This window comes from Chryseobacterium sp. CP-77, from assembly GCF_036362765.1.
In the GTDB taxonomy this organism is placed as follows: domain Bacteria; phylum Bacteroidota; class Bacteroidia; order Flavobacteriales; family Weeksellaceae; genus Chryseobacterium; species Chryseobacterium cupriresistens.
Genome location: NZ_CP143637.1, coordinates 2,422,202 through 2,652,887 on the forward strand (window position 1 = coordinate 2,422,202; position 230,686 = coordinate 2,652,887).

Genomic DNA, 230,686 nt, shown 5'->3' on the forward strand with positions numbered 1-230,686 from the left:
CCGCAAATGGCAGCAGAAAGCACCGGAACCCTCTTTTAAGTCAATGTGGAGAGAGACTGCGGTATTCCTTTTCATAACGAAAAAATTCATATATTAGAGTATAATGTATTTCACTCAACATTATACTTTAAAACATAAATCATGGAAAAGGAAATTTGTACAATAAGTATTGCTACCAACTGGCTTGGTGATGACTATATTTTTTATGAAAACCATACGATAAAAAGAGTATATGATAATCACAGTCTGAATTTCAACAAGATTGAATGGCTTGAACCCAAAGAAATCAGTAAACAAAATAAGGATAGATTGATTAAAGCCTGTCCTGAAGAGTTTAAAGAGCGGATTATGCAGATTCTGGATTATCCTTAATAGAAACAAAAAGGTAATGAGTATTTGAAACTCATTACCTTTTTTATTTATTTTTTCTAAGAAGCAATACGAGATTGAGAAACAGGAGCAGGAAGTCTAATGTAATCCAGATACCAAGCTTTGTATTCTCATAATTATAAGCATCCACCTGTTTTTTGGCAGCATCAGAAAGCTTCATGCTTTGATTGATGTAGTTCTGCACTTCTACAATCTGGTCGATATTTTTATTGGGTACAGAATGTTGAGAAAAGTACACAAGGTTTTTCTTTCCAAGATAGCCTGCAATCCAATATTCGTCAGACTTATCCATTTTGAGGTACTCTATTCTGTAATACTCCGGGCGTATTTTTCCGATATGTTTAGGTTCAAGAGTAGTATTCTGATCTGTTTTATTTACTTTGATTAAATAAAAGTCTAATGCCTGCGGAAGCTTATTAATCACCTGCAGCCCCACAGAATTATCCACGAATGCCACAGCACTTTTCTTGATAAACCAATAGGTAAAAACAGAAATTGAAAAAACTACCGTTACAATACGAAACAGCTTTGCCCATCTGGCCATGCTTCCTGATTTAACCTTAAAGAGAACTAAGGAAAGAACAGAAGCTAAAAATATTATGAAAATAATGAGTGTCATATTTTACAAAGATACTTCTTATCTCTATTTTATCCATGTCCGAGGCCAATTTTTAATTTTAACCAGCCCTAAAAAATAGTTTTCTATCTTTATTTCCCTTTGAACTGATCTGGTATATCTGTTCATAAAAACTATCCGAACTAATAATGTCATATACAATATTTGTTCGGATAGTTAATTTTTATCAAGCAGAATCAGAATCAGATTCAATTCATTCTAATTCTATTTTTTAATCTACATTCCATTCTTTATAAAACTGGTCGAGGAAATTCAGCATATAATTATGTCTTTCTTCGGCCATTTTTTTCCCTTTTTCAGTATTCATCATATCTTTCAGAAGCAGTAATTTTTCATAGAAATGATTAATAGTGGTCCCGTTAGATTTTTTATACTCTTCTTTTGACATTCCCAGTTTGGGTTTCATATCCGGATGATGCATCAGATTATTTTTAAAACCTCCAAAATTGAACGTCCTGGCAATTCCAATAGCGCCTATGGCATCAATACGGTCTGCATCCTGTACAATCTGAAGTTCAATGGGTGGGTTTACCGGCGCCTGATCTCTGTTTTTGAACGAAATATTTTCGATGACAAATAAAACCTTTTGAATGATTTCTTCAGGTACATGCTGTCCTTCAAGAAATGCTCTCGATATTTTCGGAGCAATAGTTTCGTCGCCATTATGAAATTTAGGATCAGCAATATCATGAAGAAGGGCAGACAACTCTACAACCTCTTTGTCACAGTCTTCTGTTTCTGCTATCTGAGCAGCCAGCTTCCAGACCCTTTCAATATGAAACCAGTCATGTCCGGCTTCTGCTCCATCTAATTTTTCTTTTACAAATGCTACAGTGTTATCAATCGTACTTTTCATTTATCTGTCAGTTCATTTAAAATAATATCCCAGAGTTTGCTGTTGTAACTTCTAAAAAAATTGATATGCCCGATTTCTTTTTTATCAGATTCTGAAGCAGCTACCAGTCTGTAAGTAGGTTTGAGATTTGAATAGGTATTATTCAATAAACTTAATACTCCTTTTTCTGTTAACCATACATCATCTTCAGCCCGGATTACAAATACTTTCTGGGTTAAATTTTTAGAAAAATCATCAATTTTTTCCAACAGCTTGTTGGTTGATTTCTTGTTTAAAATTAAGGTTCTCCAGTCATATGCACAATTTTTTGGAAGACTTTCTCCCAATCCAAACCAATGCGCCGGGAAATACCCTAACAGTGAAGTAGTTAAAGGCTGCGCAATTCCAAAGCCTAAATACGCTTCAACTTTTGTTCTTCCTTTAAGGTTTCCCACAAAGGCATTTTGTGTTCCTACAAAAACAAATTCTTCAAAGATGTTGGAATCTTCATTCATTCCGAGAATGAGCGCACCTACAGAATGCCCCAAACAGTACTTTTTATAGTCTTTAAATTCTGATTTGATATATTGAGTTACCGTTTTATAATCTTTTGAACCCCAAAGCCTCATAGAGCCTTGAAATCCTCTCATATTTTTCGGTTTGGAAAGTCCAATTCCCCTGTAGTCATAGGTAATGACTGTAAATCCCTGTTCACAAAAGTAGCTGGCAAAAGAAAAATAGATCTGCTGCTTTACCCCTGTCGCCGAATTGATCAGTAATAATTTTCCATTGTCTTTTTCCGGTTTAAACAAATGGGCAGTTAGTGTGACATGGTCTTCTGTGGTTAATATTAGTTTTTCCATAGTATAAAAAGAAAAAATCCACTATAAAAGTGGACATTTTACTTATATTTTTATGTTAAGTTTCAGACTTTTGATATGTCGTAAATAGTTTTAGGAAAAGAAATCTGAGATTCTTGGCAATCCTGTCTGAGAGCCTTTGCCTCCTGAAACCCTTGATGAAACCTCATTCCCGAATTTCACACAATCTTCGATAGAATTCCCATGGCATAATGCAATGGCAAATCCTGATGTAAATGCATCCCCCATTCCCATTTTATATACTTTTTCGTCTTTATCGTTTCTGTAATATTTCATTTCTGTACCATCAAAGTAAATGGTTGAATTGGTGTCATCCCTTACAAATACCTTATTGAAATACTTTTTAAGAACTTCTTCTCTTTTTTCCTCCCCAAAAATAACATACAGCTCATTACTTTTAGCCACAATAAAGTCAACCATTTCTAAAATTTCTTCACTGACTCTCATGGCAGGTGAGGCATATAATCCTACCTTTTTCCCGTATTTCTTAGCTTTTTTAACGGTATGCTCTACAACATCCATAGAGACTTCAAGCTGTACCAACACAAGATCAGTGGTGTTAAAATATTTCTCTGCTTCATCTATATGCGATTTGCTGAGATATTTATTGGCTGCAGGTACTACAACAATTGCCGCATTCCCGTGAGAAGTCGTTACGTAGGCAGTTCCCGTAGCTTCTTTATCTGTTTCATGAACAAATCCTACATTTACATTTTCGCTTACCAGATTCCTCATGATCTGCTGTCCAAGAGGATCCATCCCAACGCATCCGATAAAGTATACACTTGCTCCCAACCTGGCTGTACCTACTGATTGATTAGCACCTTTACCTCCAAAATAACTATCTGATTTGACAGCTAAGACGGTTTCATTAGGCAAAGGAAGTTTTTCGGTTTCAAGAACCAAATCTATCGATGAGCTGCCCACAACAATAATACGAGGTTGTTCTGATGAGAAATTCATTGTGTTTTGTATTAGCTTTAAAATTTATAACTGACAAAATTGTGTCTCAAAAATAACTAATTTAAAATTAACTTATCTCAATAAATTCAGTAATTATTTTCACGGGTTGTTGATCTTTATCATAAGCGATATAGCTGGCATAAAATCCTTCTCCATATCCGGTTTCAAAAGCAAAAATAGTTCCGGGATGTTCTTTTGCCGGTTTAAGAAAGGCATATTGATCTATTGCTCCGTTTTCATCAAAGAAATAGTCATGGAAGAATTCTTCATAAATTCCCATAAAATCACCTCCTTTATTTTCGTATAATCTTTGTTCCAGCTCATTAAGGCTGTTTTGGGTATCAACATCCATCAGACATCCCATCCCGCTTTCTACGGGATATCCAAATACTTCTCCTTCCTCAAGATCATTTAATTTTTGTCCTGCTGTGGTTGCCAGTTTCCATTCTTTAATTTCAGAATCACTGAATATAATCTCGGCATAGGCCACACAGTTACTTTCTCTTTCTTTATGAAGCATTACCGAAAAATCTCCTTTTGGAAATTCTGTAGTGAAAGGAAGCATATCATTGGTGATCAAGGGATCACAGGCAACCAGTTTCCCGCTTGAAAGATAAATCTTTCCTACTTCAAAACTTTCAAGTAACGGACTTTCTACAAAGTCTTTCGAGAATAGTTTTTGTATGTTTTCTATATGTGTCATTGTATTTATTCTTTTAAACCATCAGGCTGGATACAATTTTCATCTGTACCCAGCCTGAGATTTTGACAAAATTTATTGTCTATACTTTATAAACTTTTCAGTTTCTCTTCAAGGATCGCAATCTTATCCTGAGCATCTTTTTGCTTTTGACGCTCTACTTCTACGATTTCCGGTTTTGCATTCGCAACAAATTTTTCATTGGAAAGCTTCTTCTCTACCGAAACCAGGAATCCCTTCAAATATTTCAGTTCTTCCTCAGTTTTAGCTTTTTCCTCTCCTAAATCTAAGTTTTCACTTAAAGGAATTGAAACTTCAGTTGCTCCTACCAGGAATGTAAAGCTCGGTTTATCTGTTTTCTGTCCGAAGTGGATTTCAGAAACATTAGCCAGTTTTCTTACTACAGCTTCATTGGCAAATTCAGCAGCATTGGTATAAATTTCAGCAGCTTCTCTTGGTGAAATTCCTTTGGTCTGACGGTAATTTCTAACCCCTGAAATTAATTCTGCTGCCGTTTCAAAGTTTTTAATAATTGCCTCGTCAAACTCTCCTGCTTCTTTCTGCTGAGCGATTACTAAAGCCTCATCAATACTTCTTTCTGAGATCATCTGCCATAATTCTTCTGTCAGGAAAGGCATGAACGGATGAAGTAACTTCATCAGCTCTTCAAAGAAATAGATTGTTTTGTTATAAACTTCTTTTGAAATCCCTTCTCCGTAGTTAGGCTTAATCGCTTCAAGATACCAACCGCAAAAATCATCCCAAATTAATTTATAGATCAAATGCAATGCATCAGAAATTCTGAATTTCTCGAATTGATCATTAATTTCAGCAATTGTTTTATTAAGCTTGTTTTCAAACCACTCAATAGCCTGATTATCGGTTTCAATAGCTGGCTTATCTTCATGATTCCACATATTGATCAGACGGAATGCATTCCAGATCTTCGTCATGAAGTTTCTTCCCTGAAGCATTAAATCTTCATCAAAAAGAAGGTCATTACCCGCGGCAGAACTCAATAGAATTCCTACACGTACTCCATCTGCTCCATATTTATCCATTAATTCAAGAGGGTCTGGAGAGTTTCCTAAAGATTTTGACATCTTTCTTCTCTGCTTATCTCTTACAATTCCTGTAAAATAAACATTCTTGAACGGAACTTCTTTTCTGTACTCCAATCCGGCCATAATCATTCTGGCAACCCAGAAGAAAATAATATCAGGACCTGTAACCAAATCAGAGGTTGGATAATAATAGTTGATATCTTTATTTTCAGGATCAAGTAATCCGTCAAACACAGACATTGGCCATAACCATGATGAGAACCATGTGTCTAATGCATCATCGTCTTGTCTAAGGTTTTCTGCGGTCAGATCCGAATTTCCTGTTTTTTGTTTGGCCAGTTCTAACGCTTCCTCTTTAGTTTCTGCTACTACAAAATCATTTTCTCCTTCTCCATAGTAATAAGCAGGAATCTGCTGTCCCCACCACAGCTGACGGGAAATATTCCAGTCACGGATGTTCTCCATCCAGTGCTTGTAGGTATTTTTAAACTTTTCAGGATAGAACTTAACCTCATCATCCATTACTACATCCAAAGCGGGTTTAGCAATTTCAGACATTTTTAGGAACCATTGTACTGAAACTTTAGGTTCAATAACAGCACCTGTTCTCTCAGATGTTCCAACTTTATTTACATAATCTTCTGCTTTCAGCAAAAGATCTTTCTCTTCAAGTTCTTTAGCGATCTGCTTTCTTACGTCAAATCTGTTTTTCCCTGCGTAATGTAAACCATGCTCACTAAGATTTCCGTCATCATCCAGCGCATCAATCATTTTTAATTGATGTTTCTGCCCTATCTCATAGTCATTGATATCATGTGCAGGAGTAATTTTCAAAGCTCCTGTCCCGAATTCAATATCAACATATTCATCCTCAATAATCGGGATTACTCTGTCAACGATCGGTACGATTACATTTTTACCTTTCAGGTGTGCATATCTTTCATCATTCGGATTGATACATACTGCTGTATCCCCAAAAATAGTTTCAGGACGCGTAGTAGCAACTGAAAGGAACTCTTCTGAACCTTCAATCTTATATTTAAGGAAATATAATTTTCCGTTTTGCTCTTTAAAGATTACTTCTTCGTCAGAGATATTGGTTTTCGCTTCCGGATCCCAGTTGACCATTCTATAGCCTCTGTAGATCAGTCCTTTATTATAAAGGTCTACGAAACTTTTGATAACCTGCTGCGAAAGTTTATCTTCCATAGTGAACCGGGTTCTGTCCCAGTCACATGAACATCCCAGTTTTTTCAACTGCTCAAGGATAGTTCCTCCGTATTTGTGAGTCCAGTCCCAGGCATGGGTTAAAAACTCTTCACGGGTAATATCTGACTTATTGATTCCTTCAGACTTCAATTTAGCAACAACTTTAGCTTCAGTAGCAATTGAAGCATGGTCTGTTCCCGGAATCCAACAAGCATTAAACCCGCGCATTCTTGCACGACGGACCAGAACATCTTGAAGGGTATTGTTCAACATATGCCCCATGTGTAGTATCCCCGTCACGTTTGGCGGAGGAATGACCACGGTATAGGGTGGTTTGTCGTTAGGTTCTGAGTGGAAATATTTGTTTTCCAGCCAGTAATTGTACCATTTCTGTTCTGTTTCCTGTGGATTGTACTTTTCTGAAATCTGCATAAATTCTATTTCTTTGGCTTGCAATTTGCAAAAATAGTCTAAAGAAAAAAATTTTTAAGCATGAATTAAAATAATTTTTAACTTTGTTTCACAAAATTTATCTAACAAACGTATTAACATTCAAGAATATGAAAAAATTAATTGCAGGAATTGCACTATTCGGGACATTTGCTCTGGCATCTGCACAAACCATTACATTTGATAAAACGACTTTCGATTATGGTACTATAAAGCCTAATGCTGACGGTACAAGATTCTTTACAGTAACGAATTCAGGGGATAAGCCTTTGATTCTTTCAAATGTAAAACCTTCTTGCGGATGTACAACTCCTGAATTCAGCCAGGATCCTATCATGCCTGGAAAGTCTGCGAAGATCAAGGTTGGATACAATACAGCGATCCCTGGCCCTTTCAACAAAATGATTGAGGTTTTCTCTAATGACCCTGCAAACAACAGAAGTGTAATCTACATCAAAGGTAACGTAGATGCAAACGCTCCTGAGCCAAAAGTATTGACTCCTGCTGAGCAGAAAGAAGCTGCTAAAGCTGAGAAAAAAGCTGCAAAACTTGCAAAAAAGACTGCTGCGAAGTAAGCTCTACTCAAAAAAATAAAAGAACCGTCTCCATTGAGGCGGTTTTTTTATTACATTTATGTTTGGTTAGGTGGAAGATGATAGGTAATAGGTGGCAAATGTATGGACGCTGGTCATACATATGATTTAGGTTTTGGCTCCTTCGGTCTATTTTAAATGGCTGGGCTAAAGCCCACCCCTATTGAATTGTAATAACATCTTCACTTTTATCTTTTTACTTTTATCTTTAAATAAAAAAAGTATGGACACCGATTTCTCAGATAACTTTAAGGTAAACGGAAAATTTTCGATAAAAAAAGCATCAACATCTTATAATGGAAAGCTCACTAAAGAAGAAGGAGAGCAAATGCTGATTCAGGAGAAGGAAAAACTTCGTGAGCTACAGGAAAAATTATATGCTGACGGAAGCCAGTCCTTACTGGTGGTATTACAGGCTATGGATGCAGCAGGGAAAGACAGTATGATTGAGCATGTTTTCGGAGGAGTGAATCCTCAGGGATGTAATGTAACCAGTTTTAAAACACCAAGCTCCAAAGAATATTCTCATGATTTTTTATGGAGGCATTATCTGGCACTGCCACAGAAAGGAATGATCGGGATTTTCAACCGTTCTCATTATGAAAGTGTTTTGGTTTGTAAAGTACATCCTGAATATAATCTGAGTGAAAAGACATGGTCTTCCGTAAAAGATTTTGACAGCAAATTCTGGGAAAACAGGTATGAGAGCATCCGCAATTTTGAAAAGCACCTTTCACAGAATGGAACAACCGTTGTCAAGATTTTTTTACATGTTTCTAAGGATGAACAGAAACAAAGACTTCTGGACAGAATTGATGAACAGGAAAAAAACTGGAAATTCTCAGCCGGAGATCTTCCTGAAAGAGCGTTATTTGACCAGTATATGGAAGCTTATGAAACCGCTATCAATGAAACCTCAAAAGATCATGCACCTTGGTATGTACTTCCTGCGGATAGTAAGTGGTTTGCAAGAGTAGCAGCTATTCAGATTATTATTGATACTTTGGAGAAAATGAATCTCAAATATCCTACTCTTTCCGATAAGGACAGACAGGAATTACAGGAATCCAAAAGACAATTGGAAAGTGAATAAATAAAGTTGGAAGGTGGAGGTTTGAAGATGGAGATGTAAAAACTTCCTTCTTCCAGCCTCTGAATTCGAGCTTAAAAAAATCACGAGAAAATCTATAAGCCGGATTCTGTACTTCCGAAGAAGTGCCTGTTATTTATCTACGTATTACATTGCTGCAATACTTGAGCTGATTACCCCTCGGCTTTCAGGACGAGCCGCCCCTATTTTCATTGCTGAAAAGAACCGATATACTTATCATTGCACCGCAAAGAGTTTACCTGGTTTCACTACAGCCGAACTGTACCTGCTTTCTGTTGCACTTGTCCTACCCTCACGGGTGACGGATGTTATCCGCTTTGCTGCTCTATGGTGTCCGGACTTTCCTACCTCCTGTAAACAGGAAATCAACAAGCCGATTTTCTCGCGGAGGCAAAGGTACACAAATTTTGTGGTAAAAAGGCAAAACGGTAAAATGGCTAAATAGTCTTAGTGCTGAGTAAACGATATAGATATATCAATACTATTCTTGCGTTTTTTTACCTTTTTACTATTTTACATGATAATTTTCCCCTAATTACCAGTTTATTATTATCTTCGTGCCATTATATATCTATGGATTCCAGAGAAAAAGAATTTGCGCAGCTTATCAAAGATAATCAGGGACTGATTATTAAAGTATCGCGTTTGTATACCAATTCTCTGGAAGATGAAGAGGATCTTTTCCAGGAAATCGTGTTACAGCTCTGGAGAAGTTATGATTCTTTCAAAGGAAACTCCAAAATTTCCACATGGATGTACCGTGTAGCGCTCAATACAGCCATTACCCTCTTTAGAAAAAAAAGCAAAAGCCTTCCTACCAATGAGCTTGATATCAACCACAGAGATTTTGTGGAAGATGATGACGAAAAACAACAGCAGGTATCACTTTTGTATACGGTAATCAAGACTCTTCCTAATGTAGAAAGAGCCATTGTCATGATGTATCTTGACGATCTGCCTTACAAGGACATTGCAGAAAACCTCGGAATCACTGAAGTTAATGCACGTGTAAAAATGAACAGATTAAAGAAAACCCTTAAAGAACAGATGGAAAAATATGCCTGAATTTGATTTAGATAGCTTTAAGAAAACATGGCAGGAACAACCTGTCCAGCCTAAATATGACAACAAGGAGATTCTTCAGATGTTGAATAGAAAATCACGTAATTATGTGAAGTATATTTTCTGGATCAGCGTTATTGAATTCCTGTTCTTTTCTGTATTTGGGTTGTTCTACTTTTTTCAGGAAGAAGAGTCGGAAAGTTTTCGTAAAATGCTGACAAGATTGGGTGCGCAGGAAGCTCCTGAAGTAGAAAGCAACTTCGGCCATGTCTATCTGGCTATAAAAATCTTAAGCTTGTTGATTACAGCTTATTTCGTCCTGAAATTCTATCAGAATTACCGGAAAATAAAGATCGAGGAAAATCTGAAAGGGCTTATCACACGAATCATCAAGTTCAAAAGAACGGTGAATGCCTTTATTCTGATCAGTATTGTACTGCTGCTGCTATTCACTTTTGTGCTGATTGCTTTTATATTGTATATATTAGATTCCCAGAATATACAGCCTACCAACTCCAGTCTCACCATCATTATTGTTGGAATTACCGTCAGCACATTACTGGCGATCTCTATGATCTGGGTTTATTACAGACTGGTATATGGCACTATTATTAAAAAGCTTGATAAAAATCTGAAGCAGCTTAAAGAGATAGATTCTCAGGAAAATTAATATACATAGGCATAGTTCGGGATATAATCAGTAATTTTATTCCACCAAATCTTAAACTATGCCCTTATCTTATGTGTATGGAACTTCTGACGTTTCATTATTAGGACAGACCATCGGAGCCAATCTTAAAAGTACTGTCGAAAAATACCCTCATCAGGAAGCACTTGTCTGCGTTCATCAGAATTACAGAGCGACTTATCAGGAATTTTACAATCAGACCACAGCTGTTGCAAAAGCCTTATTGTTTTTAGGAGCAAAAGCAGGTGACAGAATCGGGATCTGGTCTTCCAACCGTTATGAGTGGGTACTTTTACAGTATGCCACTGCCAGGATAGGCACTATTTTAGTGAATATCAATCCGGCTTACAGGACTCATGAACTGACCTATGTACTCAATCAGTCCGAAGTTCGTTTTATTTTTTCTTCTTTAAGCTTTAAAACCAGCAATTATAAAGAAATGGTTGAATATGCAAAAGAAGTTTGTCCAACCCTGGAACATGAAATATTCTTTGATGAAAACTGGGAATATTTTGTGAATAACGGCCAGGAGATTTCAGACGAAGTACTTCACAGTTTTGAAGAACATGTACAGTTTGACGATCCTGTTAATATCCAATATACTTCCGGAACAACCGGTTTCCCGAAAGGGGTCACACTTTCTCATCATAATATTCTCAATAACGGTTATTTTATTGGGATCCGATTAAAATATACTGAGAAAGACCGCGTCTGCATTCCGGTACCCTTTTACCACTGTTTTGGGATGGTTATCGGAAATATGTGCTGCACAGCTCACGGAGCCTGTATGGTAATTCCGAATGACAGCTTTGATCCGGAGATTACTTTAAAAGCTGTTTCGGACGAAAAATGTACTTCCTTGTATGGTGTGCCCACCATGTTTATTGCTGAACTGGCAGTAAAAGATTTTGACAGCTATGATTTTTCAAGTTTAAGGACCGGTGTTATGGCTGGTTCCGTATGCCCTCCGGAGATTATGAAAAAAGTGGAAAGCCTGATGAATATTAAAGAAATGAGCATCTGCTATGGGATGACGGAAACTTCACCAGTATCTACTCAGACTTTAATAGGAACACCGCTGGAAAAACAGGTCAGCACTGTAGGAACTGTTCAGGATCACCTTGAGATCAAAATCATTGATGAAAACGGAAGGACTTTAAAACGTGGAGAGCATGGTGAACTTTGCACCAGAGGATATTCTGTCATGCTGAAATACTGGAATGATCCTGAAAATACAAAGAAAGTACTGGATGATGCCCGCTGGATGCATACCGGAGATATGGCTGTAATGGACCAAGACGGTTATATTACCATTTCAGGAAGAATAAAAGACCTCATCATCCGTGGCGGAGAAAATATTTCGCCTAAAGAAATTGAAGACTTTTTATATACGTATACCAACATTCTGGATGTTCAGATCATTGGTGTTCCGAGTGAGAAATTCGGGGAAGAAGTAATGGCCTGGATAAAGGTGAGAAAAGGATTTACCATCACGGCAGAAGAACTTCAGGAATACTGCAAAGGAAGGATAGCCCATTATAAAGTTCCGAAATACTGGAAATTTGTAGATGAATTCCCAATGACCATTTCCGGAAAAATAAGAAAGGTGGAAATGAGGGAAATTTCAATGAGGGAGCTGGGGCTGGAACATGTAAAGCAGGGCTAAATTAAAAAACAAAAAGCATTTCAGACTGAAATGCTTTTTTATATTTTAAAGTTCTTTTCTTAATCTTGCGACAGGAATATTGAGCTGTTCACGATATTTTGCAATCGTTCTTCTGGCAATATTATAGCCCTGCTCTTTCAGGATCACCACCAACGCATCATCTGTAAGCGGCTTTCTTTTATTTTCTTTACTGATTACTTCCTGAAGATGGGTTTTGATCTCTTTGGTAGAAACTTCTTCTCCATCGTCATTGGTTAAACTGTCTGAGAACAGATCTTTAAGGTATACAATCCCGTTCGGTGTATCTGCATATTTGCTTTTTACCACCCTTGAAATCGTAGAGATATCAAAACCTGTAATATCAGCAACATCTTTTAAGATCATTGGTTTCAGGGACTTTTCGTCACCTGTAATAAAATAATCTTTCTGGAACTTTACAATCGCTGTAATCGTCTGTAATAAGGTATTCTGACGTTGATTAATCGCATCAATATACCATTTTGCAGCATCCAGTTTTTGCTTGATAAATAAAGCAGCCTGCTTGTGTTCCGATGAGTTTTTATCATGGGAATAGGTTGTCAGGATATCTTTATATTCTTCAGACACTCTTAAAGTAGGGGCATTTTTGCTATTCAGCATAGGAATTACCTGCCCGTCTTTCACCTGAATTACAAAGTCCGGAATAATTTCCTGATTGATCGTAATTGTCTGGGTATCAAAGTTCCCTCCAACTTTCGGAGATAATTTTGAGATTTCATCCAGCGCATCTTTCAGATCATCTTCTTCAATATCATATTTCTGAATGATCTTGTTATAGTGCTTATTGGTTAAGGCTTCAAACTGATGTCTTAAGATATTGGCAGCCAAAGAAACGGCTTTATCAGAGCTTACTTTCTTTTCGATCTGCAGTAACAGACACTCCTGAAGACCTCTTGCTCCCACTCCCGGCGGATCAAGCTTCTGCACATAGTTTTCAAGGATATCCTCCACTCTTTCTTTAGTGGTATAGATTCCCTGTGAGAAGGCAAGATCATCAACAATTGATTTGATCTCTCTTCTCAGGTATCCGTCTGTATCTAAATTTCCGATAAGGTATTCTGCAATCTTAAGATCTTCCTCACCGATATTCACCAGGTGAATCTGTTCTGTAAGATAATCATATAATGACTGTCCTTCCGTTAAAAGACTCTCGTTATCAAATTCTTCATCATCCGGAGAATAGTTGCTGGATGCGGTTTTATAGCTGGGTTCATCGTCATAGATATATTCGTTGACGTCGAAATCTGTTTCAATGCTGTCTGTACCCTCATCCTGATAAGCATCTTCAAGGGAAGAATAGTCATCTTCCTTAGAATCTTCTTTTGCAATTTCCAAAGCTGGGTTTTCTTCCAACTCCCTCTCCAACTCCTCTTCAAATTCAAGAGTATGAAGCTGAATAAGCTTCATCAACTGAATCTGCTGAGGGGCCAGCTTCTGTCCTAATTTGAGTTGTAAGTGTTGTTTAAGCATATTCTTATTTGGCGTTTTAACATAACATATTCTACGAATTTAATAAATTTATTTGACAAAAAACACATTTAGCATGATTTTTGCATTACTTGTCCTAATATAATAAACTATTAAAGAATAAAAAAAGCCTTAACTTGTGATTAAGGCTTTTTTTATTGTTCTAGAATTCAGCACTTTTCGGTGTTCTAGGGAAAGGAATTACGTCTCTGATATTCGTCATTCCTGTTACGAAAAGAACCAGTCTTTCCAATCCTAAACCGAAGCCTGCATGCGGCACAGAACCGAATTTTCTGGTATCAAGATACCACCAAAGTTCATGCTCATCTACGTGCATATCTGCCATTTTCTGTTTTAAGACATCTAATCTTGCCTCTCTCTCTGATCCTCCGATGATTTCACCGATACCAGGGAAAAGAACATCCATAGCAGCAACAGTTTTGTTGTCATCGTTCAGTTTCATATAGAAAGCTTTGATTTCTTTCGGATAGTCAAATAATACTACCGGGCTTTCAAAGTGTTTTTCAACAAGATATCTTTCATGCTCAGACTGAAGGTCTGTTCCCCATTTTTCAACAGGGTAAGCAAATTTTCCTTTTTTATTTTCTTTAGAGTTCAGTAAAATTTCGATCGCTTCTGTATAGCTTACACGCTTGAAACGCTTCGCTACCACATTCTGAAGTTTTTCGATAAGACCTTCTTTTGCTCTTTCTTTTTCCGGTTTTGTTTTTTGTTCTTCCGCAAAACGGTTATCCAGGAACTCAAGATCATCTTTGCAGTTATCCAATACATACTGGATCACATATTTTAAGAAATCTTCCGCAAGGTCGATGTTATCTTCAAGGTTGTTGAATGCTACTTCCGGCTCAATCATCCAGAACTCGGCAAGGTGTCTTGTCGTGTTGGAATTTTCAGCACGGAAAGTAGGTCCGAATGTATAAATTCTTCCCAATCCCATAGCTGCAGTTTCTCCTTCAAGCTGTCCTGAAACGGTAAGGTTTGTTTTTTTACCGAAGAAATCCTGTGCAAAATCAATTTCACCTTCTTCAGTTTTCGGCATGTTGTTCAGATCAAAGTTGGTGACCCCAAACATTTCACCTGCACCTTCTGCATCTGCTCCTGTAATGACTGGTGTGTTGATATAGAAAAACTGATTCTGGTTGAAGAATGAGTGAACAGCAAAACTTACTGCATGACGCACTCTGAACACCGCTCCGAAAAGGTTTGTTCTGAATCTTAAGTGAGCCTGCTCACGAAGTTTCTCAAGACTGTGTTTCTTAGGCTGAAGAATTGTACTCTGAAGTTCTTCTGTAAAGTTATCTCCTAAAATAATGATCTTTTTAGCAATAATTTCCACAGATTGTCCTGCTCCCTGGCTTTCCACCACTTCTCCTACCACTTTCAGGGAAGAAGCCGTACTGATATTCTTGATGATTGCTTCATCAAAATTTTCGAAATCAACAACTATCTGCAAATTATTAATCGTAGAACCATCATTAAGCGCAATAAAGCGATTAGCACGGAAGGATCTTACCCATCCGTAAACAGTAATGTCATGATGTAATACTTTCTTGTAATCCTTTAGGATTTCTTTGATCGTTTGCTTTTTCATTTGTTGATGATAAATTTTTTATATAAAAATTAATGTCTGCAAAGTTACAAAAAAACAGCGCAACTTGATGATTGCGCTGTCTTTAAAAATCATTTAACTGGTATTTAAACTCTCAGTTCAGGAAATTCACCTTTTCTTCTTCGGACTCTTCTGCATTTTCAGGTACATTTCCACTCAATATTATCCTGAACTTCAATAAAATCCGGAATACCCGGAATGAACACTTACACGATCACTTTTAAAAAGAATAAAATATGATTTTATTCTGAGTTTTCATGGAATTAGTTATTGAAATGGTTATTAGTTTTTAAGTGATACGTTTGTGGTCATTACCGGGGCTTACATCCATTTTTAGACTATACTATACTTTTAAACTGTGGCGGATTCACCGGATTTATACTGTTTAATGATTTTTAAATAATCACTACACTTTATATTCTAAATTTCTAAACAAGTACTTCATTATTTACATTTAATTTTCTGGTTATTATTCCTGTTTTTACCCTCATTTGTTATTCTTTTTCTGATACAATTCCAGACCTGGATTTTAAATAATCAGGAGTTTGAAACTGATATCTTGTATTGTGCACATACAAAATAAATGGTTGTGTTTTTACCTGAAGCAAAGATGCAGGAAGTGAAATAATGATACAAGGGAATGGTTTATAGATTCATAAATTTATATACCTAAAATCATGAATCTATAAACAATAAAGAATTAAAAATCAGTTGATTAAATTAATCTGACGACATATTTTCAATTTCTTTCAGATAGATAGAAAGTGGTGTTCCGGTTCTTTTTTTAAAGGCTAAAGTGAAAGCCTGTTCATTATTATATCCTAATTCTTCGGCGATAAAAGGAATTTTATAAGACCTGAATTTTTTGTCATTGGCCAGTCTGCTGATGGCATAATCAATACGAAGATCATTGAGATAGGTTGCAAAGTTTTTCCCTTTGTAGGTATTGATAATTTCTGACAGATATTTTGAGTTTGTTTTTATTTTTTTGGCCAGACTTCCCAAGGTGATTCCTTTATTCAAAAACTGATCTTTGCTTTCAAATATCTCAAGTTCATGTAAAATATTCCTGGCAATATCTTCAGAAATAGTTCTTGATGCTTTATCTTCTGTATTTTCTGTGAGAAGAGGTTCTGATGAAATTTCCTTTTTAATTTCCCCGTCACTTTTTTTCCCTACCCTGTTTTCATTAACGGATTGAATAAGATCCTGAGCGATCTTTTTATAGTTCTTTTCAGATTTTTTATATTTAAAATAAACGTTGATAAACAGCAAATGGGAAATCAACAAAAGGCTCAGCACAATATAAAAGAGGCTTTTTCTTTTTGTAAGTTCATTGGTAATATCCTCTTTCTCCTGCTGCAGCTCCGGAGTATCATATCTTCTGGGAAGCTCTCTGGAAATATACCTGAACTGTGTATACAGCACCTGATCCACCTTTAAAAACCGGTCCACATAATACAGCTGCTTTTCTATATCATTATTTTCTTTATAATGATCAATAAGGTAAGTATATACATCTCTCAGCTCTGGATAAATATAATTCGTTTTAAGAACCAAAGAATCGATCCTGTGGAAAAAGCCTGCTGCTTTTTCTTTTTCCTGAAGTCCGGCATAGGATTTTCCAAGGTATAAAAGAGTGTAATTCTGGTCTCTTTTATCATTAGTATTTGTAAAGAAATATTTTTCGCACTCCAATAAGGCGTTAATTGCTTTCTGATAATTTTTCAAATGCAGATGATAAGATCCCAGCAGCCCAAGATTCTGGTAATATCGATAAAGATTTTTATTTTTTCTGGAATCCAGTAAGCCTTCCTGTATCAATGCATAAGCAGAATCCATTTTATTGATCTCTATATAGGCATCTGCCAGATTCAATTTAAGAGATTTCTGCTCATCTTCATTCATATAATCGGTATCATACGCATAATGTCTTAAAACTTTAGCTGTCTCAGCGTGTTTACCTATATAATTATTAAGGGAGGCAATACTGATATGCGCCATGGCAATCTGCCTTTTATTTCCTTTTTCTTTTGCATATTTCAGACCTAAAATATAATTATTCAATGCAGCCTGAAGATTATCATTTCTGAAATACAGATTGCCTTTTAAAAGATAAATTCTGGCCGGATATATATTTTCTTTGGAATTCCTGGTGATCTGTTGTAAGCTGTCAAGATATTTTAATGCAATGGGCAGAGTCTCACCAAAATGGAGCATAACATATCCTTCAGCAATCTGAATTGTATTTTTTTCAGATTTTGCTTTTTTAAGATAGCTTTCTGCAATGCTTTTACTGTTCACATCCCCAACATGGCTGTAGAATTCTTTTTCCAATTTGTCATAAGACCGTTTTTCGGGAATATTTTTTTCAGCATTATTGGTTTGTGCATGAAAAAACACATTCCCAATAACCAATAACATTAGTAAATATTTTAATTTCATCACTCATCCTGGCTATATTACAAAAATATTATTTTTCTTCAGTAGATACACCACAGCTTTTGCTTTTTTCGTGTATTTATCCATATTTTCATTAAAAACAATGGTAATTTAATCAACAAAAGAGAGACAGCTTAAAAAAACTGTACTCTCTTCAAAATTATTTCCATTCTATTTTATCTTCCATATAATATACCCTGGCAGACCTAAGAAAATTACTGGAAGAACTGGAGACTAAAACACTGGAAAAAAATAATTTTCAGATCTATGTCAATGATTTAGTAATTTTAAACAACAGTATTTTATTCAAAAATGAAGAACAGTGTTCCTTTTTTGTGCCTTTCAGCATGTTTGGATATATGATGACCAATGATAAAATGACGTGCGAAGATTCTCTGAGCTATTTTGAACATCAGATCAAAAACTCAAGATCACTGAACGAATCCGGAAACAGAGAGAGGAAAATATTTTTTAATAAGATGTATGAGCAGATCGACAGATTAAAACAAAATTTATCATGAACAGCCTTCGTAGCGGCGAATATTTTGGGGAAACCAATCAAATGGTCAATTTGGAAGGATTGACCATCACCGATACGGAGTATACTCATCCTTATGTAGACTGGCATTATCATGAAAATGCTTATTTCACTTTTCTTCTACAGGGCAATATGACAGAAGGAAACAGAAAAGAAACCTACGGCTGTTCTGCAGGAACATTATTGTATCATCATTGGGAAGATCCGCACTATAATAGTAAACCGGATATTTTCACAAGAGGCTTTCATATTGAGCTTTCGCAAAGCTGGTTTGATCGGTTTGATATTCAGAAAAATAAAGTGGAAGGAAGTTTTAATATCAAAAACCCTGCTTTAAAATTATTGGTCTGTCAGATGTTCAGGGAAACCAAAACCAATGATATTTCTTTTGATCTAAATATTAATCAGTTATTACTGCATCTTTTCAGCCAGTTGACTCATCAGAAGGAAAATACAGAAAGAAAGCCTTTGTGGGTAGGCCGGATCAATGAAATTCTTCATGAAAGCTTTACAGAAAATCTCAGTCTTACAGAACTTTCCAAAACACTGAACATCCATCCTGTTCATCTCAGCAGGGAATTTCATAAACATTTCCATTGCAATCTGGGGAAATATCTCAGAAAATTAAAGATTAATAAATCAATGGAACTTCTCAATTCACCTTCTTCTTTAACCGATATTGCGCTGGAATGCGGTTTTTCAGATCAGAGTCATTTTATCCGGTGTTTTAAAGAAAATATCGGAATAACCCCTTTGAAATACAGGAATCTTTTGAAAAATCATTGAAACTTGTTTGAAATTAACGAGAGATTTGGCTTTTGCCATAGACTACGCCCAATCTGCGGTTTCTGAAGAGGTAAGAATCTTATTAGCCAGCGATTGTTTTGAGATTCTTCATTTCATTCAGACTGACACGCGTTAAATAATACCATTCACGATTTGGATACATCATTCCCCGATTTGGATACATTTCTCTTTTCGTAAGTTTTGATCTTTGTACCATCATTTAAACAAAAAAATATTTAAAAATGGAAACAAAAAAAGTATGGTTCGTGACAGGAGCTTCAAAAGGCTTAGGATTCGAGCTGGTAAAAAAATTACTCTCAGAAGGATTTCAGGTTGCTGCAACAAGCCGTACCGTTGAATCCCTGATCTCCACCATTGGAGAAACTTCACAAAACTTTCTTCCGCTCAGCGTAAACATCACAGACAATAATGATATCAAATCTGCTATTGAAAAAACAGTAAACCATTTCGGACAAATTGATGTAGTGGTCAACAATGCAGGTTACGGCCAGATCGGAACGCTTGAAGAACTTACTGATGAGGAAGCAAGAGAAAATTATGCTGTAAATGTTTTCGGAACTTTAAATGTGATCAGAAATGCTATGCCTTATCTGCGTGAACAAAGGTCAGGAAACATTTTCAATATTTCTTCTGTCGGAGGATATTCTGCTAATTTTCCAGGCTGGGGAATCTACTGTTCTACAAAATTTGCGGTTGCCGGATTTACGGAAGCTTTGGCTGAAGAGGTAAAAGATTTCGGAGTTCATGCTACCGTGGTTTACCCGGGATATTTCCGTACCGATTTTCTAACTAAGGATTCTGTGAAAACGCCTGCCAATCCTATCCAGGCTTATGAAGCAGCGAGAAATTCGGAACAGGCTCACCTCAATGAAATCAATGGAAATCAGCCTAATGATCCTGAAAAAGCAGCTGATGTCCTGATTCAGATCAGTAAAGAGAAAAATCCTCCGGTACATTTATTATTGGGTGTAGGAACGATGGAATTTCTAAATAACAAAATTGATATTTTAAAGAAAGATGCTGAGAAATGGGAAAGCCTGACTGTTTCTACTGCAATTTAATAAGATAATCATGTCTTTCGACTCCGCTCAGGATGACATTTCTAATACTGAATGTTTTAATTTATATTCCTGAATTCGATATAAAATTTTAGAGAGATCATTCTTAGCGGAGCCGAAGACTTTTTGGATCAATGTGTTATCATTTTGAAAAAACAACTAACTTCGTTATATGAAACAACCTGTTCGTTTTAATTCTATATCCGATTTTCATGCTTTCTGCAGCCTTCCGAATCCTGAGCATCCGCTGATCAGCCTGATCGATTACAGCAAGGTCCGCTATGTTGTGGAAAATGAAGAATTGAGATGGATCCAGAATTTTTATTCCATTGGTTTGAAAAAAAATGTTACTCCAAAGTTCAATTACGGGCAGCAGCAATACGACTTTAACTCCGGAGTGCTCTGTTTCGTTTCACCGCAGCAGTATTTAAGCCTGGAAATCAATCAGGATGTAGAAGCAGAACCTACAGGATATTTATTGCTTATTCATCCCGATTTTCTGTGGAATACTTCATTAACCCGGAAAATAAAGTCTTACGATTTCTTTAGTTATAAGGTGAAAGAAGCACTTTTCCTTTCTGATAAGGAAGAGAAAATCCTTGTTGATCTATTTAAAAATATCGAACGGGAATATATGGCCAATATTGATAAATTCACACAGGATCTGATTATTGCCCAGATTGAATTGTTACTGATTTATTCAGACCGCTTTTATGAAAGGCAGTTTTTCACCAGAAAAAAATCAAGCCACGAATTGTTATATAAATTTGAAGACATTCTTTCTCAATATTTTGAAAACGGAAACCTCATTGAAAATGGAATTCCCACAGTGAAATCTATTGCCGAGCAGATGAATATTTCACCTAATTATCTTGGAACGCTTTTACGTCTTCACACCCGGCAAAATACACAGCAGCATATTCAGAATAAATTAATTGATGCAGCAAAAGAACGTTTAAGCACCACCAGTTTGTCTGTCAGTGAAATTGCTTATGAGCTGGGATTTGAGCATCCACAGTCTTTCAGCAAACTTTTTAAACAAAAAACAAATCAGTCACCAGGAGAATTCAGAAAGCTTTTCAATTAACACCGCTTTGAAATGGTCACTATAAAATAGCAATGTTAATTTCATTCTATTTCACTCTAAAGAAGTTTATTATTTTTGTTTAAATACTTCCTTGAGATGAAATCATTTCTACTATTGATCTTTATTTTTATATTTTGTCTTCATTACGGACAAAACAATAATATTATCAGTCCTGAAAAAATTGAGAATCCGGTTCAGAAAAAAAATAGTGGAAAGATTGTTTTCCTTTCACAAAATACGCCGCTGGAAAACCTGAAAGATTCTGATATTCTCACTTCTGCGGTATTTCAGGAAAACGGAGATCTTGGTATTCATGCTTTTTTTGATAACTCGCTGATCAATTATCTTCATCAGCTTGAACCTGGCTGGACTGTGGATGAGTTGTTGAAAAAAGGAAATTATCAGTTCTCATTTTATGTAGACGGAAAACTTATTTATCAGGAAAATCTCAATACAGGCGCAGGAACTGCCGACCATAAAAAATTCAAAACCAGCTTACGAATTCCCCTTCTCAGCAGTAAAAATGAAGATTCATGGGGAAGATATTTATGGATGCGTTTTTATATGGCTCACGACGGAATTGATGCACTGTCAGCAGGAAATCATGTTCTAAAAATTGAAATCCGCCCTTACCTTACCACTTCCACGATCAGAACGGGATCAGTCATTGCAGAAGGACAAATCAATCTCACTGTTCCTGCTCAAAATATTCCCGAGCAGCAAATCGCTGTTCAGCCTGTACGGGCTGATAGCGGATGGAAGGTTTCCAGGGAAAACATCAATACAGAAATCATCAGAAACCTCAATAAGAAAATTGCAGAAAACAGGTTCAAAAATATCACCGGAATAGCTGTTATAAAGGAAGGAAAATTACTTCTTGAAGAATATTTTAACGGATCCGGAAGAGATTCATTACATGATACGCGCTCTGTGGGAAAATCATTTTCTTCTGCTTTAATGGGAATTGCAATCCAGGATGGATATTTAAAAAGTGAAAATCAGACTCTGAAAGAATTTTATGATCTGAAACTTTTTAAAAATTATTCTTCTCAAAAAGAACATGTTACTATAAAAAGCTTACTGACAATGAGTTCAGGATTTGACGGAAATGATGAAGATTCTGAATCTCCGGGAAATGAAGAAAATATGTACCCGACAGAAAACTGGGTAAAGTTTACACTGGATCTGCCTGTGACAGGGAATAAAATCGGTAAAGACTGGAGTTATTTTACGGCAGGTGTTGTATTATCCGGAGATATTTTGGATAAAAAAGTTCCAAAAGGTTTAAAAAATTATGCAGATAAAACATTATTCCAGCCACTCGGAATCACCAGCTATAAATGGCAGTTTACACCACAGCAAAAGCCTTCTTTGGCGGGAGGACTCCGTATGAGACTACTGGACCTTGCAAAATTCGGGCAGTTGTATCAAAATAATGGCGACTGGAATGGAAAAACGATATTGAGTAAGGAATGGATTAAAAAATCCTTCACCAACTATTTTCCTGATCATCCTGATTTCGAAGGATATGGCTATCTGTTCTGGCGAAAGATTTACAAGGTGGGAAACAAAAGTTATGAAGCTTTCCAATCCAGTGGAAATGGAGGAAATAAGATTATTATTTTCACTCAGATACCAGTTGTCATAGTAATTACAGCGCAAGCCTACAACAAGCCCTACGCGCACCGGCAATCTGAAAAAATAGTACAGGATTATCTTTTACCCGCCTTAAAAATGAGTAATGAAAATCAGTAATGAGTAATGTAGAAAAGTGAGAAAGAATAGCTTATTGCTTATTGCTTATTGCTTATTGCTTATTGCTTATTGCTTATTGCTTATTGCTTATTGCAAAACTATTCGTCTTTTTTTGAAGGAACCAGAAATACATCAATAAGACCTTCAGGAAGTTCCATTTTGATGGTTCTTTCTTCTCTGTCTACCTCAAGAATCCAGTCTTTGATCATAGGAATTACCACTTCTTTTCCATCCAGGTTGGTAATGAAATACACCTGCGCTGTCTGATCGTTTACAGATCTGATTACGCCACAGTTATTATCATTCTGATCAAGAATTTCAAATCCGATGATTTCGTGGTAATAGAATTGTTTTCCTGAAAGTTTTGGCAGTGAAGCAAGCGGAAGGTAAACACTTTTACCCAGCACCTGATCTACCATAGCTTCAGAAGAGTTTTTGAATGCAAGATTCAGAGCATCCAGTTTGCTCCATGATGATTTTTCAATAAAAAATGGAACCAATAATCCGTTGATTTCAACGAATATTGATTCCAATTTATTGTAAAGCTCGGGCTGGTCGGTATCCAATTTAAGGATAACGTTACCCGCAAGTCCGTGTCTGCGTGTGATTTTTCCTAAAAAATAGCAATCTTCTTTACGCATAACAGGGTTTGTTCTTAAGCTTCAGTGTTTTCTTCAGTTTCAGCAGCAGGAGCTTCTCCTTCTGCAGCTTCAGCAACAACTTCTTCAGCAGGTGCGTTAGCAGCTTCTTCAGCAGCTTTAGCATCAGCTTCAGCTTGTGCAGCAGCAGCAACTCTAGCTTCGTTTACTTTTACTTCAGCTTCTAAAGCAGCTTTCTTAGCATCAGCTTTAGCAGTAGCTAAACCTTCTACTTTACCTTGTACTTTAGCATCTTTAGCTTCTACCCAAGCATTGAATCTTTTTTCAGCTTCAGCTTCGTCAAAAGCACCTTTAGCTACACCACCTTGTAAGTGTTTTTTGTAAAGAGCACCTTTGTAAGATAAAATAGCTCTAGCAGTATCAGTAGGCTGAGCACCGTTGTTTAACCACTTTACAGCAGAATCAACGTTCAATTCGATAGTTGCCGGGTTAGTAATTGGGTTGTAAGTACCTAGTTTTTCGATGAATCTACCATCTCTTCTAGCTCTAGAATCTGCAACCACGATGTGGAAAAAAGGTTTTCCTTTTTTACCGTGTCTTTGTAATCTGATTTTTACTGACATAATGTTTGAATTTTACGGGAACTCGTCCCAGTTAAATATTTAAGAGTGCAAAGATAGTAAAAAAGTTTGAAGTAAAAAGCTCCAAGTAAAAAGTTTTATAAAATTCATTTTTTTTTAACTAATCAGTGCAAAAGAGAATACTGTTGAAATAATCACAGAAATTAAAACTGCCATAAAAACAACAAAATTATCTCTTGTTTTTCCTGTAATCCCATAGATCACCAAATAGTTGATGATATAAGCAGGCACCAGTAGAAAAAATGAAAACTGCCCGGTAAATGTAAGCACAGCCTTAAAAAAAAGACTCCCGGTTACAGAAGCTATGATAAGCCCTAAAAGACTTTTAAAAATGATTTTCTCATCTATCTTATCATTTTCTTTGACTTTTGAAAACTGATCAAATTTATTCAGAATAAAAATCTTTAAATCACTGCTGCTAATCATTTCTGAAGAAATATTTTCAAGGATAGCATCTATGTTTTCTCCCTTTTGCACCCTTTTGTGTACTTCAAATGAGATTCTCCCTTTTTCTTTGACTAAAACTTTCCTGTATTCTGCTGCTTTTACAAATTCATCATAATTGAATTGCTGACTGATGGCTTCCCGCAGTTCATCATTGACTTTACCAGTATGATCAGTCATATGAAGATAGGCAGCATGAAGATCTTCTTCATTATAATTTCTGTAAATATTCTTCATCTACACCGTTCCCATATAGAAAAGTCCAAGGCACTTCTGGTTTTCCTCAATGGTCAGAGAGTCTTTCAGCTCGTCTACGATTTTAGGAGAACTCCAGTAACACCCGATATTGTTTGCTGTGCAGGTAAGGTACATATTCTGAACTGCCATTGAAGTAGCTGCTATTTCTTCCCATTCAGGAACCATACCGCTGAAGTTGACAACAATGGAAACCACTACATCAGCTTTATTGATTTTGAAACCAATATCATTGTATTTTTTTTCCAGGAAAATCTGTTCGGGTGTAATGGTTTTATAGATAGCCTGCATTTCTGCTGCCAGCTTAACTTTTTCATCCCCTTTGAAGATTTTAAAACGCCATGGCTTGGTACGTTTATGGTTCGGAGCTAATGTTGCCGCGTGCAAAATTTCCTCCAAAACTTCCTGAGGAATTTCCGCATCAGTATAATCTTTCGGGAAAATACTTCTTCTCTCCTCTATAATTTCTTTTAAAATGGTTGCTTTACTCATACCTGCAAATTTACAACATGAAATTCAATCTTCATTTTAAAATGTTAAGGATGTACAGCCAGTTTACGATTTTTATACTCCTGATAATTGCTTATGATAAATGTTGCGGCAATGATTACACTAATCAGAATACTCAGCCATTTTTCATAGACCTCGCCTTTTGCCGGATTCAGCATAAATAACACAATAAAACTTATGGAATATACTACCCCGGCAATGATCCATCTGTTATCGGGATCAGGATATTCCTTCACCGTACTTGCTTTATTGTAATTAAAAACAGGAAGCAGTTTATGTTGATCCCAAATCACCAATATCAGTACGGCAACCATCATTAAGGAGGTGATTATCCAGGTCCCCGAAAAGGAAAGACTGAGGGTAATAACCCAGATATTACTTAATATAGCCAGAAACATCAATGCTCCCAATGTTGCAAAGCGTTGTGTCATCAGTAAAATTCCGGCTGCCACCTGTGCCAGTCCTAAAAAATTCCAATAAAATCCGGATTGATATAAAGCTTCAAAAAAGTATCCGATCGGGTCATCAGTTGAAATTCTGGTAAACCTCTCTCCCATAAGCTTTATTAGACCTGATGGAAAAAAAGCAGAGCCTACGAGATAACGAAGGTGAATAATGATCCACTGATTAATTCTGCCTTTTCTTAATTGTTCAAATTTCATAGTATAGTATTTTGCATAGCAAGGTACTAAATAAAAATAAAACTTCAAATATAAATCTGAAGTTAATCCTTATCCTGATGAATAACTGTATGCTTGAAAAGAGATATCGCTGAATCTTATTTACAGTACCTCTACAATCTTCTGATGGATTTTATTTAAGGTAAACTCGTCTCCGGGTTTCATTCCCATCATTTTTTTTGCCATTGGACTTTCAGGAGAAATGGCATAAAACCGGTCTCCTTCAAAAAAGAACTCTCCTAATGACACTGAAATATAAAACCTGGCCTTGTTGGTAATGACCAGTGAGCCGAGCTGCACTCTTGCAGTAGCTGTATTGAGAACTTTTGCCATATTCCTCCTAAGATCATTCAATGCTCCGAGCTGCCGCTGCATCTGATAAATTTCCTCCTGCATCTCTTCTCTCATGCTGTCATATTTAGGTGTCTTTTTAATATCGCGGCTCGCTTCCAGGGTAAATTCTATAAAGTTTTTCAATTTTTCAATTTTCTCTGCGATGGTGGTCTTCACAAAGTCTCTGATATCACTTTTTTCAAATACAATCTTCTCCATACAATCTATTCTTTATATAAAGATAATATTTTTAGAATAATATTTCAATGACTTAACATAAAATAACGCTTCCTCAACCAACAGTATTGATAAAAAGCCCTGTAATAAAAAAGCCCTGTACATTGTACAAGGCTTTCCTATTATTTTTCAGCAAGTTTCTTCAGATCTCCCAGTCCCTGGCTAAACATTTTGTCCATATTACTGTCCATCATAGGCTTCATGATTTTCATCATGGTATTCAGCTCATTATCGATCATCCAGGTCACTTTTGTACCGCTGCCCTCAGGAGTCAGTATGATATTACTTTTAGCAGTTCCTTCAAAAGGTTGTATGAAATGAAGCTGGGTTCCCAGTTTTTCATTCGGGATAATTTCTGTGATAGACTGTTCTCCTTCACTGCCGTCACCCTTCCAGTGATAAGAGCTGCCAGGCTGGTTACCCGCACCTGAATAAGTGACAGAAAAGTTTTTGATTTCTTTAGAAAAAGGATCCCAGGTATTGTATGCTTGTAAAGAGCTGGTATGCTGCCATACTTTTTCCTTTGGTGCATTAATGACAATTGATTTTTCATAGTGATAATCTTTACTGAAAGCCAGCATGGCAATGACAGCATAGATAAGAATCAGTACGATGATAATACCGATAATTTTTAAGAGTGTTTTCATAGTCTTTATATTTAAGGTTATTTATTTAATTATGACTTTTTAATCTGTTCTCAAAATTAAATATTCCCACATCACTCCTTCTTTCCATATGACAAGATTAATTAAAGATAAGGTATTTTTGTCATACCACACCAGTAAGGCATTATTTTTGAGCGTTTCAGCTGTGATTCCCGATGAATCATTAAATTTACCTTATCTAAAAAGATCAAAAAAATGAATATTTTAACAGAAAAATTTAACACTCCATATCATTCGGCTCCGTTCAACAGTATTAAAAATGAAGATTATCTGCCTGCATTTAAAGATTTAATTCAAAAATCTGAAGCGGAAATTGATGCTATTGTCAACAATCCTGATGTTCCCACATTCGAAAATGTTATTGAAGCTTTGGCCTATTCGGGAGAACAGCTGGATGTGGTTTCTAATATTTTTTTCAACTTAAATTCTGCAGAAACCAGCGATGAGATCCAGCAGATTGCCCAGGAGGTTTCTCCGATCTTAACGGAATATTCTTCAAAAATTTCTCAAAATGAAGCCCTTTTCAACAAAATCAAGAAAGTATATGATGAAAAGAAAAAATATAATCTCAACGAGGAACAGGAAATGCTTTTGAATGAGACCTACAAAGGTTTTGTAAGAAGCGGAGCTTTACTGAATGAGGAAGACAAAGAAAAATTAAAGAAAATCAGCATGGATCTTTCTGTAAAATCTTTACAGTTCGGACAAAATGTTCTGGCTTCCACCAATGCTTATTTTAAGCATATCACCAATAAGGAAGATCTTGCAGGAATTCCTGAAGCCATCATGGATCAATATGCCGAAGAAGCTAAAGAAAGAAACCTTGACGGCTGGGTGGTCACCTTACAGTATCCAAGTTATATCCCGTTCATGACCTATGCTGAAAACCGTGAACTGAGAAAAGAACTGGCCTTGGCCAATGGTAAAAAATCTTTCGACGGTGGTGAATTTGACAATCAGAATTTGATTAAAGAACTTCTGAATTTAAAACAACAGAAAGCTGAACTTTTAGGGTATAAAAACTACGCTGATTTCGTTCTTGAAGAAAGAATGGCCAAGTCTCCGGTGAAAGTTTTCGATTTTTTAAATGAACTTCTTACCAAGGCAAAACCTTATGCCGATAAAGAAATTGAAGAATTAAAATCTTTAGCAAAAGCTGACGGAATTGAGGAAATGCAAGGTTACGACCATGCATTCTATGCTGAAAAACTTCGTAAGGCGAAATTCGACCTTAATGATGAAGAATTAAAACCTTATTTTCCATTACACCAGGTGCAGGATGCTGTATTCGGGCTGGCTGGAGAACTTTTCGGACTGACTTTTGAGGAAAGAAACGATATTCCGAAATATCATGAAGATGTAAAGGTATATGAAGTAAAAGAGAACGGAAATTACAAATCATTACTATACGTTGATTATTTTCCGAGAAAAGGGAAAAGGGCCGGTGCATGGATGACCAGCTACAAAAACCAGTATAAGCGAAACGGCGAAAATTCCCGTCCGCATATTTCAATTGTCTGCAACTTTAGCAAACCGACAAAAGATACGCCTAGCTTATTGACCTTCCAGGAAGTGACGACTCTATTCCACGAGTTCGGGCATGCTCTTCACGGGATGATGGCAGATACTCAATATCCTACTCTTTCCGGGACTTCTGTAAAATGGGATTTTGTAGAACTTCCGTCACAGTTTCTGGAAAACTTCTGCTATGAGCCTGAGTTCCTGAAAACTTTTGCAAAACACTATAAAACAGGAGAAGTTCTTCCTGACGAAAAAATTGAAAAAATCGAGCAGTCCAAAAATTTCATGGAAGGTTACCAGACTTTAAGACAACTAGGTTTCGGACTTCTGGACATGAATTATCATACTAAAGTGGCAGAACTGGAACATGAAAGTGTAAAAGAGTTTGAAGATAAATATACCAAAGCAACCACTCTTTATCCTTCGAATTCTGAAACAGCGATGAGCCCAAGCTTCTCTCACATTTTCCAGGGAGGATATTCAGCAGGATATTATTCTTACAAATGGGCGGAAGTTCTGGATGCTGATGCTTTCCAGTATTTCAAAGAAAACGGAATTTTCAATCCTGAGATTGCAGCCAAATATAAAGTCTTGCTTTCTTCGGGCGGAACAAAAGACCCAATGGAGCTTTACAAAAGTTTCAGAGGCAGTGAGCCGAAAGTGGAAAGCCTGTTGAAAAGAGCATTTGGATAGGATATATCTTGAAAATCATGACAGAAGAAATCAACAAGTTAGAAGCTGTTTTTAATCAATCTTTAAAAACAGTTTTTGAACGTATAACTCCTGAAAAGATTGATGAAATTCTTGACAAAAGAGATTCAGCAGAGTTTTCTGATGAATGGATGAAGGCCTATCAGGAAATTGAAGAAAAATCTTTTGATGAAGAAACTGAAGACAAAATAAGTGATATCCGGAAGGAAATTTTTATTTCCACCTTCAGAACCACCGGCTCTTCAGATCTTCCGGCTTATATTTCCGATGATTTTGGTTTGATCTGCTCTTACTACATTCATCAGGTTGAAAACAGTTGGGTAACCAATCTGCTTTTCACTTATCTTCATCATCAGATTCCAGATGGTGAACTGCTGAAAACAGAAAAAACAATAAAAGAACTGATTCAATAGATCAGAAAACACAAAAAAAGAACAGCGTTTGCTGTTCTTTTTTGTTTTAAATTAGCCGCTCGAAAACCTCAAATAATTCCTGATCCATGACCATTCAAGAACAAATCCACGACTATATCAACAGCCAGCCTGAAAAGAAACGTAATGATATGCTCGAGCTCCACCGCATCATTCTGGAGCTTATACCGGATGGCCAGCTGTGGTTTCTGAATGGTAAAGACAATGACAATAAAACAGTTTCCAATCCTAATATCGGGTATGGATTTTATACATTACAATATGCTGACGGAAAAACCAGAGATTTTTACCAGATTGGGATGAGTGCCAATACCACAGGGATTTCCATTTATATTATGAATATCAGTGACAAAACTTACCTTTCAAAAACGTATGGAGAAAAGATAGGTAAAGCTGTTGTAACGGGATATTGCATCAGGTTTAAAACTTTAAAAGATATTAATAGTGAAATATTGAAAGCAGCCATACTGGATGGACTCAAAGAATAATTTTTTTATTCTGCAAAAAATAACAGATCATTTTCAGGAAAGCTAAATTTGTACAGGAAATGAATAGTATCCATTTTGTAATTTTAAATAATGAGCACGATAAAACAAAGATTAGAAAACGTAAAAAAACTTCAGGCCAAAAGATGGGAAAACGAAGATCACTGGGATACTTTAAACGATCTGCTGATCAGAGAGCTGGATGAAATTTTACTGATTGAGCCTGACAACACTCCGGCTTTAATTAATATAGGGGCTGTTTATTCCGATATGGGAGAAAATGAAAAAGCACTGGAATATTTAAATACAGCATTAAATTTAGGTTCTGAAGACAAAAATCTGTTTGTCAACCTTTCCATTGTGCTTGTTTATATGGGAAAACATCAGGAAGAGTATCTTGAATATCTTGAAGAAGCGGAGGATAAAACTGAAGATCCTCTCACTTTTAAAGCGTATTTTGATCCTCAATCCCTTTAAAAAATCATTTAAATTAAAACTTACAATCATGTTACTGGCCATATTATTACCCTTTTTATCTTTTATCGTCCGTGGAAAAATTTTCACCGGAATCATCTGTCTGATTTTACAAATAACTCTTATCGGATGGCTTCCTGCGGCAATCTGGGCAGTTCTTTCTTTAAACAATGAAAGAGCTGACAAAAGAAATGACCGATTGATCAAAGCGATGCGGGAAAACAAAAGATAAAACTCACCTAAACCTACCACCAACAACTGATTTAGAATCAATTAACAAATACCATCTATTGTTTTTAAGTTTCTGATTTATAAATTTCATCAAAAAAAATTGCGAAACCGAAAAGTTGCGTATATATTTGCAACCATATGGTTTCATTTAAAAATCATCGTTTATGAGAAGAGATATTTTTCAGGCTATAGCAGATCCCACACGCCGGGCTATTATTGCACTGATTGCAGTACAGGCGATGACACCCAATGCCATCGCAGAACATTTTGATACCACCAGACAGGCTGTTTCAAAACATCTGAAAATTCTGACGGAATGTGAATTGGTAACCCAGAATCACCAGGGAAGAGAAATTTATTACTTTTTAGAAATTGATAAAATGAAAGAAATAGATCATTGGCTGGAACAATTCAGAAAGATATGGGAAAGCCGTTTCGAACAGCTTGACACGTTACTGGCAACCCTGAAAAGCCAGCAGAAATAAAATTCAGCAATGTAAAGCCTCATATTTTCGTCATTTTAAGACCAAAAAACTATAAAAATATTAATATGAAACATCATCTTCAGTTCGATTTTCTTGCAGACAAGGAAAAGAACACCCTTACGATCAGACGTGAATTTATGGCAAACCGGCAAATGGTTTGGGACTGTTACACAAAAAGTGAACTTCTAGACCGTTGGTTTGCTCCAAAACCGCTGACCACGAAAACAAAGTCAATGGAATTCCGTGAAGGCGGGCACTGGCATTATGCAATGGTAGAGCCTAATGGAACAGAATACTGGGGCTGGGTAAGCTACCACACGATAAACCCAATAGATTCTTATACATCAGGTGATGCTTTTTGTAATGAAAAAGGAGAAATCAACACCCATCTTCCTCAGGCAGAATGGACAGTAACTTTCACTGATAAAAATGAAAATACCCTTGTAGAAACAATCGTACGCTATCAGTCCTTAGCTGATCTGGAAACCATTATCGAAATGGGAATGGAACAGGGAATGATGGCAACTCTTGAAAAACTTGACGAATTACTATTAACATTAAAACCATAAAAATGAGCCACAAAATCACAGTTTCTGCCACTATCAATGCAGATGCACAAAAAGTATGGAATTATTACACCAACCCTGAACACATCACTCAGTGGAACTTTGCAGATCCTTCCTGGCAATGCCCATCTGCTTCCAATGATATGAAAGTAGGCGGAAAATATGCCGCAAGAATGGAAGCAAAAGACGGAAGTTTCGGTTTCGACTTTGAAGCTGTTTATAATGAAATAAAAGATGGGGAAAACTTTACCTATACCATGCCGGATGGAAGACAGGTACATGTTGACTTTAAAGAAAACAATGGCTACACCAATGTAGATGTTGCTTTCGATCCGGAAAGCGAGAATCCTGAAGACATGCAGAGAGGCGGCTGGCAGGCTATTCTTGATAATTTCAAAAAATATGCGGAATCGAATTAAAAATTTTCAATTGAGAGTTGATATAAAGCTGGATGTTCTACATTCAGCTTTTATTTTTCAGGGATCGGAAACCTCTCATCTCTGATATTGTCGTAAATTTATATTTCAAAATCTGGAATATCTGAGATTAATATCAGAAAGAACAGTAGTCTTTGATCCTTGTCAAAGTTTAAAACCTTTACAAGGATAGATAATGAAGAACCCAATTTTTTGAAGCTATGAAAGAAAATAAATACGACAACCCTTCATTTTTTGATCAATACGAGAAAATGCTCCGTTCTCAGATAGGATTAGAGGGAGCAGGAGAATGGCACACCTTAAAAAATATGCTGCCTGATTTTCAGGGAAAAAATGTTCTTGACCTCGGCTGCGGTTTCGGATGGCATTGCCGCTATGCGATAGAACACGGAGCAAAATCTGTAACCGGAATTGATCTTTCAGAAAAAATGCTGGCAAAAGCTATGGAAATCAATAATCTTGAAGGAATTCAATATGAAAGAAAAGCCCTTGAAGATGTGACTATCCTACAGAACAATTTGACATCATATTGAGCTCTCTCACTTTACATTATGTAGAGTCATTCGATAACATTGCTCAAAATATTTATAAATGACTTACACCCGGCGGATCTTTTGTATTTTCAGTAGAACATCCTGTTTTCACTGCAGAAGGCGGTCAGGACTGGATATATGATAAAAATGGTGAAAAAACCTGCTGGCCGGTAGACCGTTATTTTATAGAAGGAAAAAGGAACACTACTTTTCTGGGAGAACATGTCATCAAATATCACCGTACTTTAACATCTTATTTAAATACATTATTAAAAGCAGGTTTTAAAATCAAAGAAGTTATTGAACCTCAACCAGGCGAAGAGATGTTGAAAGAAATTCCGGAGATGAAAGAGGAACTCCGCAGACCAATGATGTTACTCATTTCAGCTGAAAAATAATTTTCAACCAGAAATTTGAATTTATTTCTCTTACAATCTGATGATCTATCAACGTTAAAATCCAGTATCATTTTCTGTTTCTCAGTTCCGGAAGAACATGATCCGGCACTTTAAGAATACAGATCATTACCAAAATCAGACAGAGAATATTAATCAGCAAAGCAACAGAGAAAGCATTGTGATAATGTTGTGCATCAGGTTTTTCTCCAAGAAAATAATAGAAAACACTTCCTACAGCAACAATTCCGATAATGGCAGCAATCTGCTGAAAGGTATTATAAACACCTGAGGCATTGCCAATCAGCTTTTCAGACATTCCGGACAGGGCTATATTGGCCAGGGAGGGAATAATTGATCCTATTCCCAATCCATGTAAAAATAACAGCAGACAAAAAACAGGAAAATTCGTCTGCCTATTGAATAAAAACAATTGAAGGATTAGGATAACCATAATAAAGCCAAGTCCTGCTATCAGGGATTTCTTTCCATATTTCAAAATCAGTTTTACAGAAACGAACGATGCCAGGATAAAACCTAACCCTTGAAAAACAATAATCTCCCCTGCGTCCAACGGGCTGATCTTTAATCCATTCTGAAAGAAAAGGGACAGAATATAAAAATAAGAATCCAGCATAATAAAAAAGAAAGAAACCGCTATGATTCCAAGATTAAAATTTTTACATCTGAATAGTTCAAAATCAATGAGATAAGAACGTTTATAGTGAATCCTTTTCTTCTGATTTTTTATAAAAGTGAATAAAATCCCGCCAGAAATCATCATTAAAGAAATATTTTTGAAATGCAGCCCTTCATGCTCAGATGTGGTTAAAGCATAAGTAGCACAGAACAATCCTGCAGAAAGAATCAGAACACCCGCCACATCAAAGGACTGTTTCACAGGAATTTTAGATTCTTCCAATAATTTCAAGGTAAGAAAAACTGCCGGCAGGCCAATTGGAATATTGATCAGAAAAATGAGTCTCCAGGGTTCATTCATCATGCTCAGAGAAGAAAAATAACCACCCAGAAACTGTCCCAAAACAGTTCCTATCCCAATAGTTATACCGTACCAGCCCATCGCTTTGGTCCGTTCATGATGATCCGGAAACAGAATCTGTATCATAGAAAGTACCTGGGGCGCCATCATTGCTGCACTGATTCCCTGTACAAATCTTGAAATAATCAACTGACCTGCTCCTGCAGAAAATCCGCACACCACCGAGCTTATCATAAAAGCCAATAACCCGATCATATAGATCTTTTTTCTCCCGTACAGATCACCCAATCGCCCTCCTGTAATGAGTAAAGAAGCAAAACCGATAAGATAAGCTGCAATCATCAGCTGCATTTCTCCGTTGGAAGCCTGAAGATCACGCTGTATGGAAGGTATGGATACATTCATGATAAAAATATCCATAATTATCAGCAACTGACCAAAAAGCACTACCAATAATTTCAAATACTTACGTTTCATTTTTATATAGATATATCTATTTTTTATAATTAAAAAAAATTAGGGTAATAAGCCCTGTATCATTTTTTTCATGTGATCAAATGAGTTGTTCTGCCTGTTGATTGTGGAAGTTACAACCGCTCCTTCTATTAAAAGGAAAATATTTTCTGTTATCAAATCCGGATCATTCAGCTTTGCTTCTGCTGTGTATTCGTTAACGATTGCTTTAATCAGTTCTTTTTGTTTTTCTTTATGTTGTTTTGCAAAAGCAGAAACGGCAGGATTTCCCTCTCCGATTTCAGAAACAATTTTAATGAAATGACAGCCTGCAAACTTTGAAGTCTGCTGGAGTTTCTTCCGGTAATCAATAAGCGCAAGAATCTTTTCTTTCGGGTTTGAAATTTTGGATGTGGTGCTTTCAAATCCTTCAAACCATTCATGCTCTTCTTTAACCAGATAAGCCCGGAGAAGATCATTTTTAGATGAAAAGTGATTGTACAAAGAGCCAATCGCAATGCCAGCCTCCGCAATGATCTGATTGATTCCCGTTGAGTTGTAGCCTTGTTTATAAAACAAATCTGAAGCAACCCTGATAATCCTTTCACGTACTTTTTCCTTTTTCATCTTGAAAATTTTTACAAATGTAGATAAAAAAAATAGATAAGTCTATCTATTTTTAAAATTGAGATAAAAACTTTATTTTTAGAAGATCAATACAATCTGTTCAAAATGAAGGTTCTGTTTTTTACGCCAAAAGAATTGATGAAAATATGAATTTGCAGCAGCAGAGTTCGAAGACCCGGAAGGAAACAGAATTGCAATGCAAAAAACAGTACAACAGCATACCATTCATTGCATATTATTTTTTTTAATACAGTTGATGCATATTTTGTATATTTAAACAACCATTTGAAATCTAATTTGGTAAATAACTATGGCGGAAGAACTATATTTCATCAAGACCAATCCCACTATTGCCAAAATTAATTTGTACAATAAGCTCAGCCGTGAAGAAGAACATATTCTGAAATTTCTTCAGCCTGAAGCGAAAAACAGCCTTGAAACCATTAAAGAAAAAGTAAAAAGTTCTGTTGAAGAGCTTACTCAGGAAGAACTTCTGCTTATTTTTCAATGGTTTCACAAAGTATATTCTTCAGATCACGAAGAGACCAAAACACAGCTTTTCATCAATGGTATCGATCTTTTTTATGAAATTCCAACAACCGTTCATGCCGAGAATTTCCTTCAGATCCTTTCCGATTATGAAAAACTGCTGAAACAGGACATGAATTATATTGTGGATGCTAAAAATTTCAATCAATTTCTGATCTACGGAATATTTCTGACAGAGATGATCAACAGAAAACAAAATTCTGATAATATCCTTTGTGAATATCTGAAGCCGGATAACCAGTCTTTGTACCTTCTGGCAGAAGACCAATGTGGCTTGAAAGATTTTGATCCTGCCATCATCCCGGATCTTCAGCATTACTTTACCGATCTTTATGATCTGACCAGATTTTATAAGGGATCTATCATCAAGCTTGAACAGGAATAGAAAATTATGCGGTTTATGTAACATCCTGCAATCAATAATTGTCTTTTATAGTATTGAACCAGGATAAAAACTATAACACAGCCGGCAGTCTCCTTTTACCGTGCAGAACTGCTGGCTTTTTTATATATCTGCTTTACTGCAAAAAGATAGTACCCCACTCCTCCTGCAACATAAGCCACCACATCAAAAAAATCTCCGGTAAAATGACTTGATAGTTTGGGACAGATCACTTCAAATAAAAAAGAGAGATACAGCACTGAGGTCAATACAAACTTCAAATCAGGTTTCCATTGATAGCTGAGAATCCCATTCATAATATATTCTATCAGATAACAATACATGGGAATTGTAATACAATCTGTAAAATGGTCATTGATAAAGGGAATAATAATTCCGTTTCTTCTCAGCAGAATAATAATTGCCCATGTTGCCATTCCCAGCAGGAACCAAAAGGAAATTCTTTTTTTCATCACATATGCAATACAGCCATTATCACCCCAAGAATCACCTGCAGTATTTTTGATATAACTTCCCCAGGATCTGTTTTACTTTCTTGATCAGTATTTTCAGCTGATGTATAATTGAATTTCTGTTTACCTTCCATTGTCATAAGATTTGATACTGCAAAGATATCAAATTAGAACAATTGTTCTAATTCTAAAAATATGATTTATATCCACTCTGATATTCTTATCTTTGGGTTATGAAGACCAAGGATAAAATTCTGTCTAAAGCACTGGAATTATTTAATGATAAAGGGTATAACAATATTACCACAAGGCATATTGCGGCTGAACTGCACATCAGTGCAGGAAATCTGCATTATCATTTCAAACATTCTGAAGACATCATTACAATCCTATTCTCAGAGCTTACCCTGGAAATGGATGAGCTGCTGAACCAGATGAAAAAAAAGGAAAATAAAAGTCTGGAAGATCTTTATCAGTTTACCTATTCTACCTGTGAAATTTTCTATTCTTACCGTTTTATATTTATCAATTTTATAGATATTCTGAATCGCAATCCGGACATCAAAGCCAATTATGAAGGGATTAATTTCAGCAGAAAAGAGGAATTTCAAATGATCTTTTCAGACCTTCAGAAGAACAATATATTTCTGAAAGATGTGCCCAATTTTATTATAAATGGCCTTGTTGAGCAGATTTTCATCATTGCCGACAACTGGCTTACCCATAACAGGCTTATTTTGAAACTCAGTCCGAAAGAAGCCATTCAGCATTATACCCTTTTGCAGATGAATCTTTTCTACCCACTTCTCAATAAAGAACAGCAAGAGCTTTATGAACAACTTTACATCAGATAACCCAATCATCATCAGAAAAGGAGCCAGTGATGATCTTCCGGAAATGCTACAGCTTTTTACGGGAACCATAGATGAAGTATGTAAAAAAGACTATGATACCCAACAGCTTGAAGCCTGGAAATCCGGGGCTCAGAATGAGGAGAGATGGATGAAAGTGATCCGTGATCAATATGTTTTGATCGCGGTCATAAAAAATAAGATTGCTGGTTTTTGTACGCTTGATCACGGAAATTATATTGATCTGCTTTTTGTACACAAAGATCATCAGCATCAAGGTATCGCAACCATGCTTTATCGTCAGATTGAAAAAGAAGCTTTGCTGAATTATGAAACGAAGGTTACTGCAGATGTAAGCAAAACAGCCAGACCATTTTTTGAAAAAGCAGGCTTTCAGGTTGTTCAGGAAAAAACGGTCTATGTAAAAGGAGTTCCTTTGACCAACTTTACAATGACCAAAAACATCATCGTTTAATTTTCAGGCTTATGGAATTACATTCTGAATACAAAGAGTATAGAATTTCAGTCCCTCATGAATTTGAAAATGTATTTACTCATTTTTATTTTGCTGAAAACACTTCCGAATCCTCCATTACCAAGACGCTTTTACCTACTTATCAGACAATTCTGTTATTTTGTTTTGGAGAAGATGCTACGATGTTTACGCGGGAAAACACGATGATAAGTGTGGACAAATGCATGGTATTCGGACCGGTAAGACAAGCTTTTGAATACACACTTCCCGCAGGATGCTCTATTTTGGTTGCCAATTTTAAGGATGATGCATTCTTCAGATTTTTTGGAAAAATATCTATTGAACAATCGCTAAAGCATCCGGATGAATTACTGGAAGAAAATTGTTTTACAGACCTTTGGCATCAGCTTACAAGATTAGATTCAGTCACAAAGCAGGTAGATTACATTCTTGAATTCTGTAAACCTTATCTGCAGGATCGGGACATTACAGGACAGCTTTTGAGCAGTTTTGAGAATGATCTGTTAAATCCCGTTAAAGTAATTGCAGAACAGACTCAGCAGACAGAAAGAAACATCCAGCGAAAGCAGAAAGAGCAGTTTGGCTATTCTTTAAAAGAACTTACCCGCTACAACCGTTTTTTAAAAGCAATACAACTCATCGAAAAAGAAACTGAAAAACAAAATCAGGTTAAATGGTTTACGATCATTGATGAATGTGGCTATTATGACCAGAGCCAGCTCATCCATGATTTTAAGCATTTTATCAACATTTCACCGTCTCAGTATTTAAAATTTCAGCAGGAGATCTGCAATCCAAAATCGAAATAATCTGTTTCGTTTTCTTACAATTTTTGAAAAGAGCACTGCGCTACTTTTGTCTCATTAATCTTAACAATCAAAACAATGAGACATTTAATCATTTACGCGCACCCTAATGAAAGCAGTTTAAATCATCATCTTTTAAACACAGTTGTTGAAACCCTTCAGCTCCGTAACGAGGAAGTTGTTGTGAGAGATCTTTATACCATAGGCTTTGATCCTGTACTTTCACTGGATGATATGCAGGGACAGCGTATGGGAAAAGTTTCAGATGATGTAAAAACTGAGCAGGAGCATATTTCATGGGCAGAACAGATTACTTTTATCTACCCAATCTGGTGGACCGGACTTCCTGCGATAATGAAAGGATATATAGACCGTGTTTTCAGTTATGGTTTTGCTTACCGATATGATCAGGGCATACAGAAAGGGCTTCTGGAAGGTAAAAAGACGGCGATTATCAATACTCATGGAAAATCTCATGAAGAATATGAAAAAACAGGAATGGATAAAGCATTGACATTAACTTCTGACAATGGCATTTTTATCTATTCAGGGCTTGAAATTATCAGGCATTTATTTTTTGATAAAGCAGATAAAGCTTCTCCCGAAAATCTGGAAATCTGGAAAGGTCAGATTAGAAATTTATACTCTGAACATGTTCTTAACTATTAATTTTTTTCATGAAAACAATGATAGAAAAACAGAGAATCAGCCCTATTTTAAAGACTTCTTATCAGGTGACAAAGAAAATAATAAAATACGGTTTTTACATCTTTGTCCTGTATTTTATTTTTAAGGAATTTATGGCATGAAATTAGCTTCAAAAACCGCAAGTAAAATTGTTTTGAACCATTATTTTAAGCCATTAAGATTGATGGATGGTTAAGTTTTTCTTTTAAAACAAATCTTGTTATAACCCTGCAATGCGTCTTAATGGTTTAAATATTGGATCCTCAGGAATTCCCTGTATATTTGCATAATGAAACATCTGAACAGTATATTACGTCTTCCATTCTTCAGTGAATATTACACTCCGGGCTATCGTTCGGGAAGACTTTCTATATCTGTAATCCAATAAAAATAATCTAACGTATATATAGAGCCCGGACAGTACCTGTCCGGGCTTTTTTCATTTTAAAACTATTCAACATGATTCATCCATTACAAGAAAATGTGGCTATCATCCTACCGGAAAACGGTCTGGAAAAAAAACTGGCGCAAGCCGAAAAGGAAAACAGAAAACTTTCCATCAAACTGGGATTTGATCCTACCGCTCCGGATCTCCATCTGGGACATGCGGTAGTCTTGAAAAAACTGAAACAGTTTCAGGATCTGGGGCATCAGATCATTATTGTTGTAGGAAGCTTTACGGCAAGGATTGGCGATCCTACAGGAAAAAATAAAGCAAGAAAACCATTGAGCGCTGAGGATGTTCAGCATAATGCCCAGACTTACATCAATCAGCTTTCCAAGGTTATTGATGTAGAGAAGACGAAGATTGTTTTCAATTCTGACTGGCTGGATGCTCTTGATTTTTCTGAGGTCATCCAACTGCTTTCAAAAGTGACCGTGGCTCAATTGATGCACCGAAATGATTTTAATAAAAGGTTTACAGAAAATACGCCTATTGCCATGCATGAACTGGTTTACCCGATTCTTCAGGGTTTTGATTCTGTAAAAATTGAGTGCGATATCGAGATGGGAGGCACAGACCAGCTGTTCAACTGCACGATGGGAAGACAGCTTCAGGAGGTGCATCAAATGCCTGCTCAGATTGTCATGTGTATGCCATTACTGAGAGGTCTTGACGGAAAAGAAAAAATGAGTAAATCCCTGAACAATATTATTGGATTGACGGACGAACCCAATGAAATGTTTGGAAAAACCATGTCTATTCCAGATACTTTGATTGAAGAGTTTATCAATCTTACTACCGATTTTTCTATGGAAGAAAAAACAGCGATTTTTTCCCGGTTAAACGAAGGCGAAAACCCAATGAATATTAAAAAAATCATTGCTAAAAATATCGTCAGCCAGTACCATGATTCTACTACAGCTGAAGATGCAGAACAGTTCTTTATCAACCAGTTTCAGAATAAAAATTTTGAAGAGAAAGTGTATGAACCTGTTGACATCAGTTCTTTGAAAAGCATAGAGAACAGAATCTCTCTCGTTGAACTTTGCCACCAACTTAAAAATGACCTCAGCAAATCTGCTATCAGGAGATTGGTTGAGAGTGGAGGAATTCAGATCAATACCATTAAAATAACAGATGCAAATGAAGAGATGGAGTTGATTCCTCAAACTAAAATTAAAATCGGGAGAAGGGGCTTTTTTGAGCTGGTGTAAGGCTGGAAGATGGAAGCTGGGAGATGGAAGTTTCTGGCAGACGTCGAACATATGAAGTTTTTTGACTGGAATATTTAAAAAAAAACAGAAGTTACAATAAAAAATGCAGAAGTTCTCTACAGCACAATAATAGCTTCCAGCTTCCTTCTTCCATCTTCCACCCTTTACAACCTTTAACCTATGCAAGAAGAAATAGGACTGAAAATTGCATTCAAGTAAGAGCTTAATTTCTTATTTTTGAATATGAATCTTAACCTGCGCTATCAACAAGCTGATGATACTGATATTGATTTTCTTCTCGATCTAAGAATGAAAACCATGAATCCTCATTATGAAAATTCCGGGCTTTCTACCGACAGGGAAACAACTTTGCAAAGAGTTCTATATCAGTTTGAAAAAGCCAATATCATTTTTTTAGATGACCAACCCATCGGGCTGTTAAAAGTAGACAGAACATTTACCAATATTGAGGTTCTGCAGCTTCAGATTGATCCCAGTCAACAGGGCAAAGGGCTTGGAAAAAAGATCTTGTCAGATATTTTAGAAGAAGCTTCTTTAGCAGGGAAAACGGTTTCATTAAGTGTTTTAAAAACGAATAAAGCACAGCATCTTTATCAAAGTCTTGGGTTCAGAATTGTGGGCGAAGACCAGTATTCTTATTTTATGGAAACGGAAAGACAATAGATGCTTTTTTTAAGTTTTGACTAAAGCCGTTGAATGTTCCTTTTGATTTAAACACAAATCTCATAAATAAATGAGCACAAATAGCCACGATCATCTGTGAGATTCTTCATTACATTTCATTCCATTCAGAATGACACTCCGGAACAAGCCTTGATTATCCGTTAGCCTTTACTGGTTTGCCATGGTTACGTAAATCAATCTTCCGCCTTCCTCTGAGGAAAGCAGTATTTTTTTACCATCGGTAAGTTCAACCATAGAGCCTGGTGGAATTTCTTTCTGTTCTGTGACATCCTTCATTCCTGATAAGCTTTGGTTGACCAATACCCATCTTCCCTGGTGGAACGTAAAATATCCTACCGGCATTTTATCCTGCATCGTCAGATTTTCATTGCGTATCACTTTCCTGGAAACATGCCATTTGAAAAGATACTGATTATGATAAACCATGAGCCTGTGATTTTCCGGTTTCCAGACCTCATCATCAAATTTAAAATATAAGTCTAAAACGGGTAATGTTCCCTGATGTGGTGTTCCGCAAAACGGACATTTGGGATTACTCGTATTATCAAAGACGTACCATTTTTCTGTACAATCCGGATTAAGACATGGTTGGATCAGATCTACTGTTTTCAGTAAAGCAGTTTCCCACTCATTGGCCGTGGGACGTCTGATGGGATCATGTAATCCGTCTACGAATGTTTTCCTGAACAGTTCTGAAATATATGGCCCTGTAACGGTATATGGAATCTTTTGAGGATCTCCCCAGAATGCATCCCATTTTCTGAGATGATCGGACTTTACATGGTTGGAATTATTTTGCGGATGTTCTACAAACATTGCTTTTTCTCCCATGGATAAAATTTCATCTTTTTCAGAATCCAGATCCCAGATTTTACCTCCACGCAGCGGATGCCTTCTCAGCAGATACATATAAATGAGAACCGCAAGAGCATGCAGGTCTGTTTTTTGATTGGGTAAATGCCTGTCCGGATCCTGAAGTTTCAGATGTTGGGTTTTCAAAACTTCAGGCGCAATAAAATCAGAAGTTCCTATCACTTCCGGTGGAAAGAGTTTGGGTACCACAAGGCCGTCAATATCGATGATACAGGCAGATTTTGTGACAGGATCCACCAGAATATTATTGTAAGATAAATCGGAATGTGCAAGCCCCATCTGATGCAGCTTTTTCACTCCCCGGCTGATATTGACTGCAATCTGAAAATAGCTAAGCCAATCTCCAAGCTCCGACTGATCCAGTCTTAAAGGATATTGCTGATTCCTGAACATGGGAGCTGTAAACCACTTCCCCACTTTATCCTGTCCCTGGATATTATCCGAACCGATATAACCTTTGGCAAAATAAAATTTATGGTGATAAACAGGAACTACAATTCCTGTGAGTTTATTTCTTTCAACAATATCATAAGGCCATCTGAATATTTCGTTCAGGAAGTATTCTGAAGCATTTCCACTCTGTATACTTTGCAGATAAGTGGAAACAATTCTCATGATCCTTTCTTTTTGTCCTTCATCCAGCGGATTCCGGTAAAAAGCAACTACATATTCTTTATCAGGCGAAAAATAAACATCTTTCACCCCGCCCCGGATAGGGTTTTCATCTACATATTCATAGGATTTGGCTGTGTCCAGAACAGAAACAACCTTAATGGTCTTTTTCATTCGTATTAATAGATTATTGCCAATGTACGGTCATCGTGGTTTCCTCTGCTCCAGAAATCGCTCCAGATTAAAAGTTCTTCATCAATCTTTTCATCATTGATAAAATCTGCTTTCGCCCTGTCATCATTATTTCCGGCTAGGTCTTCAAAAAGTGCTTTCCAGCTTGTTGTATCTTCCAGTTTATTTTCGGTGGTAAATTTAGGATCATAAATACCGTCTGTCATCAGCACCAGATAAGAAAAATCTTCTACACAGGTAATCCGGAAACGGGAAGCTATTGTATCATTAAAAATTTCTTTCATGGTGATGAAACGTGTCCCTCCACCAAATTCTCCCACATCCATCCGGTTTAAAAGCTTAACTTCAGAAAAGTCTGTGTTAATAAGATTGATCGGGCAGTCTCCCACTCCAAAACTCAGCATAACATATCCGAAACTGAACTTTTTAAGTAAAGTAAAAATAAGAGTAGCATGCAGATCATTTATTGAAAGGGTATTTTCTGCTGCGGCTTTTTCTAATGTGTGATAAACATGTAAAACACCTTCTGATAAGATATTGATGATATCCTGCTTGGCTTTCAATTGTTCTTCATCAGAAAACTGATTGATATATAAAACATTGATGTTATTTTCAATCTGATTTAAAGTCTCCTGTGAGTTAAAAAACCGGTTGATCGTTTCCGTTGCCAGTCTGGAACCTTCTCTTGCAGCTTTTGCTGAGCCCGCTCCATCTGAAACAGCAATAATATTCCAGCCATCGTGAAGCTTATTTACAGCAAAATCGTCTTCACGAAATTTACCTTCATGTGCATGGGAACGTCCTCTTTTGGAAGCCACCACAATTTTTTTGTCTGAAAAAGATCCTTTGAATGAGTCTTCTTCCGGTTTATAAAAAGCGGCGTTTGTATCGCTTGGAATATTCTTCCATAAATCTTTGGGATCTGCATTGACGAAGAGCTGTATTTTCTTTGTTTCAATCTGATGCTGATCATGAATATGATAAAACTGAATATCCAGATGATACATATTATTGGTAACCGGGACTCCTGAGATTCTATTGTTTTCAAAAGTAAGCCCTGCTTCTTCAATGTTTCCGATATTCTGAATCTGTATGTTCGGGAAATCTTCCATATCGAAAGTGAATTCATAGAAGTGCTTTGCACTGGCATTTTTCAATACCCAATGAGCATCTTTGAACTCTTCTTTTTCTTTAAAAACAACAGCCTGTTGCATCGTCTTTGGTTTGGATTCTGCGGCAGACTTCCTGAAAAATTTCCCCATCATTAGCCCAGCGTTCGGTTAATATCAAATCCTCCTCCAGAAAATCCGTAATAATCCGAAGTTCCACACCAAGGACATTTGCTGTATCCTTCTCCTCTCAGACAGTGTATACCTCCACACGAGCAGGTAGCTAATGCAATGGGATTGGCACAGTGCGGGCATGAAGTTCCTCCGTCCAGTTCTTCGATATTGATTTTAAGATGCGTTTTCTGATTGGAAGAAAGTCTGTAGTAGGCTTTTTCATCAATTTTATACGCTCCGTCCAATCTGTAATATCTTGTAGCCATTCCCGGTATGCTTGATTCTGCGAACGCTTTTTTAAACTTCATCAGATAAAGCTTTTCCGTTTCCTGGCATTTTCCGTTCAATACTACAAAATTATTATCCGGGAATCTCTGTTCCATTTCTGGATCTACTTTCTCCAGAATCATGGAATCTATTTTAGACAAATTAATTCCTTCTTTTTTGGCTTCTGTGACACTCTGGCTGGTTGTTTTAATAGAATCTGTTACCCATTTGAAAAACTCTTTGTAAGAATTCTCATCAGAATTATTGAAGAGTAAAACGTTATCCGCCAGAGAACCTAGAAGTTTATAATTCGTATTTTCACCTATAGATACGGCAATGGTATTAGATTTTCCGTTGTATTTGGTATTCCATCTTTCAATGGCTTTGGTGGCATCATCAGTGGGCACTCCGTCTGTAAACAGGAAGACGATAGGTTTCCAGTCGCCTTTTCTTTCATACGTTGTTTTCACAATATCCCTGTCAATACAATCCATTAGTTTAATTAGACCCTGGGAAAGTGACGTACCACTTCCGACCGGAATTTTAGGCGGATAAAAACTGATAATATCCTGCATCGGCGTAATGACTTCAGCTTCTCCCGCAAAACCAATCACGGAAATATAAACGGTTTCAAGTGAATAAGGATCTTTTTTTAATTCCCTGATGATATTGGCGATCCCTTCCTGCACCTGCTCAATAGGTTCTCCTACCATAGATTCGGAGACATCTACTAAAAAATAAATAGGCAGTCTTCTCATGCTGTAAAGACAATTTTTTAAATAATAATAGTAAGCTCCGATGGCGGCGGAGGTAATGTGATGTTTTCTCCTGTATTCTGCGATTGTCCTCCCTGTGTAATGGAGGAGCTCACCCATTTGAAAAAAGAAGAAAGGGTAATGGCATCTGTAGTATCAAGCTTTACCACATGATCTGTGAGTTCCTTCAGAAACTTTTCATCAGCTTTCGGGCCTGCTGCACATCCTACGATGGCACCAAATTCCAGTCCTCTGATCACAGGGATCATCTGCCTGTATTTTTGAATATCCGAAGGTTTTCCATCCGTAAATATAAAAAGCAGAGGCTGCCAGTCTCCCTTTGTATCGGCAGATTCTTTTACAATTTCTTTCTGCATCAATTCTGAAACCATTTCCAGGGCTGCTCCTGTATGCGTCGGGCCACTGTCCGGACAGGTAATTTCCATGGGATAAAAGCTCGCCAGGTCTGTTAAGGGTATCATATTTTTAACGTCTCTATCGAAGGTAATAACGCTCAAATGCAGGCTGTCCATTGCCTGCGGATCTGCACGGAGCATACTGATAAGGCCGTTGAAACCATTATTCAGGGCCTGAATAGGCTCTCCGTTCATGGAACCTGATGTATCTAATAAAAAATAAGCTAATAATCTCCTGCTCATTATAGATAAGTATTAATTCTGAAGCGGTCGGCGGAAGTCTCCGACTCCCGCCGACCGCTTTTATTATAGTTTAATAAAATTCGGGAATCTAGTTGGAATATGCGTATTGCTGTCTCAGAATATCGATAAAATTATCTGTATTGTGTGGTTCTCCTACTGCACGGAATTTCCAGTCGCCATTGTGACGGTAGGCTTCTGCAAAAACCATTGCACATTTACCATTCATACTTGAATCACCGGAAAGGCTGTACTTTGTAATTTCTTTTCCTGAAGCATCTACCGCACGGATAAATGCATTTTCAATCATTCCGAAGTGCTGGTTATTGGTTCTTCCCTGATAAATGGTAACAATGAACACAATTTTCTGGTAGCTCTGATCCAGCTGGTCCAGTCTTACAATGATCTGTTCATCATCTCCATCTCCTGCTCCGGTTCTGTTGTCTCCGGTAAGCCATACATTTCCGCTTGGATGCTGCATGGAGTTGAAGAAAACCACATCTCCCTGGTAAAGTCCCATCTGTCTTCCGTCATTGGTCTGTACTGTTCTTCCGAGATTAGCTACTTTTCCGTTGCCATCTAAAAGAAATGCTACTGCATCAAGGTCGTATTCGGCTTCTTTGCTGAATAGTTTTCCAAAAAAACCGCTGCTTTGTTTTCTTACATCCCATCCTAAGCCGATGGTTACTTTTGAAAGATCATAAACGCTTTCACCGCGGTCATTCTTTCTTAAATCTATCGTTTGTCCTTTCTGTAAATTAATTGCCATAGTTATAGTTTTTGTGTATTTGACGATTTATTTGATGATTTGTCCTTTGTAGTATTTTTCAAGGAAGAAACCAAGATCTGCTCTGTATCCTATTCCTGAAGCTTCAAACTTCCAGCTTCCGTTTCTTTTGTACAGTCTTCCGAACTCTACTCCTGTTTCAATGGAGAAATCTTCATCCAGTTCGTATTTTGCAATTTCCTGGTTGGAATGGTTATCTACTACTCTGATATAGGAGTTTCTTACCTGTCCGAAATTCTGTCTTCTTCTTTCAAAGTCTTCTATGGTAACCACAAAAAGGATCTCTTCTACTCTTGAATCTACTTTATCAAGGTCTATAATGATCGCTTCATCATCGTCACCATCACTGTTTTTACCACTCGGATCATCTCCTGTATGGGTAAGGGCTCCATCCGGAGAATTTAAGTTATTGTAAAAAACGAAGTATTCTTCGCTTACTAATTTTCTGTCAGAATCAATCATGATTGCAGAAGCATCCAGGTCAAAATCGTAGCCGGTTCCTTCATTCGGATCCCAGCCTAATCCAATCGTCATTTTCGTCAATCCTATCTCGATCTTTTGTCCTTTCTGTAGATTAATTGCCATAGTGTTTTATATTATGATTATTTTTTGCATTAAGATAGAAGTGATTTATGAACTGACCAAATTTATTGATGAAAAAATGCTATAGACCGCTTAATTAAAACGATTTAAGTTAAAAAACAGCCATAAAAAAAGGTCCAATTAAAAAATTGAACCTTATATTGTATAAAATGTATTGAATTAATTTTCAAATTCTTTATCCGAAACTGCTGTATTTCTTGCTTTGGCGAGCATAGGAATAGAGATTAATCCCATTACCAGCATAATCACAATCTGCAGCGGTAAAGAAATAAAGGAGTACGTAAGTCCCATTTCACCACCGAAATCTGCACTTTTTCCTACTGAAATAAACAGCGCCATAAAGCCATACTTCATCGCAAGGTTATACGCTCCGATTCCTCCACTGGCAGGAATAATCATTCCTAAAGTTCCTACTACAATAATGAAGAAACCGTCTGCAAAGGTAAATGCTGAAGTTTCAGGAAGTGCAAAACATACCAGATAAGCGGCTAAATAATAGCAAATCCAGATTCCTAATGTATAAAGGATGAATTTTCCTTTTTCTTTTAATTTAAAAATGGAAGTGATCCCCTGAAAAATCCCGTCAATAAAGCTAACCACTTTTCCTAAAAAAGGAATCCCTGAAAGTTTCTTTTTAAATACAAAGAACAAAACTGTTCCTGCAATCAGAATAGAAAGAACCAGTATGATCTTGTTGGGATTCATTGTTATTCCTGAATTTTTATAGAATGACAGAATGGCTTCATATTTAAACAATAATGTCAGCCCTAAGAAACCAAGCATACAGATCAGATCTACTACTCTTTCCAGAATAATAGTTCCGAAAGATTTATCTACAGGTACTTTTTCCACGCCATATAAAGCGGTTGCCCTTGCTACTTCGCCACTTCTGGGAATCGTAAGATTCATCAGATAACCAAATGAGATAGACCAAAGCGCATTGGAATTGGAAATTCTGTGTCCCATCGGTTCCAGCATCAGATTCCAGCGGATCGCCCTGAACCAGTACGCTAAAAGACCGAATACGGAAGCAAATAATACCCAGACATAATTAGCCTTTGCCAGTGACTTCTGAATGACTTTAAAATCCAGCCCTCTTAAGGCAAGCCATAAAAAAAAGCCTGCAAAAGCAAGCGATATTACTATTGTAAGTATTGATTTTACCGGACTTTTTGATGTTTTCTCCATGTACTACGTAAGAAGATTTGTTTTTTCATCCGGGAAAACGATCTTTGGCTGGAAGTCTTTTGCTTCTTCCGGAGTCATCTGAGCATAAGCAATGATGATAATGATATCATCTTTCTGTACTTTTCTTGCTGCAGGACCATTCAGACACACTTCTCCTGATTTTCTTTTCCCTTTGATCACGTAGGTATCAAAACGTTCTCCGTTGTTCACATTCACGATATAGACTCTTTCTCCCACTACCAGACCGGCAGCTTCTATAAGATCTTCATCGATCGTTATACTCCCTATATAATTAAGGTCAGAGGCAGTTACTCTCACCCTATGAATCTTAGACTTGAAAACTTCTATTAACATGTTGCAAATTTATTAATAAAAATTAATAAAACAGGCGTTTATTATCATTTTAAAACTCCCACAAACACAGGGGTTTAATTTAACAAAATACAAGAAATATAAAAATTACTTATAAATTTAATAATCATATGGTCAAAAAAATTAATTCTTCATACACAATTTAGGATTTAATAAATACGAAAAATAATATTAACTTTTTGCTAAAGTCAATACACATAAGCATTTGGCATGATTTTAGTAACCTGTAACGTAGATTTTCTGTGAAAAGTGGAATTATCATATTTTAACTGATTTCAGTGAAATGCAAAAAAATTTCACAAGTTTTAATAAAAAAATTGCACAATTAGAAAATAGTACTATATTTGCTATAATTACGAACTAACTTTAATATTAAAAATTATGAACAAGTCTGAATTAATCGACGCAATCGCAAAAGATGCAGGTATCACTAAAGTTGCAGCTAAAGCTGCTCTAGAGTCTTTCATTGGTAACGTTACAACTACATTAAAGAAAAAAGACGGAAAAGTTTCTTTAGTAGGTTTCGGTACTTTCTCAGTAGCTGAGAGAGCGGCTAGACAAGGTATTAACCCTGCAACTAAAAAACCGATCAAAATTGCTGCTAAAAAAGTTGCTAAATTCAAAGCTGGAGCTGATTTATCAAATGCAGTTTCAGGTGCTAAGAAAAAATAATCATTCAGATTACAAAAATTCAGGGCTGTTTCTTAGAAACAGCCTTTTTTATGTTCAATGATGATAGAAAATTAAACCATTAAGAAATTTTAAGGGGTTTATAAGTATTAAGTTTTGGCTAAAGCCTCTATCATTATGCATCATAAAAATAAGCGGGCTAAAGCCCGCTTCTATTGATATTACAAATTTTATATTTTCAGGTGACTTATCTTCTATTGAAAACCGCCACTTCTAACTTCTAACTTCTAACTTCTAACTTCTAACTTCTAACTTCTCATTACGGAGCCAGTCTTGAAATTTTCCAGTCCAGATCTTCAAGCTCATAAATAATCCTGTCATGAAGGCGATTGGGTCTTCCCTGCCAGAATTCAATTTCATAAGGTCTTGCAAGGTATCCTCCCCAATGGGCTGGTCTTGGAACTTCCGTATTTTCATACTCCTTTTCCAGCTCTTTTAACTTATCTTCCAGAAATTCTCTATTGGGAATCTCCTGGCTTTGCGGAGAGACCACAGCGCCGAGCTGACTTCCTTTCGGCCTGGAATGGAAATAACCGTCGCTAAGGTTTTCTGCAACCTTTTCAAGATCAGCTTTGATGATAATCTGCCTTTCAAGATTAGGCCAGAAAAAATGCAGGCAGGCCTTATGGTTGTTTTCTATTGCTTTTCCTTTTTTACTGTTATAATTGGTATAAAAAATAAATCCTTCGTGGGTATATGCTTTAAGAAGCACCATTCTTGTTCTTGGACACCCATCTTCTTCCACTGTAGAAACCGCCATAGCATTAGCTTCTGAGATCATCGGACTCTCATTAGCTTCCAAAAACCAGTCTCTGAACTGTTCAATTGGATTTTGTTTTATCTCACTTTCAATAAGTTGGGATTTCTCGTACACTTTTCTTCTGTCGTGCAGGTTTTCCATAAATATTTTTTATTAAATTTGAGTATGAATCACTCATACAAAGGTAAAATATTAATCTCGACACCCGACATTTCCGGCGATATTTTTTCAAGATCGGTAGTATTGATTATTGAACATAATGAAAGTGGTGCATTTGGTTTGATATTGAACAAAAAGAATAGCCAGATGAGTAGCAAATTCAAAGATTTTTTTGACTTTAAAATTGAGGTATATGATGGAGGACCTGTGGAAAACGACAAGGTATTTTTCATTGTAAAAGGCAAAAGAGTTACAGAGATCTATACAGACATTACAGATGAATACTATCTTACAGAAGATATCGAACGTATTATTAATGCGGTTTTAAGCAGTGAACTGGATATCAACCATATCAAAATATTTTCAGGATATTCCGGATGGTCTTCTCATCAGCTGGATACTGAAGTTCAAAGAAAAATGTGGACGGTAGTGGATGTTTACAATCTTGATTATACGCTTCCCAATGATCAGAACCTATGGAAGTCTATCATGCAGAATCTTGGAGGAGAATTTCTTCTCTGGGCTAATTCCCCTGAAGATATTTCCCTGAACTAAAAGTATATTTTTCGTATAATTCTGATAATTAACAAACTTTAAGATTCTCTTAACCAATTTTAAAGAAAGTTTTTCCGTTCTTTGAAAAACTAAAATCACTGATATGAAAGGTATTACACTACTTGCTTTATCAATATTTTCTACAGCGTTTTTATCATTTACTCCTATCAGCAAAAAATACATTGTCATTGATGCCGGACATGGCGGAAATGATTTTGGGGCTGCTTATGGTGAAATTCTGGAAAAAAATATTGCATTAAGCATTGCTAAGGAAATCCGGAAGATCAATGAAAGCCAGGACAAATATGAAGTTATTTTAACGAGAGACTCAGACAGCTCTCCTACCCTTGCTGAAAGAACAGATCAGATCAATAAGCTGAAGCCTGAAATGGTCATTTCTCTTCACGTTAACAGTTCACCTCAGAAGGAGAGATCTGACAACGGATTTGAAGTTTACGTTCAGAATTCTGACGTATCAAAGGAATTGGCCGGAAAAATCTATAAGAAATTCAATGCCCGTAAAATTGAAGAACGCCAAAATCTTCACATGCTAAGAGAAACCAAAGTACCTGCTGTATTGGTAGAACTTGGCTTCATTAATAATTCTGATAACAGGAATTATATTACCAGTGAGAAAGGGCAGAAAGAAATCGCACAAAAATTTGTTGAGATTATCAACGAATATTAAATAAAGAAACAATTTCTGATTTATTCAGAATAAAACCCGGTAAAGGACTTCTGGAACTTTGTTGTTTACCGGGTTTGTCAATTTTTATGGATGAAAACTTTTCTTCCAGCTTTCTACCAATTCGGAGAAACGGGAAGTTTCAAAAGTCTTATTTCTTATCTTACCTACAGAAAACATACCTTTCTCATCAGAAATCATTAAAATTTCTTCAGCCTTCTGGGATTCAAATGCGATAATCTCGTGTTCCTGAATATCAGCAAGGTTATTTTTATGTAAAAAAGTAACAAAGTTTTCCATCAAAGGAGAAATGTAAGCTCCTTCCGTCTGCTTGGGTACCTTGATGACATCACCTTCTAAAAAGAGAAGATTTCCGGCAGTGGTACGTGCTATTCTTTTGTTTGGATTCAGAAGGATCACATCGTCAAGATCATTTTCCTGTGCATAGATCACTCCGTAAATGTTTTCCGGACAGTGAACCCGGATATTGCTCAAAAGGTTGTTATTAACATTAATTTCCTTAATCAAATCCAATTCCAGAGGTCTTTGATGAATAGCAAGCACATCAGCCATTTCCGTCACCTCGTAAAAATAGGAAACAGAAGATTTTGCCAATGTCATTCCATCATTATTTCTGAACACCTGGAAATTGATAATTCCATTGCTTATGCCTTTGCCTTCAATAATTTCTTTTTGAAAAAGGGTCTGGAAAAACTCCAGCGTGTAAGTCAAAGGAATATTCAGTCTCATCTTTCTCATGGAAGCCATTAGAAAAAAATAGCATTCTTCGTCCATGATCAATCCACCATTTCTTAGAAAGAAAGAAACTTTTACTGAGTCTCCCCAAAGAAAAGCTCTGTTCTTTACATGTAACTCGTCTGATGTAAAATATTGATTTTCCAAATTTTGATGTAATTTATTTACAAAAAAATAATGAACGATAAATCGTTCATCAGTTTTATCATTTCATATAGCCCGGTATTATGCCGCACCTAGTTTTATTCTGAGGTTTTCGATAAGATTTTCCCAATACATTGCATTTTCCTCTTCATCACCTTCTTCACAGAAGTCTGTAATATTTAAAGCCAGATCTTCTGTAATATCATCAATTGTGATAGTCATTTCAAAGAAATTTTTTGTTCCTTCATCTTCTTCCCATCTGAAACGCACGAAACCTTCAGGCTTATATCTGATCAAAGTGGCCTTCTCAGCAGGACCTCCACCCCAGCTAAAAAAGAAATCATCGCCTTTCTCTGTTACCTCATCCGCAAACCATTCAGACAATCCCTCTGCAGTCGCCAGATATTCGTATAAAATCTCTGATAAACAGTGCATTGGAAATTCGTAATGGACTTTATGTTTCGCCATATAATCTTTGTTTTATCGTCCCGCAATATATAAATTAATTTTTTTATTACGCAAAAAAACAATTACTTTTTTATAGAATCTGCATGATATTTATCACTGGCTTTACATCCCTGTGATGGTAAGTTTTAAAGCCAAAAACTACCATGTAAAACATAAAAAAATCTCTCCTTTACAGAGAGATTTTATTTTAATTTTCATTCAGTATATCGATAATAATCTGACATCCTTCTCTTATTTCATCCAGAGATAATGTAAGAGGTGGAGAGATTCTCAGATATTCATTTCTGTACAGCTGCCAGAAAACAATAAGTCCTCTTTCCATACATTTTTTAGCTACTTCCAGAGTATATTCAGGAGTTCCGAGATTGACAGCCAGCATCAAGCCTTTACCATTGATATTTTTGATTTTTGGGTGAACCAAAAGTTCTCTGAACAACTTCTCTTTTTCCTCTACTTCCTTCATTAAACCGCTTTCCAGCACTTCTTTCAATGTAGCATAGCTTGCCGCTGCAATGAGTGGATTTCCTCCAAAAGTAGTAATGTGGCCCAATTTAGGGGAATGTGAAAGCGTTTCCATGATTTCTCTGGAGCTCATAAAAGCTCCCACAGGAACTCCGCCTCCCATTCCTTTACCCATCACAAGAATATCCGGAACAATTCCAAAGTGTTCGAAAGAGAACAACTTCCCTGTTCGTCCGAATCCCGGCTGTATTTCATCCAGAATCAGAAGTGCCCCTACTTCTTCGCATCTTCTCTTCAGTTTGATCAGGTAGTCGTTATCCGGTACCAGAAATCCTGCTGCTCCCTGAATGGTTTCAAGGATAACACAAGCCGTCTTTTCTGTAATTTTATCGAAGTCTTCTTCATTGTTAAATTCAATAAAAGAAACCATCGGTAATAAAGGACGGAATTCTCTCTTGTGAGTTTCATTTCCTGAAACACTCAAAGCGCCATGCGTATTTCCGTGATAGGAGTTTTTAAAGGAAACAATTTCTTCTCTTCCTGTATATCTTTTGGCTAATTTTAAACTTCCGTCAATGGCTTCCGCACCGCTGTTCACAAGGTATGTAACTTCCAGGGGATCAGGAGTAGCTTCAGCAAGCAATTTGCATAGTGCTACAGGCTTTTCCTGTGCATATTCACCATACACCATTACGTGAAGGTATTTATCCGTCTGCTCTTTGATAGCATCCACAACTTTAGGATGTGAATGTCCCAGCGTATTGGCAGAAACTCCTGCTACAAAGTCAAGATATCTTTTTCCGTCTGTACCGTAAATATAGCTTCCTATTGCTTTCTCTACTTCAAAACCTGCAGCAAATTTTGTGGTTTGTGCCTGATATGTAAAAAAATCTTTATGCATTTCCATTGTCTCCAAAAATTTCAGCAAAGCTATAAAAGATTCATTAAACGTTAAAATTAATCCACAAAAAAGACCAGCACTTTACTGGTCTTTTCTGTTATTTTCTGGTACGCTTAGGCTTTTTAGCTTCTTCTTTTGCCTTTTCATCGTCTATTGCTTTCTGTGCTTTATCGAAGAGCTCATTATCTGCTGTATATTGTATTTCTTCGTTATTCGGAGTGTCTACAAGGATGTCCTGCCATTTCCGGATCCTGTCTTTGGTATTCCAGTTAAAATCCGGGAACTTTCTTTTCGACGGTTCTATCATACTCATCGGATAGGTATCGGAAACAGCTCCGATACTGCAGGAAATAATCTGTAATGCTCTTTCTTCAAACAATGCTCCGATAATTCCGCAGGTAGATAAGGTAATTCCTATTCTTTCCGGTTTTTTGGTTTCCTGATCGGTATCATCCACATAGACGATAGATTGGGCATTTCCAACTACTCTTGCTTCTTTAATAGCATTGTTCTCATAGTATACCGTCATGAATTTCCCTTTCACCTGGTTGAACTCATCTTTCAGGTTCAGGGAGTCTACTTTACTGATGGCAAAAGCATTTCCAATTACTTTTAAGGAATCTATATCTTCTGTCTTGGTATTGAAATAAGCTTCCACTTTATCTCCGGTTACCTGCTTTTCGCCGCTCCAGAGAATCGGATTGGTGTACATATGCATGATTCCGTCTGTTTCATTGAAAGCAATGGAATCTGCTCTTCCCTGCGCATTGGATTTATAAATACGGGCTTTTTTGAAGGCTCTCAGATAGCTTTTCTTCACTTTAATATCCAGTGAGTCCGGTCTTTGATAAGAGATGATTTTTTCTGCGGCGAAATAAATGGAATCTTTCTCCATTACTTTTACAGCATACGGACTTTTAGTCATCATTGCGGAGTCTTTTTTCTCGAAAATCTCTCCGTACCCTCCTTTTATGTATCTTCTTTCTTTAGGATCATCCAGGGTTACATTGCCTGTTGCTTTACCAAACCCTGAAATCTGATTGTAGTACATATCATCACCCGTAAGGATTTTTTCGTTGTAAAATATCCTTGAGTTTTTGGTTAAATACGCCTCCTTGGAATCCATTTTATAGGTTCCTCTTTCCGTATAGATTCTGTTTCGTGGATTGGTTTTGCTGGTAATGGTTGTAGGACCATTAAAATCGGCAATTTTTGTATTTTGATTTTGCTTGATATTTGGACCTTCTATAGTATACTGAGGGGTTTCAATCTTTACATTCCCGGTAAGATCCACCACTCTCGTATTGAGAAAATAAGTTCCTACTTTCGCATAGGTAACATTCTGGCCGTCCGAAATTGTTCCTCCTGTATTAAAATACGCCTGATTAGCCAGTCTGTCGTAATACAGAATATCTGTTTTTATGGTCTGTTTAGGATCCATCAGGACCACATTTTTTCTGGCAACACCTTTCTGGGTATTGGCATCATATTCCATTTCTCCTGCTGTGATTACAGAGCCGTCTGTATTTTGAAGTCTTGTATTGCCTATTGCTTTTACAAAGTTTTCTTCATTATACAGAACAACTTCATCCGCAGTAAGAATGGAGCCCTGATGTTCTATCTGAACATGGCCGGTAAAATATTGATTCCCGTCGTATTTTTCAGGATCTTTCTTGATTTCGTCTGCGTGGATGATCTTTACTTTATCTTCAGGTCTCACCTGTTGAGGCTGAGTGGGTGAAGGAGCCTGCAGATAAGGATCTCTCTTCACAGGAGTTTTATCCTGCGCAAAGTTGAGCGTAGAAATAAAGAGTAACAGAAAAAGGGCTATTCTCATTAATTAGTCATTCTTAGTGCCATAGAAGTATAGCGAATGAGAATCAATTTTTACGCCAAATGCTTCTTCAATGGCTTCTTTGATTCCTTGGATTCTTGGGTCACAGAATTCAATAATTTCCTCAATCTCTTTATCAGAGTCTTTTTTGTAGATCACCAGGTGATCATGCTGTTTGTCAAAATAAGACTTTTCATAAGACGAAGAAGTCAATGTCTTTTCTCCGAACTGATGCTTGCGGATTAAACCTGCATCAAGGAAAATTTCAATCGTGTTGTAAATCGTTGCTTTGGAAACGTGATATTTTTTCTGCATCATCAGAAGATACAGATCATCAACATTGAAGTGATGATCCATATTATAAATTTCTTCCAATATCGTATATCTCTCAGGTGTGTTTCTGAACCCTTTTTCTAATAAGTAGTTTCTCAAAACATCCTTGATCAAAGCTATATTTTTTTCTTTTTGTATTGTATCCATTAAAAAAATTATCTACAAATTTATTGAATTTTATTTAAATAGATAGTATGGTTAATACGAGTGGCTACGAGTTGTGACGGAAATACCCGGACTGCTCGATCTTATTGTCATAAACTGTTAATTCTGTGATCGGTGCAGATTCCACTTCAACATTGTGCGAAGATACTCCCCATGCCTTAAAGTCGTCACTTCCGATATACTTCACAAAGTTATAAATGTTAAGAGTAATCTTTTGTTTAACAGTTAAAAGGATATCGTTGATATAGGTGTTATCTATGATCACATATTTAAGATCCGGCGGTATATCATGAGCTCTTAAAGATGGATGGCTGCTTCTTGAAGGAATGGTTCCGTCCGCCATTAAGTCTTTAAGAACCATATTGAAATAATCGTTGATTCTTCGGTCTACTTTAAATCCTAAAAGGAAATTGATCTTATAGACGGTTCCCGGAAGAATCTCATCTACGGTATATCTGAAAGTATAGGGATCTTCCTGGTTTACGATGCTCAGGATAAAATAATGATCTGCTCTTTTCGGCTGTTTTTTGATGATGGAATAGATAATTTTGGATTCCACTTCATCATTTCTTTTTGCCCTGCTCAGGTAAGCAAGGTTAGTAGCATATTTCGGAATAGTTTCGTCCAGCTTCATGTCTTTAAGAATAGATACATATTTTTCTATTTTCACAAACTGGATAAATCTTGTTTTGATCAGTCTTCCGTTATACCATGCATACATAGAAACTCCGATAGAACCGGCCAATACAACGGTAATCCATCCACCTTCCATGAACTTGATGATGTTGGCACTGAAGAATCCTAATTCGATAGCCATGTAAACCATTGCGAAAACCAGAATCAGTACCTTGCTTACTCTGTGTTTCAGCAGCCAGAATACCAATAAAACGGTGGTCATCAACATCGTTACGGTAATGGAAAGACCGTAAGCGGCTTCCATTTTTCCTGATTCTTTAAAATGCAGAACAACAATGATACACAAAATAAGAAGTCCCCAGTTGATTCTTGGAATATACATCTGTCCTTTTACTCCGGAAGGATAATCAATTTTCTGATTAGGCCAAAGGTTAAGGGACATTGCTTCTGAGAATATGGTGAACGAACCTGTAATCAATGCCTGGCTGGCAATAATTGCAGCGGCTGTTGCTAAAATTACTCCCGGGATGATCATCCATTCTTCCATGATTCCAAAGAAAGGATTCACTACAGAAAATCCTGGTTTGTTATAATTGGTTAAAAGCCATGCTCCCTGTCCAAGATAATTAAGAATAAGCATAATTTTAACGAATGCCCAGCTTACTCTAATGTTTTTGGCACCACAGTGCCCTAAATCGGAATATAATGCTTCCGCTCCGGTTGTACAAAGGAAAACAGCTCCTAAAATAACAATGGCACTCGGTGAGTTCACAATAAGTTTGTAAGCATAGTAAGGATTGAAAGATCTTAAAATCTCAAAGTTTTCACTTAAATGCATTACTCCCAGACCTCCTAATACAAGGAACCAAACCACCATTACCGGGCCAAAAAACTTTCCGATAAAGCTGGTCCCGAACTGCTGTACGACAAAAATGGCAATCAGAATTCCGATGGTGATTGGAACAACAGGAGTATGGGGATTATAAATTTCAAGACCTTCAATAGCTGACATTACCGTCAGTGATGGGGTAATTACTCCGTCTGCAATAAGTGCCGCAGCACCAATAATTGCAATGAGGTACAGCCATCCTTTTTTAAGGTTTCTCACCAGTGAAAACAAGGCAAGAATACCTCCTTCACCTTTGTTGTCTGCTCTCAAAGCAATGATCACATATTTGATTGTAGTCTGCAGGGTAAGGGTCCAGATAATACATGAAAGAGCTCCTTCTATGTATTCATTGAAAGGCATGTTGCTCCCCTGGGATCTTGCATTCACAATTGCTTTCATTACGTAAAGCGGAGAGGTACCAATATCTCCAAAAACAATTCCTAGAGACACTAAAACTCCTATGAAGGAAAGTTTCTTTATGTCGAAGTGGTAGCCATCTTCTGTAACTTCTGCCATATCAGCTTAATTTATTTTAAAGGCGCAAATTTATACTAATTTTATGACGTCAAGAATTTTTCTTCATGAATATAATAAATGAAAAAACTTCCTTTCGGAAGTTTTTTTCTATAACTATTTTACGTACATCGCTTTTTTGATCTCCTCTTTTACTTTTTCAAGTTTTGGGAACCATTCTGCAAATAATGCTGCAGAGTAAGGTGCAGGTGCATCAGGAGTAGTAATTCTCTTGATCGGAGCATCTAAATAATCAAATGCTTTTTGCTGTACCATATAAGTAATTTCTGAAGATACTGATCCGAATGGCCAGGCTTCTTCTAAAATAACCAGTCTGTTTGTTTTCTTTACAGATTCTAAAATTGTATCGAAGTCAAGAGGACGAACAGTTCTAAGGTCGATAACTTCTACAGAGATTCCTTCTTTAGCCATATCTTCTGCTGCCTGTAAAGCCAGTTTCATGATCTTTCCGAAAGAAACCAGAGTAACGTCTGTACCTTGTCTCTTGATATCTGCTTTTCCTATTGGTAAGTAGTATTCTTCTTCAGGAATTTCCATTTTATCTCCATACATCTGCTCAGATTCCATGAAAATTACAGGGTCATTATCCTGGATCGCTGTTTTTAACAATCCTTTTGCGTCATAAGGGTTAGAAGGTACCACTACTTTAAGTCCAGGGCAGTTGGCAAACCAATTTTCAAATGCCTGAGAGTGAGTAGCTCCTAATTGTCCTGCAGAAGCAGTAGGACCACGGAAGACAATTGGACAATTCCACTGTCCGCCACTCATCTGACGGATTTTCGCTGCGTTATTGATAATCTGATCAATCCCTACCAGCGAGAAATTGAATGTCATAAATTCTACGATGGGTCTGTTACCATTCATTGCGGCTCCCACAGAAATTCCTGTAAATCCAAGTTCTGCAATGGGTGTGTCAATTATTCTTTTTGGACCAAATTCATCCAGCATTCCTTTTGAAGCCTTATATGCACCATTATATTCTGCAACTTCCTCCCCCATCAGGTAGATGGATTCGTCTTTACGCATTTCCTCGCTCATTGCCTGTGCAATTACCTCACGAAAAGTATATTCTGCCATATTTTCTTGAAAAATTTAGACTACAAAAGTAGTGTTTTTTTATTATACACATCATAAAAACGCTCTTCATTTCCATGAGAAGTCATAATATTAACTGTATTTAAAATAAATTTTTCTTCCTGATGTACCGTTCTTGTGGATTTTTCCGCTTCCTGAGAATTCTTATCTATAAAAAATGACATCTCATTTCTGAAATGTCATCTAAAATTCTATTTAAACTTAAATTAATTCGCTTTCTCCCAAACCTGGGTTCTTCCTAATAAAGATAATCCCAAATACCCTCTTACGTTCAGTTTATCACCGCTTCTTGTAATGGTGCATTTGTATGTTTTTCCTGTCTTAGGATCCGTGATGGTTCCTCCTGTGAACTCATCACCATCTTTTTTCAGTCCTCTGATGATTTCCAATCCTAAAATTGGTTTTCCTTTTCTGTCATCTTTGCAAGCCGTACAGTTTGATTCAGCTGGTTTTATTAATAACTGAGAAACTTTCCCATAGTATTTTCCGTCTGATTTTTTGTACACTTCAACAATAGATTTTGCCTGTTTTGTTTCATCATCTATCGTTTTCCACTTACCTTCTATCTGTGCAAATGTAAGTACGCCACATAAAGAAAGTGCGAACGTTAACAATATTTTTTTCATATTTTTTATAGTTTTAATTTTTATACAATACTTTTATCTACGTATTGATAAAAATATAAATTAATTTTCAACGAACAAAAACTTTTATTATACAAAGCATAAAGAGACAAAGAAAAGTAAAAAAAACAATCCAAAGTTGCCTCTTTCTCCTTAATAAAGTTTCCTGTTGATCACCCTATCCATATAATCCTGATACCAGGCTTTTGCAGTTTTCTTTCCTTGTCCTATTTCTGGGTTTCTAACTTCATTCATGATATTTTTTTCCAGGCTCAGATCAGATTGAGCATATACTCCGATGATTTCTTTTCCGTCAAAACGGTAAATATAATTTCCAATCATGAACTGATCCGTACTTCCATCTGAGTTGACAACGATGAAAGGATACTTTTTATCACTCACCAGACTTCTTCCCCAGCTTCTTATTGGTTTGTTGTACCCGATAAGGTCAGCCAGTGTAGGATAGATATCTGCCTGCTGCGCAATTTCCTCACTGACTCCTTTTAACTGATAGGCAGGATTCGGAGAGTAGAAAACCAACGGAACAGCATAACGGTTCATGGCTCTTTCATATTCAGGATAATATACCTGGTTGGTGTGATCTCCTGTGAAAACAAAGATCGTATTATTATACCACGGCTGCTTTTTAGCTGTTTCAAAATATTTTTTGATCGCATAATCCGTATACTGCATCGGCTCATGGATTTCAATTTTTCCTTTTTTAAATTTACCGTTATATTTTTCAGGGATTTTAAAAGGGTGATGGGATGATGCCGTAAATACAGTAGTCATAAAAGGCTGCTTCTTTCCGACATTTTTCGCAAAATACTGAAGGAAAGGTTCATCCCAGATGGCCCACATTCCATCAAAATCTTCATCATGATTATATTCTGTTTTCCCGAAATAATGTTTAAATCCTAAGATATTTCCGAATCCAAGGAATCCCATAGAACCATTAGGCGCCCCATGATAGAAAGAAGTATCATAGCCAAGATCATTACATACGGAAACAATGGACTGAATTTTCTGATTGGAATACGGAGACCCTGTAAACGCATCCGTCAGGCTCGGAATTCCGGCCAATACACTGCTCATCCCGTGAATCGACTGTCTTCCGTTCGCAAAAGTATTCGGAAAAATAAGGCTTTGGGTAGCCAGGCTATCCATAAACGGAGTATAAGAAACGTAATCTTTGATATTTTTATCCTTATTAAATGCCCCGGAATATTCTCTCCCGAAAGATTCTACGATGAAAATAACAATATTCGGACGGTTCTCTACTTTTCTGTCGTACACTTTATAAGGCTGAACATTTTCTTCAATAAACTTTTCATCTACAAAATGTACTTCCTTGAAATTATTGGTATTTAAAGTCCTGAAAAAGGAAAATGTACTATTGAGCACCATATTACCCTGCAGAGGATTGGTTACAAAACGGGTTGCATCCACCATATTAATCGGTCTGGTACTGTGTTTAAAATCTCCTCTGATTCCTCCTACAACCAGCACCGCTGTGATACAAAGTGTAAGAACGGAAGTGATAAAGTAAGGAAGCAGTTTCGCAGGTTTCACCTCTTCCACTTTTACCCTTTTGTAAAGGAAGACCCATACAATCATCAACACAATGAACCAAATCAGTACAAAAGGATGCTGTCCGATAGAAATCATCAGCACTTTAGAAATATTAGATTCGTGTTCAGCCACCTGAAATACTGCCGAAGTAAGCCTTGCCTGTGAAAATTTATAGTAAATAAAATCTCCGAAGTTCATCGCATAAGCAATCCCGTTGGTAATAAAGTACAGCCAGAAAAGAACTTTCTGAAAAACTTTCTTTGTGTTGATAACCAATGGCAGTAAACTAAGCAATATAAACAGTGCATTAACATACAAAATGGCTGTGGTATCAAAAGCAGTACCATGGAAAGCCAGCTTTATATATTCTGAAACGGAGTCTACTTTAATCAGATCTTTATTAAAATACCAGAATAAAAGTCTGGCAATCTGATAAAAAACATAGGCCAGAAAAATCCTGTAAACCAATACCAGAACTTCCTGTTTTCTAAATCCTTTTAAAAATTTCATGGGGCAAATTTACATCAAAATCACTTTAATGCCTTTTTTAGTTCAGATTATTTTGAGTTAGAATTTTTAAAAACTGTAATTTTGTGTTTATGGATTTTATAAAGAATAATCTGGCCAATGCCTTAACCCTGGCTAATTTATTTGCAGGCTGTGTAGGTGCAATACATTTAATTTTAGGAGATTATCAGACAACGGCAATCTGCCTTATTCTCTCTTCGGTTTTCGATTTTTTTGACGGCTTTGTAGCCAGAGCTTTAAAATCAAACTCCAATCTTGGCCTTCAGCTGGACTCACTTGCGGATATGGTAAGCTTTGGAGTGATCCCGGGGCTTACGATGTATAAAGCCCTTGAACCTTTTGGAGCTGAGCTTTTGGGAATGCATTTCCCATTTGAGATCAAATATCTGGGACTCATTGTCACTGTATTTTCCTGCCTGAGGCTTGCTATTTTCAATCTGGATGAAGAACAGCGTTATTATTTCAAAGGGTTGAATACACCTACCAATACCGTTTTACTGTTCGGTCTTTATTATACCTTTAAAGAAACAGGAAATTTCAGCTTTTTGTTTGATCATGAATTGTTACTGGTTCTGCTCACTCTTCTTACGTCATGGCTTCTGATCAGCCCGATCAAGATGATGGCGATGAAATTCAAATCAAAACAATTAAAAGATAACTACCCTAAAGTTGTATTACTGGTGGGAGGAATTGCTATTCTTGCGATATTCCAGGTTGTTGGAATTCCAATGCTGGTTATTTATTATATGTTGGTGTCACTCATTTTTCAGGGACAGCTAAAATAATTATTAAAATAAAACACATTTCAAATTATTAATCATTAACATGAATTTAAAACTCCATAAACCGCTTTGTATTTTTGACCTGGAAACCACAGGAACCAATATCGGAAAAGACAGAATTGTTGAAATCTGTATCTTAAAAGTAAACCCGGATGCCTCAAGAGAGAGCAAAACATGGCGTGTAAATCCTGAAATGCCGATTCCAAAAGAATGCAGTGAAATCCATGGGATCTATGACGAAGATGTAAAAGATGCTCCTACTTTCAGGGATATTGCCGCTAAAATTATGGAAATGATTTCAGGAAGTGATCTGGGAGGATTCAATTCCAACAGGTTTGATGTTCCGCTTTTGGCTGAAGAGCTTTTAAGAGTAGGAATGGATTTTGATCTGAGTAAATTCAGACTGGTGGATGCACAGACTATTTTCCATAAAAAAGAGCCCAGAAATTTAGGTGCAGCTTACCAGTTCTACTGTGGAAAAACATTGGAAAATGCCCATTCTGCAGAAGCTGATGTAATGGCGACGTTTGAAGTTCTTGATGCTCAGGTTGGAAAATATGACGATATTCCGAATGAAATAGCACCGTTAAGTGAATTTACATTCCATAATAAGAATGCAGACCTTGCCGGATTTATCGGATATAATGAAAAAATGGAAGAAGTTTTCAACTTTGGAAAATATAAAGGACAAGGCGTGAAAGCGGTATTCCAAAAAGACTTAGGATATTTCGGGTGGCTTCAGAACGCTGATTTCCCGTTGTATACCAAAAAGATTTTTACAAAAATTCAATTATCAAGCAGGTTTTAAAAATGTCTGATCTGGTTCGTTTTAAATTTTATGAAACTGCCCTTGAAGCTAACAGGGACAAGCAGATACTGGCTGAAAACGGTATCAACAGTTTCATTGCGAATGAGCAGCTCATCCAGTCGGATTGGCTTCTGTCTCAGGCGGTAGGCGGTATCCAGCTTCAGGTATTTGAAGAAGATATGGAAAGGGCCCGGCAGATTCTGCAGGACTATAAAGACAATGAGCAATACTCGCTGGAAGTAGAACATACCATTGAAGATCCTGAGTTTGATTTTGTCTGCCCGAAATGTGGCTCCAATCATATTTACAGGGATGACAGTGCTACCAGTTTCTTTGGAATTTCATTTCTGACGAGTCACAAATTCAAATGTTACTATTGCGGGAATGAGTTTACGCATTAAAAACTATGATCAAAAGGATTGGAAAAATTATACTCATCATTATTCTTGGCTCTCTTGTTTTCATAACGGGAAAGTTCTTATTAGTATGGAAAAGTGTTGAAATTGATCACAGTTTGAGCCAAAAACCTATTTTTAAAGCATTTAATCAAAAGAAACAGGCCACTCTGTGGAGTCAGAAGGGTGAGGATCGTAAAACCAATGATTTCAAATTAACATCAGATAACACAAGCTTTGAGTATTATAGTTGTTATATTAACAGAAATCCAACACTGAACATTACATTTTCTGTTGGAGATGGTTTTAGTGGTGGTGGTTATCAAATCGATATTTTACAGAACCGCTATAAAGTTTCCCCTTATTCATACACGGATAATATCAAACCTTTTGATTTTCTGAATACGGGAGAATATTATAAAGTTCTGGACAGTAAAGTTGTTCTGGATAAGGAATCTTATCAAAAAGGAGACAGTATCTTCGGCTATACCGAACTTAAAATTCAAGAAGGATACGGGCCCAGAAAATATATAGAAGAAGGTAAAGGATATTTTAAAGGTAAAGTAAATTAATTAAGTTATGAAAATAATCTGCATAGGAAGAAACTACAGTGAACACGCGAAAGAATTGGGAAATGAAATTCCTGAGAATCCTGTTATCTTCATGAAACCGGATACGGCAGTTCTAAAGGGAAATGATTTCTACATCCCTGAATTTTCCAATGATATTCACTACGAGCTTGAAGTGGTATTAAAAATTTCAAAGGGAGGAAAATATATTCAGAAAGAAACAGCGCACAAGCATTATGAAGAAATTGGTCTTGGAATCGATTTTACAGCCAGAGATCTTCAGAGCGAACTGAAATCAAAAGGGCTTCCATGGGAGCTTGCCAAGGGTTTTGACGGTTCTGCTGTGGTAAGCAGTTTCTTTAAAAAAGAAAACTTCAGTCTTGAAAACCTTCAGTTTTCGTTATTAAAAAACAAAGAAAAAGTACAGGATGGCAATACAAAAGATATGATGTTCAATTTTGATGATATTGTAGCTTTTGCTTCTCAGTATTTTACGTTAAGGGTAGGTGATCTTATTTTTACAGGAACTCCAAAAGGGGTTGGCAAAGTAGAAGAAAATGATATTCTGGAAGCTTATCTTCAGGAGGAAAAAATCCTTGATATCCGAATATTATAAGTATTTAATATCAAAGTCTGACAAATTTTTCCTATCTTTAGGTAACAAAATTAGAGGTTATGATAAATATTGTATTACCCGTAGATTTTGGCGACAAGACAGACCAACTGGTAGACGGTGCCATAAAATTTGCAAAACAGCTTAACGGCAGAATTTACTTGATCCACGTAGCGCCATCAGATATCGGCTTTGCTATTGGTGACATGGGATTTCAATATTTTCCGGAAGTGGAAGCCAACGAAATCAGGGAAGAGCTGGTGCAGCTTAATAAAATTGAGCAAAGAATCATCAGCCATGATATTGATTGTGAACACCTTTTAAAACAGGGACTTGCAAAAGATATTATTCTTGAACATGCAAAAGCCAAAAATGCTGATTATATCGTGATGGGATCACACGGCAGAAGCGGAATTTATGATGTGTTCGTGGGAAGCTTAACCAAAGGGATTACGAAAAGTTCAAGCATTCCTGTGCTGGTACTTCCGATTCACGACTAAGAAAAAGAAAATTTTAATCGTTAGTAATAAAAAAACCGATCAAACCTATTGTTTGATCGGTTTTTTACTATATAACCAATTAATTAACCTTCTTTTTTGTAGATATTCGGATCGTAGTAAGGATGCTTACCTTCCGTTGGAGAATAATAGTCTTTATCTTTATCGCCACCTAGTGTAACCACCAGTACGTAGCACCAATAAGTGAATAGTACACAGCAAACTATAAATAGAATCCAGTTTAAAACATTACCGAAAGCATCAAAGAAACCGAAAGACCATTTGAAAACTTTGCTTAAGAATAGAAAGAAAGACGTCATTATTTTCCTTTTTTAAATTAACTTTGTACAAATTTATAAAAAATGTTTAAATTACTTTCAAAAGAAAGCAATATTTTTTCAATTCCTGTTTATATTGGTTTTCTTCTTTTAGTAGTCATAATATTTAACATACTGAATTTCAATACTTACGAAGCCATAGTTGCCGGAATAACTTTTCTGGGAATTGCTTTGGGATATTTTTGTTTTCACAGTGTTGCCCTTAATTATCAGACCCATCTGCCATTATTTTTATATACCTTTTTTATTTTCGGGCTGTATCCCGGAAATCTGGATATAGGAATTGCAGTTTCTCTGCTTACCAACTCTTTCCTTATCCTGCTTCTGACGAGTGCAGATGAAGATATCAGGAAAAAATCCTATGTATTGGTAGGATCTATTGTAGCCCTGAACTTTATTTTTCTTCCTACCACCTGGCCAATGGCTGTTTTTGTGATCATTCACGTGATTGCCACCTCCGCCAAAATCGGGTTGAATCTTTTCAGATTCCTTCTGGGAATTGTTCTGATTACATTCAGTTATTTTTCTGTCATGTATTTCGTTCAGTTCACTTCATGGAATATCGATTATTTTCCGTTTGGAAAAATGAAGCCGGTAACAGATTACACGGAACTTCTTCCGCTGATTCCGGTGGTTCTGATGCTTATTTATGCAGTGTACGACCATTTTAAAAATTATAACAAGAAAAGTCCGATAAGCAGATATAAATACACTTTCCTGCTGGTCTTTTCAGTAGCACAGCTTGTTACCATCATTCTATATATGAATAAAAGCTATGAATATCTGCTGCTTCTGGCATTTCCTTCAAGTATTATTCTGAGCAGAATGATGAGATTTTTACCTAAATACTGGATGCGTGAAGCCAGTGTTTGGCTTATTATTATTAGTTTACTGACCTTCAAAGCGGGTACAGTTTTTGATTTATTTTAAAAAATTATGATTCAGATAGACGATAAATTGATTTCTGAGGAAATTTTTTCCGAAGAATTTGTTTGCAACCTTACGAAATGTAAAGGTGCATGTTGTGTGGAAGGAGATGTGGGAGCTCCGTTGGATAAAGACGAGCTTGAAATATTGGACAGTATTTTTGACAAAATAAAACCTTACCTTACTCAGGAAGGTATTAAAGCCCTTGAAGAACAGGGAACATGGACTACTGATCCACACGACGGAATGTATGTTACTCCAATGGTGGAGAACCGCGAGTGTGCCTATGTAACCTTTGATGAAAAAGGAATTACCAAATGTGGTATTGAGAAAGCATATGAAGATGGTGCAGTAGACTGGCAGAAACCTATTTCATGCCATCTTTACCCAATCCGTGTTACGGAATACTCTTCATTTACCGCATTGAATTATCATGAGTGGAATGTATGCAGCGATGCCTGTACGCTTGGAAAAGAACTTCAGGTTCCTGTGTATAAGTTTTTAAAAACTCCACTGACGAGAAAGTATGGTGAAGAATTTTATACCGTTCTGAGCGAAGCTGCTGAAGAATGGAAAAAAGAGTATGGTTCTTAACCGATACGTATTCGAATGAAACAATAAAAACCGCAGATCTCTCTGCGGTTTTTTATTTTTGTTGTCAATAAAAATGAATTAGTTCGTTGTACTTCCTTTTTGGATTTCATTTTTTTTAACATTCTCCCAGCCGTCTTCAGGCATAAGTATGGCTACATTTTTTTCTTTTGTCAGATATTTCCTGGCAACATCCTGAAGGTCTTTTACCGTAAGTGCTTTTACTTTATCCGGGTAATTCAGAATATTATACTGATCACTCCCGTCTAATTGATTTTGAGCAATTCCCTGTAACCAGAATCCATTGTCTTTAAGACTTGTTTTATATTCATTGTATTCTCCTTCTTTGTATTTATCAAGATCTTTTTGCTCAGGACCCTTGTCTATCAGTTTTTGTAGTTCGGCCACTGCACTTTTTGTAAGCTGATCTACATTTTCAGGACCACAAGGGAAATTAACACTAAAATCATAAGCACTGTAAGGAATTTTACTGAAACTTCCGCTTGCACCTCCGCCGTAAATACCGCTTTCGTCTTCTCTCAGTTTTTCAAGAACTTTAATCGTAGCGACCTCTCCAAGAGCTGAAAGCGCCATAGCCTCCTTCTCATTATAAGGCGCTTCTCCGCTGTAAGAAATTGTGACAAGGCTCTTCGGTTCTTTTCCTTTTTTATAAACCTTTGTATATCCTCCTTTCACTGGTCTGTAGCCCGTATCTTTAAATGTAGACGATTTTCCTGTAGCAGGAAGGGAAGCAATATACTGCAGGATCTCACTTTTAAGCTGCCCTTCATCTATATTCCCCACAAAATAGAAGTGAAAATTACCTGCATTGGCAAATTTATCTTTGTAAATATCATATGCTTTTTTATAATCTGTATTCGCCCAGTCTTTTTCCGTAGGTTCTAGGCCGGTAAATCTTGGATTCTTCTGATTGATAAATTTGGAATATTCACTGGAGAAATAGTATTCCGGATCAGAATCCACATTCGTCAGCATGGCAGATTTCTTTGCCTTATAGATATTGAATGACTCCGGGTTATAATTTAAGTCTGTAAAGCAGGCATAGATCAGTTCCATGGCAGTCTTCAGATCTTTTTTCGAACTTGTTCCTGAAATACCTTCTGTAAGACCACCGACATAAGAGCTTACACTCACCTGTTTTCCTGCAAGATAGTGAGCAAGATCATTTTTTGAAAGCCCTGCTAATCCGGCTTCCAGCAAAGCATCAAATGCAAATTTTGTTTTATTGTATTCGGCATCCGGAATGACAGACAGCCCTCCCAGGCTTATTGCTGCAAAAACAATTTCATCATCTTTAAAATCTGTTTTCTTGAAAGTAACTTGAGCTCCGTTGTTCAAAGTCCAGGTGGTCGTTCCTAATTTGGCGTCTGCTTCTGTTTTAGTAATTTTCCCTTCGGATTTAAAAGGCTTTACTAAACTCTCCGTTTTCGTTTTTACTTCGTAAGGTTTAAGATCAGCCACTTTCACAGCATCAAACGTCTTCAGAACCATCGCCTCTGTTGGCATGGTAATACCTTCCTTTTTTGGACCTGTAATAATAATGACCCTGCTGTCATCCTTTACCCGCTTTTTAATAATTTCATTGGTCTGTTCCAGCGCTATGGACGGAAGAACTTCTTTAATATGTTCATATCCCCAGGTAATTCCAGGTATTGGCTCCTGTCTCAGGAAATGGTTCACGTAGCCATCGATAAGTTCACCGCTTTGGTTTTTGTCTTTGTTGTTGTAAGCCCATTCATAAGAGGAAAGCATCCGGGCTTTTGCCCTGTCCAGTTCAGATTGGGTAAACCCGAATCTTTTGGCTCTTTCCACTTCTTCCAAAAGAACTTTCAACGCATTCAGCTGGTCGCCGTCTTTTGTAGCTGCGGCACCCTGAAATGCTTCTTTGTTTCTTGCATAAGTTCCTCCATGGTATACTGAACCATAAGTAAAAGGAGGATTCGGAGAATTAACAAGTTCTGCCAGTCTGCTGTTCAGCATTATATTCACAAGGCCTTCAACAATACTTTTATCATATTGCTGCACTGTTACATCCGGCTGGTATACTTCAGAATCTTTGATGATGAACTGCACTCCCGAACCCGTAGCATCAGGATCCGTCTCAATAGCTACCAGTGCTTCTTTGTGATTCGGAAGATCAAATGATTTTCTTTCTCTGGGTTTTGAAGGATTTTTATATTTGCTAAAGTTATTCCTGATCTTTTTCTCTATTTCATCCACATTGATATCTCCTACTACCACAATTGCCATCAGATCCGGACGGTACCAATCCTGATGGAACTTCCGGATAAGATCAGGTCTGAAGTTTTCCAGCACTTCTTTTTTACCGATAGGAAGTCTTTCTGCGTACTGAGATTGGTATAAAAGCTTTGGCAGGTATTTATCCATCATTCTCTTATCCGGTCCGAGACCTAATCTTAGCTCTTCCAGTACAACTCCTCTTTCTTTATTGATTTGTTCGTCAGAAAGTGTTGCATTAAATGCCCAGTCTTCCATCACTTTCAATCCGGCATCCAGATTTCCCGGTTTATCCAGCGGGACAGGAAGCATGTAGACGGTTTCGTCAAATCCGGTGTAAGCATTAAGGTGCTGCCCGAATTTTACCCCGATAGATTGTAAAAAGTCTACTAATTTATTGTCAGGAAAATTTTTGGTTCCATTGAAGTTCATATGCTCCATAAAGTGAGCCAGTCCTCTTTGATTTTCATCTTCAAGAATAGATCCGGCATTGATTGCCAGACGGAATTCTACTTTTTTTTCCGGTAAAATATTTTTTTTGATATAGTACTTCATTCCATTGGAGAGAGTACCGATTCTTACGGACGGATCCACAGGGATGTTTTGTCCATAGATATTGACAGACATCAGAAAGATGGCTGAAAACGAAGATAACATTCTTTTCATCTACATTATTTTTTGACCTTTCAAAAATATCAATTCTCCCAGTGACCGGGCTTTAGCAGAGGGGTTAAATTCAAGTTAAAAAATTTAATTATTATAAAATGAAAGCAAATTGTTTCTTTTATATTACTTATATTGATTTTTAATTAAAAACATTCATTGATTATTTAAAATAGACTAATTAAAAATAAGCTCATCTGATTCATTTTTCTTGAAATTGCGGTTAACAGATCCATATATACTTCTTTTAAACCCCAAAAACCGATATAAAATACAACAGCCTCATTGTTTTGATTGAAAAAATTCAGTTTCTGAAACACTGAAATAGTACATTAAGAAAACTTATCAGCATTCGGTTCATATTTTCTACCATAAAAAAACCGGGAATTCCCGGTTTTGATTACTTAAAAAGTATTTTCTTATTTAAAATCAGCATCCGTCACTCCGGAGTTGATGACTACTTTTGTAGTTTTAATGGTCATTTTCTGACCTCCGCCTTCGGCTTCCACTTCAGCAGGGAACTGTATTCCGTCTACAGCCATATAGCTTTTAATGGTTGCTTTACCTTCTCCTGCATCCGTCTTGTACAAAAGTCCTGTTCCCGCATCGAAATAGAATTTTCCTTTGTCTGAAGAGAGGACATTATAATCTTTTCCGTCAAGTTTTTCTGTAGAAACAGTCTTGAAATTCGAAGCATCAAATGCTAAGGCATCCATTGGCTTTCCTTTTTTCAGGTCAGCAATCTTGTCAGCAGGAATATCTGTTTTAGTTCCCATCTGATCAAAATATCCTTTCTCACCGTCAAAAAGCTGCACCATTTCTTTTCCCATAAAAGATTGTACAGATTTGAATTTATTGCCTAATTTCTTAGTTGTCATTTGGATTTCCATTCCCTGCACAGCAACAGTGTTATCAGTAATGGTAGATTTTACAGCGTCTAGTTTATCTTTTCCACCTAGTGCTTTGAAATAATTATCAACAACCTCTTTAGGTGTAAGTTTTGATTGTACGGCTTCTGTTTTAGCAGATGCAGCCCCTTTCTTCTGAGCTGCTGCAGGCACTGAGAAAAGTACAGCGCAGAAAAATGGAATGATGATCTTTTTCATATTTATAATAAAGTTTAAAGGGTAAATATAGGAATATTGGCGGACATATAAATAAGTAATGAGTAATGAGCAATTAGTAATGATTGATAATTGATGAATGCTCTATGAGAACTTTCAAAACAAAAACCCGGCCAATTAGTTAACGAATACATCTGACATAATTCTTAGAAAAGATTTACACAAAAAAACCGCCAAAGAATTGACGGTTTTCAAATATTTATATCTGAGTATAATTACTTCTTAAGTTCTTCTAAAAATTCGTCGTGAGAAATTTTAGTTTCTTTTTTAGTCGCTTTTTCAAGAATTACATCTTTCAGTTTAGCCATAGCTACTTCAGAAGAAATTTGTCTTACCTGCTCCTGGTCTTTCAACATTTCAACAGCATATTTCTGGATTTCTTCATCCCCTAAGTGGTGGATTCCGTAGATAGCCAATTGGTTTTTCACCAATTGTTCAGCCTGAGCCAATACATCAGCATAGTCAAGGTTGATTTCGTTCTCAGTCATCAATTTACCTTCGATGATCTGATATTTCAACTGGTTTTTCTCAGCTTCAAGAATTTCTTTAGCCTGTTCTTCAGACTGGATATTCTGGTTAGAGAATAACAACCACTTCACAAGGAAAGATTCAGGAAGTTTTACTTCTTCTTTCTCTGTTACCTGCTCCAATACTTTATTCACAAAGTGAACATCAGCATTCTGCTGGAAATACTCGTCTAATTCAGTTTTTACTTTATCTTTAAGCTCTTCTTCAGACTTGATGTTTCCTTCTCCGTATACTTTGTCGAAAAGATCCTGGTTAAGCTCAGCTAAGTTTAATGAATAGAAATCTTTTACTTTAACTTCTACCTCATTGTGGTGTAGGTGCTCAACTTCTTCTTTGCTGAATCCTAATTCTTTAGCTAATTCTTCGTCACCTGCAAGAGTTTCTTTAGTCACTTTTACAGATTCATCCATTTTCAAACCTTTTACCAACTTGAAAGCTTCTTTGTTTTCAGCTGTAATAGTAAGGTTTTTTGGGTGGTGGTGATGCTCACCTTCAGCATCTTCTTCCACAACCTGAGAAACTTCTAAAGCAATGTAAGAATCTTTAGTGATTTTATCTTGAGGAACCTGCTCAGCGAAACGCTTCTGCATGTTTTCAATGCTCTTACCGATTTCTTTGTCAGAAGCTTCTACTTTGTAGTGAGGAGCTTCATATTTAGCTAAATCTATAGTGAATTCAGGCTCAAATCCTACTTCGAAAGCAACTTCTAATTGATCAGCATTGTAATCGAATTCGTTTACTGGCTGAGGAACAGGCTGACCAACTAATCTTAGTTTGTTTTCATTAACATAGTTGTTTAAAGCATCAGAAACTTGTCTGTTGATTTCTTCAAATGCAATACCTGCTTCATATTGTTTTTTAACCATACTCAAAGGCACTTTCCCTTTTCTGAATCCAGGAACTTGCGCATTTTTAGCATAATTAATCAACTGCTTCTCTACTTTTTCTTTGTAGTCAGATTTTTCCAATGTTACTGTAAGCAATGCACTTACATCATCATGGTTTTGTGCGGTAACCTTCATTATTGATTAAAATTTTAGGTTGCAAAAATAGGAATTTTTTATGAAAAAAACTCATTTAAAATCAACTTATAAAGCCAAATATTGTTAAATAAAAAACCACCGGAAAATTCCGGTGGCCCAAACAAGATTAAAGGTATATTAATTAATAATATTATAGTTGGCCTCTGCGTCTGTTTCTCCTCCTGTATGAGTTCCGTAAATCACTCCGTTTCCACTTACAGCAGAAGCTTCAGAAACCGTTACAGGCTCATGGAACAATGTAAGAACCAGCTGACTGGGTGCTGAAGCATTTTTTACAGCGGTATTGACTACCCATTTTGTTTTCAACCCAACACGGTTTCCATCTTTTCTGGTTGATTTTTCGTCATCTGTACGGGTTAAGGTGATATCTGAGTTAGGAAAATTATATACAAGGAAATGTTCATCCTTTGCGTCTTTAATTTCCTGAGTAGCATCTTCATCTCCGTTTTTGAAAATAACTTCTACATTATAAGTATGTCCGTTGATCAATTTAACATTAGGATTAGTAGTACTGTTCACCTGATAATCATAAACAATAGGATTACTAGGATCAGCCTGATCTGTTACTCTTAAAAGGACATCTGATAATTCTTCCTGAGGAAGGTCATCTGCTTCATCATCGCTTCTGTTACACGATGTTAAGCTTAAAGAAACAGCTAAGAATAAAAGTCCTAAGATAAGTGTTGTATTTTTAAAAATATTTTTCATGTTTTTGATTTTAAGTAATTAAAATTGATATTTAAGAGTTAAAATGAAGTTTCTTCCCATTTCGTTGGAAAAGAAACGTAGTCTGTTCAGATAATCTCTGTAAGACTTGTTGAATATATTTCGGACTGAAAAATCAATTCCGAAATTTTTAGACAGATTCACCCCTGTCTGAAGGTTCCAAAGGGAATATCCGTTTGGAGGTGTAGAAATATCCACTTCTTCATTGTAAGGATTTCCGTCTGAATCGAATAATCTGATCGGAACGTTATAAACAGGAAATCTCGTCTGTTTCAGATAAGTATTGTTACTCACTGTGAAATAGAAGCTTTTCCATTCTTTTTTACTGAATTCCAATGAATTGTTAAAATTAGGAGGCATCATTAAAATAAGCGGTACATCATGAGTAGTGTCCTGTCCATACACATAGGAACCGCTTCCTTTGTACGTCAGATTATCTGTAATTTTAAGCTGAGCATCGATATCCAATCCATACATTTTTGCATTGATCTGCTGATAACTATACTCTACAAAAGCTCCGCCCCATTGTGTATTCAGATAACCTGTAGGAATCTGATTGATGAAATTCTGAGTATAAAAGAAATACGGATTTACAGAAATATTCAATCCTTTCAGGACATTTGCTTTTACGTCTGCCACCAAATTAAACTGATTTCCGGTTTCACTTTTCATTCTCATATCCCCTCTTTCAATGATCGCTGCAGAATGGTGAAGTCCGTCTGCAAAAAGTTCTGCGATATTCGGAGATCTTGAAACCCTGGCGTAATTGAATTTCAGGTTAAAATATTCGGATGGATGGTAAACAATTCCCCCGTTTACTGAAATATTATTATAACTTAAAGACGGCTTGGTAAGAATTCTGTTTTGGTTGATTCTTACTACAAAATCTGAATAATCTGCTGCATATTTTTTATTCCAGTCACTCAGATCATACCATTTTGTTACTTCGTAATGATCATAATCGTATCTGCCTCCCAGTTCAAGATCCAATTCCGGTACAATTTTATATTTCAATACGGAATAAATTCCTGCATAGTATCTGTCATAGTTCGGAACAAGACGTCTCGCCTCGGTCTGGGTATTGGAATAATTGTTTTGATATCCTGCATTAATTCCTGTTTCAAGATTCCAGTTTGCTCTTTCTATCAGGTGGTTTACATTCAGATCATTGGTGATCAGTTCAAGGTCCAAAGCAGGTTTTTTACTTAATGCTTCTGTACGTCTGATATCATATTCTTTTCTATGATTGTACTGAAAACTATAAGTAGCCGTTATTTTTCCAAAATTTTCAAACCTTTTGTAAGCCGAAACTTTAGCAATATGATGTTCAATCTCCTGTCTGGGATTATCAATATCATAACTAAAATCTCTCTGATAGATTGGTTCAGGAGAAGTAAGGGCATTACGTAAATCTTCAGAGTTTCCTACGTGAGAACTTCTAAGAATCCCGACGGTACTTTTGGTCAGATAATAATCAAAAGAAAATCCTTTTTCAAATGTCATTTTCTGCACCCCAAAATTAAATCCAGAACTTTCAAGCCCGGTATTCATCAAGCCATAATCCGGAGCTTCAAGATCTCCCAGTTTTTTATAGCTTCCATTGGTTTTTATAGCCCATCCGTTCTCCCATGTTTTTGCAAGTTTTACGTTAAGATCAGCGCCTCTTCCGTTTGAAATCCCGGAAAGAGAAACATTTCCCATAATAGTATCTTTCTTTGGCAAAACCTGAGGCTGTAAAACAACAACCCCACCTACAGCACCTGCTCCATATTTCAAAGCTGATGCGCCTTTGATGACATCAATATGTTCAAAATTATTGACATCTACGTTAGGAGCGTGCTCTACTCCCCATTCCTGTTCAGCAAGCTTTACCCCATCATTAAGGATGGAAACCCTGCTTCCATAAAGACCATGGATAATAGGCTTTGCTATGTTATTTCCTGTTTTGAGAACATTTACACCAGAAATATTGGTTAATAAATTCCCTAAGTTTTCGGTAACATTTCGTGAAAGCGTTGATTTATCAAGTGTTTTCACCACCATACTTCCATTATTTTTATGACTTCCGTGAATGGTCACAGTTTCGATATCTTTAATGTGGTGTTCCAGTGTAATCACCAACTGAACATCCTTATCAACTCCTATATTTTCAGTATAATCATTGCAATCAGGATGTTGAGCAATGAGTGTATACTTTCCTGCAGGAATTTTGTCAAAAGAAAATTGACCTTTCTTATTGGTTTTAGCTGTAAAGTTCCCGATTTTAATCACGGCATTTTCCAGCCATGTTTTATCATGAAAATCCTGAACGGTTCCCTCTACAGTATAAGTTTTTTGTGCACTTGTAAATACTGATCCACAAAAGACCAGCAGCAGGCAATATATCAATTTCATTGTAAATAGATTGATTGCGTACCCATTTCAACGGGTACATTTTTCGTTAAAATTTGTGAGAAGGGCTATTTTTAATTGTACAATGTAAAAGTCTAATGTCTGATGAGAAGTTAGAGGTTAGAAGCTAGAAATTAGTAATTGAACATTATTTAAATACCAATTACAAATCAACAGTTGTTTTTCCAGCAACTTTAAACCTTAAACATTGAATTGTAAAGTACAAAACTTTAAACCCTATAGAATCTATGAATTATGCAAGTGCGGGCGGCCCCCGAAGCTGGAAGGTGAATTTGGTCTGTGACCAGATTTTCTCCTGAATGGCGATGATTTGTTTTACTTCATGGCTGTAATGCTCAAAAGTAAAATTGAATTCTTCAGGAGCTAATGTATGTCCGGTAACCAAAAAGTGGCAGGCCAGACAGTCGCCAGCTTTCTCTTTAGTAACGGCTTTCGTCATCGTATTTTCTGCTTTTTTAAGATGAAAAGCCTTAAAATAATCTACAGAATCGTGATGGTGAAAGCTTTGAGAAAGCAGCGCGAGAAAATACACTCCAAACAACAGCTTGGAGATAAAACTCTTTAGGTTTCTGCTTTCTTTAAAAATCATGGTTCAAAATTATGAAAATAATTTAATTGTTTCCTTAAACTTTTATTAAATTACTTAATAACTGTTGACAATAGGTAGAACTTAATACGGTTTTGTTACAAAAAAAATGCTTCATCATTTTAGTTGATAAAGCATTTATATTTTGGTTTAATCCAGTTGGGTTCCAAGATATTCCCACTCCTGTAAAGCTGTATCCAGCTCCTCCTTAGCTTTGTTGTATTCTTCTAAGGTTTCATCTGAAGGATTTTCTTTGGCAAAAGAAGCTTCCATTTGCTCTACTTTTGTTTCAAGCTCAGAAATTTTCTCTTCCACTTTCTTGATTTTATTCTGAATATTTTTCTGTTCTTTACTTACAATATTTGAAGACTGGCTGGAGCTTACAACAGGTTTTTCCTCTACTTTCTTGGGTTCCACCTTTACTTCCGTATGAAGTTTGGCTTTTTCTGCAGAAATCTCTCTGATGGTTTCTTTCTGTCTGTACTCAAGATATTCGTTGATATCACCAAGGAATTCTTTCATTTTCCCGTCACGGAATTCGTAAATTTTATCACAAAGTCCCTGAAGGAATTCCCTGTCGTGAGAGATGACAATTAAAGTTCCTTCAAAATTCTGCAGTGCCAGCTTGATAATTTCCTTAGACTGGATATCAAGGTGGTTGGTAGGTTCGTCCATGATCAGTGTGTTGAAAGGACGAAGCAACAGTTTACAAAGTGCCAGACGGTTTCTCTCTCCTCCGGAAAGTACTTTTGTTTTTTTTGTAACGGTATCTCCCTGGAAAAGGAAAGATCCTAATAAATCTCTTACTCTTGGTCTTGTTTCTTCTGTGGCTGCATCTTCAGCTTCTTCCAGCACTGTTTTATTAGGTGTTAAAACCTCTTCCTGATTCTGAGCGAAATATCCGATATTGACATTATGCCCAAGATTCCATGTTCCTGAATAGTCTTTGATATCTCCCGCCAGGATTTTAGCCAGCGTAGTTTTTCCCTGACCGTTCTGCCCCAGAAGGGCAATTCTGTCTCCTCTCTGAACGATAAAGTCTACATCATCAAAAATCTGCTTCTGTCCGTAGGCTTTTCCAAGATTGATGGCTTCGAAGATCACTTTCCCCGGAACCATAGACTGTACGAAACGGATATTGAATTTTGAAACATCTTCGTTATCCACTTCGATACGTTCGATTTTATCTAATTTTTTAATAAGTGACTGCGCAAAAGATGCTTTGGTTGCACTTGCACGGAACTTATTAATGTTGTCTTCCATCTGCTTGATCTCCGCATCCTGATTCTTTTTAGCCTGAATCAGTTTTTCACGGCGGTCTTCCCTCATGATCAGATACTTGGAATAGTTGGCTTTGTAATCGTCAACTTTTTTGTTGTTGATATCAAAAGTACGGTTACAAACCGCTGTCATAAACTGTTTATCGTGACTTACCAGAACAATAGCTCCGGGATAATCCTTAAGGAAGTTCTCCAACCAGATGATGGATTCCATATCCAGGTGGTTGGTAGGCTCATCGAGAAGCATAATGTCGTTCTTCTGAAGAAGTAATTTTGCCAATTCGATTCTCATTCTCCATCCTCCGGAAAACTCATCGGTGATTTTCTGGAAATCATCTGCTTTAAACCCTAAACCAAATAACACTTTTTCCATGTCACCCTCAAGATTGTAGGCGTCATGGTTCATCAAAAGGTCGTTCAGCTCGGTCATTTTATTAATCAGATCCGTATAGGAGTCACTTTCGTAATCTGTTCTTACAGTCATCTGGTGATTCACTTCTTCAAGCTCATTCTTCCAGGCATTAATCTGTTCAAAAGCCTGCATGGTTTCTGCCCAAACCGTTCTTCCTTTTACGAAATCAAGATCCTGCTTCAGGAAACCAATGGTAACACTTCCTTCAGTGACAACTTCTCCCTCGTAGAAATTAATTTCTCCGGAAAGCATTTTCAATAAAGTGGACTTTCCTGCTCCGTTTTTACCAACGAGACCCACTTTATCATCCTTTTTAATGGTGAAATTGACATTTTGAAATAAATAATTTCCTGAATGATGTAATCCTAAACTTTGAACCGAAAGCATCTTAATTAATAATTAGTAATGAATAATGAATTTTCGGGTGCAAAAATACGGAAAAAGAAATGAATAGCCGAGAAATAAAAAAACAGTCCGGAATTTAGCAGTTTTTCCTTATCTGTAATATACTAAACCAAAAAAAAGGAGACACCATGAGATGTCCCCTAACCTAAATTTAAAACTGAGAAGTCTTTTCACTCGTTCTTGCATTCATTGTAATCTAACAGTTGTCGGTGTTTTTACAATAGAGCGAAGCCAGATATCATTGTTGGGAACGTTTGTTCCATAAAGAAAATCAGCAACAAAGCTGTCTTCCGGCAGATGAAGTTCTACGGAAAGCCTTTTTGTCCTGCTTATTTCATCAACTGAGGTACTGCTTGAGACATTTAATCCGTTATTGATCAGCTCAATATTAATTTCACGCTGGGTTCTATACCGGAAACTATCACTATACAATCCGAAGTTTGATGAAATATGTGTATACTCTGCAAATCTTCCGAAATCATATATTGGCTTTTTGTTTCCGGAAAGATCCTTCAGATATTCTTTCATTTTCATATAATACCTGTTGAGAAAAGAATGTTTATTATCATCTGTCCCGAAATAGGCTTCATTTTCTGTACTAAATACCGACAATATGGTATTGGTCTCATCCATCATCAGTTTTCCATATACTTTTGAGAGATCGTTATATACTTTATCACGGCACACAAATGCCTGCGAAAGTCCGTTCACCGTTTCCACTTTATATTCTGAGAGCAATGCATCCCAGATTTTATTTCCATCAGCACTGGTTTTTGCATTTCTGATATCTGAAACATAGTTATGCAGATCATCAACATTCGTGAAATCTGTAGAAATATAAACAGATTGTGATCCTTCAAGATAGCCGCCTCCAATATCGGCATGATCTCCGGGTACAAATACTTCTTTCCAAACTGATGATTGCTTTTCTGATTTCTGATCCTGCATTGTTTTTGAATTCTCAAATAAACCGGTAAGTGGAAAGAAAAACCTGCCCTCATTAACTGCACAGAAATGCAGAGCATTCTCTATCTGTACAGACATATTCATATTATAAGTATTAAACGGTTTGGACTCTACCGTATCAAAAAGCCCTAAAAATTTTATTCTGCAATTTCCCACAGCATACTTAGTCAGAAGCTGATTACAGAAAGTTCTTGCCAACATACCTCCCCGGCCGAATCCGTATATAAAAAAATGGTATTCTTTGGTGTCATCATGGGCTATTTTTTGCACAAATTCCCCGGCTTTCTGAAGTTTATCATCAGATGAATAACCACTTCCATAGGGTGGGTTTGAACATGTTGCCATAGCAAAATTATTATCTTCATGCCCCGTTACAGTACCAATTCCTTCAATATATATCTTTTCATCTCCAACGAACAGACTGTATAATTTATAGATATTGCTGAAAGTCCCGTAGTAGCTTTCATTATTATTCAGCGGTTTATCCGGTGAAAGAATATTGACCCCATTGTTTCCTGTGCCGTCAAAGAAAATCCCGACGGAAATCACTCTGTTACCATTCATGTTTCTACTTTAATTTTTTATTACAGATCCTGTTGTGTTTTTTTCAACTGACATCCCTTAAAGAGACATTCCAAAATAACAGAAGAAAAACAAGGTTCGCTAGAGTGAAAAGTACCAAATAAAAAATTCCGTATTTCTACGGAATCAATTTATATTTTTTCAAGAGAGTAAATATTGTTGACAATAGCATAGATCACTATTCCTACTGTATTTCTGGCTCCGATTTTTTCGAGAATACGCTGTCTGTGGCTTTCTACAGTTCTCGGGCTGATAAAGAGTTTTTCTCCGATTTCGTTGTTGGTCAGTTCCTGGCAGATCAGTTTTACCACATCTTTTTCTCTTTCGGATAGTTCATCTTCTGTTTCAAAAAGAGAATTTTTCTTGGCAGAACTGTTCATATAAGTAAACAGCATCTGATGATCTTCGGCCGTAAAAAAAACTCCGTTTTTGTCTACCATTGTAATGGCATCAATAAAGGTTTTCTTATTCGAATTTTTCGGCAGAAATGCAGATACTCCCAGCTTGACCATATATCCGAGAATTGAGGTTTTATAATGGGATGACAGGATAATAATTTTAAGATCAGGATATTTTTCTTTGAGGATTTCTACCAGTTCAAAACCGTTCATGGGTTTCATCTGAACATCTACGAGAGCAATATCAGGGAATTCATCTTTTGAAAGTTTTCCGAGGTCTTCTATAAAACCGGGGCCATTATCTGCGGTAAGGGTTACCGATATATTTTTTTCATTGGACAGCAGCATTTTTACCCCTTCGAGGATCAGCTGTTCATCATCAATCAGTGCTAGTTTGATTTGGGAACTCATGATATTTTGGAATTTTTATGATTAAACGACTTCCTTTGTTTGAAAATGTTTTTTTCCATTTGTGTGTAGCATTCATAGATTTGATACGGGATTCGATATTTTTTATTCCCATTCCTTTTTTCACTTCTTCATATTCAAAGCCCTGCCCGTTATCCGAAATTACTACAGCCATATTTTCAGGATAATCTTTCATGTAAATCCAAATATCCGTAGCATCGGAATGTCTGATCACATTGGTAGTAAACTCCTGAATAATCCTGTACAGCTGTACTTCCACGAAAAGATCTTTCTTTTCATATCCCTGCATCACCTGCAAAGAGATATTGATTTTATGGGAAAGATTGGCTATTAATTCTTCAACATATAAAACCAGCCCCACCGACTCCAGATTTACAGGGTATAACGAATGGGAAATACTTCTGGCAGCATCAATCAGGGAAGACATCTGGCCGTAGATATTTTTTTTGATCAGCTCATCGCCCTGAGTATCCAGATTATTTAACCATAAGGAAAGAATATTGAGACGGTTTCCGATATCATCATGAATCATGACCGCAATTCTTTTTCTTTCTTCTTCCTGGGCTTTGATGTTTTCCAGCACCAATTTCTTCTGATGGAGAACTTCCGCCTCATGCTGTACATTTTTCTCCTTAATGATTCTGGTTATAAAAGCCCTGTACGCTAACAGAATAAAGGATACTATAACTGTTATGGTAACAATTATAAGGATCAGCAGATTGATATTTAAAGTTACTTCTTTAATCTGATAAAAGTGTATAAAAATGAACAGTACAAAATACCCGAAAGAATATTATTGGCACTGAGAATTGTATAATAATCGTTTTCCGACAGATTGGCAATCTGATGCTGAATGATAAAAATAAATACCGAAACGGAATAGTAGAAAAAAATACTGGCATCTACGAGAAGAAAACGGTTCTGTAGAGAGGTATTCTTAATCTCAAGGATCAGCGTAAACCCGGAAAGACAGATGATAATGATATTGGAAACTACTTTCGCAATATCGGCATTGACAGGATAATCGAATCCATATTTCGAGATCATAAAGCCAGCTGCCAATGCACCTGTAATCCACAGAACAGGTTTTGGCCAGTCCAGTTTTCTGACAAATAAACCCGTCAGAAGGAAAAATTCTCCTGCGATATATAAAGGATAGAGGAATGAGGTATCATTCAGCCTGAAGATATAAGGCAGCGCCAGATTCAGCAATTCAATAAAAAAAAGAAAAGCAATACAATGAAAATATTGCTTTTCTTTATGATTTAATATGCGGTATTTTGCTGCTCCCAGCAGTATAACAGATAGAAGCAGTGCATAATTCAGGAATAAAATTGCCTTATAAAGTCCAGCCATTCCTCAGTATATCGTTTTAAAATTCACTTCCTACGTCCACATCCGGAATACGGCAGATAGGAGGACACGGCTTTGCCCAGTCATAAGTATTGGAAATCACTTCTGCTCCCAGTTCTGCATTCCTTAGATTTTCACGGAAAGAGATAAAAATAAGGGTTACCAGCATTTTTCCATAGATATCATTGTATCTGATACCAAAAGAACAGGTAATACCAGCCAACCCTTCATCTGAAAGGCAAAGGTCTGCTACAGGAACATAGAATTTTCTGAAAATTCCGCTGCCTTCATTTTCTCTGCTCTCTTTATAAAACCAGTCCATCCCCTGGTTTCTCCAGCGTTCAATAGCATCTACAGCTTTGTCCTGCTCAAGAACCGGTGTATTGGAAACCGGGAATCCCATATTGGCATTCTTCTCCATACTCTCAAGATCTCTGGAAAGAACCGCATTTCTGATGACGGTATATTCCTGGATTTCCTGCAGCCTCAGATCTTTATCAAGTTCGGTAAGGAAACTGTATGGATATTCTTTTACATCTATTTTTTCCCCGTCGTTATTCATAGGATAAAAAATAAGAATCAACCGGTCTCTGTAAATTCCTACTGCAGCACAGAAGTCTTTATAATCACTGAACCCTTTCATCCATTCAAGATGTTCTCTGGAAATATTAAAAACATAGTTGGTAGGGATAAGCTTTTGAATCCTGGAAAAGTCTGAAAGAGATGCTTTCCACTCATTTGATGCTGTCCTGCATTCTTCTACAGGCAGCATATAGTCTACAATGTTTAATGTTGACATAAGCATAGTTTTTAGTCGTATAAAAATATAGAAACTAAATATGCTACGCAAGAGGATTTTAATTAATAATTTTTCACAGTAATATGATAACAGCTCTGTTGTTTCTCTTTGATGAAATATATTCTACCGGCTTTCTCATAATACTTTAAAACTTTCTCCAATGCCAATTCCATTTTCGGATTGTATTTTAAAACGTTGTTGAATCTTACATAAGAAATGTCAAAAGAATTACCATAATTATGTGAACTAATCCCTAGTGAGGCGTTGGAATTCACTCTTCTAAGTCTGCATTGGTCTTCAAGCGTTCTGGTAATGGATGAAACAGTAAAGGTACCGCCTTTTGTATCCTTGCTGAACTTAGAACCTATTTTTTCCAATGTAGTTTTTGCCTTCGATACCATATAAGCCCTGCTGTAATCAAGTTTTTGAACACGATATCCTTTACCCGATTTTTTTATTTTGTGGAATTTGCCGCTATTGATGTATCGCTGCACTGTTTTGGAATCTTTCAGCAGCTGTACCCCAAAACTTTTTGAGGCATCAAGATGAGATTTATAAAGCGGCGTAGGTTCAACCTTCAATACAGTGGCAAGATCATAGCAGGGAAAAGCTTTTTTAGCTGCCTGCGAATAATGTAAACTATAAATAAAAGGTACAAAGACCACACAAAAAAACTTTCTCATTCACCATCCTTTTAAATTACAAATGAAAGATAAAACATTTATGTTATATCTTTCAAAACCGACTATTATACTCTCTAAACAAATCCCAAACAAACTTTGCACCAAATTACAGATTTTGTAATTTTTGTTCTCTCTTTTTTGAAATATTTTTCAGATTTATCTTTTTACTTTAAGATTTAAATTTTACATTTGAGATACTTTAAACAATAAACAACATGATAAAAAAACTTTTCGCTGAATTTTTCGGCACATTTTGGCTTGTTTTCGGAGGATGTGGAAGCGCTGTTTTTGCAGCCGGTGTTCCAGATATTGGCATCGGACTTTTAGGAGTTGCTTTAGCCTTCGGTCTTACTGTTCTTACCATGGCTTACGCTGTAGGGCATATCTCAGGAGGGCATTTTAATCCGGCAGTTTCTTTTGGACTTTTAGCAGGAGGAAGATTTTCTGCAAAAGACCTTATTCCTTACATTGTAGCCCAGTGTCTGGGAGCAATTGTAGCAGCAGGATGCCTGTATACGATTCTTAACGGAGCCGGAGCGGTAGAATTCTCAAAACCCGGAGATTTCGCCACCAACTTCTACGGTGAAGCCGTTTATAACGGAAAAGCTTTCAGCATGGGAGCTGCATTTCTTGCTGAGTTTTTATTAACCGCTTTTTTCCTTATTGTAATCATGGGAGCCACGGATAAGTGGGCTAACGGTAAGTTTGCCGGTCTTGCCATCGGTCTTGCTCTTACGTTGATCCACCTGATCTCAATCCCGATTACAAATACTTCTGTAAACCCTGCGAGATCACTTTCTCAGGCAGTCTTTATGGGAGGAATTGCCATGTCGCAGCTTTGGCTGTTCTGGGTTGCCCCTATTTTGGGAGGAGTTGTAGGAGGTTTAATCTACAAGTTCTTACTTCAGAGAGATACTGCTGAAATTGCAGATTAATTTTAAAATACTATTCAATGATAAAATCCTGTCAGGCGGCAGGATTTTTTTTATTTTCTGATTTTGAATAATTGTTTTGGAATTCTTTGTAAACGCAAAGTTTTATAAAGATGAATTTTTATTTAAGGAAGCAAAGTGGTTACGACTAAGTCGTTGATAAAGTGATAGGTTTTACGATCGCTTAATAAAAATCAATGAAATTGTGATTCCTTCTTTGCTTTCTTAAACTTTAAATATAGAAAATGAGGCTTTGCGTTAGAATAAGAAACCTCCTTAATATTATTTCAGTTTTTTGATTTCAAAAGGATTTTTAAAAATAAGTTCCTCATGCTTTCCTTTGATTTCCATTTTACGCTGGAGAAGATTCAAAGCCATCTTCCTGATAAAAAAATCTTTGTCATTCAGTTTCCAGTAGGAATCTTCATGGAGTTTTTTAGGCTGGCGGATCAGATAAAATTCGGTATCCCAGGTATCCGCATTGTGATAGAATTCAATGATTCCGCAATGTTCCGGAATTAAAGCAACATCTACCATTCCCATCGGGAGCAAAAAACTGAAAGAATTACACATATAATCCCCACAGGAAATTTTATCGTGTTTCAGAAATTTTTCTCCGGTGTCTTTATTCAGGTATGATTTTTTGAAATCATTTTTAAAATCACTTTTTGAAAGTTTAATTTCAATTTCATGACTTCCACCTTCCGAATCTATGATTAAGATGTCTGCTTCCCAATCTGCCTGAAAATAATTCGTCAGTACGATTTCTTTTTCAAAATCGCAATGGGAATGGATGTAGGCGTGTATGAGTTCTTCTATTTTGATCATTTTTTATGATGGTAAAAATATTTTAATAAAACGCAATGCCCGCAAAGTTTTTAATAGTTAAATGTTTAAAGGCTCGCAAAGGCGTTTCACTCAGCAAAAGTCGCAAACTATTTTATGATACAAAAATTGACAAGTGGAGCGAATTGATGATTCACAATTGCTTTCTTCGGTTTAAATCATCAGCTAACCAGTAAACTACATCCTCTGATATCTGAATGGTCTATCCTTCCCAACACCTGAAATTTATCACCGATTATTTTTCCTAAATCCTGTGTGGCAATAAATGAGCACGAATGGGTATTGGCAAGATCAATAATATTAATAGCTCCTGTGCGGCCTTCTTTTTCGTACGCTAAGGGATCTTCTGCATTGCGGACCATAATTCTCATCCAGTTGGGACACTCATATTCATTATTTCCAAGGGAGTAAGCCTGCGAAAGCAACTCTGTCATAGAATATTCTGAATAGATTTTCTCTGTTTTAAGACCTTCCTGCAATATTTTAAGCAATTCATCCTTGGTCATTTCTTCCTTTCGCCCTTTCATACCACCGGTTTCAATTACGATTAAATTTTCAGGAAAATTCAGGGATTCTTCGCTTTGCTCAGAATGACAATAATCCAGAAAATCAAGAAGGGCAAAGGAAACTCCGAAAAGAATCACTTTTTTATCCTGCAACGTGTTCAATAGTTCAAAGAGTTCAGCATGATTATAAAGGAAATATCCGTTTTCCGGCTTGGCAGATTTTTTCATCAGATAATCTACCATATAGATCAGTGATGAATTCTGTCTCTCAAGATAACTTGGAAGCAGCCCCAGAAAAATAAAGTCTTCCGGTTTTCCGATGAACTGTTCAAAGCTTTTATAAATACTCTCCTCATAAAGTTCCGGATCTGCGATGAAATGTTTGGAAAGGTTCATCTGGGTGGTTCCCGAACTTTGAAAAAAAAGGTCCGTATCCACATTTTTATCCAGAATCTTATGATTTTTAAACATTTCAATAGGAAGAAACGGAATTTTTGCCAGGCTATCTACCTCATCGGGACTAACCTTCAGAAAATCAACAAATTTCCTGTATATTTCAACATTGTCATATTGATAACGAAATGTTTTCAATGAGGCATTCAGGAAATCCTGTTCAGTCTGTATGTTGAATATATTTTTCAGTTCCATAATTTTTTGAGTTTCTTAATCCCCGGCTGCAGGGCAATTATAGAGATAGAATATTTTTTTAATAATTTTTTAATGCATAAAACCTATTTTGGTAGACTTATTGCAATGACTTATCCGGAATATGGATTAAAAACAAGAGTGGGTTTTCCACCCGTTCGAAAGTTACCTCTTTTTAGGGGTAATTTTTTTTGCTTTATTTTTCAAAAGTTTTCAGTTCAAAATCTTTTTCAAAAACCCCGTAAGTGAAATAGGAAATCCAGTCTCCAAGGTTGATATATTTTGCATTCTGTTCCAGATCCAGTACCATAGGCAGATGCCTGTGTCCATAGATAAAATAATCAATCTTCTGGGTTTTCAGCTTTTCTTTGGAATAAATGATGAGAAACTCTTTATCTTCTCCCAGAAAAGCCTTGTCCTCTTCTCCTGAGATCATTTTATTTTTTTGGGAAAGATACAATGCCACTTTCATCGCAATATCGGGATGAAGCCATTTGAAGAACCATTGTGCCACAGGATTTGTGAATAATTTTTTCATTCTTTTATATCCTTTGTCTCCAGGTCCCAAACCATCTCCATGGGCCAGCAGAAACTGCTTCCCTCCCATTTCAAAATATTGTTTCTGATAGAATACGGTACAACCGATTTCTTCTTCCAGATAATCTTTCATCCAAAGATCATGATTTCCGACAAAGAAATAAATATGAATTCCTCTGTCTTTCAATTCTGCAATTTTCCCGAGCACCCTGACATATCCTTTGGGAATGACATGCTTCCATTCGTGCCAGAAGTCAAAAAGATCACCCATTAAAAACAAAACCTGCGCATCTTCCTTGATCTCATCCATCCAGCGTATAAATCTCTCTTCCCGCACCTTGCTTTCCTTTGGTGTAGGAGCACCAAAATGCTGATCCGAAGCGAAATACACTTTTTTTCCAGGTTCTAAATTAATTGTTGTTTTTAACACCTTCTGAGTTTTGTGAAAAATTATTGATTATCTTCTGCAAACCATTCTCCATACGAGTTTTCTGTCTCGTGAAGTTTAAGATAGGCTAAAGAAATTCCTTCGGGAAGTCTTGATTTGATTTTGGCAGCAATGGCGTACAACATGTTTTCACAGGTTGGCTGGAAGCTGCAATAGATTACTTTATGTCCTTTCTGCTCAAGGTCATCTCCCAGTTCTTTATGTGGAGACAGCGCATTGACAAGAACCGCATGGTCCCAAACATCTACGATCTCAGATTTTACGATACTTTTGATATCTCCGAAATCTACCACCATTCCATTTTTAGGATTTTCAATATCATTAATCGGTTTTCCTTTCACTGTTACAAACAGTTTATAGGAGTGTCCATGCATATTTTTACACTTCCCATCGTAGTTGTAAAGCACGTGAGCCGTTTCGAATGTAAAAATTTTTGTAATACGTATCATAATACAAAGATAGGATAAAACAGCTTAATAGAGAAAAGACTGTTTCTATTACAGCGATTTTAAAATATTCTTTTTAGTAGCTTTTTAAAATTTTTCCAGCCAGTCACTTTCCAATCGTTTGATCTTCTTGGTTTCCGGATCAAACAGGATCCAAAGGGTGCTTGAGTCTACTACAAGCTCGTCATTACAATAAAATTCTACTTTTCTTGGCTGTTTAGCACCTTCCGGAGCCATTGGATAAGTTCTTACCGTAATGATATCACCCAGATAAACCTGTTTTTTATATCGGATATGATGATCCAGAAGCATCCAGGCGTCGTTTACATATTCTGTTTGCTGTTTCAGAAGATTCCAGTGCTCTGCTGCCACTTCTTCCACCCAGTGTACATATTGTACATTATTCACATGGTTGTTCTGATCAATATGCTCTTCTGTTACTTTGATCTGTTTTTCGTACATCAAATTCATTCTCCTGAAAGTTTACTCAAATTTATCATTTTAAAATAAAACTTTCTTCATCCTGCTACTCACTTTTGTCCATAAAAAAAACGGAATCATCAATCTGATTCCGTTACAATATGCAGTATATTAAAAATTCTTATTTAGATTTTCCAGCTGGCTTGGCAGTTGTTGCCGTAGCCCCTAATTTGGTTTTCACAGTAGCAGTGATATCTTCGCTTCCGTCTGTGTAAAGAAGGTTATTAGATTCCTGTGATGCTACATCAAATACAAAATTCAGGTTTCTTTCTTTTGCTACAGCATAAATAGCATCTTTTACTTTCTTCTGTAAAGGACTAAACAATTCGTTTTGTTTGGCAGAAATATCTTTAGCAGCCTGTGTTCTGGTTTCCTCTATCTTCTTACCTAAAGCCTGTAGTTCTGTTTGTGCTGCAATCAGTTCTTTAGTCACAGCTTCTTTATTGGCCTCGCTTAACGTTTTTTCTTTATCCTGTGCCGCTTTCAATTTAGTCTGATAATCACCGATAAGCTTCTCAATTTCAGTCTGTCTGGTCTTAGTCAGGTTATCAATAGTAGTTCCTATAGTTTTTACTTCAGATAAACTTGCAAAAATGTCCTCTGTATTTACACTTCCAATCTTCTGTTGAGCATTTACAATATTTGCAGTAAGTGTTAATCCTAACGCAATAAAAATTGTCTTAATTAAATTCATTTGTAATAATATTTTTTTTCGCTCCCAAATATAACTCAAATTTCAATTACTTATCATGTAATTATTAATTTGAAATTAAATGATGTAAAAAACAGTTTTAAACAACTTCAGACAAAGAAAAACCTCCTCAAAGAGAAGGTTTAACATCAAAAAATATGGAAAAATGACTAATGGAACTGTGCTGTTTCTGTAGAATCTTTCATCGCTACAGTAGCTGAGGAACCGTTGGTGACAATATTCTGTACTTCATCAAAATATCCCGTTCCTACAAAAGACTGATGCTTCACCGCTCTGAATCCTTTCTGCTGTAATGCAAATTCGCGCTCCTGAAGTTCAGAATATCCTGCCATTCCTCTTTCTTTATAAGCCAGTGCCAGCTCAAACATGGCTGTATTCAAAGCATGGAATCCTGCAAGGGTAATAAACTGGAATTTGTAGCCCATTTTAGCCAGCTCTTCTCTGAAAGTAGACATTTCTTCCACACTCAGTTTTGCAGCCCAGTTGAATGAAGGTGAACAGTTATAAGCAAGCATTTTTCCAGGGAATTTTGCATGAATTCCATCTGCAAATCTTCTGGCTTGCTCCAGATCAGGATTGGAGGTTTCCATCCAGATCAGATCAGCATATGGTGCATAAGACAGTCCTCTGTCGATTCCCTGCTCAACTCCGTTTCTTACCACGTAAAAACCTTCAGAAGTTCTTTCTCCGGTTACGAATTTCTTATCCCTGTCATCAATATCAGAAGTCAGTAAATCTGCTGCATCTGCATCCGTTCTTGCAATGATGAGGCTTGGAACGCCCAATACATCGGCAGCCAGACGTGCTGCTATCAACTTATTGACCGCTTCCTGGGTAGGAACCAATACTTTCCCGCCCAAGTGGCCGCATTTTTTAGCGGAAGAAAGCTGATCTTCAAAATGTACGGCAGCTGCTCCGGCTTCAATCATTTGTTTCATCAGTTCAAAAGCATTCAGATTACCTCCAAAACCGGCTTCTGCATCAGCAATAATAGGCACAAGATATTCTTTATTTCCTGTTCCGCTTACAGACTGTACCTGATCTGCTCTCAGTAAGGCATTATTAATTTTCTTTACCACAGAAGGCACTGAATTGGCCGGATACAATGACTGATCCGGATACATCTCCCCTGACAGGTTAGCATCTGCAGCCACCTGCCATCCTGAAAGATAAATTGCTTCCAGGCCGGCATCTACTTCCTGCACCGCCTGATTACCTGTCAATGCACCCAGTCCCGCCACATAATCCTGGGTATTTAATTTATCCCAGAATTTTTTGGACATTTCTGTAGCAATAGTATAATCTATGGTATAAGAACCGCGAAGTTTTAAAACTTCTTCAGCTGCATAAGGTCTCTTAATGCCTTCCCAACGTGGGTTTGTCAGCCAATCTTGCTCAATAGCCTGGATTTGTTCTTGTCTTGTTTTCATAATATTTGGATTTTGTTTGATTAGATTTTGGGGTTCGGGTTACGGGGTTCGGGGTTCGGGTTACGAGGTTCGGAGGTACGAGATATTATTGTAAAACTTTCACACACTTGTACTCTCCCACTCTATAACTAGATAAAAGGATAAGCTTTAAGGGTTAGAAATTCTTCAAAATTTTCGCAGAAAATCAATTCATTGAAAAGTTCTTTGGCGAGGTTGAATTTTCCGCTTTTGAATCGGGTTTCACCTACATATTTTTCAATATGATCCATTTCTTCTTTTTCCCATTGCAGTACCATGCTTCGGGTTAACGTTCTGTCATCACTCAGAACCGCTTCATTTTTCAGCCATTGCCAGATTTGTGTTCTTGAAATCTCAGCAGTAGCGGCATCTTCCATCAGATTATAAATGGCAGCAGCACCGGTTCCCATCAGCCAGCTTTCAAGGTAAAGAATTCCAACATTGATATTTTTACGGACTCCTTTTTCTGTGATTTCTCCTTTGGGAATTTCCAGCAGCTGGCTTTCTGTTATATGGTATTCAAATTTTTTATCGATCTGATTTTGGGAAGGCATATACTGGTCAAAAACTTGTTTTGCTACAGCTACCAATGCCGGATGTGCAACCCACGTTCCGTCGTGGCCATTTTTCACTTCCCTTTCTTTATCATTTCTTACTTTTTCAAAAGCAATAGTATTGGCTTCATCATCGTCTTTTACCGGAATTTGAGCGGCCATTCCGCCTATTGCATGTACATTTCTTTTATGGCAGATTTCAATCACCCTTTTTGAATAAGCACTCATAAAGGGAGACGTCATAGTTACCTGATCTCTGTCCGGAACGATAAATTCGGGAAGATTTCTGAATTTTTTAATGTAAGAGAAAATATAATCCCATCTTCCGCAATTCAGTCCGGCACTATGTTCTTTTAATTCAAATAAAATTTCATCAATCTGAAATGAAGCGGTAATTGTTTCTATTAAAACAGTCGCTTTAATGGTTCCCTCCGGAATTCCAAGATAGTTTTGCGCAAAAACAAAAACTTCATTCCACCAGCGTGCTTCCTTATAATGTTCCAGTTTTGGAAGATAGAAATAAGGACCGCTACCGTTTTCCAAAAGCTGTTTTGCATTTCTGAAGAAAAATATTCCAAAATCAGTCAGTGATCCGGAAGCTTTTTCTCCATTGATCTCAATATGTTTTTCTGGAAGGTGCAGGCCGCGTGGACGAACCTGTAAAACAGCCGTTTTTTCATTAAGGGTATAAGCCTTTCCATTTTCGTTAACAAAATCAATAGTCCGGTTAATGGCATCAGAAAGATTGATCTGTCCCTGAATACAGTTTTCCCATACCGGCGAGCTGCTGTCTTCAAAGTCGGCCATAAAGGTAGAAGCACCGGAATTCAAGGCATTGATAATCATTTTGCGGTCAACAGGACCGGTAATTTCTACTCTTCTATCCAGCATATCGTCAGGAAGCGGAGCACATACCCAATTTCCATTCCGGATGTCTGCAGTTTCTTTCAAGAACTCAGGAAGATTTCCTTTATCAAAATTTTGCTGAGTAATTTTTCTTTCTTCTAAAAGTTCAAGTCTTTTATGATTAAAGTTCTGATGAAGCGAAATCAGAAAATCTGTCAAATCGGGAGTAAATATTTCCTCAAACTGCTTCTGTGACTTTATTTCTAATTGAGTCTTTGTTTCCATAACTTATTGATTTTGTGATTTGATATTACAAACATAAATAAAAATTTTCACAAATAGCGAACGTTCGCTAAATTTATTTAAAAATTATTATGCGAATAATCGCATCTAATTATTTATATTTGAGTAATGAATTCAGAAAGCGACTTTATCAAAACAGTTTTCGGGCTAAAACTGAAACAGCAGAGACAAAAGAAAAACTGGTCTCTGCAGGATCTTGCTGTAAAGACAGGATTATCAAAATCTTACCTCAACGAAATTGAAAACGGAAAAAAATATCCCAAGCACGATAAAATCATTCAGCTTTCTGAAGCACTGAGCTGTACTTTTGATGATCTGGTTTCTACCAAACTTGATAAAAGCCTTTCCCCTTTCAATGAAATCCTGCAGTCTGATTTCTTTAAAGAAGTTCCGCTGGAGTTATTCGGAATTAATAAAAACAACCTCATCAGCATTATCAGCGATGCTCCGAAAAAAGTAACGGCTTTTATTAATGCACTGATCGAAATTTCTCAGAATTATAATCTTGGTAAGGAAAGATTTTATTTTGCCGTCTTAAGGTCATTTCAGGAATTATATGATAACTATTTTCCGGAAATTGAAGAAAAGGTTGATCTGTTTACCCGGGAAAATCAGTTACAACCCGGAAAAGATCTAAGGTCTGACATCCTGGAGGCAATTCTTGCAGAAAAATTCAGTTACACCATTCAGTCTGAAGATTTTGAAAAATATGGAACTCTGGATAATCTCCGCTCTCTTTTCATTCCTGAAAAAAAACTATTGCTGCTGAATCAAAAACTGGAAAAGGATCAGAAAACATTCATTCTGGCTAAAGAAATCGGCTTCAATGTACTGGAATTAAAAAACCGCCCCAATACCTATTCGTGGCTTGATTTCGGAAGTTTTGAAGAAATTCTGAACAACTTTTACGCCTCTTATTTCGCAGGAGCATTGCTCATTTCAAAGGAACCTGTCATTGAAAAGACCTCAGAATTTTTCCAGCAAAATACATGGGAACCTAAAAATTTTGAGAGTCTTATCAGCAGTTTCACCCATTCGCCTGAAACATTTTATTACCGGCTGACCAACATCCTCTCGGCTGAAATGGGAATCAAAGATCTTTTTTATTTATGTCTGGTAAAAAAGAAAAATTCGGATAAAATCCAGATTTTAAAGGAGCTTCATCTTAATCACCAGCAGGCTCCTCATGCCAATGCAATGAACGAGCATTACTGCAGAAGATGGATTGCGGTAAAAAATCTTGGTGATTTAAAAGAAAATGAAACCCTGACGGATGCTCAGGTTTCTCATTATAAAGATCAGGGAATAAGTTATCTGGTAATTTCTACTTCACAAAAAAATCCATTCTCAGATGGAAGTAACAGAAGTTATTGCCTGGGCATTTTACTGAATTCCCAAACGATAAAAAAGATAGGCTTTATCAAGTCTCCATCTTTAAAAACCATTAATGTAGGCGTTACATGCGAATCCTGCAGTATTCCTGACTGTGAAGTAAGACAGGCACCACCGGTAAGACTGGAAAAGGAACATTTTAATATGAGTATGAAAAATGCTGTTGAGAAGATCAGGAAGACGTTTGATGATATTTAAAAAGTGAATGGTGAATTGTCAATACGAATTTTTATGTGAGGTTCGGGATGCGGGATTCGGGTTTGTGAATAATCGATTTGCTGCTGAAATTTACGGGTAACTAATTTTTCTAAACGCAGAATTTACAAAGTTTTCTATACTATTTAATAGCTTTTTCAGGCGCTATGGCGTTCCACTCAACAACGAAAAAATTCCTTTTGCTACATGAAATAATTAGCTCATAAAATTCGCGAACAATAATAGTTCACTATTGACTTTGGGAAGCAAAAATTGACAATTATTTTCATATCTTAGTAAAAACACACTATGATATTAGACATATTGTTTCCTAACCGCTGCATTCACTGCAACAGAATCGTCGATCCTGAACTTTTGGTTTGTGATCTTTGTTTCAGCCAGATTCACTTTACCCATTACAATTATTTTGAAAATAATCCGATTAAGGAAAAATGCAGTTTATTTTTTCCCGTTGAAAACGCATTCGCTTTAATACAGTTTGAAAAGGAAGGTTTAAGCCGTCAGATTATTCACGATCTGAAATATAGAAGCAGGGAAAAAACAGGAAAAATCTTAGCCGATTGGACAGCAGAACGACTTGATTTCAAAGATAATTTCCCTGACCTTTTAGTAAGTGTACCACTTCATCCAAAGAAACTGAAGAAACGGGGATATAACCAGCTTCATTTGTTTACCGAAACATTATCTTCATTTTATAACATTCCTTTTGATCATAATTTAATCAAACGAAATCATTATTCTAAAGCACAGGCCTTAAAAGACAAGAAACACAGGCTGGAAACTGTGAATACATTCTCCACAACCAAGCCTGTTACCGGAAAACATATTCTTTTGATTGATGATGTTTTCACAACAGGAAATACGGTTTCATCAGTCGCGTGGGAGATTTTAAATGCCGGAGATAATAAAGTAAGTGTTTTGGTGATGGCTGAGGATGTTTGATATGGGAACGGGGTGCGAGGTGCGAGTTGCGGGGTGCGGGATTCGGGATTCGGGATTTCTGTACGGAGAAATAATCAAAAATATTTTTAAACCCGAAAACTCTCAGACACTCTTACGCTTCCACCTCATCCATTTTCACGATTCAATTCTTTTTCCTAATTTTCAGGAAACTATACAACTATGCCCAATCTGATTTTACTGCACGGAGCTTTAGGTCACAGCGACATTTTCAAACCTTATCTGAATGTCCTGTCATCCTATTTTACAGTTCATACTCCTCTTTTTTCAGGACATGGAGACCTGGAACTTCCTGAAGGCGGCCTCAATATTAAAAAGTATGTCGAGGAATTATCGGAGTATTGTAAAGTGAACCATCTGACAGACGTATCTATTTTCGGGCACAGCATGGGTGGTTATGTCGCACTTTGCTACGCAATGGAAAATCCTGACAATGTAAATTCTGTTATAACACTGGGCACAAAGTTCGACTGGACTGAAGAACAGGCTTTAAAAGAAAGTAAGATGCTTAATCCGGATGTTATCCTTGAAAAAATTCCGCAGTATGCCCAGCTTTTAGAATCACAACACGGAACAAAGTGGAAACAGCTTCTTCCTGGTATTGCTGATTTAATGATTGATTTAGGTAAAAATCCTCCTCTGGAAAATAATTTTGCTACAATTACCACTCCCGTTCAAATTATGGTGGGTGATAAAGATAATATGGTAACGCTGGAAGAGAGTTCAAGGGTTTACAGAAGCCTTCCAAATGCAAAACTGGCCGTACTTCCGGATACAAAGCATCCTATAGATAAAGTACGACCTGATTTATTATTGAACTTAATAAAAGATTTCTGGAATCTTTCTTAATTATCGCTGAAGTTTTTCTCCGTAGCTCAAATCCCCGGCATCTCCCAATCCTGGTGTGATATACCCTTTTGAAGTTAAGTGTTCATCAATGGCTCCTACCCAGATATGAGCTTCAGGATATGCATTCTGAACAGTTTCTACTCCCTGTTTCGATGCAATGGCTGCAACAATATGAAGCTGGGTTGGATTTCCGTTGGTCAGCAAATCTTTGATGGCTTCAATAAGAGAAGCACCAGTTGCAAGCATAGGATCAGCTACAATAAGTGGTCTGCCTTCAATACTTGGGCAGGTAAGATAATCCTGCTTGATTGAGAAATAATCGTTGGCATCATGTTTTCTGTAAGCTGCCACAAAACCGCAGTCTGCTCTGTCTAAATAGTTCAGGATTCCTTCGAACAACGGAACACCTGCTCTTAAAATGGTTGTAATAACCGGCTGCACAGCTATTTCCCTGCTTTTTATTGTATCTAAAGGAGTTTGAATTTCAACTTCTCTGTACTCCAGTCCTTTACTGATTTCAAAAGCGGCAATCTCCCCGATTCTTTCCATATTCCTTCTGAATCTCATTCGGTCATGCTGGATCGTAACGTTTCTAAGTTCGTTAATCCATTCGTTGACAAGAGAAAAGTGTTGCGATAAAATAGTAAGCATGAAAATTTTATTTTTAATTTCAGTTAATTGATATTAATTGCCGCAAAATTACAACTAAAAAACGAATTGAAAGATCGGGCTGGAAGAGAAAGTCTGGTTGGGTGATATAAAAAACTCCGGCAAGCTTCGCTTGCCGGAGTTTTCCGATGAACATTTGTTCTATTATTTTTGTCTGAAATACACTTCAATCGGAACTCCGGTAAATCCGAATTCTTTTCTCAGCTGATTTTCAGTAAATCTCTTATACGGTTCTTTCACATACTGTGGAAGGTTACAGAAAAACACAAACTGTGGTGACGGTGTAGGAAGCTGAACACAATATTTGATTTTGATATATTTTCCTTTCAATGCCGGCGGTGGTGTATTTTCGAAGATCGGAAGCATTACTTCATTCAGTTTTGAAGTTTTAATTTTCTTCTTACGGTCTTCATAAACCTGCATAGCTACTTCTACAGCCTTCAGAATTCTTTGTTTCGTTAAAGCTGAAACAAATAAGATTGGAATATCCTGAAACTGACCAATTTTATCTTTGATTGATTTTTCAAAATCACGCATCGTATTGGTCTGCTTGTCCTCGATCAAATCCCACTTATTCACTAGGATTACGATTCCTTTTCTGTTTTTCTGAGCCAGTCCGAAGATATTCATATCCTGAGATTCCCATCCCTGTGTAGCATCCACCATGATGATCACGACGTCAGAATATTCGATAGAACGGATCGATCTCATTACAGAGTAGAATTCAAGGTCTTCGTTTACCTTAGACTTTCTTCTCATCCCTGCAGTATCTACCAACACAAATTCGTGTCCGAATTTGTTATATAAAGTCTGGATACTGTCTCTCGTAGTTCCTGCGATATCGGTTACAATATTTCTTTCAACATCCAATAAAGCATTAGTCATCGTGGACTTTCCTACGTTTGGACGGCCTGCAATCGTAATTTTAGGCAATCCTTCAAATGGATCTTTATATTCTGTAGTAGGGAAATCTTTAACGATATCATCTAACAAATCCCCGGTTCCTGAACCTGTAGCAGAGGAAAGTGTGTAATATTTATCAATTCCTAACTGATAGAATTCTGTTGCAGGAAGTTCTTCCTTGGAAGAATCTACTTTATTGATAACAATATAAATAGGTTTGTTGGATCTTCTGAGAAGTCTGTAAATTTCATGATCTGTGTCAGTAAGCCCTTCTTCTACGTTCATCATAAAGATAATAGAAGTGGCTTCATCCACCGCTAATTGTACCTGCTTACGGATTTCTTCTTCGAAGATATCATCTGTACCTACATCATAACCTCCGGTATCAATTACCGTAAAGTCTACTCCGTTCCAGTCTGATTTTCCGTAGTGACGGTCTCTGGTAACACCAGCTGTAGAATCTACAATAGCTTCCCTTCTTTCTAATAAACGATTAAAAAGCGTGGATTTTCCTACGTTGGGACGTCCAACGATTGCGACAATATTTGACATAAAAAATGTTTAATAATCCTTTTGCTTTGCTCAGGATATGTTATTAATGGGTTACTCCAACTTTTGGAGCCCAATTTTTTTGCAAAGATAAGGTTTTATTATTTAACAGATTGAAGCTGGGAGAAGGAGGCTGGATGTTATTATCCATCGGACAAATTAATGTAAGCCCTACTCTTTCAATCTAACAATATATCCACAAATCTACTGTTTATGGGTAGAAGAAGATCTTTTTAAAAAATTTTAATGAAAAATAATTCTTTGGATATCAATACATAAAGCTGTCTTCTTACTAATTATGTTAATTAATCTTTAATTTAGATTTTCATATTTAAAATAATTTCTATAATTTCGCGGCATAGAAACAGACCCATGGTGTAGCGGTAACACTACTGATTTTGGTTCAGTCATCTGGGGTTCGAATCCCTGTGGGTCTACAATCTACAATTTAACCACTTGATTTTCAAGTGGTTTTTTATTATCTAGTCAATATACAGTCAATAAGTTTATTTTTCAAATATAATTTCAAAAATTTCTTCAATTGTTTTAAATTCTTTTTCTGCTTGATTTTCATTCTTTGGAATCTCTTTTCTAAATCTTAAATCTAATGCAGCAGGAATAATATATTGGTCAATATATAACCTAACCTCTTCTTCATCTGAAATTTTATAAATAAAGGCTTTATCACTTACTCTGTTAAATCCCTTATTAGCTATAAAATGTATGAAATCAAAATCTGTCTTTTCCATATTCTCGTTTTTCCAAATATAGTATTAAATTATCAACACCGATAAAATCTTTCAAATCAATAATGGATTATCCATTTTATATTTAACACAGTTATAATAACATCATTTTTGGAATCTTATATTAAAAAATAAAACCCCAAGAAATCTTGGGGAAATTAACGATTATAATCGTAGACTTTTATCTTAATTAGATGATTTTTAACTTAACTATTTTATCTGTTTCAAAAATATCATCAAGTATATCTTTGGACAAAAGTGTAAACTTAACAAAGTCATCCGAAGAATAAGATAAATCATTTTTAAAAATACTAACTGCATTTTTAAAACATGTTGCTTTATCTATAAAAACTTCAATTGGCTCTTTTTTCCTATATCCGTTTCTACTCATTTCAATTGAAAAATATTTATATTTCTTATCATCTATACAATTTAGATCTCTTGCTCTTCTTACAATAGATGACATTGATGTCAACCAGTAGCTTTTCAGTATTCCTAAATCACTTAACTTTAATCTTCTAAGTGAGTTCTTTATTACCTCTTTGGGCATAAGGAATTCTCCAGCAAATAAATTTGCTTCTTTTTCTTTATCCCTAAATGACGATATTGGAAAATAATTTTCATTATGCATTAAAAGATGCCCTAATTCATGAGCAATTGTAAAACGTTTCCTATCATTTGAAAAATTTTTATTGATAATAATAATAGGATAACCTTTGTCAGTAATAAAAGAGACACCATCAAAACTCTCATCATCATTAATCTCATAAATAATAATTCCTGATCTTTCCAAAATCGAAATTATATTTTTAACAGGTTCATCTTTTTCTAACTTTAGTAACTTTCTTGTATAGTTTGCAATATATTCAACGGAAAAATCATCTTCTACATTTAATGGTGATAAAGTAAATTCAGGCCACTCCAGTGATTCTGAAAATTCATCTATTAAATAACCAATGATCTTACATTTATTTTCAAATTTTTGAATTTTTGATTTGTTAACTGTAGCTTTTTTCCTGTAATTGGCATTTTCAATATTGCTATTAATTCTCTTATAAAAAAATTCCTCTGGGAAATCTAAAAATGATATAATTTTTTTTTTAATATCTTCTGACAAAACACCAAATCCTTTTTCAAATTTTGAAAGATTAGATTGAGAAAGTCCTTTAATTGAGTTAGCTAATTCAGTTTGTGAATATCCTCTATACTCGCGTGCGAATGTCAATTGTTTGTGATTCATAGCTATATAATAATTGCTTAAAAAGTTATCAAAGTGTTGCTTTTATTATTAATTAGCCTTTCTAACGTTTTTGTCTCCTTTTAATTTAGGAGCAACTTCATTATCCTGACTCTCATTTTTACCAGTAGATATAGGAATTAGTACTTCCATATCTTTTTCAGTTATGGTAAAATTTATTTCACCGTTATCAATATAGACCAACTGTGGATTCACAAATTCACCAAATCTATTCTTCTGATACCCAAAATATAAGATTGGTTCATCTTCATAATCTGATTCCGCAAATAGATCTAAGACTTGACTTTGATTTAAAATTGATTGTACACTATCTGTTTGAATGTTCATGGGTAATCCCTTTCCATTTAATTTCTTAAATAGAATTAAATATCCCGTAGTTCTTAATATCAGTCTTTTATACTTTCCATAAAAAGCCTTATCTCCAAAGTTTCCAGATAAAGCTTCTGCAATACTACTTTGCATTATATTAGCTTCAAGAGTTCTGGATCTGTGAGAAGGGTCAAATGACATTAATACAGCATTTGCCTTATCTAAAGCATCATAGAAGGTATTAAATAATAGTTGTAGTTCTTTTTTTAACTCAACTTTACATGTCGATTCCACTGCAAGTTTTCTTTTTCCTTGCATTCTTCTTGACAAATTATTATCTTTGTCACCTAAATTTTCTAAATTTCTTTGCATAAATTAATTTATAATTGTTGCAACACTTTGATAAACTTAAAAATCTCTGCTCCAACAGAGATTTTTTATTTAGACAAAGATACAAAAAAAAAACAATACTATATAATTACATCAATTTATTGTATATAATTTTTTAAAAATATTGTAATTCAATTGAAAGAACATAGTTATATTAAGAATTTTTCAACATCCTGAAAACCTATATCCTCTCTTGTTTTTATTTTTTTCATTATCTGAAGATATTTCTTAGTAGGTTTCCCATTATAAAACTTCTTAAAATGCTTTTTGTACAACTGCTCATACAATCTATCATCCAGATAAGAACCAAATGTCTTTTCCCAACTCCTCCACTTTTTAGATTGTAACTGCTTTTCATAATACACATCTTTAAAAGCTGTCCTGTGAAGAAAATAGCCGCTATTTAAATGCAACTTTCTACATACCTTAAATGTACTAGGACATACAAAAAACCATAACAATCCGTTTCCCAGGTTTGAAGGTCTTGTAATAAGCTGCACAGTATAATTGATCTTTTGAGACTGATTGTATGTATAGTCAAAGGTGATACTCCCTTTTATCTCAGTAGTATCTATAATAACTGTAATTGAACTCGTTCTTTCTCCGTTCTTATCAGTCCAAAAAAGGTTTCTACTCATAGAGATATTAGGCTCTAAATATCCCAGTTTTTTTAAGTCTGCAATAGTAATACACTTCAATCCCTCTACTTCATCAGGAAAATTACTCCAACGTCCCATAATTTCTATTTTTAATTGTTAGTATTCTGGATATATTTGTCTAGCTATTTACCCCAGCACTTGCTTTATCAAATTTTAATAAGCCATCCTAAAACTTCTAAGTCGTTTTGTTTAAATTAATAACCTAAATTATTAAGGAACTTTCCACGTATTTCAGAACGTTTTCATGCGAAACCCTTTATTCATAGTACTTACAGACTATTAAAAATATGTCAAAAATTACACTTGTTAAAAGCAACTTATATTCTTTGCAAATCTCCTTTACTCTTCGATAAATACATCAATGTCAGGCAATTCAAAATCTGCGTTTTCCACTAAACTTGGTATATCTATATCCATTTCTGGCATTTCAATTTCAGGGAAATCCATATCTATTCCAGGTATTTCTATATCTAATTTTGTTACAACAAGTTCAGGTATATCTATTTCAACATCTAAGATTGAAATATCAAAACCCGGTTCAAAGGTTTCACTTTCCAGTTCTTGTAAATTCTGTTTTATCTTTTTATCGCGTTCTTTATTTTCTATTATATTTTGCTGCATATTTTTTGACAAATCATAATTTTTCATATTGGCATTTTTGAACTTTTTTTCTGCTATAATTTTCTTTCTCATAGTCTTAATATTTAAAGTACTGAATTTAGACTTTTTTACTCTATATCTGAATGGTAAAAAAGTCCAAACATTCGTTTTTTAGCTTAATTAAAATTGTTGGTAAAAAAGTCTAAACTTTTGCTGTCAATCTTTCTATCTTTTGTTTGATTAATTCCGAAACTTTACCTTTCAAATTCTGAGAATATTTCAATGTCATTTTTTCAAATCTGCTTTTGTGGTAGTATTTATCCTTTTTGTTGAGGTTAATCCAATAATTAGGATTCCTGTAATCCTTGAGCTTAGTAATTTCCGTTCCTCTCATCTTAGTTTCATCCATAGTGTAATCGTAGAAATAAACTTCCTGAAACTCTTTTAATAAGAGGCTGTTAAGAGACTCAATGATTTCAGGCTTTGCAATATCGGGTAAATGCATAAGTCCCAAATCGTTTAGTATATTCATTTTCAAAAATTTGATTTCAAATCGTAAGGTATTGGTCTTAAGTTGCTTTTCTATTGTTTCTTTCAGAAAACTTATTTCTTCCTGATCCTGTTCATTTTTTATATTGGGTTTTTGGGCTATCCTTTTCAATCTTTTCTTATACTGTGCAGTTTTATTATAAATCTTAATAATGTATTCTGTTTTGGCAGACTGATAATAAAAAGAACCTGAAATAGTTTTATTAAATTCTACTGATCGGTGAAAAAGTAAATTTTGTAATATCACGTTAGGATCAAATGGTAATTGGATATTAGTCCCAATTTCAATATTTTCCAGCCTGCAATATTCAGGTTTCAATCCAAGTTCAGTTTCAAGGTCTTGTAATGCTGAGGAAAAATTGATCATATCAAAATCATTTCCGTTAAAGTCTGTACGATTAAAAAATTTGTGAATACTTCCCTTTACCATTACCCGACCGGAAGCATATTTGATAATCTTCATTCCGAAATATTCCCCCTCTTTCTTATTGTCGGTTTCTCCGGTTTCATTGTTTACAGAAATAATAAAATCGGTCTTGTCGGTGGGAAGCTCATAATCTTTATCCATATACTGAATTTTTACAAAGTCAATCGGCATAATTCTTATCTTTGTAAAGACAATAAGTTAGACATTTGTCAAAGTTTGAATAACAAAAGGGATATAAGCTTTATTTTCCTTTTTTATGGGCTATACTTTGAGCGAGTTCTTTTATTCTCTCTGCTAATTCAGATTTCTCACACGGATAAAATTTTGGAAAAATACTGAGTTCAGTTAACTGGCAATCCTTCGGATACCAGACAATACATAAACTTCTTTTATTTCCTACAAATACATCTGTATAATAGAAACTACTAATTCCTGTCGGTTTTAATCCTAATTTTGTACATACAGACCAGTTGGAGGTATCACGAAGCCGTAAAAGATTATTGAATCCACTAAAGGTATTATAACCGTTGTTTTTTTCGATACGGATCAGTTCAGGGAAAAGATTCTCTTTAACAGATTGTTGTAGCCCTTGTCTTTTATACTGTCGAAAGGTCTTTTTAACTTTATCTAACTGGTAGATAATGCTTGTATATTCTTGATTGTTACTAGCAAATGACATGATAGAAAATTTAATCGTTAACAATCATTGCATTTTCTATCTCGTCCAGCCTGTAATAAACTCTTGCACCAAGTTTATAGGATTTGAGTATTCCACGTTTCCGCCATTCATGAATCGTGGGTTTGGTCACACCAAAACGTTCGCAGATGTCTTCTGCGGAAAGGTATCGTTTCGGTTCATTTTCTCTGAAGGTTTTTTCCAGATCTGTAAGTAAGGATTCTTTAACCTTACTTACAATTTCGTTGATGAGGATCTCGGGTTCTACCCCGATAAAATTTATAGATTCCATTGTATTGTGGGTTTTATTTGTTTCACAATACAAAGGTTGAAATTATACTTACCGTATTTTATTAATCAGGGGTATGGATGGGGTATAGTTGGGGTCCATTTTAATTTAAATTACAGTTTCTTTTCATTAATGTATCTTTGTGCAAATTCTAAGTGCTTTTTAGTTATCTGCTTCTGGGATGTGCTATTCTGGCCTATTAAAGAAAGGCAATACTTCTTTACATTATCTTCATTTCCACCAACTATTGCATGGACAATACGATAGATATTTTCCTTATTTGGGACGGTATTATTTAATTCATTAATTAAATTTAAAGAATTTAACATCGCAATTCTGATAGGGATATGATTATCGCTAGGAGATACTACAAAATCACGATTCGAAAATCGAATAATACTAATAAAATCATTATAAAGTATAAATCCATATAGCTTTTGACAGAAATTTGATAAGATCTGGATAGATTCATTTTTGCATTCAACAGAATCAGAAAAATAAAGGTAAAACATAAGATCAAAAAGAGGATCTTTTATATCAAATTCAAGTTCAGACTTCAAGTCTCTTAAGTATTCAGCAAATATTGTGAGAATATTGTCTGTCTCAAAATAAATCCTGTTATTTTTTTCATTAAGAGCATATTCAAATGTTGAAAATATCTTTTTTAAATTTTCTGTAAGAGAAAATTTCTCAAATAAATCCTCTTTCATTTCATCTTCAATAATTTGCAACTCTTCCTCAACTATAGGCCCCTCAATTAGAAAAGCTTCATTAAAATTTCTAAAAATTATATTCATCGCCATTTCTAAGTTTCGGATGAGAATTGACTCATACGCTAAAACATTCCATAGAAATAAATCTTCTTCTAATTCTTGTAATCTATTTACATCTTCCATTGTATTAGTTTTTGTGTTAGATAAATCTATTTAAAAACAATTGAAATAACAAAGCCTTACATATAAATCAACTAATTAATAGTATGTTATTCACAACTTCTTTTCATTGATATATCTTTGTGCAAATTCTAAGTGCTTTTTAGTAATTTGCTTTTGAGAAGTACTACTTTGACCGATTAATGAAAGACAATACTTTTTAACATTATCTTCATTTCCTCCGACTATAGCGTGAAAAATACGGTATATATTCTCCTTGTTTGGAATAGAATTATTTAATTCACCTATTAGATTCAAAGAGTTTAAAAGAGCAATTCTTATTGGAATATTGTTGTCATTGGGTGATACTAAAAAATCACGGTTAAAAAACTTTACCAGTCTTACATAATCCTGGTAGACCATATAATAGTACAAGTTCATAATAAATTCAACCATAAGATCCCAGGCTTTATCTTTATTAACCTTTTTATCTGAATAATACAAATAATAAAAAAAATCAAAAATAGAATTCTCATGATCAAACTCTAAAAACATTTGTACTAATAAGATATTTTGAAAAAACATTCAATATACAGTGACTTGGAAAGTATATTTTATCAAAAGACTCATCAATAGCATATTGGAAATTACAAAATATTTCTTTAGCCTCAGTTGTTATGGAAAATCTCTTTTCTATAATAAGCTGTATATCCGACTCAAACTCTAAAATGAAATCTTCACTAGTAGGGACATCTGCTTCTAAAATTTTTCTAAAACCCTTACATCCGGCATTTATTGCTTGCTCAAGAGCTACTATTAAATCAGACTCATGGGCAAAGACAGAATTTATAAACAGATCTAGCTCCAAGTCTTCCAAATCTCCTTCATATTTTTTTATAATCATTTACTACGTGTTTTGATTGAATTTATATTTTCTAAGCTTTAGCTAAGCTGAGATATAGATACGTCAAATAATGTCGTATTAAAAAAAAATTATAACTATCATTTTTGTATACTGACGGTATTAGGAATCACAATTCAAAATATCCACTTAAAACCTGAGGGCATTAGTTAATCCTGATATATAAAAAACAGAACATTTAAGATCAATGTTCTGTTTAATTACTATTTGTTTTTTTACGAAGCATCATTTATGCTATATTCATACAGTCTTTGGTTATTTCTTCTTAAGAAGGTGAATAATCTAAGTAGAATGTGAAGAAGTTTCTAAGCCTTCTAAATCATTTATAAAAGGCAAATATTCATTTGGATATTCAAATTTATCATTCATGATTATCTAAATACCGTTGTAATAAATCAAAAATATTCTCATCTTCCATATTATAATATTTGTCATCCAATTCATTTAGCTTATCGAATAACAAATCGTCAAAATCTACAATTTTCGAAAATTCTCTATTAAAAATTAGATGTCTAAACTTGTCTTCTATAAAATACTCCTCGTTGACAAGGTGAGTTGCAGAATCTAATAAGTCGGCTCTGTGAGTTGCCTCTATTAAATTTAAATTTTTAATAGTTAAATAAGCAAATTGCCCATAAGAATTGAAGAAATATTGATGGAATCCTCCATTTTCAATCTGCCAATTAAGTAAAATAACAGTATATACAACTTGTTGTGCCTTGGGTAAATTTAAAACATAATTATACCATAAATCACAGTCTTTTAATGTTTCTTCATCTAGTCCTATTACCGCTTCAGAATAAGTTTTGTCAATTATATTATTTTCCATTTTTTAAATCTATTTTATAAAAGCATTAGGATACATTGTTTTATTTAATTGTATTAATTCTTGTAAAGCACTATTAGGAATTCCTTGACTACCGTAGACACGTCTTAATTCAAAAATATCTCTTGCTAGAAGCTGTCTAGCACTTGTAAAGCTTCCAGGTCCTCTCGTTATTGCCATTCTACCAATCTCGGGGATAAGTTTACGATGTCCGGCAACTGGTACTAGTATAGTTGGTGCGGTCTTATGATCGTAACCAGAAACTAATCTCTTCATTATTGCACTTTGTCCTGCATGATGTGCATCTAATCCCGCTTCTATTCCTCTTAGTTCATTATATGCACCAACTCTCCATAAATTACTTTCCGCTTTTACAATTCCAGTTTCCGCCTTTAAAATCGCAGGGGCAGCTTTACCTTTTGTCGTAATAATTGCAATAGCGGCTAACCCCAAAGCAGCTTCTTTATTTTCGGGTTTTGCATTTGCAGCCAAAATTCCTAAAACCTCCCACATGCTGTCCATCATTTGAGCAGAACCATTATGTAACACTGGCCTACTTAGAATCATCAATGCTTCTTCATGAGAAAGTGGACGAGGAAGTATTCCCAGGTTTTGTAATCCACCTTTTACCCCCGCTCCTGTATAACAATAGGAACAGGTTGGTAAGTTACTGCCAGACATAGCCCTAAGTGGAGCATTGAGTACAATTTCACCTACATCGATAGGACTTCTTTCAGTTCCTATAACAGGTTCAGCACTATTTATTGGCTCTCCTTCCAATCCTGTTGGATCTGCAAAAAATATCGGATTATTATATGCATACCCATAAGGATCAAACGTTGATGCACTTAATGGGTCATGTTGTCCGAATATTCCCAATTCTGGCATATACAATCTTGCTCCAAGATCATAAAAACCTGTTTCCTGTAACTCCTGACCTAAGAACTTATAATTTTTATAACTGCTCTGCCCGAATATTGAGTTTCCGGTCTTCAAATGATTCATCCCAAAAGGATAATAATCATTGGCATCTACAATTTCTAGAACGCCTGCGCTGTTTCGTCCGAAACTTAACCTTACATTTCCTAATAGATCTTTGTACTGGTAAATATACTGATCTTTTTCATAATCATAATACCCTTCGGAAGTTGGAAAAAATTGAAGATTGGGAGTTTTAGACGATACAATTGAAAAGCTATTTACTTCAGAAGTAAAAGCCTCCATTTCCATGGCTGTTGACATTTCTTTTGCCAATGCCAGAGACTCACTATCTCCGCTCCCTCCACTTGATGTAGTACTTAAATACTGAAAACCATCAAGATAATCTGTTATTTTACTTACAGTATAACAGTTAGTAATCCCACATTCTAAACTTGGGTTTATTTTCTGAAGCTTAGTTCCGTCTGCACTATAAGTATATGCAAGATAATCACCTAAAACAGTAGACATGACAATCTTATCAGGGAGATTCAGAAAATTATATTTGATAGAGTTTACTTTTTTATCTAAAAGAGTGATTATATTTCCATTAGCATCATAACTAAAAGTATTTCCTCCTCCTTCATATCCCGTTGAGTTACCTGCATTATCATTGATCCTGGAAACTTTAGCTCCTGAATACGTATAATTAAGGTTATCAATAACCGTAGCCGTGGTATTATTGTTCTCAATAACAGCTGTCCTGTACAGATTGGTTATTTTTCCATTGACATCATAAGCCAGAGATTCAGTATTTTCTTTACTATATGGATTGTTAGGGTTCTGATAGTATCCTGCCACAAGCCTATTCAGTTTATCATAGGAGTACCCATACCTTTTAGGAGTCATGGAAGGATTTACGCCAGGAGTTTCTACAATCCTCCAGTCAACCTCCGCAATGTTTCCATTAAATTTCGGAAGTACGTCTTTCCCTGAAAATAAGACCGAATCAGGATTGGAAATCCCATCTCTCTGATTGTATTTCACTTTGTATGAAAATAATTTTCCTCCTAAATTTGGTAGAGACATCTCTTTTTCATTAATCCCTGTCATCCAACCTCTAATATTGTAAGAATAATCTATACTTTGCAACCCATTACCTACTTTCTTACTGATAAGCTCGGATAATTCATTATAAGTATTTTCCGTCAATAATTCTTCCGGACGATTATCTACCTGATGCCAATGTTTCAAAAGACGATATTGCGCATCATATTCAAAATGTTCCTTGATGGTAACTCCTACTTCATTGTTTCTTCGTTTGTGTGAAGTGATCATTTGCTTGGGAATACCTGAAAAGTCTAATTCTGCTTCTGTTTTGGTATATCCACCCAAATGATTGATAGAATGTGTACCAATCTGACGCCCTTTCAGGTCGTACCATATATAATTTTTAGTCCAGTTGGTATCATTAATATTTCTTACATAGCTTGCCGTAGGAAGCCCGCGGATAGCCCGACTCGTTGTAATGCCATTAACGGTCATCGAAGATGCGATGGAAGCAAGTGTATTCTGACCCAGGATATTGTCAGGTCTTACAGGTGCATCCGGAGGATACTGATCGTAATAGTTCACACTAAGTATGGTCATACTCTCGATCGGAAATGCATCCTTAGTGTAATAAATATTCATTCCATTCTGAACAATAGGATTACTACTGATTTTTTCATTATTGGAAGACATACTGTTTAAAGTATTCTGCATTACCTGTCTTGTAGCAGTATTAGTAAAAAAACCTGTGTAAACAATTCTTCCTATTTGATCATACTTTGTAAATATCCATCCTTTTGCACCGAAATTATTAGTAGTAGTCCTCAGGTTTCCATCCTGGAGGAGGACAATCCTATCTTGTTGGTCGTATACCATGAATTCCCAATCCTTACCCGGAAATTTCTTTTCCACCAATCTGTCCTGATTATCATAACGGTATTGATAACATAAATTATCTACAACCTCTGGTGTCACTTTATTACCGGCATTAATTGTTTGTACTGCTAAAGGAGGAATGACAAATGTTTGTTGTCCATATTCATTGTAAACATAATAGGTATCCACATTTTTAGTCCCATCATTCTTTCTGGACAGAATCAATTGACCTTTAGAATTCATGAACCGAACAGTCTTATTACCGTCCTCATCAGTCACTGTATTTTTATACAATGTTCCGGCTTTATAAAATCCTCCAGATACATAAGGTGTATTCTCAACCGACAGAGTTACAAGATAATTTGCAACAGCTACATTAGAAACAGTAGCCCAAGTTGTATTAACCACAAATTTTCTAACTTCCGAATCTGTATTAGAGTCATACGTATATTTTACAGTTTTTCCATTGGTCATTTTCCATGGATCACCGGGAGCTGCTTGTTCCTGAATTCTTGCTAGTGGTGAATTTTCAACTTTCTTCTCACCATAATAATTGGAAGCTGTCCCATATACTGTCCCTGCTCCGGTCATATCGGGAACGGTGAAAATACCACCATTATTGGTTACCTGTTGAGGTAATGGAAGCATATCTTTTACCTGTCTTCCAAAAATATCGTATTCTACAGGCACAACAATATCTTTTCCAGTAGCCGTTGCTTTAATGGAAATATCCTGTTTAGGTCTTCCCAAACCATCAATATAACCTACCTGTTGTAACTGTTTCGCAGTATTGCTGGTAGAAGTAACAGCTTCTAAGTATGTTCTGCTATAAATATAGTTTTCGCTCTGTGTCAAATTTTGCGCATTCATAGACAAAACAGCAGATAAAGAAACGGCTATAGTTAGCAAATATTTTTTTATAATTGTGCTCATGGTTTGTAATTATAGTTTAGTTCTTTTAAAATATTATTATTGGCATCTACCACTGACTTTAATCGGCCTGCAGAATCATATTTATAAAATTCCCTTAATCCCGTTGGCGGAGTTATGCTTGTTATTCCGATAAGAGGATCGTAAGTATAAGTGGTAATATTGTAATTTTTAAAAACATCCTGATTTCTGAAATCATCCATAGCTTTCATGAGTAATTTTTCTTTACTTTCATCTGTATCATCATTGGATTTTGCGATTATTTCAGCTGCAAAACTTAAAGCTTGCTGATAGGTCGATCCTTCTATCTTAGCGATTGGTAATGTATTGTTATATCCCCAGATAATAGCAGTAGGAACACTTCCTTTTGTGGTATATTGTAACATATTTCCCTGACTATCGTATTGGTTGAAGTCAACCATATTTTTAGATGATGCAGAATTGTCTTTATCAAATTTTTGTGAGGCTATCGGAAGAATCAGATTACCTGTCTGCATATTTTTTGCATAAACTGTTTTTGTTTTAGAAATCATCACCCCATTTTCTTTTACTTCAACTTGTAAAGGAACCCCCAACATATTGGCCGCAATCATATCTGTGTTACTTTGCTCATGTGCGTATTGATACGATGTTTCTCCGGCAAAGTCTGCAGAACTTATATTGATAAGTGTGGGATTGGTATGTTTATAATTACTGTCATATGTATAGGTAGTTAGTTGATCTATTCCATTAGGGTTACCCGTGAAATAATTGGTCGTTTTCATCGTTTTTTTCTTTACCCATGCAGATGTTATTTCGTATCGGTTAACGGTGAAAGTGGTAAAATTAGCAGCTATTGCTTTTATTCCAATTACATAAGGTCGAATAGGCAGATTAGGAAATCCCGAACTATAGTCATTGGAAAAACTGTTAAAATGATTATCGAAATCATAAGTAATATCCTCTTTTTTCACCAGTCTTTTCTGCGAATCATAATATTTACGACCTGTTAAAATACCACGAGCAAACTGATTGTTAGCATAGGTGAAAATAGGATTTCTGGCGTTTTTAGCATTGGTATGACTAAGGTTCATATATTCATCTGTTATTTCATAAGTTTCGCTACTTCCAATACCTTTTACTCTGGTTGTTACCCTATCATAAACTGTAGGTTTACCATTAATGGTTGTTATATTGAAATTTCCGGTATTGCTGATTACCATCTGTTCACAGCTATATCCGGCGACTTTGTCTTCTGCAATTTCCTGGATATAGGAATAGTCTATGTCATCCGCCATATATTTGCCAGTAGATTTTCCATTTTCATCTTTATAAACAAACTCTGTCTCATGAGTTACGGTGTTGGCATCGCTCTTCTTTATTTTCTCTACCCGTATTCCTCCCACGGATTTATTATACTCTTTATTTTCAGATACACTATCAACCCATTCCACATTTAAAGTAGCATAATGGCTGCTGTTTACGTTTCCTACTTTTCTTATTCTTATTTTATAGGAAGGCTTTTTATCTTCAATAACTTCATATTGTTTATTGATCAAGAATGTTTTGAGAACTGTGTTATTATTGTCCAATAGTTCTCCTACAAAATGAGGCCCTTCCGGAAGACTTCCTTCCGAACCATCATTCGGGCTTGTTGTGCTTTGAAAAGTAATTTTAAGATCCACTTTATTTCCGTCTCTGTTCACATTGAAAGTTCCACCCAATGGCTCCAGATTAGAAATCATGAACTGTTTCTTAGCCAGCTTTGTTTCCGTTCCGTTAAAGTAAAAATCGTCCAACCCATATTCAAGGTTCATTTTACCTCCCGTTGGATATTGAATCTCTTTTAAGCTTCCTGAGACTGCATAATTAACATCCGGGTTTTTATCATCTCCATAACCATAGGTCTTATCGTCATAAGTTATGTAGGGAATCCCCTGATTGAAAGTTTTTCCGTTGTAGAAGCCAACGTAATCTGTTTGCTCAGAAAATCTGTTAGGTAAAGGATAGTTTTCATAGTATTGAAGTTTATATTTTGAATTATCCTTCAGATTAATAATTTCTTTTAATTTGAGTCTTTTGGTTAAATAGGGAAAATCTCCTTCATAGCCAGGAACAACAGGAGAATCTGTACTGACAAAATAATCTTTTACTAAACTATATTCTGACACCAATGTCTGTTGAGGATTCCTGACCTCAACTTTAGTAAGTGAAAGACCATTATTAATATCTTCACGACTGCTATACATGAATTTAACCTGACTTCCTTCGAATTCAATACTTTGTAATACATTTTCTGAAAGAACTTTTGTTCTTGTCACAAATTCTTCATAGACTGTTCCATTTTCGATATTGCAGGCTCTACCAACTCTAAATCCTTTGTAAAAGCTACTGAGATAATTATAACTGCTGATTTGGTAATTGAACTTTATTTCCTTTCCGGTTGGCAAAAGAATTTTTGTAATTACAAAATCTGTCGTATTGAAATCCTGAGGTTCGGGCACATTTCCACCTCCTACATTCTGAATTTGATTTCCTGCTTTGAAATAATATTTTATACCCTGATTATCTGTTACAACGAATGAATCCTCAATCTTGACAGTACTGTAAGGGATCTGAATAATTTTACCTAAACTATCATAATAAAACTCACCCGAATTACTCCCTATAGAATAAGAATAAATATCAGGCTGGGTATCCGGTGCACCCATTCCTGCTTTAAGGGTCATTGCCAAATTATAATCATTAGCATTTCCAGGAACAGGATTAAAAGTATCAGGATTAATATATTGAATCTTTCCTTTATCCTCTTTTCCAAAAATCTGCTTTGATAAAGAAAGATTCCCTACAGATAATGACCACCCAAGTCCAACTTTAGAGGACGTCTCTTTAACTTTTACTCCAGATGCATGATATTTTAAAGAAATTGGTAAACTAAAATCTCCTACTTTTATAGTATACAGAGGAATATCAATTCCTACAGCTCCTGTATAGGTAGAAGTAGGAATATCTGTATGTTTTGACAGCTGGCTAGCGTCTGGTGATTTTATCGTTAAGTTATATTTGCTGTCTTTTGCCTCTACAGACTGTGAATAGCTAAGAGCATATCCACAGATAACCAAAGAAGCTGCAATTATTTTTTTCATCTTTATTTTTTAATTAATTTGGCATTCGCCGTTTTATTAGTATCCATTTTGATTGTAACTAAATAAACTCCCTGGGCAAGGTTTTGCGTGTTGATCTTAGTTACTCTGTTCTTGGTTTTCAGACTTTGAAGCTGTCTTCCGCTCATGTCATACAAGAGAATATCTGCTTCTTTGAAGTCGTTGAATGCTATTTCTACGTAGGCATAATCAGATACCGGGTTTGGATAGATCTTGATGTCGTATTTTTCAATGAGCTGATCAAGCTGTTTGTCTCCCAGCTTTACAATCTTCCAGTTTTCTTTCCCCAATTCTTCTGCACTGGTTCCGGCCAAAATAATTGAACCGTCTCTATTGAGTTTTAAATCTGAAAGTCTTTCTTCTCTTTGTCTGGATTCTCCTTTCACGTGTTTTCTCCATTGTTCATTGCCATTCTGGTCCAGATACAACATCCAGAAAGTTTCATCATCAGTCTGTATTCTTCCTTCAGCCTGGGTATAGCCTCCCAAGAGAATTCCTTTGGAAGATTTGTCATCTACAGAATGAAGAACACTCATTCCCATCAGAATATCCCGGTTTTTGAAATTGTAAGATTTCTGCCACTGTTCATCGCCTCTTTCATTTAAAGAAATTAGCCAAAGATCTGTTCCTTCTTCTAATCCGACAGTTTTGTTTCCTGATCTTTCTGATCTGGATTCTCCTCCAATAATAAAGCCAGTTGAAGTTAAGGCCAGCGTTCTGATGTAATCATCTCCTTTCCCTCCAAAGTTCTTTTCCCATTCTACTTTATTATCCTTAGAAAGTTTGACCACCCAGAAATCTCCCTCTCCAAAGTTTTCGGTTTTCTTTGTTCCCCCGGTATTGCTTCGGGAATAAATTCCGAGTAAGGCTCCGCCATCTTTTGTTGGAATCATCTTCTCCACCTCATCTAAACCTTTTCCTCCTAAAATCAAATGTGATAATTCTTTTCCGTCTTTGTCAAGTTTTGTGATCAAAACATCCTTGGAGCCGTAACCTTTTGCAGCGTTCTGTACATTTCCGACCACAAAGAATCCTAAATTCGTCGTCTGGATAACCGCTCTGGCTTCTTCATCAGAAGAGCTGCCTAAGGTCTTCTGCCATAATTCATCTCCAAACTCATTGATCCTAATGAGCCAAATATCAGATCCTCCTTTAGAATCTTCCTTTTTATCCAGCCCTTTTCCTGAATAAGAAGTTCCTGCTAAAAGAAATCCGCCATCCTGTGTTGTGACTGTGGCTGACAGATAATCATGATTTTGTCCTGAGAAATATTTTTCCCAGACTTCTTCACCCCGCTGATTGAGTTTTACCAGATGAAAATCGTAACCGTTGTTTTGCTTGCTCGATTGTTGCAATTTGTCACTCTGTATTGAGCTTCCCGTGATCAGGTACTGCTGATCAATTGTGGCGGTAATCTGGCTCAAGAAATCCTGCGTGGAGGATTTAATGTTTTTCTGCCATACCAAGTCCTGAGCTGAACCCAAGACCGCGCATAATGTTAATGCACATAGATATTTTTTTTTCATAGACTTGTGTAATTGACGGGTTAAAAATATTATTATTAATTTGCATATATCATCCGTAAAACCCCCATACTCAACGATAACATTTATGATGTGTTTACTTTATTCCGATAGAATAGACCTTTTCATATGTTTTTATTTTATATTAAACTATCTTAATGTACATAGGGCAAAGCTACCATAGCACAGCGACAGAACATGTCGTATTTTATTACAAGTGAATCAATCTGAAACAATTTTATTTACTTTTATAATATAAAAAAAGGCGCAAGGCTGAAGCCTATCCGCTAGAGAGGTACTGCGAAGAACCCACAACCAGATATGACTTACAACCCGCGCCCGTATGTGTACACGGGCGTAAGCCTACCATTTTTAGGTTGTATAGAAGATTCGCAGTTTTCTCTAGCCCAAATGATAGCTTACGCTTGTTTCGTTAAAATTATGATTGCGAAGATAAATATATTTTAGATTAAATGGTAGAAATTTACATCCGTATTTTCCCCATAATTTAATGTATCTTCTTATACGTAGCACCTCTTCTATAAATATTCTCCTTTAGCAGTATACTTTACCACAAGCTGTTATTCCAAGTCTTTGAGATAAAATAGTAGACAAAAAAATAATTAATCATCTTACATATGAACAGATAGCGGAATATGAATTTTTAGATGTTTTTATTATTGTTTTCTGTACATGCGTGACAGATAGGGAGATTTACGGGTGAGATCATTAATTCAGTCTGTTTTTCATTACAATAACCTAAATTACTAAAGAAACTTTGGAGTAAAAAACTACCGAAGGCCATTAAACCTTCGGCAATAACGAAATATCTGAAGTTAGTTGAAGATAAATTTAATTTAAAGAAGATAGATTCTTGAATTATTAGACCGATCATCCGTTACCAATATTCTTTTTTATAAATAAGGAATAAACAGGTTGTAATGATAATTTTGATAAATCTATATTCCAAAAAGGTTCATTTTTATTCATAACAACTAAACTTCTGTCATGTATATCAAATTCTTTTACAAAAAGATGATAGAGTAATCGGGTAATGGTTATATGAGTCTTCTTACCTTTATATCGCAGCACACAGTAAAGAGAATAAGTCATATTGATATTACCACTCAAGATAATGGATAAAATCTGCTCCTTTAAAAATAGTTTTTTTCCAATGACAGTCCAGCCAGCCAATCGTTTTATCCTTCCTTTATTTGAAATAATAAAGTTACCCTCAAAGCCAGATATAGATTTCCACTTTTCTCCGGGAAGATCTTTAAGAGACAGATTCATACAAGCTGGTGGATTGTTTTCATCAATCGGGGGGCATCCCAATTTTTTCCAGAGAGACTTATTAAGTAATTGCGCTGAGTCTTCTTTTTCAGAGCTAAAGATAAAATCCTTTTCTTTAGGTACATTAGTTTTGAAAAACCATCTGAATCCACCTGCTGTTAAACGTTTTTCTCTTATAGCAGCCAGAATATGTCTTTTATCTATCCCAAGACTTTCTGTAGCGACATCAATACTGTCAAAAGTCGATATAAGATTACCTTCAGTTGTGTATTGGCTTACGGGCTGATCATAATCACTTCTACTATTTTTAACCCTGTTGGTTCGAACTCTTTTGAAAAGCTCCTCGCTCATAGAAAGCCTCTCTAAATTTCTTGCATGTAAATGAAACCTATTATTATCTTTAAATGAAATAAGTGTTTTGCGATCGTTTAAATCAAATTTTTCAACAAAATGGTAATACACCAAGCGTGGTACAGATTTTCGAAATCTTTTTCCTTCCGATGATAATAAGCAGGTGATATTATAAAAGTTACAATTAAGGTGTTTATTAAAAAACTTCATAAACTGCAACTTCATTATTCGTTCCGGCAGCTTCCATTTTCTACCATTTAAAGGATTTGCCAAACGCTCTATACTTTTTATTCTTCCATAGTTAGAAATCATATAATTCTCAAAATTTTCAATCTCCTTCCACTCTTCATTAGGAAGGTCTTGTATAAAGGTATTACTAAGGACATCTTTTACATATTGGTCTTCTATTTCAAGGGGTATATTCATAAGATAGAAAATTAAGTAAATACAGTTTAACTGAAATAAAAATATAAAAATGAAACTGTTCATGGATAAGAAAATCGGATCTTTTAAATTTACGGTGATTGACCAGATATTATAAACTCCTTCCTAAGTTTAATTTTGCGACTCATTTTGTGGTTCACTGTGAATCACATTCCATTATTTTCTTATATATACGAACTCTAAAAAGTATGGTACACTTAGAATATTGGTAAAAACCCAAGAAACCCACTGGGTTATTTAGGTTTTTCTTGGGTTTTCAAGATTTTGATATATTTAAAAATCAATTTGCATTTTTAATCTGCAACTCTGTCTGATTTTCCTTACTATCCAGCCTTTCCCAGTAAGAATACATCTGCTCAGAAAGTGTATTATTATCAATTCCAATATATCCTAAAAACTCTGTTTCCGTTTTATGTCCTGTTACACTCATAATAATAGCTGTAGGAATTTTAGAATAATACATGGTGGCAAAGGTCCTCCTACATATATGTGACGAAGCTAAATCATACATTGGATAATTTCCAAAAACAAAATGTTTTTTAACCTCATCAAACACTCTTCCATATTCCTGACGGTCTATACCAGCCAGTTTACAGATTTTCTTTAAATTATCATTAAATATAGTTTTTGAACTTTCTAAATTAGTTGAATATTGTGGAGGAAAACTACCGTTTCTTTTATCTAGGATTTTCTTAACCTCTGTATGAATCGGAACCAGAACCGGAGTTTTTGTTTTCTTTTGACTTAGGTTGATAAATTCCTTACCATTGATATTTACTATTTTTTCCGGGGTCATTCTGAAAAGATCAGAAGCCCTTTGTCCGGTATAACATCCAATAATTAACCAGTCTCGCGTTTGTTCAAGCCTATCATTAACAATCAATAAATCCTGTATTCTTTTCAGTTCTTCTATTTTTAGATATGGAGTTGGAGTTTCTGTAGTAAATCCTTTGATTTCGCTCAACTGTTCACTGACTTGAATGTTTTCAATCTTAGCATCTTTAAAAATCGTTTTGGTATATTTTAAATATTTTCCAACAGTATTATCACTTAAGTGCTGCCCTCTTAAAAAAGTTACAAATCTGTTTCCTACAGCAATATTATAATCCGAAACTTTAAGCTTCTTCTTTTCTGTTTTCAAAAAATCCTGAAACTTTTTTATGATTGTTAGATGCTTCTGTTTAGTTCTTAAGGTAATGGGCTTACCTTTGTACTTTCTAAAAGGTAAAATATCCGCCTTATAATGTTCTAAATAATTTTCTATAAAATCCAGTTGCTCAAATTTACGACCACCGGAATAGTAAGCAGAAATAATTTCTTCTAACCAATCTCCACCTATAATTTCCGTTTCAGTTCTTTTTCTGTACTGTTCTAAAATAAATGTTTCCAGTTTATTTAAAGTACTAATGAGTTCAGTTTGTTTTTGTAAGTCATCTTTCGTAAGTGCGGATCTTTGAATAATAGATCCTTTTTTGGTATTCCAGTTTTCAGGATTAACCGTTTCACGTGTCTTACGCTTATATACCTGATTAGCTCCTATAGAAAATCTCGCATAAATGGTTGAATTGGATTTCTTTGACTGAAGAATAAATTTTACAGTAGCCATTTTTGTATGTTAAAGTTTGAACAATACAAATATAATCATTTAGTCAATTTTTAGTCAATATAAAGTAAATCTATTTTAAACTAACTTTAATTTATTTAACTGGAACATAATTCACAAAACATTTAAAATATTAATTAACAACATTTTAAATATCTCACAAAACTAAGTAACAATAAAATAAATTTAAGCCAATTAAATACTTATAGTCCCTGTGGGTCTACAAACCATCCTTTTTTAAGGGTGGTTTTTTGTTTTTATATCTTCATGGCAAATTCTTAAATTGTAAATTTAACCCGGAACAGAAATAATGTCATAGCAGGCCAAAAATTATTTAATCCAACAATTAATTAAAAATCCGACTAAAACAAAAGTAAAATGACAGATTTAGAATTAAAAAACATCATGGAAATATGTAATAAAGCTACTCAATCTCCATGGACATCCTATATTGAGGGAAGAGACTTTAATTCCGGATCCAGTTTTATAATGACTGGGGAAGAAGAAAACAGAGATTATGATATAGAATTTATTTCAATAAAACCGGAGGATCAGGATTTCATTGCTATGGCTAGAAACGTGATTCCATTATTAGTAGATGAAATTATTATATTAAAAGGAGGTCAATAAAATAAACAAGCTCCATTACCCTTTCAAAATCACCGATAAGTATAAAAAAACGGGCTGTCTTTGCAAAGGCAGCCCGTTTTTTTATTTTCAATTTTTTACTTAAACCAGATCAAACCTATCCAGATTCATCACCTTCGTCCACGCCGCCACAAAATCTTTCACAAATTTGCTTTGTGCATCGGCACTTCCATATACCTCAGCCACAGCTCTCAATTCAGAATTGGATCCGAAAACAAGATCTGCACGCGTAGCAGTCCATTTTGGCTGACCTGTTTTTCGGTCAGTTCCTATATAAAGTTCTCTGTCATCTGACATTGCTTTCCACTGAGTTCCCATATCCAGAAGATTTACAAAGAAATCATTGGTAAGAACGCCCGGACGGCTGGTAAATACGCCATGTTTTGAACCGTCAAAGTTCGTATCTAAAGCACGCATTCCTCCTATCAGCACGGTCAGTTCCGGAGCAGTAAGGGTTAATAGCTGTGCTTTATCAATCAGTAAAGATTCTGTAGAGACCGTATATTTTCTTTTCAGATAATTTCGGAATCCATCCGCTGCAGGCTCAAGGTAACCCATAGATTCTACATCGGTCTGTTCCTGAGAAGCATCCATTCTTCCCGGAGCAAAAGGAACTTTTACCTCCTGACCAGCATTTCTGGCAGCCACTTCAACAGCAGCATTTCCTGCTAGTACAATTAAGTCTGCCAATGATATTTTTTTTCCTCCGTTTTGAGAATCGTTGAATTCTTTCTGGATTCCTTCCAGAACATTTAATACTTTATTCAATTGAGAAGGATTGTTGACTTCCCAGTTTCTTTGAGGCTCCAGTCTGATTCTGGCTCCGTTGGCACCACCACGTTTATCACTTCCTCTGAAAGTAGAAGCGGAAGCCCAGGCTGTAGATATCAGTTCTGTATTGCTTAGTCCTGAATTTAAAACTTTTAATTTCAATGCCTCCACATCATTTTCATCAACCAATTCGTGGTTGACTTCCGGAATAGGATCCTGCCAGATCAGTTCTTCCTGTGGTACATCCGGTCCCAGATAACGGGCACGTGGTCCCATATCTCTGTGTGTTAATTTAAACCATGCTCTGGCAAACGCATCGGCAAACGCATCAGGATTTTCGTAGAAGTGTCTTGAAATTTTTTCGTATACAGGATCCATTCTTAACGAAAGGTCTGTGGTAAGCATGGTTGGTTTATGTTTTTTGCCAGCATCAAATGCATCAGGAATGATTTCAGCACCGTCTTTGGCTACCCATTGGTGAGCTCCTGCAGGGCTTTTTGTTAATTCCCACTCATTTTCAAAAAGATTTTTAAAGAAGTAATTACTCCATTGAGTAGGAGTTTCTGTCCAGGTTACTTCCAGTCCGCTGGAAATCGCATCTCTTCCGCTACCAGACTTATACGTACTTGCCCAGCCTAATCCCTGCTGTTCAATTCCGGCTCCTTCAGGTTCTTTTCCTACATGATCTGCCGGACCTGCTCCATGGGTTTTACCGAAAGTATGTCCTCCGGCAATCAAAGCAACAGTTTCTTCATCGTTCATCGCCATACGTCCGAAAGTATCACGGATGTCTTTGGCAGCAGCAATAGGGTCAGGATTTCCGTCCGGACCTTCAGGGTTTACATAAATAAGTCCCATTTGTACGGCAGCCAATGGATTTTCAAGATTTCTTGAATGAATATCTCCATCTGCATCATCATCGGTAGGAAGAACCGCTGAATGTCCTTCTGCTACTCCCTCCGAACCGTGAGCATAACGTAAATCACCTCCAAGCCATGTCTTCTCAGATCCCCAATATACATCGGAATCCGGTTCCCAAACGTCTGCACGTCCTCCCGCAAATCCAAATGTTTTAAAGCCCATTGATTCAAGAGCGATATTCCCCGTAAGGATCAGAAGGTCTGCCCATGAGATGTTTCTTCCATATTTTTGTTTGATGGGCCACAATAATCTTCGTGCTTTATCAAGACTTACGTTATCAGGCCAGCTGTTCAACGGTGCGAAACGCTGTTGCCCAGCTCCTGCTCCACCTCTTCCGTCACCTACACGATACGTTCCGGCGCTGTGCCATGCCATACGGATAAACAGAGGGCCATAATGACCAAAGTCGGCCGGCCACCAATCCTGAGAATCTGTCATCAATGCATGAAGGTCTTTTTTTACAGCCTCCAGATCAAGGCTTTCGAATGCTTTGGCATAATCAAAATCCTTATCCATAGGATCTGAAAGGGAAGAATGCTGTCGCAGAAGATCTACTCTAAGCTGATCAGGCCACCAATCAGAATTCTGGGTTCCTCCTCCTGCTACATTCTTCTTCATTGTTCCGTTGTGAAACGGGCATTTACTGATGTCATTCAAATCTTTTTCCATTGTCGTTTATTTATTTTTTATGTTGATTAATACAGTTCCCAATTGTGTTCTAAGAACATCACAAACCTACAACGTTTGCTCAATAAATACAATCTATTAATTTTTATTTCAATGATAGTTAAAAACTATAAACAAATATTTTCAACGGCACAATATCTGGTCAGAATTGTGGTATTAAGTTAGTCATTTTTAAGATTAACTTAAATAAAAACAACAGTATACCGTCCAATTTAGAATTACTCAACGTAAGAATTTAATGGGAAAAGGAAGTTGAAAGGAGGATGTTTGATATCACCATGAAAATAACATAGTAATTGCCGAAAAAATACACTATTACAACATTTTTTGGAAGGTTTTCCCTCTTCCAGCTTTCAACTTCTCACTAAAAATAAATTAACTATCTTTATATTATAAAACATGAACATCCGCTATGAAAAAAATAATTGTTGTCATTCTCGTTGTATTTATCATCATACAGTTTTTTCCGATCGATAAAACGAATCCGCCGCCAACTCCCGGCATGGATTTTCTGAAAATTAAAAATACTCCTGAAAAGATAGCGCATACTATCAGAACATCATGTTATGACTGTCATTCCAATGAAACAAAGTATCCATGGTACAGCAATATCTCCCCGATGTCATGGTGGGTAAAAAATCATATTGACGAGGGCAGGAATCATCTTAATTTTTCTACCTTTGCAGTGTATGAACCTAAAAGACAGCTTCATAAACTTGAGGAATGTATAGAAATGGTTGAAAAAAAAGAGATGCCGCTTGAATCCTATTATTTAGGACATCAGAATGCTAAACTGTCGGATGAACAGCGTGCAGATCTTATCCATTATTTCAAAAAAGTAAAAGAAGACACGGAAAGGAGAATTCTATTTAATAAATAACGTCATGGAAAATTGGGAAAATAAGCATATTGTATTTTTTGACGGAGATTGCGGAGTCTGCAATTTCTGGGTACAATGGATTTTGGAGCGGGACAATAAAGACCAGTTCATGTTCGCTTCTCTTCAATCTGATTTCGGACAGCAGTTTTTATCCGAAAGAGGACTGGAAACCAATGTATTCAATACTATGTATCTGTGGAAACCCGGACGGTTTTATCTGATCAAGTCAAAGGCAGTACTGGAAATTGCTAACTTGTTGGGAGGCATATATAAACTTTCGTTTATCGGAAAAATCATTCCTGCATTTTTAAGGGACAAGGCTTATGATCTTATTTCCAGAAACAGGATGAAACTGGCCAACCAGAAATGTTATTTACCGGACCTTCATCAGAAGAAAAAATTTATTCAGGTGTAATTAATGATCTTACACCGTTTCATTTAACTTATAAAAAGATCATTCCGTAAGAATTTCCTACAATATTAATGCTTTGTATAGATATTCCTACGGAATGATAAATAATACGTATAGTTTTGCTTGTTTAATGTTTAATAAAAATTAAACTGAAGAGCAGTCTCTTTACCAGCTTAATCAATTATCAATTATCAATTATCAATAATTACCCATTGCTCATTACTCATAAATTCAGCGACCACACAGAATAAGAATTCGGCGGGCACTGGATTTTCACCCATTTATCTCCCTGAGTTGTTGGGTACCAGCTTGAGTTCCCTGTAAAATCTTTGATCTGCTGGCTGCTCCAGTTGGTTTCTATCCATCTTTCCTGCCAGTTTGAAGACGTATTGATGTAAACTACAAGTCCCGGATTACCATTATAACCGTTACGTCTTGCAATATATTCATCATTATCGGTGTAGAGAATGGAAGTTGTTCCGGTGGCTTTGTTATTGTGAATCCAGATCAGATTGTTCAGTCGTTCTTTATTTAACCATTCTTCATAATCTCTGTAAAAAATGGTAGGATATCCTTCATGGGTTAAGATATAGGCATATGCCGGCATTTTATTGTAAATGATATCGGTATCGTGATTGGCAACAAAGGTGACTGATTTGTATGGATTTCTTTTCCACATCATATCATCATTCAAAGCATTTAGATTACCATTATCAAAGGCTTCATCCATTTTATAATAAGCCGCAAAATCAAATACGGAACTGTTGGCATTATTGGCCCACCATTCCAATGTGTTGACATTGGAATCCCATAATTCCCCGACAGAAAATCCGCCTACGTTAGAATTCCAGGTGTTAACAACCCATGGCCCGAATCCTTTAACGTAATCAAACCTCCAGCCGTCAAATTTCATCACATTTTTATAATATTTTGCGACAGAATCATCTCTTCCCCAGAGCCAGTCCTGGACATGAGGATTCGCGTGGCATAAATCCGGAAAACCGCCAAAAGCTCCTTCATCATTATTTCCATAAGCATTTTTGTAAAAGTCATTATAGTTTCTCTGGAATTTTCCGGAAGCCACACCAGAAAAATTAGTCCAGGTATTGGTTCCTGTAAAAGGATTGGCTTCAGATTGTCCTCCACTGTTATGATTGATTACAATATCTGCGTATACCTGCATATTTTCGGCATGAGCCTTCGTAATCAATGCTTCCAGTTCGGCTCTGGATCCGAAACGGGTTTCCGTGCTTCCATTCTGATTAAAATCTCCAAAATCATAGTAATCTGTAGGATCGTACCCCATAGAATATGCACCGTTCTGTGCTTTTGATGCCGGCGGCAGCCATACTGCCCCAATTCCTGCATTGGACCACGCTGTTATTTTGTCTTTAACGGTATTCCACCAGTTACCACCTTCCGGAACATCCCAGTAAAAGCCCTGCATAAGAACTCCGCCACCCGGTCCGGCTACGAATTTACTTTGTGCAGAACCTGAACCGCTTCCTGTACTGAAAGGTCGGCCATCATGATTGGTCACATTCACTGTTTTGTTATGAACCTCTTCCTGCTTGGTAGGTTCTGTCATTAATTCATCACTTGTACGGCATGAGCTTATTAATGCTAAAGCCAGTAGTGAAAGGAAAAAGTTTGTTTTTTTCATCGCTGTAATTAATTATCAATCTATTAAACAAGATACAATTTTATTAAAAACAAAATCAAATAAATGGGAAATATTTTCATTTTACCTAATAAATCAAGATGAAAGGCATTCAATTTTTTTCATTAAAAAATCATAAATTTTTCAGATTCCCGAGACAATTTTTCTTTTAATGCATATATTTGCATACTATGGAATACAACACCCAAAAAACTCAGCTTCATATGCCGGAATATGGCAGAATTATACAACAGTTGGTTGAGCGCTGCAAAGAACTTCCTTCCAAAGACGAAAGGAATGAAATGGCTATGGCAATCATCGATTTTATGGGTCAGAGAAACCCACAACTTCGCGACGAGGAAAATTATAAACATAAACTTTGGGACCATCTTTTTATTCTTGCCAACTATGATCTGGATGTAGATTCTCCTTATCCGTTCCCAACGATGGAACAGCTGGCGGAAAAACCTAAAAGAATGGAATACCCAAAACTTCAAGGTGACTTTAAGTTCTACGGAAAAAGTATTCTTCAATTGATAGAAAAAGCAATCGAACTGGAAACGGGTGATGAAAAAGAAGCCCTTATCGAGGTGATTGCCAACAATATGAAGAAGTCTTATAATGTCTATAATAAAGAACATGTGACGGATGATGTTATTTTCCGCCACCTGAAAGAACTCTCTGAAAACAGGCTGGATCTTACCGGAATAGATTCTCTTGAAAAGAGTAAAATCTATTACACCAGCAATAATAACAACAGGAACAACAATAACAACAGGAACAACAGCAACAATAAAAATAATAACCAGCCCAACAAAAGAAGGCATAATAACAATCATAAAAACAGAAAATAATGAGTGGAACATTTCAAATAAGAGGAGGAAAAAGACTGCAGGGTGAAATAACTCCACAAGGAGCCAAAAATGAGGCTCTACAAATTTTATGTGCTGTTCTTCTGACAGACGAAGAAGTAAGAATCAAAAATATTCCTGATATCCATGATGTGAACCGACTGATTGAAATTCTTGGAGATTTTGGAGTAAAAATTACCAAAAACGGACAGGGAGATTATACTTTCAAAGCAGATCAGGTTAATTTTGATTATATAAAATCTAATGAGTTTAAAAAAGACGGAGCCAAACTTCGCGGATCCATTATGCTGATGGGACCAATGCTTGCCCGTTATGGAGAGGCTTATATGCCTACTCCCGGAGGTGACAAGATCGGGAGAAGAAGATTGGATACTCACTTTCAGGGACTTGTTGAATTAGGTGCTGAATTCAATTATGATGAGGAGGAATATTTCTATTCTTTAAAAGCTAAGGAACTGAGAGGAAAATTCATCCTATTGGAAGAAGCTTCTGTAACCGGAACGGCCAATATTGTAATGGCAGCCGCATTGGCTAAAGGAAAAACAAGAATCTACAATGCTGCCTGCGAACCTTATCTTCAGCAATTATGTAAAATGCTGAACAGAATGGGAGCCAATATCTCAGGAATCGGATCCAACCTTCTTACTATTGAAGGGGTTGAATATCTGAGAGGTACTGAGCATACCATGCTTCCGGACATGGTAGAGATCGGTTCATGGATTGGTCTTGCAGCCATGACAAAATCTGAAATCACCATTAAAAATGTAAACTGGAACCAGCTTGGTGTGATTCCGAATACCTTCAGAAAACTGGGAATTCAGCTTGAGCAAAGCGGTGATGATATCTATATTCCTGCACAGGAGCATTATAAAATCCAGAAATTTATTGATGGTTCTATCCTTACGATTTCGGATGCGCCATGGCCTGGATTTACACCGGATTTATTATCTATTATTTTAGTAGTGGCTACTCAGGCCAAAGGAAGTATTCTGGTTCATCAGAAAATGTTTGAATCCAGATTATTCTTTGTGGATAAATTAATCGACATGGGAGCCCAGATCATTTTATGTGATCCACACAGAGCTACGGTAATCGGATTGAACCAGGAAGCTCCGTTAAGAGGGACAACAATGGTTTCCCCGGATATCAGAGCCGGAAACGCCCTTCTTATTGCAGCACTTTCTGCGGAAGGAAAATCTATTATCCACAATATCGAGCAGATCGACAGAGGATATGAAAATATTGATGGAAGACTGAGAGCTATTGGTGCTGACATTGAAAGAATCTAAAATTATTTTATTGAGCTAATCTTTAAATAATGGCTTCGCCAGGCTCAGCCTGACAATGTTTAAAAATTTCGGTTGGTTTTAGGGTTGCCACCCTGAGCCTGTCGAAGGGTTATCGATAAGAAAACCTTTTTAATTATTAATCTCGGGTATTAACTAAAGGGATAAGCCAAAAATTTTATAAAAGCGTTCAGAATATCTGAGCGCTTTTTTTTACTTCTGTCATTGGCTACGTCGAATCTTTGATTTCTGACGAAGAATCTTATTGTCAATCAAATAAGATTCTTCACTACATTTCATTTCGCTCAGAATGACACCCTTGAGGCATCTCTGTTCTGCAGCAATTTGATTCGTCATTTAAATCTGTTATAGTGCAAAATAAAAAGCGCCCGGTAAAAACCTGACGCTTTGAGTAATTAAAACTATATGAATCTCACTTAAAAATAAGTTCTGCAGGTATATTCTACCGTCGTATTGATAAGTTTATTTTTATTCAGATAGACTTCAAGCTGCTGAAAATCTTCTGAATTGACATTAATATATAACTGTACTGAACCGAAACTATACCCGTTCACATACTCTACGTTAGCAGATAACACTCTATGACAAATGCCAAATTGATTGTAGATCGTATTCATCAAATGTTCAAATTTCATTTTACCATTCAACTCTATTTCCAATAACAATTCTTTTTTAGGCAGGTTAATTTTATTTTGTAAAACCTGCAGGCCGGGATTAGGTGTAATCATTGCTAAACATTTTTGGGTTAAACTCTGTCAGATCATATGACACTTTTGTTTTTAAATCTGTGACAAAAATATAAAAAAATATTAGTCCACCAAATTAGTAGACTAATATTTTTTTAAAATTTAACATAAAAAAAAGAAGCCTGTTGAGCTTCTCTTATGTTTTAATAGTTCCCTATTCTTTCTAATTTACCAGAACCGGCCAATCCGTTTGGGTTGCAACCAGGCTCACCTTCAGGGACTTTGAGATTTTTCTTAGTATAAAATTCTTCCCAGAATGTGTTTGTTTTTCCTGTTTTAGGATCAATAAATGTCATGGGCTCCAGTTTGAAAATATGTTCGTCCCGAAAAGCTCTTTCCACAAAATCTGAACAGTAATAGGAATTTTCATCAAGGATATAATTGAAATTGTAAGGTTTTCCCAGCATGGAATGCGCTTTTTTAACCGCTTCAGGAATTGCTTTCTGATATTCCGGTTTTAACCGGTAAACAATTACTTCCTGACCTTCTTCTTTCTGATCTTTAATAAAGTCTTTTAAATCTTGTCTCTGAGAACCGCCTTTTGGTGCAGCATGCAGAACAAACATTTTGCGGCCCTTTTTTTCCAGAATTCCTATATGATCAAATGAAGCTGTTTTTTGTTGTTGAGTTACATTATTAATCGCTCCGGAAAGCCCTGTTTCTTTTGCAGTTACAAAAAGAAGGTCTCCGTTTTTGATATCTACAGTACTTACAGAAACATTATTATGACACTGTACCAATAATAACATCAGACCGTATAAAAATCCAGCCACATACCTCTTTTTTAATCTAAATTCAGACATTCGATTCTATTTTCGGAACCAAAATTACAAAATAGAATTCATTACATTTGTGAGAATATTGATCTATTCTTCACCCCAACCCAAACACTTCAGGAATTTTATGCCCCATATTTTATTAATTGAAGACGACGACAGACTTTCAAAATTGATTGCAAAGGGATTTCAGGAAGCAGAGTTTGAGGTCACTGCAGCTTACGATGGAAATACCGGTCTGAAGCTTGCTTTACAGACCCATTTTGATCTGGTAGTGACAGATATTGTATTGCCCAAAAAAGATGGTCTTGAATTCTGTAATGAAATCAAAAGTTTAAAACCCAATCTTCCTGTCATTATGCTTACTGCATTGGGAACTACGGATGATAAGCTGGAAGGATTTGATGCCGGAGCTGATGATTATCTCACCAAACCTTTTGAAATGCGTGAACTGGTAGCAAGGATCAAAGTACTTCTGAAAAGATTTTCACAACAGCCCCACCAAAGAGTTTCTGTTCTTACATATGAAGGTATTGAAATGAATATGGAACAAAAAACCGTGAGCCGTGATCATACGCCTATAAAATTGACCCCGAAAGAATTTAATCTCTTAAAATTCATGATGGAAAATTCAGAAAGAGTACTTTCCAGAAGTGAAATTGCAGAAAAGGTGTGGGAAACCCATTTTGATACGGGGACCAACTTTATTGATGTCTATATCAATTATCTACGAAAAAAAATAGATAAAGATTTTAAAACCAAACTGATCCATACCAAAGCGGGAATGGGATTTATTCTTAAAAAAGACTACGAAAAAGGTATTGTACAGTAAGCATTGAGATAAATTAAAAATATCCGGATGAAAATAAGAACCCGACTTACCCTGCTTTTTACCTTAATCACTGCAATGCTTTTAAGTATTTACAGTATGTCGATCTATTATTCATCCAAAGAAGCCAGAGAACAATCTTTTTACAGCGAACTTCAAAATGAAGCGATTGCCAAGGCCGATTTATTTTTCCGAAGTTCACTCCCCGAGCAGGAAATGCACAAGCTTTATAAAAACAATACCAGAACGCTTAACGAAGTTCAGGTAGCGATTTATGACAGTAATAAGAAGCTGGTTTATCATGATGACGCCAAAGTAGATTATGTAAAGGAAACTTCGGAAATGCTTTCTCAGATATTTCAAAAAAAGAAAATTAATTTCTTTCTCAATGATCTGCAGGTCATTGGAATCGTGTATCATTATGAAGGAAAAACGTATGCGGTAACTGCGGCAGCCTATGATCAATACGGATATGATTATCTTACTCATCTTCTTACCATCAGTCTCATCTCGTTTTTCATTATTCTGATTTTGATTTATCTGGCCGGAATATTTCTTTCCAAAAAAGCATTGAGTCCGCTGACGGACATGGTTAATCAGATAAAAAAAATAACCGCCGGAAAATTACAGTTACGCCTGAAAACAACCAAAGAAAAAGACGAACTTAATGAGCTTGCTGAAAACTTCAATGGAATGCTGGAACGGCTTGAAAATTCCTTTGATTCGCAAAAACATTTTGTATCCAATATTTCACACGAACTGAGAACGCCTTTATCAGCCATCATCACCGAACTGGAACTGGCTTCTGTAAAAGATAAAACCAGGGAAGAATATCAGGAAACCATTCAATTCGCGCTGGATGATGCCCGGAATATGGTAAAACTGTCCAATAGCTTAATGGATCTCGCCAAAGCAAGCTATGATCCCAATGAGATCAGTTTTTCGGAAGTACGTCTTGACGAGGTTCTTCTGGAATCTTATACCAAAATCACCAAAGAAAATTCAGGATATAAAGTTTCTCTGAACATAGAAGATTCCGTGGAAGAACATCAGCTTATCATTCAGGGAAATGAATATCTTCTTCAGGTGGCCTTCAACAATCTTATCGACAATGCCTGTAAATATTCTCCGGAACATACCTGCCTGATTGATGTTAATACGGATTCAAAAATTCTTACAATCAGTTTTACCAATACCGGAAATAGTATCCATGAAAAAGATTTACTGCATATTTTCGAGCCTTTTTTCAGAAGTGAAAACTCCAAACGTGAAAAAGGTCATGGAATAGGATTATTTCTCACGGAGAAAATTATTCACCTTCACAATGCAAAAATCAAAGTTGTATCAGAACAGAATAAAACTACTTTTAAGGTAGAGTTTATCACCCAGTAATTGATCAGAAACTTCATTCAAATGTATTTGAATCTTAACTTTCCTTACAACCTTCATTTACTTAATGGTTAAAAAATTTCATCAATCATGAGAAAGAGATTTCTTATTGAAAACGGTCGTTCCAATACTCGCTGTAATTACACAGGCAATAGAAATCCATTGCAAAAAAGATAATTCTTCAGCAAGAAAAACCAATCCTGAGAGTGCGGCAAATGCCGGTTCCAGACTCATCAGAATACTGAAAGTCTTTGCAGGAAGTTTTTTCAAGGCCATCATTTCCAGTGAAAAGGGCAAAGCACTCGAAAGAACAGCCACGCCAAGTCCTTTTATAAAAATAGCAGGAGTAAGATTGAAAACGGCTCCATCCCAGATGGTAAAGGGAATAATGACAAGGCTGGCAAATATCATCCCGGTGGTAACCGCATCTTTTCCATCCATTATTTTCGAAACCTTTCCACCCATTACAATATACAGGGCCCAGAACATCCCTGCCAGAAAGGCCAATCCAAGTCCTAGCAAATCGACATGATCATTTTTCCAAGGAACAATTAACAGAATTCCCACGCAGGCCAGTAATGCCCACACGACATCCAGCAGTTTACGGGACAATGCCAATGCAAGAAATAATGGACCCGCAAATTCCACAGTAACAGCCAATCCCAGCGGAATTCTTTGAATGGCCATATAGAAAATAAGATTCATTGCAGCCAATCCAACTCCATAGATCGCACAGTATTTCCATTTCTGGCTGTTAAATTGTAAAAACTTAGGACGGTTAATCAAAGTAAGCAAAACAGCAGAAAGTACAATTCTTAAAGTAACCGTACCAATAGCTCCGATTACAGGAAAAAGCTGTTTTGCAATGGAGGCTCCTCCCTGCACACAGATAATCGCTAAAAGCGTAGCCGGTATTGCTAAGTTTGATTTTTTCATTTCTACAATATATAATTCAAAAGATATTGGAAGGAAGTGTCCGGGATTAAACAAGCTTTTATTTCATATGACAGATTGTAAAATTCATCATACAAAAATCAGCCTCCAAATGTATTGAAATTTTATCGCTTATCATGGGTACAGTTTACACATATTAAAAGGATATAATAAACAACTATTTCCTGCAGAATCATCAAAAAAAACAGAAAGGAACTTTCTCTAATGATTTTCTAATCACATTCTAAAGCTTTTCTAACGGCAAAAAAGGACAGTCAGTTTTACTTTTGCACAGTAAAAAATAAAGCAATATGGACTCAGATCCTTACAGTAATTATCAATCTTAAAAGCTTTAGTTGTACTCACTTTTCCCGTACAGCTGAAAAGCTTACAAAAACAGGAAAAGTTATGAATACATTCGAATTTACCCTTCGTCTCCTTACCGCATTTTGTCTGGGAGCCGGTATTGGCTTCGAAAGACAGTGGCGCAAAAAAAATGCAGGTCTCCGCACCAACACTCTGGTATGCATCGGTTCTGCGGCATTCGTACTGATTGCCATCAGAATTGGTGGCGATGCAGCCGGCCGAATCACTTCTTACATCGTCAGTGGAATAGGTTTCCTTGGCGGCGGTGTTATCATGAAAGACGGCCTTACCGTAAGAGGATTAAATACAGCAGCCACATTATGGTGTTCAGCAGCCATAGGCGCATTATGCGCTTTGGGATATCCTCTGGAAGCCTTAATCACAGTTCTCTTCATTGTATCTACCAATATATTCCTGAGGCCTACCCTATCCTCTCAGAAAGAAGCCAGAAGCAAGAAATGGTTCAGTACCAGGAAAAATAACAAAGAAAAAGTAAAAATCAGCAATAGCACTCAATTGTATTAAGATCATGAAAAAAATAATCTTAAGTAGTATTATTCTCTTTGCAGTCTCTTGTAAAGACAATGCACCTCAGCAAAACAAAGAACCGGAAATTATAACAAAAGGTAACCAGATCACCATTCCGGAAAGCCATCCGGTTTTCAAAAAAATTAAAACACAGATGGTAACCGAACAGGAACACAGCGACGGTGTGATTTCAGCGGGAACAATCCAGGCAATCCCCAATCATTATGCGGAAATTGCCAGCCCTTTTTCCGGAAGGATTACAAAATCTTTTATTCAGCTTGGGCAAAATGTTTCTGCCGGAAACCCACTTTTTGAAATCCTTTCATCGGATTATTTTTCAGTTCAGAAAGATTACACGGATGCTCTGAATGATGTACAGCTTGCAGAAAAAAATTACAGACGCCAGCAGGACCTCGTAAAACACGGAGTCGGTATCCAGAAAGAGCTGGACGAAGCGGAAACGGATTTTAAAAATAAAAAAACATCCCTTTCCAATGCATCTTCCGCCCTGAAGGTCTATAACAGCAAAAGTGGAGGCATAGGAAGTCCGCTTATTGTAAGAGCACCCATTAACGGAGAAATTATTTCCAACAAAATTGTCAACGGCCAATATCTGAAGGGAGATGCAGATCCGGTCGTGATCATCGCAGAATTATCAAAAGTCTGGATTTCCGGTGATGTAAAGGAAAAAGATATCCGCTTTGTCAATATTGGCGACCAGGTTTCTGTAAAAGTGAGTGCCTATCCCGACAGAAATATTACCGGAAAAGTATACCACATCAATGAAATGGTGGATGAAGATACCCGAAGCATTAAAGTTCTTATTGAATGTGATAATCCGGACAGAAAATTAAAGCCGGGAATGTACGCCACCGTAAACTTCTCAACAACACCTGAAAAGACGGTGATGATTCCTGTAACGGCCTTAATGCAGGAAGACAGTTCACAATATGTATGGATAAAAACAGGAAAAAGCCAATTTACCAGACGTTCTGTGACAACGGGAGAAACCGATGAGAAAACTATAAGAATCATATCAGGATTAAAACCTGGAGAAACCATCATGACCGAAGGTGGAATTTATATGCCGGATACGAAATAATGTAAATGAAAAACTATGAAGAAATTATTGACAATCTCTATACAGAAGAGATGGCTGATGCTTGCCCTCTTCCTTTTACTGGGATTCTTCGGATACTATTCCTGGACCAGATTATCCATAGAAGCCTATCCTGATATTGCTGATGTCACTTCCCAGGTGGTAACGCAGGTTCCGGGCCTGGCCGCCGAAGAAGTAGAACAACAAATTACCATTCCTCTGGAAAGGTCTCTGAACGGTCTTCCAGGAATGCATGTGATGCGAAGCAAAAGTACCTTCGGGCTTTCCATTATTACCATTGTTTTTGATGATGGCATAGACGATTACTGGGCAAGGCAGCGTATTCAGGAAAGACTGACGGAAGTGGAACTTCCTTATGGGGCACAGCCGGGATTAGATCCTCTCACCTCTCCCATCGGCGAAGTATATCGTTACATTATTGAAAGTAACAGCCACAGCCTGCGGGAATTGACAGATTTACAGAAATTTGTTATTATTCCCCGAATCAAACAGGTTTCAGGGATTGCTGATGTCACCAATTTCGGAGGAATTACCACCCAGTTCCAGATTGAGCTGGATCCGCATAAGCTTGAACAGTATGGATTATCCCTGTCAGAAGTTACCGAAACAATCTCCAAAAATAATGTCAGCGCCGGAGGAAGCATGCTTCCCCGCGGAAACCTTGCGTATGTCATCCGTGGAATAGGTTTGGTAAAAGACCTGGATGATCTGGGAAAAATTGTAGTCAAAACCCAGAATGGGGTTCCTGTTTTCCTGAATGACATAGGAACATTAAAATACGGAAACCTTGAAAGAAAAGGAGTTCTTGGCTACACAGACAGAAACCGTAATTATTCTGAAAGTGTAGAAGGAATTGTACTATTGCTAAGAGGACAAAACCCTTCCCAGGTACTGGAAGGAGTACATGAAGCGATTGAAGAACTTAATAATGAAACACTTCCACCCGGAGTAAAGATCCATCCTTTTCTGGACAGAACAGATCTTGTAAAAACAACGCTTACCACAGTTTCTCATACCCTTACCGAAGGAATTGTACTGGTGATTATTGTACTGATTGTATTTCTGGGAAGCTGGCGCGGAGCATTACTGGTAGCGATTACCATTCCGCTTTCTTTATTATTTGCTTTTATACTAATGCATTTTACTAATATTCCGGCCAATCTTCTTTCACTGGGAGCTATTGATTTCGGAATCATTGTAGACGGAGCCATCGTTATGCTGGAAACCATCCTGAAGAAAAGAGAAGAAAACTCAGAAGAAACACTGGAAGAAAAAACAATTACGCAAAGAGTGATTGAAGTAGCAAAACCGATTTTCTTTTCCACCATCATTATCATTACGGCCTACCTTCCATTATTTGCTTTTGAAAGAGTGGAAAAAAAATTATTTACCCCCATGGCTTTTACTGTTGGATATGCTCTGTTGGGAGCCCTTGCTGTAGCATTACTTCTTATCCCGGGATTAGCCTATGTAATTTATCGGAAACCACAGAAGATTTATCACAATAAATGGCTGGAGAAACTCAGCACAGCCTATGGAAAAAGCATTGAAAAAATAATGCAGACTCCTAAAAGAGTTCTCATTCCCATTATGATTGTTTTAGTATCTGCCGGAATTCTCTCCTGGCATGTGGGAAAAGATTTCTTACCTGAACTGGATGAAGGCTCTATATGGCTGCAGGTACAGCTTCCACCCGGAATTTCTTTAGCCAAATCAAAAGAAATGAGTGATACCTTACGTGCCCGCACGCTGAAACATCCTGAAATTACCTATATGATGGTTCAGGCAGGACGTAACGATGATGGTACCGACCCATGGACCGCTTCCCACTTTGAAGTTTCTGTCGGAATAAAGCCTTACAGCGAATGGCCTTCAGGAAAAACAAAAGCAGACCTCATCAAAGAACTTGCTGCAGATTATAAGGACATGCCGGGATTCACCGTCGGATTTTCACAACCTATGATTGATGGAGTTATGGACAAAATCTCCGGAGCGCACAGTGAGCTGGTGGTAAAAGTATATGGAGAAGATTTTAAAGAAACCAGAAGAATTGCAGAAAATGTATTGTCTACTTTACATAAAATTCCGGGTTCGGCAGACCTTGCCATTGATCAGGAGCCACCGTTACCTCAACTGCAGATTATTGCCAACAGAGATAAAATTGCCCAGTACGGATTGAATGTTGCCGATGTGGCCGATCTTATTGAGGTCGCATTGGGAGGAAAAGCCATTTCCCAGATCTTTATCGGCAATAAAGTGTATGATATTTCATGCCGTTACACAGAGGACAGCCGCGATACTCCGGATAAAATCGGAAATCTGATGCTTACTTCAGCTTCCGGAGCCAAAATACCTTTATCACAGGTCGCAGAAGTGAAATTAAGTACCGGAGAAAGCACCATTACCCGAGAAATGAATAAACGACATCTTACGGTAAAGCTGAATTTAAGAGGCACCGATCTTTCTTCCTTCCTGAAAAATGCACAGAATACAATTGAAAAAGAGATCCAATATGATCATGAGAAATACCAGATCAAATGGGGCGGACAGTTTGAAAATCAAAACAGGGCATATTCCAGGCTGGCATTTATTGTTCCGCTGGCATTAGCTATTATGTTTCTGCTGCTGTACGGTGCCTTTGGAGATTTCAGGCAGGCTTTGGTACTGATGTCTATCGTTCCGTTGGCTCTATTTGGGGGAATGCTGGCACTTAATATCCGCGGAATGTCTCTGAATGTATCTTCAGCAGTAGGATTTATCGCTCTCTTTGGAGTGGCCATCCAGAATGGAGTGATCATGATCTCTCATATCAATGATCTGCGGAAGAAAGGATATGAACTGAAAGAGGCTGCCATCAAAGGTGCAAAAGACCGTTTCAGACCTGTACTGATGACCGCGACGGTTGCTGTCATCGGATTATTTCCGGCATCATTGGCCACAGGAATCGGTTCTGATGTACAGCGTCCACTGGCAACAGTAATTGTTTACGGGCTGATGTTCTCTACTATTTTAACCTTATTCGTGCTTCCGGCTATTTATTTTATGACTGAACGCCGAAACAAAAAACAAAATTTAGAATCAGATGAAAATTAGAGTTCGTTTTATCATATTATCTGTCGTATTGCTCAGCATCACCGGGATGAAAGCACAGGAAAAAGAGCTTTTACCCTTTGAAGAATACCTGAGTCTTGTAGGAAATAAAAATTTAGGCTACGCTTCTCAAAAATACAATGTAAGCATGTCCGAAGCAGCTATTCAGACTGCTAATATGTTCCCTGATCCTGAGCTGGAAATGGAAACCACCAATAACGGAGTAAGACAAAGTATGGGTTATGTGTATGGTGCCTCACTTGGCTGGACACTTGAATTGGGTGGTAAAAGAAAGGCCAGGGTAAATCTGGCAAGAAATCAATCGGAGCTGAGCAAAATACAATTGCAGGATTTTTTCAGGAATCTTCGTGCAGATGCCAGCTTAGGATATATTGAGGCTTTAAAATCGAAGGCTTTGCTTGAAGTGCAGGAGGATTCTTATCAAAACATGCAGCAATTGGCAAAATCCGACAGTATCCGGTATAAATTGGGAACGATAACATTGGTCACTTCCAAACAGAGTAAACTGGAAGCAGCTTCTTTGCTCAATGAAGTATATCAGGCTGAAAGTGCAGAGCAGCAGGCTCTCACCGGTTTATCTGTATTTCTGGGAGATGGCAAAATTACAGGCAGAGATGTTGCCGGAGACTTTAATGCTTTCAACAGAGATTTCAATATCGATGATCTGATTGTTCAGGCTTTAAATGAAAGAGCAGATTTATTGGCTGCGAAACAAAATACAGAAGTAACCAAAAGCCAGATCAGCCTTGAAAAAGCTAATCGCATCATAGATTTAGGCATCAGTGCCGGAGCGGAACGGCATACTGAAGCAACGAATGAAATTGCTCCTTCTCCCACTGTAAATGCTGTAAAAATGGGTATCAGTATTCCTTTAAAATTTTCCAACAGAAGAAATGCCGGATTGAAAATTGCAGAAATGGCCCATTCGCAGGCAGAAGTTGAGTATAAACAGATCGAACAGGAGATAAGAGCTGAGGTAATGCAGGCTTTTCAGCAATACACAGCCACTCAGAAACAGCTCAGACAATTTCATAACGGAATGCTTTCTGAAGCCAAGAGTATTCTGGAAGGAATTATTTATAGCTACAAAAGAGGAGAAAGCTCTATCCTTGAAGTCCTGAATGCCCAGAGAACCTATAACAGCGTTCGAAAAGATTATTATGAAGCTCTTGCAGATAATGCAGCCGCTCTGATTGAGCTTGAAAGAAAAGCAGGAATCTGGGATATTCATTTTTAGCTGGAAGAGGGAAGCTGGAGGATCGAAGTTTCTGGATGTCGATGAATAAATACACACCATTTAATTAACTTTTTAATATTCAGATTGCTCATCAAGGAATAACAATTGATAGTTTTTAAACATAAATATAACTTCCTACTCCCATCCTCCAGCTTCCAGCATAAAAAAGAGCCCTGAAATCAAATAGATTTCAGGGCTCTTTTTATTTCTTATACTGTGATTCATAAATTCCGATCCAGTCATCAGGAGTCATTTTCTGACTCAGCTCGGCAATCAGTTCAAAAGGAATATCTTCTGTTTTTTTGAAGCGGACACAGGATTTACCCATATCCAGCTTTTTCTTAGAATATTTGGGATACTCTCCTACAAACCAATCCAGAAGTTCCGGTTTTGAATACAGTCCCATATGATAGAGTGCTATAAAATTCTTCTGGGAAGCAAGGTTGATAAAAGGCAGCGGTGTCCCGGGTGCACAGTGATATCCCGCAGGATATGTTGTCAAAGGAACTACCCAGCCTATCATCCCGTAATTTGCAGCATCTTCAAAACCTTTCGGAAGGTTGTCGTTCACCGTATCAAAAAGTTTTTTAAAAGCTTCCTGTCTCTCTTCAGGAATTTTTGAGATATAATCTTCTATAGAAACCGACTGAATCTGCATGTGATAATTTTTTCTAAAATACGATTATTTTATAAAATTGTATACACTGAACATCTGAACCTCTTTGCTGCTCTTTTGAAGGAACATCATTTTATTGACATTCGGAACATACTGAATCATATTTCCATCTGCAAAACCGTAGTTCTGGAAGAAATTTCTACCTTTATAATCAAGGCTTACTTCCTGAGGTTTCAGATTGGCAAAATCAAAAACTTTCATAGAAAATCCTGTATTACCAAATGCTCCTTTAGGATAAAAAGCAGAAATATAAAGTTTGTCTCCGGCTTCAACCACATGAATTCTTTTTCCTGTAGAAGTTCCTGCTGCTACGAATTGCTTTACTTCACCTTCTTTGTTAAACTTGATCAGCATTCCCGCATCCAGAGAATATACAGGATCAGGGAAACGGTTCATTGCTGTAGGCATCGGTCTTGTCACCGTCTCCTGCTGAACAGCCATTAAAGTTTCATCCCCTTTCACAATCGTTTTAATGACTTTCACATCGCTCATATCTTTGCTTCCAGCCAGATTGGTATTGCTGATGACTGCTTTCCCAGACTTCATATCATAGTACATTACCGTTCCGAAAGTACTTGCTCCAACAGTAACCGCTGCATTTTTCCTTCCAAAAGTCACCAGATAATCACTATCATTTTTACTGAAAGCATATAACTTTTCAGGAATATATTTATCATCGAACGGAAGGTCTTTATCTTCAGTATTGGAAACCAGTTCCAGCTTATAAGATTCTTTCCAGCCTGCGGCTTTACGTAATAGGACGATTTTCGCTGAGTTGGTTAATGTCAAAGACTTTTCAACATAATCATTGCTCAATGTGATTTCTTTGTTCCAGACCGGAGAAAGTGTTCTTAAATCCATTACCAGCACATCATTGACATTATCTGTCTTTTTATTCGCATATCTGTCATTGAATATGGCTGCATATTTCCCGTTTTCTGAGAAAAGGACATAAGTAGTTCCTGATTTGTTGGTAGACTCGATGCTGTATTTTGCAATACTCTTTGTTGTAAAAGTCCCTTCCTTTCTACTGAAAACATGCTGGAATACTTCCTTTCTGTTTTCTTTTCCGAAATACTCTTCCGTAAATGCTATAAATTTATCATCATCGATCTGTTGCGACCCCAGATAATTGTGAAGAACACCATTCGTTTTGTTGGCATAATCTTTCACATAAGTATCCACAAGACTTCCGTTCTGATCCAGTTTTCTCATCAGTAATTTCTTGTGAGGGAAAACATTTCTCATCAATCCGTCAATATTGATAACACTGAACATATAAGAATTGTAATCATCTGCCAGTACCAGTTTATCATCCGTTTCAAGATTGGCATCCACTGTGAATTTTGTTCCTTCTGTTACTTTCGTCTGTGCATAAGAGTACACGGAAGCGGTAATTAATGCCGAAGCAATAATCTGTTTAATCATATCGTTTTCTTTAGTTATTATAAATTTTTTCTTCTAATCTTTTCAGTTCAAGATTAGCATCGTAGGATAGTTTAATATCCACTAAATGCTCCTGTAACTCATTTAAATATTTCTCTGCTTCCTGATAGTTTCCTAAAGCAATATTCAATCTTATCAGGTTAAAATAAAGGTATTCTCCGATCTTCTGATTGTAAACAGCTTTCTTATCGTTGTAATTTACTTTTGTTAAAGCTGTTTTCCAGAGATCAATTCCTTTCTGCATATTCTCCATGGCAATTTTGTTCGGTGCATAATCCGATTTCGCCTGAAGCTTTTTCAGATTGGTCGTCACATAGATATACGCTTTCTCCAGATCATCATACTCTCCTTTGTTTTTTACCGTCGCCAATGTCACCGTAGAATTAATCGTCTGATACCCGAAGTTTTCATTGATAATATTTCTTGTGCGGTCGATCGTTCTTTGCAGGAATCTTTTTTCCTGAGCATTGAGATTAATTTCATTAGTCGGAACGCTTGCTATTTCTGCAAAATCTGAGAAGTAGGTTTTATCGAGCTTTACTGCGCCGCCTTGCTTCGCTGTGATTTTTGTAGGTTGGTTGGCAAAAGTTTTTCCCTGATTGTCCTGAAAATTTGTTCTTTCCATTTCAATGACAATATCAAGATAATTTCCACCTTTTGAAAAACCGGTCACATCAATTTGAGAAGCCAGAATTTTGTTATCCACAATTAAAGCATCCCTCAGATCAGGCTGCTGGTACACCGGCATTGGAGGAATATTAAGGATAGGTCTTGAAGGAAGCCTCAGTACGGGAGCTCCATTGGTTGCTGCAATTTTTTCAACAGCTGACAATTTGCTGTATTCTGCAGATTCAAGTTTGTATTTTTCCTGAAGTTTTTTTACTTCAGCATCATAGTCTTTTAATCTTTCCTGATGCTCATACTTGGCATTTTCAACATTAGTCTGGTAATTGTCTACCTTTTTCTGGTGGTCTTCTTTTGAAATTCTGATGACATCATCTTTTGTAATGTTGTAGGGAGACCTTACCGTAATCGTATAATTTCTGTTGGAAAGTTCCGTAGGAAAAACCGGCTCTTTTAAAAGCTGGAAACTGATTATTTCTTTATCAATTCGCTGAGCCTGGGAAAATTCGGAATAAAATAATGGTATTAAAAAAAATAGTTTAAATTTATTCATGGATATTATAGTTTTCGGTGCAAATGTATAATAATTTTATGGACATTTTCTGATAATATTTTGTCCAGTTATTATCAAAACTGGTCACAAAAAAAGGCAGCTGCACAAATGCAGCTGCCTACAGAAATTATTAACTCAAAAAATTTTATTTTTTAATGGCTTTTACCGTTGATTTTGAACCATCCTTAAAGTTCATCGTCACTAAGTATAAACCGGCATTTAATTCCCCTAACTGAAGTTCATTAGTTGGATTGTCAATAGTTTTCACTACTCTTCCCGCTACATCTGTAACCGTTATAGTTTTAACACCTTTTATATCACTAATATGAAAAACATCTTTAAAAGGATTCGGGTAAATATCTCCTTTTTTAAGACCATTTACTTCAGCGGTACTGAGTTGTATATTTTCGTCAACTGAAAATGCAAAAATATTAGGATAACCCGATCCGCTTGCTTTAGTTATCATCACACTTTGTATAGGTTTCACCTGGTTTACCGCATCTATTGCCAATGCATTCTGATAAAGTCTCGGATCTGTAGTACTTGATTCTAATGCATCTGAAGTTCTTTTTATCCTTCCAATCCCTTTGATGGCAAAGTTAGCTCCTCCATACCAATCAGAAAGACTTATATTGGAAAATACCTGGCTACTTCCATCCGTAAAATTGACTGTTACATTCACCTTAGATGTTCCACTACCACTGGTAGAAAGCATATACAATGTAAAAGCAGCTTTAGGAGTTGTAAACGTAAGAGTTCCGCTATCATTGGCAGCAGCCAGCCTTAATGAATTATTCGCATTTAAGTTTCCTAAAACATAACTAAGTCCCGGAGTTGTTGTAACTACAGAGTTGATAATGCCATCAACAGGAATACCGTACGTAATAGCTGGGCTTGTGGGTGTCAACTGAAAATCTTTAGCTACAAAAGCGTAAGAAACTCCATCTACATCATTGCTTGTACTCATCATGGAAGAACCCATCCCGTTAGCGATGACATCGGTTGTAAAGCCTGAAGAAACCGGCATGGTTTGATAATTCTGAGCCTGCATTACAGCGGTAGAGAATACAGCAAGACATGAAAGCTTTTCTAAAAATAGTTTTTTTTTCATAGTGAGAGGTTTTTTGTGTTTAATCTAATCCAAAAATAAAAAACCACTAATAAAAAAGCTATTTCACAAAACAATAAATAACATATTGACTTAAATTGTAAAAAATAGCTACAAAAAAACTAAAATTATTAACACAAAAAAAATAAGTAATGAATATTATTTACCTGTTCTCAATAATAAATCCCGGAATTTTGAAATAATCTATCTCATAAAAATGGGAATATTAAAGTCAGGAAATTACCCCTTATAACAAAAAGGCAGCCGCACGAATGCAGCTGCCTACAGAAATTATTAACTCAAAAAATTTTATTTTTTAATGGCTTTTACTGTTGATTTTGAACCATCCTTAAAGTTCATCGTCACTAAGTATAAACCGGCATTCAATTCCCCTAACTGAAGTTCATTAGTTGGATTGTCAATAGTTTTCACTACTCTTCCCGCTACATCTGTAACAGTTACAGATTTTACATTTTTGATATCTGCAACATGAAGCACATCCTTAAAAGGATTAGGATATACATTCACTTCTTTTTTCTTCAGATTCGTTTCTGAAGTGGATAAAGAGGTAGCCACTTCAAAGGTAAAATCAATAAATTCTCCTCTTGAAATAGCAGAACAAGGGTTTGAAGGGGCTGTACTGTTATAATCAGTCACCACTCTCATTCTATAAGATCCAAGAGGTGTTCCTGCAGGCACAGTGATAGATCCCGACGTGCTTGTAACATAAGTATTGGTCACAAACATTCTTTCTGAAGCTTCAAAAGTTAAATTATTATTCCAGTCTACCCAAACCCCGATTCCACATGTAGGGCCACCGACCGTAAAAGATACGGAAGTACTGGATCCAGGAGCATTGATTATTTTGTTACTGGTTGTTGTTAAATTCTGATATCCGCCTGCAACACTTGAACCGGATGAATAAGCCATATCTACAAGTCCTCCTGTAGAACTGAAGTCAGAAAGCCATGAATTCTGAGAAGTAGATGAAGGTAAGCAATACCCTGTTTTGAATGTAAGCATTTCACTCCAGATACTTTTATCAGCAGCACTGCATACAGATCTTACCCATACATAATAATTGGTATCAGAAGATAATGAACTTAATGGTGCAGAAGTCGTAACAGAAGTTACAGAGTTGGAAGCGTTCAAAACAGTAGATGCATCAGGTGCAGTATTCGTTGTACTGTAGTATACTTCGTATCCATTTGCAGGAACCGAAAGAGGAGCTGTCCAGCCAATTGATGCAGAGTTCGTTGTAAGATTGGATACTGCAACTGCAGTCGGCTCAAGGCAGGATGGAATATCCTGAACGGTAATATTATCAATATAAATAGAACGGTAAGTACCTCCTAAACCATGTTTGAATGCCAGTTGCAAATCAGAACCTGCAGGAATATTCACAGTATATTGTGCATGCGTGGTTGTAAGAGAAATAGGAGTTCCTATCTGTGTAAAAGAAGCAGGGTCTGCAGGGTTTGATAAAGTACCTACTAACAATGTAGTCCCTGTTGTTCCTGTTTTTGCATAGAATCTCACACGTTTGGTCCCGTCTGAAAGGTTCACCGTTGGAGGTGCTACCAACATCTGATTTCCTGTAGTAGCGCTTGAATTATATAGATAGTAAGCGTTAGGTACTGAATAATTACTGGTGGTCGTTACATATCCATACCCCGAAAATGAAGGAGTTTCCAGGTATGCCCAACAGCTTGGTGCATTGTTATTACTTTGTGAACCTGTACTTGTCGTATCAAAATTTTCTGTATAAGGAACCGTGAAAGTAGAACAGGCCGTTTTAAATGTTCCTGCAAAAGACCATACACTCTGTCCGGTTGCTGTATTACAATTCGATCTTACCCAATAATAATAGGTTGTATTGGAATTAAGACCTCCTATTGTTGTACTTGTTCCTGTTACTCCCGGATAAGTAGGTGTTACTGAGCTTGCCGGTATTGTGCTGGAAGTACTGTGGTACACATCATAACTGGCAGCACTGCCTGTCCATGAGACTAAAGCAGAATTGGCTGTGATTCCGGAAACGGCCTGCAATACAGGAGGCATACAATCCGAATAGGCATCTGCCGAAAAAGCAAAAATATTCGGTATACCTGAACCACTTGCTTTGGTTACCGTTACACTTTGTATTAGTTTTGCCTGATTTGCAGCATCTATAGCCAGTTCAGCCTGATATAATCTTGGATTGGTTCCGCCCTCAGGAGAGGGAATATCATCACCGGCACTGGGAGTAGCCCCGGGCTTTTTAATCCTTCCTATTCCCTGGATGGCAAAACTAGGTCCATTATACCAGTCAGCAAGACTGATCCCTGAAAACGTCTGCGAACTTCCATCAGTAAAATTCACTACTACATTTACCGTAGAAGTACCACTTCCACTTACTGCAAGCATATACAGCTTGGTTGCAGCTTTCGGTGCTGTAAATGCCAGGGTTCCGTTATCATTAATTGCAGCCAGTCTTAAAGAGTTGTTCGCACTCAGACCGGCCAGTTGAAAACTCAGTCCCGGAGTGGTTGCCACTACAGAATTAATAATCCCGTCAACAGGAATACCATACGTAATAGCTGCACTTGTGGAGGTTAACTGAAAATCTTTAGCTACAAAAGCGTAAGAAACTCCGTCTACGTCATTGTTTGTAGTAATTGTGGAAGAACCGATGCCGTTAGCGATTACATCAGCTGTAAAGCCTGAGGAAATGGGCATGGTTTGATAATTCTGAGCCATCATAGCCGTGGCTGAAAACAGAGCAATAGCAGGTATTACTCTAGAAAATAAATTTATTACCATTTTAATCACATTTGAGGCGAAATTTAAGAAAAATAATAATACGAAAACATTATTTTTAACAAAATCACAACCTTTATTTAAAATGTATGAAAAATTAATATTAAAAACCTTTTAATAAGTAAATTTTAAAGGTAACATAAAACGTAATGAAACATCTTCTTATTGATTCTTAATTTTATTATTGAGAAATTAAATCCTATTTTTGTCATACAAATTTTTTGAACAATGCCGAATATTTCAAACAGAGCACTGCATATGCCGCCATCGCCGGTAAGAAAACTGGTTCCTTTTGCGTTACAAGCAAAACAAAAAGGAATAAAAGTATACCACCTTAATATCGGACAGCCTGATATTGAAACTCCGGAAACAGCTTTAAATGCTTTAAAGAACATCGATTTAAAAGTATTGGAATATGCTCTTTCTGAAGGTAATATAGAATACAGAAAGGCCCTTACTAAATATTATCATTCATTAGGCTTCTCAGATCTTACTCCCGATAACTTCATTGTTACCAACGGAGGTTCTGAAGCGCTTAACTTTGCGATCTCTACTCTATGTGACGAAGGTGATGAAGTCATTATCCCAGAACCTTACTATGCCAACTACAATGGTTTCACCAGCACATTTGATGTGAATGTAGTAGCTGTACCTTCTACAATTGATACTGGTTTTGCTTTGCCGCCTGTTGAAGAATTTGAGAAAAAAATTACAGAAAAAACAAGAGCGATCATCATCTGTAACCCTGGTAACCCTACCGGATATCTTTATACCCGTGAGGAACTTCAGAAACTGGCAGAAATCGCTTTGAAATATGATATCGTCATCATTTCTGATGAAGTATACAGAGAATACGTATACGATGGAAAGCAGCAGATCTCAATGCTTGATTTCCCTGAATTAGCTGAAAATTGTATCATTATTGACTCTGAATCCAAGCGTTACTCTATGTGTGGAGTAAGAATCGGGTGTATGGTGACACGTTCCAACAAGATCCGCAATGCAGCAATGCTTTTTGCACAGGCAAGATTAAGCCCGGTTCTTTTAGGACAGATTGCAGCAACAGCAGCACACCAAAATGACGGCCCTTACATCAGAGCTGTAAGAGAAGAATATACCCACAGAAGAAATGTATTGGTAGATCTTTTAAATGCTATTCCAGGAGTGATCTGCCCTAAACCAAGAGGAGCTTTCTACTGTGTTGCAGAACTTCCGGTAGACGATACTGAAAAATTTGCCCAGTGGCTGCTTGAAAAGTATTCTCTTAATAACGAAACCATCATGGTGGCGCCTGCAGGAGGATTTTACAGCGATCCTGAATTAGGTAAGAAACAGGTAAGAATTGCCTATGTACTGAAAGAAGAAGATTTAAAAAGAAGTGCTGAAATTCTTAAAGAAGCTTTAAAGAAGTACAGAGAAGAATTCAGTCTGTAAAAATATACTGATGCCGACAACAAAAAAATTCCATCTGAAAATCCTGTTTTCGATCCTTTTGCTGTCGGCATTTTTTTCCTGTGATTCCAAAAAGACAGAGCCATCTGTTTCTCAAAAAAATCCACACGAGATTACCTTCATCAGCGTATCCGACATCGGAGGACATCTGGGAAACTACAGAATTGTGAAGGCCACAAAAGATTCTGTTTTTGCAGAACAAGGGATGACAGCCAATCAAACCCATAAAGCGTGGTCATCTGCTATGAATGCCGAAACCTGGAAAAAGCTGGTATCAACGATCAATATTGTAGATCTTGACCATATCAAAAGTTCTCCAAGCCAACAGTCTGTAGACGGAACAGATGAAACCTTCCAGATCCGGACTCCCAAAAAATCACATATCTATGTGAATGCTTATGCAGATACTTTACATTACAAGCAGTTACAGCAACTTAAAGAACAACTAGACAAAATTCTCCCCAAAGAATACCAATAAAAACATGCAGGAAAATTTTTCATTACAACCTTACAACACATTTGGTGTTGAAGCCAAAGCCCGTTATTTCACTGAAGTTAATACTATTGATGAATTAAAAGAGGTACTCATTTTCGCGAAGACCCAAAATCTTCAGCTTCTGTTCCTGGGAGGCGGAAGTAATATTCTTCTTACCAGAAATTTTGATGGTCTTGCTATCAGACTTAATTTAAGAGGTATTTCCGAAGAAATCATCAATGAAAATGAGGTATGGGTAACCGCAAAAGCAGGTGAAAACTGGCATGAATTTGTAATGTACTGCCTGCAAAAAAATTATGGAGGCCTTGAAAATCTTTCTTTAATTCCGGGAAATGTAGGAACTTCTCCGATGCAGAATATCGGTGCGTACGGAACAGAGATCAAAGATATTTTTGTAAGCTGTGAAGTATTGGACCTGGAGAATCTTGAATTGAGAACTTTTAATCTTGAACAATGCAGATTCGGATACAGGGACTCTATTTTCAAACAGGAAGGAAAAGGCAGATATGTTATTCTGGAAGTTACTTTTAAACTAACCCAAAAAGATCACCATATCAAAACCGAATATGGAGCGATCCAATCTGAACTGGAAAATCTTGGCATTAAAGATCCTACCATTCAGGATGTTTCAAAAGCAGTGATCAATATCCGTCAAAGCAAATTACCGGATCCTAAAGAAATTGGAAATGCCGGAAGTTTTTTCAAGAACCCAACCATCCCTTTAGCTCAGTTTGAAGCATTAAAACAAAAATTTGAAAATATTCAGGGTTATCCGAATGGAGATGGGGTAAAAGTTCCTGCCGGCTGGCTGATTGAGCAATGTGGATGGAAAGGGAAGCAGATCGGAAATGTAGCTTCACACAAACGGCAGTCTCTGGTCATCATCAATGCTACAGGAAATGCTACAGGAAAAGAAATTTTTGATTTTTCTACAGAGATCATTAATTCTGTAAAGGAAAAGTTCGGGATAGAACTTGAACGGGAAGTGAATATTATTTAATCTAAAAATATATAAAGGCTGATTCGTATGAATTCAGTCTTTTTTTTATTTCTTATTATCTGTAAGTGTTGGTTGAGTGCACAGTCGCAAGGATCTTTTATTTTCTTTGTTAGTATTTTACGGCGCAAGATTCTGTGTTAACCTGCAAATAAAATTTATTTTTTTGTAAATTTGTTTCTTAAGTCGGCCCAGAGCTAGACTCTGTAGCGTGCTATACTATCTCAGTTTTCACGCTATTTTTTGATTTATACTTACTGTCATAGACCGTTTCATTTTTAAAAAGAATATAGATCAATTCTAATATTTTTCTTTGGATCGCTACTAGAGCCTTCATTTTTATTCCATGTTTTGAGGTCAGCCTTATGTAAATTTCTTTAAAATTATCATCCCACTTCACAATTGTTAGAGCAGGTAAAAACAAACATTTTCTTAAGCTTCTATTTCCTTTTTTGGATATTCGTGATTTACCTTTTACTGATGTTCCAGATTGCTTTTCCCTAACGTCTAAACCCGCATAACTTGATAATTGAGACTTATTTCTAATCAGTTCAAAACCATTGGTCTCTCCCAAAACAGTAGCGGCAGTTAAAACACCAACTCCAGGTATCGTTGTAAGTCGTTCTATCGATTGTTTTACTACAGCATTAGTATTGATAATAGTATCGATATCTTTCTTTATTTCTTTTTCTTGAGCGTTGAGTAAATTCAGGCGAGCTTGCATTCTTTCTATACTTTTTAAATGAGGACGAGCTTGAACAGTTTCCGCATGGAGTTGATTTTTTATTACACTCCGCTCCTGAACAATTTGATCTCGCTCTCTGGTCAGCTGTTGCAGCTCATTATAAGTCTGATCAGGCTTTTTCCAGACACTTAATTTTCTTTCAAGACCGAACTGAGTAATAGCCTGAGAACAACTCTTATCAGTTATCGTTTTAATATCAAGAGTTCTTATATAACTGCTTATTTTATTAGGCAAAACGATATAGACATTTTTGTTATTGTCAGCCAGATAATAAGCAAATTTTTGATGATAAATCCCTGTGGCTTCCATAATATAGTGAATTTCCAGCCCTTCAACAATTTGTTTTTCAACCCAATTAATCAATAATTGGATTCCTGTATCTGTATTTGTAAATACCTTATAAGCTATAAATTTTATAGTCTGATCTTCATATAGAAAACCTAAAGTAACTACTAATTCTTGTTGAGCTACATCTATACCTGCCACTTGTTTTAATACTCTCATATTTTATTCTGTTTAAGTGAGGAATCTTCCTTCGTCTTTTCTCCTAATTGGATATTCTGGATATTAAAAGTTGTTTTTAATTCCTTACATTCTGTTCTGACTCTAAAAGATAAAAAAGGATGAGGTGATTTCTTGCGCCGAATATGTTTCTTTGAACTATTGGATTTTTATTCAACTCTCATCCTTATTCACTTTATTGCTAAGATAATAATTGAGATAAGGAAAATTATAACTTATACAAACATAGGAGGATTTTTATCTTCGATAACATTTAATACTGTTCGATCTTTGTACTACAAAAGGATTAACCTTATCTTATTTCATTCTCACCCTTGCTGAAAATCTCATATTTGAGCGAAGTCGAAATGCTCCCGCGCCTTTAAACGGCATATTATTTAAAACTTTTGCTCCTTTGCGCTCACCCAACAAAAAATTAATTCAGAATCAATTCATACATAGTCTCCGGAAAATCATTATTTTAGCTTAAAAATTACAATTTGTGATGAAAATAGCTATTCTTGGAGCCGGAAATATGGGACTTTCTTTTTCGAAATCATTCTTAAAATACGAACTGATCAAACCTGAACATCTGCATCTTATTATCAGAAGCCAGGAAAAAATCTCCAAAATAGCTGAGGAATTTCCCAAGTCCAAAATCTCCACTTTTGAAGAAGTAAAAGATATTGATGCTGATTTGATCATCATTGCAGTAAAGCCTCAGGATTTTCAGGCGGTTGCCCAAAATATTCAATTTACTTTCAAAGAAAACCAGATGATTTTATCCATCATGGCGGGAATCAATATTGAAAAAATCCAGAAATTACTGAATCATCCGCTTGTGGTAAGAGCAATGCCGAACTCTCCTACCCTTCTGGGAATGGGAATCACAGGGTATACTGCGGCCAATGGAATTTCTTTCAGCCAGTTAATCAATATTGAAAGATTATTAAACAGCACAGGAAGATCGGTTTATCTGGAGGATGAGGAACTTCTGGATGGAGTTACAGCTCTGTCAGGAAGCGGCCCTGCCTATTTTTATTATATTATTGATGCTATGATTAAAGCCGGCATTGAAATGGGAATTGAAGAAAACCTTTCCAAACTTTTTGTAAAACAGACCATGCTGGGAGCTTACCATCTGATCAATAATTCGGAAAAAAATCTTGAAGAACTGATTAAAGATGTTGCATCCAAAGGAGGAACTACTGAAGCTGCTTTAAAAACATTTGAAGAAAACAGTTTTAAAGAAATTCTGAAACAGGGAATTCTGAACGCCGAAAAGCGTGCAAAAGAACTTAATAGTTAAGTTTCCTATCCAAAAATCTGCGTAGCAACCATCCTATATATACCCCGAAAGTATTCAGGAGGATATCATCTACCTCAAATATTCCCATTCTGGTAAAATATTGAAGCGCTTCCACAATAACAATACATGAAATAAAACCAAATATCAGAGGTTTCAGCTTTTTCAGTCCGGGAATTACCCAGCCCAGAAATCCAAAAGGAATAAACATCATAATATTACCCAAAACAATGGTTACTATATCTATAGTTTTATTGGGTCCCTGAATAAATTTAATCGTAGAAAAAACAGGTTCTACCGTGATGAGATTTTCCTCATACTGAAATCTGCCCATTCCCAAGAACATCAGATAGAGCAAAAACAGAGTATACGGAACAATAATGATTGTATAAATTTTCTTTAACATCGAACTGCTAATATATTCATTTCAAAAACATTAAATTTGTATATTAAAATAATTTAATGAAATACGTTCTGCTTACACTTATTTCAGCAATGCTGCTGTCGGTTTCATGGCCAACTTATGGGGTTCCGTTTTTTATATTTTTTGCCCTTGTTCCTCTTCTGATGATGGAACATGGCATTTCAAAATTTTCTGATTATAAAAGGAAAAGCTGGGTAGTCTTCGGATTATCTTACCTATGCTTTGTCATCTGGAACGTAGTCACTACAGGATGGCTGTATGGTTCAAAGAATCCGGATGGAAGCCACTCACTGATGGCTGTTTTATTCCCTGTATTAGTCAATTCTCTTTTATATTCTCTGGTATTCCAATGTTATCACTGGTACAAAAATGCCCAGGGAACGTATTGGGGATTAGGATTTTTAATTGCCATCTGGATGAGTTTTGAAAAGTTTCACTTAGGATGGGAACTGACATGGCCATGGCTGAACCTGGGGAATGTATTCTCAGACTATCCGAAACTGATCCAATGGTATGATACCTTAGGAGCAACCGGAGGAAGTTTTTGGATTCTTGTCATCAATGTTCTGATTTTTTATACTGTAAGAACATGGGAAGCCGGAAGAAAGAGAAAAGACCTGATCAAAAACTCCACTATTGTTACGGCTTTAATTGTTCTGCCAATGATTATTTCAGTAATCAGGTATAACAATTTTGATGAAAAGCCAACCGGACAGGTTAATGTTCTGATGCTTCAGCCGGATCTTGATCCTTATGCTGAAAAATACTCGAAAGACAGTCTGACCATAGAACAGGATTTATTAGCGCTTGCTGAAAAAAACTCGACAGGCAAGATTGATTATTATATCGCCCCGGAAACCGCTCTTCCGGGAAGAGGATCCATTTCCGAAACAGGTTTTGAAAAGAGTTTACTTTTAAACAATATCAAAGGATTTTTATCAAATCATCCCGGATCTGTTTTTGCTACAGGAATTTCTTCACACCGATTCTTTTATAATCCTGCCGGCTTACCTAAAGAAGCATATCAGATTAATAGTGGTGTTTGGGTGAGCAGTTATAACACTGCCATTCAATTGGTTCCCGGTCAAAAAGTACAGGCTTATCATAAAGGAAAGCTGGTGCCAGGTGTTGAAATATTTCCTTATATGAATGTTTTAAAACCATTATTGGGAGATGCCATGCTGAATCTGGGAGGAACAGTAGCCTCTCTGGGAACAGATAAAGAAAGAGTTGCCTTTTCAAATCCTTACAATAAAGGAAAAATGGCTCCGATTATTTGCTATGAAAGCATCTATGGTGAATTTGTAACAGACTATGTAAAAAAAGGAGCTAACTTTTTAGGTATTATGACCAACGACTCATGGTGGGGCGTTACAGAGGGACATAAACAGCTTCTATCTTATGCCAAACTGAGGGCTATTGAAACCAGAAGAGAAATTGCCCGTGCTGCGAACAGCGGAATTTCAGCGCATATCAATGCTAAAGGAGAGATCACAGCCGATACTTTTTATGGTGACCAGACAGCCTTATTCGCAAAGGTAAACCTGTATGATACAATGACATTTTATACAAGAGCAGGAGATCTTCTTTCAAGATTTTCCATATTTGCATTAGGATTTTTATTGTTTTACTATCTGATTGAATGGTTCAAAAAGAAAACAAAGAAAGCTTAGTTTTAAACACTAATTGCACAAATTTACGCACGAATAACACAAGATCTGCAGATCATACAGATTTTGTTCCATAAAAAAGAGAAAAGCCAGCTGGACGTCTGGCTTTTCTCATTGATAGAAGATAGAATTGATTCAATTACTTAATCGTAAGTTTCCTGGTGGTTATTTCGTTTTTTATCTTCAGTTTTAGTAAATAAACTCCTTTAGGCAAATGAGCAACATCAATAGACTGATCTCCATTGATACTGATATTCAGTTTTCTTCCGTCCATCGAATACATTTCAGCTTCTGAAACTTTTTCTCCTTTGATATAGACTTTATCGGACACAGGGTTCGGATAGATAACAAGCTGCTTTTCAGATTTGATTTCCGCTGTTCCCAACACACTTTGTGCAGAAGCGTCAGAATATACTTTTGCAGCATCAATTGATTTCACACTCCAGTATACATTCTGGACAGCAGGATCAAGTTCAAGAAACCATGATGGTGTCGTTACCACATATTTCGCAATATCATGGGCTCCCTGCGCTGTTCCTACCGAGATCTCATAACGTAATGCATTCACCGGAGTTTTATCATCAGAAGCACCACTCCATGTAAAATTGAAACGGTTTCCGTTTTTAGTAAGATTCAGTTGCGTTGGTGCTGTAGGTTTAGCGTTTGCTTCTGCAGCATTATTTTTAAATACTTTAGTCAGTGAAGGCAGATCTGAAGCAGACCAGTCGAATCCACCCAATAAGATGTCCGGATGATGATCATTATTAAAATCAAAAAGCTGTACCAGCCCGGGACCTCCAAGGGCAGTAATTCCCGTTACAGTTCCTTCATTGAATGTATGATTGGAAACATCATAGATATAGGTTTTCACTACAGCATTATAATTTTCATTTCCTGAAATAATAAAGTCGTAATAGCCGTCATTATTTAAATCTCCGACACTTAGTGCAACATCAGAAATATCGCCTGCTTGAATTATATGAGGAGTTAATGCTCCGGTACCATCATTCATTAAAACAGCAGAATAGGCATCATCGTTGACATCTCTTCCAATCACCACGATATCCTGAAATCCATCAGCATTAAAATCTGCAAAATCTATTTTCCCCACTGAGACAGGCGCAAGATCCTGTGTTGGAGTCAGAACTCCTGTCTGGTTCATGTATACTTTGGATATAGCATCTCCGTTGATGTCTGATCCGATAATCACAAGATCCAGAAGATTATCATTGTTAAGATCTACCACTTTAAAGCTCCCGCTCTGGGTTCCATCTACCCAGTTTTCTGTAAGATCAAAACCGGTGCCCGTATTTTTGTAATAATCCAGACTATTTCCAAAACCTCCTCCGTGAGCGTATTGAGTTCCATTAAGGGCATAATCAGGCTTTCCGTCATGATTAAAATCAAAAACTTCCAGGGATCCATAAATTTTTCCCGGCAGCTCCGCTTCTTTTACAAATCCTGACCCGGTGTTTTTGAAGCGGTATTGCTTATAATTAACAACATCCATATAGCTGAGCCCTGTAGAAATAATATCCCATAACCCGTCATTATTATAATCAATGAATTTAATATCTCCCAGATGGGTCACATCTGCTCCCAACCCTGCAAACGGTAATAATGTTGTTCCATTGTTCTGATATACTTCATTATACGTACTGTCCACATTTCCATCGCCATCAGCATCTATCGCTCCGTTGAGTACAATATCCAGCGTACCGTTGTTGTCTATATCTGCAATATCAGCAGCAGAATAATAAAAATCATTCATACTAGTCTGTACTTCAGTAAAATTCTGAGCCATGATGCTGACTGGTACCATAGAACATAAAATATAGATCCTCTTCATAATTGTTTTTATTTAGATTAATTAAAAACAAAGATAGAATATTAAATTTTCCGGGTGAAAAAAAGGCTGTATGAAATATATCAGCACTGATTATCTGCTGTATCCCAAGGATTCTGCTATTTTAAAAATTCAATATTATTAATCAGCCACTTATTTGCAAATATTTTCCAAAAGATTTGTCTATCTAAAAAATTCTTCGTTATTTTGCACTCTCAAATATTATACAAATAAGAACATCGAGATATGTCAAGAATTTGCCAAATAACAGGAAAGCGTGCAATGGTTGGTAACAACGTTTCTCACGCTAATAACAAAACGAAGCGTCGTTTTGAAATTAACTTATTAGAGAAGAAGTTTTACCTTCCGGAGCAAGATAAGCACGTTACACTGAAAGTATCAGCTCATGGATTGAGAGTGATTAACAAGATTGGAATCGAGGAAGCTATTGAAAGAGCTACTAGAAACGGATTGATTAAAAAGAATTAATAAATCATGGCAAAAAAAGGAAACAGAGTTCAAGTAATCCTTGAATGTACAGAGCACAAAGAAAGTGGTATGCCAGGAATGTCAAGATACATTTCTACAAAAAATAAAAAGAACACTACAGAAAGATTGGAATTGAAAAAATACAATCCTGTTCTTAAGAGATCTACCATTCACAAAGAAATTAAGTAATTTATAAATAATAACTTACCATGGCAAAGAAAGTAGTAGCAACCCTACAAAGCGGTCAGTCTAAGAAGATGACTAAAGTGGTGAAAATGGTTAAGTCTTCTAAATCAGGAGCTTACGTTTTCGAAGAAAAAGTAATGAATGCTGATGAAGTAGATGGTTATTTAAAAAAATAATCAGTACTTTGTTTACAATATAAAAAACTACTCATTTTTTGAGTAGTTTTTTTGTTATATTCGTTTCATAAAAAACACATTATGAAGCAATTCTTTATTTTATTTTCAGCCATACTATTCACCGCGCCTTCCTATCATTCTCAAACCCTTCAGAATAAAAGAAGCTCTACAGAGAAAGTAAAAATTATTATTTTGGGAAATGTACAGGATGCCGGCTCTCCTCAGATCGGATGCCGTAAAGAATGCTGTGTGGATCTCTGGAAACATCCCCGGCCCGACAGAAAAGTATCTTCTCTGGGAGTCATCGACAAAGAGGTGCAGAAAAATTATATCTTCGATGCCACCCCGGATTTCACTCAGCAGCTGCAATTCCTGATGGAGCATTCAGCCGATCCAAAGAAAGCCGTGCCTGATGGTATATTTATTACCCATGCCCATATCGGACATTATACAGGTCTTATGTTTTTAGGAAAAGAAGGTATGAATTCCAAGGATGTTCCCGTCTATAGCATGCCAAGGCTTAAAAAGTTCTTTGAAACCAGTGGGCCATGGTCCCAGCTGGTCCGTTTGAATAATATTATTCCCTATGAGATGCAAAATGAAACACCAATAAAGGTAAACTCTCATTTAGAGGTCACTCCTATACAGGTTCCTCACCGTGATGAATATTCGGAAACAGTGGGTTTCCTTATTAAAGGACCTCATAAAAAAGCGTTATTCATTCCGGATATAGATAAATGGAATAAGTGGAAATACCATATTACAGATCTCATAAAAACAGTAGATTATGCATTTCTGGACGGTACATTTTATGATTCGGAAGAAATCGGCTACAGAAATATTGAGGATATCCCGCATCCTTTTGTTGTGGAGAGTATGGAACTGTTTAAAAGCCTGTCGCCTGAATATAAAAAAAGAATTTTCTTTATCCATTTTAACCATACCAATAAAATTTTAAATCCGGATAGCAGACAGAGTAAACAGGTTATTGAAAAAGGTTTTAATATAGCACGCCTGGGAGACGAATTTGACTTATAAAGGCAATCAGTGTCCTGATCAGACTGTAATAAAAACCCTGCTGCTGAATATCAGGAGATAAAAATAATAAAGACTTTGTTTACATATAAAAAAACAACTCCTGTTTTGGGTAGTTTTTTTGCTATCTTTGCTCACCAGATTATTAATCAGTAAAGTATGAAAAAGATACTTGTTCTGGCCTGCACAGCAACTTTTTTATTTTCATTCAGTCAGAAAACAATGAATACTGTAGAATATAAAAGTTCGCCGAAAGTTTTCAGCATAAAAGGATTATCTCAATCGGTAAGCATTGATTGCGGAAATTCCAGAATGATTTTGCTATCCGGACAGGTTCCTCTGGACACGGAAGGCAATCTTGTGGGAAATACGATTGAAGAGCAGACCCAGCAGGTTTTCAAAAATATTGAAAACATCCTGAAAGAATATGAAGGTACAGGAAAAGATATTATCAAACTGGTCATCTACACCACAGACATCAAAAAAACACCTGATTTCAGAAAAGTAAGGGATTTGTATGTCAATCTTCAGAATCCTCCCGTAAGCAGCCTTGTAGAAGTGAGCAGGCTTTTCAGAGATGATGTGTTGATAGAAGTAGAAGCCACAGCAGTGATTAAAAATAAATAAGAATAAACTAAAACTATGAGTTGGTTTAAAAATATTTTCAAAAAGGAAGAAAAGGAAACCTTAGATAAAGGATTGGAAAAATCCAGCCAGGGATTCTTTGAAAAAATGACGAAAGCCGTAGTCGGTAAAAGCAAAGTAGATGATGAAGTTCTGGATGATCTAGAGGAAGTATTGATTGCTTCCGATGTAGGTGCCTCTACCACTATCAAAATTATTGAAAGAATTGAAGAACGTGTTGCCAGAGATAAATATGTAGGCGTTAACGAACTTGACAAAATTCTCCGTGAAGAAATTTCGGGATTATTGCTTGAAAATCCACATGCCGGTACGGGAAATATAGATACTTCCAAAAAACCATATGTCATTATGGTAGTAGGAGTAAATGGAGTGGGAAAAACAACAACCATCGGAAAACTGGCTCATCAGTTCAAATCGGAAGGTAAAAAAGTAGTTCTTGGAGCTGCAGATACCTTTAGAGCGGCTGCCGTTGACCAGCTTGTTATCTGGAGCGAAAGAGTGGGTGTTCCCATTATAAAACAGGAAATGGGATCGGATCCTGCGTCTGTAGCTTTTGATACGGTACAAAGTGCTGTAGCTCAAAATGCAGATGTTGTCATCATCGATACTGCAGGAAGACTTCACAACAAGATCAACCTGATGAACGAGCTTTCCAAGATCAAAAGAGTGATGCAGAAAGTGATTCCTGATGCACCTCATGAAATTTTATTGGTACTTGACGGCTCTACAGGGCAGAATGCTTTCGAACAGGCAAAACAATTTACAGCAGCAACAGAAGTAAACGCTTTGGCAGTAACAAAACTGGACGGAACAGCCAAAGGAGGTGTTGTTATCGGTATCTCCGATCAGTTCCAGATTCCGGTGAAGTATATTGGTGTAGGCGAAAAAATGCAGGATTTACAACTTTTTAATGGTACGGAATTTGTAGACTCATTCTTCAAGAAAAGATGATTTATATCATGTTTTCCCTTATATTAGTAACAAATCATTTTTAAAATATTAACAATAAAAAAATTTGCAACTATGGGAATTATTACATGGATCTTATTCGGTCTTATTGCAGGTGCTATCGCTAAAATGATCATGCCTGGAACTCAGGGAGGAGGATGGCTTATCACTATCATCCTTGGAATTCTGGGAGCATTTGTAGGAGGAGCTATAGGAGTTTACGTTTTACACTGGGGAGATGTTACTTCATTCTGGAATCCGAGAAGCTGGATTCTCTCCATCGGAGGAGCTTTAATCATTCTCTGGATTTATGGAATGGCAACAAAGAAAAGCTGATAGTAACGCTGATAAAAAATAAAATCCCGGATCTGAAATTTCAGGTCCGGGATTTTTGTATACAATATAAAATTTAGTTAGTTGTTGATTCTGATCTGATAAGGCATTTCCATTTTCACCTCAGACTGTAGCTTTTTGTTTGTGATCTGCTGCAAAATCTCATAGTTGGACTTCCCTATCTTATTTTTAATAATTCGTGCCGAAACATCTTCCTCATTCAGGTCTTTAAAGATTTGTTCAAACGGGGTCATTCTCTTAGGGAAAGCCTCTACGTGGTAAGATTTCATTCCTGCTTTCTGAGCGGCAAATTTCACAGCATCAGTTAAAGTACCCAATTCATCCACCAATCCAATTTGCTTGGCACGAACACCACTCCATACTCTACCGCCTCCTACATTATCAATCTGTTCAAAAGTTTTCTTTCTGTTCTGAGTTACAAAATGAACAAATCTCTTATAGGTACCTTCTACACTTCTTGTCATCATATTGACTCCGTAAGGGGTCACTCCGTTTAATCCGGAATAATACATAGAGTTGGCATTGGTAGAAACAATATCCGCACGAATTCCGTTTTTAGCAGCAATACCTTTATAGTAAGGCATCACCCCGAAGACTCCGATAGAACCGGTAAGTGTATTAGGTTCCGAATAAATTTTATCTGCAGCCATTGCTACATAATATCCTCCTGATGCAGCATAGTCTCCAAAAGAAACGATCAGTGGCTTTTTCTTTTTCAGCTGCTGTAATTCAAATAAAATTTCATCTGAAGCATTGGCACTTCCTCCCGGAGAGTTGATTCTGAACACAACCGCTTTCACTTTATCATCCTCCTGAAGTTTTTTGATGTACTTCACATATTTCTCGGAATGAATATCATTGTATTCATCTCCGTTATTAATAGATCCTGAAGCATAAAGCACTGCAATCTTTTCACCCGATTTATCTTCATCCGCATAAGAATTGATATAACTTGTTAAAGAAATCTTGTTCAGCTTTTCTTTATCCTTTACATTGAGCTTCGCTTTCAGAAGATCTTCATATTCGGATTTCTGGATCAGCTTATCCGCAAGTTTATATTGTAAACTCTGCTCAGGAATCATTCCGTATAAGCTGTCTGTAATTGTTCTGAACTGAGCAGTATCAATTTTTCTTGAAGCCGCCATTTTATTGGATGTATTTTTCCAAAGATCATTCAAAAGAGTGCTTAACTGTTCTTTATTTTCAGGAGAAATATCATTTCTTAAAAAAGGTTCTACCGCAGACTTGAATTTACCATGACGGATTACTTCGATTCCGATTCCGTATTTATCTGCAAAATCTTTGAAGAAAGTAACCTCAGTAGAAAGACCTTTTAATTCGATCATTCCTGCCGGATGCAGATAATATTGATCAGCAACAGATCCTAAATAATAAGCAGACTGTGATACTCCGTTTCCATAAGCGTATACAAACTTTCCGCTTTTTTTGAAATCCTCAATAGCATTTCTAAGATCATCAATCTGCGTAAGGCCTGCAGACAAGTCATCGGCTTCTATACTGATTCCTTTAATATTATCATCCGTTTTTGCTTTGTTGATAGCCTCTAATGCATCATATATAAGAATACTTTTATTTTGGGCACCTATCCCGAATAATCCCATCTCTTCTTCGGTAGGACTATCGATTATATTGGTCTTTAAATTAATCGTAAGAACTGAGTTCTTTTTCACCGCCACCGACTTATCATTCCCCATTGCACTGAACACAAGCATCATGATGAAAAAGATGAAAAATAGAGCGCAAAGTATGATAATTGCGACTATATTTGCCAAAACATTTTTGAAGAAACTTCTCATAAATCAATCAATTTTCTAATATGTCGCAGCATAAGGTCGTTTTGTTACTGGGAAGTAACTTAGGAGAGCAAAAAAAAAATGTAGAGCTTGCATTAAAAAAAATCAGTGAAGCCGGAAATTACATTTCACAAACCAGCGAATTTTTAATGTCGGACCCTGTAGAGTTTGCCAGTTCCAATATTTTTTGTAATATTGCAGCAATAATATTCACACATCTTTCACCCATTCAACTGCTTGATTGTATTAAGAATATAGAAGTTGAGATGGGAAGAATTAATGATTCAAAAGTATCCGGAGGTTACACAGACAGGATAATAGATATTGATATCATTAAGTATAATGAGTTGAATTTTAAATCAGAAAGATTAGAAATCCCTCATAAAAAACATCTTTTTGAAAGGGATTTTTCCAGGATATTATTAAAAGATTTTATTTAAAACATAAAACATATTGTATGAAATTAGGTTTATTATTATTGGCTACGTCATTGCCAATTGCAGCTTTCGCACAGAACAGCGGCACAACAGTAAGCTCTTCCACAGAGTACCCTAATACATTCTCCTCAGGTTCCGCTAATGTAAAACCCTTTGACAATAAATCCAGACGTTTCAGAGACTGGTCTATTTCTGTTGGAGGAGGTCCTGCATTTATGGTACACTCCGATTTAAAATCTATCCGCAAGGATAAGACTAATTGGGGATACAATGCTTACGTAAGCGTGGACAAACAAATCACACATGCATTCGGGCTAAGCCTTATGTATATGAGAGGAGAAACAAAACAGACAGCCCAGCTTCCTGGTGCTGAAGGTGTAAAATCAGGAATAGCTACTGCAACAACACAGTTTGACAACATCTCTTTATTGGGGGATATCAACTTCTCGAACTTATTCAGAAGAGTAGACAACCACTCTCCGTACAGATGGGCTTTCCATGGATATATGGGTATCGGACTTCAAGGGTTCAGAACATCACTGCATGATAACGACGAATTCAGATGGAGCAATACGCCAAGAAGAACTCCTTTATTCATTAAACAGGACATTGATATCAACTCTATCTTCTATCAGGGAGGTGTGGGAATAAAATACAATGTTTCAAAACTTATTGACGTTGAGGCAAGAACCATGTACATTATCAGTGGTGATGATGAATTCGATGGCGGCGGATGGGCAGATCCTAATGATTATGATCCTTCCACTCCAGGTTCAAAATATAACATGTTAAATTCCAGAAGATCTGATAACGCCTGGACAGTAAGTTTAGGAGTATCTTTCAAACTAGGAAAGCACGAATCTCATCTGGCATGGCATGACCCGCTTCAGGAAGCTTACTACAGAACCAGCGTTCTTGAAAATGCAAGTACAGACCTTGTTGTCTGCGAAAAAGGAGATGCAGACAATGACGGAGTATGTGATGACTGGGACAGACAGCTTGATACTCCTGCAGGAGCAAGAGTAGATGGAGCCGGAGTTGCTTTGGATATGGATCTTGATGGAGTTATTGACCTTTACGATAAGTGCGTAACTGTACCAGGACCTGTTGAAAATAACGGATGCCCGATTAAATAATTAAAACAGCCTTACAATTCTTTTTCAAAAAAGAAATCAAATAATAATACACGATGAAATTAAGTTTAGCAATTGTTGCATTAGCTTTGGCAATTCCTTCTGCCGCTTATGCACAAGACTCAACAGCAGTTTCCAATGGAAAATATCCCAATACATTTTCCTCAGGATCTGCCAATGTTACACCATTTACCAACCAATCCAAGAGATTTAATGATTGGTCTGTTTCAGTAGGAGCAGGTGTTCCGCTTCTGCAGTCAGCAGATTTAACCTCTATCAAAAATGGTAATGGTAAAAACCTTTTTGGCTATTCAGCGTATGTAAGTATTGATAAAGCGATTACCCATGCTTTTGGGATCAATTTACAGTATGACAGAGGTGAAACCAGACAAGGATGGTTCAATACTAAAAATGCAGCACCGGATGCAACAGCAGTAGGAGCAAGAACTCAGTATGACGCGATCTCTATCTTGGGAGATATCAACTTCTCAAACCTTTTAAGAAGAGTTGACAACCACTCTCCTTACAGATGGGCACTTCACGGATATGCAGGTATCGGTACTATTGCATACAGAGCATATCAGAAAGACGGTAATAACAGACAGAGATTGATGACAGAAATCAAACCTTTCGAATTAGGTTCTATGTTCTTCCAGGCTGGTACAGGTCTGAAGTTCAAAGTGAACAGAAGAATCGATATCGAAGGTAGATTAATGTATGTAGTAACCGGTGATGATGAATTTGACGGTGGAGGTGATGCTTACAGCGCTATCAACAAGCGTTCTGAGCAGGTTTCAGACAACTTCTTCAACGCTACTTTAGGTCTTTCTTTCAAACTAGGTAAGCACGAGTCTCATGTAATGTGGCATGATCCGCTTCAGGAAATCTATTATAAACTTGATGTACTGGCTAACAAAAACCAGGATATTGAAGTATGTAAAAAAGGAGATGCTGATAACGACGGAGTATGCGACGATTGGGACAGACAGCTTGATACTCCTGCAGGGGCAAGAGTGGACGGTGCCGGAGTTGCGCTTGATACTGACTTAGACGGTGTAATTGACCTTTACGATAAGTGTGTAACAGTTCCAGGACCTGTTGAAAACAATGGATGTCCTGTTGTTAAAGATAACAAGCAAACTGCTGTAGAAGTAGAGAAAACCCTTAAAGATATTTATTTCAACTTTAACAAAGCAACCATCAGACCTGAATCTAATGAAAAACTGGATCTGGCTGCTTCAATTATCAAAGAAAACGGAGGTAATTACCTGTTAACAGGACATACAGATATCAAAGGAAATGCAGCATACAACCTTAGATTGTCTAAAGAAAGAGCAGCAGCTGTAGTTGGAGCTCTGGAAAACAGAGGCATCAATCAAAATGTGCTGAAATCAAGAGGGGTAGGTTCTGCTGAAGCTACTATCCCTGCATCAGCTTCAGATGCTGAAAGAATGGCGGACAGAAAAGTTACTGTAAGATTTGTAGAAAGTTCGGAATGGGATTCTATCAAAAAGAAAGACTATGAAGATGCTCCTGTAAAAAAAGCAGTCAAAAAAGCTCCCGCTAAGAAAAAGAAGAAATAATTTCAAATACTTCATAAACCGAAAAGAATTGTTCTTTTCGGTTTATTTTTTTTTTCTACTACGAATTTTTTTACATACCTTTATCATTATTTTCAGGACAATTGTACAAACACATTAGTAATCAGTACGTTTGTTTTGAAAAAAATTAACACAATATCACTTTTTAGCGTAAAAAATCATTTAAAATAACTTAACTTAAAAAAATAACACTATGAAATTAAGTTTAGCAATTGTTGCATTAGCTTTGGCAATTCCTTCTGCCACGTATGCACAAGACTCAACGGCAGTTTCAAAAGGAGAATATCCTAATACATTTTCTTCGGGATCTGCTAATGTTTCCCCATTCACCAATCAATCTAAAAGATTTAACGATTGGTCTATTTCTGCCGGGGTGGGTGCTCCACTTCTTCAGTCTGCGGATTTAACCTCTATCAAAAATGGTAACGGTAAAAACCTTTTTGGATATTCAGCTTATGTAAGTATTGATAAAGCGATTACCCATGCTTTTGGGATCAATTTACAGTATGACAGAGGTGAAACCAGACAAGGATGGTTCAATACTAAAAATTCAGCACCGGATGCAACAGCAGTAGGAGCAAGAACTCAGTATGACGCGATCTCTATCTTAGGAGATATTAACTTTTCCAACCTGTTAAGAAGAGTTGACAACCATTCTCCTTACAGATGGGCACTTCACGGATATGCTGGTATCGGTACTATTGCGTACAGAGCATATCAGAAAGACGGAAGCAACAGACAAAGATTAATGACGGAAATCAAACCTTTCGAATTAGGTTCTATGTTCATGCAGGCTGGTACAGGTCTTAAATTCAAAGTGAACAGAAGAATCGATATTGAAGGTAGATTAATGTATGTAGTAACCGGAGATGATGAATTTGACGGTGGAGGTGATAAATACAGCGCTATCAACAAACGTTCTGAGCAGGTTTCAGACAACTTCTTCAACGCTACTTTAGGTCTTTCTGTTAAACTTGGAAAACATGAATCTCACTTAATGTGGCATGATCCGCTTCAGGAAATCTATTATAAACTTGATGTACTGGCTAACAAAAATCAGGATATTGAAGTATGTAAAAAAGGTGATGCTGATAACGACGGAGTATGCGACGATTGGGACAGACAGCTTGATACTCCTGCAGGGGCAAGAGTGGACGGTGCCGGAGTTGCGCTTGATACTGACTTAGACGGTGTAATTGACCTTTACGATAAGTGTGTAACTGTTCCGGGACCTGTTGAAAATAACGGATGTCCTGTAGCTACAACAGGACCTGTAGTAGAAACAGAAACTAAATTGGAAGGAATTGAGTTTGACCTGAATTCTGACAGAATTTTACCTTCAAATACTCCAATTTTAAATAATGCAGTAAACTATATTAATTCTTCAAATGGTTCTTACAATGTAATCGGAGCTACAGATACAAGAGGTACTGATGCTTACAACCAGAAACTATCTGAAAGAAGAGCAAACAACGTTAAGAACTATCTGATCAAAAACGGTGTTCAGACAGGTAAATTACAGGCAATAGGAAAAGGTGAAAAAGACCTTAAATATCCTGAATGTGAACCGGCAACGAAGTGCCCTGAATGGAAAAACAGAGCCAACAGAAGAGTATACTTCGAAGCTAAATAATAAACATATTGATATATTATATGAAAGTCACGCCCTGCGTGACTTTTTTTGTCCTAATTCTTTCCTTATTTTTACAACATGATTTCTCCGCAGGATTTTCAAAAGCTAAAATATGATACTCTTAAGTATTTCTGGGGTTATACCGACTTCAGAGATTCTCAGGAAGAAATTATCAATGCTGTTATTAATGAAAAAGATACCCTGGTTCTCTTACCTACAGGAGCAGGAAAGTCTTTATGCTATCAACTACCAGCCTTATTGAAAGAAGGAACCTGCCTTGTTGTTTCTCCTTTGCTGGCATTGATGAAAGACCAGGTGAATCAGCTTAAAGCCCGTGGTATAGAAGCAGAATATCTTTCCTCAGAGTTGGATGAATATGATGCTGAAGCCATTTATGACCGCTGTAAAGAAGGACTTACCAAGCTGCTCTATGTTTCCCCTGAAAGGCTTACCAATACTCAGTTTATTCAAAATATGGAAGAAATACAGCTCTCCTTCATTGCCGTTGATGAAGCGCACTGTATTTCAGAATGGGGACAGGATTTCAGGCCCAGCTATCAGAATATAAAAGGATTCAGAAGTAATAACCCGGAGATTCCCTGCCTTGCCTTAACTGCAACTGCAACTCCGAAAGTGCTGGAAGAAATTAAAAATAAACTGGAACTGAAAAATCCTTTTGTTTTTCAAAAGAGTTTTAAAAGAGAGAACATTAAAATTTTCACAGATGAAGTTTCTGATAAATTTCAGCGTGTTTTTGATATTCTAAAATACAGCAATGATTCCGGAATTGTTTACGTAAGAACAAGAAAAGAAGCTGAACTGCTGGCAGAATTTCTAAAGAAAAATCAACTGAAAAATGTAGATTATTTTCATGCCGGCCTCACAACCAAAGAAAAGAATGCAAGACAGAATCTTTGGAATAACAGTGACAATCACGTCCTTATTTCTACCAATGCCTTTGGAATGGGTATTGACAAAGATAATGTCCGTTTTGTCATTCATTATTCTCCCGCTGCATCCCTTGAAAACTATTATCAGGAAATCGGAAGGGCCGGAAGAGATGGAAAAGACAGTTTTGCTTTCATGCTCTGGAACAAACAGGAACTATTGAATTTTGATCAGGTTTTAAAAAACCAGACACCCAACAAAGCTGAGTTTTTGAAAATCGTTAGTTATCTCTACTCTATTTTTCAGGTAGCTGAATTTGAACTTCCGGAAAAGACATTTCAACTGAATCATCTCAGTATACAGAATTTTACAAAACTATCGAAGGCCAAGATCAACAATGTCCTCAATTTTCTGCACAACCAGGAAATTGTCTACTACAATGATAACAAGAGTCTGTCTTCGCTCGAACTTTTTATTAAAGCTGATGAGATCGATCAGCTGCCACAAAAAGATGGCCATTTCATAGAACTCCTTTTCCGTACCCTATCAGGAATTACTACGCATAAAGTGATGTTCAGCGAACAACAGGTCAGCAACAAAATCAATATCAGTGTTCCTTTAATCAAAGAACGTCTGAAAGAGCTTCAACAAAAGAATTACCTTGAATATATAGACGGGGCATTAGCCAGCATTAAATTCCTGAAACCCCGTGATGAAAGAGCTGTGAACAGCGCTTACTGGAAATTATTTGAACATATTCAGAGGAATAAAATCCAGAAATGGGAAGAGATGAAGTTTTACGTAGAAAATAACGACTATTGTAAAATGAAACTAATTTTAGCCTATTTTGGTGAAAAAAATTCAAAAAACTGCGGCCAGTGTTCGGTCTGCGAAAAAAATAAGCAGTCTATCTTTGGTAAGAATATTTCTCAACAGATCATTAATTTATTGGCAAAAAAATCGGCTACCATTGAAGAACTATCTATCCAGCTCAGCTATCATTCCAAAGAAAATATACTGGAGAATCTGATTTTCCTTTTGGATTCAGGAAAGGTAAGAATGCTCAACTTCAGAACATATGCGCTTAATCATGAGTAATGAGTAATGAGTAATATGCAATGAACAATGATTGATAAATATTATGACCCTCAACCTGCCTAAATCCACTACTCTCAAACGCTCATACTCTAAAACTCTCCTACCTTCAAACCCTGATATTTTCCGACTCTCAGCTCAAAAACTTATCTTTGCAGTATGAAATCATTGAAAGTCGTTTTTTTAGGAACTCCTGAGTTTGCAAAAACCTCTTTGGAGGCCATCCACCAATCTCACCATCAGGTAGTAGGTGTTGTAACTGTTGCTGATAAGGCAAGCGGACGCGGGCAGAAAATTCACCAATCACCGGTAAAAATCTATGCAGAAGAAAATAATATTCCTGTTTTTCAGCCCGAAAAGTTGAGAAACCCTGAATTCCTGGAAGAACTTAGGAAACTGGATGCTGATGTCTTTGTAGTGGTTGCCTTCAGAATGATGCCTAAAGTGCTTTTTGAGATGCCTAAAATGGGAACCTTCAATCTTCATGCTTCATTACTTCCTGATTACAGGGGTGCTGCACCCATCAATTATGCTGTAATCAACGGAGAAGAAAAAACCGGAGCAACTACATTCTTTATTAATGAAAAAATTGACGAAGGAAATATTCTTCTTCAGCAGGAAATGGAAATTTTACCGGATGAAAATGCCGGAAGCCTTCATGACAGACTCATGGAAATGGGCTCAGGCCTTGTGGTTAAAACATTGGATGGTCTTGCTGAAAATGCTATTGAAGAGAAACCTCAGCCCCATGTAGAACATCCTAAAAATGCTTATAAAATTTTCAAGGAAGATACGAGGATCAATTGGGAACAGCCTTCAAAAACCATTCATCAGTTTATCCTGGGAATGTCTCCTTATCCTGCAGCTTTCACTACTTTAAAGATTGACAACGAAGAAAAAGGACTAAAAATATTCGGGGGTAAGTTTGAACTTGTTGACCACGGAAAACCAGCCGGAACTCTTGATATTTCAAAAAATGAATTTAAAATTTACACTCAGGATGGGATCTACTACCCTCTTGAACTTCAACTGGAAGGTAAAAAAAGAATGATGGTAAAAGATTTTCTGAATGGCTTCCGAAACTTTGACGGAATTATATTAAGCTAAAATAGACTATTATCAAACATAGAAAAGTCCCGAAAGCATGTACAAATAAACTTTCGGGACTTTTTATTTTTTCAGTCATCAGCTTTTACTGACAATTTTCTTTCGGATTCTGCTTATAAATTCCGGAGTTACTCCCAGATATGCTGCAATCTGAATATTCGTTAAACGGTTGGCTGTCTGCGGATAATCTTTTAAAAACTCAACATAGCGTTCATCTGAAGGTTTGCTTAGATTATCAATAATTCTACGCTGTAGGGCAATAATTGATTTTTGAAATTTAAGCCTCATTAATCTTTCAATCTCCGGCATTTCAGCGTACAGTTTTTCTTTGTCTTTTTTGGGAATAAGAAGGATTTCACTATCCTCAAGCGCCTGAATATTGAGTTTAGAGGGAATACGGTTCACAAAACTATCAATATCGGAGATCCACCAGTTTTCGATTCCAAAATACAATATCTGTTCGGCTGCATTATGATGGGTATGAAAAACTTTAAAACATCCGCTTACTACAAACCCTTCAAATTCGCAAATCTCTCCTTCTTTTAAGAGGAATTCTTTTTTCTTTATTTTCCTTAAACTGAAAGCACTGCAGTATTTCTCCAGCTTTTCGTCTGAAATTTCAATATATCCCCGGATGTGTTTTTTTAAAGATTCAGTCATGGTCTAAAAATAAAAAAAGGTTTAGAAAAATCCTAAACCTTATAATTTTGTATTATAAACAGTCAATTAATGTGAAAAGAATTCACTATTGACCATTCATTTTTTATAGTTGTACCATCTCCGTAACCTCTACATCATAGCCTCCAACCTGAGGTTTGATATTAGGGTTTTGAGTGATTACTTTAAACTTGTTGATTCCTAAATTCTTAAGGATTTGCGTTCCGATTCCATAATCTCTGTAGTTGTACGCCAGTGTAGGATGCTGCTCCTGGCCGTCCTGATAGTTCAGGAACTGCTGAAGTTTTCTCAATGTATTTTCAGAATTAGAAACATTGTTGATGAAAATAATAGCTCCTTTTCCAGCCTCATTAACCATATTGGTTACTTTTTCCAACAGAGGTTTCTCCCCATTATTTAATCTTGTCAATACGTCGAAATAAGAATCTGAAGACTGTACTCTTACCAAAACAGGCTCATCTACTGTCCACGTTCCTTTTGTCAATGCAAAGTGGATCTGGTCATTGGAAGTTTCTCTGAAAGCATAAAAATCAAAATCACCATAATGGGTTTTTACTTTTTTCTCTTCAAGTCTCTCTACAAGATTTCCTTTTTTAAGCTGATAATGGATCAGGTCTTCGATAGAAACGATCTTCATATCGTGTTTTTGGGCAAAAGCATGAAGTTCAGGCAAACGGGACATTGTACCATCTTCATTCATGATCTCGCAGATCACACCTCCTTCTTTCAATCCTGCTAAATTCGTAAGATCGATTGCTGCTTCAGTATGTCCGGCTCTTTTCAATACACCTCCTTTCCTTGCACGAAGCGGGAAAATGTGGCCAGGTCTCATAAAATCTGTAGGCTTGGATTTTTCATCCATCAATGCTAAAATTGTTTTTGCTCTGTCACTTGCAGAAATTCCGGTAGATGTTCCGTTACCCAGAAGGTCAACCGATACGGTGAAAGCAGTCTCCTTAGGATCGCTGCTTCTGCTTACCATCACTTCAAGTCCAAGCTCATCACATCTTTTTTCAGGAAGCGGCATACAGATCAGCCCTCTTCCGTGAAGAGCCATAAAATTGATAATTTCCGGCGTTGTCAGTTCTGCCGCGCAAAGAAAATCACCTTCATTTTCTCTGTCTTCATCATCTACTACTATGATTATTTTACCATTTCTAAGGTCTTCGATAGCCTCTGGAATAGTATTTAATTTAATATCTGACATTTTACTTTTTATTTGTGCAAAGATACTCATAAAAATAAGCATCTGCCAATTAATTATGAATGGTTTATTACGCTTTGGATAAAGAGTCTGCAGCCGCTCTGAAAATCTCGTAAGATCTCAATCTTTTCTGATGGTCGTAGATATGTGAATTGATCATCAGCTCATCTACCTGGAACCTTTCCTGGAAATCTTTAAGCTTTTCCTGAATTTCGGCCTGATCTCCGATAAAAGTATATCTCAGTTTCTGCAATACCATAGATTTTTCCATTGGCGACCAGATGTCATCCATATCATCCACCGGTGGAGCAAAAGGTTTTCTGTCGTTTCTTACAATATTGATGAATGCCTGGAATAAAGTGGTGGAAATTTTATGAGCTTCCTCAGAAGTTTCTGCCGCTACCCCATTAACACAGGCAATAATATATGGTTTATCCAGATATTTTGACGGTTCAAAATGTTCTCTGTATATTTTAAAAGCCATTTCCATCTGCTCAGGTGCGAAATGTCCCGCAAAAGCATACGGCAAACCTAGTTCTGCAGCCAGCCATGCACTGTCTGTACTGGATCCCAGAATATAAAGCGGAATATCCAGCCCTTCTCCGGGAATTGCACGCACCATCGCCTCTGAATTTTCTTTGGAGAAATACCTTTGAAGTTCGAGAATCTGTCTTGGAAACTGTTCATTGATGATGGCAGGATTTCTTCCTAAAGCCTGCGCCGTTAAGCCATCTGTTCCGGGAGCTCTTCCTAACCCAAGATCAATTCTTCCGGGAAACAGAGATTCCAGTGTTCCGAACTGTTCTGCAATGATCAGAGAACTGTGGTTAGGAAGCATAATTCCTCCTGAACCTACTCTGATTGTTTTCGTTCCATTGGCAATGAAACCAATTAAAACAGAGGTTGCTGAACTGGCAATACTTTCCATATTGTGGTGTTCCGCCAGCCAGAATCTTTTATAATTTAAATTTTCAGCGTGATTAGCTAGTGATAAGCTGTCCTGAAAAGTATCATGAATGCTTTTACCTTGCTTTACCGGGGCAAGATCTAAAACAGAAATTTCAAAATTTTTCATGTTATGATGTTAATTTTTCTTTAATCTGAAAAACAAGGCAAATTTAAAACATAAAAACTGCATTAGTTACTTTTTGTAATTAATAAAAACAATTGATCAGTTCAGGGAAAAACTATTGGAATAAAAATTTTTTTTAGCTTTATTTTATATATAATATTTGGGTAAATTGCAACATCATTACATGACATGAAAAGAAAAATAATGTATATCGAAAACAAATCCTATGGTCATCACGGACCTGCATGGATTGGTTTTGTAGAATTCTCAAAATCAGGGCAAACTGTTTATTTCGATAACAAGGCACTCAAAAAACTCAAAAGGCCAGGAATCAATGCTAATCATTTTGATATAGAAACGGGAGAAGAATATTGGGTGTCCGGCGTTAAGAAAAATGGTCACAACAGACATCAGTTTGGTGGTGGAAAAATTATGATTGATAAAAACTCTATTAATGACTATCTAAAGCTGGTAGACTTCAACTATATTGATGAAAAGTATTTTGAAATTGTTGAATTTTCCCGTACAGACAAAAACTTATTTAATGAAATAGAAAATACAGAAACTGAATTCAGAGACGAAAGTTATCATGCTACTATTTATGATAACAACCGAAGAAAATTAATCTTAGACACTAAAATTTAAATGAAAAATATTTATTTGCTCCTTTTATCATTCCTTTTAATAAGCTGTTCTTACAATCAATTTTATAAAGACAGAGAGTCTGACAAAACAGATGGTGAAAAAATTCCCATAAAATTTTATTGGGAACTTCGATACGGAAAAAATCCGGATGATATTTATAAGTTATTTGGTGAGAAGTTTTTTAAGGTGACTGATAAAGAAAAACTTGTAAAACTTATGAATACAGTCAATGCAATTGGTCCCGTTGAAGAATATAATCTTGCCAAATGGGAAACAATGGTTGTGAAGGGAAGTAATGCACGGAGTCAATACTTCTTTATGTACAATGTAAAAAGAGGGACTAAGAAAACAGAAGAATCTTTTACTTTAGAGAAGAATAAAGAAGGAGACATAAAAATCGTTGGCTACAGAGTCAATCAAGATATGCTAAACGAATAAAAATAAAAGGGTTTTGAACATTTTCAGAACCTTTTTTATTTTACGGGCTTTCATTTAAGTGATTTTAAAATAAACAATACGAATAAGCACATTTTAACAAAAATAATTCAATAAAAAGAGATATATTTATTATATTCGTATACCAAATTTTAAAAATATTAATATGATCAAAAAAACAAACAGCCTGTTTTATAAGCAGATGCTGACAGGAAAAACTGTCTTTATGAGTTTTCTTATTGCTGCCACATTTTCATCATGTAGTAAAAACAATGAGGAAATTACTTCTGAAGCTCAAACCAATGCATTCAACGCAGAGAATGTAAAAAAAGGACAATTGAACGGCCAGGAAATTACCTATGAAAGAAAAAACGGAATGAATTTTTTCCAGGGCGATATTGTTCTTACCGATAAACAATTATCAGAAGGTAATGAAGTTAATAAAGGCGGTGCCAGCTATTCAAGGTGGCCGAATGGTAAAATTTATTATACTATTGCCAGCAATATGGGTTCCATCAATGTTAATAAAATCAATTCTGCCATCAGCGAGTACAATAACAAAACCAATACACAATGGATCTACCGCACCAACCAGTCTAATTATGTGGAATTTATTTTCGGAAGCTCATCAGGATCTGATGGCTGGGCTCACATCGGATATCAGGGTGGAAAACAAACCATTTCTTTGGATCAGTATATTTCTGTAGGATCAGTTATTCATGAAATGGGGCACACGGTAGGACTTTATCATGAGCATACGCGTAAAGACAGAGATCAATACGTAAAAATTCTGTGGAATAATATTCAAAGCGGACAGTCTTATAATTTCAATATCTATAATTCCGGAACCGATATAGGCCCGTTTAATATTAATTCGGTGATGATGTACTGGCCGACCTCATATTCCAGAAACGGACTGCCTACGATTACCAGAGCTGACAACAGCAATTTTACTTATACCAGAACCGGATTTACCACCGGAGATATCAATACCATCAATGCGATGTATCCTTAATTCTTTTAGAACTCCATAAAAAAAGAACTCCTACGAGTTCTTTTCTTTTTTATAATTATAGTGGTTAATTAAAATCCTGATTTCGTTAAATTCAAAATGATTGGGCAGTGCATTCTTCCACTCGGTTAAAGTTTCGTGTGGATTTTTATAGAATTCATCTTCAAAAGCTTTGATTTTATCCGAAGTAATGACTCTGGCGATGTCCAGCAATCCCTGTTCGGCAAATTTGGCAAGATGCCCAATAACAGTTTCTTTCACCAGCCCTCTTTCCAAGGCAATTTCTCCGATCGTTTTTCCCTGTTCAAACAGCTGGAAGGTTAAAACCTGGGACGGAACTTTAGCAATTTTCAGATTGATTTCCTTATCATTCTTTTCATCTAAAAGTTTCTTTTCAAGAAGATGTATCTCTCTCAGGCTGTTCAGATATTCTTCAATGTCTTCCAGCCAGCTTTTAAATTCTTCGTTGTATTGTTTCAATCCTTTTGCACCTTTTATCTCAGCATAAAATTCTTTCAAAGGATCGAATATTTTATTTCTGGTTTCTGTAAAAAAGAAATTAACCGCACCTTTTGATTTGCTTTCAATTTCGGACCATTCTTCTTTCTGTTCAATAAAATTATTGACTTTCTGGAAAATGATTCGTTCTAATTTTTCAAAAATTTTCCCCAGATTAACCGCTTCATGTTTCAACTGAAGATAAAGCTGTTTGGTTTTAACGTGGTCTATATTCTTGGTGACAATGGAAAGGTTATTCCACTCCTCCACTTCTTTCAAAAACCATGTACAGTCTAATGTTCGCAATACTTTTCTGATGCTGTAATCATATTTTTCCTGATTCAGAATCGCCTCCACATGATCATTGGCAATCGTATCGGTGTGGAAATGCAGAATCCTGTTATCTTTGAAAATAACTTCGGGAGTAATTTTTGATTTTAAAACAATGCCCTCCAGAGTTCTGCAGCGGGATAAGGCCACATACACCTGACCGGCAGTAAAACTTTTCCCGGCATCAATAATCACTTTATCAAACGTTAATCCCTGGCTTTTGTGAATCGTAACCGCCCATGCTAATTTGATGGGAAACTGCTCGAAACTTCCCAACACTTCCTCTTTGATATTTTTATCCGTGTCAAGGAAATATTTTTTCTGTTCCCAGGTTTCTCTTTTGACAACAATTTCTCTTTCACTCTCATCCAGAACAACACGGATTTCATTTTCATCCAACCCGATAATCTCACCCAGTTTTCCGTTAAAATATTTCTTTTCTCCGGAAATATCATTTCGGATAAACATGATCTGAGCTCCAATTTTCAGTTCTAAAAACTGGTCATTTGGAAATTGATTTTCTTTAAAGTCTCCTACCAGTTTAGCTTCATAAATCTGAGGATCTACTTTTATTTCAGCTAATTTTTCCTGATTGATCTCGTCTGCCATTTTGTTGTGAGAACACAGATATACATAAGATTCTTTTCCCATATCAAAGTCAGGATCATATCTTTCATTGAGATGATTAAAATCTATATTATCCACATCGCCGTCACGGATCGCATTCAGAATTTCCAGAAACTCTTCGTCAGATTGTCTGTATACCTTTGTCAGCTCAATGGTGACGATTGGAATTTCTTTAATGGCATGGCTGTCAAAAAAGAAAGGTGAGTTGTAATACATTTTGAGGATATGTTCATCTCTTACCACCGGAGGAAGTTGATACAAATCTCCGATAAAAAGCATCTGTACCCCTCCGAATCTCTGATTATTCCTTCTGATGAATCTCAAAGAGAAATCCATCATATCCAGAACATCAGCCCTCAGCATTGAAACCTCATCGATAATAATGATCTCGACCTCTCTCAGAAGTTTGAGTTTATCTTTACGGTATTTGAAATGAGGCATCAGATCGGCAATATTATTGGCCAAACTGGTATCTATCCTTTCTGTAGTAGGAAGAAAGGTTCTCAACGGCAGCCCAAACATGGAATGGATGGTTACTCCTCCAGCATTAATGGCAGCAATTCCCGTGGGAGCCACTACAATATGCTTTTTCTTGGTACGCCTTACAAAATCATTAAGAAATGTTGTCTTTCCTGTTCCGGCTTTCCCCGTTAAAAAAACACTTCTGTTCGTATATTCTATTAAGTCAAAAAAATGATTATTCATCTTCGTCAAAAATACGGAAATGAATTTGAATTTCTTACCTTGGCATAAGTTTTGAAAATTCTTAAAAAGAAAAAAGTTTATTGTGAAAAAATTATTCTTTCATATCCCGGCAATAGTATTGTGTACTACATTAACTTTAGTTTCGTGTAATACATCAAAGAATGCCAATACCAATCTTCCTGTTGATATTGCAGACAGACCTGCTGACGAAGACAGTCAGAAATATGAACAGGCACAGCTGGATAGATTAAAAGCTTCTATTGAATCTGAAGTATCAGGAGAAAAATGTACGGATGCCAGCGAATGGGCATTTGCTCCCATGGGATCAAAAGCCTGTGGCGGACCTCAGCAATACATTGCCTATCCTAAGAAAAAAGAAGAAGCTTTCCTACAAAGAGTGAATGAGTATACGGATAAAGTGAAAGCTTTTAATGAAAAGTATAATATTACGTCTGACTGTATGATGATCGAGCCACCTACATCACTCAAATGTATCAATGGTAAGATCAGACTTATCACGCCGGACAATAATTAACAATAAAGCAAAGGTTCTATATCAAATCGAAAAAGCTCTGTTTCAGAACAGAGCTTTTATATTTATTTTTAAACAGATCAATGGTGAATTTTGCTCCGCAAGTGGATGGTGAAGTTTTGCAATCCAAAAAAACTGACAAGCGCGGCGAATTGACGATTCACTATTCACCTGACATCCTAAAATTGATGATCCTTCACATTCTCCTTATACCATGATGAATATTTCACATAGTTATCTGCAATTCTGTTCACTTCTCCTTCCAGCAACTGGGCATTGATATCTTTGATTTTTCTTGCAGGAACTCCTCCCCAGACTTCTCCGGATTTAATATGTGTTCCCTGAGTCACTACAGAACCAGCTCCTACAATGGAGTTTTCTTCTACAAGGCAATCATCCATTACAATAGCTCCCATTCCGATCAATACATTATCTTTAATGGTACATCCATGAACAATCGCGTTATGTCCGATGGAAACATTGTTCCCTATATTCAAAGGATATTTCTGATACGTACAGTGCAGCATTGCATTATCCTGAACATTCACCTTGTCACCCATCTTGATATAGTGAACATCACCTCTGATCACTGCATTATACCAGACACTGCAGTCTTTTCCCATTGTAACATCGCCAATAATAGTTGCCGTTTCTGCTAAAAAAGTATTCTCTCCGATCTGTGGTGCTTTTCCTAAAAGCTGTTTTATTAGTGCCATAATATTAATTTGAAATGTGAAAATGTGCCCAATTGGGAATTAAAATATACTATCATTTCTGATATCTAACTTCTAAATTACAGTGATAGCAAAAATCTAACTCTCAATTTTCAGCTTCTAACTTCTAATGCGTATTTTTGTATCTCAAATTTAACGAAAAAATGCGTACCGTACTTATAGAACCAACTGAAAACCCAAAAGTGATGAAATTTGTAGCAGATTACAATCTCATCCCCGGGTCTTTGGAACTGGACAGAAATTCAGATATTTCAGAAATTCCTCTGGCACAGGAACTTTTCAATTATCCGTTTGTGGAAAGAGTTTTCATTACCGCTAATTTTGTAGCTGTAGCAAAACAGGATACCATAGAATGGGAACATGTAGCTGAAAGTCTGAAAAATGTAATTGAGGATGAATTACTGGCCAACCCGAGAATTTATCTTCAGAAGAAAAAAGAAATGTATCAGATTTATGCTGAAATGACTCCGAATCCCAACGTAATGAAGTTTGTTTCAAGCAAACTGCTGATGGATGGTTTTGTGGAAGTAAAATCGAAAGAAGCGGCTGAAGAAGTTCCTTTGGCACAGGCTATTTTTAAAGAGTTTGATTTTGCAACGGAAGTTTTCATTTCAGACAACTTTGTAGCTGTTACGAGAGATAATTCTGTAGAATGGCACCAGGTGATGATGACTGTTCGTGCCCTTATTGCCGAATATCTTCAGAACGGAGGTGAAATTTCAAAAATCGAACCTCAGAAACATGAAAATCCTGTGGAGAAAATTATCAACAGAGATTATACAGAGGATGAGCAGAAAATTTCTGACATTTTAAATGAATATGTAGCTCCTGCCGTAGAAAATGATGGTGGAAAAATTTCTCTGATGGAATACGATCAGGAAAATAAAACAGCAAAAATGCTTCTACAGGGTGCATGCTCCGGCTGCCCAAGCTCTACTGCTACTTTGAAAAACGGAATTGAAAATATCTTAAAACAATTCGTTCCGGACTTGGTAGAAAGAGTGGAAGCTGTAAACGGATAAAACTGCCGAAATGCCTCCCGGAAAAAAAATTGTAGTGATTATTGGAAGTGCTTCGGCAAATTCCAGCAATCAGAAACTGATGGAACAGGTGCTGGAAAATATGGACAATACAGACTTTCAGATGTATGCTGATTTATCTTTCCTACCCCATTTTGACACCGCATTAACGGATGATCATACTCCTGAAGAGGTTCTGAAGATCAGAGAGGATATTAAAAACTCAGCAGGTGTTATATTTTCCACACCGGAATATATTTTCAGTATCCCGGGGAGATTAAAAAATCTGTTGGAATGGTGTGTTTCCACAACGGTATTTTCGGAAAAACCTGTTGCTGTGATCACGGCTTCTGCCAGCGGAGAAAAAGGACACGAAGAGTTGTTACTGATCTTAAAAACTCTCGGAGCCGCAGCAGATGATAAACATCAGGTATTAATAAAAGGGATAAAAGGCAAATTTGAAAGCAATGGCTTACTTGAAAGTAATACCTTTGCCAAAGTATCAAAATTAGTAACAGATTTTAGAACCTCTGTTTCATAATTAAAATTTAGAATATTGAATAAGAAAGGAATTTTACTAGTCAACCTCGGATCACCGAGATCAACTTCTGTAAACGACGTAAAGGAATATCTTGATGAATTTCTGATGGATGAAAGGGTGATTGATTACCGTTGGATCTTTCGTGCACTTCTCGTACAGGGAATCATTCTGAAAACAAGACCTGCAAAATCTGCTGAAGCCTATAAAACAGTTTGGACAGATGAAGGTTCTCCGCTGATTGTTATTACTAAACAAATTCAGAAAAAACTTCAGAAAGTGGTAGATGTTCCCGTTGAAATCGGAATGAGATATGCACAACCAAGCATTGAAGCCGGTATTCAGAAACTTGTTGATCAGGGAGTCACTGAAATTGTTCTTTTTCCACTATATCCTCAATATGCGATGAGTACCACGGAAACCGTAATTGAAAAGGCCGAAGAGGTAAGAAAAAAGAAGTTTCCCGGTATAAAAATTAATTATATTCAGCCTTTCTATAACAGAGATATTTATATCAACTGTCTTGCGGAAAGTATTAAAGAGAAGCTTCCTGAAAATTTCGATGCATTGCAGTTCTCTTACCATGGTGTTCCGGAAAGGCATATTTACAAGACAGATCCTACGAAGACCTGTAACCTTAACGACTGTTGTTCCAGAGATGATAATCCAAGTCATCAGTTCTGCTACCGTCACCAATGTTATAAAACAACGCAGCTTGTTATTGATAAATTGAGTTTACCTAAAGAAAAAACGATTGTTTCTTTCCAGTCAAGATTAGGAAAAGATAAATGGATTGAGCCATATACCGACGAAACATTGGAAACAATTGGTAAAAAAGGGATCAAAAACCTGGCAATTGTATGTCCGGCTTTCGTTTCTGACTGTCTTGAGACCCTGGAAGAAATTTCTGTAGAAGGAAAAGAACAGTTCATGCATGGCGGCGGTGAAAATTTCCATTATATCCCGTGTCTGAATGATGAAGACCGATGGATTGAAGTGGTAAAAACACTTTGTGAAGAAAAACTGAATGATTTCTATTTAGTATAATTTTTTTACTCAAAATATACAAAAGGCCGCAAGAATTAACTTGCGGCCTTTTCATTGAATATATTAAAGATTTGATTTGGTTATTTTTTAATCAGGTTTCCTGCTTTCTCTCCGTTTACCAGTACAATATATACTCCCGGAAGAATATTAGAAGGAAGCTGAATGTTCAGTCTATTTACCCCATCAGTAATTTCAACTTTCTCAGAAATTTCTTTTTTACCGGTAAGGCTTACCAGTTCTACAATTCCTTTTCCTGATTTTCCTTCAAAGTTGATGGTAAATCTGTCTGTTGCAGGATTCGGGCTTATAGTGTACAGCGCCGTATCTGCGGTTGCCATTTTTCCTGCCGGAGAAGTTCCTCCTCCTACACCTACAGCATTCCATGCATTTTTAACCTGAGTCACTTCATTGCTGGTTGCTCCGTATAAATCAGTAGCAGCCTGAATAGAATAGGTTCTTGCACTCGCATATGTTGAAGAAGATGTCAGATAAGTTGTCAATGTTCTGTACGCAATGGCTCCAGCCTTATCAAGTCCTATTGCCGAAACATTATAAGCGAATCCTTTATCGTTCGTACCTGATCCTCCTGTTACTAACAGATAATACCAGAAGTTAAGGACACCTGAATTGGTATGAACCCCGCAATAATCATTAGACTGGCTTGGAGTAACGCAACCTGAAGTTGTGGTAGTTTTCCAGTAAGTTCCCATATAAGTATCCGGCTGGCTGTATGCATTAGGATTAGCCATATTTCTGATTACATAATTGAAATCTTCTCCTAATGTCCAGCTTGCCTGAGTAGGTCTTGCCCAACGTTCAATGGTGTTTCCAAAGATATCTGAGAAGCCTTCATTTAATGCTCCGGATTCTCTTTGATACGCAAGGTTAGCTGTTTTGGAAGTTAATCCATGCGTAATTTCGTGGCCGCAAACATCAAGTGCTGTTAATGGTTTTCCGCCATTGGTTGTGGAACTTCCGTCACCATATGTCATTCTGGAACCATCCCAAAATGCATTGAAATAGTTGGTAGAATAGTGAACATAGGATTTAATAGCGAAATTATTATTATCAATACTCTTACGTCCGTATTTGGTATAGAAGTAATCCACTGTCATTTCTGCTCCCCAATGAGCATCTGTAGCGTATTGATCTTTATTGGTATTAACATTATTCCAGTTGTTGTCCGTATCTGTAAAGTCTACCGCAGAAGCATAGCTTGTTCCTTTTTTCAGGTTATAGGTTTCTACTGAAGTTCCTCCGTTTCTTCCTGTTTCTCTTAATCTGTAGCTTCCGTTATAAGAATCTGTAGTGATGCTGCGGGTTCCACTATATCCTGTAACGGCTGTTCCCGGTGTGTTTACTTCGTGAATAATGGCATCTACTCCCAGCACTTTTCCATTTTTAGCATCCACAAAAACATATTGTCTGCTTAATGGTTTTTCTGCATAAATATCGAATTTATAGGCTAGTCTTAAATCATTCAGCTTGTCATCATCAGGATTTGAATAATAAACCAATTCACCTTTTGGAGCATAGCTTGCATTGGGATCACCGGTTTCTTTTTTAAGAAAATCTTCTTCTTCTTTATTTTTCCATTTATAGGATTCTGCTCCTACAAATGACAAAGCGCTCTGTAAAGCAGCATTTTCAGCAAGGCTGGCCGTTTTGTCAAGACCTTTCGGAATTTTAATAACCCATTTTCCTGATTGTCCTACAATTTTACCGTCTTTTGTCTGTACCGCCATCATTCCGTATTCTACAGGAATATCATTAACGGTCTGTTGAAATCTTTGAGTTTCGAAGCCTAATGCATCTTTTTCTAACCCGAGTTTACGAGCCTGCCCCGGAGAAAGTCTCTGAGAAGCTTCGTCAAATAAAACAGGGGCTCCCTGATAGGAAGGTGCATTTTTTTCAAATCTCATAAATTCAGCATGTAATCCGCTTTTTCCCGGAACTAATTTTGATGGTGTGTTTTGCCCAAAGACAAAAGAGCATGCAGCAACGCTTGCTACTAAGATAAATTTCGTTTTCATATTAATAATGGTTGATTGTGGTGACGAATTTATAAACTTTTCACAATAAAACAACACAATCGATGAATAAAATTCAATTGATATTATAAATCAGTAAATAAAACACAATGATGATTTTAAAACAAAGAAAATTATTTAAATATAATTTTTCTGCAATATGAATTTTATGTTAAAAAATTTAACTGAAATCAATTTTTTGTGAATTATTATTTTTCACTATGCAGTGCATTATAATGTAAAAAATTAATCCTAATCTACGGTCTGGAGGATAAATTCTGTTCAATAGAATCAAAAAAAAGGAACCATCTTAACAGACAGTCCCCATTTTATATGATATTTTTATCGTATTACTACCTACCTCTTGTTGGCAATTGGTGTTCTGAATTCCCCATAACCCATCAAACCATCATAATTTCTTCCGAAAGGTGCATAATAAAGAAAAGCCTGATAGAGATTTTCTGTCTGCCAGAAATTACCGTTTATTTCTCCAAAGTTCAGAGAACCGCTTCCTTCTTTTGTTGCCAATACATAGTTATAAAAACCTTGTTTCAGGAATATTTTCGCGACATACTGTTTGGTGGATGCGTCATACTGCATTTGATTTTCCTTGCTGGGTTTAAAATTATTAAATCCTCCCAGTACATAAATTTCTTTATCCACAGGATCGGAATCCAGATAGAAGTGAACCCATGAGTAGTCAGCTTCTCTTTCTGCGTCTCTCTCTCTTCCCAAGTCGTTTCTTCTGTAGTACCATGCTCCATTCACATCCGGCTGATACTGATAATTTAAAGGAAACGCCCATACCGGATGAAGATAAGTCTGGTTAACATCATCTTTTATTTCAGCAGCACGCACCATATCCGCGGCCATATTCATATTTTTATTATCGAAATAATAAAACTCATTATCTCCCGGAAAAACAAGATTCATCTGCTGAAACAATACCTGATTTCCTAAAACACTGCTCGGTTTAAGATTGGAAATCACCATATTCGGGTTGTTATTCTGCATCACATTCATCGTGATTGAATTAACATTGGAAGAAATATCTCCGCCTTTCGGAGAAACATTCACTTCTACCCTCTGATTAGCATTGGGATTTTTTGCATCTGCAAATCTTGAAATATTTAAGCCCACGGATGTTACATCTTCCACAAGATAAAATCGTTTTTTGAACAGAGGCTGGTCTGCCGAATCTTTGTAGACAATCAGTTCATAATTCCCTGAGACTTTCAGCTGGATTTTATCATTCGGGAAAACAAGTTTATAGTGGGTATAAGCCTGTAATGTATTGAAAGAATACTGGAACTGATCCAGAAGAGCATTCATACTTCCGGTAGCAAATTCTGTAAAAAACAGATTATCTTCATTCCAATTTCTGTCGTAATGTTTGAAGGTATACCTGTAGATCTGACTGCCGTTGGTAAGATCATCAAAGCCTAAAACCAATTGTTCACCAATTTTAATGACAGGGGTCTCATCATTGGTCTGAGGGTTGAACAGCTGAATACTTTGGATATTTTGTCCAAAAACCAGTCCGCCCAAAGAAAGTAAGAGTATTCGCAAAGTTTTCATTATGACGAAGATAACGAAAAATAGCCATTTTCTTAATAATATCGTATTTTTGAATAAAAAAATATTCACATATGCTTCAGATTCAAGGTTTCGTATTCAACTTTGCGAGCGAAAATACTTACATCGTCTATAACGAAAATAAAAATGCCTGGTTAATCGATCCGGGAAACATGAATACTCAGGAAACTCAGGCTATAGATAATTTCATTACTGAAAAAGAGCTGAAGATTCAGAAAATTCTTTTAACCCATGCTCATATTGATCATGTTTTGGGACTTCAGTGGGCTTTTGACAAATTCAAAGTGCCAGTACATATGCATCAGGAAGATCAGGAAGTACTGGATATGCTGCAGGCAAGCGGGATGAGATTCGGAATGCAGATCAACCCTGTAAAAGTGGATGTAGAATATAGTAAGGAAGGCGATGAGCTTGATCTGGATGGAGAAAAGTTCAAAATATATCATGTTCCGGGACATTCTCCGGGAAGTGTAGTCTATCATAACGAAGCACAAAAATTCATGATCTCCGGTGATGTTCTTTTTGAAGGCAGTATCGGAAGAACAGATTTATATAAAGGAAATTATGATCAGCTGATTGAAGGAATTAAATCGAAACTTTTTATTTTAGATAATGACACCCAGGTTTTCTCAGGACATGGAAATCCTACATCGATTGGTTTTGAGAAACAGTATAATCCATTTTTGAAGTAAGAGAGCTTGAGCGTCATATAAATCTCTTGAATCAAATTTATATCTGATGCTTTATATTAAAACCATTCTTGTTGGGTAAATTTTAACCGTAATTAAATTAACAGGTCGCTCCTACGGAGCTCCGTAAGAGCGATCTGTTAATCCCTGCCATAAATATTGATATTTCCAATGTATTTAGACTTTTTATCGGACAGTAATGATAAAAAATACAAAACCGTCAGAAAATTCTGACGGTTTTGCTGTTATAAAGAAATAGAATTTAGAAATCCAATGTGATTGATGCTCTGGCAGCAGCTCCCATGATAGGTCTGGCCATGATGATTCCGTCTCCATTGGGCGATCCTGCTCTTGGATCTCCTTCTGTAATTCCGATGGTGTTAAAGATATTGGTTCCATCCACTGCAAAACGTATTCTTCCTAACTGGTAAGACATTCCCGCTCCAAATTCTGTGAAAGAAGGCAACGTCTGTACATTCTTCTCATCCTGGAAGCGTTTTCCATAATAATTCATACTTACATAGGCTCTCCATGATTTGGTAATATTCACAGCCGGTGAAATATTAAAGAAAAATTTAGGCATCCTTCTTACTACATTTCCTTCAAGAACACTTCCTGCCTCAAGGTTTTTATATTTTGGACTCTGGATGGTTCCGTTGAATGTTACTTCTACAATATTATTGAATAAACGGGCGAAACCTTCCACTTCAACTCCATAGTTCTGTGTATTGGCAAAGGTATTTTCAGATTTTCCATCAGAGAAAACATCCGTAAATGACAGGTTCTTCAAGGTAGAATAGAACGGAATCACTGCTACATCAAAAGTACGCGAGTAATATTTATATCCAACCTCCAATTGGTTTGTGGTCACTGATTTTAAAGGTTTATCAGGGGTTGGATTGGAGAAATAATTGTAGTAAGCTTCTTCATTAGGAGATCTGAAACCATTGGAGAAACGGGCGTACACTGCATTTTCTCTGTTGATTTTATAATTGGCAGCTAATGTAAAAGAAACTTTATCCACATTATAGTTCCAGTAGGTATATTTATTTCCCAATACACTCATATTGTCATCAGCGGTTGTTGTGTTGAAACCATGAGTTCCATCCGTGGTTAACCCTGAATTATTTAAATTCGCACTTGTTGTATTGGCAAAATTTCCTTTGTAATAATCGTGGCTGTAACGAAGACCACCATTTACACTTAAAGCATCGGTAATATTATAATCCAGGTTTACATACAGATCATTCAAACTTCCCTGAGTCTGGGTATCTCTCTGCAAAAATGTCATATTGGTAACCCCGTTATATGTTTTGGAATATCCAATATCTGAAGGACTTAAAGAAGTATCTACCAGATTCAGTAATTCAGGTCTGTCCGTTGCTGTAGTCAGAATATTACTCCAGTTCCAGTATTGGTGTGATTTCCAGTTGGATTTATAAAAACCTGCGGTTACATTTCCTTTATCAAATTTATAGTTGAACTGTAAATCGTTGACAAAGTTATTCATCTGCTTATCAATTGCCCAGAAGCCAAGCTTTTGTACATATTGAGGATCAACCATTCTTCCATTGCTTACCAATGAGTACTGATAGTTGTTTCCGGTAATTCCGTTACTCTTAGCAAAATCGGCTGCCGTCTGCGGTCCGCCTGCAGGAAAAATTCCTGTATAGTTCATATTGATATTGGTGTATCTGGTTTTGTTTAAAACCGTGAAATTATTTCCAAGATCATACTTAAACTCAGCACCCACTGCATCTACTTTCGGATGGATCCCGTCTTCAAGGTTTCTGTTGAAAAAACCACCTCCGGCCTGTGGAATATTCAGCTGACTGATGGCTCTGTAACTGTACGTTCCGTAATTAGGATCAAATCCCTGGAATCCTTTCAGTTTATTTCCGTTCTGGATTAAAGGAATCGGAAGGAAGAATGTATTTCTGTCATCCAGTTTTTTGTAATATACTTTTACATAGCCTTTATCAAAGACATATTTCAGATTCATTCTGATCTGCCCGCCGTTATTGGCTTTAAAACCCGTCTTTCTGATCCCGTCATCTGTTCTGTAAAAACCACCGACATTGAAAAACAATTTATCCTGAACCAAAGCACCTCCTACATTCACATCGGTACGCATCAATCCGTAGGTACTTGTTTCAAGTTTCGCCGTACCTCTGAAATCATTGGTTCCTTCTCTGGTAATAAAGTTGATCAACCCTCCGGGAGAATTCGTTGCAAAAATAGAACCTGAACCTCCTCTCAACGCTTCCATACGGTTGACAGAATTGTCTACACGGAAAAAATTATCTGCATTGGCAAACTGAAGCGCTCCATCTTCAAAAACGGGAAGACCATCTTCCTGTACCTGTACAAATTCATAAGCTCCTGCAGAAGGAATCCCTCTTGCGAAAAGGTTGTTTCCCACTTCTCCTCCTGAAGTTTCCACCGCAAATCCCGGAACTCGCTGTAATAAAGCCGCAGCACTGATCGGGTTTTGTTTCTGGATTTCTTTGGAGCTAAATGTGGAAATCGCTGTACTGGATTCTATTTTTTTCTTCGGATTTGAGTTTCCTGTAATGACAATCTGATCGATGGAGGAAACTTTTGCAGAATCCTGCGGTGTTTCCTGGGCATAAGCATTATTAAAATATAACGTAGCTGTTGCGGCGATTAAAAAGATTGATTTTTTTTTCATAGCCATATTCTTTTATTGTTAGTTCAGTTTTGTTGTAATTGTAAATACACTCCATTGGTCCAACCGAATCCGTCCTGATTGGGGTATTCCCCGCCGCCTGCTATTGTTTCTGTGTCTAATGCATTGTATTTTTCCATCAGTTTCCCGGTATTTTTGTAGACCCTTTCTACATTGGAACACCAGTTGTTTTTAATTTTTTCAGCCAGCTCATCAAAGCCATAATTTTTCATTGCTTTAAAGCCGAGCCATTGATAAGGAGCCCACGCATTGGGAAGATCCCACTGCTGACCCGAGTTTTTAGTTGTGGTAACAAGACCACCCTGGTAAAGAAACTTTTCAGCAACAGCTTTCGCAACAGCCTCAGCCTGCTCCTGATTTGCAATACCCAGAAATAAAGGGTAAAGAGCAGCAATATGTTCAGACGGTGTTTTTGTGTTTTTTTTTGTGTGATAATCTTTATAATTGTTAGTATTTCCATCCCAGAAATAGTTATTGATCATCTGTCTTCGGCTTGCTGCTCTTTCTGAAAAATAATTTTCTTTTTCACTCAGATTTTGAAGTGCTGAAGATTTCGCCAAAGTCATTTCCAAATGCCACAAAAGGCAGTTCAGATCAACTTGTGCCAGGTTCAGCGTTTCTATCGTCTGTATATTTTCTCCGTCTGCAAACCATCTGCTGGAAAAATCCCAGCCTGATTCACAGGCACTTCTTATATTTCTGTAAAATTCGTCTCCAGAAGCAGTCTCCTGATCTTCAATATCGATCAGGTAACTTTCGGGACGTGGTGCATTTTCTGCATCGTAATAACGGTTCAGGATATCTCCGTTTATTGTTTTCACTACTCTTTTTACGCTGGAATTGTTTTCAAGCCCTTCTTCGCCATCCATCCAGAAAGCATATTCTTTTTCCAGGGTTTCGTGGTATTGTGTATAAATTCCTTCATTATGCGTTGTTTCAAAAAGGAGATCAAGCATTAATGAAAAATAAGGAGGCTGCGATCTGCTCAGGAAATGAGTTCTGCTCGCATTCGGAACAAATCCTACATTTTGGATCAGATAAGAACAGTTTTCAATAATATTTTCCATCATTTCTACTCTTCCGGAAACCTGCAATCCAAGCATAATAAAGTAGCTGTCCCAATAGAAAAACTCATTGAAACGACCTCCCGGAACAATATAGGGTTTTGGTAATTTTAAAAGCGTTCCTTTTTCTTCATACGCTGTACGGGTTAACTCATCCCATAGTTTTTCAATATGCTCACCAATGGGAAGCTGATCTTGTCTCTGAACAGAAACTCTTGCTCCTAAAAAGTCAAAATGAGTCATCACAAAATCCTTCAGATCAAAACCTTCTGCATCTTTTGATTGTTCATAATCCTCATTGATCTTTGCAATGGGGAAAAGAGGAACTGCATCCGTCATCATTTTCTGATCTTCAAAAATTTCAGATCTCTGTACATTATCAAACAGACTTTGAATTTCGTTTATATAAAGCTGATTACTCATTGTTATTTTTTAGGATTAATTTTTAATTTATTCATGAACACTGCCGAAGTGATCAGTAATGAAAGCGGAATCAGGGAAAGGTAAAATGCCTGCTGACCGCTGAATTCCTGAAACACAAAACCGGTAATGATAGAACCGATAGTTCCTCCGATTGCTGAGAACACAACAATCAACCCTGACATCGCACTGTGCAGATATTTCGGGATTGATGCCAGAATTACAGAATTGATACTCGGATAAATCGGTGCCAGCAAACCTCCCATCAAAGGAAATAAATAAACAACCAAAGGCGCATTCATCCAGTTTGTATTCGTATCAATATGAATATCATGAGTCAAAGGCAAAACCAGCAATAAACTGATGGCAAAACCTATCACACAGAAAGCAACTACATAAATCCAGCTGAATTTTTTGGAGAAGAATCCCGATAAAAATCTTCCTAACGCAAAAGCTCCTGCTAAAACCGCTCCCGCCTGGATACTCATAGAGGTAGGTACTTTTAATATTTCTTTATAAAATGTGGGTGTCCATGTCTGAAAACTTTGTTCCACCAGTACAAAAAGGAATGCACACAATAAGAAGCACAAAACCTTTTTATAACTGAATAAGCTTACACTGTTTTTCAAATCTCCCAATAAATCTGTTTTATCGCTTTTAGCTTCCTGCTCATTCAGTTTTGAAAAGAATAAGAATAAAAAAGATAATGTTGAAAGTCCTCCCAGTACCCAATACACACTCAGCCATTCTGTAGATTTCGGATTATGATCATCCATATATAAGCTGAATAAAACATTTCCCGCTAATACTCCGATCATGAAGAATCCTTCCAGAAATCCCATAAAACTGGAATGCTCTTTATCTGTTTCCGTCACCAGTCCGATAGAAGTAAAAACCGATATTTTGATCAATGCAAAAGAAACCCCTACTGTGGCAAATAATAACTTGAATACCCAGAAGGTATTGGTAAACGGCATTACAAAACACATACAGCTTACCAGCAATAAAGCAGTCAACATTGATTTTTTGATTCCTATCTTCGGAAGAAATGAAGCCAGAATGAAAGAACATATGGCAATCGGAAGATCTTTGAAGCCTTCCAAAACACTGGCCGACGATTTTGAAATCCCAAAATTCTGCTGTACCTGTAGAATGACTGTTCCCACAGAATTCAGAAGAATGGCGAAGACAAAATAGTTTAAAAATAAAGCGGCCTTGATGTTAAGATTTTTCATTCAGGTGATTTCTTGTCGGCTAAGATAGAAGCATTTCCGTTAACGATAATTTAACACAGTAAATCAATATTTGAACTATATTAATATATTTAGTATTTTTAATGAATAAATATGATTAACTAGATGAAAGTTACTTTTGAAAGGGTCATCCCTAATGAAAAGAGTTCATTCCGTACCATTCACAACAACTCTCCTATTTCAGAGTTCAAATGGGAATATCATTATCATCCCGAAATTGAGCTGGTATGTGTTATTTCCGGAAACGGAACCCGCCACGTGGGCTATCATAAAAGTAATTACACAAACGGAGATCTGGTATTAATCGGGTCCAATATTCCCCACTCCGGATTCGGTCTGAATTCTATTGATCCGCATGAAGAAATTGTCCTTCAGTTCAAAGAAGAAATTCTTCAGTTTCCCCAGCAGGAAGTGGAAGCAAGATCTATCAAAAACCTTTTGGAACTTTCAAAATACGGGATTCATTTTCATCAAAAAGTAAAAAAGGTGATGCTTCCCAAACTGAAACTGATGCTGGAATCTGAAGGGTATAAAAGATATTTATTATTGCTTGAAATTCTTTTTGAACTTTCCAAATGTGAAGATTATGATCTTTTAAATAAGGAAATCATGCCCTACACCATTATTTCAAAAAATAAAACCCGTCTTGAGAATATCTTCACTTACGTAGAACATCATTACGACAAGGAAATTGATATTGAAGAAGTAGCAAAACTAGCTAACCTGACTTTACCCGCTTTCTGTAATTTCTTTAAAAAAGCTACCCAGATTACCTTTACAGAATTTGTGAACCGCTACAGAATCAATAAGGCATGCCTGCTGATGGCGCAGGACAAATCGATATCAGAATGCAGCTATCAATGTGGTTTTAATAATGTGACCTACTTTAACAGGATGTTTAAAAAATATACGGGCAAGACTCCTTCAGAGTTCATCAGGAATTATTCTCATAATAAAGTGAATGTGGATCTGAAGGTTGAAAAGGAGGTCAAAGCCAAAGTAAGCTTTTAATTTTTTGTAATCAAAAATCTGTTTATGGTAAACCGTAAGGATAAGCAACTTACATAAGTTATTTTCGTAAAACAATTTAAAATAACAAACCATGGCAATTAGAATTACTTGCATCAACAAAGACAACGGATATCATGAAAATCCAAACTTAGCAATCACTCATTTAGGATGGACTGGAGATGATGGAAAACCAGGAAAAAGTACTCGATTAGAAATATATAACTGGATAAAAAATGAAAGAGGATTAGCTTATGTTACTGATAGTTATGGAAACCAAGTAAAGGTTATCACAGCTGAAACTTATAATGGTACCAAATATTTAAAAACTGAGGCAGATAATACAACAAAAAATAATTTATTATCACTCCCTGAATGTAAATAAAGGTTCAAAGTTATTAAATGAAGGCTGTCCTATTAATTAATAGAACAGCCTTTTATATTATATAAGTAATAATTAGTGATTATCTAAAATTATTTCCATTTAATATTGCATCCCATACTAGGTCTCTGAATTTCTTCCTGAGCTTCCCCAGCCAACAGATTTTCAAAAGCAATAATCAGATCCTCACCAGTTACATCTTTATTATTTCCAGGTCTTGAATCATCCATCTGACCTCTGTATACAAGATCAAGCTTATCATCAAAGAAATAAAAATCCGGTGTGCAAGCTGCATCGTAAGCTTTTGCTACTGCCTGGCTTTCATCAAACAGATAAGGGAAATCAAATCTTCTTTCAATCTGGAATTCGATCATTTTTTCCGGAGAATCTGCCGGATATTTTTCGATATCATTCGCATTGATGGCGATGAATTCAATTCCGCGCTCGTTATAATCTTCGTACAATTCATTGATCTTGTCAATGACATGAAGAACAAACGGACAGTGGTTGCACATAAAGATCACCAAAGTACCTTTTTCTCCTTTCAGTTCTTCCAAAGACTGAAGTTCATTCGTTTTTGACGGGTTAGGAAGTTCAAAAAACGGAGCTTTTGTTCCTAATGCCAGCATATTTGAGGGAGTATTCATATCCTTATTTCTTTACCGGCAAAGATAATTATTTCTTTTGTTAATTAGGAAGAAGACATTTTCATTTTTAATTAAGTAAGGAAGCTGGAAAATGGAGGAGAGAAGATTTTCAGCCCTCAAAAATAGTTATAGTCAAATTCTATTAACCTTAAAAATAACTTCCAGTTCCCATTCTTCCAGCTTCCAGCCTTTAAATTAATTTTCTTTAAAAGTAGGCGAACCCATAAAACTCACAATATCTTTTGGAACTTATATTAAAAAGTTTGTAGTTTTGCTAACGCTGTTAGTAAATAAAAATCATGGGTCTACATGAACGCCGTCAACGAGAAAAAGAATCCATCCGTGCAAATATTTTGCAGGCTGCTTTTACGTTGGCGAAAACTGAAGGCTGGGGTTCGCTTTCTATGCGTAAGATAGCAGATGCTATTGAGTATAGTGCTCCCGTTGTATATGATTATTTTGAAAATAAAGAAGCTATTCTATTTGAAATTTCTTTAGATGGCTTTCATAAGTTACATATAGAATTATTAAAAGCTCAGCAGAAACACGACACTCCGGAAGAGCAGCTTGTTGCTATTGTGGATGCGTACTGGAACTTTGCTTTTAAAAATAAGGAATATTACCAGCTGATGTTTGGTCTTGGAATGCAATGTTGTGGGAAAGGGCAGATGAAAAAAGAATTCTCATCATTTCAGGAACTTATCTATGAATGTACTTATGAGATTATAAAGAAAAACGGATCCAATCCGGACAATGCCTGTCATATGTCCCACGCTCTGTTTTCTGCCGTACACGGTATGATCTCTATTATGATGATGCGTACAGCTGATATCCCTTCAACGATGAATAAAACGACTTTGGACGAAACTGTTTCGGCTTTTATTAAGTCTTTATAGATTTTTTTTGAATTAAAAATTAACACCGTTAGGAAAATTAACACTGAATTAATATAGATTATTCTGTTATTCCTGATTAAAAAATGAAATCACTTATGAAGCAATATACAAGATTCAGCTGTTAAAAGTAATCATTTTTTGCTTATAAATTAACACTGTTAGTAAAATTAACACACCTTACACCAACATTATACACTTCAATACATTAAAAAAATTTCAATTATGGAAACAATCGACCTCATCGGACATTAAAAATTCTGTAATTTTTTTTGAACAAATCATTAACACTGTTAGGAAAAAATACAGCATTTATCAAAACTTTTTTTTACTTACCTCTAACACTTCATTAAAAAATTAAACCAACAATGAAATTACCTGGAAAAACAAGGTTTATTGTACTTATTGCAAGTATAATTCTTTTACAGAGCTGCACAAAAGCCGCAGAAGGAACCAATGCCGCACCTCCAGCTCCAGAACTTCCGGTTTATACCGTTATTACTTCACCCGCTACTACATATCAGGAATTCCCAACTGCCTTAGAAGGGAAAAACAACGTAGAAATCAGATCTCAGGTAGATGGATACCTGGACAGAATCTATGTAGAAGAAGGAGCATATGTAAGAGCAGGACAACCGTTATTTAAAATAGACTCAAGAAGCTATGGCGAACAGATGAATATGGCTCAGGCTAATCTTCAGGCTGCCAATGCCAATATCCAAAAAGCAAGAGTGGAAGTAGACAGACTTCAGCCACTGGTTGCTGCCAAAGTAGTTTCTGATGTACAGCTTAAAACAGCAAAAGCCAATTATGAAGCCGCTGTTGCTGCCGCAGCTCAGGCCAGAGCATCTGTAGGAAGCGCCAGAATCAACGTAGGATTTACAACCATTACAGCTCCTGTAAGCGGTTATATTGGAAGAATTCCTTACAAAAAAGGAAGTCTGATCTCCAGAACAGATCCAAATCCGTTGACATTATTATCTGATATCAGCGAAATCTATGCGTATTTCTCTTTAAGCGAACTTGATTTCATTGCTTTCCAGAATAAATATCCGGGAGCAAGCTTAGAAGAAAAACTGAAAAATATGCCCATGGTAGATCTTGTGATTGCCGACAACAGTACTTACCCTGAAAAAGGAAGATTAAGCATTGTAGACGGACAGTTTGACAAAACTACGGGAGCCATCAGTGTACGTGCCGTTTTCCCTAATGCCAACGGAACTTTAAGAACCGGAAATACAGGAAGAGTGCGTATGCCACAGCTGATTTCTAATGCAGTCGTAATTCCTCAGGAATCAACCTTCGAAATTCAGGATAAAACCTATGTCTATGTAATGGGTAAAGACCAGAAGGTAACCGGGAGACCGATCAAAATATCAGGAAAAACGGATAGCTATTATTTTATTTCTGAAGGGCTTGCGCCTGGAGAAAAAATTGTATTCACAGGAATTGGAAACCTGAAAGACGGTGCTTCCATCAAGCCGAAAAATATTTCTTCGGACAGCTTGTTAAAAGCAAAACCATTATAGTTCTTTCCGAATACAGAAGACTTAAAAAAATAAACTTCTTATGTTAAAACAATTTATAGAAAGACCGGTCCTTTCAACGGTCATCTCCATAATACTCTTATTATTGGGAGCTTTGTCTCTCTTTAATTTACCGATTGCCCTCTTCCCGGACATCGCTCCACCGAGTGTACAGGTTACGGCATTCTATCCTGGAGCCAATGCTGAGGTGGTAGCCCGTTCAGTAGCCACTCCTATTGAAGAAGCGGTAAACGGAGTTGAGAACATGACGTATATGACCTCAAACTCCAGTAACGACGGTACCATGACCCTGAGTGTTTTCTTCAAACAGGGTGCCGATGCAGACAATGCAGCAGTAAACGTACAGAACCGTGTATCGAAAGCGATGAGCCAGCTGCCTCAGGAAGTGGTACAAGCCGGGATCTCAACCCAGAAGGTTCAGAACAGTATGATTATGTTCATGGGACTGACCAGTGAAGATGCGAAACAATATGATGAATTATTCCTTCAAAATTACCTGAAGATCAATGTTATTCCACAGATACAGCGTATTCCGGGTGTAGCACAGGCTCAGGTATTCGGGACAAGGGATTATTCCATGAGAATCTGGCTGAAACCGGATCGTCTGGCGGCTAATAATCTTTCGCCTCAGGAAGTTTTGGGAGCTATTAAAGACCACAACCTTGAAGCAGCTCCAGGCCGTTTGGGACAGGGAAGTAAGGAAACTTACGAATATATCCTTAAATATAAAGGAAAACTGAATAAGGGTGAAGACTATGAAAATATCGCCATCAAAGCAAACAGTGATGGATCTTTCCTAAGATTAAAAGATGTTGCAAGAGTAGAATTTGGTTCTTATACCTATACTGCCACCAACAGAGTAGACGGAAAACCGGTTGCCGGATTTGCTATTCTGCAGACAGCCGGATCCAATGCCAACGAAATCCTTACGGAAATTGAAAAGCAGGTGAAAGTAATGGAAACCACTCTTCCAAAAGGAGTGAAGCCAATCATCATGTATAACTCCAAAGACTTCCTGGATGCTTCTATCCATCAGGTTGTGGAAACGCTTGTTATTGCTTTCATATTGGTATTTATTGTAGTATTCATCTTCCTTCAGGATTTCAGATCTACCTTAATTCCGGCTATTGCCGTGCCGGTTGCAATTATCGGAACCTTCTTCTTCCTGCAGTTATTTGGTTTCAGTATCAACATGCTTACTTTATTTGCATTGGTACTCGCCATTGGTATTGTAGTGGATGACGCCATTGTGGTGGTAGAAGCCGTCCATTCTAAAATGGAACAAACGGGAATGCCTGTAGAGCATGCTACCATGCACTCGATGAGCGAAATTTCAGGAGCTATTATTTCCATCACATTGGTAATGTGTGCCGTGTTTATTCCGGTTGGATTTATGCAGGGACCTGCGGGAGTTTTCTACAGACAGTTTGCCTTCACATTAGCGATTGCCATCTTAATTTCAGCGGTGAATGCATTAACATTGAGTCCGGCATTATGTGCGATGTTCTTAAATGATCCTCAGGGAGAACATGGAGAGCACGGTCATAAAAAAGGTTTTGGAGCAAGATTCTTCAATGCTTTCAATGCGAGCTTCAACAGCATGACCAGAAAATACATCTATAGCCTTAAGTTTTTAATTAAAAACAAATGGGTGGCGATAGGAGGTCTTGTTGTCATTACAGCAGCAAGTGTATTTTTGATCAAAAAAGCACCATCAGGATTTATTCCTACTGAAGACCAGGGATTTGTGTTGTATGCAGTGAATACTCCTCCGGGAAGTTCACTGGAAAGAACCCACAGAGCGACAGCGCAAATTGATCAAATCATCAATGGTGAAAAAGCAACCAACCACCTTTGGGTAGCGGACGGGATGAACTTCATCAGTAATGCCAACGCATCTCCCTATTCTGCAGGTTTCATCAAGCTTAAAGATTATGACAAGCGTGGTGAGATGAAAGACCCGGATCAGATTGCAGCAACATTGACAGGTAAGGTAAGTCAGGTAAAAGATGCCAACGCATTCTTCTTCAACTTCCCCACTGTACAAGGTTTCGGTAACGTTTCCGGATTTGAATTCATGCTTCAGGATAAAACAAACGGTTCTTTTGAACAGTTGGGAACAACCACTCAACAGTTTATCGGAGAATTGATGAAAAGACCTGAAATTGCTTTTGCCTTTACTACTTATGCAGCAGGAAACCCTCAGTATACTATTGATGTGGATACTGATAAAGCCAACCAGCTGGGTGTTTCTGTAACAGAATTGATGCAGACGATGCAAATTTATTTCGGAAGTAGCTTTGTATCGGATTTCAACAGATTCGGGAAGTATTACAGAGTAATGGCTCAGGCCGATATTCCTTACCGTACGGATGTTAATTCATTAGAAGGAATCTATGTTAAAAATAAATCAGGAGAAATGGTTCCTGCTAAAACTCTGGTAACGTTAAAAAGATCTTTCGGTCCTGAAACGGTAACAAGAAATAACCTTTTCAATGCTGTAACGATTAATGGAACCCCGAAACCTGGATACAGTACCGGAGATGCCATCAAAGCAGTAGAAGAAGTAGCACAACAATCACTGCCAAGAGGATACGGATATGAGTGGACAGGGATTACCCGTGAAGAGATTAAAACAAGCGGACAGACTGCTTTTATTTTCTTCTTAAGTATTCTATTCGTTTACTTCTTACTGGCAGCTCAATATGAAAGTTATATCCTTCCGTTTGCTATTATTCTTACCATTCCTACAGGGATTTTCGGAGTATTTGCCTTCACAGGACTAGCTGGAATTGATAACAATATTTACGTTCAGGTAGGATTGATCATGCTTGTAGGACTATTAGCGAAGAATGCCATCCTGATTGTAGAATTTGCCGTACAGAGAAGAAAAGCCGGTAAAACATTGATTGAATCTGCCCTTCAGGCATCAAGATTACGTTTAAGACCGATCTTAATGACCTCTTTTGCCTTCATCGTGGGAATGCTTCCGCTGGTATGGACGCAAGGTGCTTCTTCAAAAGGAAACCACTCTATCGGTTACAGTACCGTGGGTGGAATGCTTACAGGAGTAATCTTCGGGATCTTTATTATTCCGGTAATGTATGTAGTGTTCCAGTACCTGCATGAAAAAATGCCAAGCAGAAAAAAGAAAAGACTTCTGAAAAAACAAATGGAGGAAGAACTTTTAGCTGCTAGTCACTAATAAAAAAATGAATGACAAAAACTTAGAGAAAAGTTTAAGATCATAGGTTTACCTATTTACCTGCCTGTTCTTAATGGTTTTAAAAACTAACTATTTTCTCCTACTAAAGAAATTTTTGCATCAACAGAAACCTCTCTAAGTTTTGTCTTCAATTAAAAGTTTAAAAACTATGAAAAGAGTAAAAAATATTATTCTAACATTTGTGCTGGCCATCGGCTCTGTTTCGTGTGTGTCTAAACTGGCATACACGGAGCCTGAGCTTCCACTTCCGGAAAAGTTCCAGTACACTGCCACTGCAGACACAGCCAGTATAGCCAATCTGGAGTGGAAACAGTTTTTCAGCGATCCAATTTTACAGGGATTGATTGAAAAAGGAATTAAAAATAATTATGACCTTCAGATTGCCCTGAAGCAGGTAGCTGCTTCACAGGAAAAACTGAAACAGGCAAAATATATGCAGTATCCGGACGTTGGATTCGGAGTAAGTGGACAAATTTCAAGACCTTCCAAAAACAGTATGAATGGGCAAAGCTTAAATTTATTTTTAGGTTCAAGCCATGTTGAAGACTATAACGCAGCCTTCAACCTTTCATGGGAAGCGGATATCTGGGGAAAAATCAAAAACCAGCAGGAAGTTTCAAGAATGCAGTACCTTCAGACCTATGAAGGTTCAAAAGCGGTTCAGACTCAGGTGGTGGCAGCTATTGCACAAGGATATTACAACCTGCTGATGCTTGACAGACAACTGGCGATCGCAAAATCCAATCTGGAACTGACCAGCAATACCCTTTTAATGACCCAAAAAATGTGGGAAAGCGGCGATAATACTTCTTTGGGAGTACAGCAGGCCGCAGCACAGAAACAGGCTACAGAACTTCTGATTGCCCAGCTGGAGCAGAATATTGCCATCCAGGAAAATGCATTGAGTATTCTGGTTGGAGAACTTCCCAACAAAGTCAACAGAACCATTGAAATGTCTGATACTTCATTGCCTCAAAACATTACGGCAGGACTTCCGGCAGCTATGGTAAGCAGAAGACCGGACGTTCGCCAGCAGGAACTGGTTTTATTAGAATCCAATGCGATGGTAGGAATTGCTCAGGCGAATATGTATCCGGCATTGAAAATTACTGCTAATGGTGGAGTAAATTCATTCAAATTTGATAACTGGTTCCAGATTCCGGCTTCGTTATTCGGATCGGTTTTAGGGGGAATTACCCAGCCTATTTTTCAGAAAAGACAATTGAAAACAGATCTGGAAGTAGCCAAAATTCAAAGAGAAAAAAATGTTCTTGCATTCCGTCAATCAGTATTAAATGCTGTGGGAGAAATTTCTGATGCCTTGGTTTCCAATGAAAACTTAAAAATTCAGGAACAAAAAGCCACAGAACAGGCAACTACACTGAAAGATGGAATTAAAAGTGCACAACTTCTTTACAAAGGAGGTTCAGCCAATTACCTGGAAGTGATTACAGCACAGGGGAATTCCCTACAGGCAGAGTTGAATCTGGCTTCCATTAAAAGACAGAGATTAAGCAGTATTGTAGATTTATACAGAGCTTTAGGCGGCGGTTGGAAGTAGTAAATTAAATTATATTTGTTGAAGTGCGGTTCTTTTCAGAGCCGCATTTTTTTGTATTGTTTCTGTTTATTACAATGAATATAAACTTAGATTCTACCTTTAGATTAGTTCTATGAAATAAATGATTACATTTAGAAAAGAGCAAGCATTTAGTTACACTATAGATTCCTTAGAATATGATTCATACTCCGATAAAGAACTAAATGCTTTTTCATCAAAAGACTTAAATAGAAATTCGGGATTTAAAGCCCATTATCAAGGTGTTAAGAATCAGATGAATTGCTCTTACATTTATAACTTAAACCAAAAGTATGGAAAAAATTGTAATAGGTATTGACATTAGTGCCAAGACACTGGATATCTGTATTAAAAAGTGTGGTTCTTATTCTTTTAATGTTATTGCCAATGAAGCTAAGGCAATCAAAGTATTCTTCAAAATTTTTCAAGAGCCGAAATCTGAGATTATAGTTTCCATGGAAAATACAGGAAGATATAATTGGGAATTATATCAGGTTCTGGAGTATTTTAATTTTAAAGTTTTTGTACTTAACCCCTTACACTTAAAGAAAAGTATAGGCTTAATAAGGGGTAAAAATGATAAAATTGATGCTAAAAGGATCTGTGAGTTCACAGAGAAACATGAAAAAGAGCTTATAGAATGGAAACCATGCTCTGATAACATAAAGAAAATTAAAGTGCTGTTTTCTGAGCGAAATTCTAAGATAAAGCTAAGAGCTTCTTTATTAAAGCAAAGACATCTTTATTCACAACTTGAAAGTATAGGATATGATTCTAAATTTTTAAAAATGAATAAAAAGGAGATTGAAATTTTAGAAAAGCATATAGATTTTTTAGAAAATGAAATAGAACAACTCATTGATAATGACTCAGATTTATACTCCAAGAAGCAATGTATACAAAGTATTCCAGGAGTAGGAAAAGTATTAAGCTGGATGATTATTGCTAAAACAGAAGGGTTTACAAAGATTAATAACCCCAGAAAATTAGCTTGTTATGCAGGTGTGGTCCCCTTTGGCTATCAATCTGGAACATCAATAAAATTTAAACCTAAGCTTTCTTATTATGCGGATAAATCATTGAAAACAGTACTTCATATGGCTGCAATGAGAGCTGTGAGACTAGAAAATGATTTAAAAATATATTATCACAGAAAAATAAGTGATGGTAAAAACAAAATGGCAGTTTTAAACGCTGTGAGAAACAAAATTATTCATAGAATTTTTGCAATAATCAGAACAGGGAAACTTTATGAAAAAAACTATAATAATTCTTTGTTTTTGTCATAGAAATCGGAATGACATAGTGTATGGATAAATAAAGCGTCCGGTTTGTCATTCTGAATGGAACAAAGTGGAATGAAGAATCTTTAAAAACAATCGATGAGATTCTTCCTTCGTCAGAATGACAAACTAAGTGCTTAATTTATTCCTGAAATTGCTCAGTAATCCATTTTAACAGAGCCTCAAAGTCTTCCTGAGAATATCCCAACTGTAAATAATGAATATCATCCGCCTTTCTGTACCATGTCAGCTGGCGTTTCGCATACCTGCGGCTGTTCTTTTTAATTTCCGAAACCGCAAAATCAAGATCCCATTCTCCATCAAAATACTTGAAAAGTTCAGCGTAACCTACAGTATTCAAAGCCGTCAATCCTTTGAATTCCTCAAGGCTTTTCACCTCATCCAGCAGTCCGTTTTCCATCATGATATCCACTCTGCGGTTAATTCTGTCATATAATTCTTCCCTTGGAGCTTCTATCCCGATTCTGATTACATTAAAATCTCTTTCATTCTGAGACACTGAAATATGTTCAGAATATTTTTTATCCGTCTGCCAGATAATATCAATAGCTCTCAACAGCCTGCGGTGATTGTGAATATCCACTACACTGAAATATTCAGGATCCAGTTCTTTTAAAATCTCCTGAAGTTTTTCAATTCCCTCCTGCTCCATCATATTTTGAAGCTTCTCCTGGTTTTCAACATTGGCTTCCGGAAGATCGTGGAGACCTTCTATCACCGCTTTTTCATACATCATGCTTCCTCCAACAAGAATTACCGTGTCATGAGCAGCAAAAAGTTCATTAAGCTTTTGAAGCGCATCTTCTTCATACTGCCCGATAGAATAATACTCTTCCACTGAAAGATTTCCGATAAAATGATGAGGTGCCTGCGCCAGTTCTTCTTCCGAAGGGGTGGCAGTCCCTATTTTCATTTCTTTAAAAAACTGGCGGGAATCACAGGAAATAATCTCGGTATTGAAATGCTGCGCCAAATCAATCGCCAATCTCGTTTTTCCAATTCCGGTGGGTCCTACTACAGAAATTAAATTTTTCTTTTTCACAGCGCTAATTTACGAAAATGGGAAGTTAAAATTACACCTCATTTATATTCACAACAATCTTCCCGCTTCCTGCCTCCATCTTCCAGCCATTTAACATTAGTTAAACTATAGACTTAAATGTTTATCTTTGTAGAACAATAAAAAACTATGATTTTATCAATGACCGGATTCGGTAGAGCCGAAGATGTTTTTGAAGGAAAAAAAATTACTATTGATATTAAATCTCTGAACAGCAAGAGCTTTGATTTAAATATTAAAATTCCTTTACGTTATAAAGAAAAAGAATTTGAAATCAGAAAAATTCTTAACGATAGAATTATCCGAGGAAAAGTAGACTGCTACGTTAATATCGAGAATCTTGAAGAGTCCAACGATGTAAAAATCAATAAAAACTTAATTGACTCTTATATTAACGAACTTAAAAACATAGCTTCTGACGGTCCCAATTTCGAATACCTTAAAATGGCAGTAAGACTTCCTGATGCCATTACATCAAGACCTGACGAATTAACGGAAGGTGAATGGGAAGCTCTGGCTAAGATTGTCAATAATGCCGTAGACAGATTCGAAGAATTCAGAAGAACTGAGGGGGGTATCTTACATGAGGAACTCAACAGAAATATTCAGAATATCGACAAATATCTGAGCGAAGTAATTCCTTTTGAAGAAGAAAGAATTGTGAGCGTGAAAGAACGTTATCAGAAATCTTTGAAAGAATTCGAAAACGTTGATGAAACACGTTTCTACCAGGAAATGGCCTATTTCACGGAAAAACTTGATATTTCTGAAGAAAAGGTAAGACTTGCCCAGCACCTGAAATATTACAAAGAAGTAATGGACAATGAGTCTTTCAACGGAAAAAAACTGGGATTTATTTCTCAGGAAATCGGAAGAGAAATCAATACACTGGGTTCTAAAGCCAATCACGCAGAAATCCAGAAACTGGTGGTAATGATGAAAGACGACCTTGAAAAAATTAAAGAACAAACGTTAAACGTATTGTAATGATAGATACGAGGAACGAGATGCGTGGCTGTTATTTCTAATAATGGAACACCAAACTCGAAACCCGTAACCCGAAACCAAAAAAAATGGATAAAGTAATTATATTTTCAGCACCATCAGGGAGCGGAAAAACTACATTGGTAAAGCATTCACTGGAAACATTTCCTGAGCTGGAATTTTCAATCTCATGTACTACAAGACAGCCAAGAGGAAGTGAAGTACATGCAGTAGATTATCATTTTCTGACACCGGAGGAGTTCAGACAGAAAATTTCCGAAGATGCTTTTGTAGAATATGAAGAAGTTTATACTGACAAATATTACGGTACTTTAAAATCTGAAGTGGAAAAAATCTGGAATCAGGGAAAAGTTGTTATTTTTGATGTAGATGTAAAAGGAGGCATTTCATTAAAAAAATACTTCGGTGAAAAAGCGTTGTCTATTTTTATAGAACCGCCTTCCATTGAAGAATTGGAACGAAGATTGATCTCCAGAAACACAGATGATGCAGAAACCATAAAAACCCGTGTAGCAAAGGCAGAAGAAGAAATGACCTATGCCAGCGAGTTTGACAAGATCGTGATTAATGAGGATCTTGATACAGCTAAAAAAGAAATAGAAAGTTTAATAAAAAGTTTTATAGAAAGAAACTAGAAGTTAGAAATTAGAAGTTAGTTTTTTTAGTGTCAGGAAAATGATACTCATTTTATACTAACCTCCAGTTTCTAATCTCTAACTTCTATAAAAGAAAAAATTGAGGTGGATATGAGTACCGAAACATTAGAAAAAGCTAAATCTGCAATTCCTGTCAGAGGATTTCTGGATATAAAAGATATTGCTATTCCTCAGGGTGAAGAGCTTGTAAAAGCTATTCTGAAACTTAAAGAGGAAAAAAATGCTGTTATTCTTGCCCATTATTACCAACCGGGAGAAATCCAGGATATTGCTGATTTCCTTGGAGATTCTTTACAGCTGGCAAGACAGGCTAAAGATACCAATGCTGACATGATTGTATTCTGTGGAGTACATTTTATGGCAGAAGCCGCAAAAATTCTGAACCCAACTAAAAAAGTAGTTCTTCCTGATACCATGGCCGGATGCTCTCTGGCAGACGGTTGTTCAGGGGAAGGACTGAGAAAAATGCGAGAGCAGCACCCGAATGCTTTAATTGCCACTTACATCAACTGTAATGCAGAAACTAAAGCTGAAAGTGATATTATCGTTACAAGTTCAAATGCTGAAACAGTGATTGAAGCACTTCCGAAAGACAGACCGATCATTTTTGCACCTGACAAAAACCTGGGAAGATACCTTTCTAAGAAAACAGGCCGCGATATGATCCTTTGGGATGGAAGCTGTGTGGTACACGAAGCATTTTCAATGGAAAGAATTGCCCAGCAATTGGCAGATAATCCGGATGCAAAACTGATTGCACACCCTGAAAGCGAAGAAGCAGTATTGAAATTAGCTCATTTCATCGGCTCTACTTCTGCTCTTTTGAATTATGTAGAAAAAGATGACTGCCAGAAATTCATCATTGCTACTGAGGAAGGTATTCTTCATGAAATGAAAAAGCGTGCACCTCACAAAGAACTGATTCCTGCATTGGTTTTCGACGAAAGCTGTAATTGTTCAGAATGCTTTTATATGAAACGTAATACAATGGAAAAATTGTATCTATGTATGAAATATGAGCTTCCGGAAATTCTTATCGACGAAGAATTAAGATTAAAAGCATTGAAACCTATTGAAGCGATGCTTGATCTTTCCAAAAGCATAAAATAAATTAAAGCACTGTAAAAACAGTGCTTTTTTTATTGTTCTGAAACAGGTCTTGTGCTAAGAGACACCTCCGTCTACGCATTCCATACTTACCAGAACACACATCTTACAATAATCAGGCAGTCCCTGATAAGCAGAGCATGGATATTGATATTCAGGTCCATCTCCAAACGTAGCATTCTGAGGACACCCTGCACATCTGGACGGACCAGCGGCCCCATTTAATCTTTCAAGTTCTTTTCTGTTTAATTTCTTTAAATTTTTCATAGTTGTTTTAATTTTTAATACGTTTTAAGATTCTGAAATAAGACAGCTTCCCGGAACTGATGGATCATAAGGGAAAAGATAAAGGCAAACTTTACGTCCTTTAAGATCTGTACATACAGCACACCCTTTTGGTCCGCAATCGAGGTCAACTGCACAGCTGTCTCCTGTGCCTCCGATAATAGATCTTAAGCTTTCTCTGTTTAATTTTTTTGAATTTTTCATAGTACTTTAATTTTTAAATTGGGTTTAGTCTATTCAATACTACAGCATTGGTGCATAGCAGGTTCCTCCCGGCTTCAGCCAGCATCCCCAATTCCCGCCTCCGCGGAAACAGACAAACTGCTCGCCTCCACATGCTTCAATCTGAATATCAGTGAAACCACCTTTGATGTTCTTCTTGTCTTCTCTTGATAATTTTTTAATTGTTTTCATAGCGTTTAATTTTAATATTAGAAATAAAAATATTATTTGTCTTTATTATTTTAAAATCAAGGCCTGTCAAAGCATTCAATGCTTACCAGCACCCTTCCTTTACAGCATTCCGGCAGAGCATGATAATCGGCACATGACCTTGGTTCACCTGGTCCGTACGGGCCGACAGGACAATTCTCAAAACAGTTATTCACATTTCCTCCACTGATTGATTTCAGATTCAGTCGGTTTAATTTTTCTAAATTTTTCATATTATTTTTTGATTAGTTTTCAGGATAAATACACCGTGAACTTACGAATACACAAGATTTGAATCATTCCGGCAGTACATTATATTCTTCACAGGAATGGGCAAATTTCATGGTCCGGGCCGTACCTCCATCTGCAGGACATCCGTCACACCTAAAAGCTGCTCCACTTATTTGTTTTTAAAGCTTGTTTTGAAGTTTTATTCAAATTTTTCACAGTTATTTCATTATTAGTTAATATCATAAATGTAACATTTTTAATCAATTACACCAAAATATATCTCATAAAAAGGAAATATATTTTATTATGTTAAAAACTTGTCTGTTTCAAAATAATTTGTACATTTGTTCCGTTACAATGAATTTTTTAAGAAACATATCTGATATTTCTGCTCTGAAATCACTTATTTCAGGCATATCTTCTGTTTCTACATTCGGCACTACAACAATTACCCCATAACGGGGTAGATTTTCACATATTATTCCCGGTACCCGTACTCTTTTTTTCAAAGAGTAACCATTTCTTTTTATCCAACTTCAAAAAAATAATTGATGAAAGTTTTAAAATTCGGCGGAACATCAGTCGCCCATTCTCAGAATATCTTACTGATGGAAAAGATCGTAAAAAGAGAATCTTTAAAAAGTAAAGTTGTAGTTATTGTATCCGCTCTTTATGGAGTTACAGATCAATTGATTAAAGCAGCAGAACAGGCTTCTGTAAAAGATGAAAATTACAGTCAGGCCGTTCAGAACCTTGAAGAAAAACATATCAGTCTGGTCAAAGAACTTTTCCCTATTGCAGAACAAAGCTCATGGCTGAGTTTTGTAAAAAAACATTTCAACGATATCGAGGATCTCTGCAACGGAATTGCTGTTCTTGGTGAATTGACAGATAGAATTAAAGATAAAATTGCTTCTTACGGAGAATTCCTGTCCTCAAAAATTATAGCTGCAAGATTACAGCTTGAAGGATTGGACTGCGTTTGGATGAACTCTGCAGAACTGATCAGAACAGATAGTAATTTTACCCATGCAAAAGTAGATTTTAAATCTACCGATCATAATATTGCCCGTTTTCTGAATGAAAATCAGAACCCCATTATCGTAGGACCAGGTTTTATAGCGAGGGACGAGAAAAATAACGCCACCACATTAGGGAGAGGCGGATCAGATTACACCGCATCTATTATTGCAGCGGCTATTGATGCAGAAGAACTCCAGATCTGGACCGATGTAAGCGGGATGATGACTGCTGACCCCCGTCTGGTTTCCAATGCTAAACCTATTTCAGAAATATCTTATCATGAAGCGATGGAACTGTCACATTTTGGGGCTAAAGTACTCTACCCGCCTTCCATTCAGCCTGTCATGGTAAAAAATATAAACCTGCTTATCAAGAATACTTTTGATCCCGATGCAGAGGGTACTCTTATTTCCCATCAACTGAAATCTTCAGAAGATGAAAAACAGATTGCAGTAGGAATCTCCAATATGAACAGTATTGCCCTTCTTACACTGGAAGGCAGCGGAATGGTAGGAATACCCGGAATTTCAGCTAAATTATTTCAATGTTTAAGCCATGAAAAGATCAATGTAATCCTTATAACACAAGGTTCTTCAGAGCATTCCATCACCATTGCAATTGAAGAAAAAGAAGCTTTACGTGCCGAGCATGCAATCAACTCTTCTTTTGCGGATGATATTAATCTGAAAAGAGTGTACGCGGTAAAAATTGAGACCGGCCTTTCTATTATAGCTCTGGTTGGAGAAAGTATGAAAAGCAGAAGCGGTGTAAGTGCAAAAATGTTCGGATGTCTGGGAAATAACGGAGTTAATATTAGAGCCATAGCACAAGGCTCTTCGGAAAGAAATATCAGTATTGTGATTTCAGAAAAGGACAGTAAAAAAGCAGTAAATGTGCTTCACGAAGATTTTTTTGAATCTGAAATAAAACAAATTCATCTTTACATCTGTGGAACAGGAAATGTAGGTTCAAAACTGATCCAGCAGATTTATGACCAAAATGATTATTTAAAAGAAAACTTTCTGATCAACCTGAGAATTGCAGGAATTTCCAACAGCCGTCATATGATGTTTTCAGATCAGGGAATTTCACAGGAAAATTATTATAACTGGAATCAGCATGGTGAAAAAGCCTCTGCCAGGGAATTTGCTGACGAAATTATCCACAGAAACCTTAGGAATTCTGTTTTCGTTGATGTAACTGCAAGTCCTGAGGTTCCTGAAGTATATGAAAGTTTATTAAAAAGAAGTGTGGATATTGTTGCCTGTAATAAAATTGCAGCTTCTTCTGATTTTAGAAAGTATAAAACCTTAAAAAATACCGCCAGAAACCACAACTGCAGTTTTTATTTTGAAACCAATGTAGGTGCAGGGCTTCCGGTAATAGGAACTATCAACGACCTCATCAAAAGCGGAGACCAGATTCAATCCATTAAAGCTGTACTGAGTGGAACATTGAATTTTGTGTTTAATGAGTATGACGGAAACAGAACTTTTTCTGAAGTGGTAGCCCAGGCTCAGAAGGAAGGATACACAGAGCCGGATCCAAGGCTTGATCTGTCCGGAACAGATGTAGCAAGGAAAATTTTAATTCTGGCCAGAGAGGCAGGATATCCGCTTCAGTTTGAAGACATTGAAAATAGAGGTTTTCTGCCTGAAGAATGTATGGAAGGAAGCGTTGAAAGTTTTTATGAGAAACTCACAGTATATGAAGAACATTTTAAAAACTTATTGAACAAGGCAAAAAACGAAGGTAAAATATTAAAATACGTAGCAGAATTTGAAGACGGAAAAGCCAGAGTAGGTTTACAACATATTGCTCCGGACAGCGATCTGTTTCATCTGTATGGCAAAGACAATATTGTCATTTTTAAAACGCTGAGATATTCCGAACAGCCTTTGGTGGTAAAAGGTGCCGGAGCAGGAGCTGATGTAACAGCGAGTGGAGTTTTTGCAGATATTATCCGTTCTATTTAAAAATACAAATATGAAAAAAGTAAAATTAAAAGTACCCGCCACTGTGGCCAACCTGGTTTGCGGATTCGATATTTTAGGAATGGCAGTTCATGATCCTTATGATGAAATGGAATTCAGATTATTGGAAACCCCAGAAATTATTATAAAACATACAGATTCTTTTGGACTTCCTGAAGAACCATCCAAAAATGTTGCAGGCATCGTCTTGTTGAAAATTCAGGAACATTTTAATCTGAAAAATGGTTTTGAAGTCATTATTCATAAACATATAAAGCCTGGAAGCGGGCTCGGCTCCAGTGCGGCAAGTGCCGCCGGAGCCGCCTTCGGAGCCAATGTATTATTAGGAAACAAATTGTCAAAAGAAGAAATGGTTCATTTTGCCATGTTTGGAGAAGAACTGGCTTCGGGAGTACGCCATGCAGACAATATCGCGCCATGCATCTATGGTGGGATTACACTGGTAAAATCTACTGACCCGATTGATATTATTCCGCTGAACAGCCCTGATTTATTTGTAACAGCAGTACATCCGCAGGTAGAAGTTAAAACTTCGGATGCCAGACAGATTTTAAAGAAAAATATCAGTTTGAAAAGCGCTGTGGAACAATGGGGAAATATCGCAGGGCTGGTAGCTGGAATTGAGAAAAATGATTTCCCGTTAATTGGCAGAAGTCTTAACGACGTCATCATAGAACCTGTCCGCAGTATTCTTATTCCGAAGTTTGACGAAATCAAAGAAAAAAGCTTACAGATAGGAGCTTTGGGAGGAGGAATTTCCGGTTCAGGACCATCTATTTTTATGTTATCTGAACAAAAAGAGACTGCGGAAAAAATTGCTCAGATGATGGAGTCAGTGTATAATGAAATTGAAATAGAAAGTTTTGTCTATGTTTCAAAAATAAATCCGACAGGAATTCAGATCGTTGAAGAAAATTAATCTTAAAAAACAGAAATGAAATATTATAATCTAAAAGACCATCTGGAAAAAATTGATTTCAGAGAAGCAACAATAAAAGGGCAGGGAAAAGAAAAAGGATTATTTTTTCCGGAAAACATTCCGCAATTTGACCAGGAATTTATTCAAAATCTTCATCAATATTCCAATGAAGAAATTGCATACCAGTGTATGAAAGATTTTGTGGGTGATGAAATTCCTTCTGAAATCTTAAAGGAAATTGTTGCTGAAACAGTCAGTTTTGATATCCCTTTGGTTAAGATCAATGAACAAATCTCTATATTGGAATTATTTCATGGTCCCACCCTGGCTTTTAAAGATATCGGAGCCAGATTGATGAGCCGCTGCCTTTCCTATTTTTTGAAAGACCGGAATAAAAAAGTCACTGTTCTGGTGGCAACTTCTGGAGATACGGGAGGAGCTGTTGCCCATGGATTTTATAAAATCCCGCAAATTAATGTAGTCATTCTGTATCCTAAAAACAGAGTCAGTCCTGTGCAGGAAAAACAATTGACCGCATTAGGCGAAAATATTTCAGCGCTGGAAGTCAACGGAAGTTTTGATGACTGTCAGAATCTTGTCAAACAGGCTTTTTCAGATGAAGAAATCAACAGTCAGTTATTTTTGACCTCTGCCAATTCTATCAATGTTGCAAGATGGCTTCCTCAGCAGATTTATTATTTAATAGCTTTAAAACAATGGATACAGGAGCATAAGGAACAACCTGTAATCTGTGTACCCAGCGGAAATTTCGGAAATATCTGTGCCGGGCTTCTGGCTCATGTCAGAGGTTTGCCTGCCAGCCATTTTATCGCCGCCTGCAACGCCAACCAGGTAGTTCCTGATTATTTTAAAACTCAGAATTACCAGCCACAAAAAGCCATTACCACTCTATCCAATGCTATGGATGTGGGAAACCCAAGTAATTTTGTACGAATTCTGGAGCTTTTTGGGAATCAGTTTGAACTGGTAAAAAATAAAATTTCAGCTTATTCCATTGATGATGAGCAAACTATGAATACTATCTCGGTGGTTTATGAGAAATACGGATATGTTCTGGAGCCTCATAGCGCTGTTGCATTGACCGCAATGGAACAATATCTGCAAGAAAATCCTGAACAGAAAGGATTTATTCTGGGGACTGCACATCCTGTAAAATTCCCTGATGCAGTGGAAAAAGCCATTCATACTCAGATTGAAATTCCTGAACCTTTGAAAGAACTTATGGAAAAGGATAAAAAAACTGTAGAAATAAATTCAGATTTTGAAGAATTAAGACGATTTTTGCTTCATAAAATCTGAAGCAATGAGCAAAATATATCTTGAAGACGTTAGAATATATGCCTACCATGGTGTACTTCCCGAAGAAAATATCATCGGTACCTATTATATTCTGAATGTAGAACTTCATACCGATCTGTGGAAAGCCACAGAATCTGATGATTTGCATGACACGATAAGCTATGCAGACATCAATGATATCCTTCATGGCGAGATGAAAATAAAATCCAGATTACTGGAACATGTGGCCGGAAGAATGATTACAAAAATTCACAACAGCTTTCCACAGATTGACTATATTAAATTAAAAATCACCAAAACAGCTCCTCCAATGCAGGGAGAAATGAAAGGTGCCAGCATTGAGCTTGAAAAAAGCTTTAAGCCGGAAAATTAAAATTCTTATTTTCGTTGATAAAAAAACATTCAAATTGAAATTCGTTACAATATTATTTTTAGTAGCAGGAATCAGCGTTTTTGGCCAGGCCACTGTTGATAATCAGCTGGCAGCCTATAACTTTCCGAAGATAAAATCCAGTATTACAATGCCTGTGACCATTCCTCTTTCGGAGCTTAGCAATATGATCAATGCTTCCGTGAAAGATCTCGTTTATCAGGATGATTCGTATACAGACAATAACAATGACCAGTTTAAGGTAAAAGTATGGAAGACGAGACCTATCCGTCTTGTCGGTGGAACCAGTCAGAACCTGCTGATTGAAGTTCCTTTAAAAATATGGGCAGAAAAAGGAATTGGTACATTGGGAGTTTATACCTATCAGAATACAACCTTCGAAACGGTAATGTCTTTCAATACCACCGTTACTTTTAAAAATAACTGGACCATTACGACGAACACCCGTCCGAACGGTTTCAGATGGGTTACAAAACCTGTTCTGGATTATGGAAGAATCCAGATTCCTATTACTTCCTTTGTTGAAAAAAGCTTAAAAGAACAACAGGAAAAATTCTGTAAAACCATTGATCAGCAAATGGCTGCACAGTTGAATTTCCAGCAATATGCCTTAATGGCCTGGAATACTTTTCTGCAGCCCTTCAATATTTCTGAGGAATATAATACCTGGCTGAAAGTAAGTCCGGTGGGAGTTAATATCACTCCTTTGAAGTTCTATGGAAATCAGATCAACGCTACTCTTGGTGTGGATATCTTTTCGGAAACTTTCACAGGAAATAAACCTGCTGCTTCTTCACCGGTGACCAGCGTTGCCAACTTTAATACAACACCGGCAGTTGCAGATCGATTTATTCTGCAGACCACTGCTAATATTCCTTTTACTGAGGCAAGCAGTATGGCAAGAAAAACTTTCCTGAATAAGGAATTTGATATGCGTGATTCTAAAGTAAAAGTAACCGACATCAGGGTATACGGTGTTGATGACAGAGTAGTTATTGAAGCCCAGACTGATGGCTATATAAAAGGAACCTCCATTATTTCAGGGATCCCGGTGTATGACGAAACGAAAAGGAAAATTGTTTTGTCACAAACAAAATTCAAGCTGAAAACGACCAATATTCTGCAGAAAACAGCTTCTCTCCTGTTTCAGGGGAAAATCGTAAAAATGATTGAAGAAGAATATGGTATCCCTACTCAGGAACTGGAAGAAACTTCAAGAAAAAGTATTGAAGAAGCTTTTAATAAAGAGTATTATAAAGGATTAAAAATGAACGGAAGAGTTTTCAATCTTAAGCCCAGTAAAATTCTGCTTAGCAGTACAGGAATTACCGCCGTTATTGATACAAATGCTTCGTTAAAATTGATTGTGAACGGATTCTAAAATTTTAAACTCAAAAACTAAACCAAAAACTAATAACCGACCATGAGAAAATACTTAGTAGTTGTAGATCGAAACAAAGCTGAAAAGCTGACCAGATTTGCTAATTTTTTTATTGACAGACTTGTAATCTCAGTTTTTTTTCTTGCTTTGGGCTTTACTGCTTCCTTACTGTACAACCTTGCCAATATTGACTTTCTGATCAAGATTGTTTATAAAATGTCAGAAATGAATAGGTTTCTTGATATACTGATAACCTCTCTTATCTACTTTATGTACACTTTTCTGATAGAATATTTTACCAAAGGAAGATCGATCGGCAAGTATATTACCGGAACAAAAGTCATTTGTATTGATGGAACAGAACCTACTTTTAATGACTATTTAGTCCGCAATATTTCGAGAATTGTTCCTTTTGATACATTTTCCTTCTTAGGTGAAAATGGCTGGCATGATAAATGGAGTGAAACAAGAGTAATTAACATCAAAAATTATCAGGCTGAAATTCAAGCAAAAAGCGAAATTGAGGATCTTGGAAAGAAAGAAATTGCTTAAAAACTTTTGTTCATAAAGAAATTTTACTATATTTGCACACCTCAAAAATGGTAAAAATGGTACTTTGGCCGAGCGGCTAGGCAGTGGTCTGCAACACCATCTACAGCGGTTCGAATCCGCTAGGTACCTCAGAAAAAACCTCTAAATAACTTAGAGGTTTTTTTGTTTTTATATTTTTACGTTTTTCAAAATTCCATTCTTTCTTCTCAACAATATTATTATGAAAAAGTTGATGATCTTCTTTCTGATTTCTTTTGTCCTAGCAGTTTTAAACGGATATTTCTTTAATTATATTAATGATACCTACTTACATTTTGATGTCAATTACACTAAGTCTCAAAATATCTCAAAAAATGAATTAAACTTTATTGCCGTATTCGTTGCTCCTTTTATTGAAACTTTTATATTTCAGTATCTCCCCTACCTGATTTTAAGCAAATGGATAAGACTCAACAATAAAGCATTTTGCATTATCATTATGAGTATTATTTTCGCATCAATGCATTATTATAACTGGCTCTATATTACTATGACATTTTTTGGCGGCATTATTTTAAATAACCTTTATATTTATTATCACAAGCAGATTCCTCACTACAGTTTTATTCTAACAGTACTCTTCCACATGTTGTTCAATCTTTATGGGTTTTTGTTTATCATGTAACTTTCCTTTATTAAAAAAACAAGCTCTTCCTGATCAAAGAAGAGCTTGGTAAATAATGCAAAAAGTAATGATGGATAAAAAATTATCTTTTTCAAAGATAAAGGGATAAATCAACCTGGGTTTATGAGCAGCGTCATATCATATCAAAAAAAATCCCCGGAAATTCCGAGGATAAAAACTAATAACCATGAAAACTCAAATTAAACATGAGTTACATTTCTATATTGAAAAATCGTGCCAAGAATAACAATTTTGAGAAAAAAAGTTAATTTCTTACTACAGCACCATTTTAACCAATTCAGCATTTTAAACCGATTTTACTGATACTTTAAAAACCACTTCATAATTACTTCTAATAATTTCAGATAAATATAACGGTCCGGCAAAAGTATTAAAAAAAAAATAATTTACATTTTAATAAAATAAAATTTACATTCATGACATAAAAAAAATTAAAATAACTTAATTCGCCATAAAAATATTTTTTGTCACAAATTGGCATACTTTATTCTTTATTTAAACCAACCCAATAAAATTTAAATGTCATGTCACAAAAAAATTTTAATAAGGAAGATTTCACAAAAATCAAAGATGGGGAATATCAGTTGGAATATACAATAAGTGAAATAGGCGAAGGGGCAGATCTTATCGTGGAAAGAATGACAGAAAATGGAAATTATGAAATGATTCAGCCTCAGTTACGAAAATCAAATGACAAAATATCAATCATTTGGGACAGTCCGTTCGACGGTAGAATTCTATTTGATGTATAAGGGCAATTCAGACCTGTTCATCATATAGAAAAAGCCCCCAGAAATGGAGGCCTCAAAAAACACAAATGATGAAAAAAAATTTTATATCAGAGATAAAAATTATTTTATCTATTAATTCTTAGTCAAAGATATACCACTCTTTTTTTTTATTTTATGATTATACTCATAAAATTTTTAATTCTTTTAAATACTGGATTTTTCAAGCCTTTAAAATATTTCTCAAAAAGAGACAATAATTAAAATCTATATATTCTGTTTTCTAATAACTGAGAGAAGAGCATTTCTTTATCTGAAATACATCATAAAATATCAGTTTTTGCACAATTATCATATGCGCTAAGTCATAAAAGCATAAAAAAGAAACGGCCTCCGCAAGGAGGCCTAAAAAACACAAATGATGAAAAAAATCTATTTAGAAAAATCCAAACAGAATATTGCGGAATCATTCAAAATGGTCATTATATTGTTACATTTTCCAAGCAGAAAACATTATACAATACCGGAACAGAAGAATGAATACTTTCTATAAGAATCAAACTGCATCTGAAGATCAATTAAACACCAAAAACAGGGTGAAATTATTTAGTAAACTAAAAAATCTTCATCTGTGGAACGGGTAAATTTAGTTAAATATTTATTTGCACACAAGACTATTCCTCCCAAATGATTGGAATATACACTGTAACATATCCATCAGCATCTACATTGGCATCAGAAACTGTTGCAACGACAGTTCCATAACCTACCCAGCCTCCCTGGCCCTGCGTAGCAGAAAAATTGTAGGTTCCTGCAGGAAGGCCATCATAATATTGTGGAAGAGATTGAAATCCGCCGCCGTAATAAGTATCATATATTTCCCCTGTAGCTATATTCTCAGCAAGAAAACTTCCTACATCATAATTTCCAGAAAGAATTTTGGTTCCGTTTTTTGAAAGAAGACCATAACGGATCTTATAGGTCTGAGTTTTTGGTGTTTCTCCGGCTATTCCTGAACAGTCTTTATAGGCCTGGGTTATTTCCCTGGAAGAAAACGATGTCGCAACAGTAAGCAATCCTATCACTGCTGATACTGTAAAAATTGATTTTTTCATATTAAACGTATTTGGTAATCAAAAATACTCAACTTATATGAATTCAATAAAAACTATTAATGAAATAAAATTTACAAATACTCCTGAGACCCTGCTTTAACAATATAAAATTCATCATTATTCGAAATTATTTTCCTTTTAACTATTAATTTTAACACTCGTTAACTAAAATTTGGCTCTATAATTGAAAATACAACTAAAATTAAAGTCATTTGGCTTTATTGTATTAAAATTTGAATTATGAGAAAGATAGTATTGGCAGGTTTTTTATCCGTCTTTTTAATGACGGCCTGCAAGAAAGATGACCGTGTTGCAGAAAAGTCGCTGGAAGCACAGAAACTTGAGTTTCAGGCCAGACAACTTGAAATAGAAAAACAAAAACTGGCTATTGAAAAAGAAAAAATGGTATACGAAGCCCAGAAAAAAGCAGACAGTATATCAGAAAGTAAAAAATCAAGAGCTGCTGCTGAAAATAATTCAAAACCACAGGTGATCAGAGAAACACGAACAGTATATAGAGACAGAAGCTCAAACTCTGGTTCAGGCAGCAACGGAAGCTATGCCGATAACGGAAGTGGTACTTCACAGGGAACCACACAGAAAAAAGGATGGAGTAAGGCTGCCAAAGGAACTGTTATTGGTACCGTAGGTGGAGCAGCGGTCGGAGCCATAGTGGCTAAGAAAAACAGAGGACTTGGAGCTGTTATTGGTGGTGTTGTAGGAGGTGCTACAGGATATACTATTGGGAGATCCCAGGATAGAAAAGACGGACGAGTACAACCCCGTTAATAAATATTTTAATGATAAAATACAAAGATTGCTTACTTTTAAGCAATCTTTTTTTATGATACTGATTCTGTTTTCATCCATTTTCATTATTCCTGTCCTGATGGGCTGGGGAAAGATCGTGGAAAATATATGGGGCAATTTGTTCCAGGGAATCTCCGGGAAAATTTTATCCGGAATCCTGGGATTAAGCCTGATATGGACAGTTATCTCATTTTTCACTCCCTTGAATATAAATGTAGAAATACCTTCCATACTCTCAGGATTTTTCTTTTTCTTTAAAAATAAACTTTATCAGGATTTCTATCAGCTTACAAAAAAGGAATTTAACGTATTAAGTGTATGTTCTCTGGTTATTATATTCGCAGGTTCTTTTTATCCTTATATATTGGATCATTTCGGATATTATATTCCTACGTTGAAGTGGCTCACAGAATATGGTCTGGTAAAGGGAATTTCCAATGTAGACCTCACCTTAGGGCAAATGTCTGTCTGGCATATCTTTCAGGCTGGGTTTTCTAATTTCTCTGACCCTTTCTTAAGAATCAATACCGTGCTGCTTATCATCTACAGTATTTATAGTATTGAAAAGAAAAACTGGATACATCTATGTTTCCTGCCGGTATTACTGCTCTTTTCACAGTCTCCAAGCCCTGATCTTCCTGTCATTATTTTTTCATTGATTATTTTAAACGAGATCATGGCCGGGAACAGAAATTCCACTTTCCTTTTTACATTTTCGGTATTTGTTTTTGCCATAAAACCAACCATGATATGGCTGCCTGTATTGACATTCCTAAGTTCAGTTTTTATTTTTAAAACCCATTTCAGATCCTTCTTTTCAGGAATCATCATCTTACTGCTTTTCTTCATTAAAAATATCTGGACATTCGGATATCCGATCTTTCCGTTAGCATTTGGTGATGTAGGAATATGCTGGAAACCCAATTCTGAGGTTTTAAAAATCTCCTCACAATTTGCCATTATGAAAACGTATGATATGCAGTACACGTATGAGGAAATCCAGAAATTTTCAACTGCAGATTATATCAGAAACTGGTTTTCTCTGGAAGGAATCAAATCCAAAATCAACATTCTTTTTGTTTTGAGCTTAGTCATTTTCACTGTCTTTACCTTACTAAAAAAGAAAAAGCTCATCACCCTGATCTACCTTTCATTATTGATAAAGAGTATATTAGTTCTTGCTTTTTCAGCCCAATACAGATTTTTTACAGATGTTTTTTTCGTGGTATTCTTTGTTATTTTCCATGAATATTTTGATCAGAAGAAAGCTGTTATTACTTTCTCCATTCTAAGCGTATTTTTTATTTCCATTTTATCTTTCCCGGAATTTATCCAGAGATATCTTCCAAGTTTCAGAGTCGGAAACTTTATGAATGGATTTGAAAAAGAACAGATGTACAAGCCTGCAGCCTATGAATATCAGCAGTTTGATACATTTAAGGTTGGAAATTTTAAATTTAATGTTTCTCATCGTTATCCTTATAGTTTTGACACCCCGCTTCCAGCCATCACTCCGGCCTATTTTTTCGATAACGTAAAGGCGGGTATTTTTCCACAACTCTCGGATAAAAATGATATCAAAAAAGGATTTATCTGGAAAAAAATGACCTCAGAAGAAAAAGAGGAAGCTCAAAAGATTATCAATACTATCGAAAACACTGATAAATAGAACAAATCCAGAAACTTTATTATCTGAAGAAAAAAAGGTAATTTTGTATCATGTTCAACACATTAGGTAATCTTCTTAGTCTTACAACATTTGGAGAAAGTCACGGAGTGGCTTATGGCGGTATCATCAATAATTTTCCGGCAGGTTTAACGGTAGATCTCGATAAAGTTCAGTACGAACTGAACCGAAGAAAGCCTGGCCAGTCGGCAATCGTTACACAAAGAAAGGAAAGTGACACGGTAAAGTTTCTTTCTGGAATTTTTGATGGCAAAACAACAGGTACGCCCATCGGTTTTATCATTGAAAACGAAAATCAGAAATCGAAAGATTATGATCACATTGCAGGAGCATATCGTCCAAGCCATGCTGATTTTACTTATGACCAGAAATTTGGTTTCAGGGATCATCGCGGCGGCGGAAAATCTTCCGCAAGAGAAACCATGAACTGGGTAGTGGCAGGAGCCCTTGCCAAACAACTTTTACCCAATATTGAGATCAATGCTTACGTTTCTTCCGTAGGTGATATTTTTTGTGAAAAACCTTATCAGGCTTTAGACTTCTCCCAAACAGAGAGCAATGATGTTCGTTGTCCGGATACTGAAACGGCAGAAAAGATGATTGCAAGAATCAAGGAGATCAAAAAAGAAGGAAATACAATCGGAGGAACCATCACCTGTGTGATTAAAAATGTTCCTGTAGGAATTGGTGAACCCATATTTTCAAAGCTTCAGGCTGAACTGGCAAAAGCAATGCTGAACATCAATGCCTGCAAAGGATTTGAATATGGAAGTGGTTTCTGTGGTGCTAAAATGACAGGAAAAGAACATAATGATGCCTTCAATACAGATTTTACAACAAAATCTAACCTTTCAGGAGGTATCCAGGGTGGAATTTCCAATGGAATGGACATCTATTTCCGCGTAGCTTTCAAACCTGTAGCTACTATTTTAAGACCTCAGGACAGTATTGATAAAGACGGAAATCCTGTCATTGTAGAAGGAAAAGGACGCCACGATCCTTGTGTCGTTCCAAGAGCAGTGCCTGTAGTGGAAAGTCTGGCTGCGTTTGTACTGGCAGACCTGTTTTTGATCAACAAAACAAGAAACATCAATAATTTTTAATATAAATATTTTTGGTAATGAAAAATTACTGGGATAAAGGAATTTCGTTTGAAGAATATCTTCAGATTGCAAAAGAAAGATTAGAAAATCCTGCCAACCAACAGGAGGCTGACTATAAACAATATTATGAGCTGGGACTTCAGAGAATGGACCGAACGGTAAAAAAATACGTTCCGGATGAAAATCAGCTGAAAGAACTTGCTGCCAAAAACTTTGACGGAAAAATTCTGATTATTTCCGAAGCATGGTGTGGAGACGCAAGTGCAACAGTACCTGCTCTTTTCAGATTTTTTGAAGGACATAATGAAGTAAGAGTTTTTCTGAGAGACAGTGATAAAAGCTTAATCAACCAATTTTTAACGAACGGTACGGAATCCATTCCGAAAGTCCTTATCCTTGATAAAGACCTGAATGTAAAAAATTCATGGGGGCCGCGTCCCAAATATGGATATGAGCTTCTGATGAAATATAAAGCTGATCCTGAAGCGTATCCAAAAGATACTTTCTACAACGATCTGCAGATATATTATGCCAAAAACAGAGGTAAAGATGCTGTTCAGGAAATTTTAGATCTGCTATAAAAAAGAGATATGAAAAAAAATGTCATTTATCTTGTAATTATTGCCATCATAGGTGTGGTTGCCTTCGTACCCGGAATAAGAAACACCCTGAAAGATGCATTCTTTCCCGTAGCCACTATAGAAAATGCAGTTCATATCAGTGAAGAAGATTATGATATAGAACTTAAAGGCATTAATGCACCAAGCACCAATCTTAAGAATTTTAAAGATAAAGGGGTTTTTCTGAACTTTTGGGGAACATGGTGCCCGCCTTGCAGAAAAGAATGGCCTTCTATTCAGAAACTTTACGATACGAGAAAGGATCATGTTGATTTTGTTTTAATTGCCATGAATGATAAAGAAGAGGATGTAAGGAAGTTTTTGAAAGAAAACAACTATACCGTTCCTGTATATATTGCTCAAAGTCCTATTTCTGAGAAAATTCTTCCAAAGGTATTTCCTACCACTTTTCTGCTGGATAAAAACGGAAGAATCCTTATTAAAGAGGATGCTACAAAAGACTGGAACACAGAGACTGTGCATCAGTTCATTGACAATATTATCAAATAATATTTTAACTAAATTTTATAATTTGTTGGTACAGGATTTGCGAATTTTATAGCGTTGAAAAATTTATTAATCCAAACACAAAATGAAATATTCAAAATTAAATCTTGCAAAAGAAGCCATCAATCATAAGGGCTTTATCAAAAAGATCCCTGATATTTTCAGAATGGTCAAAATGTGGAGAAAAGGAATTTATCCAATGAAATCCATAGACATTATTCTTCCTTTACTTGGAATTTTATATGTACTCTCTCCTATTGATCTGCTTCCTGAATTTGTAATACCGGTTCTTGGAGTCATGGATGACCTGGCAGTATTGTCGCTTACCATTCCTAAACTCATCAAAGAGGTTGACAAATTTTTGTTATGGGAAGCCCAGCAGAAATATAGCGGTACCCAAGTCATTGATGCTGAAATCGTAAAATAACAGTTTATTATATTTTTAACACCATCCCGGCCAATCCGGGATGGTTTTTTGTTTACAAATGAGCGATAAATTTTTAAGCCTTATTTCAATTCCTTAAATTTGCAATATCTAATAAAAAATAATGGAAAGTAAAAAAGAATTCTTCTTAGAGTGTTACAAACTAGGCATCATCAAATTCGGCAGGTTTACCCTGAAAAGCGGTATTGAAAGTCCTTTTTATGTAGACCTGAGACCTTTGGCTTCAGATCCTAAAATTTTAAAAAATCTTGCTAATTATTTATTGGAAATGCTTCCGTTAGATAATTTTGATTTAATCTGTGGAGTTCCTTATGCTGCTCTTCCTATGGCTACAGCAATGTCTCTGGAAAGCTATATTCCATTAATTATTAAAAGAAAAGAAGCAAAAAGCTACGGTACCAAGAAGTTGATTGAAGGAATTTACCAGAAAGGACAAAACTGTCTTTTAGTAGAAGATGTGATCACTTCAGGAAAATCTTTGTTGGAAACCATTCCTGAAATAGAACAGGAAGATCTTAAAGTTTCAGACATTGTGGTGGTACTTGACAGAGAGCAGGGAGGAAAACAATTATTGGAAAGCAAAGGATACAGAGTACACACCCTTTTCAATATTTCGGAAGTATGCAATATTCTTCAGGAAACAGGTGAATTGTCAGATGAAGAAGTAAAAAGAATTCAGGACTTCCTTCAGGGAAATCATATTCAGTTTGAAGAGGAAACAAGATCTTCTTATGAGCAGAAACTTCAGGTAACGCAGCATTCCGTTTCAAAAAAATTACTGGAAACAGCTTTGGCAAAAAAATCAAACCTTATTGCCTCTGCAGATGTTACTACAACTCAGGAGCTGTTGGAACTTGCTGAAAAAGTAGGTCCGCATATTATTGCTTTAAAAACGCATATCGATATTATCTCTGATTTCGAATATGAAAAAACAATTACTCCTTTAAAAGCTATTGCTGCAAAACACCAGTTCTTACTGATGGAAGACAGAAAATTTGCTGATATCGGAAATACACAGGAACTTCAGTTCACAAGCGGAGTTTTCAAAATTACAGATTGGGCAGATTTCGTAACTTCTCAGGTAATCGGAGGTTTTGAATCATTAGACTGTTTCAAAAATGTAGGAGTGGTAGCCATTGTTGGAATGTCTTCCAAAGGAGCTTTAACAACTGCAAGCTATCGTGAGGAAGCTTTAAAAGTGGCTTTATCTCATCCTAATGTCATTGGTGGTGTATCTCAGAATAAAATTCCTGAGGATCTGCTATTGTTTACTCCTGGGGTTAACCTTGCGGATTCAGGAGATGGTAAAGGGCAGCAGTACAACACACCGGAACATGTTTTCAAAACACTGCACACAGATTTTATCATCGTAGGAAGAGGAATCTACAAATCCAATGATCCTGAAGCATCTGCCATCACTTATAAAACAGAAGGATGGAATGCTTATATTAATTCTTTGGAAAAAAAAACAATTCAAGGTTAAAATGCTATAAAGTATATACAAAATAAGTTATATTTGAGCTTTATCACGAATATTTGAAAAAGATCAGCATTTGCCTTATTTTGTTATGGGGAGTTGTACAGGTTTCTGCACAGACAGACAGTATATACATTGAAACAAAACTGTCTCCTGACAAAAAAAACCTTGAGGTCCGCCAGGAAATGGTTTATTATAATCAATCCGGGAAAGACCTGCAGACCGTAAAACTCCTGAATTGGGTTGCCGCGTACAATAAACGGGGAACTTCTTTAGTCTACAGAAAACTGGAAGACCGGAATAATGATTTGCATTTTGCAAAAAATGACCAATTGGGAAAACTTCTGGAACTGAACATTAAAAATTCTGAAAATGAAGTCCTTCCTGTCAATACCCTCTCAGATGAAAATCTTTTTATTCCTCTGAAAAATGTATTAAAACCCGGCGAAAGCGTCACTCTACAGTTGCAATACAGGATGCAGCTTCCCGATAAAACTTTTACGGGATACGGAACATCCGCTCAGAATACGGTATTAAAATATTTCTTTATTGTTCCGGATCATTTTGATCCGGACAATATTTCCAGAAGAAATTATCACGATATTGAGGAACAGGTAAGCTTTAATACTTTCTGGACCGTCAATTTTGATATCCCTGTGAACAGTTTTGTTGAAGGTAACCTTCCTCAGGTTCAGATGAACTCATTTAAGGGTTATCTCGATTCAGATCCTGAGTTTTTAATTTCTCCGACAGCATTTCAATCCATAAAAACCAATGTTGACGGAGAGGAAATCGAAATCAAATTTGGATATAATCTGAAACCGGATGAAAAACAAAACCTGGAGTTTTATCTTCCTTTACAATTAAAATTTATTAAAGAACACATCGGGTATCTTCCGAAAAGTATTTTTATCTCAGATAAATTCAGAGCCAAAGAAGACTTTTTCGGGAACAATGATATTACTTTCTGGAAATTCAGATTCCGCCTGTTTACTGAGACCGAAAAAACCGATATGGATTATTTCGGGATCATTGCCAAGAAAATTCTTGACGAAGGCGTTATTGCCGATAAAGAAAAAGACCACTGGTTTAAAAATGGTTTAAAGTCTTATCTTGAAATTCAGTACCTCAAAAAATTCTACGCTGATACGAAACTTTTAGGGACACTTCCGGAGACCAGAATCTTTGGACTTAAACCATTAAAGCTATTCCACGCCTCCAAAGTAAAACTTCTGGACCGCTACGGACTTTCCTATCAGTATATTATGCTGCAGAACCTTGATCAGAAAATTGATGAACATTTCCCTGTTCTGAGTAATTTCAATGATATGGCCATCAGCAGCTTTGAAACAGGAAGCCTTTTCAACTACTCGGCAGACAAAATGGGATATGAACAATTCGATGGTATTCTAAAAAATTATATTGCTCAGAATTCCGGAAAAAAAATTAATCCTGAAGAATTTTTGTCGTCTCTTTCTGAAAACAATAAATCGACAGCCTACCTTTCCAACTTTTTCAAACAAAAGAACAGGGTTGATTTTAAATTGAAAAACATTAGAAAAGATAATGACTCCCTGCAAATAAAAATTGTAAGAAATACAGATATTTCTATTCCTGTAAAGCTGGAAACAGAAACCAGAGAAGGAGAAAAGAAAGCGTATTGGATAGACACGGAGGAAAATGAACGTACCACCAGCCTGTCGCTTCCTGCATCAGAGAATATTTACAAAACCACCTTAAACAGTGGCTATATTTTCCCTGAATCCAATTACAGAGACAACTTCCTGTATGCGAAAGGTTTATTTTCCAATGCAAAAAAAATTAAACTTAAACTAATAAAAGACATTCCAAACCCGGAATACAATGAAATTTACATCAGCCCAAGGGTACGTTTCAACAATACGTATGATAAATTTCTTCTGGGAGCCAATTTTAAAAATCAATCTTTCTTTGACCAGAAATTCCTGTATTCGGTGACTCCAACCTATAGTACCGGAACAGGGAAACTTACCGGTTCGGGAGCTGTCTCCTACTCTATTCTGCCTGCAGAAAGCATTATCAGAAGTCTTACATTCGGGGTTTCAGGCTCTTATTTTCATTATGATTATGATCTTGCCTACAGAAAGACTTCTATATCTTCTTCTATTAACTTCAGAAAAAACCCGAGAAGTACCGTTAGCAGAAGTCTTGGCGTATCCTATAATTATTTTGAAAGGGATCTGAGTCCTAAGATGATTGCCAATAATGATTACAGCAAATATAACCTCTGGAGTATCGGATACGGCTATAGCGACAGCCAGATGATTCATGAAAAAAGCTTCAGCCTGAGCACCCAGGGTATGGAAGATTTCAATAAAATAACGGCTGAAGGCTTTTACAGATGGGAATTCGCTCCCAAACAAAAGCTGAGCTTACGTTTATTTGCCGGGTATTTCTTAAGAAACAACACCAGAAATAACCTCTTCGACTACGGGATTTCTAGGGTTTCCAACTATTCATTCTCTTATACGCTTTTGGGAGAAAGTGCCAGCAGCGGGCTTCTTTCCCAGCAATTTATATTAGCTGATGGTGGTTTTAAATCTTTTCTTCCGGGAACAGTCAACCAATGGATTACTTCCGCCAACGTGGATTCAAGTGTATGGAAAATATTCCATGTATATGCGGATGCGGGAGTGTATAAAAACAAAGATCTTCCCGCCAAATTCATCTGGGACACCGGGGTTAAAGTAAGAATCATCCCCGATTTTCTGGAAGTGTATTTCCCGATACAGTCGTCTTTAGGATTTGAACCTTCATTCAAAGATTATGGGAAGCGTATCAGATATACTTTAATTCTTAATCTCGGCTCAATTATTAATGCAGCGAGAAGAGGTTGGTATTAAGATTCTGAAAAATAAAAAATAAGGACAACCGATAATAGGTTGTCCTCTCTTATTTAAAACTAATCTTTTATTATTTTCTGTGAGATCGGAATATTGTTAATGGTTCCCGTCACAATATAAGTTCCTTTTGGAAGCTCTGCAATATCAAGAGTTGAGGCCAGCTTAGTAGGTGATTTTTTAACGACCTGTCTGAATGTATCATAAACTTTCACATCTTTCACCTCAGTTCCGAACACTACTTTACTGTCTTTTATAAATGGATTCTGTACAAAGCCTGACTTCACGCTGCCTTCTAGGGAAAAGTCTGCCATATTATCATTACTTCCTACTAAATTTCTTCTGATAGCCGTGGTTGTAGTGGGAGATGGAGCCGGCCCGTCTCCTTTAAACTGATCTGCATTGGATCCGTACCCTACAAAATCCAGGACATTGGATGCAGAAGGCCCTGTGACCTGCACTATATTTCCCGCTAATGCAACTTTTCCTGATACGTTGGAAATTTTTAATCCGGAAGATTTATTGGGAGTTCCGTCAAAATTTACGATTGTTGTTGCAATAAAATCCGGTGTTGGCAGATTTTCGACACCTCCTTCAATCGCTGATTCCTGAATCAAATAGGTCTCTTCAGGTCCTAACGTCAAATCCGGAAGCGTATGATATTCTGTAAAAGCACCTATCGCCGGAGCATATTGAATACTTGCTCCCGTCAAAGAAACCAAAGTAGTTCCGATATTTTTAAGGACGATATAATTATTCTTTAATACAGCTCCTGAATTGGCATTCCCGCCATAGATCTCATTGATCACAATCTGAGCATTTGAAAAAGAAGTTAATAATGTAAGTCCAGCAAGAGTAAAGATTTTTTTCATCGTATTAATTTTAGAAATGGATTGATCATAAAACATCAAAAATAATACCACCAAATTATGAAATATATAAGATACAAAAAGCTAAACATCAGGAAATAATCACAAAAACAGCCGCTTCATTGAAGTGGCTGTTTATATTTTTATTGAAAAGGGATTAGTCTTTAAGAACTTTCTGAGAAACCGGCTGGTTGTTTACTGTACCTGTAACGATATAGTTTCCTTTTGCTAATTCAGCAACGCTTACCGTTTCATTTTGTCTTACAGAAGCTTCTTTTACAAGCTGTCCGAAGCTATTGAAAATCTTCACATCTTTTACATCAGATCCGAAAACAATTTCATTATTTTTAACGAAAGAGTTCTTTACAAAGTTTCCTGACTTTATGTTTTTAGAATCGATAACAGCTAAAGTGGCGTTAGATGCAGTAACCGTTAAAGAAATATCATCTATTCTCCAATTAGCAGTACCCAAAGATGGAGTTCCTGTACCTGGGCTGTCACTTCCATAGATTCTTAGTGTAACCGGAGCTGATTCTGCACCTACTAAATTACTCCCTGAAAAAGTAATATTATTCAAGGTCCATGTACTGTTATTGTTAACGTTTACAGTTCCTATCGCTGTTGCATAATTATCGATGCTTGAGTATACTGTAATCTTTCCGGGACCGGTAGATGTCCCTCTTGACCCGAAATTTAGAGAATTCAAAGTTACTTTGTTACCAGCAACAGGAGTAACAGTAACACTAAAATAGGTGCTTGTTGCAGTTGAAAGTGGTTCTTTAAAAGCTGCAGCACCAAAATTACTGGATCCGCTTGCTCCTGCATATCCTGTAGATACAGATGAAGCAGTTATTAAATTGGTAGTACCATTATTATTTCCCTGAGTTGCTGCAAATGCCACACTTGAAATAGTAGCGTTGGTACCGGAAATAGGATTTACAGAACTACCGTCCCAAAGGTAAGTTGTTTGCGCAAAAACCACTGCGCCCAGTGCAACTGTTGCAAAAAGAGAATAAAGTTTTTTCATGATTTATTTTTTGTTGTTAATAATTTTCTTTCTCTAACAAAACTACATTCTAATTTTTTTTCAGGGACAATAAAGAGGTTAAGTTTTTGTTAATAATAGTTGACCTCTTAATGTTAACATTTTTTAATTATTTTTACGAATTATTTTTAAAAGTTGCGGAATTTTGTCATTCTATTCGTTTTGTTCTTCGTAGGCATATTTTCAGGAAATGCTCAGGTATTTTCATGGAAAAATCCCAACGTGCCTGAAGACAGCATCAAACGAGACAGTATTCTTGCGGCAAAGCTGGAGCAGGACATCTTTGCAAAGGACACTCTGGATTTTATAAGAACGCACAATAAGATCATTATTGATGAAGCCGTACTGGCAAAAAATGATAAAAAGAGATTTTTAGGAGAGCTTAATTCAAAAGGATCTATTATCCGTGGGATTACTTTTGGTAACAACCAGGGACAGTCTGTACAAAGCTCCATGGATCTTCAGATATCAGGGCGGTTATCCAAAGATGTTACTATTTTAGCAAGTATTTCAGATCATAACCTGCCGATTCAGGCTGATGGTTATACCCAGACTTTGGAGGAGTTTGACAAAATCTACATGCAGCTTAATATCAAGGATAAATCTATCCTCAGAGCAGGGCATCTTGACCTTGTGGAAGCTAAAAATTATTTTGCCAAATACCAGAGGAGAAGTATGGGACTTCAGTTCCAGACAGAATTCGGGAAGGAAAACAAGACATTCTTAGATATCTCTGCAGGAGTTGCACGAAGTGAATTCCACAGAATCCGTTTTCAGGGGGTTGAAGGCAACCAGGGACCTTACCGTCTGACAGGTAAGAACGGTGAACAGTTTATTACACTGATCTCCGGTTCTGAACAGGTCTTTATTGATGGGATTCTGATGAAGCGCGGTGAAAACCAGGATTATATCATCAATTACAACACCGGTGAAGTTACCTTTACCAGTTTCCGTCCTATTTTCCAACAGAATTTCATTACGATATCTTATAACTATGCTAACAGGAATTATTCAAGGTATCTGTTTACAGGAAAGCTTGAACATCAGAGAGAAAAATTCAAGGTGGGATTCAACTGGTTCATGGAAAATGACAATAAGAACGCACCTCTTTCTTTAAACCTTTCTAAAGAAGATGAGCAGATTCTGGCTGATGCCGGAAATAATCCTGACCTGATGTATGCCCCTTCAGGAGTTGTAACCGAATATGATGTCAATAAAATTTTATACAAACTAAGTCCTGCCGGAAATTTCTATGAATATTCTACGGATTCGAGTTTAACACTTTATCAGGTTTCTTTTACATATTTCGGAGCTAATCAGGGAGATTATAAAATTGCACAGACTACCAACAACGGGCGTGTTTTTGAATATGTAGGTCCTAATGGCGGAGATTACAGAGCGGTAAGAAAACTTCCTTCTCCTCAAAAATCACAGGTTTACTCTCTGAACTCTGAGTACCTTTTAAACGAGGGGAAAATAGGTGCAGATATCTCTTTGAGTAATTATGATGTCAATTTATTTTCATCAAAAGATTCTGATCAGAATATCGGCTATGCATGGCGTATTTTTGGAAATAAAAGCTTTACAAAAAACGCATGGAAAGGAACACCAAGCTTTGAATATCAATATATAGACAGACAGTTTCATATCCTTGACCGTATCAATGATGTAGAATTCTCCAGAGATTTCAACCTTACCCAGGAATTCAATAAAAAGACCCAAAACAGATTCATCTTCAGTTTCCTGAATAAATGGAATAATAAGTCTACGTTGAATTACCGCATCAATTATCTGGATGAACAGGATTCTTACAAAGGGATTAAAAACGACCTTGACTTTGGCTGGCTAACGGGAAAATTCTTTACTAAAGGTAATTTATCTTATCTGAGCACCAATGCTACTCTTCAGGATACAAAATTCATCCGTGGCGGAGTTTCAACAGAGTTTACGGGTAAAAAAGGAAGCTGGGCCATTGGTGGAAGCATGGAACACAACGAGAAGAAGTACAACGATACCCAGCTTATGGATGTCACGAGTTTCAGCTGGAAAGAAATCTTTTTACAAAAGAAAATCGGTGACAGCACAAGAACCAAATTACTGGCAAAAGTATATATGAGGGATAACGACTCAGTACGTGATAACAGGCTTCAGAATATGAACAATATTCTGGGGATCATGGCTGAAAGTCAGATTATCAAAACCGAAAGAACCAGTTTAAATGCTCTAATTCACTACCGAAAATTCTTCTACGCAGGGGCAGAAGGTGAAGTAACCCGTAATAATGATTTCGTTGTCGGAAACATCTTATACAACCAACAGCTTTTCAGAAACGGGATGCGTCTTCAGGCTTTCTATGAGCTGGGCAACGGGCAGGAAGCACAGAGGGAATTCCAGTACATCAAAGTTACAGACGGACAAGGTGTTTATAAATGGACGGATTATAACGGAGACGGCGTTCAGCAGCTGGATGAATTTGAAATTGCCGAATATTCCGATCTTGCCCAATACATCCGCGTCTATACAAATTCTGTACGCTATATTCCTTCCAATAAAAATAAATTACAGTTGGCCTTGTTTGTCAATCCGGCCATTGTTTTCAATTCTGAGAATGGATTTTTAAAACGTTGGAATTTCAATATTTCATTAAATTCTCAAAACTCATTCTACAAAAAGGAAAAAGTACTTGTGCTGAATCCTTTTGAAAAGAACAGTGATCAGATCCTTAA

220 protein-coding genes, 2 tRNA genes and 1 other RNA gene (2 of these 223 cut by a window edge) are annotated in these 230,686 nt (G+C 36.5%); 109 read left to right on the top strand and 114 right to left on the bottom strand.

Going from position 1 to position 230,686, the window contains the following annotated elements; all coding sequences use genetic code 11:
• Together V0410_RS10680 and V0410_RS10685 are read left to right on the top strand one after the other, a co-directional pair.
• A protein-coding gene (locus tag V0410_RS10680; RefSeq protein ID WP_202841052.1) for a DUF72 domain-containing protein crosses the window boundary here: on the top strand, nt 1-39 show its 3' end. It extends 852 nt beyond the left edge of the window; the window shows 39 of its 891 coding nt (coding positions 853-891); its start codon lies beyond the left edge, outside the window; the stop codon is at nt 37-39.
• A 102-nt stretch (nt 40-141) separates the two neighbouring features.
• Complete coding sequence (locus V0410_RS10685; RefSeq protein WP_137905090.1) at nt 142-372, top strand: hypothetical protein; 231 nt, start codon at nt 142-144, stop codon at nt 370-372.
• A 43-nt stretch (nt 373-415) separates the two neighbouring features.
• Here the strand turns inward: V0410_RS10685 and V0410_RS10690 are convergent, their stop codons facing one another.
• The 6 genes from V0410_RS10690 to V0410_RS10715 form a co-directional block, all read right to left on the bottom strand.
• On the bottom strand, nt 416-934 hold the full coding sequence (locus V0410_RS10690) for a hypothetical protein (RefSeq protein WP_330747459.1): 519 nt from the start codon (nt 932-934) through the stop codon (nt 416-418).
• 304 nt (nt 935-1,238) lie between these two features.
• Nucleotides 1,239-1,883 carry an HD domain-containing protein gene (locus tag V0410_RS10695; protein ID WP_330747460.1) on the bottom strand — a complete coding sequence of 215 codons (645 nt, stop codon included), beginning with the start codon at nt 1,881-1,883 and terminating at the stop codon, nt 1,239-1,241.
• Entirely contained in the window at nt 1,880-2,725 is an 846-nt protein-coding gene (locus V0410_RS10700) for an alpha/beta hydrolase family protein (protein ID WP_330747461.1), read from the bottom strand. The genes V0410_RS10695 and V0410_RS10700 overlap by 4 nt, the downstream gene beginning before the upstream one ends.
• 90 nt (nt 2,726-2,815) lie before the next feature.
• Complete coding sequence (locus V0410_RS10705) at nt 2,816-3,706, bottom strand: PfkB family carbohydrate kinase (protein WP_110010050.1); 891 nt, start codon at nt 3,704-3,706, stop codon at nt 2,816-2,818.
• A gap of 67 nt (nt 3,707-3,773) precedes the next feature.
• Nucleotides 3,774-4,409: a DUF4241 domain-containing protein gene (locus tag V0410_RS10710; RefSeq protein WP_330747462.1), complete on the bottom strand. Its 636-nt coding sequence runs from the start codon at nt 4,407-4,409 to the stop codon at nt 3,774-3,776.
• 86 nt (nt 4,410-4,495) lie between these two features.
• On the bottom strand, nt 4,496-7,111 hold the full coding sequence (locus tag V0410_RS10715; RefSeq protein WP_330747463.1) for a valine--tRNA ligase: 2,616 nt from the start codon (nt 7,109-7,111) through the stop codon (nt 4,496-4,498).
• Between the two features lie 128 nt (nt 7,112-7,239).
• Here V0410_RS10715 and V0410_RS10720 point away from each other — a divergent pair, with 128 nt between their 5' ends.
• Both V0410_RS10720 and V0410_RS10725 read left to right on the top strand, forming a co-directional pair.
• Nucleotides 7,240-7,704: a DUF1573 domain-containing protein gene (locus tag V0410_RS10720; RefSeq protein ID WP_110010053.1), complete on the top strand. Its 465-nt coding sequence runs from the start codon at nt 7,240-7,242 to the stop codon at nt 7,702-7,704.
• Nucleotides 7,705-7,945: 241 nt separating this feature from the next.
• Nucleotides 7,946-8,815 carry a polyphosphate kinase 2 family protein gene (locus V0410_RS10725; protein ID WP_330747464.1) on the top strand — a complete coding sequence of 290 codons (870 nt, stop codon included), beginning with the start codon at nt 7,946-7,948 and terminating at the stop codon, nt 8,813-8,815.
• 79 nt (nt 8,816-8,894) lie between these two features.
• On the opposite strand, the gene rnpB is transcribed toward V0410_RS10725, so the two are convergent.
• An RNA gene (gene rnpB, locus V0410_RS10730) (RNase P RNA component class A) lies at nt 8,895-9,218 on the bottom strand.
• 188 nt (nt 9,219-9,406) lie between these two features.
• On the opposite strand from rnpB, the gene V0410_RS10735 reads away from it, so the two are divergent.
• The 3 genes from V0410_RS10735 to V0410_RS10745 are packed head-to-tail and all read left to right on the top strand — an operon-like array spanning nt 9,407 to nt 12,249.
• Nucleotides 9,407-9,898 (top strand): RNA polymerase sigma factor, encoded by a 492-nt coding sequence (locus V0410_RS10735; protein ID WP_002976998.1) that lies wholly within the window; start codon nt 9,407-9,409, stop codon nt 9,896-9,898.
• Nucleotides 9,891-10,565 carry a beta-carotene 15,15'-monooxygenase gene (locus V0410_RS10740; RefSeq protein ID WP_330747465.1) on the top strand — a complete coding sequence of 225 codons (675 nt, stop codon included), beginning with the start codon at nt 9,891-9,893 and terminating at the stop codon, nt 10,563-10,565. Before V0410_RS10735 ends, V0410_RS10740 begins: the two co-directional genes overlap by 8 nt.
• Before the next feature lie 58 nt (nt 10,566-10,623).
• Entirely contained in the window at nt 10,624-12,249 is a 1,626-nt protein-coding gene (locus tag V0410_RS10745) for an AMP-binding protein (protein WP_110010056.1), read from the top strand.
• Nucleotides 12,250-12,294: 45 nt separating this feature from the next.
• On the opposite strand, the gene rpoN is transcribed toward V0410_RS10745, so the two are convergent.
• The 3 genes from rpoN to V0410_RS10760 all read right to left on the bottom strand — a co-directional run bounded on the left by rpoN (nt 12,295) and on the right by V0410_RS10760 (nt 17,809).
• The gene (gene rpoN, locus V0410_RS10750) at nt 12,295-13,758 is read right to left on the bottom strand and encodes an RNA polymerase factor sigma-54 (RefSeq protein WP_330747466.1); all 1,464 of its coding nucleotides are present in this window, start codon (nt 13,756-13,758) and stop codon (nt 12,295-12,297) included.
• 160 nt (nt 13,759-13,918) lie between these two features.
• Complete coding sequence (asnS, locus tag V0410_RS10755; RefSeq protein WP_047420790.1) at nt 13,919-15,367, bottom strand: asparagine--tRNA ligase; 1,449 nt, start codon at nt 15,365-15,367, stop codon at nt 13,919-13,921.
• Nucleotides 15,368-16,105: 738 nt separating this feature from the next.
• Entirely contained in the window at nt 16,106-17,809 is a 1,704-nt protein-coding gene (locus V0410_RS10760; RefSeq protein WP_330747467.1) for a helix-turn-helix domain-containing protein, read from the bottom strand.
• A 535-nt stretch (nt 17,810-18,344) separates the two neighbouring features.
• Between V0410_RS10760 and V0410_RS10765 the strand changes: the two genes are divergently transcribed.
• The 5 genes from V0410_RS10765 to V0410_RS10785 all read left to right on the top strand — a co-directional run bounded on the left by V0410_RS10765 (nt 18,345) and on the right by V0410_RS10785 (nt 23,072).
• Nucleotides 18,345-19,151, top strand: coding sequence for a helix-turn-helix transcriptional regulator (locus V0410_RS10765; RefSeq protein ID WP_330747468.1), 807 nt, complete (start codon nt 18,345-18,347; stop codon nt 19,149-19,151).
• Between the two features lie 7 nt (nt 19,152-19,158).
• A complete protein-coding gene (locus tag V0410_RS10770; protein WP_330747469.1) occupies nt 19,159-19,287 on the top strand; it encodes a hypothetical protein in 129 nt (42 codons plus the stop codon).
• 106 nt (nt 19,288-19,393) lie between these two features.
• On the top strand, nt 19,394-20,233 hold the full coding sequence (locus V0410_RS10775) for an SDR family NAD(P)-dependent oxidoreductase (RefSeq protein WP_330747470.1): 840 nt from the start codon (nt 19,394-19,396) through the stop codon (nt 20,231-20,233).
• 169 nt (nt 20,234-20,402) lie between these two features.
• On the top strand, nt 20,403-21,317 hold the full coding sequence (locus V0410_RS10780) for a helix-turn-helix domain-containing protein (RefSeq protein ID WP_330747471.1): 915 nt from the start codon (nt 20,403-20,405) through the stop codon (nt 21,315-21,317).
• Nucleotides 21,318-21,413: 96 nt separating this feature from the next.
• On the top strand, nt 21,414-23,072 hold the full coding sequence (locus tag V0410_RS10785) for a serine hydrolase domain-containing protein (RefSeq protein WP_330747472.1): 1,659 nt from the start codon (nt 21,414-21,416) through the stop codon (nt 23,070-23,072).
• A gap of 98 nt (nt 23,073-23,170) precedes the next feature.
• Here V0410_RS10785 and rimM read toward each other — a convergent pair whose 3' ends face one another.
• The 7 genes from rimM to V0410_RS10820 all read right to left on the bottom strand — a co-directional run bounded on the left by rimM (nt 23,171) and on the right by V0410_RS10820 (nt 27,418).
• Nucleotides 23,171-23,713: a ribosome maturation factor RimM gene (rimM, locus tag V0410_RS10790; RefSeq protein ID WP_227943400.1), complete on the bottom strand. Its 543-nt coding sequence runs from the start codon at nt 23,711-23,713 to the stop codon at nt 23,171-23,173.
• A 14-nt stretch (nt 23,714-23,727) separates the two neighbouring features.
• Nucleotides 23,728-24,294, bottom strand: a complete 567-nt coding sequence (locus tag V0410_RS10795) for a 30S ribosomal protein S16 (RefSeq protein WP_137905102.1) — start codon at nt 24,292-24,294, stop codon at nt 23,728-23,730.
• 114 nt (nt 24,295-24,408) lie between these two features.
• The gene (locus V0410_RS10800; RefSeq protein ID WP_330747473.1) at nt 24,409-24,993 is read right to left on the bottom strand and encodes a hypothetical protein; all 585 of its coding nucleotides are present in this window, start codon (nt 24,991-24,993) and stop codon (nt 24,409-24,411) included.
• A complete protein-coding gene (locus tag V0410_RS10805; protein ID WP_330747474.1) occupies nt 24,994-25,503 on the bottom strand; it encodes a nitroreductase family protein in 510 nt (169 codons plus the stop codon). It abuts the gene before it with no gap.
• Between the two features lie 44 nt (nt 25,504-25,547).
• Nucleotides 25,548-26,183 (bottom strand): DoxX family membrane protein, encoded by a 636-nt coding sequence (locus V0410_RS10810; RefSeq protein ID WP_330747475.1) that lies wholly within the window; start codon nt 26,181-26,183, stop codon nt 25,548-25,550.
• 120 nt (nt 26,184-26,303) lie between these two features.
• A complete protein-coding gene (locus tag V0410_RS10815) occupies nt 26,304-26,753 on the bottom strand; it encodes a hypothetical protein (RefSeq protein WP_330747476.1) in 450 nt (149 codons plus the stop codon).
• Between the two features lie 140 nt (nt 26,754-26,893).
• A complete protein-coding gene (locus V0410_RS10820; protein WP_330747477.1) occupies nt 26,894-27,418 on the bottom strand; it encodes an SRPBCC family protein in 525 nt (174 codons plus the stop codon).
• A gap of 213 nt (nt 27,419-27,631) precedes the next feature.
• On the opposite strand from V0410_RS10820, the gene V0410_RS10825 reads away from it, so the two are divergent.
• From V0410_RS10825 to V0410_RS23005, 9 genes are all read left to right on the top strand, one after another.
• Nucleotides 27,632-29,650, top strand: coding sequence for a M3 family metallopeptidase (locus V0410_RS10825; RefSeq protein ID WP_330747478.1), 2,019 nt, complete (start codon nt 27,632-27,634; stop codon nt 29,648-29,650).
• Nucleotides 29,651-29,667: 17 nt separating this feature from the next.
• Nucleotides 29,668-30,081, top strand: a complete 414-nt coding sequence (locus V0410_RS10830) for a hypothetical protein (RefSeq protein WP_330747479.1) — start codon at nt 29,668-29,670, stop codon at nt 30,079-30,081.
• Nucleotides 30,082-30,167: 86 nt separating this feature from the next.
• On the top strand, nt 30,168-30,587 hold the full coding sequence (locus V0410_RS10835) for a DUF1801 domain-containing protein (protein WP_330747480.1): 420 nt from the start codon (nt 30,168-30,170) through the stop codon (nt 30,585-30,587).
• Between the two features lie 90 nt (nt 30,588-30,677).
• The gene (locus V0410_RS10840; protein WP_330747481.1) at nt 30,678-31,061 is read left to right on the top strand and encodes a tetratricopeptide repeat protein; all 384 of its coding nucleotides are present in this window, start codon (nt 30,678-30,680) and stop codon (nt 31,059-31,061) included.
• A gap of 28 nt (nt 31,062-31,089) precedes the next feature.
• The gene (locus tag V0410_RS10845; RefSeq protein WP_330747482.1) at nt 31,090-31,290 is read left to right on the top strand and encodes a YqaE/Pmp3 family membrane protein; all 201 of its coding nucleotides are present in this window, start codon (nt 31,090-31,092) and stop codon (nt 31,288-31,290) included.
• A 163-nt stretch (nt 31,291-31,453) separates the two neighbouring features.
• Nucleotides 31,454-31,774: an ArsR/SmtB family transcription factor gene (locus V0410_RS10850; RefSeq protein WP_047378845.1), complete on the top strand. Its 321-nt coding sequence runs from the start codon at nt 31,454-31,456 to the stop codon at nt 31,772-31,774.
• 65 nt (nt 31,775-31,839) lie between these two features.
• Nucleotides 31,840-32,343: an SRPBCC family protein gene (locus V0410_RS10855; RefSeq protein WP_330747483.1), complete on the top strand. Its 504-nt coding sequence runs from the start codon at nt 31,840-31,842 to the stop codon at nt 32,341-32,343.
• A 2-nt stretch (nt 32,344-32,345) separates the two neighbouring features.
• Nucleotides 32,346-32,759, top strand: coding sequence for an SRPBCC family protein (locus V0410_RS10860; RefSeq protein ID WP_330747484.1), 414 nt, complete (start codon nt 32,346-32,348; stop codon nt 32,757-32,759).
• A gap of 218 nt (nt 32,760-32,977) precedes the next feature.
• Nucleotides 32,978-33,310, top strand: coding sequence for a class I SAM-dependent methyltransferase (locus V0410_RS23005; RefSeq protein WP_442879195.1), 333 nt, complete (start codon nt 32,978-32,980; stop codon nt 33,308-33,310).
• A 465-nt stretch (nt 33,311-33,775) separates the two neighbouring features.
• Here V0410_RS23005 and V0410_RS10870 read toward each other — a convergent pair whose 3' ends face one another.
• Together V0410_RS10870 and V0410_RS10875 are read right to left on the bottom strand one after the other, a co-directional pair.
• Nucleotides 33,776-35,182, bottom strand: a complete 1,407-nt coding sequence (locus V0410_RS10870) for an MFS transporter (RefSeq protein ID WP_330747485.1) — start codon at nt 35,180-35,182, stop codon at nt 33,776-33,778.
• A gap of 39 nt (nt 35,183-35,221) precedes the next feature.
• Nucleotides 35,222-35,785, bottom strand: a complete 564-nt coding sequence (locus V0410_RS10875; RefSeq protein ID WP_330747486.1) for a TetR/AcrR family transcriptional regulator — start codon at nt 35,783-35,785, stop codon at nt 35,222-35,224.
• Between the two features lie 310 nt (nt 35,786-36,095).
• On the opposite strand from V0410_RS10875, the gene V0410_RS10880 reads away from it, so the two are divergent.
• Nucleotides 36,096-36,719 (top strand): hypothetical protein, encoded by a 624-nt coding sequence (locus tag V0410_RS10880; RefSeq protein ID WP_202841106.1) that lies wholly within the window; start codon nt 36,096-36,098, stop codon nt 36,717-36,719.
• Nucleotides 36,720-36,814: 95 nt separating this feature from the next.
• Here V0410_RS10880 and V0410_RS10885 read toward each other — a convergent pair whose 3' ends face one another.
• Nucleotides 36,815-37,189, bottom strand: coding sequence for a hypothetical protein (locus tag V0410_RS10885; RefSeq protein WP_330747487.1), 375 nt, complete (start codon nt 37,187-37,189; stop codon nt 36,815-36,817).
• A 233-nt stretch (nt 37,190-37,422) separates the two neighbouring features.
• On the opposite strand from V0410_RS10885, the gene V0410_RS10890 reads away from it, so the two are divergent.
• The 6 genes from V0410_RS10890 to V0410_RS10915 all read left to right on the top strand — a co-directional run bounded on the left by V0410_RS10890 (nt 37,423) and on the right by V0410_RS10915 (nt 42,372).
• Nucleotides 37,423-38,043, top strand: a complete 621-nt coding sequence (locus V0410_RS10890; RefSeq protein ID WP_330747489.1) for a TetR/AcrR family transcriptional regulator — start codon at nt 37,423-37,425, stop codon at nt 38,041-38,043.
• Nucleotides 38,021-38,515 carry a GNAT family N-acetyltransferase gene (locus tag V0410_RS10895; protein WP_330747491.1) on the top strand — a complete coding sequence of 165 codons (495 nt, stop codon included), beginning with the start codon at nt 38,021-38,023 and terminating at the stop codon, nt 38,513-38,515. The genes V0410_RS10890 and V0410_RS10895 overlap by 23 nt, the downstream gene beginning before the upstream one ends.
• An 11-nt stretch (nt 38,516-38,526) precedes the next feature.
• Nucleotides 38,527-39,345: a helix-turn-helix domain-containing protein gene (locus V0410_RS10900; RefSeq protein ID WP_330747493.1), complete on the top strand. Its 819-nt coding sequence runs from the start codon at nt 38,527-38,529 to the stop codon at nt 39,343-39,345.
• 75 nt (nt 39,346-39,420) lie between these two features.
• Nucleotides 39,421-40,011: an NAD(P)H-dependent oxidoreductase gene (locus V0410_RS10905; RefSeq protein ID WP_330747495.1), complete on the top strand. Its 591-nt coding sequence runs from the start codon at nt 39,421-39,423 to the stop codon at nt 40,009-40,011.
• Nucleotides 40,012-40,488: 477 nt separating this feature from the next.
• A complete protein-coding gene (tyrS, locus tag V0410_RS10910; RefSeq protein WP_330747496.1) occupies nt 40,489-41,688 on the top strand; it encodes a tyrosine--tRNA ligase in 1,200 nt (399 codons plus the stop codon).
• Nucleotides 41,689-41,931: 243 nt separating this feature from the next.
• On the top strand, nt 41,932-42,372 hold the full coding sequence (locus V0410_RS10915) for a GNAT family N-acetyltransferase (protein ID WP_110010087.1): 441 nt from the start codon (nt 41,932-41,934) through the stop codon (nt 42,370-42,372).
• 168 nt (nt 42,373-42,540) lie between these two features.
• Here V0410_RS10915 and V0410_RS10920 read toward each other — a convergent pair whose 3' ends face one another.
• The 8 genes from V0410_RS10920 to panD form a co-directional block, all read right to left on the bottom strand.
• On the bottom strand, nt 42,541-44,052 hold the full coding sequence (locus V0410_RS10920) for a helix-hairpin-helix domain-containing protein (protein WP_330747499.1): 1,512 nt from the start codon (nt 44,050-44,052) through the stop codon (nt 42,541-42,543).
• 5 nt (nt 44,053-44,057) lie between these two features.
• On the bottom strand, nt 44,058-45,335 hold the full coding sequence (locus tag V0410_RS10925; protein ID WP_330747501.1) for a PP2C family serine/threonine-protein phosphatase: 1,278 nt from the start codon (nt 45,333-45,335) through the stop codon (nt 44,058-44,060).
• On the bottom strand, nt 45,335-46,378 hold the full coding sequence (locus tag V0410_RS10930; RefSeq protein WP_330747503.1) for a TerY-C metal binding domain-containing protein: 1,044 nt from the start codon (nt 46,376-46,378) through the stop codon (nt 45,335-45,337). Before V0410_RS10930 ends, V0410_RS10925 begins: the two co-directional genes overlap by 1 nt.
• A gap of 17 nt (nt 46,379-46,395) precedes the next feature.
• A complete protein-coding gene (locus V0410_RS10935; protein WP_110010091.1) occupies nt 46,396-47,034 on the bottom strand; it encodes a vWA domain-containing protein in 639 nt (212 codons plus the stop codon).
• An 88-nt stretch (nt 47,035-47,122) separates the two neighbouring features.
• Nucleotides 47,123-47,800, bottom strand: a complete 678-nt coding sequence (locus tag V0410_RS10940) for a TerD family protein (protein ID WP_034698935.1) — start codon at nt 47,798-47,800, stop codon at nt 47,123-47,125.
• Nucleotides 47,801-47,827: 27 nt separating this feature from the next.
• Nucleotides 47,828-48,403 (bottom strand): TerD family protein, encoded by a 576-nt coding sequence (locus V0410_RS10945; protein ID WP_034698933.1) that lies wholly within the window; start codon nt 48,401-48,403, stop codon nt 47,828-47,830.
• A gap of 177 nt (nt 48,404-48,580) precedes the next feature.
• Complete coding sequence (locus tag V0410_RS10950; protein WP_330747507.1) at nt 48,581-49,609, bottom strand: lysylphosphatidylglycerol synthase transmembrane domain-containing protein; 1,029 nt, start codon at nt 49,607-49,609, stop codon at nt 48,581-48,583.
• A gap of 3 nt (nt 49,610-49,612) precedes the next feature.
• Entirely contained in the window at nt 49,613-49,963 is a 351-nt protein-coding gene (gene panD / locus V0410_RS10955; RefSeq protein ID WP_002976902.1) for an aspartate 1-decarboxylase, read from the bottom strand.
• Nucleotides 49,964-50,362: 399 nt separating this feature from the next.
• Here panD and V0410_RS10960 point away from each other — a divergent pair, with 399 nt between their 5' ends.
• Nucleotides 50,363-50,653, top strand: coding sequence for an HU family DNA-binding protein (locus V0410_RS10960; RefSeq protein ID WP_002976900.1), 291 nt, complete (start codon nt 50,363-50,365; stop codon nt 50,651-50,653).
• Nucleotides 50,654-50,930: 277 nt separating this feature from the next.
• Here V0410_RS10960 and pdxH read toward each other — a convergent pair whose 3' ends face one another.
• Entirely contained in the window at nt 50,931-51,572 is a 642-nt protein-coding gene (pdxH, locus tag V0410_RS10965) for a pyridoxamine 5'-phosphate oxidase (protein ID WP_330747522.1), read from the bottom strand.
• A 24-nt stretch (nt 51,573-51,596) separates the two neighbouring features.
• On the opposite strand from pdxH, the gene V0410_RS10970 reads away from it, so the two are divergent.
• Both V0410_RS10970 and V0410_RS10975 read left to right on the top strand, forming a co-directional pair.
• Nucleotides 51,597-52,145 carry a YqgE/AlgH family protein gene (locus V0410_RS10970; protein ID WP_330747524.1) on the top strand — a complete coding sequence of 183 codons (549 nt, stop codon included), beginning with the start codon at nt 51,597-51,599 and terminating at the stop codon, nt 52,143-52,145.
• Between the two features lie 103 nt (nt 52,146-52,248).
• Nucleotides 52,249-52,833 (top strand): N-acetylmuramoyl-L-alanine amidase family protein, encoded by a 585-nt coding sequence (locus V0410_RS10975; RefSeq protein WP_330747526.1) that lies wholly within the window; start codon nt 52,249-52,251, stop codon nt 52,831-52,833.
• A gap of 84 nt (nt 52,834-52,917) precedes the next feature.
• On the opposite strand, the gene V0410_RS10980 is transcribed toward V0410_RS10975, so the two are convergent.
• From V0410_RS10980 to V0410_RS11025, 10 genes are all read right to left on the bottom strand, one after another.
• Complete coding sequence (locus V0410_RS10980; protein WP_330747528.1) at nt 52,918-53,733, bottom strand: aminotransferase class IV; 816 nt, start codon at nt 53,731-53,733, stop codon at nt 52,918-52,920.
• 78 nt (nt 53,734-53,811) lie between these two features.
• Nucleotides 53,812-54,198, bottom strand: a complete 387-nt coding sequence (locus V0410_RS10985; RefSeq protein WP_034696870.1) for an START-like domain-containing protein — start codon at nt 54,196-54,198, stop codon at nt 53,812-53,814.
• 187 nt (nt 54,199-54,385) lie between these two features.
• Complete coding sequence (locus V0410_RS10990; protein WP_330747682.1) at nt 54,386-55,561, bottom strand: aspartate aminotransferase family protein; 1,176 nt, start codon at nt 55,559-55,561, stop codon at nt 54,386-54,388.
• A gap of 97 nt (nt 55,562-55,658) precedes the next feature.
• Nucleotides 55,659-57,398 (bottom strand): OstA-like protein, encoded by a 1,740-nt coding sequence (locus tag V0410_RS10995; RefSeq protein WP_330747533.1) that lies wholly within the window; start codon nt 57,396-57,398, stop codon nt 55,659-55,661.
• A 3-nt stretch (nt 57,399-57,401) separates the two neighbouring features.
• The gene (locus tag V0410_RS11000) at nt 57,402-57,875 is read right to left on the bottom strand and encodes a Fur family transcriptional regulator (protein ID WP_002976876.1); all 474 of its coding nucleotides are present in this window, start codon (nt 57,873-57,875) and stop codon (nt 57,402-57,404) included.
• A gap of 64 nt (nt 57,876-57,939) precedes the next feature.
• Complete coding sequence (locus tag V0410_RS11005) at nt 57,940-59,934, bottom strand: KUP/HAK/KT family potassium transporter (RefSeq protein ID WP_330747536.1); 1,995 nt, start codon at nt 59,932-59,934, stop codon at nt 57,940-57,942.
• A gap of 114 nt (nt 59,935-60,048) precedes the next feature.
• Complete coding sequence (locus V0410_RS11010; protein WP_110007971.1) at nt 60,049-61,029, bottom strand: pyruvate dehydrogenase complex E1 component subunit beta; 981 nt, start codon at nt 61,027-61,029, stop codon at nt 60,049-60,051.
• Nucleotides 61,030-61,049: 20 nt separating this feature from the next.
• Nucleotides 61,050-61,211: a hypothetical protein gene (locus V0410_RS11015; protein WP_330747539.1), complete on the bottom strand. Its 162-nt coding sequence runs from the start codon at nt 61,209-61,211 to the stop codon at nt 61,050-61,052.
• A gap of 42 nt (nt 61,212-61,253) precedes the next feature.
• Nucleotides 61,254-61,673, bottom strand: coding sequence for a DUF2147 domain-containing protein (locus tag V0410_RS11020; protein ID WP_110007974.1), 420 nt, complete (start codon nt 61,671-61,673; stop codon nt 61,254-61,256).
• Between the two features lie 150 nt (nt 61,674-61,823).
• A complete protein-coding gene (locus V0410_RS11025; protein WP_330747541.1) occupies nt 61,824-63,752 on the bottom strand; it encodes an LTA synthase family protein in 1,929 nt (642 codons plus the stop codon).
• An 89-nt stretch (nt 63,753-63,841) separates the two neighbouring features.
• On the opposite strand from V0410_RS11025, the gene V0410_RS11030 reads away from it, so the two are divergent.
• The 6 genes from V0410_RS11030 to V0410_RS11055 are packed head-to-tail and all read left to right on the top strand — an operon-like array spanning nt 63,842 to nt 67,437.
• On the top strand, nt 63,842-64,555 hold the full coding sequence (locus V0410_RS11030; protein ID WP_330747543.1) for a CDP-alcohol phosphatidyltransferase family protein: 714 nt from the start codon (nt 63,842-63,844) through the stop codon (nt 64,553-64,555).
• Nucleotides 64,556-64,595: 40 nt separating this feature from the next.
• Nucleotides 64,596-65,360 (top strand): 3'-5' exonuclease, encoded by a 765-nt coding sequence (locus tag V0410_RS11035; RefSeq protein ID WP_131435691.1) that lies wholly within the window; start codon nt 64,596-64,598, stop codon nt 65,358-65,360.
• Between the two features lie 2 nt (nt 65,361-65,362).
• Complete coding sequence (locus tag V0410_RS11040) at nt 65,363-65,761, top strand: putative signal transducing protein (RefSeq protein ID WP_110007978.1); 399 nt, start codon at nt 65,363-65,365, stop codon at nt 65,759-65,761.
• Nucleotides 65,762-65,766: 5 nt separating this feature from the next.
• Nucleotides 65,767-66,327 (top strand): hypothetical protein, encoded by a 561-nt coding sequence (locus V0410_RS11045; protein ID WP_330747549.1) that lies wholly within the window; start codon nt 65,767-65,769, stop codon nt 66,325-66,327.
• Nucleotides 66,328-66,334: 7 nt separating this feature from the next.
• Complete coding sequence (locus V0410_RS11050) at nt 66,335-66,940, top strand: fumarylacetoacetate hydrolase family protein (protein ID WP_202841142.1); 606 nt, start codon at nt 66,335-66,337, stop codon at nt 66,938-66,940.
• Between the two features lie 59 nt (nt 66,941-66,999).
• Nucleotides 67,000-67,437, top strand: a complete 438-nt coding sequence (locus V0410_RS11055) for a universal stress protein (RefSeq protein ID WP_062673831.1) — start codon at nt 67,000-67,002, stop codon at nt 67,435-67,437.
• Nucleotides 67,438-67,520: 83 nt separating this feature from the next.
• On the opposite strand, the gene V0410_RS11060 is transcribed toward V0410_RS11055, so the two are convergent.
• Nucleotides 67,521-67,754 (bottom strand): DUF6341 family protein, encoded by a 234-nt coding sequence (locus V0410_RS11060; RefSeq protein WP_002976854.1) that lies wholly within the window; start codon nt 67,752-67,754, stop codon nt 67,521-67,523.
• A gap of 42 nt (nt 67,755-67,796) precedes the next feature.
• Between V0410_RS11060 and V0410_RS11065 the strand changes: the two genes are divergently transcribed.
• Together V0410_RS11065 and V0410_RS11070 are read left to right on the top strand one after the other, a co-directional pair.
• Nucleotides 67,797-68,702 (top strand): DUF6427 family protein, encoded by a 906-nt coding sequence (locus tag V0410_RS11065; RefSeq protein ID WP_110007980.1) that lies wholly within the window; start codon nt 67,797-67,799, stop codon nt 68,700-68,702.
• A 6-nt stretch (nt 68,703-68,708) separates the two neighbouring features.
• Nucleotides 68,709-69,293, top strand: a complete 585-nt coding sequence (locus V0410_RS11070) for a DUF3109 family protein (protein ID WP_110007981.1) — start codon at nt 68,709-68,711, stop codon at nt 69,291-69,293.
• A gap of 78 nt (nt 69,294-69,371) precedes the next feature.
• On the opposite strand, the gene V0410_RS11075 is transcribed toward V0410_RS11070, so the two are convergent.
• The 13 genes from V0410_RS11075 to V0410_RS11135 all read right to left on the bottom strand — a co-directional run bounded on the left by V0410_RS11075 (nt 69,372) and on the right by V0410_RS11135 (nt 85,938).
• Nucleotides 69,372-72,215 (bottom strand): M16 family metallopeptidase, encoded by a 2,844-nt coding sequence (locus tag V0410_RS11075; protein ID WP_330747553.1) that lies wholly within the window; start codon nt 72,213-72,215, stop codon nt 69,372-69,374.
• Between the two features lie 416 nt (nt 72,216-72,631).
• Nucleotides 72,632-73,318, bottom strand: a complete 687-nt coding sequence (locus V0410_RS11080; RefSeq protein ID WP_110007983.1) for a hypothetical protein — start codon at nt 73,316-73,318, stop codon at nt 72,632-72,634.
• A gap of 233 nt (nt 73,319-73,551) precedes the next feature.
• Nucleotides 73,552-74,886, bottom strand: a complete 1,335-nt coding sequence (locus V0410_RS11085; RefSeq protein WP_330747557.1) for a trigger factor — start codon at nt 74,884-74,886, stop codon at nt 73,552-73,554.
• Between the two features lie 138 nt (nt 74,887-75,024).
• On the bottom strand, nt 75,025-75,615 hold the full coding sequence (locus tag V0410_RS11090) for a hypothetical protein (RefSeq protein ID WP_330747559.1): 591 nt from the start codon (nt 75,613-75,615) through the stop codon (nt 75,025-75,027).
• 18 nt (nt 75,616-75,633) lie between these two features.
• Entirely contained in the window at nt 75,634-78,027 is a 2,394-nt protein-coding gene (locus V0410_RS11095) for a TonB-dependent receptor (RefSeq protein WP_330747560.1), read from the bottom strand.
• A gap of 250 nt (nt 78,028-78,277) precedes the next feature.
• Nucleotides 78,278-78,634 carry a hypothetical protein gene (locus tag V0410_RS11100; protein ID WP_227943437.1) on the bottom strand — a complete coding sequence of 119 codons (357 nt, stop codon included), beginning with the start codon at nt 78,632-78,634 and terminating at the stop codon, nt 78,278-78,280.
• A gap of 147 nt (nt 78,635-78,781) precedes the next feature.
• Nucleotides 78,782-80,710, bottom strand: coding sequence for an ABC-F family ATP-binding cassette domain-containing protein (locus tag V0410_RS11105; protein ID WP_330747563.1), 1,929 nt, complete (start codon nt 80,708-80,710; stop codon nt 78,782-78,784).
• Nucleotides 80,711-80,914: 204 nt separating this feature from the next.
• Complete coding sequence (locus tag V0410_RS11110; protein ID WP_330747564.1) at nt 80,915-82,258, bottom strand: T6SS phospholipase effector Tle1-like catalytic domain-containing protein; 1,344 nt, start codon at nt 82,256-82,258, stop codon at nt 80,915-80,917.
• 149 nt (nt 82,259-82,407) lie between these two features.
• Nucleotides 82,408-83,085: a response regulator transcription factor gene (locus V0410_RS11115; protein ID WP_227943440.1), complete on the bottom strand. Its 678-nt coding sequence runs from the start codon at nt 83,083-83,085 to the stop codon at nt 82,408-82,410.
• A complete protein-coding gene (locus V0410_RS11120) occupies nt 83,054-83,686 on the bottom strand; it encodes a sensor histidine kinase (RefSeq protein ID WP_330747565.1) in 633 nt (210 codons plus the stop codon). The genes V0410_RS11115 and V0410_RS11120 overlap by 32 nt, the downstream gene beginning before the upstream one ends.
• Nucleotides 83,687-83,835: 149 nt before the next feature.
• Nucleotides 83,836-84,459, bottom strand: coding sequence for a hypothetical protein (locus V0410_RS11125; RefSeq protein WP_330747568.1), 624 nt, complete (start codon nt 84,457-84,459; stop codon nt 83,836-83,838).
• Nucleotides 84,460-84,475: 16 nt separating this feature from the next.
• Nucleotides 84,476-85,255, bottom strand: a complete 780-nt coding sequence (locus tag V0410_RS11130) for a hypothetical protein (RefSeq protein ID WP_238349643.1) — start codon at nt 85,253-85,255, stop codon at nt 84,476-84,478.
• Between the two features lie 62 nt (nt 85,256-85,317).
• The gene (locus tag V0410_RS11135; RefSeq protein ID WP_227943444.1) at nt 85,318-85,938 is read right to left on the bottom strand and encodes a DUF5715 family protein; all 621 of its coding nucleotides are present in this window, start codon (nt 85,936-85,938) and stop codon (nt 85,318-85,320) included.
• Nucleotides 85,939-86,156: 218 nt separating this feature from the next.
• On the opposite strand from V0410_RS11135, the gene aqpZ reads away from it, so the two are divergent.
• A complete protein-coding gene (gene aqpZ, locus V0410_RS11140; RefSeq protein ID WP_110008304.1) occupies nt 86,157-86,873 on the top strand; it encodes an aquaporin Z in 717 nt (238 codons plus the stop codon).
• 279 nt (nt 86,874-87,152) lie between these two features.
• On the opposite strand, the gene V0410_RS11145 is transcribed toward aqpZ, so the two are convergent.
• The 8 genes from V0410_RS11145 to aceB all read right to left on the bottom strand — a co-directional run bounded on the left by V0410_RS11145 (nt 87,153) and on the right by aceB (nt 94,623).
• Nucleotides 87,153-87,698 carry a hypothetical protein gene (locus V0410_RS11145; RefSeq protein ID WP_330747571.1) on the bottom strand — a complete coding sequence of 182 codons (546 nt, stop codon included), beginning with the start codon at nt 87,696-87,698 and terminating at the stop codon, nt 87,153-87,155.
• 179 nt (nt 87,699-87,877) lie between these two features.
• On the bottom strand, nt 87,878-88,870 hold the full coding sequence (locus tag V0410_RS11150; RefSeq protein ID WP_330747573.1) for a LuxE/PaaK family acyltransferase: 993 nt from the start codon (nt 88,868-88,870) through the stop codon (nt 87,878-87,880).
• Between the two features lie 193 nt (nt 88,871-89,063).
• A complete protein-coding gene (locus tag V0410_RS11155) occupies nt 89,064-89,834 on the bottom strand; it encodes a UDP-2,3-diacylglucosamine diphosphatase (RefSeq protein ID WP_110007996.1) in 771 nt (256 codons plus the stop codon).
• A gap of 20 nt (nt 89,835-89,854) precedes the next feature.
• Nucleotides 89,855-90,301, bottom strand: coding sequence for a 6-pyruvoyl trahydropterin synthase family protein (locus V0410_RS11160; protein ID WP_047097353.1), 447 nt, complete (start codon nt 90,299-90,301; stop codon nt 89,855-89,857).
• An 84-nt stretch (nt 90,302-90,385) separates the two neighbouring features.
• Nucleotides 90,386-90,769, bottom strand: a complete 384-nt coding sequence (locus V0410_RS11165; RefSeq protein WP_330747577.1) for an acyl-CoA thioesterase — start codon at nt 90,767-90,769, stop codon at nt 90,386-90,388.
• A 130-nt stretch (nt 90,770-90,899) separates the two neighbouring features.
• The gene (locus V0410_RS11170) at nt 90,900-91,472 is read right to left on the bottom strand and encodes an OmpH family outer membrane protein (protein ID WP_110008000.1); all 573 of its coding nucleotides are present in this window, start codon (nt 91,470-91,472) and stop codon (nt 90,900-90,902) included.
• 167 nt (nt 91,473-91,639) lie between these two features.
• Nucleotides 91,640-92,920, bottom strand: a complete 1,281-nt coding sequence (aceA, locus tag V0410_RS11175) for an isocitrate lyase (RefSeq protein WP_330747580.1) — start codon at nt 92,918-92,920, stop codon at nt 91,640-91,642.
• Between the two features lie 128 nt (nt 92,921-93,048).
• A complete protein-coding gene (gene aceB, locus V0410_RS11180) occupies nt 93,049-94,623 on the bottom strand; it encodes a malate synthase A (RefSeq protein ID WP_330747582.1) in 1,575 nt (524 codons plus the stop codon).
• A 126-nt stretch (nt 94,624-94,749) separates the two neighbouring features.
• On the opposite strand from aceB, the gene V0410_RS11185 reads away from it, so the two are divergent.
• The 3 genes from V0410_RS11185 (at nt 94,750) to V0410_RS11195 (ending at nt 98,058) form a co-directional block, all read left to right on the top strand.
• A complete protein-coding gene (locus tag V0410_RS11185) occupies nt 94,750-96,231 on the top strand; it encodes a helix-turn-helix domain-containing protein (protein WP_330747583.1) in 1,482 nt (493 codons plus the stop codon).
• 306 nt (nt 96,232-96,537) lie between these two features.
• Nucleotides 96,538-97,191, top strand: coding sequence for a ComF family protein (locus V0410_RS11190; RefSeq protein WP_330747585.1), 654 nt, complete (start codon nt 96,538-96,540; stop codon nt 97,189-97,191).
• Between the two features lie 180 nt (nt 97,192-97,371).
• On the top strand, nt 97,372-98,058 hold the full coding sequence (locus tag V0410_RS11195) for an alpha/beta fold hydrolase (protein WP_330747587.1): 687 nt from the start codon (nt 97,372-97,374) through the stop codon (nt 98,056-98,058).
• Here V0410_RS11195 and upp read toward each other — a convergent pair whose 3' ends face one another.
• Both upp and der read right to left on the bottom strand, forming a co-directional pair.
• Nucleotides 98,059-98,709 carry a uracil phosphoribosyltransferase gene (upp, locus tag V0410_RS11200; protein WP_062676151.1) on the bottom strand — a complete coding sequence of 217 codons (651 nt, stop codon included), beginning with the start codon at nt 98,707-98,709 and terminating at the stop codon, nt 98,059-98,061. It abuts the gene before it with no gap.
• A 162-nt stretch (nt 98,710-98,871) separates the two neighbouring features.
• Nucleotides 98,872-100,182, bottom strand: coding sequence for a ribosome biogenesis GTPase Der (gene der, locus V0410_RS11205; RefSeq protein WP_110008006.1), 1,311 nt, complete (start codon nt 100,180-100,182; stop codon nt 98,872-98,874).
• Between the two features lie 363 nt (nt 100,183-100,545).
• On the opposite strand from der, the gene V0410_RS11210 reads away from it, so the two are divergent.
• A tRNA-Gln gene (locus V0410_RS11210) sits at nt 100,546-100,616 on the top strand.
• A 69-nt stretch (nt 100,617-100,685) separates the two neighbouring features.
• On the opposite strand, the gene V0410_RS11215 is transcribed toward V0410_RS11210, so the two are convergent.
• The 17 genes from V0410_RS11215 to V0410_RS11295 form a co-directional block, all read right to left on the bottom strand.
• Nucleotides 100,686-100,928 carry a hypothetical protein gene (locus V0410_RS11215; RefSeq protein WP_330747590.1) on the bottom strand — a complete coding sequence of 81 codons (243 nt, stop codon included), beginning with the start codon at nt 100,926-100,928 and terminating at the stop codon, nt 100,686-100,688.
• Between the two features lie 187 nt (nt 100,929-101,115).
• A complete protein-coding gene (locus V0410_RS11220; RefSeq protein ID WP_330747592.1) occupies nt 101,116-102,165 on the bottom strand; it encodes a helix-turn-helix domain-containing protein in 1,050 nt (349 codons plus the stop codon).
• Nucleotides 102,166-102,213: 48 nt separating this feature from the next.
• The gene (locus V0410_RS11225) at nt 102,214-102,864 is read right to left on the bottom strand and encodes a hypothetical protein (protein ID WP_193544236.1); all 651 of its coding nucleotides are present in this window, start codon (nt 102,862-102,864) and stop codon (nt 102,214-102,216) included.
• Nucleotides 102,865-103,031: 167 nt separating this feature from the next.
• Complete coding sequence (locus V0410_RS11230; RefSeq protein WP_330747596.1) at nt 103,032-103,619, bottom strand: hypothetical protein; 588 nt, start codon at nt 103,617-103,619, stop codon at nt 103,032-103,034.
• A gap of 261 nt (nt 103,620-103,880) precedes the next feature.
• Nucleotides 103,881-104,234 carry a hypothetical protein gene (locus V0410_RS11235; RefSeq protein WP_330747597.1) on the bottom strand — a complete coding sequence of 118 codons (354 nt, stop codon included), beginning with the start codon at nt 104,232-104,234 and terminating at the stop codon, nt 103,881-103,883.
• Nucleotides 104,235-104,343: 109 nt separating this feature from the next.
• Complete coding sequence (locus V0410_RS11240) at nt 104,344-105,288, bottom strand: hypothetical protein (RefSeq protein WP_330747599.1); 945 nt, start codon at nt 105,286-105,288, stop codon at nt 104,344-104,346.
• 70 nt (nt 105,289-105,358) lie between these two features.
• On the bottom strand, nt 105,359-105,796 hold the full coding sequence (locus V0410_RS11245; protein ID WP_330747601.1) for a hypothetical protein: 438 nt from the start codon (nt 105,794-105,796) through the stop codon (nt 105,359-105,361).
• Between the two features lie 10 nt (nt 105,797-105,806).
• Nucleotides 105,807-106,085 carry a helix-turn-helix transcriptional regulator gene (locus tag V0410_RS11250; RefSeq protein ID WP_241280090.1) on the bottom strand — a complete coding sequence of 93 codons (279 nt, stop codon included), beginning with the start codon at nt 106,083-106,085 and terminating at the stop codon, nt 105,807-105,809.
• Nucleotides 106,086-106,195: 110 nt separating this feature from the next.
• Nucleotides 106,196-106,978, bottom strand: a complete 783-nt coding sequence (locus tag V0410_RS11255; RefSeq protein ID WP_330747604.1) for a hypothetical protein — start codon at nt 106,976-106,978, stop codon at nt 106,196-106,198.
• Nucleotides 106,979-107,068: 90 nt separating this feature from the next.
• Complete coding sequence (locus V0410_RS11260; protein WP_330747606.1) at nt 107,069-107,509, bottom strand: hypothetical protein; 441 nt, start codon at nt 107,507-107,509, stop codon at nt 107,069-107,071.
• Entirely contained in the window at nt 107,493-107,858 is a 366-nt protein-coding gene (locus V0410_RS11265) for a hypothetical protein (RefSeq protein ID WP_330747608.1), read from the bottom strand. Before V0410_RS11265 ends, V0410_RS11260 begins: the two co-directional genes overlap by 17 nt.
• Nucleotides 107,859-108,237: 379 nt before the next feature.
• A complete protein-coding gene (locus tag V0410_RS11270) occupies nt 108,238-108,705 on the bottom strand; it encodes a DMP19 family protein (protein WP_330747609.1) in 468 nt (155 codons plus the stop codon).
• A gap of 9 nt (nt 108,706-108,714) precedes the next feature.
• Nucleotides 108,715-112,479, bottom strand: coding sequence for a DUF6443 domain-containing protein (locus tag V0410_RS11275; RefSeq protein WP_330747611.1), 3,765 nt, complete (start codon nt 112,477-112,479; stop codon nt 108,715-108,717).
• Entirely contained in the window at nt 112,476-115,601 is a 3,126-nt protein-coding gene (locus V0410_RS11280; protein WP_330747613.1) for a hypothetical protein, read from the bottom strand. Before V0410_RS11280 ends, V0410_RS11275 begins: the two co-directional genes overlap by 4 nt.
• A gap of 2 nt (nt 115,602-115,603) precedes the next feature.
• Complete coding sequence (locus tag V0410_RS11285; RefSeq protein WP_330747614.1) at nt 115,604-117,145, bottom strand: T9SS type A sorting domain-containing protein; 1,542 nt, start codon at nt 117,143-117,145, stop codon at nt 115,604-115,606.
• Between the two features lie 888 nt (nt 117,146-118,033).
• The gene (locus V0410_RS11290; RefSeq protein ID WP_330747616.1) at nt 118,034-119,212 is read right to left on the bottom strand and encodes an NUMOD4 domain-containing protein; all 1,179 of its coding nucleotides are present in this window, start codon (nt 119,210-119,212) and stop codon (nt 118,034-118,036) included.
• 298 nt (nt 119,213-119,510) lie between these two features.
• Nucleotides 119,511-120,836, bottom strand: coding sequence for a site-specific integrase (locus V0410_RS11295; protein WP_330747618.1), 1,326 nt, complete (start codon nt 120,834-120,836; stop codon nt 119,511-119,513).
• Nucleotides 120,837-121,211: 375 nt separating this feature from the next.
• Here V0410_RS11295 and V0410_RS11300 point away from each other — a divergent pair, with 375 nt between their 5' ends.
• Nucleotides 121,212-121,463 (top strand): hypothetical protein, encoded by a 252-nt coding sequence (locus V0410_RS11300; protein WP_330747620.1) that lies wholly within the window; start codon nt 121,212-121,214, stop codon nt 121,461-121,463.
• Between the two features lie 99 nt (nt 121,464-121,562).
• On the opposite strand, the gene katG is transcribed toward V0410_RS11300, so the two are convergent.
• Nucleotides 121,563-123,842, bottom strand: coding sequence for a catalase/peroxidase HPI (gene katG, locus V0410_RS11305; RefSeq protein WP_330747622.1), 2,280 nt, complete (start codon nt 123,840-123,842; stop codon nt 121,563-121,565).
• A 430-nt stretch (nt 123,843-124,272) separates the two neighbouring features.
• Here katG and V0410_RS11310 point away from each other — a divergent pair, with 430 nt between their 5' ends.
• The gene (locus V0410_RS11310; RefSeq protein ID WP_227942832.1) at nt 124,273-124,740 is read left to right on the top strand and encodes a heme-binding domain-containing protein; all 468 of its coding nucleotides are present in this window, start codon (nt 124,273-124,275) and stop codon (nt 124,738-124,740) included.
• Nucleotides 124,741-124,744: 4 nt separating this feature from the next.
• The gene (locus tag V0410_RS11315) at nt 124,745-125,155 is read left to right on the top strand and encodes a thiol-disulfide oxidoreductase DCC family protein (protein WP_110008019.1); all 411 of its coding nucleotides are present in this window, start codon (nt 124,745-124,747) and stop codon (nt 125,153-125,155) included.
• Nucleotides 125,156-125,375: 220 nt separating this feature from the next.
• Here V0410_RS11315 and V0410_RS11320 read toward each other — a convergent pair whose 3' ends face one another.
• Nucleotides 125,376-126,815 carry an alpha-amylase gene (locus tag V0410_RS11320; protein ID WP_330747627.1) on the bottom strand — a complete coding sequence of 480 codons (1,440 nt, stop codon included), beginning with the start codon at nt 126,813-126,815 and terminating at the stop codon, nt 125,376-125,378.
• A 188-nt stretch (nt 126,816-127,003) separates the two neighbouring features.
• Between V0410_RS11320 and V0410_RS11325 the strand changes: the two genes are divergently transcribed.
• Both V0410_RS11325 and murA read left to right on the top strand, forming a co-directional pair.
• On the top strand, nt 127,004-127,666 hold the full coding sequence (locus tag V0410_RS11325) for a DUF4290 domain-containing protein (RefSeq protein ID WP_330747628.1): 663 nt from the start codon (nt 127,004-127,006) through the stop codon (nt 127,664-127,666).
• Nucleotides 127,666-128,973 (top strand): UDP-N-acetylglucosamine 1-carboxyvinyltransferase, encoded by a 1,308-nt coding sequence (gene murA / locus V0410_RS11330; RefSeq protein WP_110008022.1) that lies wholly within the window; start codon nt 127,666-127,668, stop codon nt 128,971-128,973. The genes V0410_RS11325 and murA overlap by 1 nt, the downstream gene beginning before the upstream one ends.
• 434 nt (nt 128,974-129,407) lie before the next feature.
• Here the strand turns inward: murA and V0410_RS11335 are convergent, their stop codons facing one another.
• Nucleotides 129,408-129,719 carry an NIL domain-containing protein gene (locus tag V0410_RS11335; protein ID WP_062676181.1) on the bottom strand — a complete coding sequence of 104 codons (312 nt, stop codon included), beginning with the start codon at nt 129,717-129,719 and terminating at the stop codon, nt 129,408-129,410.
• A 161-nt stretch (nt 129,720-129,880) separates the two neighbouring features.
• A complete protein-coding gene (locus V0410_RS11340; protein WP_330747632.1) occupies nt 129,881-130,540 on the bottom strand; it encodes a YiiX/YebB-like N1pC/P60 family cysteine hydrolase in 660 nt (219 codons plus the stop codon).
• Nucleotides 130,541-130,640: 100 nt separating this feature from the next.
• Between V0410_RS11340 and V0410_RS11345 the strand changes: the two genes are divergently transcribed.
• Together V0410_RS11345 and V0410_RS11350 are read left to right on the top strand one after the other, a co-directional pair.
• Nucleotides 130,641-131,345: a response regulator transcription factor gene (locus V0410_RS11345; protein WP_330747633.1), complete on the top strand. Its 705-nt coding sequence runs from the start codon at nt 130,641-130,643 to the stop codon at nt 131,343-131,345.
• Nucleotides 131,346-131,372: 27 nt separating this feature from the next.
• The gene (locus tag V0410_RS11350) at nt 131,373-132,734 is read left to right on the top strand and encodes an ATP-binding protein (protein ID WP_330747635.1); all 1,362 of its coding nucleotides are present in this window, start codon (nt 131,373-131,375) and stop codon (nt 132,732-132,734) included.
• Nucleotides 132,735-132,815: 81 nt separating this feature from the next.
• Here V0410_RS11350 and V0410_RS11355 read toward each other — a convergent pair whose 3' ends face one another.
• Complete coding sequence (locus tag V0410_RS11355; protein ID WP_330747637.1) at nt 132,816-133,667, bottom strand: EamA family transporter; 852 nt, start codon at nt 133,665-133,667, stop codon at nt 132,816-132,818.
• A 405-nt stretch (nt 133,668-134,072) separates the two neighbouring features.
• Between V0410_RS11355 and V0410_RS11360 the strand changes: the two genes are divergently transcribed.
• The 4 genes from V0410_RS11360 to V0410_RS11375 are packed head-to-tail and all read left to right on the top strand — an operon-like array spanning nt 134,073 to nt 140,026.
• Nucleotides 134,073-134,555: an MgtC/SapB family protein gene (locus V0410_RS11360; RefSeq protein WP_330747638.1), complete on the top strand. Its 483-nt coding sequence runs from the start codon at nt 134,073-134,075 to the stop codon at nt 134,553-134,555.
• 4 nt (nt 134,556-134,559) lie between these two features.
• Entirely contained in the window at nt 134,560-135,660 is a 1,101-nt protein-coding gene (locus tag V0410_RS11365) for an efflux RND transporter periplasmic adaptor subunit (protein ID WP_330747640.1), read from the top strand.
• A 15-nt stretch (nt 135,661-135,675) separates the two neighbouring features.
• A complete protein-coding gene (locus V0410_RS11370; protein ID WP_330747642.1) occupies nt 135,676-138,771 on the top strand; it encodes an efflux RND transporter permease subunit in 3,096 nt (1,031 codons plus the stop codon).
• Nucleotides 138,761-140,026 (top strand): TolC family protein, encoded by a 1,266-nt coding sequence (locus tag V0410_RS11375; RefSeq protein ID WP_330747644.1) that lies wholly within the window; start codon nt 138,761-138,763, stop codon nt 140,024-140,026. Before V0410_RS11370 ends, V0410_RS11375 begins: the two co-directional genes overlap by 11 nt.
• Before the next feature lie 202 nt (nt 140,027-140,228).
• Here the strand turns inward: V0410_RS11375 and V0410_RS11380 are convergent, their stop codons facing one another.
• The 5 genes from V0410_RS11380 to V0410_RS11400 all read right to left on the bottom strand — a co-directional run bounded on the left by V0410_RS11380 (nt 140,229) and on the right by V0410_RS11400 (nt 147,235).
• Nucleotides 140,229-140,684 carry a DUF1801 domain-containing protein gene (locus V0410_RS11380; protein WP_330747645.1) on the bottom strand — a complete coding sequence of 152 codons (456 nt, stop codon included), beginning with the start codon at nt 140,682-140,684 and terminating at the stop codon, nt 140,229-140,231.
• A gap of 24 nt (nt 140,685-140,708) precedes the next feature.
• Nucleotides 140,709-142,130 carry a hypothetical protein gene (locus V0410_RS11385; RefSeq protein WP_330742954.1) on the bottom strand — a complete coding sequence of 474 codons (1,422 nt, stop codon included), beginning with the start codon at nt 142,128-142,130 and terminating at the stop codon, nt 140,709-140,711.
• 10 nt (nt 142,131-142,140) lie between these two features.
• Entirely contained in the window at nt 142,141-143,325 is a 1,185-nt protein-coding gene (locus V0410_RS11390) for a hypothetical protein (protein ID WP_330742955.1), read from the bottom strand.
• A gap of 145 nt (nt 143,326-143,470) precedes the next feature.
• A complete protein-coding gene (locus V0410_RS11395; RefSeq protein ID WP_330742956.1) occupies nt 143,471-144,436 on the bottom strand; it encodes a T9SS type A sorting domain-containing protein in 966 nt (321 codons plus the stop codon).
• Nucleotides 144,437-144,742: 306 nt separating this feature from the next.
• A complete protein-coding gene (locus V0410_RS11400; protein WP_330742957.1) occupies nt 144,743-147,235 on the bottom strand; it encodes a GEVED domain-containing protein in 2,493 nt (830 codons plus the stop codon).
• A 225-nt stretch (nt 147,236-147,460) separates the two neighbouring features.
• Between V0410_RS11400 and V0410_RS11405 the strand changes: the two genes are divergently transcribed.
• From V0410_RS11405 to murB, 3 genes are read left to right on the top strand one after another with little or no spacing between them, the layout of a single operon-like run.
• Entirely contained in the window at nt 147,461-148,666 is a 1,206-nt protein-coding gene (locus V0410_RS11405; protein ID WP_330742958.1) for a pyridoxal phosphate-dependent aminotransferase, read from the top strand.
• 10 nt (nt 148,667-148,676) lie between these two features.
• A complete protein-coding gene (locus tag V0410_RS11410) occupies nt 148,677-149,162 on the top strand; it encodes a hypothetical protein (protein ID WP_330742959.1) in 486 nt (161 codons plus the stop codon).
• 4 nt (nt 149,163-149,166) lie between these two features.
• Nucleotides 149,167-150,180, top strand: coding sequence for a UDP-N-acetylmuramate dehydrogenase (gene murB / locus V0410_RS11415; protein WP_330742960.1), 1,014 nt, complete (start codon nt 149,167-149,169; stop codon nt 150,178-150,180).
• A 211-nt stretch (nt 150,181-150,391) separates the two neighbouring features.
• Here the strand turns inward: murB and V0410_RS11420 are convergent, their stop codons facing one another.
• Nucleotides 150,392-151,426 (bottom strand): IS110 family transposase, encoded by a 1,035-nt coding sequence (locus V0410_RS11420; protein ID WP_330742961.1) that lies wholly within the window; start codon nt 151,424-151,426, stop codon nt 150,392-150,394.
• 502 nt (nt 151,427-151,928) lie between these two features.
• Here V0410_RS11420 and proC point away from each other — a divergent pair.
• On the top strand, nt 151,929-152,732 hold the full coding sequence (gene proC, locus V0410_RS11425; protein WP_330742962.1) for a pyrroline-5-carboxylate reductase: 804 nt from the start codon (nt 151,929-151,931) through the stop codon (nt 152,730-152,732).
• Here proC and V0410_RS11430 read toward each other — a convergent pair.
• Nucleotides 152,722-153,135, bottom strand: a complete 414-nt coding sequence (locus V0410_RS11430; RefSeq protein ID WP_110008037.1) for a VanZ family protein — start codon at nt 153,133-153,135, stop codon at nt 152,722-152,724. The genes proC and V0410_RS11430 overlap by 11 nt on opposite strands.
• Nucleotides 153,136-153,191: 56 nt before the next feature.
• On the opposite strand from V0410_RS11430, the gene lnt reads away from it, so the two are divergent.
• A complete protein-coding gene (lnt, locus tag V0410_RS11435; protein ID WP_330742963.1) occupies nt 153,192-154,826 on the top strand; it encodes an apolipoprotein N-acyltransferase in 1,635 nt (544 codons plus the stop codon).
• A gap of 136 nt (nt 154,827-154,962) precedes the next feature.
• Here the strand turns inward: lnt and V0410_RS11440 are convergent, their stop codons facing one another.
• Nucleotides 154,963-156,672, bottom strand: a complete 1,710-nt coding sequence (locus tag V0410_RS11440; protein ID WP_330742964.1) for a T9SS type A sorting domain-containing protein — start codon at nt 156,670-156,672, stop codon at nt 154,963-154,965.
• A gap of 243 nt (nt 156,673-156,915) precedes the next feature.
• Here V0410_RS11440 and rpmB point away from each other — a divergent pair, with 243 nt between their 5' ends.
• The 7 genes from rpmB (at nt 156,916) to V0410_RS11475 (ending at nt 160,484) form a co-directional block, all read left to right on the top strand.
• On the top strand, nt 156,916-157,158 hold the full coding sequence (gene rpmB / locus V0410_RS11445) for a 50S ribosomal protein L28 (protein WP_002976757.1): 243 nt from the start codon (nt 156,916-156,918) through the stop codon (nt 157,156-157,158).
• A 6-nt stretch (nt 157,159-157,164) separates the two neighbouring features.
• Nucleotides 157,165-157,347, top strand: a complete 183-nt coding sequence (gene rpmG, locus V0410_RS11450) for a 50S ribosomal protein L33 (protein ID WP_002976756.1) — start codon at nt 157,165-157,167, stop codon at nt 157,345-157,347.
• Nucleotides 157,348-157,367: 20 nt separating this feature from the next.
• On the top strand, nt 157,368-157,520 hold the full coding sequence (locus V0410_RS11455) for a DUF4295 domain-containing protein (protein ID WP_002976755.1): 153 nt from the start codon (nt 157,368-157,370) through the stop codon (nt 157,518-157,520).
• An 81-nt stretch (nt 157,521-157,601) separates the two neighbouring features.
• A complete protein-coding gene (locus tag V0410_RS11460) occupies nt 157,602-158,558 on the top strand; it encodes an MBL fold metallo-hydrolase (protein ID WP_330743081.1) in 957 nt (318 codons plus the stop codon).
• Nucleotides 158,559-158,714: 156 nt separating this feature from the next.
• A complete protein-coding gene (locus V0410_RS11465; RefSeq protein WP_330743083.1) occupies nt 158,715-159,182 on the top strand; it encodes a RidA family protein in 468 nt (155 codons plus the stop codon).
• Between the two features lie 15 nt (nt 159,183-159,197).
• A complete protein-coding gene (ftsY, locus tag V0410_RS11470) occupies nt 159,198-160,151 on the top strand; it encodes a signal recognition particle-docking protein FtsY (RefSeq protein ID WP_076595870.1) in 954 nt (317 codons plus the stop codon).
• 72 nt (nt 160,152-160,223) lie between these two features.
• The gene (locus tag V0410_RS11475; RefSeq protein ID WP_034694983.1) at nt 160,224-160,484 is read left to right on the top strand and encodes a GlsB/YeaQ/YmgE family stress response membrane protein; all 261 of its coding nucleotides are present in this window, start codon (nt 160,224-160,226) and stop codon (nt 160,482-160,484) included.
• 77 nt (nt 160,485-160,561) lie between these two features.
• Here V0410_RS11475 and sppA read toward each other — a convergent pair whose 3' ends face one another.
• Nucleotides 160,562-162,319, bottom strand: coding sequence for a signal peptide peptidase SppA (gene sppA / locus V0410_RS11480; protein ID WP_330743089.1), 1,758 nt, complete (start codon nt 162,317-162,319; stop codon nt 160,562-160,564).
• A 20-nt stretch (nt 162,320-162,339) separates the two neighbouring features.
• Between sppA and folK the strand changes: the two genes are divergently transcribed.
• The 6 genes from folK (at nt 162,340) to fmt (ending at nt 170,210) form a co-directional block, all read left to right on the top strand.
• Nucleotides 162,340-162,756 (top strand): 2-amino-4-hydroxy-6-hydroxymethyldihydropteridine diphosphokinase, encoded by a 417-nt coding sequence (gene folK / locus V0410_RS11485; protein ID WP_137905588.1) that lies wholly within the window; start codon nt 162,340-162,342, stop codon nt 162,754-162,756.
• A 17-nt stretch (nt 162,757-162,773) separates the two neighbouring features.
• Nucleotides 162,774-163,889 (top strand): OmpA family protein, encoded by a 1,116-nt coding sequence (locus V0410_RS11490; RefSeq protein ID WP_330743095.1) that lies wholly within the window; start codon nt 162,774-162,776, stop codon nt 163,887-163,889.
• A gap of 53 nt (nt 163,890-163,942) precedes the next feature.
• Entirely contained in the window at nt 163,943-165,469 is a 1,527-nt protein-coding gene (locus V0410_RS11495; RefSeq protein ID WP_330743096.1) for an OmpA family protein, read from the top strand.
• A gap of 211 nt (nt 165,470-165,680) precedes the next feature.
• On the top strand, nt 165,681-167,120 hold the full coding sequence (locus V0410_RS11500) for an OmpA family protein (RefSeq protein ID WP_330743098.1): 1,440 nt from the start codon (nt 165,681-165,683) through the stop codon (nt 167,118-167,120).
• Nucleotides 167,121-167,198: 78 nt separating this feature from the next.
• On the top strand, nt 167,199-169,106 hold the full coding sequence (locus V0410_RS11505; protein WP_330743100.1) for a RecQ family ATP-dependent DNA helicase: 1,908 nt from the start codon (nt 167,199-167,201) through the stop codon (nt 169,104-169,106).
• Nucleotides 169,107-169,262: 156 nt separating this feature from the next.
• On the top strand, nt 169,263-170,210 hold the full coding sequence (fmt, locus tag V0410_RS11510; RefSeq protein ID WP_137905590.1) for a methionyl-tRNA formyltransferase: 948 nt from the start codon (nt 169,263-169,265) through the stop codon (nt 170,208-170,210).
• A gap of 78 nt (nt 170,211-170,288) precedes the next feature.
• Here fmt and V0410_RS11515 read toward each other — a convergent pair whose 3' ends face one another.
• From V0410_RS11515 to V0410_RS11525, 3 genes are all read right to left on the bottom strand, one after another.
• Nucleotides 170,289-170,870, bottom strand: a complete 582-nt coding sequence (locus V0410_RS11515; protein WP_330743103.1) for a Crp/Fnr family transcriptional regulator — start codon at nt 170,868-170,870, stop codon at nt 170,289-170,291.
• 103 nt (nt 170,871-170,973) lie between these two features.
• A complete protein-coding gene (gene ribB / locus V0410_RS11520; RefSeq protein ID WP_202841239.1) occupies nt 170,974-172,095 on the bottom strand; it encodes a 3,4-dihydroxy-2-butanone-4-phosphate synthase in 1,122 nt (373 codons plus the stop codon).
• Between the two features lie 67 nt (nt 172,096-172,162).
• A complete protein-coding gene (locus tag V0410_RS11525) occupies nt 172,163-173,167 on the bottom strand; it encodes an LLM class flavin-dependent oxidoreductase (protein ID WP_330743108.1) in 1,005 nt (334 codons plus the stop codon).
• A gap of 186 nt (nt 173,168-173,353) precedes the next feature.
• On the opposite strand from V0410_RS11525, the gene V0410_RS11530 reads away from it, so the two are divergent.
• From V0410_RS11530 to V0410_RS11540, 3 genes are all read left to right on the top strand, one after another.
• Nucleotides 173,354-173,809, top strand: coding sequence for a hypothetical protein (locus V0410_RS11530; RefSeq protein ID WP_330743109.1), 456 nt, complete (start codon nt 173,354-173,356; stop codon nt 173,807-173,809).
• The gene (locus tag V0410_RS11535; protein WP_330743110.1) at nt 173,810-174,247 is read left to right on the top strand and encodes a hypothetical protein; all 438 of its coding nucleotides are present in this window, start codon (nt 173,810-173,812) and stop codon (nt 174,245-174,247) included.
• Nucleotides 174,248-174,410: 163 nt separating this feature from the next.
• Nucleotides 174,411-175,259 (top strand): M12 family metallopeptidase, encoded by an 849-nt coding sequence (locus V0410_RS11540; RefSeq protein ID WP_330743112.1) that lies wholly within the window; start codon nt 174,411-174,413, stop codon nt 175,257-175,259.
• Between the two features lie 30 nt (nt 175,260-175,289).
• Here the strand turns inward: V0410_RS11540 and V0410_RS11545 are convergent, their stop codons facing one another.
• On the bottom strand, nt 175,290-177,416 hold the full coding sequence (locus tag V0410_RS11545) for a helix-turn-helix domain-containing protein (RefSeq protein WP_330743114.1): 2,127 nt from the start codon (nt 177,414-177,416) through the stop codon (nt 175,290-175,292).
• Nucleotides 177,417-177,498: 82 nt separating this feature from the next.
• Between V0410_RS11545 and V0410_RS11550 the strand changes: the two genes are divergently transcribed.
• On the top strand, nt 177,499-177,951 hold the full coding sequence (locus V0410_RS11550) for a hypothetical protein (protein ID WP_202841242.1): 453 nt from the start codon (nt 177,499-177,501) through the stop codon (nt 177,949-177,951).
• Nucleotides 177,952-178,127: 176 nt separating this feature from the next.
• On the opposite strand, the gene V0410_RS11555 is transcribed toward V0410_RS11550, so the two are convergent.
• Nucleotides 178,128-178,664: a gamma carbonic anhydrase family protein gene (locus tag V0410_RS11555; RefSeq protein WP_034694954.1), complete on the bottom strand. Its 537-nt coding sequence runs from the start codon at nt 178,662-178,664 to the stop codon at nt 178,128-178,130.
• A 161-nt stretch (nt 178,665-178,825) separates the two neighbouring features.
• Here V0410_RS11555 and V0410_RS11560 point away from each other — a divergent pair, with 161 nt between their 5' ends.
• The 3 genes from V0410_RS11560 to hemH are packed head-to-tail and all read left to right on the top strand — an operon-like array spanning nt 178,826 to nt 181,286.
• Nucleotides 178,826-179,704 carry a NifU family protein gene (locus tag V0410_RS11560; protein ID WP_062676215.1) on the top strand — a complete coding sequence of 293 codons (879 nt, stop codon included), beginning with the start codon at nt 178,826-178,828 and terminating at the stop codon, nt 179,702-179,704.
• Between the two features lie 10 nt (nt 179,705-179,714).
• Nucleotides 179,715-180,242 carry an NADPH-dependent FMN reductase gene (locus V0410_RS11565; protein WP_330743128.1) on the top strand — a complete coding sequence of 176 codons (528 nt, stop codon included), beginning with the start codon at nt 179,715-179,717 and terminating at the stop codon, nt 180,240-180,242.
• Between the two features lie 15 nt (nt 180,243-180,257).
• Nucleotides 180,258-181,286: a ferrochelatase gene (gene hemH / locus V0410_RS11570; protein ID WP_330743130.1), complete on the top strand. Its 1,029-nt coding sequence runs from the start codon at nt 180,258-180,260 to the stop codon at nt 181,284-181,286.
• Between the two features lie 80 nt (nt 181,287-181,366).
• Here hemH and V0410_RS11575 read toward each other — a convergent pair whose 3' ends face one another.
• Together V0410_RS11575 and V0410_RS11580 are read right to left on the bottom strand one after the other, a co-directional pair.
• Nucleotides 181,367-183,319: a M4 family metallopeptidase gene (locus V0410_RS11575; protein WP_330743131.1), complete on the bottom strand. Its 1,953-nt coding sequence runs from the start codon at nt 183,317-183,319 to the stop codon at nt 181,367-181,369.
• Nucleotides 183,320-183,673: 354 nt separating this feature from the next.
• Nucleotides 183,674-184,894: a type IX secretion system plug protein gene (locus V0410_RS11580; protein ID WP_330743133.1), complete on the bottom strand. Its 1,221-nt coding sequence runs from the start codon at nt 184,892-184,894 to the stop codon at nt 183,674-183,676.
• Nucleotides 184,895-184,965: 71 nt separating this feature from the next.
• Between V0410_RS11580 and V0410_RS11585 the strand changes: the two genes are divergently transcribed.
• Complete coding sequence (locus V0410_RS11585) at nt 184,966-185,604, top strand: MBL fold metallo-hydrolase (RefSeq protein WP_330743134.1); 639 nt, start codon at nt 184,966-184,968, stop codon at nt 185,602-185,604.
• Between the two features lie 259 nt (nt 185,605-185,863).
• On the opposite strand, the gene V0410_RS11590 is transcribed toward V0410_RS11585, so the two are convergent.
• Genes V0410_RS11590 through V0410_RS11600 form a run of 3 tightly spaced genes read right to left on the bottom strand, consistent with a single transcriptional unit; the run spans nt 185,864 to nt 191,030 of the window.
• Nucleotides 185,864-188,293, bottom strand: a complete 2,430-nt coding sequence (locus tag V0410_RS11590; RefSeq protein WP_330743136.1) for a TonB-dependent receptor — start codon at nt 188,291-188,293, stop codon at nt 185,864-185,866.
• Between the two features lie 23 nt (nt 188,294-188,316).
• Nucleotides 188,317-189,798, bottom strand: coding sequence for a trehalase family glycosidase (locus V0410_RS11595; RefSeq protein WP_330743138.1), 1,482 nt, complete (start codon nt 189,796-189,798; stop codon nt 188,317-188,319).
• Between the two features lie 2 nt (nt 189,799-189,800).
• Nucleotides 189,801-191,030, bottom strand: a complete 1,230-nt coding sequence (locus V0410_RS11600) for an MFS transporter (RefSeq protein WP_330743140.1) — start codon at nt 191,028-191,030, stop codon at nt 189,801-189,803.
• A 123-nt stretch (nt 191,031-191,153) separates the two neighbouring features.
• On the opposite strand from V0410_RS11600, the gene V0410_RS11605 reads away from it, so the two are divergent.
• Together V0410_RS11605 and V0410_RS11610 are read left to right on the top strand one after the other, a co-directional pair.
• Entirely contained in the window at nt 191,154-192,059 is a 906-nt protein-coding gene (locus V0410_RS11605; protein WP_137905600.1) for an AraC family transcriptional regulator, read from the top strand.
• A 91-nt stretch (nt 192,060-192,150) separates the two neighbouring features.
• Nucleotides 192,151-192,441: a DUF3892 domain-containing protein gene (locus tag V0410_RS11610; RefSeq protein WP_330743143.1), complete on the top strand. Its 291-nt coding sequence runs from the start codon at nt 192,151-192,153 to the stop codon at nt 192,439-192,441.
• 89 nt (nt 192,442-192,530) lie between these two features.
• Here the strand turns inward: V0410_RS11610 and V0410_RS11615 are convergent, their stop codons facing one another.
• Nucleotides 192,531-193,085: a thioredoxin family protein gene (locus tag V0410_RS11615; protein WP_120232903.1), complete on the bottom strand. Its 555-nt coding sequence runs from the start codon at nt 193,083-193,085 to the stop codon at nt 192,531-192,533.
• A 299-nt stretch (nt 193,086-193,384) separates the two neighbouring features.
• On the opposite strand from V0410_RS11615, the gene V0410_RS11620 reads away from it, so the two are divergent.
• From V0410_RS11620 to V0410_RS11640, 5 genes are all read left to right on the top strand, one after another.
• Nucleotides 193,385-193,981, top strand: a complete 597-nt coding sequence (locus V0410_RS11620; protein ID WP_034694942.1) for a TetR/AcrR family transcriptional regulator — start codon at nt 193,385-193,387, stop codon at nt 193,979-193,981.
• A 365-nt stretch (nt 193,982-194,346) separates the two neighbouring features.
• Nucleotides 194,347-195,507 carry an efflux RND transporter periplasmic adaptor subunit gene (locus V0410_RS11625; protein WP_110008062.1) on the top strand — a complete coding sequence of 387 codons (1,161 nt, stop codon included), beginning with the start codon at nt 194,347-194,349 and terminating at the stop codon, nt 195,505-195,507.
• A 40-nt stretch (nt 195,508-195,547) separates the two neighbouring features.
• Nucleotides 195,548-198,730: an efflux RND transporter permease subunit gene (locus tag V0410_RS11630; protein WP_330743150.1), complete on the top strand. Its 3,183-nt coding sequence runs from the start codon at nt 195,548-195,550 to the stop codon at nt 198,728-198,730.
• Nucleotides 198,731-198,899: 169 nt separating this feature from the next.
• On the top strand, nt 198,900-200,312 hold the full coding sequence (locus V0410_RS11635) for an efflux transporter outer membrane subunit (protein WP_330743153.1): 1,413 nt from the start codon (nt 198,900-198,902) through the stop codon (nt 200,310-200,312).
• Nucleotides 200,313-200,623: 311 nt separating this feature from the next.
• Nucleotides 200,624-201,619 carry an IS110 family transposase gene (locus V0410_RS11640; protein WP_330743155.1) on the top strand — a complete coding sequence of 332 codons (996 nt, stop codon included), beginning with the start codon at nt 200,624-200,626 and terminating at the stop codon, nt 201,617-201,619.
• 136 nt (nt 201,620-201,755) lie between these two features.
• Here the strand turns inward: V0410_RS11640 and miaA are convergent, their stop codons facing one another.
• Nucleotides 201,756-202,676, bottom strand: a complete 921-nt coding sequence (miaA, locus tag V0410_RS11645) for a tRNA (adenosine(37)-N6)-dimethylallyltransferase MiaA (protein ID WP_330743156.1) — start codon at nt 202,674-202,676, stop codon at nt 201,756-201,758.
• A gap of 147 nt (nt 202,677-202,823) precedes the next feature.
• Between miaA and V0410_RS11650 the strand changes: the two genes are divergently transcribed.
• The 3 genes from V0410_RS11650 to nadA all read left to right on the top strand — a co-directional run bounded on the left by V0410_RS11650 (nt 202,824) and on the right by nadA (nt 205,465).
• Nucleotides 202,824-203,681, top strand: coding sequence for a YicC family protein (locus V0410_RS11650; protein WP_082798853.1), 858 nt, complete (start codon nt 202,824-202,826; stop codon nt 203,679-203,681).
• A gap of 86 nt (nt 203,682-203,767) precedes the next feature.
• Nucleotides 203,768-204,334, top strand: a complete 567-nt coding sequence (gene gmk, locus V0410_RS11655; protein WP_330743161.1) for a guanylate kinase — start codon at nt 203,768-203,770, stop codon at nt 204,332-204,334.
• Nucleotides 204,335-204,445: 111 nt separating this feature from the next.
• Nucleotides 204,446-205,465 carry a quinolinate synthase NadA gene (nadA, locus tag V0410_RS11660; RefSeq protein WP_002976710.1) on the top strand — a complete coding sequence of 340 codons (1,020 nt, stop codon included), beginning with the start codon at nt 204,446-204,448 and terminating at the stop codon, nt 205,463-205,465.
• 54 nt (nt 205,466-205,519) lie between these two features.
• Here the strand turns inward: nadA and V0410_RS11665 are convergent, their stop codons facing one another.
• From V0410_RS11665 to V0410_RS11685, 5 genes are all read right to left on the bottom strand, one after another.
• Nucleotides 205,520-205,729 (bottom strand): hypothetical protein, encoded by a 210-nt coding sequence (locus V0410_RS11665; protein WP_137905607.1) that lies wholly within the window; start codon nt 205,727-205,729, stop codon nt 205,520-205,522.
• Between the two features lie 24 nt (nt 205,730-205,753).
• The gene (locus tag V0410_RS11670) at nt 205,754-205,951 is read right to left on the bottom strand and encodes a bacteriocin-like protein (protein ID WP_227942878.1); all 198 of its coding nucleotides are present in this window, start codon (nt 205,949-205,951) and stop codon (nt 205,754-205,756) included.
• Nucleotides 205,952-205,990: 39 nt separating this feature from the next.
• Nucleotides 205,991-206,161: a bacteriocin-like protein gene (locus V0410_RS11675; protein WP_157885797.1), complete on the bottom strand. Its 171-nt coding sequence runs from the start codon at nt 206,159-206,161 to the stop codon at nt 205,991-205,993.
• Nucleotides 206,162-206,217: 56 nt separating this feature from the next.
• Nucleotides 206,218-206,412 carry a hypothetical protein gene (locus tag V0410_RS11680; protein ID WP_330743173.1) on the bottom strand — a complete coding sequence of 65 codons (195 nt, stop codon included), beginning with the start codon at nt 206,410-206,412 and terminating at the stop codon, nt 206,218-206,220.
• A gap of 324 nt (nt 206,413-206,736) precedes the next feature.
• Nucleotides 206,737-206,919 (bottom strand): hypothetical protein, encoded by a 183-nt coding sequence (locus V0410_RS11685; protein WP_227942880.1) that lies wholly within the window; start codon nt 206,917-206,919, stop codon nt 206,737-206,739.
• A 42-nt stretch (nt 206,920-206,961) separates the two neighbouring features.
• Here V0410_RS11685 and thrA point away from each other — a divergent pair, with 42 nt between their 5' ends.
• The 9 genes from thrA (at nt 206,962) to V0410_RS11725 (ending at nt 215,427) form a co-directional block, all read left to right on the top strand.
• The gene (gene thrA / locus V0410_RS11690; RefSeq protein WP_330743176.1) at nt 206,962-209,409 is read left to right on the top strand and encodes a bifunctional aspartate kinase/homoserine dehydrogenase I; all 2,448 of its coding nucleotides are present in this window, start codon (nt 206,962-206,964) and stop codon (nt 209,407-209,409) included.
• 10 nt (nt 209,410-209,419) lie between these two features.
• Complete coding sequence (locus V0410_RS11695; RefSeq protein ID WP_330743177.1) at nt 209,420-210,346, top strand: homoserine kinase; 927 nt, start codon at nt 209,420-209,422, stop codon at nt 210,344-210,346.
• Between the two features lie 15 nt (nt 210,347-210,361).
• Nucleotides 210,362-211,666 (top strand): threonine synthase, encoded by a 1,305-nt coding sequence (thrC, locus tag V0410_RS11700; RefSeq protein WP_330743179.1) that lies wholly within the window; start codon nt 210,362-210,364, stop codon nt 211,664-211,666.
• A 4-nt stretch (nt 211,667-211,670) separates the two neighbouring features.
• A complete protein-coding gene (gene folB, locus V0410_RS11705; RefSeq protein WP_330743181.1) occupies nt 211,671-212,039 on the top strand; it encodes a dihydroneopterin aldolase in 369 nt (122 codons plus the stop codon).
• 34 nt (nt 212,040-212,073) lie between these two features.
• On the top strand, nt 212,074-213,438 hold the full coding sequence (locus tag V0410_RS11710; RefSeq protein WP_330743183.1) for a DUF4403 family protein: 1,365 nt from the start codon (nt 212,074-212,076) through the stop codon (nt 213,436-213,438).
• 42 nt (nt 213,439-213,480) lie between these two features.
• A complete protein-coding gene (locus V0410_RS11715; RefSeq protein WP_330743184.1) occupies nt 213,481-213,990 on the top strand; it encodes an RDD family protein in 510 nt (169 codons plus the stop codon).
• 58 nt (nt 213,991-214,048) lie between these two features.
• Nucleotides 214,049-214,119 (top strand) — tRNA-Cys (locus V0410_RS11720).
• Nucleotides 214,120-214,222: 103 nt separating this feature from the next.
• On the top strand, nt 214,223-214,654 hold the full coding sequence (locus V0410_RS23010; protein ID WP_442879202.1) for a lysostaphin resistance A-like protein: 432 nt from the start codon (nt 214,223-214,225) through the stop codon (nt 214,652-214,654).
• A 545-nt stretch (nt 214,655-215,199) separates the two neighbouring features.
• On the top strand, nt 215,200-215,427 hold the full coding sequence (locus V0410_RS11725; protein ID WP_137905611.1) for a glutathione synthase: 228 nt from the start codon (nt 215,200-215,202) through the stop codon (nt 215,425-215,427).
• Between the two features lie 650 nt (nt 215,428-216,077).
• Here the strand turns inward: V0410_RS11725 and V0410_RS11730 are convergent.
• Nucleotides 216,078-216,518, bottom strand: coding sequence for a hypothetical protein (locus V0410_RS11730; protein ID WP_330743187.1), 441 nt, complete (start codon nt 216,516-216,518; stop codon nt 216,078-216,080).
• Between the two features lie 240 nt (nt 216,519-216,758).
• On the opposite strand from V0410_RS11730, the gene V0410_RS11735 reads away from it, so the two are divergent.
• The 8 genes from V0410_RS11735 to V0410_RS11770 all read left to right on the top strand — a co-directional run bounded on the left by V0410_RS11735 (nt 216,759) and on the right by V0410_RS11770 (nt 226,049).
• Entirely contained in the window at nt 216,759-217,307 is a 549-nt protein-coding gene (locus tag V0410_RS11735; RefSeq protein ID WP_110008078.1) for a glycine zipper domain-containing protein, read from the top strand.
• Between the two features lie 55 nt (nt 217,308-217,362).
• Nucleotides 217,363-218,997 (top strand): LIC_10190 family membrane protein, encoded by a 1,635-nt coding sequence (locus V0410_RS11740; protein WP_330743190.1) that lies wholly within the window; start codon nt 217,363-217,365, stop codon nt 218,995-218,997.
• Nucleotides 218,998-219,047: 50 nt separating this feature from the next.
• Nucleotides 219,048-220,118 (top strand): chorismate synthase, encoded by a 1,071-nt coding sequence (gene aroC / locus V0410_RS11745; RefSeq protein WP_062676248.1) that lies wholly within the window; start codon nt 219,048-219,050, stop codon nt 220,116-220,118.
• A 17-nt stretch (nt 220,119-220,135) separates the two neighbouring features.
• Nucleotides 220,136-220,699 (top strand): thioredoxin family protein, encoded by a 564-nt coding sequence (locus V0410_RS11750; protein WP_330743192.1) that lies wholly within the window; start codon nt 220,136-220,138, stop codon nt 220,697-220,699.
• 9 nt (nt 220,700-220,708) lie between these two features.
• Entirely contained in the window at nt 220,709-221,248 is a 540-nt protein-coding gene (locus V0410_RS11755) for a TlpA family protein disulfide reductase (RefSeq protein WP_330743194.1), read from the top strand.
• A gap of 82 nt (nt 221,249-221,330) precedes the next feature.
• Nucleotides 221,331-221,672 (top strand): YkvA family protein, encoded by a 342-nt coding sequence (locus V0410_RS11760; protein WP_110008082.1) that lies wholly within the window; start codon nt 221,331-221,333, stop codon nt 221,670-221,672.
• A 121-nt stretch (nt 221,673-221,793) separates the two neighbouring features.
• The gene (gene pyrF, locus V0410_RS11765) at nt 221,794-223,173 is read left to right on the top strand and encodes an orotidine-5'-phosphate decarboxylase (protein ID WP_330743196.1); all 1,380 of its coding nucleotides are present in this window, start codon (nt 221,794-221,796) and stop codon (nt 223,171-223,173) included.
• A 53-nt stretch (nt 223,174-223,226) separates the two neighbouring features.
• Entirely contained in the window at nt 223,227-226,049 is a 2,823-nt protein-coding gene (locus tag V0410_RS11770; RefSeq protein WP_330743197.1) for an aminopeptidase, read from the top strand.
• 59 nt (nt 226,050-226,108) lie between these two features.
• Here the strand turns inward: V0410_RS11770 and V0410_RS11775 are convergent, their stop codons facing one another.
• Together V0410_RS11775 and V0410_RS11780 are read right to left on the bottom strand one after the other, a co-directional pair.
• Nucleotides 226,109-226,918: a T9SS type A sorting domain-containing protein gene (locus V0410_RS11775; protein WP_202841283.1), complete on the bottom strand. Its 810-nt coding sequence runs from the start codon at nt 226,916-226,918 to the stop codon at nt 226,109-226,111.
• Nucleotides 226,919-227,072: 154 nt separating this feature from the next.
• The gene (locus tag V0410_RS11780; RefSeq protein WP_330743200.1) at nt 227,073-227,942 is read right to left on the bottom strand and encodes a T9SS type A sorting domain-containing protein; all 870 of its coding nucleotides are present in this window, start codon (nt 227,940-227,942) and stop codon (nt 227,073-227,075) included.
• Nucleotides 227,943-228,095: 153 nt separating this feature from the next.
• Here V0410_RS11780 and V0410_RS11785 point away from each other — a divergent pair, with 153 nt between their 5' ends.
• Nucleotides 228,096-230,686 carry the 5' portion of a hypothetical protein gene (locus V0410_RS11785; protein WP_330743202.1) on the top strand. It continues 637 nt past the right edge of the window, so the window shows 2,591 of its 3,228 coding nt (coding positions 1-2,591); it begins with the start codon at nt 228,096-228,098; its stop codon lies beyond the right edge, outside the window.

Bases quoted from the DNA above. Each gene is read 5' to 3' on its own strand.
- V0410_RS10925 (WP_330747501.1), bottom strand. From the start codon at position 45,335: ATGATGGGGAAATTTTTCAGGAAGTCTGCCGCAGAATCCAAACCAAAG.
- V0410_RS10885 (WP_330747487.1), bottom strand. From the start codon at position 37,189: ATGAAAAAAAGAATTTCCTTTTGGTTCCTGCTGGGAATGGCAACATGG.
- V0410_RS11025 (WP_330747541.1), bottom strand. From the start codon at position 63,752: ATGAAATTTTTAAAAGGATTTAGAAAACAGGAAGTTCTGGTATTGGTT.
- V0410_RS10735 (WP_002976998.1), top strand. From the start codon at position 9,407: ATGGATTCCAGAGAAAAAGAATTTGCGCAGCTTATCAAAGATAATCAG.
- V0410_RS11240 (WP_330747599.1), bottom strand. From the start codon at position 105,288: ATGCCGATTGACTTTGTAAAAATTCAGTATATGGATAAAGATTATGAG.
- V0410_RS11135 (WP_227943444.1), bottom strand. From the start codon at position 85,938: ATGAGAAAGTTTTTTTGTGTGGTCTTTGTACCTTTTATTTATAGTTTA.
- V0410_RS10850 (WP_047378845.1), top strand. From the start codon at position 31,454: ATGAGAAGAGATATTTTTCAGGCTATAGCAGATCCCACACGCCGGGCT.
- V0410_RS10845 (WP_330747482.1), top strand. From the start codon at position 31,090: ATGTTACTGGCCATATTATTACCCTTTTTATCTTTTATCGTCCGTGGA.
- V0410_RS11490 (WP_330743095.1), top strand. From the start codon at position 162,774: ATGAAATTAGGTTTATTATTATTGGCTACGTCATTGCCAATTGCAGCT.
- V0410_RS11725 (WP_137905611.1), top strand. From the start codon at position 215,200: ATGTCACAAAAAAATTTTAATAAGGAAGATTTCACAAAAATCAAAGAT.
- V0410_RS11310 (WP_227942832.1), top strand. From the start codon at position 124,273: ATGAAAAAAATAATTGTTGTCATTCTCGTTGTATTTATCATCATACAG.
- V0410_RS11380 (WP_330747645.1), bottom strand. From the start codon at position 140,684: ATGCAGATTCAGTCGGTTTCTATAGAAGATTATATCTCAAAAATTCCT.
- V0410_RS11695 (WP_330743177.1), top strand. From the start codon at position 209,420: ATGAAAAAAGTAAAATTAAAAGTACCCGCCACTGTGGCCAACCTGGTT.
- V0410_RS11275 (WP_330747611.1), bottom strand. From the start codon at position 112,479: ATGAGCACAATTATAAAAAAATATTTGCTAACTATAGCCGTTTCTTTA.
- V0410_RS11375 (WP_330747644.1), top strand. From the start codon at position 138,761: ATGAAAATTAGAGTTCGTTTTATCATATTATCTGTCGTATTGCTCAGC.
- V0410_RS11500 (WP_330743098.1), top strand. From the start codon at position 165,681: ATGAAATTAAGTTTAGCAATTGTTGCATTAGCTTTGGCAATTCCTTCT.
- V0410_RS10810 (WP_330747475.1), bottom strand. From the start codon at position 26,183: ATGAAATTTGAACAATTAAGAAAAGGCAGAATTAATCAGTGGATCATT.
- V0410_RS11675 (WP_157885797.1), bottom strand. From the start codon at position 206,161: ATGAAAACAATTAAAAAATTATCAAGAGAAGACAAGAAGAACATCAAA.
- V0410_RS10950 (WP_330747507.1), bottom strand. From the start codon at position 49,609: ATGGAGAAAACATCAAAAAGTCCGGTAAAATCAATACTTACAATAGTA.
- rpmB (WP_002976757.1), top strand. From the start codon at position 156,916: ATGTCAAGAATTTGCCAAATAACAGGAAAGCGTGCAATGGTTGGTAAC.
- V0410_RS11590 (WP_330743136.1), bottom strand. From the start codon at position 188,293: ATGAAAAAAAAATCAATCTTTTTAATCGCCGCAACAGCTACGTTATAT.
- V0410_RS11640 (WP_330743155.1), top strand. From the start codon at position 200,624: ATGGAAAAAATTGTAATAGGTATTGACATTAGTGCCAAGACACTGGAT.
- V0410_RS11195 (WP_330747587.1), top strand. From the start codon at position 97,372: ATGCCCAATCTGATTTTACTGCACGGAGCTTTAGGTCACAGCGACATT.
- V0410_RS11405 (WP_330742958.1), top strand. From the start codon at position 147,461: ATGCCGAATATTTCAAACAGAGCACTGCATATGCCGCCATCGCCGGTA.
- murB (WP_330742960.1), top strand. From the start codon at position 149,167: ATGCAGGAAAATTTTTCATTACAACCTTACAACACATTTGGTGTTGAA.
- V0410_RS11245 (WP_330747601.1), bottom strand. From the start codon at position 105,796: ATGTCATTTGCTAGTAACAATCAAGAATATACAAGCATTATCTACCAG.
- V0410_RS11280 (WP_330747613.1), bottom strand. From the start codon at position 115,601: ATGAAAAAAATAATTGCAGCTTCTTTGGTTATCTGTGGATATGCTCTT.
- aceA (WP_330747580.1), bottom strand. From the start codon at position 92,920: ATGAAAACAAGACAAGAACAAATCCAGGCTATTGAGCAAGATTGGCTG.
- V0410_RS11760 (WP_110008082.1), top strand. From the start codon at position 221,331: ATGAAATATTCAAAATTAAATCTTGCAAAAGAAGCCATCAATCATAAG.
- folK (WP_137905588.1), top strand. From the start codon at position 162,340: ATGTCGCAGCATAAGGTCGTTTTGTTACTGGGAAGTAACTTAGGAGAG.
- V0410_RS11355 (WP_330747637.1), bottom strand. From the start codon at position 133,667: ATGAAAAAATCAAACTTAGCAATACCGGCTACGCTTTTAGCGATTATC.
- V0410_RS10745 (WP_110010056.1), top strand. From the start codon at position 10,624: ATGCCCTTATCTTATGTGTATGGAACTTCTGACGTTTCATTATTAGGA.
- V0410_RS11265 (WP_330747608.1), bottom strand. From the start codon at position 107,858: ATGATTATAAAAAAATATGAAGGAGATTTGGAAGACTTGGAGCTAGAT.
- V0410_RS11055 (WP_062673831.1), top strand. From the start codon at position 67,000: ATGATAAATATTGTATTACCCGTAGATTTTGGCGACAAGACAGACCAA.
- V0410_RS10940 (WP_034698935.1), bottom strand. From the start codon at position 47,800: ATGGCAATTAATTTACAGAAAGGACAAACGATAGATTTAAGAAAGAAT.
- V0410_RS11650 (WP_082798853.1), top strand. From the start codon at position 202,824: ATGATTTTATCAATGACCGGATTCGGTAGAGCCGAAGATGTTTTTGAA.
- lnt (WP_330742963.1), top strand. From the start codon at position 153,192: ATGAAATACGTTCTGCTTACACTTATTTCAGCAATGCTGCTGTCGGTT.
- V0410_RS11565 (WP_330743128.1), top strand. From the start codon at position 179,715: ATGCCTCCCGGAAAAAAAATTGTAGTGATTATTGGAAGTGCTTCGGCA.
- V0410_RS11350 (WP_330747635.1), top strand. From the start codon at position 131,373: ATGAAAATAAGAACCCGACTTACCCTGCTTTTTACCTTAATCACTGCA.
- V0410_RS11515 (WP_330743103.1), bottom strand. From the start codon at position 170,870: ATGACTGAATCTTTAAAAAAACACATCCGGGGATATATTGAAATTTCA.
- V0410_RS11390 (WP_330742955.1), bottom strand. From the start codon at position 143,325: ATGAATAAATTTAAACTATTTTTTTTAATACCATTATTTTATTCCGAA.
- sppA (WP_330743089.1), bottom strand. From the start codon at position 162,319: ATGAGAAGTTTCTTCAAAAATGTTTTGGCAAATATAGTCGCAATTATC.
- V0410_RS11125 (WP_330747568.1), bottom strand. From the start codon at position 84,459: ATGGCTGGACTTTATAAGGCAATTTTATTCCTGAATTATGCACTGCTT.
- upp (WP_062676151.1), bottom strand. From the start codon at position 98,709: ATGCTTACTATTTTATCGCAACACTTTTCTCTTGTCAACGAATGGATT.
- murA (WP_110008022.1), top strand. From the start codon at position 127,666: ATGAGTGGAACATTTCAAATAAGAGGAGGAAAAAGACTGCAGGGTGAA.
- V0410_RS11665 (WP_137905607.1), bottom strand. From the start codon at position 205,729: ATGAAAAATTTAAAGAAATTAAACAGAAAAGAACTTGAAAGATTAAAT.
- V0410_RS11630 (WP_330743150.1), top strand. From the start codon at position 195,548: ATGTTAAAACAATTTATAGAAAGACCGGTCCTTTCAACGGTCATCTCC.
- V0410_RS11360 (WP_330747638.1), top strand. From the start codon at position 134,073: ATGAATACATTCGAATTTACCCTTCGTCTCCTTACCGCATTTTGTCTG.
- V0410_RS10690 (WP_330747459.1), bottom strand. From the start codon at position 934: ATGGCCAGATGGGCAAAGCTGTTTCGTATTGTAACGGTAGTTTTTTCA.
- V0410_RS11385 (WP_330742954.1), bottom strand. From the start codon at position 142,130: ATGATTAAACAGATTATTGCTTCGGCATTAATTACCGCTTCCGTGTAC.
- V0410_RS10825 (WP_330747478.1), top strand. From the start codon at position 27,632: ATGAATATTTTAACAGAAAAATTTAACACTCCATATCATTCGGCTCCG.
- V0410_RS11230 (WP_330747596.1), bottom strand. From the start codon at position 103,619: ATGGGACGTTGGAGTAATTTTCCTGATGAAGTAGAGGGATTGAAGTGT.
- V0410_RS10970 (WP_330747524.1), top strand. From the start codon at position 51,597: ATGAATCACTCATACAAAGGTAAAATATTAATCTCGACACCCGACATT.
- V0410_RS11740 (WP_330743190.1), top strand. From the start codon at position 217,363: ATGATACTGATTCTGTTTTCATCCATTTTCATTATTCCTGTCCTGATG.
- V0410_RS11165 (WP_330747577.1), bottom strand. From the start codon at position 90,769: ATGAATTTGATGTACGAAAAACAGATCAAAGTAACAGAAGAGCATATT.
- pyrF (WP_330743196.1), top strand. From the start codon at position 221,794: ATGGAAAGTAAAAAAGAATTCTTCTTAGAGTGTTACAAACTAGGCATC.
- V0410_RS11000 (WP_002976876.1), bottom strand. From the start codon at position 57,875: ATGGATACAATACAAAAAGAAAAAAATATAGCTTTGATCAAGGATGTT.
- V0410_RS11185 (WP_330747583.1), top strand. From the start codon at position 94,750: ATGAATTCAGAAAGCGACTTTATCAAAACAGTTTTCGGGCTAAAACTG.
- V0410_RS11075 (WP_330747553.1), bottom strand. From the start codon at position 72,215: ATGAAAAGAATGTTATCTTCGTTTTCAGCCATCTTTCTGATGTCTGTC.
- V0410_RS11755 (WP_330743194.1), top strand. From the start codon at position 220,709: ATGAAAAAAAATGTCATTTATCTTGTAATTATTGCCATCATAGGTGTG.
- V0410_RS10895 (WP_330747491.1), top strand. From the start codon at position 38,021: ATGAACAACTTTACATCAGATAACCCAATCATCATCAGAAAAGGAGCC.
- aroC (WP_062676248.1), top strand. From the start codon at position 219,048: ATGTTCAACACATTAGGTAATCTTCTTAGTCTTACAACATTTGGAGAA.
- V0410_RS11625 (WP_110008062.1), top strand. From the start codon at position 194,347: ATGAAATTACCTGGAAAAACAAGGTTTATTGTACTTATTGCAAGTATA.
- V0410_RS11235 (WP_330747597.1), bottom strand. From the start codon at position 104,234: ATGAGAAAGAAAATTATAGCAGAAAAAAAGTTCAAAAATGCCAATATG.
- V0410_RS11050 (WP_202841142.1), top strand. From the start codon at position 66,335: ATGAAAATAATCTGCATAGGAAGAAACTACAGTGAACACGCGAAAGAA.
- gmk (WP_330743161.1), top strand. From the start codon at position 203,768: ATGGATAAAGTAATTATATTTTCAGCACCATCAGGGAGCGGAAAAACT.
- V0410_RS11065 (WP_110007980.1), top strand. From the start codon at position 67,797: ATGTTTAAATTACTTTCAAAAGAAAGCAATATTTTTTCAATTCCTGTT.
- V0410_RS11505 (WP_330743100.1), top strand. From the start codon at position 167,199: ATGATTTCTCCGCAGGATTTTCAAAAGCTAAAATATGATACTCTTAAG.
- V0410_RS11085 (WP_330747557.1), bottom strand. From the start codon at position 74,886: ATGAAGGTTACCGCACAAAACCATGATGATGTAAGTGCATTGCTTACA.
- V0410_RS10700 (WP_330747461.1), bottom strand. From the start codon at position 2,725: ATGGAAAAACTAATATTAACCACAGAAGACCATGTCACACTAACTGCC.
- V0410_RS11560 (WP_062676215.1), top strand. From the start codon at position 178,826: ATGCGTACCGTACTTATAGAACCAACTGAAAACCCAAAAGTGATGAAA.
- V0410_RS11145 (WP_330747571.1), bottom strand. From the start codon at position 87,698: ATGATCAAAATAGAAGAACTCATACACGCCTACATCCATTCCCATTGC.
- V0410_RS10945 (WP_034698933.1), bottom strand. From the start codon at position 48,403: ATGGCAATTAATCTACAGAAAGGACAAAAGATCGAGATAGGATTGACG.
- V0410_RS11010 (WP_110007971.1), bottom strand. From the start codon at position 61,029: ATGGCAGAATATACTTTTCGTGAGGTAATTGCACAGGCAATGAGCGAG.
- V0410_RS11730 (WP_330743187.1), bottom strand. From the start codon at position 216,518: ATGAAAAAATCAATTTTTACAGTATCAGCAGTGATAGGATTGCTTACT.
- V0410_RS11455 (WP_002976755.1), top strand. From the start codon at position 157,368: ATGGCAAAGAAAGTAGTAGCAACCCTACAAAGCGGTCAGTCTAAGAAG.
- V0410_RS10890 (WP_330747489.1), top strand. From the start codon at position 37,423: ATGAAGACCAAGGATAAAATTCTGTCTAAAGCACTGGAATTATTTAAT.
- V0410_RS10835 (WP_330747480.1), top strand. From the start codon at position 30,168: ATGACCATTCAAGAACAAATCCACGACTATATCAACAGCCAGCCTGAA.
- V0410_RS11600 (WP_330743140.1), bottom strand. From the start codon at position 191,030: ATGAAAAATCTTAACATCAAGGCCGCTTTATTTTTAAACTATTTTGTC.
- panD (WP_002976902.1), bottom strand. From the start codon at position 49,963: ATGTTAATAGAAGTTTTCAAGTCTAAGATTCATAGGGTGAGAGTAACT.
- V0410_RS11035 (WP_131435691.1), top strand. From the start codon at position 64,596: ATGAATTTAAAACTCCATAAACCGCTTTGTATTTTTGACCTGGAAACC.
- V0410_RS11020 (WP_110007974.1), bottom strand. From the start codon at position 61,673: ATGAAAAAAATATTGTTAACGTTCGCACTTTCTTTATGTGGCGTACTT.
- V0410_RS10860 (WP_330747484.1), top strand. From the start codon at position 32,346: ATGAGCCACAAAATCACAGTTTCTGCCACTATCAATGCAGATGCACAA.
- nadA (WP_002976710.1), top strand. From the start codon at position 204,446: ATGAGTACCGAAACATTAGAAAAAGCTAAATCTGCAATTCCTGTCAGA.
- V0410_RS11335 (WP_062676181.1), bottom strand. From the start codon at position 129,719: ATGATTACACCTAATCCCGGCCTGCAGGTTTTACAAAATAAAATTAAC.
- V0410_RS11095 (WP_330747560.1), bottom strand. From the start codon at position 78,027: ATGAAATTGATATATTGCCTGCTGCTGGTCTTTTGTGGATCAGTATTT.
- der (WP_110008006.1), bottom strand. From the start codon at position 100,182: ATGTCAAATATTGTCGCAATCGTTGGACGTCCCAACGTAGGAAAATCC.
- V0410_RS11635 (WP_330743153.1), top strand. From the start codon at position 198,900: ATGAAAAGAGTAAAAAATATTATTCTAACATTTGTGCTGGCCATCGGC.
- V0410_RS11115 (WP_227943440.1), bottom strand. From the start codon at position 83,085: ATGAGTTCCCAAATCAAACTAGCACTGATTGATGATGAACAGCTGATC.
- ftsY (WP_076595870.1), top strand. From the start codon at position 159,198: ATGAGTTGGTTTAAAAATATTTTCAAAAAGGAAGAAAAGGAAACCTTA.
- V0410_RS11780 (WP_330743200.1), bottom strand. From the start codon at position 227,942: ATGAAAAAACTTTATTCTCTTTTTGCAACAGTTGCACTGGGCGCAGTG.
- V0410_RS10715 (WP_330747463.1), bottom strand. From the start codon at position 7,111: ATGCAGATTTCAGAAAAGTACAATCCACAGGAAACAGAACAGAAATGG.
- V0410_RS11325 (WP_330747628.1), top strand. From the start codon at position 127,004: ATGGAATACAACACCCAAAAAACTCAGCTTCATATGCCGGAATATGGC.
- V0410_RS11315 (WP_110008019.1), top strand. From the start codon at position 124,745: ATGGAAAATTGGGAAAATAAGCATATTGTATTTTTTGACGGAGATTGC.
- V0410_RS11595 (WP_330743138.1), bottom strand. From the start codon at position 189,798: ATGAGTAATCAGCTTTATATAAACGAAATTCAAAGTCTGTTTGATAAT.
- V0410_RS10720 (WP_110010053.1), top strand. From the start codon at position 7,240: ATGAAAAAATTAATTGCAGGAATTGCACTATTCGGGACATTTGCTCTG.
- tyrS (WP_330747496.1), top strand. From the start codon at position 40,489: ATGATTCATCCATTACAAGAAAATGTGGCTATCATCCTACCGGAAAAC.
- V0410_RS10960 (WP_002976900.1), top strand. From the start codon at position 50,363: ATGAACAAGTCTGAATTAATCGACGCAATCGCAAAAGATGCAGGTATC.
- V0410_RS11105 (WP_330747563.1), bottom strand. From the start codon at position 80,710: ATGCTTTCGGTTCAAAGTTTAGGATTACATCATTCAGGAAATTATTTA.
- V0410_RS11100 (WP_227943437.1), bottom strand. From the start codon at position 78,634: ATGATTTTTAAAGAAAGCAGAAACCTAAAGAGTTTTATCTCCAAGCTG.
- V0410_RS11575 (WP_330743131.1), bottom strand. From the start codon at position 183,319: ATGAAAACGAAATTTATCTTAGTAGCAAGCGTTGCTGCATGCTCTTTT.
- fmt (WP_137905590.1), top strand. From the start codon at position 169,263: ATGAAATCATTGAAAGTCGTTTTTTTAGGAACTCCTGAGTTTGCAAAA.
- V0410_RS11735 (WP_110008078.1), top strand. From the start codon at position 216,759: ATGAGAAAGATAGTATTGGCAGGTTTTTTATCCGTCTTTTTAATGACG.
- V0410_RS11395 (WP_330742956.1), bottom strand. From the start codon at position 144,436: ATGAAAAAAAAACTATTTTTAGAAAAGCTTTCATGTCTTGCTGTATTC.
- V0410_RS11150 (WP_330747573.1), bottom strand. From the start codon at position 88,870: ATGGAACTGAAAAATATATTCAACATACAGACTGAACAGGATTTCCTG.
- V0410_RS11610 (WP_330743143.1), top strand. From the start codon at position 192,151: ATGGCAATTAGAATTACTTGCATCAACAAAGACAACGGATATCATGAA.
- V0410_RS11080 (WP_110007983.1), bottom strand. From the start codon at position 73,318: ATGAAAAAGATCATCATTCCATTTTTCTGCGCTGTACTTTTCTCAGTG.
- V0410_RS10985 (WP_034696870.1), bottom strand. From the start codon at position 54,198: ATGGCGAAACATAAAGTCCATTACGAATTTCCAATGCACTGTTTATCA.
- V0410_RS23005 (WP_442879195.1), top strand. From the start codon at position 32,978: ATGAAAGAAAATAAATACGACAACCCTTCATTTTTTGATCAATACGAG.
- V0410_RS11535 (WP_330743110.1), top strand. From the start codon at position 173,810: ATGAAAAATATTTATTTGCTCCTTTTATCATTCCTTTTAATAAGCTGT.
- V0410_RS11555 (WP_034694954.1), bottom strand. From the start codon at position 178,664: ATGGCACTAATAAAACAGCTTTTAGGAAAAGCACCACAGATCGGAGAG.
- V0410_RS11090 (WP_330747559.1), bottom strand. From the start codon at position 75,615: ATGAAAAATATTTTTAAAAATACAACACTTATCTTAGGACTTTTATTC.
- V0410_RS11345 (WP_330747633.1), top strand. From the start codon at position 130,641: ATGCCCCATATTTTATTAATTGAAGACGACGACAGACTTTCAAAATTG.
- pdxH (WP_330747522.1), bottom strand. From the start codon at position 51,572: ATGGAAAACCTGCACGACAGAAGAAAAGTGTACGAGAAATCCCAACTT.
- V0410_RS11495 (WP_330743096.1), top strand. From the start codon at position 163,943: ATGAAATTAAGTTTAGCAATTGTTGCATTAGCTTTGGCAATTCCTTCT.
- V0410_RS11285 (WP_330747614.1), bottom strand. From the start codon at position 117,145: ATGAAAAAAAAATATCTATGTGCATTAACATTATGCGCGGTCTTGGGT.
- V0410_RS11530 (WP_330743109.1), top strand. From the start codon at position 173,354: ATGAAAAGAAAAATAATGTATATCGAAAACAAATCCTATGGTCATCAC.
- V0410_RS11340 (WP_330747632.1), bottom strand. From the start codon at position 130,540: ATGTCTGAATTTAGATTAAAAAAGAGGTATGTGGCTGGATTTTTATAC.
- V0410_RS11670 (WP_227942878.1), bottom strand. From the start codon at position 205,951: ATGAAAAATTCAAAAAAATTAAACAGAGAAAGCTTAAGATCTATTATC.
- V0410_RS10710 (WP_330747462.1), bottom strand. From the start codon at position 4,409: ATGACACATATAGAAAACATACAAAAACTATTCTCGAAAGACTTTGTA.
- V0410_RS10685 (WP_137905090.1), top strand. From the start codon at position 142: ATGGAAAAGGAAATTTGTACAATAAGTATTGCTACCAACTGGCTTGGT.
- V0410_RS11070 (WP_110007981.1), top strand. From the start codon at position 68,709: ATGATTCAGATAGACGATAAATTGATTTCTGAGGAAATTTTTTCCGAA.
- V0410_RS11460 (WP_330743081.1), top strand. From the start codon at position 157,602: ATGAAGCAATTCTTTATTTTATTTTCAGCCATACTATTCACCGCGCCT.
- V0410_RS11580 (WP_330743133.1), bottom strand. From the start codon at position 184,894: ATGAAAACTTTGCGAATACTCTTACTTTCTTTGGGCGGACTGGTTTTT.
- V0410_RS10775 (WP_330747470.1), top strand. From the start codon at position 19,394: ATGGAAACAAAAAAAGTATGGTTCGTGACAGGAGCTTCAAAAGGCTTA.
- V0410_RS10840 (WP_330747481.1), top strand. From the start codon at position 30,678: ATGAGCACGATAAAACAAAGATTAGAAAACGTAAAAAAACTTCAGGCC.
- V0410_RS11750 (WP_330743192.1), top strand. From the start codon at position 220,136: ATGAAAAATTACTGGGATAAAGGAATTTCGTTTGAAGAATATCTTCAG.
- V0410_RS10765 (WP_330747468.1), top strand. From the start codon at position 18,345: ATGAACAGCCTTCGTAGCGGCGAATATTTTGGGGAAACCAATCAAATG.
- V0410_RS11005 (WP_330747536.1), bottom strand. From the start codon at position 59,934: ATGGCAGAAGTTACAGAAGATGGCTACCACTTCGACATAAAGAAACTT.
- V0410_RS10870 (WP_330747485.1), bottom strand. From the start codon at position 35,182: ATGAAACGTAAGTATTTGAAATTATTGGTAGTGCTTTTTGGTCAGTTG.
- V0410_RS11220 (WP_330747592.1), bottom strand. From the start codon at position 102,165: ATGAATCACAAACAATTGACATTCGCACGCGAGTATAGAGGATATTCA.
- V0410_RS11190 (WP_330747585.1), top strand. From the start codon at position 96,538: ATGATATTAGACATATTGTTTCCTAACCGCTGCATTCACTGCAACAGA.
- V0410_RS10920 (WP_330747499.1), bottom strand. From the start codon at position 44,052: ATGAAAAAGACCATTAAGGTTGTTTCTGTTCTGGACACAGCCAAATCC.
- V0410_RS11775 (WP_202841283.1), bottom strand. From the start codon at position 226,918: ATGAAAAAAATCTTTACTCTTGCTGGACTTACATTATTAACTTCTTTT.
- rpoN (WP_330747466.1), bottom strand. From the start codon at position 13,758: ATGCTTAAACAACACTTACAACTCAAATTAGGACAGAAGCTGGCCCCT.
- V0410_RS11215 (WP_330747590.1), bottom strand. From the start codon at position 100,928: ATGGAAAAGACAGATTTTGATTTCATACATTTTATAGCTAATAAGGGA.
- proC (WP_330742962.1), top strand. From the start codon at position 151,929: ATGAAAATAGCTATTCTTGGAGCCGGAAATATGGGACTTTCTTTTTCG.
- V0410_RS10760 (WP_330747467.1), bottom strand. From the start codon at position 17,809: ATGTTATTGGTTATTGGGAATGTGTTTTTTCATGCACAAACCAATAAT.
- V0410_RS11420 (WP_330742961.1), bottom strand. From the start codon at position 151,426: ATGAGAGTATTAAAACAAGTGGCAGGTATAGATGTAGCTCAACAAGAA.
- V0410_RS11400 (WP_330742957.1), bottom strand. From the start codon at position 147,235: ATGGTAATAAATTTATTTTCTAGAGTAATACCTGCTATTGCTCTGTTT.
- V0410_RS11060 (WP_002976854.1), bottom strand. From the start codon at position 67,754: ATGACGTCTTTCTTTCTATTCTTAAGCAAAGTTTTCAAATGGTCTTTC.
- V0410_RS11370 (WP_330747642.1), top strand. From the start codon at position 135,676: ATGAAGAAATTATTGACAATCTCTATACAGAAGAGATGGCTGATGCTT.
- V0410_RS10905 (WP_330747495.1), top strand. From the start codon at position 39,421: ATGAGACATTTAATCATTTACGCGCACCCTAATGAAAGCAGTTTAAAT.
- V0410_RS10785 (WP_330747472.1), top strand. From the start codon at position 21,414: ATGAAATCATTTCTACTATTGATCTTTATTTTTATATTTTGTCTTCAT.
- V0410_RS10880 (WP_202841106.1), top strand. From the start codon at position 36,096: ATGGCGGAAGAACTATATTTCATCAAGACCAATCCCACTATTGCCAAA.
- V0410_RS11585 (WP_330743134.1), top strand. From the start codon at position 184,966: ATGCTTCAGATTCAAGGTTTCGTATTCAACTTTGCGAGCGAAAATACT.
- ribB (WP_202841239.1), bottom strand. From the start codon at position 172,095: ATGTCAGATATTAAATTAAATACTATTCCAGAGGCTATCGAAGACCTT.
- V0410_RS11255 (WP_330747604.1), bottom strand. From the start codon at position 106,978: ATGGAAGATGTAAATAGATTACAAGAATTAGAAGAAGATTTATTTCTA.
- V0410_RS11295 (WP_330747618.1), bottom strand. From the start codon at position 120,836: ATGGCTACTGTAAAATTTATTCTTCAGTCAAAGAAATCCAATTCAACC.
- V0410_RS10815 (WP_330747476.1), bottom strand. From the start codon at position 26,753: ATGGAGAAGATTGTATTTGAAAAAAGTGATATCAGAGACTTTGTGAAG.
- V0410_RS11225 (WP_193544236.1), bottom strand. From the start codon at position 102,864: ATGCAAAGAAATTTAGAAAATTTAGGTGACAAAGATAATAATTTGTCA.
- V0410_RS11045 (WP_330747549.1), top strand. From the start codon at position 65,767: ATGATCAAAAGGATTGGAAAAATTATACTCATCATTATTCTTGGCTCT.
- V0410_RS11320 (WP_330747627.1), bottom strand. From the start codon at position 126,815: ATGAAAAAAACAAACTTTTTCCTTTCACTACTGGCTTTAGCATTAATA.
- V0410_RS11540 (WP_330743112.1), top strand. From the start codon at position 174,411: ATGATCAAAAAAACAAACAGCCTGTTTTATAAGCAGATGCTGACAGGA.
- V0410_RS11030 (WP_330747543.1), top strand. From the start codon at position 63,842: ATGGATTTTATAAAGAATAATCTGGCCAATGCCTTAACCCTGGCTAAT.
- V0410_RS10900 (WP_330747493.1), top strand. From the start codon at position 38,527: ATGGAATTACATTCTGAATACAAAGAGTATAGAATTTCAGTCCCTCAT.
- aceB (WP_330747582.1), bottom strand. From the start codon at position 94,623: ATGGAAACAAAGACTCAATTAGAAATAAAGTCACAGAAGCAGTTTGAG.
- V0410_RS11615 (WP_120232903.1), bottom strand. From the start codon at position 193,085: ATGAATACTCCCTCAAATATGCTGGCATTAGGAACAAAAGCTCCGTTT.
- V0410_RS11015 (WP_330747539.1), bottom strand. From the start codon at position 61,211: ATGTCATTTTTTATAGATAAGAATTCTCAGGAAGCGGAAAAATCCACA.
- V0410_RS11040 (WP_110007978.1), top strand. From the start codon at position 65,363: ATGTCTGATCTGGTTCGTTTTAAATTTTATGAAACTGCCCTTGAAGCT.
- V0410_RS11680 (WP_330743173.1), bottom strand. From the start codon at position 206,412: ATGAAAAATTTAGAAAAATTAAACCGACTGAATCTGAAATCAATCAGT.
- V0410_RS10995 (WP_330747533.1), bottom strand. From the start codon at position 57,398: ATGAGAATAGCCCTTTTTCTGTTACTCTTTATTTCTACGCTCAACTTT.
- V0410_RS10705 (WP_110010050.1), bottom strand. From the start codon at position 3,706: ATGAATTTCTCATCAGAACAACCTCGTATTATTGTTGTGGGCAGCTCA.
- V0410_RS11250 (WP_241280090.1), bottom strand. From the start codon at position 106,085: ATGGAATCTATAAATTTTATCGGGGTAGAACCCGAGATCCTCATCAAC.
- V0410_RS11160 (WP_047097353.1), bottom strand. From the start codon at position 90,301: ATGATACGTATTACAAAAATTTTTACATTCGAAACGGCTCACGTGCTT.
- V0410_RS11525 (WP_330743108.1), bottom strand. From the start codon at position 173,167: ATGAAAAATTTTGAAATTTCTGTTTTAGATCTTGCCCCGGTAAAGCAA.
- katG (WP_330747622.1), bottom strand. From the start codon at position 123,842: ATGGAAAAAGATTTGAATGACATCAGTAAATGCCCGTTTCACAACGGA.
- V0410_RS10780 (WP_330747471.1), top strand. From the start codon at position 20,403: ATGAAACAACCTGTTCGTTTTAATTCTATATCCGATTTTCATGCTTTC.
- V0410_RS23010 (WP_442879202.1), top strand. From the start codon at position 214,223: ATGATCTTCTTTCTGATTTCTTTTGTCCTAGCAGTTTTAAACGGATAT.
- V0410_RS11545 (WP_330743114.1), bottom strand. From the start codon at position 177,416: ATGAATAATCATTTTTTTGACTTAATAGAATATACGAACAGAAGTGTT.
- V0410_RS10935 (WP_110010091.1), bottom strand. From the start codon at position 47,034: ATGAGCAGGAGATTATTAGCTTATTTTTTATTAGATACATCAGGTTCC.
- V0410_RS11605 (WP_137905600.1), top strand. From the start codon at position 191,154: ATGAAAGTTACTTTTGAAAGGGTCATCCCTAATGAAAAGAGTTCATTC.
- V0410_RS10800 (WP_330747473.1), bottom strand. From the start codon at position 24,993: ATGAAGAATATTTACAGAAATTATAATGAAGAAGATCTTCATGCTGCC.
- V0410_RS10875 (WP_330747486.1), bottom strand. From the start codon at position 35,785: ATGAAAAAGGAAAAAGTACGTGAAAGGATTATCAGGGTTGCTTCAGAT.
- V0410_RS10725 (WP_330747464.1), top strand. From the start codon at position 7,946: ATGGACACCGATTTCTCAGATAACTTTAAGGTAAACGGAAAATTTTCG.
- thrA (WP_330743176.1), top strand. From the start codon at position 206,962: ATGAAAGTTTTAAAATTCGGCGGAACATCAGTCGCCCATTCTCAGAAT.
- V0410_RS11410 (WP_330742959.1), top strand. From the start codon at position 148,677: ATGCCGACAACAAAAAAATTCCATCTGAAAATCCTGTTTTCGATCCTT.
- V0410_RS11365 (WP_330747640.1), top strand. From the start codon at position 134,560: ATGAAAAAAATAATCTTAAGTAGTATTATTCTCTTTGCAGTCTCTTGT.
- V0410_RS11620 (WP_034694942.1), top strand. From the start codon at position 193,385: ATGGGTCTACATGAACGCCGTCAACGAGAAAAAGAATCCATCCGTGCA.
- V0410_RS10740 (WP_330747465.1), top strand. From the start codon at position 9,891: ATGCCTGAATTTGATTTAGATAGCTTTAAGAAAACATGGCAGGAACAA.
- V0410_RS11715 (WP_330743184.1), top strand. From the start codon at position 213,481: ATGAGAAAATACTTAGTAGTTGTAGATCGAAACAAAGCTGAAAAGCTG.
- V0410_RS10805 (WP_330747474.1), bottom strand. From the start codon at position 25,503: ATGAGTAAAGCAACCATTTTAAAAGAAATTATAGAGGAGAGAAGAAGT.
- V0410_RS10975 (WP_330747526.1), top strand. From the start codon at position 52,249: ATGAAAGGTATTACACTACTTGCTTTATCAATATTTTCTACAGCGTTT.
- V0410_RS11170 (WP_110008000.1), bottom strand. From the start codon at position 91,472: ATGAATTTAATTAAGACAATTTTTATTGCGTTAGGATTAACACTTACT.
- V0410_RS10695 (WP_330747460.1), bottom strand. From the start codon at position 1,883: ATGAAAAGTACGATTGATAACACTGTAGCATTTGTAAAAGAAAAATTA.
- asnS (WP_047420790.1), bottom strand. From the start codon at position 15,367: ATGAAAAAGCAAACGATCAAAGAAATCCTAAAGGATTACAAGAAAGTA.
- V0410_RS11270 (WP_330747609.1), bottom strand. From the start codon at position 108,705: ATGGAAAATAATATAATTGACAAAACTTATTCTGAAGCGGTAATAGGA.
- rimM (WP_227943400.1), bottom strand. From the start codon at position 23,713: ATGCGTAAAGAAGATTGCTATTTTTTAGGAAAAATCACACGCAGACAC.
- V0410_RS11260 (WP_330747606.1), bottom strand. From the start codon at position 107,509: ATGTTTTTAGAGTTTGATCATGAGAATTCTATTTTTGATTTTTTTTAT.
- V0410_RS11130 (WP_238349643.1), bottom strand. From the start codon at position 85,255: ATGTCAACATTAAACATTGTAGACTATATGCTGCCTGTAGAAGAATGC.
- V0410_RS11110 (WP_330747564.1), bottom strand. From the start codon at position 82,258: ATGAATGGTAACAGAGTGATTTCCGTCGGGATTTTCTTTGACGGCACA.
- V0410_RS10990 (WP_330747682.1), bottom strand. From the start codon at position 55,561: ATGCATAAAGATTTTTTTACATATCAGGCACAAACCACAAAATTTGCT.
- thrC (WP_330743179.1), top strand. From the start codon at position 210,362: ATGAAATATTATAATCTAAAAGACCATCTGGAAAAAATTGATTTCAGA.
- rpmG (WP_002976756.1), top strand. From the start codon at position 157,165: ATGGCAAAAAAAGGAAACAGAGTTCAAGTAATCCTTGAATGTACAGAG.
- V0410_RS10930 (WP_330747503.1), bottom strand. From the start codon at position 46,378: ATGAGAAGACTGCCTATTTATTTTTTAGTAGATGTCTCCGAATCTATG.
- V0410_RS10915 (WP_110010087.1), top strand. From the start codon at position 41,932: ATGAATCTTAACCTGCGCTATCAACAAGCTGATGATACTGATATTGAT.
- V0410_RS11300 (WP_330747620.1), top strand. From the start codon at position 121,212: ATGACAGATTTAGAATTAAAAAACATCATGGAAATATGTAATAAAGCT.
- V0410_RS11475 (WP_034694983.1), top strand. From the start codon at position 160,224: ATGGGAATTATTACATGGATCTTATTCGGTCTTATTGCAGGTGCTATC.
- V0410_RS10795 (WP_137905102.1), bottom strand. From the start codon at position 24,294: ATGTCAGTAAAAATCAGATTACAAAGACACGGTAAAAAAGGAAAACCT.
- folB (WP_330743181.1), top strand. From the start codon at position 211,671: ATGAGCAAAATATATCTTGAAGACGTTAGAATATATGCCTACCATGGT.
- V0410_RS11290 (WP_330747616.1), bottom strand. From the start codon at position 119,212: ATGAATATACCCCTTGAAATAGAAGACCAATATGTAAAAGATGTCCTT.
- V0410_RS11430 (WP_110008037.1), bottom strand. From the start codon at position 153,135: ATGTTAAAGAAAATTTATACAATCATTATTGTTCCGTATACTCTGTTT.
- V0410_RS10855 (WP_330747483.1), top strand. From the start codon at position 31,840: ATGAAACATCATCTTCAGTTCGATTTTCTTGCAGACAAGGAAAAGAAC.
- V0410_RS10820 (WP_330747477.1), bottom strand. From the start codon at position 27,418: ATGAAAACACTCTTAAAAATTATCGGTATTATCATCGTACTGATTCTT.
- V0410_RS10830 (WP_330747479.1), top strand. From the start codon at position 29,668: ATGACAGAAGAAATCAACAAGTTAGAAGCTGTTTTTAATCAATCTTTA.
- V0410_RS11465 (WP_330743083.1), top strand. From the start codon at position 158,715: ATGAAAAAGATACTTGTTCTGGCCTGCACAGCAACTTTTTTATTTTCA.
- V0410_RS11440 (WP_330742964.1), bottom strand. From the start codon at position 156,672: ATGAAGAGGATCTATATTTTATGTTCTATGGTACCAGTCAGCATCATG.